Annotated in this window: 129 protein-coding genes, 6 pseudogenes and 2 riboswitches; of the genes and pseudogenes, 76 read left to right on the top strand and 59 right to left on the bottom strand. The window is 72.0% G+C overall.

Going from position 1 to position 177494, the window contains the following annotated elements; translation table 11 throughout:
* Positions 1-116 precede the first annotated feature (116 nt).
* The gene (locus tag NX794_RS20735) at positions 117-1076 is read right to left on the bottom strand and encodes an Lrp/AsnC family transcriptional regulator (RefSeq protein WP_258780106.1); all 960 of its coding nucleotides are present in this window, start codon (positions 1074-1076) and stop codon (positions 117-119) included.
* 180 nt (positions 1077-1256) lie between these two features.
* Here NX794_RS20735 and NX794_RS20730 point away from each other — a divergent pair, with 180 nt between their 5' ends.
* The 6 genes from NX794_RS20730 (at position 1257) to NX794_RS20705 (ending at position 6272) form a co-directional block, all read left to right on the top strand.
* The gene (locus NX794_RS20730) at positions 1257-1802 is read left to right on the top strand and encodes a flavin reductase family protein (protein WP_258780105.1); all 546 of its coding nucleotides are present in this window, start codon (positions 1257-1259) and stop codon (positions 1800-1802) included.
* Between the two features lie 182 nt (positions 1803-1984).
* Entirely contained in the window at positions 1985-2548 is a 564-nt protein-coding gene (locus NX794_RS20725; RefSeq protein WP_258780104.1) for a nucleoside 2-deoxyribosyltransferase, read from the top strand.
* Between the two features lie 49 nt (positions 2549-2597).
* Positions 2598-3485: a beta/alpha barrel domain-containing protein gene (locus NX794_RS20720; RefSeq protein WP_258780102.1), complete on the top strand. Its 888-nt coding sequence runs from the start codon at positions 2598-2600 to the stop codon at positions 3483-3485.
* Positions 3482-4339 carry a creatininase family protein gene (locus NX794_RS20715; protein ID WP_258780100.1) on the top strand — a complete coding sequence of 286 codons (858 nt, stop codon included), beginning with the start codon at positions 3482-3484 and terminating at the stop codon, positions 4337-4339. Before NX794_RS20720 ends, NX794_RS20715 begins: the two co-directional genes overlap by 4 nt.
* Positions 4336-5649, top strand: coding sequence for an NtaA/DmoA family FMN-dependent monooxygenase (locus NX794_RS20710; protein WP_258780098.1), 1314 nt, complete (start codon positions 4336-4338; stop codon positions 5647-5649). Before NX794_RS20715 ends, NX794_RS20710 begins: the two co-directional genes overlap by 4 nt.
* Positions 5650-5660: 11 nt before the next feature.
* Entirely contained in the window at positions 5661-6272 is a 612-nt protein-coding gene (locus tag NX794_RS20705) for a malonic semialdehyde reductase (protein WP_258780097.1), read from the top strand.
* Between the two features lie 25 nt (positions 6273-6297).
* Here the strand turns inward: NX794_RS20705 and NX794_RS20700 are convergent, their stop codons facing one another.
* On the bottom strand, positions 6298-6681 hold the full coding sequence (locus NX794_RS20700) for a winged helix-turn-helix transcriptional regulator (protein ID WP_258780095.1): 384 nt from the start codon (positions 6679-6681) through the stop codon (positions 6298-6300).
* An 89-nt stretch (positions 6682-6770) separates the two neighbouring features.
* Between NX794_RS20700 and NX794_RS20695 the strand changes: the two genes are divergently transcribed.
* The gene (locus NX794_RS20695) at positions 6771-8345 is read left to right on the top strand and encodes an MFS transporter (protein WP_258780093.1); all 1575 of its coding nucleotides are present in this window, start codon (positions 6771-6773) and stop codon (positions 8343-8345) included.
* Positions 8346-8398: 53 nt separating this feature from the next.
* Here NX794_RS20695 and NX794_RS20690 read toward each other — a convergent pair whose 3' ends face one another.
* A complete protein-coding gene (locus NX794_RS20690; protein ID WP_258780091.1) occupies positions 8399-8809 on the bottom strand; it encodes a RidA family protein in 411 nt (136 codons plus the stop codon).
* A gap of 77 nt (positions 8810-8886) precedes the next feature.
* Between NX794_RS20690 and NX794_RS20685 the strand changes: the two genes are divergently transcribed.
* Entirely contained in the window at positions 8887-9258 is a 372-nt protein-coding gene (locus NX794_RS20685; protein ID WP_258780090.1) for a winged helix-turn-helix transcriptional regulator, read from the top strand.
* Positions 9259-9290: 32 nt separating this feature from the next.
* Here the strand turns inward: NX794_RS20685 and NX794_RS20680 are convergent, their stop codons facing one another.
* Positions 9291-9788: a methylated-DNA--[protein]-cysteine S-methyltransferase gene (locus NX794_RS20680; RefSeq protein ID WP_258780089.1), complete on the bottom strand. Its 498-nt coding sequence runs from the start codon at positions 9786-9788 to the stop codon at positions 9291-9293.
* Between the two features lie 188 nt (positions 9789-9976).
* Between NX794_RS20680 and NX794_RS20675 the strand changes: the two genes are divergently transcribed.
* The 4 genes from NX794_RS20675 to NX794_RS20660 all read left to right on the top strand — a co-directional run bounded on the left by NX794_RS20675 (position 9977) and on the right by NX794_RS20660 (position 12794).
* Positions 9977-10753 carry an isocitrate lyase/PEP mutase family protein gene (locus NX794_RS20675; RefSeq protein WP_258780088.1) on the top strand — a complete coding sequence of 259 codons (777 nt, stop codon included), beginning with the start codon at positions 9977-9979 and terminating at the stop codon, positions 10751-10753.
* 106 nt (positions 10754-10859) lie between these two features.
* The gene (locus NX794_RS20670) at positions 10860-11342 is read left to right on the top strand and encodes an RNA polymerase sigma factor (protein ID WP_258780087.1); all 483 of its coding nucleotides are present in this window, start codon (positions 10860-10862) and stop codon (positions 11340-11342) included.
* Entirely contained in the window at positions 11339-11965 is a 627-nt protein-coding gene (locus tag NX794_RS20665) for a methylated-DNA--[protein]-cysteine S-methyltransferase (protein WP_258780086.1), read from the top strand. The genes NX794_RS20670 and NX794_RS20665 overlap by 4 nt, the downstream gene beginning before the upstream one ends.
* Positions 11966-12098: 133 nt before the next feature.
* Entirely contained in the window at positions 12099-12794 is a 696-nt protein-coding gene (locus NX794_RS20660; RefSeq protein WP_258780085.1) for a DNA-3-methyladenine glycosylase family protein, read from the top strand.
* 75 nt (positions 12795-12869) lie between these two features.
* On the opposite strand, the gene NX794_RS20655 is transcribed toward NX794_RS20660, so the two are convergent.
* Positions 12870-13463, bottom strand: coding sequence for a TetR/AcrR family transcriptional regulator (locus tag NX794_RS20655; protein ID WP_258780084.1), 594 nt, complete (start codon positions 13461-13463; stop codon positions 12870-12872).
* Between the two features lie 141 nt (positions 13464-13604).
* Between NX794_RS20655 and NX794_RS20650 the strand changes: the two genes are divergently transcribed.
* The 3 genes from NX794_RS20650 (at position 13605) to NX794_RS20640 (ending at position 16707) form a co-directional block, all read left to right on the top strand.
* The gene (locus NX794_RS20650; RefSeq protein ID WP_258780083.1) at positions 13605-14393 is read left to right on the top strand and encodes an SDR family NAD(P)-dependent oxidoreductase; all 789 of its coding nucleotides are present in this window, start codon (positions 13605-13607) and stop codon (positions 14391-14393) included.
* A 60-nt stretch (positions 14394-14453) separates the two neighbouring features.
* On the top strand, positions 14454-15080 hold the full coding sequence (locus NX794_RS20645; protein WP_258780082.1) for a hypothetical protein: 627 nt from the start codon (positions 14454-14456) through the stop codon (positions 15078-15080).
* Between the two features lie 61 nt (positions 15081-15141).
* Positions 15142-16707, top strand: coding sequence for a phytoene desaturase family protein (locus NX794_RS20640; RefSeq protein WP_258780081.1), 1566 nt, complete (start codon positions 15142-15144; stop codon positions 16705-16707).
* 206 nt (positions 16708-16913) lie between these two features.
* On the opposite strand, the gene NX794_RS20635 is transcribed toward NX794_RS20640, so the two are convergent.
* The 3 genes from NX794_RS20635 to NX794_RS20625 form a co-directional block, all read right to left on the bottom strand.
* The gene (locus NX794_RS20635; protein WP_258780080.1) at positions 16914-18170 is read right to left on the bottom strand and encodes a S53 family peptidase; all 1257 of its coding nucleotides are present in this window, start codon (positions 18168-18170) and stop codon (positions 16914-16916) included.
* A 166-nt stretch (positions 18171-18336) separates the two neighbouring features.
* Complete coding sequence (locus tag NX794_RS20630; protein ID WP_258780079.1) at positions 18337-18939, bottom strand: HAD family acid phosphatase; 603 nt, start codon at positions 18937-18939, stop codon at positions 18337-18339.
* A gap of 88 nt (positions 18940-19027) precedes the next feature.
* Positions 19028-20089, bottom strand: coding sequence for a S1 family peptidase (locus tag NX794_RS20625; protein WP_258780078.1), 1062 nt, complete (start codon positions 20087-20089; stop codon positions 19028-19030).
* 371 nt (positions 20090-20460) lie between these two features.
* Here NX794_RS20625 and NX794_RS20620 point away from each other — a divergent pair, with 371 nt between their 5' ends.
* Entirely contained in the window at positions 20461-21393 is a 933-nt protein-coding gene (locus tag NX794_RS20620) for a hypothetical protein (RefSeq protein WP_258780077.1), read from the top strand.
* Between the two features lie 124 nt (positions 21394-21517).
* Here NX794_RS20620 and NX794_RS20615 read toward each other — a convergent pair whose 3' ends face one another.
* On the bottom strand, positions 21518-22501 hold the full coding sequence (locus tag NX794_RS20615; RefSeq protein ID WP_258780076.1) for a helix-turn-helix transcriptional regulator: 984 nt from the start codon (positions 22499-22501) through the stop codon (positions 21518-21520).
* A 352-nt stretch (positions 22502-22853) separates the two neighbouring features.
* Here NX794_RS20615 and NX794_RS20610 point away from each other — a divergent pair, with 352 nt between their 5' ends.
* From NX794_RS20610 to NX794_RS20595, 4 genes are all read left to right on the top strand, one after another.
* Entirely contained in the window at positions 22854-23318 is a 465-nt protein-coding gene (locus NX794_RS20610) for a hypothetical protein (protein ID WP_258780075.1), read from the top strand.
* 97 nt (positions 23319-23415) lie between these two features.
* Positions 23416-25116, top strand: a complete 1701-nt coding sequence (locus NX794_RS20605; RefSeq protein WP_258780074.1) for an alkaline phosphatase family protein — start codon at positions 23416-23418, stop codon at positions 25114-25116.
* Positions 25117-25213: 97 nt separating this feature from the next.
* Positions 25214-26485 (top strand): MFS transporter, encoded by a 1272-nt coding sequence (locus tag NX794_RS20600; protein WP_258780073.1) that lies wholly within the window; start codon positions 25214-25216, stop codon positions 26483-26485.
* Complete coding sequence (locus NX794_RS20595) at positions 26482-27492, top strand: TolB-like translocation protein (RefSeq protein WP_258780072.1); 1011 nt, start codon at positions 26482-26484, stop codon at positions 27490-27492. The genes NX794_RS20600 and NX794_RS20595 overlap by 4 nt, the downstream gene beginning before the upstream one ends.
* 334 nt (positions 27493-27826) lie before the next feature.
* On the opposite strand, the gene NX794_RS20590 is transcribed toward NX794_RS20595, so the two are convergent.
* The 4 genes from NX794_RS20590 to NX794_RS20575 all read right to left on the bottom strand — a co-directional run bounded on the left by NX794_RS20590 (position 27827) and on the right by NX794_RS20575 (position 32650).
* Positions 27827-28330 (bottom strand): NAD-binding protein, encoded by a 504-nt coding sequence (locus NX794_RS20590; RefSeq protein ID WP_258780071.1) that lies wholly within the window; start codon positions 28328-28330, stop codon positions 27827-27829.
* A 300-nt stretch (positions 28331-28630) separates the two neighbouring features.
* Positions 28631-30004 carry an NAD-dependent succinate-semialdehyde dehydrogenase gene (locus NX794_RS20585; protein WP_258780070.1) on the bottom strand — a complete coding sequence of 458 codons (1374 nt, stop codon included), beginning with the start codon at positions 30002-30004 and terminating at the stop codon, positions 28631-28633.
* A gap of 404 nt (positions 30005-30408) precedes the next feature.
* A complete protein-coding gene (locus NX794_RS20580) occupies positions 30409-30762 on the bottom strand; it encodes a PRC-barrel domain-containing protein (RefSeq protein WP_258780069.1) in 354 nt (117 codons plus the stop codon).
* Positions 30763-31078: 316 nt separating this feature from the next.
* Complete coding sequence (locus tag NX794_RS20575) at positions 31079-32650, bottom strand: sensor histidine kinase (RefSeq protein ID WP_258780068.1); 1572 nt, start codon at positions 32648-32650, stop codon at positions 31079-31081.
* Between the two features lie 112 nt (positions 32651-32762).
* Between NX794_RS20575 and NX794_RS20570 the strand changes: the two genes are divergently transcribed.
* Positions 32763-33548, top strand: a complete 786-nt coding sequence (locus NX794_RS20570; protein ID WP_258780067.1) for a response regulator — start codon at positions 32763-32765, stop codon at positions 33546-33548.
* Between the two features lie 667 nt (positions 33549-34215).
* Here the strand turns inward: NX794_RS20570 and NX794_RS20565 are convergent.
* Entirely contained in the window at positions 34216-34659 is a 444-nt protein-coding gene (locus tag NX794_RS20565; protein WP_258780066.1) for an ATP-binding protein, read from the bottom strand.
* Between the two features lie 158 nt (positions 34660-34817).
* Between NX794_RS20565 and NX794_RS20560 the strand changes: the two genes are divergently transcribed.
* Together NX794_RS20560 and NX794_RS20555 are read left to right on the top strand one after the other, a co-directional pair.
* The gene (locus NX794_RS20560; RefSeq protein ID WP_258780065.1) at positions 34818-35195 is read left to right on the top strand and encodes an STAS domain-containing protein; all 378 of its coding nucleotides are present in this window, start codon (positions 34818-34820) and stop codon (positions 35193-35195) included.
* 394 nt (positions 35196-35589) lie between these two features.
* Positions 35590-35715: riboswitch (cobalamin riboswitch) on the top strand.
* A 164-nt stretch (positions 35716-35879) separates the two neighbouring features.
* The gene (locus NX794_RS20555; RefSeq protein ID WP_258780064.1) at positions 35880-36368 is read left to right on the top strand and encodes a DUF4430 domain-containing protein; all 489 of its coding nucleotides are present in this window, start codon (positions 35880-35882) and stop codon (positions 36366-36368) included.
* A gap of 12 nt (positions 36369-36380) precedes the next feature.
* Here the strand turns inward: NX794_RS20555 and NX794_RS20550 are convergent, their stop codons facing one another.
* Positions 36381-37301 (bottom strand): cobalamin-binding protein, encoded by a 921-nt coding sequence (locus NX794_RS20550; protein WP_258780063.1) that lies wholly within the window; start codon positions 37299-37301, stop codon positions 36381-36383.
* Between the two features lie 41 nt (positions 37302-37342).
* Positions 37343-38755, bottom strand: coding sequence for a prenyltransferase/squalene oxidase repeat-containing protein (locus NX794_RS20545; protein WP_258780062.1), 1413 nt, complete (start codon positions 38753-38755; stop codon positions 37343-37345).
* Between the two features lie 121 nt (positions 38756-38876).
* A riboswitch (cobalamin riboswitch) is annotated at positions 38877-38952 on the bottom strand.
* A 383-nt stretch (positions 38953-39335) separates the two neighbouring features.
* Between NX794_RS20545 and NX794_RS20540 the strand changes: the two genes are divergently transcribed.
* The 7 genes and pseudogenes from NX794_RS20540 (at position 39336) to NX794_RS36085 (ending at position 50939) form a co-directional block, all read left to right on the top strand.
* Positions 39336-42068 (top strand): prenyltransferase/squalene oxidase repeat-containing protein, encoded by a 2733-nt coding sequence (locus NX794_RS20540; protein WP_258780061.1) that lies wholly within the window; start codon positions 39336-39338, stop codon positions 42066-42068.
* On the top strand, positions 42065-42976 hold the full coding sequence (locus tag NX794_RS20535; RefSeq protein WP_258780060.1) for a dihydrolipoyllysine-residue succinyltransferase component of 2-oxoglutarate dehydrogenase complex: 912 nt from the start codon (positions 42065-42067) through the stop codon (positions 42974-42976). The genes NX794_RS20540 and NX794_RS20535 overlap by 4 nt, the downstream gene beginning before the upstream one ends.
* A gap of 5 nt (positions 42977-42981) precedes the next feature.
* Complete coding sequence (locus tag NX794_RS20530) at positions 42982-44151, top strand: energy-coupling factor transporter transmembrane component T (RefSeq protein ID WP_428985935.1); 1170 nt, start codon at positions 42982-42984, stop codon at positions 44149-44151.
* On the top strand, positions 44148-45800 hold the full coding sequence (locus tag NX794_RS20525) for an ABC transporter ATP-binding protein (RefSeq protein ID WP_258780058.1): 1653 nt from the start codon (positions 44148-44150) through the stop codon (positions 45798-45800). The genes NX794_RS20530 and NX794_RS20525 overlap by 4 nt, the downstream gene beginning before the upstream one ends.
* Complete coding sequence (locus NX794_RS20520; RefSeq protein WP_258780057.1) at positions 45797-46615, top strand: ECF transporter S component; 819 nt, start codon at positions 45797-45799, stop codon at positions 46613-46615. Before NX794_RS20525 ends, NX794_RS20520 begins: the two co-directional genes overlap by 4 nt.
* A gap of 202 nt (positions 46616-46817) precedes the next feature.
* Positions 46818-48539: pseudogene (locus NX794_RS36090) on the top strand (nSTAND1 domain-containing NTPase); the annotation flags it as partial.
* 120 nt (positions 48540-48659) lie between these two features.
* Positions 48660-50939, top strand: a complete 2280-nt coding sequence (locus NX794_RS36085) for a WD40 repeat domain-containing protein (RefSeq protein ID WP_428985937.1) — start codon at positions 48660-48662, stop codon at positions 50937-50939.
* 33 nt (positions 50940-50972) lie between these two features.
* Here the strand turns inward: NX794_RS36085 and NX794_RS20510 are convergent, their stop codons facing one another.
* Together NX794_RS20510 and NX794_RS20505 are read right to left on the bottom strand one after the other, a co-directional pair.
* Entirely contained in the window at positions 50973-51446 is a 474-nt protein-coding gene (locus NX794_RS20510) for a hypothetical protein (protein ID WP_258780055.1), read from the bottom strand.
* 104 nt (positions 51447-51550) lie between these two features.
* The gene (locus tag NX794_RS20505) at positions 51551-52321 is read right to left on the bottom strand and encodes a hypothetical protein (RefSeq protein ID WP_258780054.1); all 771 of its coding nucleotides are present in this window, start codon (positions 52319-52321) and stop codon (positions 51551-51553) included.
* Between the two features lie 428 nt (positions 52322-52749).
* Here NX794_RS20505 and NX794_RS20500 point away from each other — a divergent pair, with 428 nt between their 5' ends.
* Positions 52750-53073: a putative quinol monooxygenase gene (locus NX794_RS20500; RefSeq protein WP_258780053.1), complete on the top strand. Its 324-nt coding sequence runs from the start codon at positions 52750-52752 to the stop codon at positions 53071-53073.
* A gap of 309 nt (positions 53074-53382) precedes the next feature.
* Here the strand turns inward: NX794_RS20500 and map are convergent, their stop codons facing one another.
* Positions 53383-54165, bottom strand: a complete 783-nt coding sequence (map, locus tag NX794_RS20495; RefSeq protein WP_258780052.1) for a type I methionyl aminopeptidase — start codon at positions 54163-54165, stop codon at positions 53383-53385.
* Positions 54166-54891: 726 nt separating this feature from the next.
* Between map and NX794_RS20490 the strand changes: the two genes are divergently transcribed.
* Positions 54892-55710 (top strand): S1 family peptidase, encoded by an 819-nt coding sequence (locus NX794_RS20490; RefSeq protein ID WP_258780051.1) that lies wholly within the window; start codon positions 54892-54894, stop codon positions 55708-55710.
* Entirely contained in the window at positions 55707-56432 is a 726-nt protein-coding gene (locus NX794_RS20485; RefSeq protein ID WP_258780050.1) for a rhomboid-like protein, read from the top strand. Before NX794_RS20490 ends, NX794_RS20485 begins: the two co-directional genes overlap by 4 nt.
* A 127-nt stretch (positions 56433-56559) precedes the next feature.
* Here the strand turns inward: NX794_RS20485 and NX794_RS20480 are convergent, their stop codons facing one another.
* The gene (locus NX794_RS20480) at positions 56560-57456 is read right to left on the bottom strand and encodes an MBL fold metallo-hydrolase (RefSeq protein ID WP_258780049.1); all 897 of its coding nucleotides are present in this window, start codon (positions 57454-57456) and stop codon (positions 56560-56562) included.
* 183 nt (positions 57457-57639) lie between these two features.
* Here NX794_RS20480 and NX794_RS20475 point away from each other — a divergent pair.
* The 7 genes and pseudogenes from NX794_RS20475 to NX794_RS20445 form a co-directional block, all read left to right on the top strand.
* Positions 57640-57778: pseudogene (locus NX794_RS20475) on the top strand (amidase family protein); the annotation flags it as partial.
* A gap of 164 nt (positions 57779-57942) precedes the next feature.
* Complete coding sequence (locus NX794_RS20470) at positions 57943-58527, top strand: TetR/AcrR family transcriptional regulator (RefSeq protein ID WP_258780048.1); 585 nt, start codon at positions 57943-57945, stop codon at positions 58525-58527.
* Between the two features lie 180 nt (positions 58528-58707).
* Positions 58708-59130 (top strand): hypothetical protein, encoded by a 423-nt coding sequence (locus tag NX794_RS20465; protein ID WP_258780047.1) that lies wholly within the window; start codon positions 58708-58710, stop codon positions 59128-59130.
* 228 nt (positions 59131-59358) lie between these two features.
* A complete protein-coding gene (locus NX794_RS20460) occupies positions 59359-59541 on the top strand; it encodes an SflA family class IV lanthipeptide (RefSeq protein ID WP_258780046.1) in 183 nt (60 codons plus the stop codon).
* An 8-nt stretch (positions 59542-59549) separates the two neighbouring features.
* Positions 59550-62180 (top strand): class IV lanthionine synthetase LanL, encoded by a 2631-nt coding sequence (lanL, locus tag NX794_RS20455; RefSeq protein WP_258780045.1) that lies wholly within the window; start codon positions 59550-59552, stop codon positions 62178-62180.
* Between the two features lie 221 nt (positions 62181-62401).
* Positions 62402-63985, top strand: a complete 1584-nt coding sequence (locus NX794_RS20450) for an AMP-binding protein (RefSeq protein ID WP_258780044.1) — start codon at positions 62402-62404, stop codon at positions 63983-63985.
* 338 nt (positions 63986-64323) lie between these two features.
* Complete coding sequence (locus NX794_RS20445) at positions 64324-65157, top strand: PIG-L family deacetylase (RefSeq protein WP_258780043.1); 834 nt, start codon at positions 64324-64326, stop codon at positions 65155-65157.
* Between the two features lie 373 nt (positions 65158-65530).
* On the opposite strand, the gene NX794_RS20440 is transcribed toward NX794_RS20445, so the two are convergent.
* The 6 genes from NX794_RS20440 to NX794_RS20415 all read right to left on the bottom strand — a co-directional run bounded on the left by NX794_RS20440 (position 65531) and on the right by NX794_RS20415 (position 70770).
* Positions 65531-66907 carry an MFS transporter gene (locus tag NX794_RS20440; RefSeq protein WP_258780042.1) on the bottom strand — a complete coding sequence of 459 codons (1377 nt, stop codon included), beginning with the start codon at positions 66905-66907 and terminating at the stop codon, positions 65531-65533.
* Positions 66904-67449 carry a glycine-rich domain-containing protein gene (locus NX794_RS20435; RefSeq protein ID WP_258780041.1) on the bottom strand — a complete coding sequence of 182 codons (546 nt, stop codon included), beginning with the start codon at positions 67447-67449 and terminating at the stop codon, positions 66904-66906. Before NX794_RS20435 ends, NX794_RS20440 begins: the two co-directional genes overlap by 4 nt.
* Positions 67450-67558: 109 nt before the next feature.
* Complete coding sequence (locus NX794_RS20430) at positions 67559-68818, bottom strand: phenylacetate--CoA ligase family protein (RefSeq protein WP_258780040.1); 1260 nt, start codon at positions 68816-68818, stop codon at positions 67559-67561.
* A 125-nt stretch (positions 68819-68943) separates the two neighbouring features.
* The gene (locus tag NX794_RS20425) at positions 68944-69084 is read right to left on the bottom strand and encodes a hypothetical protein (RefSeq protein WP_258780039.1); all 141 of its coding nucleotides are present in this window, start codon (positions 69082-69084) and stop codon (positions 68944-68946) included.
* Positions 69085-69262: 178 nt separating this feature from the next.
* Positions 69263-69685: an NAD(+)--rifampin ADP-ribosyltransferase gene (arr, locus tag NX794_RS20420; RefSeq protein ID WP_258780038.1), complete on the bottom strand. Its 423-nt coding sequence runs from the start codon at positions 69683-69685 to the stop codon at positions 69263-69265.
* 425 nt (positions 69686-70110) lie between these two features.
* Positions 70111-70770, bottom strand: a complete 660-nt coding sequence (locus NX794_RS20415) for a TetR/AcrR family transcriptional regulator (RefSeq protein WP_258780037.1) — start codon at positions 70768-70770, stop codon at positions 70111-70113.
* 137 nt (positions 70771-70907) lie between these two features.
* Here NX794_RS20415 and NX794_RS20410 point away from each other — a divergent pair, with 137 nt between their 5' ends.
* From NX794_RS20410 to NX794_RS20400, 3 genes are all read left to right on the top strand, one after another.
* Entirely contained in the window at positions 70908-72098 is a 1191-nt protein-coding gene (locus NX794_RS20410) for a cytochrome P450 (protein WP_258780036.1), read from the top strand.
* Positions 72099-72106: 8 nt separating this feature from the next.
* Positions 72107-72325: a ferredoxin gene (locus NX794_RS20405; RefSeq protein ID WP_258780035.1), complete on the top strand. Its 219-nt coding sequence runs from the start codon at positions 72107-72109 to the stop codon at positions 72323-72325.
* Positions 72326-72442: 117 nt separating this feature from the next.
* Complete coding sequence (locus NX794_RS20400; RefSeq protein ID WP_258780034.1) at positions 72443-73048, top strand: DUF6461 domain-containing protein; 606 nt, start codon at positions 72443-72445, stop codon at positions 73046-73048.
* A gap of 44 nt (positions 73049-73092) precedes the next feature.
* Here NX794_RS20400 and lysA read toward each other — a convergent pair whose 3' ends face one another.
* Positions 73093-74379 (bottom strand): diaminopimelate decarboxylase, encoded by a 1287-nt coding sequence (gene lysA / locus NX794_RS20395; RefSeq protein ID WP_258780033.1) that lies wholly within the window; start codon positions 74377-74379, stop codon positions 73093-73095.
* A gap of 138 nt (positions 74380-74517) precedes the next feature.
* Between lysA and NX794_RS20390 the strand changes: the two genes are divergently transcribed.
* A complete protein-coding gene (locus tag NX794_RS20390; RefSeq protein WP_258780032.1) occupies positions 74518-76134 on the top strand; it encodes a helix-turn-helix domain-containing protein in 1617 nt (538 codons plus the stop codon).
* On the opposite strand, the gene NX794_RS20385 is transcribed toward NX794_RS20390, so the two are convergent.
* From NX794_RS20385 to NX794_RS20375, 3 genes are all read right to left on the bottom strand, one after another.
* Entirely contained in the window at positions 76119-77714 is a 1596-nt protein-coding gene (locus NX794_RS20385) for a serine hydrolase domain-containing protein (protein WP_258780031.1), read from the bottom strand. The two genes, NX794_RS20390 and NX794_RS20385, sit on opposite strands and share 16 nt — an antisense overlap.
* Entirely contained in the window at positions 77714-79207 is a 1494-nt protein-coding gene (locus NX794_RS20380; RefSeq protein ID WP_258780030.1) for an APC family permease, read from the bottom strand. Before NX794_RS20380 ends, NX794_RS20385 begins: the two co-directional genes overlap by 1 nt.
* Positions 79208-79488: 281 nt before the next feature.
* On the bottom strand, positions 79489-79914 hold the full coding sequence (locus NX794_RS20375; RefSeq protein WP_258780029.1) for a winged helix-turn-helix transcriptional regulator: 426 nt from the start codon (positions 79912-79914) through the stop codon (positions 79489-79491).
* Positions 79915-79989: 75 nt separating this feature from the next.
* Between NX794_RS20375 and NX794_RS20370 the strand changes: the two genes are divergently transcribed.
* A complete protein-coding gene (locus NX794_RS20370; RefSeq protein ID WP_258780028.1) occupies positions 79990-80919 on the top strand; it encodes an NADP-dependent oxidoreductase in 930 nt (309 codons plus the stop codon).
* Positions 80920-81072: 153 nt separating this feature from the next.
* On the opposite strand, the gene NX794_RS20365 is transcribed toward NX794_RS20370, so the two are convergent.
* A complete protein-coding gene (locus tag NX794_RS20365) occupies positions 81073-81978 on the bottom strand; it encodes a LysR family transcriptional regulator (RefSeq protein WP_258780027.1) in 906 nt (301 codons plus the stop codon).
* A 138-nt stretch (positions 81979-82116) separates the two neighbouring features.
* On the opposite strand from NX794_RS20365, the gene NX794_RS20360 reads away from it, so the two are divergent.
* Positions 82117-82935: an inositol monophosphatase family protein gene (locus NX794_RS20360; RefSeq protein ID WP_258780026.1), complete on the top strand. Its 819-nt coding sequence runs from the start codon at positions 82117-82119 to the stop codon at positions 82933-82935.
* A gap of 41 nt (positions 82936-82976) precedes the next feature.
* Positions 82977-83573, top strand: a complete 597-nt coding sequence (locus NX794_RS20355; protein WP_258780025.1) for an NADPH-dependent F420 reductase — start codon at positions 82977-82979, stop codon at positions 83571-83573.
* Positions 83574-83595: 22 nt separating this feature from the next.
* Here the strand turns inward: NX794_RS20355 and NX794_RS20350 are convergent, their stop codons facing one another.
* The gene (locus NX794_RS20350; protein WP_258780109.1) at positions 83596-84519 is read right to left on the bottom strand and encodes an alpha/beta hydrolase; all 924 of its coding nucleotides are present in this window, start codon (positions 84517-84519) and stop codon (positions 83596-83598) included.
* Between the two features lie 70 nt (positions 84520-84589).
* Between NX794_RS20350 and NX794_RS20345 the strand changes: the two genes are divergently transcribed.
* Positions 84590-85066, top strand: coding sequence for a MarR family winged helix-turn-helix transcriptional regulator (locus NX794_RS20345; RefSeq protein ID WP_258780024.1), 477 nt, complete (start codon positions 84590-84592; stop codon positions 85064-85066).
* 194 nt (positions 85067-85260) lie between these two features.
* Here the strand turns inward: NX794_RS20345 and NX794_RS20340 are convergent, their stop codons facing one another.
* The 3 genes from NX794_RS20340 to NX794_RS20330 form a co-directional block, all read right to left on the bottom strand.
* Positions 85261-85584: a peptidase inhibitor family I36 protein gene (locus NX794_RS20340; protein WP_428985936.1), complete on the bottom strand. Its 324-nt coding sequence runs from the start codon at positions 85582-85584 to the stop codon at positions 85261-85263.
* Between the two features lie 284 nt (positions 85585-85868).
* Positions 85869-86255, bottom strand: coding sequence for a gas vesicle protein GvpJ (gvpJ, locus tag NX794_RS20335; RefSeq protein WP_258780022.1), 387 nt, complete (start codon positions 86253-86255; stop codon positions 85869-85871).
* A 410-nt stretch (positions 86256-86665) separates the two neighbouring features.
* Complete coding sequence (locus tag NX794_RS20330; protein WP_258780021.1) at positions 86666-87922, bottom strand: ROK family transcriptional regulator; 1257 nt, start codon at positions 87920-87922, stop codon at positions 86666-86668.
* A gap of 166 nt (positions 87923-88088) precedes the next feature.
* Between NX794_RS20330 and NX794_RS20325 the strand changes: the two genes are divergently transcribed.
* Positions 88089-89921, top strand: coding sequence for an RICIN domain-containing protein (locus NX794_RS20325; RefSeq protein WP_309506010.1), 1833 nt, complete (start codon positions 88089-88091; stop codon positions 89919-89921).
* A gap of 398 nt (positions 89922-90319) precedes the next feature.
* On the opposite strand, the pseudogene NX794_RS20320 reads toward NX794_RS20325, so the two are convergent.
* The 3 genes and pseudogenes from NX794_RS20320 to NX794_RS20310 all read right to left on the bottom strand — a co-directional run.
* Positions 90320-90530, bottom strand: a pseudogene (locus NX794_RS20320) (diadenosine tetraphosphate hydrolase); the annotation flags it as partial.
* Between the two features lie 111 nt (positions 90531-90641).
* Positions 90642-91187, bottom strand: coding sequence for a P-loop nucleotide/nucleoside kinase family protein (locus NX794_RS20315; protein ID WP_258780020.1), 546 nt, complete (start codon positions 91185-91187; stop codon positions 90642-90644).
* A 250-nt stretch (positions 91188-91437) separates the two neighbouring features.
* Positions 91438-92928 carry an alpha/beta hydrolase family protein gene (locus NX794_RS20310; protein WP_258780107.1) on the bottom strand — a complete coding sequence of 497 codons (1491 nt, stop codon included), beginning with the start codon at positions 92926-92928 and terminating at the stop codon, positions 91438-91440.
* Positions 92929-93351: 423 nt separating this feature from the next.
* On the opposite strand from NX794_RS20310, the gene NX794_RS20305 reads away from it, so the two are divergent.
* Together NX794_RS20305 and NX794_RS20300 are read left to right on the top strand one after the other, a co-directional pair.
* Positions 93352-94512: a sensor histidine kinase gene (locus NX794_RS20305; protein ID WP_258780019.1), complete on the top strand. Its 1161-nt coding sequence runs from the start codon at positions 93352-93354 to the stop codon at positions 94510-94512.
* Positions 94509-95171 carry a response regulator gene (locus tag NX794_RS20300; protein WP_258780018.1) on the top strand — a complete coding sequence of 221 codons (663 nt, stop codon included), beginning with the start codon at positions 94509-94511 and terminating at the stop codon, positions 95169-95171. Before NX794_RS20305 ends, NX794_RS20300 begins: the two co-directional genes overlap by 4 nt.
* Before the next feature lie 446 nt (positions 95172-95617).
* Here the strand turns inward: NX794_RS20300 and NX794_RS20295 are convergent, their stop codons facing one another.
* Together NX794_RS20295 and NX794_RS20290 are read right to left on the bottom strand one after the other, a co-directional pair.
* Entirely contained in the window at positions 95618-96313 is a 696-nt protein-coding gene (locus NX794_RS20295; protein WP_258780017.1) for a response regulator, read from the bottom strand.
* Between the two features lie 49 nt (positions 96314-96362).
* A complete protein-coding gene (locus NX794_RS20290; protein ID WP_258780016.1) occupies positions 96363-97649 on the bottom strand; it encodes a sensor histidine kinase in 1287 nt (428 codons plus the stop codon).
* Positions 97650-97884: 235 nt separating this feature from the next.
* Between NX794_RS20290 and NX794_RS20285 the strand changes: the two genes are divergently transcribed.
* The 6 genes from NX794_RS20285 to NX794_RS20260 all read left to right on the top strand — a co-directional run bounded on the left by NX794_RS20285 (position 97885) and on the right by NX794_RS20260 (position 106100).
* Entirely contained in the window at positions 97885-100431 is a 2547-nt protein-coding gene (locus tag NX794_RS20285) for an ABC transporter permease (protein WP_258780015.1), read from the top strand.
* 231 nt (positions 100432-100662) lie between these two features.
* Positions 100663-101028, top strand: a complete 366-nt coding sequence (locus tag NX794_RS20280) for a WXG100 family type VII secretion target (RefSeq protein WP_258780014.1) — start codon at positions 100663-100665, stop codon at positions 101026-101028.
* A 57-nt stretch (positions 101029-101085) separates the two neighbouring features.
* Entirely contained in the window at positions 101086-101400 is a 315-nt protein-coding gene (locus NX794_RS20275; RefSeq protein ID WP_258780013.1) for a WXG100 family type VII secretion target, read from the top strand.
* A gap of 100 nt (positions 101401-101500) precedes the next feature.
* A complete protein-coding gene (gene eccD / locus NX794_RS20270; protein WP_258780012.1) occupies positions 101501-102847 on the top strand; it encodes a type VII secretion integral membrane protein EccD in 1347 nt (448 codons plus the stop codon).
* A 100-nt stretch (positions 102848-102947) separates the two neighbouring features.
* Complete coding sequence (locus NX794_RS20265; RefSeq protein WP_258780011.1) at positions 102948-105677, top strand: right-handed parallel beta-helix repeat-containing protein; 2730 nt, start codon at positions 102948-102950, stop codon at positions 105675-105677.
* Positions 105678-105767: 90 nt separating this feature from the next.
* Entirely contained in the window at positions 105768-106100 is a 333-nt protein-coding gene (locus tag NX794_RS20260; RefSeq protein ID WP_258780010.1) for a WXG100 family type VII secretion target, read from the top strand.
* Between the two features lie 142 nt (positions 106101-106242).
* On the opposite strand, the gene NX794_RS20255 is transcribed toward NX794_RS20260, so the two are convergent.
* Entirely contained in the window at positions 106243-106875 is a 633-nt protein-coding gene (locus NX794_RS20255) for a hypothetical protein (RefSeq protein WP_258780009.1), read from the bottom strand.
* Positions 106876-107046: 171 nt separating this feature from the next.
* On the opposite strand from NX794_RS20255, the gene NX794_RS20250 reads away from it, so the two are divergent.
* The 3 genes from NX794_RS20250 to NX794_RS20240 all read left to right on the top strand — a co-directional run bounded on the left by NX794_RS20250 (position 107047) and on the right by NX794_RS20240 (position 129940).
* Positions 107047-107499 carry a WXG100 family type VII secretion target gene (locus NX794_RS20250; RefSeq protein WP_258780008.1) on the top strand — a complete coding sequence of 151 codons (453 nt, stop codon included), beginning with the start codon at positions 107047-107049 and terminating at the stop codon, positions 107497-107499.
* Positions 107500-107619: 120 nt separating this feature from the next.
* Positions 107620-111765 carry a type VII secretion protein EccCa gene (gene eccCa / locus NX794_RS20245; protein WP_258780007.1) on the top strand — a complete coding sequence of 1382 codons (4146 nt, stop codon included), beginning with the start codon at positions 107620-107622 and terminating at the stop codon, positions 111763-111765.
* Positions 111766-111823: 58 nt separating this feature from the next.
* A complete protein-coding gene (locus NX794_RS20240; RefSeq protein ID WP_258780006.1) occupies positions 111824-129940 on the top strand; it encodes a hypothetical protein in 18117 nt (6038 codons plus the stop codon).
* Between the two features lie 105 nt (positions 129941-130045).
* On the opposite strand, the gene NX794_RS20235 is transcribed toward NX794_RS20240, so the two are convergent.
* The 3 genes from NX794_RS20235 to NX794_RS20225 all read right to left on the bottom strand — a co-directional run bounded on the left by NX794_RS20235 (position 130046) and on the right by NX794_RS20225 (position 134618).
* Positions 130046-130981, bottom strand: coding sequence for an RICIN domain-containing protein (locus NX794_RS20235; RefSeq protein WP_258780005.1), 936 nt, complete (start codon positions 130979-130981; stop codon positions 130046-130048).
* A gap of 193 nt (positions 130982-131174) precedes the next feature.
* Positions 131175-133223 carry an ATP-binding protein gene (locus NX794_RS20230; RefSeq protein ID WP_258780004.1) on the bottom strand — a complete coding sequence of 683 codons (2049 nt, stop codon included), beginning with the start codon at positions 133221-133223 and terminating at the stop codon, positions 131175-131177.
* An 828-nt stretch (positions 133224-134051) separates the two neighbouring features.
* The gene (locus NX794_RS20225) at positions 134052-134618 is read right to left on the bottom strand and encodes a TetR/AcrR family transcriptional regulator (protein WP_258780003.1); all 567 of its coding nucleotides are present in this window, start codon (positions 134616-134618) and stop codon (positions 134052-134054) included.
* Between the two features lie 52 nt (positions 134619-134670).
* On the opposite strand from NX794_RS20225, the gene NX794_RS20220 reads away from it, so the two are divergent.
* Positions 134671-135168 carry a nuclear transport factor 2 family protein gene (locus tag NX794_RS20220; protein WP_258780002.1) on the top strand — a complete coding sequence of 166 codons (498 nt, stop codon included), beginning with the start codon at positions 134671-134673 and terminating at the stop codon, positions 135166-135168.
* Positions 135169-135322: 154 nt separating this feature from the next.
* Here the strand turns inward: NX794_RS20220 and NX794_RS20215 are convergent, their stop codons facing one another.
* Positions 135323-135541 carry a hypothetical protein gene (locus NX794_RS20215; RefSeq protein ID WP_258780001.1) on the bottom strand — a complete coding sequence of 73 codons (219 nt, stop codon included), beginning with the start codon at positions 135539-135541 and terminating at the stop codon, positions 135323-135325.
* Positions 135542-135995: 454 nt separating this feature from the next.
* Here NX794_RS20215 and NX794_RS20210 point away from each other — a divergent pair, with 454 nt between their 5' ends.
* The 4 genes from NX794_RS20210 to NX794_RS20195 are packed head-to-tail and all read left to right on the top strand — an operon-like array spanning position 135996 to position 139241.
* Positions 135996-137087 carry an acyl-CoA dehydrogenase gene (locus tag NX794_RS20210; protein WP_428985934.1) on the top strand — a complete coding sequence of 364 codons (1092 nt, stop codon included), beginning with the start codon at positions 135996-135998 and terminating at the stop codon, positions 137085-137087.
* Positions 137084-137857, top strand: coding sequence for a PIG-L deacetylase family protein (locus NX794_RS20205; protein WP_258779999.1), 774 nt, complete (start codon positions 137084-137086; stop codon positions 137855-137857). The genes NX794_RS20210 and NX794_RS20205 overlap by 4 nt, the downstream gene beginning before the upstream one ends.
* Positions 137854-138480, top strand: a complete 627-nt coding sequence (locus tag NX794_RS20200) for a class I SAM-dependent methyltransferase (protein WP_258779998.1) — start codon at positions 137854-137856, stop codon at positions 138478-138480. The genes NX794_RS20205 and NX794_RS20200 overlap by 4 nt, the downstream gene beginning before the upstream one ends.
* Complete coding sequence (locus NX794_RS20195; RefSeq protein ID WP_258779997.1) at positions 138477-139241, top strand: glycosyltransferase family 2 protein; 765 nt, start codon at positions 138477-138479, stop codon at positions 139239-139241. The genes NX794_RS20200 and NX794_RS20195 overlap by 4 nt, the downstream gene beginning before the upstream one ends.
* A gap of 195 nt (positions 139242-139436) precedes the next feature.
* Here NX794_RS20195 and NX794_RS20190 read toward each other — a convergent pair.
* Positions 139437-140204 (bottom strand): annotated as a pseudogene (locus NX794_RS20190) (transposase).
* A 99-nt stretch (positions 140205-140303) separates the two neighbouring features.
* Here NX794_RS20190 and NX794_RS20185 point away from each other — a divergent pair.
* The 3 genes from NX794_RS20185 to NX794_RS20175 all read left to right on the top strand — a co-directional run bounded on the left by NX794_RS20185 (position 140304) and on the right by NX794_RS20175 (position 146116).
* A complete protein-coding gene (locus NX794_RS20185) occupies positions 140304-140582 on the top strand; it encodes a hypothetical protein (RefSeq protein ID WP_258779996.1) in 279 nt (92 codons plus the stop codon).
* A gap of 533 nt (positions 140583-141115) precedes the next feature.
* Positions 141116-143149: an eCIS core domain-containing protein gene (locus NX794_RS20180; RefSeq protein WP_258779995.1), complete on the top strand. Its 2034-nt coding sequence runs from the start codon at positions 141116-141118 to the stop codon at positions 143147-143149.
* 639 nt (positions 143150-143788) lie between these two features.
* Complete coding sequence (locus tag NX794_RS20175) at positions 143789-146116, top strand: ATP-binding protein (RefSeq protein WP_258779994.1); 2328 nt, start codon at positions 143789-143791, stop codon at positions 146114-146116.
* On the opposite strand, the gene NX794_RS20170 is transcribed toward NX794_RS20175, so the two are convergent.
* Both NX794_RS20170 and NX794_RS20165 read right to left on the bottom strand, forming a co-directional pair.
* Entirely contained in the window at positions 146086-146544 is a 459-nt protein-coding gene (locus NX794_RS20170) for a response regulator (protein ID WP_258779993.1), read from the bottom strand. The genes NX794_RS20175 and NX794_RS20170 overlap by 31 nt on opposite strands.
* Complete coding sequence (locus NX794_RS20165) at positions 146541-148328, bottom strand: PP2C family protein-serine/threonine phosphatase (protein ID WP_258779992.1); 1788 nt, start codon at positions 148326-148328, stop codon at positions 146541-146543. The genes NX794_RS20170 and NX794_RS20165 overlap by 4 nt, the downstream gene beginning before the upstream one ends.
* Positions 148329-148605: 277 nt before the next feature.
* Here NX794_RS20165 and NX794_RS20160 point away from each other — a divergent pair.
* Together NX794_RS20160 and NX794_RS20155 are read left to right on the top strand one after the other, a co-directional pair.
* A pseudogene (locus NX794_RS20160) lies at positions 148606-149097 on the top strand (SRPBCC family protein).
* A gap of 35 nt (positions 149098-149132) precedes the next feature.
* Positions 149133-149591 (top strand): ATP-binding protein, encoded by a 459-nt coding sequence (locus tag NX794_RS20155; protein ID WP_258779991.1) that lies wholly within the window; start codon positions 149133-149135, stop codon positions 149589-149591.
* A 214-nt stretch (positions 149592-149805) separates the two neighbouring features.
* Here the strand turns inward: NX794_RS20155 and NX794_RS20150 are convergent, their stop codons facing one another.
* Positions 149806-150375 carry a hypothetical protein gene (locus NX794_RS20150; RefSeq protein WP_258779990.1) on the bottom strand — a complete coding sequence of 190 codons (570 nt, stop codon included), beginning with the start codon at positions 150373-150375 and terminating at the stop codon, positions 149806-149808.
* A gap of 1932 nt (positions 150376-152307) precedes the next feature.
* On the opposite strand from NX794_RS20150, the gene NX794_RS20145 reads away from it, so the two are divergent.
* Positions 152308-152442 carry a hypothetical protein gene (locus tag NX794_RS20145; protein WP_258779989.1) on the top strand — a complete coding sequence of 45 codons (135 nt, stop codon included), beginning with the start codon at positions 152308-152310 and terminating at the stop codon, positions 152440-152442.
* A gap of 503 nt (positions 152443-152945) precedes the next feature.
* Here the strand turns inward: NX794_RS20145 and NX794_RS20140 are convergent.
* Positions 152946-154283, bottom strand: a complete 1338-nt coding sequence (locus NX794_RS20140; RefSeq protein ID WP_258779988.1) for a carotenoid oxygenase family protein — start codon at positions 154281-154283, stop codon at positions 152946-152948.
* Between the two features lie 2 nt (positions 154284-154285).
* Positions 154286-155626, bottom strand: coding sequence for an MFS transporter (locus NX794_RS20135; protein WP_258779987.1), 1341 nt, complete (start codon positions 155624-155626; stop codon positions 154286-154288).
* Between the two features lie 209 nt (positions 155627-155835).
* Here NX794_RS20135 and NX794_RS20130 point away from each other — a divergent pair, with 209 nt between their 5' ends.
* Entirely contained in the window at positions 155836-158574 is a 2739-nt protein-coding gene (locus NX794_RS20130; RefSeq protein WP_258779986.1) for an ATP-binding protein, read from the top strand.
* On the opposite strand, the gene NX794_RS20125 is transcribed toward NX794_RS20130, so the two are convergent.
* On the bottom strand, positions 158536-158922 hold the full coding sequence (locus NX794_RS20125; protein WP_258779985.1) for a DUF2255 family protein: 387 nt from the start codon (positions 158920-158922) through the stop codon (positions 158536-158538). The genes NX794_RS20130 and NX794_RS20125 overlap by 39 nt on opposite strands.
* Positions 158923-159960: 1038 nt before the next feature.
* Between NX794_RS20125 and NX794_RS20120 the strand changes: the two genes are divergently transcribed.
* Complete coding sequence (locus NX794_RS20120; protein WP_258779984.1) at positions 159961-160227, top strand: GlsB/YeaQ/YmgE family stress response membrane protein; 267 nt, start codon at positions 159961-159963, stop codon at positions 160225-160227.
* A 553-nt stretch (positions 160228-160780) separates the two neighbouring features.
* Here the strand turns inward: NX794_RS20120 and NX794_RS20115 are convergent.
* The 6 genes and pseudogenes from NX794_RS20115 to NX794_RS20090 all read right to left on the bottom strand — a co-directional run.
* Positions 160781-161000 (bottom strand): annotated as a pseudogene (locus NX794_RS20115) (integrase core domain-containing protein); the annotation flags it as partial.
* Positions 161001-161242: 242 nt separating this feature from the next.
* The gene (locus NX794_RS20110; protein ID WP_258779983.1) at positions 161243-162415 is read right to left on the bottom strand and encodes a glycosyltransferase; all 1173 of its coding nucleotides are present in this window, start codon (positions 162413-162415) and stop codon (positions 161243-161245) included.
* Between the two features lie 127 nt (positions 162416-162542).
* Positions 162543-167453: an arabinofuranosidase catalytic domain-containing protein gene (locus NX794_RS20105; protein WP_258779982.1), complete on the bottom strand. Its 4911-nt coding sequence runs from the start codon at positions 167451-167453 to the stop codon at positions 162543-162545.
* A gap of 283 nt (positions 167454-167736) precedes the next feature.
* Entirely contained in the window at positions 167737-168000 is a 264-nt protein-coding gene (locus NX794_RS20100; RefSeq protein ID WP_258779981.1) for a helix-turn-helix domain-containing protein, read from the bottom strand.
* Between the two features lie 51 nt (positions 168001-168051).
* A complete protein-coding gene (locus NX794_RS20095; protein ID WP_258779980.1) occupies positions 168052-170460 on the bottom strand; it encodes an ATP-binding protein in 2409 nt (802 codons plus the stop codon).
* A gap of 1251 nt (positions 170461-171711) precedes the next feature.
* Positions 171712-172296, bottom strand: coding sequence for a TetR/AcrR family transcriptional regulator (locus tag NX794_RS20090; RefSeq protein ID WP_258779979.1), 585 nt, complete (start codon positions 172294-172296; stop codon positions 171712-171714).
* Between the two features lie 61 nt (positions 172297-172357).
* Here NX794_RS20090 and NX794_RS20085 point away from each other — a divergent pair, with 61 nt between their 5' ends.
* On the top strand, positions 172358-173215 hold the full coding sequence (locus NX794_RS20085; RefSeq protein ID WP_258779978.1) for an alpha/beta fold hydrolase: 858 nt from the start codon (positions 172358-172360) through the stop codon (positions 173213-173215).
* 51 nt (positions 173216-173266) lie between these two features.
* Here NX794_RS20085 and NX794_RS20080 read toward each other — a convergent pair whose 3' ends face one another.
* The gene (locus NX794_RS20080) at positions 173267-173602 is read right to left on the bottom strand and encodes a hypothetical protein (protein WP_258779977.1); all 336 of its coding nucleotides are present in this window, start codon (positions 173600-173602) and stop codon (positions 173267-173269) included.
* 481 nt (positions 173603-174083) lie between these two features.
* Between NX794_RS20080 and NX794_RS20075 the strand changes: the two genes are divergently transcribed.
* Positions 174084-176231 carry an exo-alpha-sialidase gene (locus NX794_RS20075; RefSeq protein WP_258779976.1) on the top strand — a complete coding sequence of 716 codons (2148 nt, stop codon included), beginning with the start codon at positions 174084-174086 and terminating at the stop codon, positions 176229-176231.
* A gap of 449 nt (positions 176232-176680) precedes the next feature.
* A complete protein-coding gene (locus NX794_RS20070) occupies positions 176681-177064 on the top strand; it encodes a peptidase inhibitor family I36 protein (RefSeq protein WP_258779975.1) in 384 nt (127 codons plus the stop codon).
* Positions 177065-177494: the final 430 nt, after the last annotated feature.

The following is a 177494-nucleotide window of genomic DNA, read 5'->3' as shown; positions in this document are numbered from 1 at the left end:
ATGAGGGGGGCCGGGACGGAAGGGGGCAGTCGGCGTGGCCAAGAGGGCTCCCGTGGTCGCGGTGGGCGGGCTGAGCGGAAAGGGGGACCTGGAAGGAGAGGAACCGGCAGAAGGACTCAGCAGTGCGGGGCGTCCGGGCCGGACCCGAACCCGTAGGCGCGGGTGACGAGCGCCGTGTCCAGGTCGAGGAGGTCCTCGGCCGGCCCGAGGAGTTCGACGAGGAAGCCGTACACGTCCGCCTCGCGCGGCAGACACACCTCGGCCAGCAGGTTGTACGCCCCGGTGACGGCGGTGCAGGAGTACACGTCCCGGTGTCCGGCCAGGGCCGTGCTCACCTTCTCCACGCCGCCCGGACGGACCTTCAGCCGCAGCAACGCCCGTGCCGGGCGGCCGAGTCGGGCCGGGTCCACCACGGTGCGCAGCCGCAGCGCCCGGCGCTCCAGCAGCGACGCGACCCGGCGGCCGGCCGTGGCCGTGGAGAAGCCCAGCTCCCTGGCCAGTTCGGTCAGCGAGATCCGGGCGTTGTCCCGGAGCAGGGTGGCGACCCGCTGGTCGGTGGGCGTGGGGTCGTCCCGGTCGGCGAGGACGGGCAGGGGCCGGACCAGGCTGGCCCGCACGAGCTTCTCCTCCTCGTCGGTGAGCACCGGGGCGTACCACTCGGCACCCGTCTTGAACGGCCGCAGGGTGACGCACACATCGAGCACCTCCGCGTCGGGGAGGTCCGGGACACCCTCGGCCAGGGCATGCAGCAACGGCTGGGTCGGTACCACGAGTTCGCACCACAGCAGACCCGCCGCACCGCTCACCGAGGCGACGCCGAGGGCCCTCTCGCGCCGGGCCAACGCGTCACCGACGGCTTCCAGACAACCGGGCCGGGCCTTCAGCCGTAGCCACGCCGTGCGGCCCAGCCGGCAGCGCGCCCGGTCGTACTCCGCCGTGAAGCGGACGATTCCGAGGGCCGTCAGGCGCTGGAGTCTGCGGGCCACCGAGCGTTCGTGTTCACCGAGGATGCGTCCGGCCTCCGCCACCCCGGCCCGGGGGTTGATCTGGAGGGCAGCGACGATCCGCTGGTCCATCACATCGAGTATGTCGGAATCATTCATCAGGACCCTATGATGGCAGGATCTTTATCAAGCAGGGAAGGGGTGTTGTCGCAACCAATCACATGCGACAGACTGTTGTGTTGTCACCAACCGTGACGCGTAGTGGGCTGCTTGTATCCGCACAGGCCGAACAGGCCGAGAGGACAGCACGTGTTGGGCGAGAGCACCTCCGCAGCAGTAGACAACCCCGTCACCTCCCGTCAGTTCCGCGCCGTACTGGGTCAGTTCTGTACCGGCGTCACCGTGGTCACCGGAATGGGGGCCACCGGAATGGGGGCCATCGGCATAGGGGCCGAGGCGCCGATGGGCTTCACGTGTCAGGCCTTCTCCTCCCTGTCGCTCGACCCGCCCCGCGTCGTCCTGTGCGTCAGCCGTGACTCGGTCAGCTGGCCGTCCATAAGCGCCGGCGCGTTCTTCTGCGTCAACGTCCTGGCCGAGCGACAGGGGGCGCTCAGCGACCGGTTCGCCCGGTCCGGCGGCGAGAAGTTCCGTGGCGTCGACTGGGAGCTGTCCCCCGACGGCGCGCCCCGGCTCGCCGGAGCGTGCGCGTGGATCGACTGCCGGGTGCACACCGAGCACGACGGCGGCGACCACCTGGTGGTCATCGGAGAGGTGCGCCGCCTGGCCGTACCGGCCGACGACCGCGCGCCCCTGCTGTACCACCGCGGCCGCTACGCGCGGCTCGACGCGGCCCCCTGAACTCCGACTCCCGTACAAGCATGTGCCGTTGAGGTGGTCAACGGCCCGTGTGCGTCCGCTGAGCAGCCGACGCCGGGAGGCTTCCCACTCCCTCTCACCCCTGCCGGGCCGTCCGCACGTGGCTCAGGCGTCCCGCAGTCCTGGCCGCAGGGCTGTCGCACCCCCCAACAGGAGCAGCACACATGGCAGAGAACATCGCCGTCGACGCGCCCGCACCCGTCGACGGCGCCCTGACCGGCCTCGACGTGTTCGTGGGCGGTCCGATCCAACACGCCATCCTCAGCACCGGGTTCGCCGGAGGTTTACAGGCCGCCATCACCGTGGCGATCGGCACGGTGACCCAGTACGGAGCCAACGTCTTCTCGGCGCACGTCGTGGAGAAGTTCGGCGAGCAGACGGCGGCCTTCACCCCGGAACAGGTCTCGGTGCGCGACTTCCGCTGGATGAGGAAGTGCGACGTCTTCGTCCCCGTCCTGCCGCTGCTGGACGACGGCACCCTGCGCCGCACCGACGGCACCCATGTCGAACTGGGCTGGGCCACCGCGTTCGGCCGTCCCGTGGTGATGATCACCAAGCAGCCCTTCGTCGAGTCCGCCAGCCATCTGCTCAAGGGCCTGTACCGCGTGGGCGCCGTCCAGGTCATCGACTTCGACGCCTTCACGCAGCGGCCCTCCCTGCTGGTCGACGCCGTCCTCGCGGCCACCGAACGGCAGCGCGAGGCCATCGTCGCCGGCCTCGTGGCCTGACCCGCCCAGCGCCCCAACCAACCGCCGGACGGAGTGAGAAGTGCCCGACATGGCCGTACTGGGCCTGCCGATCGCCAACCCCGTGATCGTGGGATCCGGGTTGCTGACCGACCAGGAACGCAACATCCGCCGCCTGCTCGAAAAGGGAGCCGGCGCCGTGGTCACCAAGACCATCCACCCCAGCCCGCCGACCGGACTCGACGAACGCATCCTGCGCCTGCCCGTCGGCATGCTGAACAGCACCACGTACTCCAAACGCCCCGTCGACCACTGGCTGGGAGTGCTGCGGTCGTTCGCCGAGGAGGGCCTGCCCGTCATCGCCTCCGTGCACGCCGACAGTCCCGCCGAACTCGCCGCCCTCGCCGCGGACATCGAGGGCACCGGCTGCCGGGCGCTGGAGCTGGGCATCTCCTGCCTCAACGAGGAGGACGGCCTGGACGACGACAACCCCGACCGGGTGTACGCCTACACCGCCGAGACCCGCGGCCGTACCCATGTCCCGCTCGCCGTGAAACTGGCCATCGGCGAGGGACTGCACGACCGGGTCCGCGCGGCCATCGCCGGCGGGGCGGACGCCGTCACCGTCAGCGACACCATCCCCGGGGCCGCCGTGGCACCGGGCACCGGCGACCTCGAACTGGGCGGCGTCTACGGCTACTCGGGCCCCGGCATCAAGCCGCTGGTGCTGGCCGCCATCTGGCAACTGCGCCGACGCGGCTTCGTCCTGCCGATCCTGGCCAGCGGCGGCGTCACCGGCGGCCGGGACGTGGCCGACTACCTCGCCGTCGGCGCGAACGCGGTGCAGGTCTACACGGCCCTGCACACCGACATGTACGACACCCTCCAGCGCGTCCTCACCGAGACCCGGGACATCACGGACCCGGCCGACCGCACCCCGGCACCCACCGACCCCACACCGGAGGAGGCACCGGCATGACGCGCGATGACCGCACCGGCACGACGGCCGGCGAACACCCCGGCCCCCTTCGGCTGACCGACCTCACCAGCACGCAGGTCACCGACGCCGTGCGCGGCAGGACGGTGGTGTGGCCCGTCGGCGCCGTCGAACAGCACGGACCGCATCTGCCGCTCTCCGTCGACCTGTTGCTCGCCGAGGCGTTCGCCGACGGGATCGCCCGCGAGCTGGACGCCTTCACCCTGCCCGCGCTGCCCATCGGTGCCCGCTCGCTCCCGCAGAGCGGCGGCGGCCTGTACTTCCCGGGCACCGTGCACCTGACCGGCGGCACCCTGATCGCCTTCCTGCGCGAGACGCTCACCTCCCTGGTCCAACTGCCCATGAGCCGCCTGGTCGTGGTCAACGGGCACTACGAGAACGAGCCGTTCCTCTTCGAGGCGCTGGACCAGGTGCGCGGGCAGGGCCTGCTGGACAGCACCGAGGTGTTCGCCTTCAGCTGGTGGAGCCTCGTCCGCGACACCTGGACCGACGCCGAGATCACCGCCTTCCCCGGCTGGCACGCCGAGCACGCCGGTGTGACCGAGACCAGCCTGATGCTGCACCTGCGACCGGACCTGGTCACCGACGAACGCCCGGGCCACGACCGTCCGCCCCGGGCCGGCGTGTACCTGCACCCCGTCGACGTCGGGCAGATCAGCAACCGCGGCATCCTCTCGTCCACCGCGGGATCCAGCGCCGCCCTGGGCGAGAAGCTGCTGCGCCATGTCGTCGACGAGGCGGTCGCCCTGGTCCGCGAGGGCGAGGGACTGCTCTTCGCGCAGACCCGCCCCGACCGCCGTACCCGCACCACCCAGCCCGGAGGGAAGCGCCCGTGACCCGGAAGTTCCACCTCGCCTTCATCTTCAACTTCACCCCCGACGACTGGCAGGGCCCCTTCGGTACCGGCGGCTCCCCGTGGGACGGCCGGTTCCACACCGAGGTCGCCCAGGCCCTCGAACGCGCCTGCTTCGACTACGTGATCGTCGAGGACAAGCTGATGGTCCCGGAGAGCTACGGCGGCACCTCCGAAGCCGCGCTCAAGCAGGCCATGGTGGTCCCCAAGCACGACCCCGTGCCGCTCGCCGTCGCGATGGGGCTCGCCACCACCCGACTCGGCATCGTGGCCACGCTGTCCACCCTGGCCTACCCGCCGTTCATGACCGCCCGGCTCTCCTCCACCATGGACAGCATGCTCGGCGGACGGTTCGGCTGGAACATCGTCACCAGCGCCGAGGACCTCGCCGCGCAGAACTTCGGCATGGAGAAGCTGCCGCCGCGGGACGTCCGGTACGCCATGGCCGACGAATACGTGGACGTCGTCAAGCAGTTGTTCGCGTCCTGGGACCCGGACGCGGTCGTCCTGGACCGCGAGAACGGTGTCTACGCCGACCACACCAAGGTGCGCCCGATCCACTTCCGGGGCAAGCACTTCAGCGTGCGCGGCCCCCTCAACACCGTCCCGTCGCCCCAGCACCGGCCCGCGTTCGTACAGGCCGGCGCCTCACCGCGGGGCCGGGCGTTCGCGGCGCGCAACGCCGACTCCGTCATCGCCATCGCCGGCGGCCCGCAGAACATGCGGGAGTTCCGCGAGGACGTACGACGCCGGGCTGCCGAGTATGGCCGCGACCCCGACTCCGTCAAGGTGCTGTTCTGCGTCACGCCGACGCTCGGCGAGACCGAACAGGACGCCCGCGACAAGCAGGCCCGCATGGTCTCCTCCCCGCAGTTCATCCAGGACATCCTGGCCCAGGTGTCGGCGCTCACCGAGATCGACTTCGCCCGGTTCGACCTGGACAAGCCGCTGCCGCACGAGCTGACCACCAACGGCGAGCAGGGCACCCTGGACAAGTTCCAGCAGTGGGGGAGCGGCAAGAGCTTGCGCGAACTCGTCATCGACGGGGCCGGCGGACTCGTCTCCTCCATCGACCTGGTCGGCACACCGGACCAGGTCGCCGAGCAGATGGGCGAGGCGATGGAGGAGGCCGGCGGCGACGGATTCATGATCACCACCCCGCTGCTCCGCCTCAACCGGCGCTACATCGCCGAGGTCGCCGACGGCCTGGTCCCGGCACTCCAGCGGCGCGGACTGACCCGCGACGCCTACACACCGGGCAACACCCTGCGGCAGAACCTCGCGGAATTCTGACCGGCCCCGCGATGCCGACCCCCACCACGCACCCGCTGGCCCTCGACCCGGCGGCCCAGGACCTGCTCTTCCGGCAGGCCCGCACGGCCGACCGGTTCACCGACGAACCGGTCCCCGACGAGGTGGTCCGGGCCGTCCACGAACTGGTGCGCCACGGCCCGACCGCGTTCAACCAGCAGCCGCTACGACTGCTCATGCTGCGCTCCGCCACGAGCCGGGCCAGGCTCGCGCCCCACCTCTCCCGGGGCAACCGGGAGAAGACCCTGCGCGCGCCGCTCACCGCACTCCTCGCGGTGGACACCCGGTTCCACCAGAAACTCCCGGAGCTTTTCCCGGCCTATCCCGGAGCGGCGGAACTCTACGCCGCCGACGCGGAACTGCGCGAACACTCCGCACTGCTGAACGGCGCGCTCCAGGCGGCGTATTTCCTCATCGGGATACGCGCGGCCGGGCTGGCCGCCGGGCCCATGAGCGGATTCGACGAGAAGGGCGTCGAGCGGGAGTTCTTCCCGGACGGCGCTCTGCGCGCCCTGCTCGTCGTGAACATCGGCAGACCCGCCGGCCCCCCGTCCCGGCCGCGCGGCCCCCGGCTGCCGTACGACGAGGTCTGCACGACGCTGTGACGGTCGCGGACCGTCCGGCCCCGCCCTATCGACCCCGGGGCCGCGAGCCGGACGGCCCATCGTCGGAGGGGCCTGGCCCGCCCACCTGCTCGCGATACCACTGCCCCCATTTGTCCAGCTCATCGGTGATGGCGTCCAGGCTGTGGCCGATCTCCGTGAGGGTGTAGTCGACCCGCGGCGGCACCTCCCGGTACACCGTGCGCGACACCAGCCCGTCCTCCTCCAGCTCACGGAGCTGACGCGTCAGCATCCGCTGGGTGACGCCGGGCAGGGCCCGCCGCAGTTCGCCGAACCGGTGCGTGCCGGACACCAGCTGCTTCAGAATGGCCAGTTTCCAGCGGCCTCCCAGAATCTCCATCGCGAACTCGACGGCGCACTGATCAGGTGAATCCTCGACCTTGGAACGCACCGCTGACCTCCATCGGTATACCGAATGGCACTAGGACACAGAAATGACCGTACTTGCGGCCCGAGTTGATACCTCCGGAAACTGAGAATATGTCACCCGAAGAAGCACCGGCGGCGCCGCGCACGCTCGACGGAACGGCACGGCCGGCCAAGTCGGAGGAAGCGGCCCGCGTCCACCGCAGGCGCTGGCTGGTGCTCGCCGTGGTCTCCGGCAGCCTGCTGCTGTGCGGCACCGACCTCACGGTGCTGCATGTCGCCGTCCCCCGGATGAGCCAGGAGTTGCAGCCGTCGCCCGCCGAGCTGCTGTGGATCGTCGACGTCTACTCCCTCACGCTCGCCGCGCTGCTGGTGACCTGCGGCACCCTGGGCGACCGGATCGGCCGGCGGCGCATGGTGCTCAGCGGGTTCTTCACCTTCGGGCTCGCCTCCACGGCCTGCGCCTTCGCCGCGACCACCGGACAGCTGATCGCGGCACGCGCAGCGCTCGGCGTCGGCGCCGCCATGATCATGGCGTCCACGGTGGCGATCATCCGGGTCGTCTTCAGCGACGACCGGGAGCGGGCCGTCGCCATCGGCATCTGGACCGCCGCGCACAGCGTCGGCGCGACGATCGGCCCTCTCGTCGGCGGCCTCGTCACCGAGAGATGGGGCTGGGGCGCGGTCTTCCTGATCAACGTGCCCGTCATCGTCGTCATCCTGGCCGTCGGCGCCCGGGTCATCCCCGAGTCCCGCAACCCGCTCCCGCGCCGCTGGGACGTGGCGAGCGTGGCGCTGTCCGTCACCGGCCTGGCCGCTGTGGTCTACGCCCTCAAGCAGGCCGGCGAACACGCGGGCGTCAACGCCGTCATCCTCGGCTGCGCGGCCGTCGGCGCCCTGCTGCTGTACGTGTTCGTCCGCCGCCAGCGCCGTATCCCCGAGCCCCTGCTGGACTTCTCCCTCTTCCGTGAACGCCGGTTCACCACCGCCACCCTGTGCGTGATCGGCTGCTTCGGCAGCTACGTCGCCCTGCTGTTCTTCCTGACCCAGTGGCTCCAGCAGGTCGGCGGGTACTCCCCGCTGCGCGCCGGGCTCGCCCTCATGCCGCTGGCCGGCGCCAACGCGGTCGGCGCGGTGACGGCGCCCTGGGCCGCGAACCGCTGGGGCAACCGCTGGTCGCTCACGGCAGCCCTCGCCCTGTTCGCCGCCGCCATGGCCGCCATCGCCGTCACCGGGGACACCGGCCACTACGCGGTCCTGCTCGCCCCGCTCGTCTGCGCGGGCTACGGCGCGGGCATCGTGATGACCCTGGGCGCCGACTCCATCATGAGCGCCGCCCAGCCCGAGCGGTCCGGCGAGGCCGCCGCCATCCAGGAGACGTCCTTCGAACTCGGCGCGGGACTCGGCGTGGCCGTCCTCGGCACCGTCCTGACCGCCGCGTACCGCACGGGCCTGCCCGCCGTCGCCGACCTCGACCACGGCGACCGGGCCAGGGCCGCGCAGTCCTTCGCGGCGATGGAGGGGCTGATCCCCCACCTCCCGGACCGCACCGCCGACGCCCTCCTCCGCGCCGGACAGCACGCCTACGACCGGGGCTTCACCGCCGTCACCGCCATCGCCGCGATCGGCCTCGCCGGCACGGCCCTGCTGGCGGCACTGCTGCTGCGCCCGCGCGCCACGGAGAAGTGAGCGGTTGCCCCCTGCCCGCCGACCGACGACAGCCGGGAGGCGCGCCCCGCAGGTCAGCCGAGCAGTGCGGTCGCCTCGACTTCCACGAGCACGTCCGGCTCGAAGAGGTACTCGACGCCGATGAGAGAGGCCGGCGGCATGGGGAGCGGGAGCCCGATCTCGTCGGCGACGGCCTCCACGCCGGCCATCAGGTCGCCGATCTTCTCCGGGCTCCACCGGGTCACGTAGAACGTCAGACGCAGCACGTCCCCGAAGGACGCGCCCGCCCCCGCGAGCCCCAGGGAGGTGTTGCGCAGTGCCTGGGCGACCTGCCCGGCCAGATCGCCGGGCGCGACCGGAGTCCCGTCGGCCCGGCGCGCGATCTGCCCGCTGACGTGGACGTGTGTCGTACCGGTGCCGACGGCCACGTGGTGGTACGGAACCGGGTGCGGCATGCCTTCCGGCGTGAAGTGCTGGACAGCCATGAGTGGTCTCCCTCAGTGGTAGGTATCCGTAAGCTACTTAGTGGAAGAAGGACACTTCAACGAGACCAGGTTTCACCATGGATACCGAGGGCGGACACCTCATCGGCCACCCGCACCGCGAACTGCTCGACCAGGTTCTCGACAAATGGTCGTTCAGCGTTCTCAGCGAGCTGTGCGAACGCCCCTGCCGCTTCAACGAGTTGCGCCGAGCCATCCCGCGGGTCACGCAGAAGTCGCTGACCGCGACACTCCGGCGACTCGAACGGAACGGCGTGATCGAGCGCGAGGTCGTCTCCACGCGCCCGGTGGCGGTCAGGTATCGCATGACGCCCCTGGGCAAGACCCTGCGGCCTCCCGTCGACGTGTTGCTGGCGTGGGCCGCGGAGCACATGCCCGCCGTCACGCGCGCCCGTGAGGCCTTCGACATGCGGGAGGAAGCGGGCGGCTGAGGTCCCGCGTGCACGGCCGGGACCGGGGCGGGTCAGAACAGGCGGGCGTCCGCCTCCGGAGCGGGCTCCTCCAGCCCGAGCAGGTAGCGCTTGCGCTCCAGCCCTCCCGCATAGCCCCGCAGGCTCCCGTCGGCGGCGATCACCCGGTGGCAGGGCACGACGACGCAGATCGGGTTCCTCGCGTTGGCCGCACCGACGGCCTGGGCCAAGCCCGGGTCGCCGAGTTCCCCGGCCAGGTCCCCGTACGAACGGGTCTCGCCGTAGGGGATCTCGGCGAGCAGGTCCCACACCTTGCGCTGGAAGGCGTTGCCTTGCGGGGCGAGGGGCAGGTCGAACTCGGCGCGCCGGCCGGCGAAGTACTCGCCGAGCTGCCGGCGCACCTCGTCGAAGCCCTCGGCCGTGCGTGTCCCGAGGGAGTCGGCCGCAGGGCCGCCCTTGTGGTCCTCGAAGTACAGGCCGACCAGCGAGCCCCCGTCGGCGACGGCGGTGAGCTGCCCTACCGGCGACTCGATCAGGGTGTGCGTGCGCATGTTCTTCCTCCTGGGTTCCCGCGGCCCCTCAAGATCACGGGGGTCTGTCGCGCGTCCATGGAGTAGACGCGTCGGCGCGGTGGAATGTGAGGTCCGCGGAGACGGCTCTCGACACCTGCGGGAGTTCGACGGGAACCGTGCGGCAGTATGTGTCCGCCGAACGGTCCCCGCGGAGAGAGACAGAGGCCATGACGTTCAGCGACCTCCACCACGGAGGAAGGCTTCCCCTCCTGCTCCCCAACGCCTGGGACGTCGCCTCGGCCCTCGCCTTCGCCGCGGCGGGGTTCCCCGCCATCGGAACGACCAGCTTCGGCGTCGCGGCGGCCGGCGGCAGCCCCGACGGAGGCCGCACGTCCAGGGCGGCGACCCGCGACCTGGTGCAGCGGCTCGCCCCCCTGCCCGTCTACATCTCCGCCGACATCGAGGACGGGTACGACGACGACCCGCGCCGGGTCGCGGACCACGCCGCCGGCCTGGGCGCCGACGGCGTCAACATCGAGGACAGCTCCGGCGAGGAACTCGTCGCCCCCGACCTGTACGCGGCCAAGGTCGCGGCCATCAAGGACCGGGCGCCCGCGCTCTTCGTCAACGCGCGCGTGGACACCTACTGGCTGGGCCGGCAGGCCACGGTGGAGGCGACCCTCGACCGGGCCCGCGCCTACGTCGCCGCCGGCGCCGACGGCGTCTTCGTCCCGGGCGCCACCGACCCCGACGTCATCCGGGCGCTGGCCGACGGCATCAACGCCCCGCTCAACGTCCTCGCCCACCCCGCACTCACCCTCGAAGAACTCGCCGGGCTGGGGGTGAGGCGCGTCAGCACCGGGTCCCTGCCGTACCGCGCCGCCATCGACGCCGCCGTGCGGGCCGCCACGGACGTCCGCGACGGCGGGACCCCGCCGGCCGCGACGCCGTACCCCGAGATGCAGCAGCGCCTGGTCCGCTTCGCCGGGGCACCCTGCGACTGACGGCCGTGGCCCCCGCCCATCGACCGGAGAGGGCCTACGGGCCTCCCTCACCCGTCCCCTCGGAAACCGGACCTCACATCTCCCGCGACCGGAGCGTCTACCTGTTGTGAGCAAGCCGCCGTTCGAACGCGTCGTAGCCGAGCACGGTCCCACCGTGTACCGAGTCGTCCGCGCTGTGACGCATGCCCATGACGCGGAGGACGCCTGGTCGGAGACGTTCCTCGCGGCCGTGCGCGCCTACCCGGACCTCCCGGCGGACGCCAACGTGGAGGCCTGGCTGGTGACCATCGCCCACCGCAAGGCCATCGACGTGGCGCGGGGCAACGCCCGCAGGCCCGCGCCGGTAGCCGCCCTGCCCGACGCCCCGACCGGCACGGGCCGGCCCGAGGACGCCGACCCCGACCTGTGGCGCGCGCTGAAGGCCCTGCCGGAGAAGCAGCGACACGCGGTGGCCTACCACTACCTGGGGGGCCTGCCCTACAAGGACATCGCCCAGATCACCGGCGTCACGGCCGCCGCCGCGCGCAGGGCGGCGGCGGACGGCATCCGCAACCTGCGCCGCTCTTACGCAGAGGAGATGGGAAAGTGACCACGACGCACCCGCCCGATCCGGACGGCACCGGGCTCGATCTGGCCGTGCCGTGGCCTGACGAGGCCCTGATGGGGCGACTGTACGCGCGCCTGGGACGGGAGGCCGAGGCAACCGGCGTCCTGGACATCGCCTACGGGACCCTGGACACGCCGGTCGGCTCGCTCCTGCTCGCGGCGACCGAGCGCGGCGTCATCAGGGTCGCCTTCGCGGCGCAGGACCACGAGGCCGCCCTCCAGCAGCTCTCCGACAAGGTGAGCCCGCGCATCCTTCAGGCCCCCGCACGGCTCGACGTCGTCAGCCGGCAGCTCGACGAGTACTTCGACGGCCGGCGGCACACCTTCGACGTCCCTCTAGACTGGACGCTGGCCAGCGGATTCCGCCGAACCGCCCTGGACCGCCTGTACGACATCGGCTACGGACACACCGCCACCTACGCGGAGCTGGCGGCCGCCGCCGGCAGCCCCCGGGCGGTACGGGCCGCGGGTACCGCGTGTGCCACCAATCCGCTGCCCCTCGTCGTGCCGTGCCACCGCGTCGTGCGCGCGGACGGCTCCATCGGCCGGTACGCCGGGGGTGTCGACGCCAAGCGCTACCTGCTCGGCATGGAGTCCTCGACCTGACGCCGCACGACGTGACCGCCCCGGCGGCGCCGGCCCGTCGGGATAGCCTGAGGTCGAGGACCGTTCGCCGGGCGTCGAACCCCTGCGCCGACGCGGCCGGGCGCTGTCCCGAGGTCCGGGCGAGGAGGCGGGTGTGCCGGGCAGGTACCAGCGTGAGTACGAGCAGTTGGCCTCCGCGGAGCCGGTTCTCGCGGAGCTGGTCGAGAGGTACGGACGGCCCGACCCCTACGTGTGGTTCGACGGAGGGCGGACCGGATCAAGCCTGTTCGCCGCCATGCTGCTGCACCTGGTCGGCCAGCGGATCTCCGCCGCCGCCGCGTTCACGGTGTACGACAGGATCGCGGCCGAGCTTCGGGGCGTGCCGGACCCGGAAGGCGTCCTGTCCCTGGGGGCCCGGCGCCTTCGCGCCCTCGGCCTGTCGGACGCCAAGGCGCGGTACGTCCTCGACCTGGCCCGTCAGCAGGCGACCGGGACAGTGGACCTCGGCTCCCTGGCGGCCTTGGACGATGCCGGAGTCGTCGACGTGCTGACCACCGTCGAGGGCGTGGGCCGCTGGTCGGCGCAGGCCTTCCTGATGCGGCAGTTGCGTCGCCCGGACGTGCTCCCGGCAGAGGACAGGGGCATCCGTGAGGCCATCCGCCGGCAATGGGACTTGGACCGCCTGCCGACGGTGGGGGAGACGCGCGGGAGGTCGTCTCCCTGGACGCCGTACCGGAGCTTCGCGTCGGCGCTGCTGTGGAAGTCGCTGTACCCGCCCGGCGAGGCCTCGGACCCGAAGGAGCGGGCGCTCATCCGCCTCGGGAGCCACCGGCCCACCTCCCACGCCTGACCGGCACCGAGCCCCTGCCCGCTGCTCCCCCTGCGCACCTTGGGGCCGTCCGGCACCAGGAGGGCGCGGCAACGGTCAGCGGGGGACGCGCAGCCCTGTCAGCAGGACCTCCAGCATCAGATCCGTGGCCTCGTCCACCGGGGTGTCGTCGAGCAGTCCGCCCACCGCGAGGGCGGCCAGGCCGTGCACGGCGGAGAAGGCGACCTGCGCCAGGCGGACGGGATCGCCGGGACGGACGACTCCCGCCTGCTGCGCCTCGGCGAGCAGGCCGGCGGCGATCTCCAGGCTCAGGTGACCGAGTCGCTGGAGTTCCTCACCCGGGTCCTCCTCGTGTTTGGCCGCGAACATCAGTCCCAGCAGAGCGGCCCGCTCGGTCGCGAAGCGCACATAGACCCGGCCGAGTTCCCCCAGCCGCTCCTCCACGGAGCCCGAGGTGCCGGCCGCCGCGCGCATGCGCCGGTTGAGATCGGTGAACCCGGTGACCACCAGTGCGTCGAGCACGGCCTGGCGGTCCCGGAAGTGGCGGGTGGGGGCGGCGTGGCTGACCCCGAGGTCGCGGGCCAGACCACGCAGGGAGAGTCCGGCGACGCCGCTCCGCGCCAGCACGACCTCGGCCTGCTCCAGCAGGGCGGACCGCAGATTGCCGTGGTGGTAGGAGCCTTCGGCCATGGTGCTCTCCTCGCTATCTCTTCGTCGCTGCGCAATCTTGTCAGCTCACTCCTCGATCTTGTCAGTTGACTACAATGATGGCACGCGCCTACATTGCGGGGGTCGTCGCAGCCCGGACCCGACGGAAGCGGAGTGCCGCCGATGCCCATCTCTTACCAGGGGACCCGCGCCCTCATCACCGGCGCCAGCTCAGGCCTCGGCGCGGAGTTCGCCCGCCAGTGGGCCGAGCGAGGTGCCGACGTCGTACTCGTCGCCCGGCGCCTCGACCGGCTGGAAGCGCTGGCCGCCGAACTGGAGAAGCGGTACGGCGGCACCGCCACGCCGGTCGCCGCGGACCTCGCCCGCCCGGGAGCCGGCGCCGTGCTGCGTAAGGAGCTGAACGGCCGGGGCATCACGGTGCAGACACTGATCAACAACGCGGGCTTCGGCAGCCACGGGTCCTTCGCGGAGCAGGACCCGGATCACATCGCACGGATGATCCAGCTCAATGTCGGCGCGGTCGCCGACCTCACCCGGGCGTTCCTCCCGCAGCTGACCGCCGACGGCCGCGGCGCCCTCGTGACGGTGGCGAGCACGGCCGCGTACCAGCCCACTCCGGCCATGGCCGTCTACGGCGCCACCAAGGCCTTCGTCCTGAGCCTGACCGAGGCGATCGCCTACGAGACCCGCGGATCGGCCCTGCGGGTACTGGCGGTGTCCCCGGGCCCGGTCGCCACCGAGTTCTTCGACGTCGTGGGCACCCGCGACGCGGTCGTCGGACGCGTCGCCACAGCCGCCCAGGTGGTCACGGCGGCGCGGCGGGCCCTGGAGCGACGCAACACGCCGGCCAGCATCGTCGCCGGGCTCGGCAACCGGCTGTCCGCCCGCGCGGCGCAACTCGCGCCGCGGCGCCTCGCGCTGGCCACCACAGGACGCGCGCTCAAGGCCTGACCAGGCGCGGCACACCCGGCCCCCCTGCCCACGCGGGCACGACCGCATACGAGGGAGACGATGACCGACGACGCCCGAGCAGCGCTTGCACACCTGCGCGACGCCGATCAGTTCAAGTGGTACGTGATCCCGCTCCTGCTGCTGGTGCTGTACGCGTACGCCACCGAAGCGCAGCGCAGGAACTGGGACGTGCTGTTCGCCGGGCTCGCCCTGTGGGGCATGGACTGGTTCAACGAGACATGGAACGCGCTCGTCTTCCACTTCACCGGGCGCGCACCGGTCTGGGGCGCCCGGGGGAGCACGGCCTACCAGATACTCATCGGCCTGAACATAGAGATCTGCTTCATGTTCGCCGTCATGGGCATCGTCGCGGCGAAGTTCCTGCCACCGCGCGAGACCCGGATCCTGGGGCTGCCGAACCGGCCCGTCCTGGTCGTCCTGAACTCCGCCGCCGCGGTGGGCGTCGAGATCCTGCTGAACAGGGCCGGTGTGCTCACCTGGGACTGGGACTGGTGGTCGGCCGACTTCCCGCTGCTGATCCTCCTCATCGGCTACGCCCCCTTCTTCGTCGCCTGCTTCGCCGTCCACGACCTGCCCAGGGTGCGCACGAAGGCCCTCGCGGTGGGCGCCATCCTCGGTGTCGACGTCCTCGCCCTCGCCGTGTGCGGGGCCCTGGGCTGGCTGTGAGCGGCGGCCGGGGCCGGGTCGGCGTGTGTCGATCAGGGTGTACCTCGTGCTAGCAAGAGACATGCCTCGTGAAGCAGCGCTCTCCAAGGACGTCTACGACGTCGTCATCGTCGGTGGCGGTCACAACGGTCTGGTCGCCGCCTCCTACCTGGCCCGCGCGGGACGCTCCGTGCTCCTGCTCGAACGGCTCGACACCACCGGCGGTGCCGCGGTGTCGTCCCGGGCCTTCTCCGGAGTGGACGCGCGCCTGTCGCGCTACTCCTACCTGGTGTCCCTGCTCCCACCGAAGATCGTGGACGACCTGGGACTGCGCTTCCAGGTACGCAAGCGGTCCATCTCGTCCTACACCCCGGCCGAGCGCGCCGGCCGGTGCACCGGCCTGCTGGTCGGCGGCGGCGAGGAGCGCACCCGCGCCGCCTTCCGGGACTTCACCGGGTCCGACGCCGAGTACACCGCCTGGCGGGACTTCTACGGCACGACCGGGCAGGTCGCCAAGCGGGTGTTCCCGACCCTCACCGAGCCGCTGCCGACCCGTGAGGAACTGCGCGCCCGGATCGGCGACGACGCCGCCTGGCGGATGCTGTTCGAGGAGCCCCTCGGAGTCGCCATCGAGGACCGCTTCACGGACGACGTGGTCCGCGGTGTCGTCCTCACCGACGGTCTCATCGGCACCTTCGCCGACGCCCACGACGCGGACCTGGCCCAGAACATCTGCTTCCTCTACCACGTCATCGGTGGCGGAACGGGCGACTGGGACGTGCCGGTCGGCGGCATGGGCGCCCTCACGACCGAACTGGCCCGGGTGGCACGGGAAGCGGGCACCGAGATCGTCACCGGCCACGAGGTCGTCCGTATCCAGCCCGACGAGAGCCTCTCCCTCGTCACCCACGACGACGGGTACGGCGAGGCCACCGTCGGCGCCCGCAAGGTCCTGGTGAACGCCTCACCCGAGGCCCTGGCCGGCATGCTCGGCGACACCGTCGACAACCCCGCCGAGGGCGCCCAGCTCAAGGTCAACATGCTGCTGCGCCGCCTGCCCCGGCTGCGGGACACCTCCGTGGACCCCAGGGAGGCGTTCTCGGGCACGTTCCACATCTCCGAGGGGTACGGGCAGTTGCGGCGCGCCTACCGGGAGGCGGCCGGCGGCCGGCTGCCGTCCGCGCCGCCGTCGGAGATCTACTGCCACTCGCTGACCGACCCGTCCATCCTCGGCCCCGAACTCGCCGCCCAGGGCTACCAGACCCTGACGATGTTCGGCCTGCACACCCCGGCCCGCCTGTTCGTCGAGGACAACGCGGCGGCCCGGGACGCCCTGACCAAGGCGGCCCTGGCCGAACTCGACTCGGTGCTGGACGAGCCGATCGCCGACTGCCTCGCCCTCGACGAGGACGGCCGCCCCTGCGTCGAGGCCAAGTCGCCCATCGACCTGGAGAACGACCTGCGGCTGCCGGGAGGCCATATCTTCCACCGCGCGCTGGCCTTCCCCTTCGCGGGCGAGACCACGGGCCGGTGGGGCGTGGAGACCGCCTACCCCAACGTGCTGCTGTGCGGAGCCGGCGCCGTACGCGGCGGCGGTGTCAGCGGCATCCCCGGTCACAACGCGGCGATGGCCGTCCTGGAGGGGTGAACCCCGCGATGGCGGTCCACCCGTCCCGTACGGAGCCCGCCTTCCGCTGAGGGATCGCGAGTGGGCCGCCTTGCCCTCCCGTCGAGCCGCGGGGCCGGCCCGGCCGCGCGTCCTCCTGCCCCGAGCGGAGTCCCGGTCGGACGCCCCGCACCTCAGGGCCCCTGGCCGCCTCGTACGCCCGGGGCCCTGAAGAGAGGTGGCCACGATCAGCCGTGGAAGGCACCCGTACCGTTCGGGGTGCCGAGCCCGGTGGGACCGTCGTAGCCGGGCTGAGCGGTGCAGAAGTAGGCCGGAGAGCAACTGCCGTTGTTCCCGGCCGTGACGTCATGGAGATCGGCCGGGTCGGTGTAGGGGAAGGAAGCGGGATTCGAGCCGGGTGAAGGCGTCCCCGCGTCCGCGTAGACGCCGGCTATGACCGGAGTGGACGCGCTCGTCCCGCCGTAGATGCCCCAACCGCCGCTCTGGTAGCTGTCGTAGACGGCCACGCCATCGGCGGGATCGGCCGTGGCCGCGACATCGGCGGTCATGCGTTGGGCGCAACCGGTGTCCTTCTGCCAGGCGGGCTTCGGTTCGAACGCGGAACATCCCGAACAGGTGCCCTCGTTGGACTTGCTGTTCCATACGGTCTCGCTCCAGCCCCGCTCACCGGACGACCTGACCAGCGAGGTGCCGCCGACCGAGGTGACGTACGGCGAGCTGGAGGGATAGCCCATCCCCCAGGCGTAGTTCCAGTCACCGGTGCCGGCGACGACCGCGACACCTGGGTGGTCGTAGTACTGCCTGTCGTAGGTCGGATCGGACGAGGACTCCTTGAAGATGTAGCTGTTGGAGACGAACTTGGCTCCGAGCGTCACGGACTCGTTGACGGCCTTGCCCATCTCGGTCATGGTGCCCTTCGACGCCTCGACGAAGAGGATCCTGGCCCGGGGCGCGACGGCGGAGACCAGGTCCAGGTCGAGGGAATCCTCGGCCCCTTGGTTGGCACTGGCCCGGGACGGCAGGGGGCTGGTGCGTCCGGAGGAGTTGACCTTCTGGAAGCAGCCGTTGGACGTGGTGCAGGAGGGCAGGCCGTACTGCCTGCGGTAGGTCGCGAGGTCTTTCTCGGCGTCGGGGTCGTCGTAGGCGTCGATGACCGCGATCGTCTGACCCGCACCGCCGTCCGTCGGCAAGTGATAGGCGCTTTGCAGGTCAGAGGGCCCGTATCCGGAGGGTGCGGCGCCGGCGGTGACGCCGAAGGCCGCGATCCGCTCGTGCGGCTTGTCGACCTTCAGAACGTCGCAGGAGGCGACAGCGACCGTGGGCGCGGCACACAGCCGGTGCCAGTCGAGTGCCGGTGCGGTGGGAAGGGAATGGGGTGTGCCGGCCTGGGCCTGCCCGGTGAGGGTGAGAGCGGCGACCGTCAGGACGCCTGCCGCGCAGGCAGGGAGTGTGAGCGTCCTCGGCTTGCGAACGTGCTGGTGCATCAGGTTTCCCCTTCGAGGGAGAGGAGCGATGTGCGGAGGAGACGCGGCGGAGGGCGTGGACGAGGTGTGGCGTGCGAGCGGCGCACCGGGCGGTGGAGCCGGTTACGGCGACGTGGTCGGGTGACAGGTCGTCCGACGGGCAGGCGCGGCCCCGCCCCGCCCGGTTTCAGCTCAGGGCACCGTCGTAGTCGGGGATTTTGAACCCTTGCTCGTAGTGGCCGCCCTGGAAGTCCGTCGACCGGTTGCCCACATTGGCGACCAGGGTGAAGCCCTGGCTCTCGTACTGCTTGCGGCAACCGAGCTTGACAGTGGCCTTGTCCGGGTGGCCGCTCTCGGGTTTCAGGCACAGTCCGTCGACGGTGTATCCCGCGGACCGCAGCTGTCGGGTGGTGGAGGCGCGGCTGCCGGCGTCGCGGTAGGAGGCGAACAGGATCGCGGCGCCGTGCTGGTGTGCGTACCGGGTGGCGCCCAGGATCGCCTGGACCGGTTTGCCGGGCTCGTAGTGGGTGGCAAGCGAGGTGTTGTCGATGTCCAGGACGACGGCGAGGCGGTCGCTGCTCCGGGCGCCGGCGAGGCGCTGGTCGAGGTAGTTCCCCAGCGACGAGGCGACAGGGGAGACGTCCGAGAGCCACTGGCTTTCGCTGGGTGCGCCGTCGGCGGCCACTTGGGAGGCCGACGACGCCCAGGCCGGCGCCGTCGTCGGCGTCGTCGCGATGGCGGCCGCGCAGACCAGAAGACCGGTGAGCGCTGTTCGCTTGGTGAAGAGCATGAAAGGTCCTTCGGCTGTGAGATGGCTGGGGGCGGCTGGGGGAGAGGCCGGGTGTGCCCGCTGCGCGTCAACCGGTCGGTGAGAGAGGTCAGTAGACCTCGACGCCGTAGCGCTGGAGGGCCTCGGTGACCGGCTGGTAGTAGGAGACGCCGCCCGAACCGCAGGACAGGTTGCCGCCGGAGGTGATGCCGTAGGCGGTCGTGCCGGAGAACAGGGGACCGCCGCTGTCTCCCTTCTGGGAGCACGCGTTCGTCTTGATCAGACCGCTCACGCTGCCTTGGGCGTAGTTGACGGTGGCGTTGAGCGCCGTGACCCTGCCGGTGCTCACGCCCGTCGTGGAGCCGCTGTGGGTGACGCTCTGGCCGACCAGGGGAGTGGCCGCCGAGGTGATGTCCTGGAACCTGCCGTTGCCCAGGGACACATCGCCAGGGGGTGTGGAACTGGTCGAGTACCGCACCAGCGCGTAGTCGTTGCCCGGGAAGCTGGACTCCGCGGTGGTGCCGATCGGGTGCTGCTTGGGCTTGTCGGAATACCAGGTGGCGGCGTCGTTGCCGCAGTGGCCCGCGTCCAGGAAGTAGTAGCCGGAGCCCTTCTTGACGTTGAATCCCAGCGTGCAGCGGTACGAGCCGAAGTAGACCGGGTCACCCCCGCTGACGGTGGGAGCGAAGCGTCCCGGGACGTGCTCGATCCGCACCGCCTTGCCCAGGGCTCTGACGACTCGGGTGAGCACCGCCAGCCGGGCGCCGGTGAGGGTGGCGTCGGCGGACACGACGACCTGGTCGGATCGCGGATCGATCGCCCACGCGGTGCCGGGTATGCGGGCGTTGCCGGCGAGCGCGGCGACGGCCGCGTCGAGTCGCGAGCCGCTGCGGCGCACGATCCTGGGCACGGCTCCGCGTTCGCGCACCTGCGTGGCAGAGGCGGAGTCGGTCACCGTGACAACCAGGCGTCCGTGGTCCAGGTAGGAACCGGCACTGTGTGTCCGGCCGAGGGCCCCTTCGACCTCGGCCACCAGAGCGGAGACACGGGAGGCTTCCACCGACTTGGCGGCGGATCCGGCGGCCTGCGCCGGGGGCAGAGCCAGGGTGCTCATGATCGCGGCCGTCGAGATGGCCGGCAGCAGCGTCCACCGGTGAGTGAAGACGTTCACGGGATTACTCCAGGGGGGAGGCGATGACGGAGCGTGGGGGGACGGCCGGCCGATGCGCGGGGACCTGTCATCGGTGGACGGGGACGCACGGCGGCCGATTCCAGGACGGGAAGAAGAGACCGTGTCGGCCGGCCGATCCTGGTGCTTCCCTGACGCCGAGCACGACTGTGGCCCCCGAAACCGTGCCCGCGCAAGACATGGCAAGCCGACGGTTTTCTACGACTGAAGCGACAACTGTCGACGTCGCAGGCAGGCTTCGTACGGGGGCCACCGCACGGTTGCCCTTCTGTCCGGCCGCCCCGGGGGCGGTCGGATCCCGGGCGTGGTCCATCATGCTCGGAGCCGGAGACCACCGATCGACGGGGGAACCGATGTCCCAGCAGACGACACCTGGCCCGGACGATTTCGCCCGTACGCTGAAAACCGGGCTGCAGCGGAGCGGCTTGTCACTGAACCGTGTCACGACCCGCCTGGCCGACCGCGGCATCTCCCTCAGCGTCGCGACGCTGAGTTGCTGGCAGCGTGGTCGACGCCGTCCGGAGCAGGCGGCTTCCCTGAGGGCCGTGGAGGAGCTTGAACCCATTCTCGGCCTGGCTCCCGGAACCCTGACCACCGTGCTCAGTCCCGCTCCGCCGCGGGGGGCCGGACTGCTCACGCCGGCCGATCCGACCACCATGCGCCGCCTTCTGGGAACCGGTTCGCCGGCCGAACTGGCCCTGGGGAAACCGGTCGAGCGACTGAACGAGGACCTGCGGCCGATCGGCATCCGCGATGTGGTCCACCTCGATGAGCAAGGGCGCGTGAGCAGGCTCGCCGTCACCCATGTCATGCGTGCGGTGCGCAGCGGCGTCGACCGGATGACCGGAGTCTTCCAACTCGACGAGGGCCAGGACCCCGGCGGCGGCATCGTCGTGCGTTCCGGGGGACTCGCGGCGTCTTCCTTCGCACCCCGTTCCCACTGCCTCGTCGTGGAATTCACGTTCGGGCGGACCCTGGCCCGAGGCGAGACCTCGATCATCGAGTACGAGATGCCGATGGGAGGAGCCGGCGCACCGGCCGCCCACTGCCAGGAACGCGTGGTCAAAGCCCGCCTGCGGGACCTTGTGATGCAGATCCGCTTCCACCCCGAGGCCGTGCCCACACACTGCTCGGTCCACTACCGCCGTCGACTGGGCGCGGAACCCGAGAAGATCCGTCGCATTCCTGTCGACGACTTCCAGCAGACCCATATGGTCGTCAGCGACGCGACGCCGGGCGTCCACGGCATCTCGTGGGTCTGGCCGGCGGATTTCCGGGGGCCGTGACCGACGCGTACAGCGGTTCGGCACTCCGGGTAGGCCGATTCCGGCTCGGTACGGCCCCTCGCGGGTCGTCCTCGGAGCCCTCGGTGCGGGTCGCCTCCGCCGGCCGGCCCGGTCGGCGTTCGGTTCAGATCCACCCGTTCCGGACGGCGTACAGTGCGAGCTGGAACCGGCTGCTGGTCCCGGCCTGGTGGTTGAGCTGCTCCAGGTTGCGGGAGAGCGTACGCCGGCTGATCCCGAGCAACTGGGCGACGGTGTCATCGCTGACGCCGGTACCGAGCAGCTCCAGTATCCGCAGGTGCAGCGGGCGCAGCGAGAGCGGTACCCGGTCGCCGACGTGCATCGGGTACGCCGCCCGCCAGGCGGCTTCGAAGAGCCCGGCGAGGGCGGACAACAGGCTGGAGGGGCGTACCACGAGGAGGGAGTCGTTGACCTCGGCTTCGACGAAGGACATCGACACGATGGCCAGGCGACGGTCGAACACCGTCAGTTTCACCGGCACCGTCGGCAGTACCCGGGCGTGCTCGCCCGCCGCTATGCAGGGCTGGATGTTGGACGCGTAGTAAGAGCGGTTCTGCACGGCGGATTTCGAGTAGACGACCCGGTACTCCACGCCGCGTGCCAGATTGTCCAGCTCGGTCGGATTGGCGCCCGCCGGGATGTGGTAAGGCGGTGAGTCGAACCGCAGCACCTGGGAGTCCGCCGTACCCTCCACACGCAGGATCCTGTCGGCGATACGGGGGCCCGTGATCACCTCGACGAGATCCTCGGTGGACTGCGGGGACACCGAACGCCGGTAATCCCGATACGCGTTGACGGCCGAGGCGTGGGCCAGCTCCAGCTCCGCGGCCCTGGTGTGGGTGAGGTGGTCCCACGCGATGGTCGGGTCCACCGGCACAGCGCTCACGCCGTCGGACCCGAGCGCCGAAGCCAGTCCGACTTCGATGAGACGGCCGACGCATCGTGCCGTTTCCCCGGATGGCCGGCCGAGGTGCTCGGCCAGGGCGAGGGGACTGGTCAGACCGGTGCGGAGCATGGCCAGATAGGTCCCGGCTTCCTCGGGGGTCAGGCCGAGCAGGGTCAGATGCCCGGCCAGGTCGTCGTCGCCCATGAAGGCCCCCTCACGTCGGCGCGGAGGCGCACGCGGGAAAGCGGGGAGGGGTGCGTCTCCGGTGAATCGAGGCCGAGATACTGGCACGCCCGGACCCTCGCCGCAAAGGGCCCGGTGGCGGTGATCTCCGGCCGAGGCAGCGCGGGACCGCGGTTTCGCTCTCGACTGGCCAGTTCTGGCAACTGGCGACGCCTGGCCACCCGGTGTGCCCGCGCGGGTGTACACATGCGGAGCCGGCCCCCTGCTCGCGGACCAGAGCCCTCCCCTTTCTGGAGCCGATGTGATGTCCCTTGCCCGCATACCGGTTCCGGCCGTCCCTTCCGCGGCCGTTCTCACCACCTCCCCTGTGCCGGTGCCCCACGCCACGCCGGATCTCGCACCCGTCCGTGTCCGCGGTGGCGCCGATCCCTCGGCCGCCCACCACCTCGTGACGCTCAGGCACACGAAGTCGTCCGTCACCTCCGTACGCGACAATGCCGCCCGGATCATCCACGCCCTCGGCGCGCGCATCCGCCACAGCGACGCGACGCTGACGCACGGCTACGCCGCCGGGACGACCGCCAGGCAGGCCCGTCGGATCGGAGGCCGATCCGAACGTGGCCCCCGTGGAAGTGGAACAGGACGCGGAGATCCACGGCTCCGCCCCCGGGCACACCCGCCGTCCCGGGGCCCGGATCGCATCGACCAGCGGGACCCGCTCCTCGACCACCGCCCCAGCTACGTCGCCACGACGAGCGGCAGCGCGCCGTGCGGCATCGCCACCGCCGGCGTCCTCTTCGAGGCCCAGGTCGGCGACCCCGACCTCACCCGGAGCTGACTCCCGCCACCCCTGCCACTCTCGCCGCCCGCCGTGGACGGAGAAACAAGCGCGCCCCCCACGGCGACCCATCCCTTCTCCGAGGAGGTCACCAGACATGCGGTCATCCCGCATCGCAACCCTGGCCGGAGCCACGGTCCTCACCGTCGTGACGGCGCTGGGCATGCTCCCTTCGCACCAGGCGAGACACCTCGCCGACACACCCGTCGCCTCGGCCGTGCCGCAGTTCGACCATGTCGTCGTCGTGATGTTCGAGAACAAGAACTACTCGACCATCAAGGGCGGCTCCAGCGCTCCCTACCTCAACTCCCTCGCCACACAAGGAACGCTGTTCACCAACGCCTTCGGAATCACCCATCCGAGTCAGCCGAACTACATCTCCCTGTTCTCCGGCTCCCAGCAGGGCGTCAGCAACGACGACTGCGTCACGTCGCAGTTCAAGACCGGCAACCTCGGACAACAACTCCTGAACGCGGGCCGCACCTTCAAGGGATACTCGGAAGGCCTGCCCAGCGCCGGGTACACGGGATGCAGCAGCGGCAACTACCGCAGCAAGCACGCCCCCTGGGTGGACTTCCCCACCGTCAGCGGCTCGGCGTACAACGTGCCGTACTCCACCTTCCCGAGCGACTACGGCAAACTCCCCACCGTCTCCTTCGTCATCCCCGACATGTGCAATGACATGCACGACTGCTCCGTGGGGACCGGCGACGGCTGGATCAAGAAGAACCTCGACGGGTACGCGCAGTGGGCCAAGACCCACAACAGCCTGCTGCTCGCCACCTTCGACGAGGACAACTTCACCTCGGTCAACCAGATCTACACCGTGGCCGTCGGCGCACACGTCAAGGCCGGCTACCAGTCCGGCACCCAGATCGACCACTTCAACGTGCTGCGCACCATCGAGGACATGTACGGTCTGACCCCGCTCGGCAACGCCGCGAACAAGTCGCCCATCACCGACGCCTGGACGTCCTCCACCTCGGCCCTGGCCGTCACCGATCCAGGCGCCCACCGCGGCCGAGCCGGTCAGGCCGACTCCCTGCAACTGTCGGCGTCCGGCGGCACCACCCCCTACACCTGGTCCGCCGCCGGACTGCCCGCCGGGCTGTCCATCGACTCGGCGACCGGACGTGTCTCGGGCACGCCGACGACCTCCGGCAGTTCCAGCGTCACGGCGACCGTCAAGGACGCCGCCGGCGCGACCGCCTCCACCACCTTCACCTGGACCGTCACCGCGTCCGGTGGCGGAACGGTGGTGTTCACGGACGACTTCGAGTCGGACCAGGGCTGGCGGGTGAACGGAGCGGGTTCGGACACGGCGACGTCCGGGGCGTTCGAGCGGGGCGTGGCACGGCAGACGACGTCCACGCACAGCAACCAGGTCAAGCAACTCCCGGCGGCGTCGGGATCGTACGCCCTGACCACGGGAGCGGCGGCCGGCAGCGCGTATGGGGACAACGACCTGGACGGCGGCAGGACAACGGTGTTCTCGCCGTCGATCACGCTGCCGACGGGTGGTCCACTGGCGCTGCGGTTCTCCTACAACGTGGCCAACGGCGACAACTCCGGTGCAGACGACTACCTGCGGGTGCGGGTGCTGGACGGCACCACGCCCACCACGGTGTTCGAGCAGACCGGTTCGGCCAGTGAGGTGGCCGGCCAGTGGCGGACCGCGACCGCCGACCTCTCGGCGTTCGCGGGCAAGTCCGTGCGCGTCTATCTGGAGGCGGCCGACGACGGCACGGCCAGCCTCTTCGAGGCCCAGGTCGACGACCTCAGCATCACTCAGGACTGAGGGCCTCCCTGTCACCGGCCGGGGGCGGCACACCACACGCGTCCCACCCCCGGCCCGCCCCCTTCCCGACCGCTGCCCGAGGAGGCGACGTCCGGCCGTGTACCTGTCCACCATCGACCGACCCCGAGGCGACCACACGCGCCGGGGCGTGCGCGGCACCGTCGCCGCGGTCGGCTCCAACGTCCTGGCACTCGGGACGGTGAGCCTGCTCACCGACGTCTCCGCGGAGATGGTCACCGCCGTCCTGCCGCTCTACTTCGTCCTCGCCCTGCACCTGGGGCCCGCCGCGTACGGCTTGATGGACGGTCTCTACACCGGGGCGACCGCCCTGCTGCGGCTGGCCGGAGGCTACGCCGCCGACCGGAGCCGCAGACGCAAGGCCGTCGCCGGAGCCGGCTACGGCATCTCGGCCCTGGCCAAGCTGGGTCTGGCGGCCGCCGGATCCTCCCTGCCCGCCCTCGGCGCGGTCATCGTCGCCGACCGGGCCGGCAAAGGACTGCGCAGCGCGCCACGGGACGCGCTGATCACCCTCTCGGTCCCCGAACCCCTGCTGGGCCGCGCGTTCGGCATCCACCGGGCGATGGACAGCATGGGCGCCTTCGCCGGGCCGCTGGCCGCTCTCGGCGTCCTCGCGGCCGTCGGCACGGCATCGCCGGCCGCCTTCCACGCCCTGTTCCTCACCAGCTTCTGTGTCGCCGCCGCCGGGCTGCTGGCCCTGGCCGCTCTCGCCCGCGACCACCACGACGAGCGCCCGGTCCCCCCGGCCGCCGTCAGCCTCCGGAAGGCCGCCGCGCTGCTGCGGTCCGCGCCACTGCGCAGGCTGCTCTGTGCCGCCGGGCTGCTGGGCATGGCCACGGTCGGAGACGGCTTCGTCTACCTGCTGCTGATGCGACGCCAGTCCATGCCCACGGGCTGGTTCCCGCTCATGGCGGTCGGAACCAACCTCGTCTACCTCCTCCTCGCCGCGCCGCTGGGCGCACTCGCCGACCGGTACGGCCGTCGCACCGTGCTGATGGCCGGCTACGGCGCCCTCCTCAGCGTCTACCTGCTGCTGTGCGCTCCCCTGTCCGGCGCACCGGTGACCGTGGCGGCACTGTGCTGCTACGGCGCCTTCTACGCCGCCACCGACGGCGTGCTGATGGCCCTGGCCGGCCCCCTCCTGCCGGCCGGGCTGCGTACCACCGGCCTGGCCTGCGTGCAGACCGTCCAGGCCCTCGCCTACTTCGGTTCCTCCGCGGCCTTCGGTCTGGCCTGGTCCAGTTGGGGGAGCGGCAGGGCGACCGGAGCCGCCGCCGGAGCCACGGTCCTGGCACTCATCGCCACGGCGCTCCTTCTGCGGGGCCGCACGGACCGGGGAGCCGGCGCATGAACCTCCGCGGCGCACGCGTGCTCGCGGGTGCGGCGGCCGTCGTCGCACTGGCTGTCCTGGCGGCCCTGTCCATCGCCCACGCCCGAGAGAACGCGTCCCCCGCCCGGTCCGGGGCCGGAGGGGTCTCGCTCGCCCCGGGGCCACGGCTCGTGGCACGCAGTACCGCGCCGGGCACCGACGGACGTCTGATCTCCGTACCGGCGGCCGCCCCGGCGGGCAGACGATCCGTCTCGTCCCTGTCGTGCGCGAGGGTGTACGCGGCCGGCGGCACGGGGCTGTGCCTGCACCTCGACCACGGGCTGACGACGTATCGGCTCGCTGTCCTCGACACGGGCCTGCGGACCACCCGGGACATCCCCCTGGTCGGCGTGCCCAATCGGGCCCGGCTCTCGCCCAGCGGACGGATGGCAGCCTGGACCGTCTTCGTCACCGGCGACTCCTACAACGGCGGACGCTTCTCCACCCGCGCCGGCATCCTCGACACCCGCACCCGGGAACTCGTCCCCACGCTGGAGGACTGGCCGGTCACCATCGCCGGCAAACCCCACCGTGCCGCCGACCGCAACTTCTGGGGCGTCACCTTCACCCCCGACGACCGGCACTTCTACGCGACCATGTCCACCGCCGGCCACCGCTACCTCGTCGCGGGCGACATGGCGACCCACCGCATGCGCGCCCTCAGAGACAACGTGGAATGCCCCTCGCTCTCGCCCGACGGCACCCGCATCGCCTTCAAGTCCGCCCGCCACGGTGACCCCGCCCGCGGCTGGCGCCTGTCCGTCCTCGACCTCGCGACCCACCGAGTGACCCCGCTCGCCGAGACCCGCAGCGTGGACGACCAAGCCGCCTGGACCGACCTGCACACCGTCGCCTACGCCCTGCCACGAGGGCGGGGCCGCGCCGACGTGTGGGCGGTCCCCACCGACGGCACCGGCACTCCCCATCTCCTCATCCCCGACGCGGAATCCCCGGCCGCCCTCGGCACCACCGCCCCAGAGGCCCAGTGACCAGCGCGTCCGGCCTTCACCGTGCGCAACGGCCCCGCCGACTCCGGCACGGTGGGCCCTGACGCGCCGCTCGTCTCTCCGCGATGGCACAGATCGTCAGGTGGCCTGCACCCTGTGCCGTGCGCACGGACCGACCTCTGCGGTTCGCCCGGCGCCACCGGCCGGGCCACAGCACCGGCACCCTCGTCCCCGCGATGAGCGCCGATCGGGCCGGCAGCATGGTCGACGTCACCCTCATGGCGGTCTCGACGGGCGTCCCAGGAGCCTTCGGCCACCGCGTGGGCACAGCCGCCCTCAACGCCTTGACCCGCGTCTGGACCGCCGGATTCAGCCCTCATGGTGTCCGCGTCAACTCGGCAAGAACGTGCCTTTGGGCCGTACCGCGCAGCCCCGACGCAGGGGCCCGTGCGGCGTTGCCGAAGGACGGCAGCGTTGCCGTGCAACACCCCGGCAGCAGTGGGTCCCCTAGGACGCCGACCTGCTGGGACCCCCGAAACGGCCAGCTGCAACGCCCGGTGACGGCCCGCGGTTCCGCGCCGTGGTCCAGGGTGGGGAGCAGCTTGCCGGGCTCGCCGGACACCCCGGTCAACTCGCGTCCGAGACACAGGTCCCAGGGGACACGCATGGCGTCGGGGACCAGCGCGTCCTGCTGTCCCAGCAGCCGGTCCTGCTGTCCGACGACGGTGACGTGGCTGCCTGCGGAGTGGCAGACATGGGCCGGCTCGGCGGCGATGTATCCGCCGCCGAGCACGACGACCGGGGGGACGACGGGCCGTCCGCCGGCGGCGACCACGACCCGGTCGGCGCCGACCTCCACCGGACCGTCCTCCGTCTCCACGCGACGCCGGCGGTCGCCGGTGAAACGCGTACGTCCGGGGGACGGTGACGCCGTCCGAGACCCGCCTGCCCTCCCCGCCGTCGTCGGAGACGGTGCCGAGACGGCCGAAGACCCGGTCGCGAACGCCGGGCCGGCGGATCAGCCGCAGCTCCGCGTCGGGGCCCGCAGGGATGACGGCGACGTCCAGATGGACGAAGCGGGCGTCGATGAGAGCGTGACCGTGCCCGCTACGACGACGATCAGATCATGACGGCGCACGCCCGGAGAGCTTCCGAAGAAGGAGGCCGGACACACGATCGGTCAGCGGACAATCCGAACGAGCTTGTGGTTGGCGAACTCCTCCATTCCGAACCGGCCCAGCTCACGGCCGAAGCCCGAACGCTTGACCCCGCCGAAGGGCAGCTCGGCGGCCGTGCCGGCCGGTCCGCCGACGAAGACCATGCCGGTCTGGAGCCGGTGGGCCACCCGCTCGGCCTGCTCGGCGTCGTCGGTCTGCACCGAGGCGCTCAGCCCGTAGGGGGAATGGTTGGCGAAGTCGACGGCCTCGTCCTCGGAACCGACCTTGAACAGCAGCGCGACGGGACCGAACAGCTCCTCCTGGTAGGCCCGCATGTCCGGGGTGATGCCGGCCAGCACCGTCGGCTCGTACCAGGCGCCCGGGCGGTCGATGCGCCGACCGCCGGCCAGCACGGTCGCCCCCTTGGACACGGCGTCCTGGACCTGCTCGTCCAGCGCCCGCACGGCCTTGTCCGAGGAGAGCGGGCCCATGAAGGTGTCGGGGTCGGTGGGATCGCCGGGGACGATCGCGCGGACCGCCTCGGTGTACTGCTCGGCGAAGGTGTCGTAGTGCTCGTCCAGTGCGATGATCCGCTTGGCGGCGTTGCACGCCTGGCCGGCGTTGGCCATCCGCCCCATCAGGGTGTTCTTCACCACCCGGGACATGTCCGAGGCGCCGAGAACGAGGTAGGGATCGGAGCCGCCCAGTTCCAGCACGACCTTCTTGAGGTGCCGGCCGGCGATCTCGGCCACCGCCGCTCCGGCCCGCTCGGAGCCGGTGAGAGAGACACCTTGGACGCGGTCGTCCCCGATCAGATCCGCCACCTGGTCATTGGTGGCGAAGACATTGACGTACGCGCCCTTGGGCAGCCCCGCGTCCAGGAACAGCCGCTCCATCTCCAGGGCGGACTCCGGGCACTGCGGCGCGTGCTTGAGCAGTACGGCGTTGCCGAGCATCAGATTCGGCGCGGCGAAGCGGGCCACCTGATAGTAGGGGAAGTTCCACGGCATGATCCCCAGCAGCGTGCCGACCGCTTCCTTGCGAATGACGGCTCGCCCGCCGGAGGCGACGTCGATCTCCTCCTCCTTCAGGAAATCCTCGCCGTGATCGGCGTAGTACCGGTAGATCGAGACGACCGTGCCGATCTCGCCGAGGGCCTGCTTGACCGGCTTGCCCATCTCCCGGGTGATGACTGCGGCAAGCTGTTCCTTGCGCTCCTCGTACAGATCGGCCACCCGGTGCAGCACGGCCGCGCGCTCCGACGGTTCACGGGCGGCCCACGCGCGCTGCGCGGTGTCGGCGGACTCCAGCGCCGCACGCAGATCGGCGTCGGTCGCGGTCGGGTACTCCCGCACGGTCTCGCCGGTCGCGGGGTTGACGATTCGGTACTTCTCCATGACGTGTGACGTCCTCTCGTTGTCCGGCCCGCCCCCGGTCCGCTTCGTCCGGGTCGCCCCGTCCGGAAAGCCGCAGGTGGCTGCGCTGAAGCCGTACGTTTTCGGGTGGTATGGGCGACCGCCTACCCGCCGGACGGACCGGGACACCCGGACCTGCCGTCTCCTTTGAACCATCCGAGGTCCGGCCCGGGCGCCCGTCGAGCGGCGCGACCGGCCCACGGGCGGTGTCCCGCGTGCACCGTGGGGCCGGCGCGGCCCGAACACCGAAGGCCTGGTCGGCTCAACCCGCGCAGGGTTCGGTCGCACCGCCGCGTGCGCCCGGTCGGCGCACGGCCCACCGGGCGCACGCGAAGCGGGGCCGGCCGGGACGTCCCGGCCGGCCCCGCTTCGCGGTACGACTGTGGTCAGGCGCGGCGCTGGTTCTGGTAGTAGCCGCCGATCTGGTCGTGGTAGCCGGTGTCGCCGACGTGCTTGTCCTTGTCGAACTCCGGGGAGTCCTTGATCTGGTCCTTGGTGAGGGCGACATAGATCTTGCGCTCGGCCTCGTCGACGGACTGCACGGTGCCCGCCGGCAGCAGGACGTGCTTGCCGAAGATCCACACACCGGTGTCGACGACCAGGTACGAGGAGTTGACGTCGTCCGAGTGCTTGTCGACCTTGCCGATGCTGCCATCGGTGGCCTCGACCTTGTATCCGATCAGGTCGGTGCCCGCGACATAGCCGGCGGTCGGCTGGTAGCCCCAGATGTTGTCACTCATGAAGCGGCTCCCTCTTCGAGATGGGTACGGCTCAGGTCACACGGCTCGGAATCGGCCGGATATCGAGGACTTGGAATTCTGTGATTCACCCTCAGGGCTCCGACTGCCCCATGTTCCGGATCCGATACATAGAAGAGGCGAGGAAAATTCCTGGCCGCTCACCAGCCGCTCCGCCTCCCCCAGGACGCATCACGCGACCGAGAGGGCGCACGACCAGGGGATTGCGCCTGAGGAGGTGGTTCGGGGCGCCGCACACCTTCGCACACGGCCTGAGCGGGTCTGTTGCTTGGTCGCACCTGGCCGGTGGCAGGGCTGTCTACGGCTGGCGCGTGCCTTCGCCGGCGGGGAGTGTGAAGGTGATGCGGGTGCCGGGTCCGGTGGGAGGTTCGAGGGAGATGGTGCCGCCGTGGTGTTCGACGACCTTCTTGCACATGGCGAGGCCGATGCCGCTTCCGGGGTAGCGGTCCTTTGTGTGCAGGCGCTGGAAGATGACGAAGATGCGGTCGGCGTATTCCGGATCGACGCCGATGCCGTTGTCCGTGACGGTGAAGCGCAGCAGGGTGTCTTCGAGGCTCACGCCTATATGAATCTCGGGGGTGCGGTCGGGGTCCCGGAATTTGACGGCGTTGGAGAGCAGATTCTGCCAGAGCATACCGAGTTGGCTGCTGCTTCCGGTGACGACGGGCAGGTCGTCGCGGGTGATGCGGGCGCCGGCTTCCTCGATGGAGACGCTGAGGGTGTCCAAGGTCAGGTCGACGAGGGCGTTCAGGTCGACGGACTCGGTGTCGTGGGGGACGCGGCCGATCCGGGAGAAGGCGAGCAGGTCGTTGATGAGGACCTGCATGCGGTTCGCGCCGTCGACGGCGTAGTTGATGTACTGGTCGGCGCGGGCGTCGAGATGGCCGGCGTAGCGACGCTGGAGCATCTGGGTGAAGGTGGAGACCTTGCGCAGGGGTTCCTGCAGGTCGTGGGAGGCGATGTAGGCGAACTGCTCCAGTTCCTCGTTGGACCGCCTGAGATCGACCGCCTGTTCGTCCAGGAGCCGGCGCCGGCGCTCGCTGACGGTGAGTTCGTCTGCCAGTCGGCGGCGCATCGACTCGATGTCCGACCCCAGGTGGCGCAGGTCCGCGGGTCCGGACGCGGTGATGGGGTGGGTGAAGTCACCGCGGGTGACTCGCCCGGCGTCCTCGCTGAGGCGGCCCAGCGGGGTGGTGACACCGCGGCGCAGGCCCTCGGACACGGCCGCGACCATCAGCACGATCACCAGCGCGATGGCGGTGAAGACCCAGTTCCGCAGCCGCTGCGCGGCCGTGAGGTCGTCCACGGCGTCGACACGGGCCTGACGGAAGTGGTCCTGCTGGGCCGTCATCGCCTGCCGAAGGTGGTCGAAGCGGGCCTTGCCCTCGGCAGCACGGTCCGTGGCCAACTGCACCGGAGCACCCGCGGGAGCACTGGACACCGGGGTGGCCACGCGCCGCTGCCACGTCTGCGCCCGGCCGAGAACGGCCGCGAGGTCGGCCCGGCCGCGAGCGTTGCCGGCCAGCAGCCGGCGGAGCGTGCCGACGGCCGTCTTCTCCTCGGCCAGTCCCTGCCGGTAGGGCTCCAGGAACTGCTCCTGGCCGGTCATGCCGTATCCGCGGACGCCGGTCTCCTGGTTGACCAGCGCGGTCTCCAGCCGGATGGAGTTCGTCAGCGAGGGGGAACGGGTGTTGACGAGTTCGTCGGTGATCGAGCTGGCGCGGGCCATCGCCCACACTCCCACAACGCCGAGAAGGATCAGTACGACAAGGGCCGTGCCCATGCCGGCACGCAGCCAGTGGCGGGTCGTCCAGTGCGCTGGGCTCGCCTCGCGGCCGGCCATCTTCCGGCGTGCCTGACCTGCGGTCATCCTCGGTACTCCTCGCTCAGGTGGCCGCCCAGACGTGTCCGCGGCGGACACACTCTACTGGCATGACAACGACAGTTGTCATCGAGGAGAAAGTGGTCATACAGTGAGCCGTATGCCAGGCATCCACTTCTCTCTACGGATGACCGACGACGAGATCGCGGAGATCACGATTCGCGAGGTCGACGAACTCGTCACACAACTCGTGTCGGAAATGTGTGTGCTCCAGCGTGGCCCCGTGGAGCACACCCGTGAGCAGGCGACCGCCCTGGCACACCTCCATTTGCTCACCCACCTGAAGCGGGCGGTGGAGGAACTGGAAGCACAAGCAGCCCACTGGGCCGCGGGCGCTGGAGCCGGCTACCCCCAGATCGGCCGGGCTTCCAACATGACCCGCCAGGGCGCCCGCCGCCGCTGGCCGGGACTGCTCGACCAGCAACCCCGTCCGCCCCGAAACCGGGAGTACCCGATGATGACAGCCCCTGCCCGCCCCTACGACGTCCTGCTCGTGGAGGACGACGAGGCCGACGCTCTTCTCATCGAGGACGCCCTCCTGGCCCGTGGTGCCCGCAATCTCACCCAGGTCCACGACGGCGTCGCCGGCCTCGCCTACCTGCGCGACCCGGCCAGCCCCCGCCCCGACCTGATCGTCCTCGACCTCAACATGCCCCGCATGAACGGCCGCGAACTGCTCACGGTCATCAAGGAGGACGCGGACCTGCGTACCATCCCGGTCGTCGTTCTCACCACCTCCTCCGCCCCGGACGATGTCACCGGCGCCTACCAGAAGCACGCCAACGCCTACGTCACCAAGCCCGTCAACCTTGACGACTTCGAGCGCGCGGTCCAGAGCATCGACGCTTTCTACCTGGAGACCGTCACCCGACTCCCGAGCAGCTGACAACCCTGATCCTGGGGGCCGCCGGCCCGAACGAACCGAAGGGCCGGGGCGCACGACCACCTTGCCCCGGACTCGTCCCCGGCCTCGAACGCGCTCCCTCACCAGCGCGGGCACATGCGGGCCGGATACGGCCGCCCAGGCCATGCAGAGTATGTACGTGCGACCGTGGTGGGGCGAGAGACCGTCCGCCCTGTATCGCGGGAGCGATGGCGGCATGGGTCTGGAAATCGCCCCTCCAAGGGCATCCGGGCTCGACGGCTGCCCCGCCCTTCCTACTCCGATGGTCGGCTGAAGCCCCGCATCACGTCTCGCCGGGTAGTCGACTGCCCTTGACGACCACACCTCTTTCAACGGTTCAGCCCCGGCGAGCGCTGCTGTCCGCGCCGTCCTGTTTCCGGGGCACGCTGGGATGGCTGTCTCTGTCTGCCTGCCGAGTGGTGGCGGCCATGCCCTTTTCGACGATTGCCGAGCCGCAGGTCGCGCCGGTGGCGGATGACGGGCTGGTGGGGAGAGCCGGAGCGGGTGCAGGAGGAGAACCGGCACGCCGTCGCCCTTCAGCACTACGGCGAACTGAGCCGCCACTCCGCCATCAGATCGTTCGGACCGCGCGTCGGCACCGGAGTAGGGATGCGCCAGACGAAGATCCCGCGAGCCCGCTCGGGAAGTGTCACGCACCCACCGTCAGCGGGGTGTCGTGGCCGTCGGCGAGGGGGAGGCGGGCGGTGATGCGTTTGCCGACCGTGGTGGGCTCGGCTTCGAGGCTGTGGGCGACGGCCTTGACGATCTCCAGACCGTGCTGCCCGACGCGGCCGGCATCGGCGGCGCGGGCCTCGGGAAGGACGGGGGCGGAGTCCCACACCGCGATCTCGACCATGCCGCCTTCGACCCGCAGATCCATGAGCGCCGGGCCCGGCGCGTACTTGCCCGCGTTGGTGACCAACTCGCTCACCACCAGTTGGGCCAGATCCGCGGTGCGCTGGGAGACATCGAGGCAGTGGTCGGTACGGGCCTGTTCGAGGAAGCCGAGGGTCAGATGCCGTGCTTCGGCGATACAGGCTCCGCTTCCGTCCAGCTCGACCGTCACCTGGAGCGGCCGCTCACCGTCGGTCACCGCCGCCTCCTCATGAACGATCCGACTTTCTGCCCACAAAACACCCCGCCCCGATCGCGCGTACCCGGCCCAGCGCGACTGATTCCCTGCCCCCGGGACGACCCTCAGCGCCTCGGTACCGTTTCGGACGCGGGGCACGGTGTGCCAGTATCGGGCACGTGACTGATGGATCAAAGACCGGGGCGGAGGACAGCGCGATGGCTGGTCCGCTGCTGGTGGCCTCCGCCGTGAGCGGCGGCGTACGGGTCCTGACCGTAAGCGGTGAAATCGACCACCACACGGGCGGAACGCTGCGTGAGGCCCTGGGCGCCTCGGGAACGGCTCATCCACGGGTGGTCGCGGATCTGCGCCGGGTCTCGTTCATGGACTCCAGCGGCATCAACATCCTCATCAGCGCCCACCGCTCCCTCACCGAGGCCGGCGGCTGGTTGCGCCTGGCCGCCCCCTCGGCACCGGTCCTGCGGACGGTGCAGATCGTCGGCCTGGACGCGGTCATCGACTGCCACCCCACCGTGGACCAGGCCCTGGACCGCTGACGCCGGCCCGCCGTCGCCGAGTCGCCCCGCACCGCCGGGGAACGCGAGCCGAGGTGGAAGAACGCGTCGGTCAGGGTGGGCTGCATGCCGAAGAGCCCGTCAGCCGACACGACAGCGCCTTCCTCACTCACCTGTCCACCATGACCGGACGCCGAAGCCGGGTGGGGCCGCCGAGGAGGGAAGCCGTTCGAGACGAGGATGCCCGACTCCCGGCCGGGAGAGATCAGTGGCGGGAGCCACGCGCCGTGGGGTGACGCTCTGGACCGGGGGAGGCGGGACGTCGGCGTACCGGGCCACCGCTCCTCGGGGATTCGCGAGGATCGTCCCGTAGGCGAGCTGCGTGAGGCGCTCGATCTGACCGGGCGTCACCCGGCGAGGTCCGGCGCGCGTGCGGACGGTGGGCACGACAACCGCATAGGTGCGCGACTGGGGTAAGCCGGTGCGATTCCGGCGCTGACCCGCAACCGTGTGCGGCCGTGCGGCCGCGAGTCGGGATGCCCGGCGTGTGCCGTGATCGCTTCCCACTGTCATGGTCTGCAGCGCGGAGCCGAGAGCCTGGTTCGGGTCGGCCCTGGTGCGGTGTGTCCGGTCGGCGTACGCCGCGAAAAAGGACCCGCTTCTCAGGTGCCGGTCCCCGCGCGTACGGCGACGGGCTACGGGCCGCCCCATAGAGAGGCTCCAGCCATGCACCGTACGTCCGTACACCGAACCCTGATCGCCGGGACCGCCCTCGGACTCGCCCTCGCCTCCGCGCCGGCGGTCGCGCATGCCACGAGCACACCCGGCACGAACGCCCCGGTCCGGGTGACCCTGACCGTGCGGGGTCCCGACGGGGTGCTGTTCAAGGCGAAGATCAGGACCCGGGGTCACGAGGTCACCACCGCGACCGGCGGCACGCACAGATGCGACGGCACCAACGGCGGGGCCAACCCGTCCGCCGTACCCACGCCGACGGCGGCCCTCGACGACGCCGCGCGCAAGCGGCACGTCACCTGGGACGGCACCTGGTACGCGTCGTTCGACGACTTCTCCGTCGACACCATCAAGAAGGTCAGCGGGGGCGGCAGCGCCTACTGGAACATCTCGGTCAACGGGACCCCCACCCCGGTGGGCGGCTGCCAGTTCAAGCTGAACGCCGGTGACAAGGTGGCGTTCGCCTGGACGGCGTTCTGACCCCGCCCGTCGTCACCGGCCGGGGTACGGACGTGCCTCGGCCGGTGTGACCGGCTCTCCCGCCCGGACGCCGTGCAGGACGTGGGCGAGCACTTCGGCGCCCCGCACCACGCGTGGCCCCGGGCGGTTGAAGTAGGACGGGCCGTCGAGCACCCACACCCGGCCGGACCGGACGGCGGGGAGATCCGGCCAGCCGGGCAGACCGGTGAGCAACTCCGTCTCCCGAAGGGTGCGTTCGGGCGGGAAACCGCACGGCAGGACCAGCAGCACGTCCGGCCGCGCGGCACGTACCGCCTCCCAGGTCATCGGCTTCGTGTGCTCGCCGGGCGCGGCGAGGAGAGGCTCGCCGCCCGCGGTCGCGATCTGCTCGGGCACCCAGTGCCCCGCGGGCCACAGCGGGTCGAGCCACTCGATCGCCACCACCCGGGGCCGCACGCGCCCGGCGACCGCGTCCCGGACCCGGTCCAGCCGGCCGAGCAGCGCCGCCCGCCTGGCCTCCGCCCGCGCCCGGACGCCGAGCAACTCGCCCACGGTGACCAGGCAGTCCAGCACGTCCCCGAGGGTGCGCGGCTCCAGGCTGAGGACCCGGGTGCCGGCGTCCAGCAGGCGTACCGTCCGGCTGACCTTCTCGTACGACACCGCGCACACGTCGCACAGGTCCTGGGTGAGGACCATGTCGGGGCGCAGTTCCGCGAGGGCCCGCGTGTCCAGCGTGTAGAGCGACGAACCCGCATGCGCCGAGCCGCCGACGGCGTCCGAGATCTCCCTGCTGGTGAGCGTGTTCTGATCGAGGTCCGCGCCGGTCACCACGGGTACCGGCGCGACGTCACGCGGTGGCCAGTCGCACTCGTGGGTACGGCCGGCCAACTGGCCCGACAGTCCGAGTTCGGCGACGATGTCGGTCGCGGCGGGCAGCAGGGAGACGATGCGCATATCCCGACTGTAGATCCCGCCGCTTCCGGCCGCCGCTGCCGTCAGGCGCCCCAGCGCACGGCGATCGTGTCACCGACGCCCACGGCCGTGCCCCTCGTCGCGGAGCTGAACGCCGAGCCGTCGATGCTCACCTTCCAGGTGTTCGATCCGCTGTTGGCCTTGCCGTTGACGGCCGTGACGGTTCCGCTGCCGGAGGCCGGGGTGACGCTCGTGACGCAGCCGGACGGCGTGGCGGCACCGGTCGCGGCATCGAGGACGGCGCCCAGCGTCGTGGTGGAGCCGGTCGGGGTGAGGGCCACGGAGCACACCTTCAGGCCGCCCGCGCCGTCGTCCACGGTGAGCGCCAGCTTCGTGGCCGTACCGGAGGTGAGGGAGGACTGGGCCACCCACTGCGGTGCGCCCGGCGTGGTGGGGACCGGCGGGGCGGCCGTGAAGCCGCCGCCGGCGACGGCTCGCAGCCCGTCGATCGAGGAGTACGCCGTCGGGGAGGTGTCGGAGGGCAGGTACTTGAAGCCGCCGCCCGGGTTGAACTGCTGGGCGATCAGGAAGTCCACCGGCGTCTTGCCCATGGAGGTGAGGAAGTCACCGGTCTGCGGGTTGATGCCACAGGCGTTCAGACCGGACACCGCCCAGCCGTTGGAGTCGGTGTTGATGCCGAACATGGCGTTGAACGCACCGCTGCCGGGCACCAGCTTGCTCTTCAGGAACGCCTTGGCCTGCGTGATGTCGGTGTCGGTGTTCGGCACGCCCGACACACACAGCGCCGCCATCGCCGCGCCGGTCATGTCGATGTCGCTCGCGGTGGCCAACTGGCTTGCGTTTCCTTCGGCCTTGCCGTAGTTCCAGCCGCCGTCGTTGTGCTGGTTGGCTCGGATCCGGGTCACCACGGCGTCACGCAGCGCCTGTGGAATACGGGCCTGCCCGGACTGGGTCTTCGCCCCGTTCAGGGCGAGCGCGGCGAACACGGTGCCGTTGAAGTTCGCCGACGGACCGAAGTAGCCGGGCTCGGCGGTCTGCCAGTAGCCGTACTGGTCGGCGATCAGGTTGCGGGACGCGGAGACCCGGGCGGGGTCGATGCCGGCGGCGAAGGCGTTCAGCGCGGCGCGTTCGTAGTCGGTGACGACGGGGCTGCTGGACGGCCAGCCGGCGGTGGACAGCAGGTTGCGGTAGACGGTTCTCGCGTTCTTCGTCGTGTCGCCTCCGGGTGTGACGTCCACGGCGGCGGTCCCGGCCGAGGCGAGGGCGCTGAACGCCCACTCGTTGGACAGCCCCGAGCCGGCGTACGAACCGTCCGGCGCCTGAAGGGACTTGAGGTAGGTGACGCCGTTCGTCCTGGACGTGGCGATCTGGGCCGGGGTGGAGGTCGCCGACGCGGGCACCGTGCCGAGCACGAAGGCGCCGAGTGCGGCGGCGACGGTGAGGGCGGTGCGGCGGTGGGACAGCGAACGGGGCATGGCCTGCTCCTTGGATGGAGGACGCCGGCCGGACCCGGTGCCGGCCGGTCGAGGCCCGGAGCAGCGGGGATGGCCGCCGTCCGGGACGCGTGGACCGGCTTCCAAAGGTGCTTCACCGCTTGGGCATTCGGGCTCGGAACGGCCCTCCGCCGTCCCACACCGCTGCGCGTCAGCCCCGGACTCCCACCGGGTTCCCCCACTCGGCAGACCGGGACGGTACCCGACGCCCGTTCGGGCCGCCACCGCCCGCCCCGGTCAAGCCCGGCCACGTGGGAGAAAGCCTTGACGCTCGTGGTGAAGCGTGTTCAAATCCGGCTGATACGCAAGGAGTTCCAGGGGAAGCCGGTCGAATCCCGGCGCTGACCCGCAACCGTAGGCCCGGTCCCGCCGGGCGAGCCGGAATGCCTGGAGCGTGTTCATCAGCGACAGACGCCGTCGTGGACTGCGGCGTGGTGCGACCAGCTTCCGGAGCTGCCGGGTCCTCCCGTGCGCCGGAGGCCCCCTGCCACGTACACGTCCGCCTCGGGCCAGGCGCGAGGGGGCCGTGGTGGTGGAGACCGTGGAGCGAAGAAGCGGAGCCGTGGCAGCGGCCCCGCGACAGGTGCTGGCGTGGGCATCGGCCCTCTTCGTCCTCCTGGCCGCCTGCGTGACCTTCCTCACGGCACCCCCGGCCGCGGCCGACGGCACCGGTGACTGCACCGCGAGCCACGGCGCCGTTGTCGCCGTCGACTTCGGGCCGTTCGGCGGCAAGGTCGAGCGCGGCTGCGACACCACCCCCACCACCGGCTACGACCTCCTGCACGACGCCGGTTTCAGCACCACCGGCACCCAGCACGACGGCCCCGCCTTCATCTGCCGCATCGGATACGGAGCCTTCAACTCCGGTACGCCGTACCCGACTCCGGACAAGGAGCCCTGCGTCCTGACACCGCAGGCCACCGCCTACTGGTCGTACTGGACCGCCTCGCCCGGCCAGGACGACTGGACCTATAGCCAGTACGGCGCCATGGACCGCAAACTGAAGGACGGCGACGTGGACGCCTGGGTCTACGGCGGCACCGACGTCGGCGGCACCACCGGCGAGCCGGCCTTCACCCCCGACGACGTACGCGCCGCCGGAACCGGCACCCCCACCCCCGACCCGGGCCAAACCCCCACCGGCGCCCCGGGCAAGGTCGACCTGACCGCCGCCGCGACCTGGCTCAAGGGCCGCCTGACCGACGGCGAACGCATCGTGGACGACGGCGCCACCACGGCGAACTACCCGCTGACCGCCGACACCGCCTACGCGCTCGCCGCGACGGACGGCACGAGCGCCACCCTCGACAAGATCACCGGCTTCCTCGCCGCCCACGTCACCGACTTCGGCTACCCCAACGGCACCGACCAGGCGCCCGACGCCACCGCCGTCGCCCGCCTGGCGCTCCTCGCCGAGATCACCGGACGCGACCCGCGCGCCCTCGGCGGCCACGACCTCCTCGCCGCCCTCACGAAGAACGTGTGCGCGGCCGGCCCCGAATCCGGTGACACCACCCCCGGCTGCACTGCCAAGGGCGACTTCCGCTCCGCCTCGTACACCGAGGGCCAGGCCCTGTCGGTGCTGGCCCTGCTGCGCGCCGACGCCACGCCCCCGGCGGCCGCCGTCGACCGCCTCACCCAGCTCCAGTGCCAGGACGGCGGCGTCACCAGCATCCTCATCCGTCCCGGCGAGCACTGCGACGGCGACCCCGCCACCACCGCACTCGTCGCCCTGGTGCTGCACCGGGCCGGCGGCCACGACGACGTGGTGACCAAGGCCCGCGCCTACCTGACCAAGGGCCAGCGGACGGACGGCGCCTTCCCCGGCTACACCGGCGCCACCACCGGCGGCGTCACCGCGACCGCCTACGCCGCCCAGGCCCTGCGCGCCCTCGGCGCCACCGGCCGGGCGGACGCCGCCGTCGGCTGGCTGTCCCGGCACCAGCTCACGGGTGGCGGCTTCGGCTTCGAGGAGGGCGACACCGACCCCGCCCTCTACGCGACCCCGCCCGCCGTCCTCGCCGGCGCCGGCACCAGCCTCGTCACCCTCACGACGAAGAAGCCCACACCCCCGACCACACCCCCGACCGAGCCCACCGGCTCACCGGGCACGAGCACGCCCGCCCCGGGCGCCGGACCCGACCTGAAGAAGGGCGTCGCCTACCTCACCAAGGCGGCGAGCCTCAAGCAGGGCCGGTACTACACCGCCGGCACCGGATCGGCCCGTGCCGACTTCGGCCTCACCATCGACGGCGCCTACGCACTCGCCGCCACCGGACTGGACAACGCCGCACTCCGCGGCATCGTCGACTTCCTCGACCAGCGCGGCAAGGACGGCGAGGGCCGCACGGTCGACGACTGGACCGGCGTCGGCACCCGGTACGCGGCGGGCGGCTCGATCGGCAAGACCGCGCTGCTCGCCGAGGCCGTCGGCCGCGACCCCCGCCACTTCGCCGGGCACGACCTGGTCGCCGCGCTCGCCAAGGCCGTCTGCGCCGAGCCGAGCACCGCTCCCGACCGCTCCTGCGCCGCGAAGGGCGCCTACACCTACGCCCCCTCCGTCTTCGCGCAGTCCCTGGCCGTGATGGCACAGCTGCGGGCGGGCGAGAAGACGGCGGCCGCGCGGCCCCTCGCCTACCTGGAGAGCCTCCAGCAGCCGAGCGGAGCCTGGCCGAGCCTGATCCCCGCCACCGGCGACTCCGACGTGGACTCCACCGCCATCGCCGCCATGGCCCTCGACCTGGCGGGCGGCACCAAGGCGGACAAGTCCGTCGACAAGGCACTGACCTGGCTCTCCGCCGAACAGCTGGCCGATGGCGGATTCCCGGGCGCCGCCGGCGACTCGGTGAACTCCGCCGCCCTCGCCGTGCAAGGACTGTCCCTGGACGCGGACACGTACGCGGCGAAGATCGCCAAGGCGCGCGAGTTCCTCGCCTCCCAGCAGAACGCGGACGGCGGCTTCAACGTCGCCAAGGGCGGTCAACGCGGCTCCGACCTGCGTGCCTCCACCCAGGCCGTCGGCGGCTCCACCGGCATCTCCTTCGGCCGGCTGGAGCGCAGCCTGACCGGGACCTCGCCGCAGCCCGTGCCGAGCGCCCCGGACATCGTCACCACCGGTCAGTCCGGCGGCGGCGACCTTGGTACCGGCGCCGGGACCGACGGCGGTGGCGGGGTGCTCGCCGCCACCGGCGTCCAGGTCGCCGGCCTCGCGGCGATCGCCGCCCTGCTGGTGCTTGTCGGCCGGCGCACGGTGACCGCCGCCCGCCGCCGTACCGATGCGGGGAGCGAGCGATGAGGGGCGGGCGCCTGCTCCGGATGCTCGCCGCACTCGGCCTGACGAGCGCGGCGGTCGCCGCGACCGGCACCCCGGCCGCCGCCGCGCCCCAGCCCATGGGCCGCTGCACGAGCACCTCCGGTGCCGTCCTGGCCGTCGACTTCAGCCACTGGGGCGGTCCGGTCCTGCGCTCCTGTGGCACCACCCCGACGACCGGGTACGAGCTGCTCAACCAGGGCGGCTGGAGCACCACCGGCACCGGACACGACGGCCCGGCCTTCATCTGCCGCATCGGCTACAGCGGCTTCCAGCGCGGCAGGCAGTACCCGACGCCCGCCCAGGACGACTGCGTGCTCACCCCGCCGGCCTCCGCCTACTGGTCGTACTGGCACGCCGACCCGGGCGCCCGCGACTGGACCTACAGCCAGCTCGGCGCGATGCTCTACAAGCCCAAGCCCGGCAGCGTCGACCTGTGGATCTTCGGCGGTACGGACATCCAGGGCACCGAAGGCCGCCCGAAGGTCACCCCGGACCAGCTGCGCGCCCACAACACCCGGCCGCAGGGCGATGCCGGCAAGCCCGCGTCCACCCACAAGGCGCCGACGCTGCCGCCGGACGCCGACACCGGACCGGCTCCCGAGCGGCGGACCCCGCCTCCGTCCAAGACAGTGTCGCCCCAGCAGAAGCAGGGGCCGAGGACGTCCGAGAAGCCGAAGGCGCCGAAGCCGAGCAAGTCCCCGACCGGCAAACCGAGTACCCCCGCGCCCGCTGCCTCCCGCACCGGCACGCGGGTGGTGAACGCCGAACCCGCCGCTGACGCCGAGCACGACGCCGGCTCGCTCCTGCCGGTGGCCACAGGTGCCGGCCTCGTGGTCCTGATCGGCGGCGCCGCCGGATACGTGGCGTACCGGCGCCGGCGGGCCGGGTGAGCGCGGTGGCCCGTACGACCGTGGCGGCGGCGCCTCCCGCCACGGTGCCCGGCGCCGGCGGCCGGCGCCTCCCGCGCACCCTGCACCCGGTGGCCTGGTGGGTGTGGGCGCTCGCCCTGGCCACCGCCGTCAGCCGCACCGCGAACCCGCTGCTGCTGTTCCTCGTCCTCGCCGTCCTCGGCTACGTCGTCACGGCGAGGCGCACCGAGGCACCCTGGGCGCGGGGCTTCAAGTACTACCTGTACCTGGCCCTCACGGTCGTGGCGATCCGCGTCGTCTTCCGCGCCGTCTTCGCGACCGGCATCACCCCGCACGACCACTTCCTCTTCTCCCTCCCGCACCTGCCCACACCCGACTGGTACGCGGGCATCCGGATCGGCGGCCCGGTGTCGCTGGAGGCCCTGCTGTCGTCGGCCACCGACGGACTGCGGCTGGCCTGCATGATGTGCTGCATCGGCGCCGCCAACACCCTCGCCAACCCCAAACGCGCCCTACGGGTCCTGCCCGGGGCCCTGTACGAGCTCGGCGTGGCGGTCACCGTCGCGATCAGCGTGGCGCCGCAGCTCGTGCAGAGCGTGCAGCGCGTCGCCCGCGCGAAACGGCTCCGGGCGGCCCGCGCCCACGGGACGAAGGCGCTGCGCGGCATCGTCGTACCGGTCCTGGAGGACGCCCTCGAACGCTCCCTGCGGCTGGCCGCCGCCATGGACTCGCGCGGCTACGGCCGGGCGGGCACCGCGACCCGGCGCTCCCGCCGTGTGACCGGCGCGCTGATGCTGCTGGGGATGTGCGGCCTGTGCGCCGGCGCGTACGGCCTCCTCGACGCCACCGCGCCCGCGTTCCTCGGCCTCCCGGCGATGTCCGCCGGAGCCGCCCTGTGCGTGGCGGGACTGCGCCTCGGCGGCCGGCGCGTCACTCGTACCCGCTACCGCCCCGACCCCTGGAGCCTGCCCGAGTGGGCCGTCGCGGGCAGCGGGGTGCTCTCCGCCGTCCTGCTCTTCGCGAACCTCGGCTACGACCCCGCCCAACTGAACCCCAGCTTCTACCCGTTGACCTGGCCCGGTCTTCCTCTCGTCCCGACCGCCGCGATCCTCCTCGCCGGCACGGCCGGCTCCGTCGCCCCACCGCCCACACCCGCCCCCGCCCCCGCCTTCGCCCGGAGAGCCACCACCCCGTGATCACCTTCGACCAGGTCACCGTCCAGTACGAGGACGCGGCCGAACCCGCCCTGCGCGATGTCGACCTCACGGTGGAGGAGGGGGAGCTGTGCCTCGTCATCGGGCACACCGGGGCCGGCAAGTCCACCCTCCTCGGCGCCGTCAACGGACTGGTGCCGCACTTCACCGGCGGCACGCTGTACGGCCGGGTCACCGTCGACGGCCGGGACACCGCCGGCCACCCGCCGCGTGAACTCGCCGATGTCGTCGGTGTGGTCGGGCAGGACCCCATCGACGGCTTCGTCACCGACACGGTCGAGGAGGAACTGGCCTACGCCATGGAGCAGTTGGCCATCCCGCCCGCGACCATGCGCAAACGCGCGGAGGAGACCCTCGACCTGCTCGGCCTCGCTGACCTGCGCCACCGCGCCCTGCACGAACTCTCCGGCGGCCAGCAGCAGCGCGTCGCCATCGGCTCGGTCCTGACCGCCCACCCGCGTGTCCTGGTCCTGGACGAACCCACCTCCGCCCTCGACCCGACCGCCGCCGAAGAGGTCCTCGCCGCCGTCACCCGGCTCGTCCACGACCTCGGCGTCACCGTCCTGATGGCCGAGCACCGCCTCGAACGCGTCGTCCAGTACGCCGACCGGATCATCCACCTGCCCGGCGACGGCCACGCCCGCACCGGCCCGCCCGCCGAGATCCTGCGCACGTCCACGATCGCACCGCCGATCGTCGAACTGGGCCGTATCGCCCGCTGGTCCCCGCTGCCCCTGTCCATCCGGGACGCCCGCCGCGCCGCCGCACCGCTGCGGGCCACACTGGCGGACTGCACCGCCCCGCCGGTGCGGCCGCCGCTCCCGCCCGGCGACCGGGAAACGCTGCTGACCGCGCGCGGCATCACCGTCACCTACCACGGCGTCGCCGCCGTACGCGAAGCGGACCTCGACCTGTACGCCGGCCAGGTCACCGCCCTCATGGGACGCAACGGCTCCGGCAAGTCCTCACTCCTGTGGGCCCTCCAGGGTTCCGGACCGCGCCGAGCGGGACGCGTGCGCGTGACCGGCGGGACGAAGGGCGACGCGGATCCGCACACGGTGCCGCCGGCCGAGGCCCGCCGGCTCGTCGGACTGGTCCCGCAGACCCCCGCCGACCTGCTCTATCTGGAGAGCGTCGGACACGAACTCGCCCAGGCCGACGCCGAGTCGGGGACCGGACCGACGGCCCGCGCCCTTCTCGACCGGCTCGCGCCCGGCATCGACGACGCCGCCCATCCCCGGGACCTCTCCGAGGGGCAGAAACTCGCGCTCGTCCTCGCCATCCAGCTCACGGCCGCACCCCGGGTCGTCCTGCTGGACGAGCCGACCCGGGGCCTGGACTACCAGGCCAAGACGGCGCTGACCGACATCGTGGACGCCCTCGCGGCGGAGGGCCGCGCGGTCGTCATCTCCACACACGACGTCGAGTTCGCCGCCCGCGCCGCCGACCGTGTGGTGGTCATGGCCGAGGGTGACATCGTCGCCGACGGCCCGACCGCCGAAGTCATCCTCTCCTCACCCACGTTCGCCCCTCAGACAGCGAAAATCCTGTCCCCACTGCCCTACCTGACGACCCATCAGGTGGCACGCCGATTGACAGCGGCCGCAGGCGACGAGGAGACCCGGCCATGAGCACACCGACGGGCACACGCACCGGCACCGCCATCCGGCTGCCCCCGCGCGCCGGTGTCGTCATGGCGCTGGCCGCCTTCCTCGGACTCGTCGCCTTCTTCTGGCCGTTCGTGGTCGCGCCGGGCACGTTCGGTGCCAACTACGCGCCCCCGCTCATCTTCGGAGCCCTCCTCGTCCTCGTCCTGTGCGTGGTGCTCTCGGAGATCGCCGAGGGCGGCATCGACTCCAAGGCACTCGCCATGCTGGGCGTGCTCTCCGCCGTCAACGCCGCCCTGCGCCCGCTCGGCGCCGGCACGGCGGGCATCGAGACCGTCTTCTTCGTCCTGGTCCTGGCGGGCCGGGTCTACGGTCCCGGTTTCGGCTTCGTCCTCGGCTGCACCTCGCTGTTCGCCTCCGCCCTGATCACCGGCGGGGTGGGGCCGTGGATGCCGTACCAGATGTTCGGCTGTGCCTTCGTCGGCATGCTCGCCGGATTCCTCCCCCGGGCGAGCGGCCGGCGCGAGGTGCTGATGCTGGCCGGCTACGGCTCACTCTCCGGCTTCCTCTTCGGTTTCCTCCTCAACCTCTCCTTCTGGCCCTTCTCCCTGGACCCCAACAGCTCGATCGCCTACCTCCCGGGCCTGCCCTTCACCGAGCAGTGGCACCGCTACGTCGCCTTCGACCTGGCCACCTCCCTGGGCTGGGACACCGGGCGCGCGATCACCAACTTCGTCTGCGTCCTGCTGGCCGGCCCCGCCGTGCTGACCACGTTCCGCCGGGCGGCACGCAAGGCCCGCTTCCGAGCACCGGCCCGCTTCGCGGCGCGACGGGACTGAGCGGACGCGGCGGTCGGGTGGGGCACCGCTGCTCCGCCACCGCCGGCTCGGCGGTCAGCGTGGCCCGGTCGGCAGGCCGGCCCGGCCGCAGGTCCCGCGCGGCAGTGCGCGACACCTGTTCACACCGGCACTCCGAGCCGTCCGCCCTCTGCGCGGCGCCGTCCGGCAGCCGCGCCTCGCGGCTGGAAGTCTCCCGGCACGGATGCGCGGAGAGGGTAGTGAAGGCGCGATCGGGCAGGAGCGCCACGTATGGAGGGGAGGTGGGGCGGTGCCGAGGAAGGAACGGCCGCTCGATGCGGGGGACGGCCCGCTGTTACGGCTGGCGGAAGACCTTCGGCGACTGCGGAGGGAGGCGGGGGGCCCGACGTACCGGGAACTTGCCAGGCGCACACACTATTCGGCGGCGACGCTGTCCGCGGCGGCCGGCGGTCGGGTTCTGCCGACGCTGGCGGTGACGCTCGCGTACGTGCGGGGCTGCGAGGGCGCTACCGAGCAGTGGGAGAAGCGCTGGCGGACCGTCGCGGCCGAACTGGCTCACGACGATTCCGTACAGGCGGAGCGGGAACAGCAGGAGGAGCCGCCGTACACGGGGCTGGCGGCGTTCCGGAGCGAGGACGCGGAGCGGTTCTTCGGACGCGAGCGACTGGTCGCCGAGCTGGCCGGGCGGCTGGCCGGCGCACGACTGGTGACCGTGGTCGGAGCGTCGGGCGCCGGGAAGTCCTCGCTGCTGCGGGCCGGGTTGGTGCCCCGTTGGCGGGCCGAGCACCCCGGGCACCCGGTGGTGCTGTTCTCCCCGGGGCCGCACCCGCTGAAGCAGTGTGTGACGTCGCTGGCCGGGACCGACACCCCGCCCGCGGACGGTCGGCCGGGGGAGGGCTCGCCGGATGGTGGTGGCCGCGCCAGGCCCGCGGCCGAACGTGATCGGTCCGGGAGAGTGTCGGCTCCGCGAGATTCGGCGGCGGCCGGGCCGACCGGCTCCCGTGCTCTGGACAGCGCTGTACGCCGGCTGCTGGACACGGCCCCGGATACGGCCGAGATCCTGCTGGTCGTCGACCAGTTCGAGGAGGTCTTCACGCTGTGCCGGGACGACACGGAGCGGTTCCGCTTCGTCGACGCCCTGCTCGCGGCGGCTCTGTCGGCAGGGAGCCGCTGCCGGGTCGTCGTGGGCGTACGCGCCGACTTCTACGCACACTGCGCCGCCCACCCCGCTCTCGCGGCAGTCATGGCCGACGCCCAGGTGGTGGTCGGCCCGATGTCCTCAGGCGAGTTGCGGCGCGCGGTGACCCGTCCCGCCGTCCGGGCCGGCTGCACCGTCGAGGGCGCCCTGCTTGCCGACATCATGACGCAGGCCGACGGGCAGGCGGCGATGCTGCCGCTGGTGTCGCATGCCCTGCTGGAGACCTGGCGACGGCGGCGCGGCAACACCCTCACGTTGTCCGGCTTCCAGGCGGCCGGCGGCCTGGACGGCGGTCTCGCGCACACAGCGGAAGAGGTCTGGGGCACGCTCGACCCCGTCCAGCAGCGCATCGCCCGCCAGGTCCTTATGCGGCTCACGGCGCTCGGCGAGGGGACCGAGGACACCAGACGCCGTATCCGGCGCGACGAACTCGACTCCGGTGGCCCTGTCCGGATCGGCGGCACCGCCGGCACGGGCGGCGCGGAGCGCGGTGTCGGCCCGGATCCCGCGCCCGGCGACGACCGCACGGACCACGTCCCGGACCACGACATGGAAGCCGACACCGCACTGGTGCTGGAGCGGTTCGCGCGCGCCCGGCTGCTCACTCTCGACCGGGACACCCTGGAAATCACCCACGAGGCACTCATCCGCTCCTGGCCCCGGCTGCGCGGCTGGCTCACCGAGGACCGCGACGCCCTGCGCGTGCACCGGCACCTCACCGAGGCGGCGGCCGACTGGGAGGCGGTCCGGCGCGACCCCGGCGCGCTCTACCGCGGCGTGCGGCTGGACCAGGCCTGTGAGTGGGCGGCGCGAGCGGGCGCGGAGCCGCTCAGCTCGCGGGAGCGGCAGTTCCTCGCCGCGAGCCGCATGGCGCGGGAGGCGGAGGTGACCGCCGCGGCCCGGGGCACGCGGCGGCTGCGCAGGCTGTCCGTGCTGCTGGCGGTACTGCTGGCGGGCACCGCCGCCGCCACCGGCGTCGCCGTGCGTGCCGAGCGCCAGGCGTCGCGGCAACGCGACACCGCCATCTCGCAGAGGGTCGCGCAGGACGCCGTGGCCCTGCGCCTCACCGATCCCGCGCGCGCCGTGCAACTGGCCCTGGCCGCGTACCGGCTGCAGCCCACCAGCGCCGCCCGCAGCGCCGTTCTCAGCGCCTACGCCACCCCGTACGCGACCCAACTGACCGGCTCCGACACCGTCGAGGCGGTTGCCTACGCCCCGGGCGGCCGGCTGGTGGCCACCGCGGGCGACGACGGTGCCGTGCGGCTGGTCGACACCACCGACCCCGGCCGTGCGCGCCAGGTGGCGGCGTTCAGCGGGCACACCGGACCGGTACGTGGCCTCGCCTTCAGTCCCAGCGGCAAGCTCCTCGCGTCGGCCGGCGCGGACGGCACCCTGCGCCTGTGGGACCCGCACGGCGCCCCGCGGGCGGCGGGTCGCGCCGTGGGCACGGCCGCCGCCCTTCCGGGTTCCACCGTGCCGCCCGCCCTGGTCTCGGTGGCCTTCAGTCCGGACGGCGCGACGGTGGCGGCGGCCGGAGCGGACGGGGCCGTCCGCATCTGGCGCACCGCCCACGCGGACGGCGCCCCGGTCGTCGTACTCGCGGACCGCCCCGGTGAGCTGCGTGCGCTGGCCTTCGCGCCGGACGGCCGTCGCCTGGCCGCCGCGGGGCCGGCCGGGACCGCGCTGTGGCGGCTCGGCCCGCGTACGGGGCGTGTCACGGCCCGACTGCCGGCCGCCAACGCGGTGGCCTTCGCGCCGGACGGCCGCACCCTCGCGACCGCGGGCGAGGACTACGCGGTCCGGCGGTGGCGGCTCGACGGCGACGGCGGCGACCGGCATCCGAGCCGGCTGGGCGCTCCTTTGACCGGCCATACCGACACCGTGAACGCGCTGGCGTACAGCGCCGACGGCCGCGTCCTGGCCAGCGGAGGCGTCGACGCGACCGTACGACTGTGGAACGTCGCGAAGCCTGGCTGGAACCTGCCGCCCACGGTCCTCTCCGGCCACACCGGCTACGTGTCCTCACTGGCGTTCGCCCCCGACGGCCACACCCTCGCCTCGGGCAGCAGCGACCGGACGTTACGGCTGTGGGACCTGCCGGTACCGGCCCTCACCGGCCACACCAGCTCCCTGTACGCTGCCGGTTTCTCTCCCGACGGCCGTACCTTGGCCACGGGAAGCTACGACCACACCGTCCGCCTGTGGGACGTCAGCGATCCGCGGCGGCCCGCTCCAGGTGCGGTGCTCACCGGCAACGACGCGGCGGTCAACGCGGTCGCCTTCGCGCCCGGCGGACATCTCCTCGCCAGCGCCGGCCTCGACCGCACGGTGCGACTGTGGGACGTCGCCGACGTCCGCCACCCGCGCCCGACGGACGTGACGACCGCCGGGACGGACGCGGTCAACTCGCTGGCGTTCGCGCCGGACGGCCATACCCTGGCCACTGGCGGAGCGGACCGGTCGGTGCGGCTGTGGGCGGTTGCCGGCAATCGGCTGCGGCCGCTGACGCGGGCGGCCGCGCACCGCGACCAGGTCGGCTCGGTGGCCTTCAGCCCCGACGGCCGCCTGCTGGCGAGCGCGAGCCGGGACCGGACCGTACGGCTGTGGGACACCGCAGGTGGCAGGCTCCGGCCGGTGGCGGTGCTGACCGGCCACAGCGACGCGGTCAAAGCGGTGGCGTTCGCACCGGACGGCCGTACTCTCGCCACCGCATCGGACGACCGGACGCTGCGGCTGTGGGACGTACGCGCCGCCCGGGACGGTCACCCCGTCCGCCCGCTTGCGGTGGTGGAGGGCCATACGGACGCGGTGAAGGCGTTGGCCTTCACCGCCGACAGCCGGACGCTCGCCTCGGGCGGAGCCGACCACAGCATTCGTCTCTGGGACGTCACCGACCCGGGCCGGCCCGCACCGAGGGCGGTACTGAGCGGACACGGCAAGCCCGTGGACGCGCTCGCCTTCGCCCCGGACGGTCACACCCTGGCCAGCGGCAGCGAGGACTGGACCGGGCTGCTCTGGGAGACCCGGACGGCCAGGGTCGCCGCCCGGATCTGCCGGACGATCCGCGCCCCGGGCCTGACCCCCGCCGACTGGCAGCGCTACCTGCCCGGTCTCCCGTACCGGCCACCGTGCGCTCACCCGCGGTGAAGGGACCGGCCGCTCCGGGGACGACGAGCGAGGTCAGCCCTGACTGCAGTAGTCGACCCAGCGGTGCGAGGAGATGTTGTCGTTGACCGACTGGCCGAAGCCGCCGAGGCCCGATCCGTAGGTGAACCTCCACTGCCCCGACGGCAGGTTGTTCCAGGAGTCACCCCGGCCGATGCAGGCATGCGCCCCGGTGGCGTTGAGACCCCAGTAGAGGTCGACAGCGTCGAGGGTGACGGCGTAGCCGTTGTTCCATATGTCCGAGGCCTTGTTCCGGCACGGGCCCCAGGTGTCGGCGTTCCCGCCCCAGAAGCAGGGGGTGCCGCCGCCGTAGGGGTCGGTCCAGGCGTGCAGCAGCCCGTCGGCCGCAGCCGCGCCTCGGGAGGCGGAGTCGTGTGCGGCCGACCCGGTGGCGGACGGGGTCGCCGCGGCCGACGCGGTCGTCGGGAAGAGCGCGAGCGCCAGGCCGGCGGCGACGGCCCCGGTGGCGATGAACTGCTTGACTGACATGGTGTTCTCCCTGTCCCGGACGGCCGACGCCGTCCGTGCTTCGGTGGCCTGGTCGGCCGTTCCGCGGCGGGGACCGCCGCGGACATCTGAGGGGTGAGCGGCGGTCAGCCGCGATCCACCAGGGCGCGGGCCCGGGGCAGTGCCGCCGCCTTCAGCCGGGCGAGGTCCCCGTAGACGCCCGGATAGCGTTTGCGGAGCCGGACGTCGTAGGAGTGGTCGAGGTCCGCGGCGACCCGGGACAGACCCGTGGACACCGCGCAGGTCGCCTCCGCCACCGCCAGCCGGATCTCCCGCGCGCGGCTGACGCCCTGTGCGGAGGCGGCGGCGCGGCTGTCCTGAGGGTCCGCGTACGGGAACCCGGCAGCTTTCATGCACCGCGCCCAGCGGTCCCGGGCGCCGAGGTAGCGCGGATCCCGCTGGACCGCCGCCACGCGTTCGCCATCGAGAAAGGCGGTGGTGCGCGTAGCGCGGAACCAGGCCGGCAGATCGCCGTACAGGCTGCGTTCGGCTTCCGCCGTGCAGCCCTCGTCGCTGTGGCTGACCCGGGCGCCATTGGGCAGGTCGACGGCGAGTCCGCTGGGGCGCGATCCGTTCAGCGCGGCGACCAGCGCGGTGCGGCGGTCGGGCCGCAGCGACAGCAGATAGCGCTTGTTCGGGTTGGTTGAGTCGGCCCGCCGGAGCGCCGCGTACCGGTCTGCGCCGTAACCGTGGGCCCTGGCCCATCCGACGTCGTCGACCGCGTACGGGAAATCGTGGCGCGTCGTGGACGCGGCCGGGGGAACCACCCAGAACCTGAAGCCGTGCCGCCGCATGCAGTCGCGTTCCAGCAACTGCTCGGCGATGTCGAGGGCCTGCTGCGGCTCTACTGCCCGCACGCCCCGAGGGCTCGTCGTCGGCCGGGCAGCCGGGCCCCCGTCGGCGTGTGTCCCACATCCCAGGAGCAGCGACATGGCGGCCGCAGCACCCACCGCCCACACTCCGCCCCGCGCCGTCTGCCGCATGCCCCGGTTCCCTCCGTGTCGTCCCGGTCGTTCCGCCGTCCGGTGATGGGAGGTGTCTAGCCCGATGGCGTTGTCCGGTGTCGGCGGGATAGGGCCTTACAAACAAAGCCCCGACAACGGAGCAACACCCCCGGCGCCCAGCGGCACCTTCAGAGAAGGCGCTTGACCTGCCGCTTCACCCTCGCTCCCGGAACGCGTCGACAACCTCGCTCGGCGGGGCGCTGCCGCTGACCTTGATCGATACTTGACCCGTGTGACGGCGACCGGCGCCGTCCGGACGGCATCCCCACGCGGAGACCCCCATGATCTTCATCACCGTACGGTTCACCATCCGCCCCGAGCACGCCGAGGAGTGGCCCGAGCGGGTACGCGACTTCACGGAGGCGACCCGGGCCGAGCCGGGCAACGTCTTCTTCGACTGGGCAAGGGACCTGGAGCACCCCGACCGCTATGTCCTCGTAGAGGCCTTCGCCGACGCCGACGCGGGCCGTAAGCATGTCGAGTCGGCCCACTTCAAGACGGCGATGTCCTGGATGCCGGACGTGGTGGCGAGCACACCGGAGATCATCAACACCGAGGTCCCGGGCACGGGTTGGGACCGGATGGGGGAGGTCACGCCCCGCTGAGACCAGGCCGGGGATCGGGTGTCCCCGCTCGACGCGGTGCGGGGCTCGGCGCTCGTTCTGCGTACGGGCGTTCCGGCAGACGTGCCCCGGCGCCGTCGCCGCGTTCGCCCGCCCGGCCCGGCCGTGACCAACCGGCGGTCGCATCCCACGAGGTATCGGTCCACGTCGGGTGCCGCGGCGGGGAGAACCTCCTGAGATCTGGTCGTGTCCGGACGGAAGGTCCAGCGTGGACTGCTCCGCAGACGGGGGCCGCCCGCTGTCCACGCCCGGCAGCCCGGTCCACGGACACGGCAGCGGGGTGGCCCTTCTTTACGGTCGGGCCTGCGTGGGCAGAGTCAGAATCTCGGCTCCGTCGTCGGTGATGGCGATGGTGTGCTCGCTGTGCGCGGTCCGGCAGCCCGTCGCGCTGCGCAGCGTCCAGCCGTCGGCGTCGGTGACGAGAGCGGCGGTGTCGGCCATGACCCAGGGCTCCAGTGCGAGCAGCAGTCCGGGGCGCAGTTGGTATCCGCGGCCGGGCCTTCCGGTGTTCGCGACGTGTGGGTCCTGGTGCATGGTCGAGCCGATGCCGTGACCGCCGAACTCGGTGTTGATCGGGTAGCCCGCCTCGCTGAGGACCGCGCCGATGGCGTGGGAGAGGTCGCCGACGCGCGCCCCGGGCCGGGCGGCGGCGATGCCGGCGGCGAGTGCGCGTTCGGTCGTCTCGATCATCGCGACGCTCTCCGCCGGCCTGGCCCCGCCCACCAGAAAGCTGATCGCGGCATCCGCGGCCACCCCGCCCCTGACGACGGCGAGGTCGAGGGTGAGCAGGTCCCCGTCCGCCAGCGTGTAGGGGTGAGGCCGCCCGTGGAGCACTCCGTCGTTGACGGCCGTGCAGATGTAGTGCCCGAACGGACCCCGCCCGAAGGACGGCGCGTAGTCGACGTAGCAGGACTGGGCTCCTGCCTCGGTGATCATCTCCTTGGCCCACCGGTCGATGTCCAGCAGGTTCGTCCCGACCGTGCTGCGCTGCTTCAGCGTGTGCAGGATGTCTCCGACCAAGGCGCCGGTGTCCCTTGCCCGTCGCAGCCGGGCGGAGTTCAGGATCTCGATCACGGGGACCTCTCGTGGGTATGCAATAACTATCCCGGCTAACTATACCGGTATTAGAATGGGGCGCGGTCGGGTCGCTCCTCCCTCGCCGAGGACGGCCCCTCCGGCGCCCTGCTCCGCCGCGCGGGATCGGTGAGGTGGAGCAACCCGTCGAGGGCCAGCCGGTCCCGCCCGTCACACGGCATCCGCCGCCGGCCTCGTGCCGCCGCACCCAAGCTCCCTGTCCGTGATCGTGCAGCGCCCAGGCTCACCCCCGAGGGCGCCCGTGACCACCCCCCGTCTGCGCCGTCTTCCGTGAACCGGCATCCGCCGCGCGGACGTTGGTGGATCGCCTGCGCCCGGTCACCGCCCGGGTGTCTCTCATCCCCCCCGACACCGACTTCGCCGACCTCGTCGTCCTGCGGCCGACGACCGGCACTCCAGGACCACGGCCACCTCCCGCCCGGCCCCCTCCGACGTGCCCGCTGGAGCCCGCGCTCGACTGCCGCTCCACCGCTCCTGACCTTCGGCGCGGACGCCTGCCGTAAGTGACTGAAGTGCCCGACAGGGCGAGTCGTTCGAGTCGGAATGGCCTGACAGGCGGGCCGAGTTCGGCCGAGTTCGGGGGACGGTGTGCCTTCGGCGGTGGTGTGGTGACGGCGTCGTAGACTTCGGGACAGCCAGCCCGTTCCGTGGGGAGCGGCCCAGTAACTGAGGCAGCCTCAGTGAACGGAAGGGACACATACGCTCGTGAGGACCACCGTCATAGGGAAGCGTGCCGGCACGGTTCTCTCCGCCACTGCCCTCGCGTGGGGAGCCGTGTTCGCCGTCTCCACTCCAGCCGTGGCGGTGCAGGGCGGCAAACCGGCCCGGGCGGCGGACTACCCCTGGGCCGTCGCGATCAAGCCGCCGCTGCTTCCGTTCGCCTACTGCGGCGGCACTCTGGTCGCCCCGACCAAGGTCCTCACCGCCGGGCACTGCGTGGACGCCTTCCGCAAGGCCCCGGGTCTCGTCGAGGTGGTGGCCGGCCGCGACCGCATACGGTCCACGGGTGGTACCAGGGTGGGTGTCGCCCGCGTCTGGCGCGATCCGCACTTCGCCAAGTTCACCGCCCAGGGCGAGACCGGCTATCGCAACGACGTCGCCGTCCTCACGCTCAAGTCCCCGATCAACGCCCCGGTCCTGTCCCTCGCGGGCCCGCACTCGAAGGACCTCTACCGGCCCGGCCGCACCGCGCGGATCCTCGGCTGGGGTACGACCGCGTCCGGTGCCCTCGACGGCGGCACCCTGCGCACCGCCACCACCCGGGTGATAGCCGACTCCTCCTGCGCGAGTGCCGGTTCGTACGCCGACGCGTACGATCCCCGCCAGTACACCTGCGCGGGCGACTTCGCGCACGGCGGCGTCGACACCTGCGACTTCGACAGCGGAACCCCGCTGGTGATCGACGGGGTACTCGCCGGCATCACCTCCTGGGGCGTCGGCTGCGGCAAGCCCGGCCACCCCGGTCTCTACACCCGAGTCAGCACGTTCTCCGCAGAGATCACCGCCCAGTTGGGCAGCCGATGAGCGGTACCCGTCTGACCGGAGCCGTCCGGACCTACCCGAGACGCTCACCCCTCACCCTCGGATACGTCGGCCTCCTGCTGCTCACTCACGCCTGGATCACGTACGGTCTGACGGCGGCCCGAGCCGACTCCGTGCTGCGCTACATCAGCACCGACCTCGACAACCTGGCCGACCACCCGTTGACCGCGCTGCTCGGCAGCGCGCTGTTCTTCGACGGCACGCTGACCGACGTCACCTCGCTGTACTTCCCGGCCACCGTCATCACCCTGGGCATCGGAGTCTGCTGTTGCCTGGCCTGGGCCGAACGGCGGTGGGGCCCGCTCCGGGCGTTCGCGGTGTTCCTCGCGAGCCACATCGGCACCACCCTGCTCACGGCGGCCGTCATCGCCCTGGCGCTACGACAGGGCTGGTACGCCGATGACGTCCGCCGCACGCTCGACTTCGGCATCAGCTACGGCGCCCAGACCATGATGGCCGCCGCCACACCCGCGCTGCCGCGACGGGCCCGGCTGCCCTGGGCGGTCTTCGTGGTCGCCTGGCCCTTCGGCGGGGCGGAATGGGAGGGGCCGCTGCCCGACTTCACCACTGTGGGTCACGTGCTGGCGGCCGCGCTCGGCTTCACGCTCGCGCTCCCGCCCGTGGCACGCCGACTGGTCCGACGCCCGACGCCGGCCGGGACCGAGGGTGACCGGCTGGCCCGGTCCGGTCGGTCGGCCTCATAGGGCAACGCCGACAAGGCTTGCGGAAGGGGCGGCGGCTCGATGTACGCCCCGTTGCCGACAGGTGTTCGAGTGGCGGCACCGCCCGCCTCCGCGGGTCACCGGACTCGGCGGTCGGACAGGGTGCCCGTCAGACCGCGGCGACGGGTTGGAGCCGGAACGCGTCGCCCGCGGTGATCACGCGGCCGGCGGTCGGCGCCGCGAAGTGGGTGCCGAGCAGCAGCGTGTCCGTACCCGCGAGGGAGCCGAGCAGCCTGCGGCGGGAGGCTTCCGACTGCTCCGGGTCGATGTCGACGCAGGCGCCGATGGCAGGGTGGGCGAACTGGACCGGGTGGTGGATGCAGTCGCCGGTGATCAGGGCCCTCTCGCCCCGGCTGGTCAGCTCCACGGCGACGTGCCCGGGGGTGTGCCCGGGCGTGGGTGTCAGACGCAGCCCGGGGGCGATCTCCATGCCGTCCGCCGGTACGTCGGCCAGGTCCAGCAGACCCGCGCGTTCGACCGGGATCACCGAGTCGCCGAACATCTGCTCGCGCGCGGCGTCCATGTCGTACGAGGCCCAGAACTCCCGTTCGGCGCGACTGGTGAGGTAGCGGGCGTTGCGGAAGGTGGGGACCCATGCGCCGTTCACCGCCCGGGTGTTCCACCCGACGTGGTCGGCGTGCAGGTGGGTGAGGATCACCAGGTCGACGGAGTCCGGGGGGAAGCCTCCCGCTGCGAGGCGGTCCAGGAAGTCCGTGTTCAGGTTGTGCCAGGCCGGATTGGCCCGCTGCTTGCCGTTGCCGATCCCGGTGTCGACGAGCACACGCAGTCCGTCGACGTCGAAGGCGAAACTGTGGCTGTGGAGATGCAGGATGCCCTCGTGGTCGGCGAAGTGCGGGTGCAGCCAGTCTTCACCGGTCACCACGTCGGGGGTGGCGCCGGGCAGCAGCCACGCGCCGGTGGGCGGCGGCAGCGGCACCTCGTCGACGCGGTGAACGGTCACGTCGCCCACGGTCCAGCGGGGAAGGGGTGCGCCGGGAGTCTGCATGGTCCACCGTTCTTTCGTACCTGCGCCGTTCGGCGCGGCGGCCTCCTGAACGCCACCGCTTAAAGCAATCGGCTTGCTTTAAGGTCACCGTAGCCCCTACGGGCCCTTAAAGCAAAGCATTAGCTTTTGGTGTGACGGGGGTCCTGCCACACTCACCAACTCACCGCAGCGGCAAAAAGAAGCCTTCCCGTGGGGCTGAAGGACCTGATCGACGTGGCCGGAACAGCCACCACGGCCAGCTCCCGTGTGCGCACCGGTCACCTTGCCGCTGCCGACAGCACGGTGGCCCCAGCGCCTGTCGGCGGCCGGCGCGATCCTGCTCCTGGAAGCCGACGATCGGCATGCAACTGCTCGCGGCCCCGCTCAGGAACGAACTCTGCTGCGGGTCGGGCACACCTACGAGCGGACACAGCCCCTCCGGGTGCTTGCCCCGGCGGGAGGAACATGGCACGGCTAAACGCAAGGACTGTGCTTTAAGGTGGATGCATGAGCCGCAAGCCGATGGTGCGCCCCGGCGGGCGCAGCGCCCGGGTCCAGACGTCGGTGCACAGCGCGGTGCGCGAACTCCTCTCGGAGACGGACCGCGCCGCACTGACGGTGCCGCTCGTCGCCCAGCGCGCGGGAGTCACCCCTTCCACGATCTACCGCCGCTGGGGCGACCTGCGGGAACTGCTGTCGGACGTCGCCGTGGAGCGGCTGCGCCCCGAGACCGCACCGCCGGACCTCGGCGATCTGCGCACCGACCTGACAGCCTGGGCCGAACAGTTCCTCGACGAGATGGCCTCGCCCGCCGGCCGCGACTACGTCCGCGACGCTCTGCTCGGAGACCCGGACGGCGGCAACGCCGGGCAGTGCTCGGCCTACGCCGCCGACCAGATCGACGCCATCCTCGCCCGTGCGGCCGGCCTCCAGGACGCCGTACCCGGCACCGAGACGGTCATGGACCGCGTCGTCGCCCCCCTGATGTACCGCATCCTCTTCCGCCCCGCCGGCCTCGACACCTCCTACGCCCGCCGACTCGTCACCGACCTGCTGGGCACCGGCACGGAACCCGCCTCGACGACCGGCTGACGGAAGGTCGCCCAGGGGCGTTCGAGACTTGGCGGCTGTGTAGTGAACGCGTAACGGTGCCGGGCGAAAGGAAACGCGCGAGCCGGCCGGCCCATCTGGTCAGTCAGCGAGACGCACCGGGCGTCTTCGCGAAACGCATGGATCTCACAAGCCGGGGGATCCATGGGAGGGAAGTAGTCCATGACCAGGACGAAGAAGACCGGAGCAACGACACGGGGCGGCCGTGTGGCGGTGATCGGCGCGCTGGGCCTGGCCGCGGTCACCCTGGCCGTCGCACCGGCGTTCGCCAAGGGCGCTGTGGACATCACGGCACCGCACATGGCACATGTCGGCAAGACCATCACCGTCCAGGCGCACGGTGGCGACGACAGCGCCGGCTACCTGCACCAACTGTGCATCGAGGAGAACGGGTTCGGCGAAGGCTGGCACCAGGAGAACTGCAGTGCCGTACGCAAGGGCAACGCCAAGGTCACCGCACAGGGCACGTCCGCTCGCCGCGGCAACCTGGAGTTCCGTGCGGTGCTGTACGGCCTGACCAGCGCGCACGACCGTAATCCCGCACGTCTGCACACCTCTGACGTGGTGACGGTGCACGTTCGCTGAGCCGGAACGCGGCTGCGGACGGCCGACTCGGCGTCCGCGGCCGCACGGTGTGCCGACCGGCTCTGCGCACATCAGGGGCGGGGACACGCGACAACCCGGTGCACGCCCCCTTGTCAGCCGGGTCGGCGCTCCCTACTTTTGTGCCTCACGCTCGTGGCTTCGGCCAGTCCGCCGGTCCCGCAGCGCTCACAGCCACACCCCGGTGCACACCAGACATGGAGGCGTCACATGCCCTCACCCGTGCAGGATCTTCCCAGAGCCCGCGATGTCCGCGACGCCGGCCCGCTGGAGCTCGACGACGAACTGATCGTGTTCGAGGACGACGACCGCGGCGACCGCGAGCACACGGCGTGTCTGGCCGACCCCTGGGTGACCGCCACCACCCGTTTCGCCTGCGACTTCAACTCGTAGCGGCGACCGTGTCCATCGCCGGCCGCGCCGAATGGTCCGACAGCACCTGGTCGTACCTCAACGATCCGCGGATGCCGGCGATGGAGCACGGGTGGAAGCTGCACGTCTCGACGCGCCCCGGCGACCTCGACGCCGTGACCGGGCTCGTCCTGCGAGTGCTGGCGCGACACGTCTGCCACGCGAAGTTCGCACGCGATCCCGAGACGCTGCTCCGCATCAACTCCGGTTCGGTGAGCGGCGGTTGCGTGGGCAAAGCGATCACGGTCTACCCTCCGGCCGGCGCGGTGGTCGAGATCGCCCGGGAACTCGCGGCCGTGCTGCGAGGCCGGGAGGGCCCGCGAGTCGTCAGCGACCGGCGGGTCGACCCCCGGGCCCCCGTCTACTACCGTTACGGCCCTTTCACGGGCGACTACCGGACCGGCCGCAGCGGACGAGTCGAATCCGTCATGACCGGACCGGACGGCCGGATCTTCGACGGCCTGGCAGTGGGCCGCTACCGCTGCCCGCCCTGGGCGGAGGACCCCTTCACGACCGGACCCGCGCGGGACGAGGGACTGCCCCCGCCCGGCCCCGGCGCCGGACGCTTCGGTGGCGGCCGTTACACGGTCACCGCCGGTATCGCACGCAAACCCCAGGGCAACGTCTACCGCGCGGTCGACCGGGCGCTCGGGCAGCCGGTGGTGGTCAAGCAGGCCAGGGCCTTCGTGGGTGAGGACGAGACCGGCGCGGACACCCGGGACCGGCTGCGCAACGAACACAGGGTCCTCACCGCGCTCGACGGCGTCGCGGGAGTGCCCCGCGCACGGGACTACTTCCGTCACCACGCGGACGAGTACCTGGTGACCAGCGACTGCGGCGACCGTGACCTGCGGCGCGAGGTCCTGGACAACGGCCCCTACCGGGACGACAACCCCGACATCGGCCGCGACGACGGCCCTAGCCCGGAAGACGACCCCTACCGGGACGACGGCCCCCGCCCGGACGGCGCCGCCGCAGGGGCCGCCGGCGTTCACCGCGCCCCCCACGCCCTCACCACCCTTGCCTCCCGCCTCCTGCGCATCCTGGACGCCGTCCACGCCCGGAACGTGGTCATCCGTGACCTCAAACCCGACAACATCGTCCTCGACGGCCCCGACCACTGCCACGTCGTCGACTTCGGCATCAGCGAGCTGGACGGCATTGGCCCGGCCGGATCGACCCCCGGCTACAGCGCCCCGGTCGCCCGCACGACCGGACCGGCCGTGCCCGCCGACGACTACTACGCCCTCGGCGCGACCCTGTTCTTCGCCGCCACCGGCCTGGACCCCGTGATCGTCGACCCCGACCGGACGGTCAACAGGGACCGGACCCTTGACTGCCTGGCCTGGGCCCTGCCCGGCCCCGCCCACCAGCGGATCCGCTCGGCGATCACAGGTCTCCTGAGCTTCGATGCCGCTGTACGGACCGCCGCGGCCGACAGGCTTCGTACCGGCGCGGTCGGCGTCTCCCGCCGGCCCCCGGAGCCCCGGCTCGACAACGATCTCCTCGAAGAGATCATCGAGCACACGGCCGAGTTCTGCGTCACCGAAGCGCTCGCGATCGCGGACCCGGTACGGGCCGCACACCTGGACATCCCCACACCGGTCGACGTCTACGGCGGCAGCGCGGGACTCGGCCTGGAACTCCTGCGCCACTCCCACCGCCCCGGCGTACGCCCGGCCGTCGCCGCGCTGGCGCAGTGGACGGCGGCACAGCGGTTCAGGAGCCTGCCACCGGGCCTCTACTCGGGGCGCACCGGCGTCGAACTCTTCCTCACGGAGGCGGGGACGGAGCTGACCTTCGGTCAATCCGCACTGCCCGGCCGCGCGCCGGACGGCGGCCCGCCGGAGGCCGACCTGATCGCGGGCGCCGCCGGCATCGGCCTCGGCCAGCTGCTGCTCGCCCGGCGCGCCCACGAGCGCGGCGACCGCCACACCGCCGACCGGCACCTGGCCAGCGCCGCCGACTGCGACCGGATGCTGGCCTCCGGCGCCGCTCAGCTGACACCGGCCGGCTCCGGCACGCCCGGCAGCGCCGCGCTCCGTGAGGGCCTCGCACACGGAGAGGCGGGCATCGTCCACTTCTTGCTGGAGTACGCCGCCGCGACCGGGGACCCCGCCGCGATCAGCCGCTCCCAAGAGGCCGCCGCACGCCTGGCCGCCCGCACCCCGGACATCCTCGCGGCAGCGGCCGGGCCGGGGGCGACCCGCCGCTACGGCTCGTGGTGCCGCGGCCTGGCCGGCATCGGGGCCGTACTCGTCCGCGCCGCCGGGCTCCTGGACGAACCCGCCCACCTGGCACTCGCCCAGCGGGCCGCGCGCGCCTGCGCCACCCTGGCCCCGCGGATGCCGCTGGTCACGCAGTGCTGCGGACTGGCCGGGGTGGGCGAGCTGATGGTGGACGTCGCGCAGGCGTCCGGGTCCGAGGAGTTCCGTCGGGCCGCCGAGACCGTCGCCCTGATCATCCTGAGCCGCTCAGGCGGCACCTGTTCCCGGCCCATTTTCCCGGACGCCGGTCTGGCCCGCCCGAGCGCCACCTGGGCCGGCGGGTCCGCCGGCGTACTCGCCTTCTTCCGGCGCCTGCACGACCACGGCGGCCCCCGGCTCGGCCTCCTCACCTGACGGCGCCCTCGTTCGCGGGAGCGCCCGGGCCCGCCGGACAGCCCGGCCCGGACCCCCGCTCACTCCGTGGCCGGTTCTGCATGCCGGGGTCCCGCCCGAGTTGATCCCGGTGATCAACGAGTCCTAGCCTCCCTTTCGTTGCCTTCAGCAACCGAAATAGGAGGCCCGGGACCGGACCGCACCCGCCGCCTCACCGCCGGGAAGAAAGGCCTGCCGTACCCATGGCTCACGCACCGTTCCGCACGTACGTCGAGGAGACCCTCGACGCACTGGCCGCCGACCCGAACCGGGAGACCCTGGTACACCAGGGGCGGCGAGTCAGCGCCGGAGAGTTCCGCGCCCTGGTGCACCGGCTCGCCCGGGCCCTCGCGGCACACGGCGCACAACGGGGCACCACGGTGGCCCTGCTGGCCGGCAACCTGCCCGAGACGCTGGCTGTCCGGTACGCCGCCCACCTGCTGGGCTGCCGGGTCACCCACCTCTACAGCCGGATCTCCGCCGACGTACAAGCCGCCATCGTGAGCGACGTGGACACCCGCATCCTCGTCACCGACCCCGAACACCAGCAACGCGCCGCCGAGATCACGAAGCAGACCCCGGTCGAGACCCTCCTCTCCCTGGGCGAGACCGAGACCATCACCGACCTGCTCGACCTGGCCGCCCGGGAATCCGATGAACCGGTCACCGGCCAGGCCGAACCGGACGACATCTGCATGATCCGCCACACCGGCGGAACCACCGGCCACCCGAAGGGCATCTGCTTCACCCAGGCACACATGCGCGGACTCGCCCCCGGCCACCCCACCGACGAACAGCACGAAAGCACCACCCACGATCACCCCGCAGCCCCGGAACGCGCCACCTTCCTGGACGACGCACCCCGACTGCTCGTGAGCACCCCCCTCGCCCACCTCGGCGGTGTCCTCGCCGACATCGCCCTGCGCACCCGCGGAACCGTCGTCCTCCTCCCGCACTTCCAGGCGGCCCAGGCCCTCGACACCATCGAGGACGAACGCATCACCCACCTCTTCCTGATGCCGCCCCTCGTCTACGAACTCACCGAGGAGGCCGCAGCCCGCCCCCGCGACACCTCAAGCCTGCGCTCCCTCCTCTACGGCGGCTGCTCCTCCTCACCGGCACGCATGGCACGCGCGGTGGAAGTCCTCGGCCCGGTCCTGACCCAGTTCTACGGACAGAACGAAGTCGGTGGCATCAGCGTCCTGCCCGCCGACGAACACGACCCGGCCCACCCGCAGCGCATGCGCACCGCCGGCCGCCCACTGCCCGGCGTGGAAGTGACGGTGCGCGCCGAGGACGGCCGCGAACTGCCGTACGGCGAACACGGCGAGATCTGCGTGCGCACCCCGACGATGATGCAGGGCTACTGGAAGCAGCCCGAACTGACCGCCGAAGTCCTGCGGGACGGCTGGCTGCACACCGGCGACCTCGGCTTCCTCGACGAGCACGGATACCTGACGATCGTCGACCGGATCAAGGACATGATCGTGGTGGTCGGCGGCCACGTCTACACCGGCGACCTCGAAGACGTCCTCAACACCCACCCCGACGTCCGCGCCTGCGCGGTCCTCGGTGTCCGCGACGCCGACAACGTCGAACAGGTCTGCGCGGTGATCGTCCCCGCCGACGGCGCCGACCTCGACGTGGCGGGGCTCGGCGACTGGGTCGAAGAACGCCTGGGCACCATGTACCGCCCCCACCGCGTCCAGCTCGTCCCCACCATCCCGCTGACGGACGCGGGCAAGCCCGACAAAAAGCACCTGCGCCGACACCTCACCACCACCTGACCCGCGCACGCGGCCCGCATGCTCCGCAGCCGCACCGGCCACCCGGGCGCGTCGACGGTGATGCCGGGACGGTTCCGGGCGGCTCTGTGCGAGCGTCCGGTGGAGGAGAGATCCTCGTGGCCGGCTGCACCCGTGGATGCCTCGCTTCGAGGCACTGGGGCGGCTGCCGGCGCCTCCTCAGTGCTGACGAGGCCCGAACCAGTGCTCCGGTCCCGGTGCGCCGCCACGTCCGGCTTGCGCGCGCCGGGAACATTCGGTCCGGCCGGCGCTGTTGCATGGATCGCGGCAGGCCCGCCGCGCACTCGGACCGAGACGTATTTCTGGCGGAGGACCTTTTCATGACCGACCGGCGCTTGACGCTCATGGCAGTGCACGCCCACCCCGACGACGAGGCCACCGGAACAGGAGGAGTCCTCGCGCGGTACGCGGCGGAAGGCATCCGCACGGTTCTCGTGACCTGTACCGACGGCGCGTGCGGTGACGGGCCGGGCGGTGTCAAGCCGGGCGATCCCGGGCACGATCCGGCGGCTGTCGCCCGGATGCGTCGCGAAGAACTCGAATCGAGCTGCGAGGTCCTCCAGGTCAGCGATCTGGAGATGTTGGACTATGCCGACTCCGGGATGATGGGCTGGCCGAGCAATGACGCCCCCAATTCCTTCTGGCAGACCCCCGTGGAAGAAGGCGCCGCCCGACTCGCGGAACTCATGCGGCACTACCGGCCCGATGTGGTCGTCACCTACGACGAGAACGGCTTCTACGGCCACCCCGACCACATCCAGGCCCACCGCATCACGATGGCGGCACTGAAGTTGACCACGTTGACTCCGAAGGTGTACTGGACGACGGTGCCCCGTTCGGGCATGCGGCGGTTCGGTGAGATCATGCGCGAGTTCCAGGGGGACATGCCGGAGCCGGATCCTGCCGAGGCCGCCGCGATGGCCGAGATCGGCCTTCCGGACGACGAGATCACCACGTGGGTGGACACCACGGCGTTCAGCGGTCAGAAGTACGACGCGCTGGCCGCGCACGCCAGTCAGGGCGAGAACATCTTCTTCCTCAAAATGGGCCAGGAGCGGTTCGGCGAGCTGATGGGCATGGAGACCTTCGTACGCGTCCAGGACGCCACCGGAGCGCCCCTCCCCGAGAACGACCTCTTCGCCGGCCTGCGCTGATCCGACTCCGGGGCCGGTACCCAGGCCTACGCCGCCCTCGTCAACGGAGGCTCGCTCGCGTGATCGACGCCGGCGTGGCGCGGTCACCTCGACCGTTCCCGCCGGCGTCGCCCCGCACGGGGCGGCGCTTTCGCCGGACGGCACGCTCTTGTACCGACACGGCGACGGTGATCGACACCCTCACCGGCAACGGCCCCTCGGCCCTGACATCCGCTGCCGTGCCGTGCGAGATGAGCGCCACCAGCGACTCCCGCACCGTCGGAACGCCGGCGGCCGACGCGAGCACCACCCGCACCCGTTCGCCGAGGACGAGGCGACCACCCCGGGAGGGGCGCACGCTCAACTCGCCCCCCACTCACCGTACGCGCCGGTCTCAGCGCCCGCCGGAGCCCCGGAGAGCGGCCAACGGGATGACGGCGAGGGCCAGTACGCCACTGGCGATGGCGAGGAGAGGGTAGCCCGCGCCTGCGACCGCGAGGCCGGAGACGATGCCACCGGTGGCGCCCGCGAGGGACATACCGGTGTCGACGTGGCCCTGGAGCGTGGCCGCCGTGGCGGGTGGCGCGGCGTCCGTGATCATGGCGGTGCCGCTGACGAGGGCGAGGTTCCAGCCGAGGCCGAGGAGCACCAGTGCGATGGCCAACGGGGCGATGCCGTGCGGCGGGGCCAGTCCCGCGAGGAGTCCCGCTCCCAGGAGGACGGCGCCGGATGCCAGAGCGACAGGCGGCCGTCCTACCCGGTCGGTCAGCGTCCCGCTCAGCACAGAGGGCAGGAACATCGCTCCCACGTGCAGAGCGATCACGAACCCGGCGGACTGGGTGCTGTGGCCGTGCCCGGTCATGTGTACCGGCGTCATCGTCATCACGGCGACCATGACGAGCTGGGCGGTGATCATCACGGTGGCGCCCGTGACGACACCGGCCGGCCACCGCCCCCACCGCTCGGAGGCCGGGGGCTGTGCCAGAGGTGTCGTCCTCACCGGCAGCTCCGTCCCATCCGGCTTCCGAGCCCGCTCCGGATCGGCTGCCCCGTCGCCGGCGGTCGCCGCCGTGGCCGTCCGCGGGCTGTCGCCCTGTCCGCTCCCGCGTTCGCCCGCGGTGGCGCGGGCCACCGTCGTCGGATCCGGGCGCAGCCACAGCAGGAGGACGAGGCAGGCGGCCGTGAAGGCGACGCCGGCGAGGAGGAAGGGGCCGGTCAGCCGCGGCAGGCCGCACGCGTCCGCGAACTCCCCGGTGGGACCGACCAGGCTGGGCCCGGCGACCGCACCCAGCGTGGTCGCGAGCAGCACCGTACCGGCCGCTCGGCCGCGCCGGTCCGGCGGGGCCAGGTCGGCCCCGGCGTACCGGGCCAGGAGTGCCGTCACCGAGCCCGCCCCGTAGACGAACAGCGCGCCCAGCAGCAGTGCCGCCCATCCGGCGGCCGCCCCGGCGACGACTCCGGCGCTGCCCAGCGCCGCGGCGCCATGGCCGAGCGCGAGGCCCGGGCGGCGCCCCCGGCGCTGGGAGATCCGCCCGATCGCGGCGGCCCCGACGGCGGCGCCGCCGGTGTACAGCGCGGCCGGCAGCCCCGCCAGGCCGGTCGATCCGAGCACGTCCTCGGCCAGCAGGGCGCCCACCGTGATCCCAGCGGCCATGCCGGCGCCGCCGAGCGTCTGGGACAGGACCAGGACGGCCAGCAGACGCCGCGGCGTCCCGGGCGCCGGAGCGGCGGGACCGTACGTCTCCCCGGACGGTCGGGCCGTCGCGGTCACGGAGCCGTCGCGCCGCTGAGGGCGGCGATGTCCGCCAGGGAGAGGCCGAGTTGCTCGTGCAGGAAGCGCACGACGGTCCAATGCGGCAGCGCGTCCTCGTCGAACGGGCCGAATGTCTCGACGTACAGCGGCACCCAGCGCAGGGCCTCCTCGGCCGCCGTCTCCCGGCCCGGCTCCTCGTGGTAGTCCCCGTACGCGATGCTGCGGTGGTGGATGAAGTGGCCGCCGGGCAGCCGCTCTTCGCACAGCGCGCGGTACTCGCGGGTCTGGAGGATGAGGTAGTGCCAGATCTCGTCGATGTCCTGCTCGACGGGGAGGAAGAGGCCGGCGAGACGGTCCGGGTGGCGGGAGACGAGGTACAGGTAGCGGGCGCATTCGCGGACCTGGTGGGTGACGACGGCTTGTGGCGGTGCGTCGGGCTTGCCGGCGAAGTGACTGACGACCTCGTCGTGCAGTCCGGGGCCGAGCAGGTCCCTGGCTGTGGCTGCCGGAGGCGCGGCGGCGGCGGTGTCGGGAGCGGTGCGGGCCGGGGATGCGGGCATGGCAGTCCTGTCCTGAGGGCGGAGTGGGTTCGGTCGGCGGGAGGTGGACCCCGTGGGACGGGCGGGGCCGGGGCGTGGCGCCACCGTGGGCCGCCGGAGCGCCGTACGGTCAGGCGGCCTGGACCGGCCGGCCCAGCCAGGCGTACTTGCCGGAGCGGCCGACCGGGATGCGGGTGGTGTGGGCGACCCGGCACCGCATGCCGGTCAACTCGCCGACCGACGAGGCGAGGTGTGCCTCCTCGTCGGCGCTGAGCGGGGTGCCCTCGAAGGTGTCGTACCGCAGTGTGCCCGTGGCCGTCCCCACGTCCCGGCCGCTCGCGCCGTCCGGCTGGTCCGGCGTGAACTGGTGCAGGAAGACGCGCGCGGACACCTCCGCGATACGGGCGTCCAGGTCGGCCTGTGAGACGGGTCCTTCGGGAGTGGGCAGCAGTTCCTTCTCCCGGCCGCAGAAGGAAGCGATGCGGGTGGGGTCGGCGCTGCCGTCGAGGGTGCGGACGCAGTCGCCGGAGCGGTACCGCACCAGCGGCATGTACGGGTTGCGGATGCTCGTGACGATGAGACTGTGGATGCCGCTGCCCGGCGCGACGGGGATCAGCTCGACGCTCATGCCGTGCAGGTACGGGTGGTAGCGGCCGGCGGCGTCGCTGTAGAAGAGGTAGCCGAGTTCGGTGCTGCCGAAGAGGTCGATCACCGGGCAGCCGAAGTGGCGCCGCAGGTAGGCCCGGACGTTCGCCGGGGTGTACTCGTAGGCGTGGACGATGCCGGCGGGGTGCGGGAAGGCGTCCTCCATGCCCCAGGCGAGGACCTTCCGGACCAGATGGGCGAGGTGGTAGCCGGAGCAGTCCAGGAGGTAGGCGCCGTCCGGGTGGGCGGAGGCGGCCTCCTGGAGGTCCGTGAGCATGGCCTCGACGTCCGAAGGGTCCCAGTCGGCCGGCTCCAGGCGGCGGTTGAGATAGAGGGTGCGGTCGTCGAGCCAGCGTTCACCAGGGGTCGTGCCGGGCCGGGCGGCGTTCACCCGGGCGACGTGCTCGGTGGCGAGCACCGTGGTCAGCGAGGCGCGGCGGGCTCCCGTGTGCCACAGCGGGCCTAGGTCGGGGTGTTCGCTCCACAGGCGGTAGTAGGAGCGCAGCAGGAACAGCGGGGGCCGGATCAGCTGCATCCGGGCGTGGTTGGTGCCGGTGGACAGAACGAACTCGGCTTCTCCCGCCTCCAGTGCCCTGGCCAGTCCGGGCGTCATCCAGTTCTCCGGAAAGCCCTGGGCGATCTCCGGCTTCTCCAGGACGGGGAAGTCGCCGCGCGCGACGGAGTCGCGGTAGAGGGGGATGTTCCGGACGAGGTCGAGGACGTCGGGGCTCGGCAAGTGGTTCACGGGACCTCCGGGGAAGGGCGACGGGGAGGCGCGGCGCACGGTCGCGGGGCTCGAACGGTTCGGCGGGGACGCCGGATCCGGTCGGGCCCCTGCGACGGCCGCGAAGCCGCCGCAGGGGCAACGGGTCAGCTGATGCAGCCGGACTTTCCGGTCGCGCTGATACAGCCGTCCTTCGCACCCGTACCGTCCTTGGCCCGCGCCGAGTTGGCGGCGACCCACTTCCGCCAGACGGACTCCTCGGTCATCCGCTTGATGAGCTGTTCCATGTCGTGACCTCCGTAGGACGAAGAGAGCACTTCTCAACAGAACGGCGGATCGCTCCGCCGAACCCAAAAGTAAAGAGAAGGTCAAGCGACTGTCAAGGGCAGTTGATATCGCTGGCTTGAACTGCACTCTCGCCTAGCGCGGACGCGAATCTCGCGATGTTCGAAGGCGCCGAACCGCCTAGTTGAGGATCTCGCCCCGCTCGTCCGGCGCCTTCGAGATCAGCCGGTCGCGCCACGCCTGCAGCGCCTCCGGTGTGAGCCTGGTCCAGTCGGTGACTTCGCGCACGACACGGAGCGGCTCCGTGCTCCGGAAGGACCGCGTCGGATTGCCGGGGAACTTCCTGTCGGTCACGTTCGGGTCGTCCTCGAACGCACCCATCGGCTCGACCTCGTACACGCGGGGCACCCCGGTGTTGCCGAGCAACTCGACCGCCAGCTCAGCAGCCAGTCCGGCACCGTCCCGTAGCGCCGTGAAGTAGACGTGGTTCATGACGACCTCCGGCCGATAGTTCGACGGAAATCCAGCGATGAGCAGGTCACCGGGGTGCAGGAGGGCCGCCGTGCCGTGGAAGAACGGGCCGTCGTCGAGCGCGTCAGTCATGCCGCAAGGCTAACGTGACCACTTCGGGTCCGGAGGCGCGAGCGGCGGCGCCGCGAGAGGGCGTTCCTTCCGGTCGGTGTTCCGCGGGGGGCGGTAGTCCCGGGAACGATGGTTGCGGTCCGCCGGCGCGGCGGCGCGCCGATCGCCACGACGGCGCCGAGCACGACGAGGGCGGCCGGGGCGGCCGGCCCGAGGGAGCCGCCGAGCCGGCGCGAGCTGTTCATGAGTTCGCAGGTCGTGCCGGCCTCACCCGCGGCGACGCCTGTGGTCGACGCGGGGCGCCGAGGACCAGGGAGGCACGCGGGGTGCGTGCCGCGGTGAAGCAGCCCAGGGCCGGATCCGCGACCACAGGGTGTGCGAGCTGACGGGCCACCAGGACTGGTGTCAGCGGAGCGGGGGCCGATTCCTCGGTGCTGTGCGCGGCGTCAACGGGGACCGGCGTCAATGGGCTTCATCTTGCCTGAGCTGACATCGCGGGCCGGCAGCAGCCTTTCGAGAGCGTCGAGCACATGGCCGACGACGTCGTCGGGTGCCGCGCTCGCCAGCGGTTCCTGGCCGACCACAACCCGCATCAGGCCGATGCCGAGCAGCCAGGCCATGGCCAGCTGGGCGCGCAGTTCGCCGTCGTCGGCCGACGAGAGGGCGGCGAGCGCGGCCGCGTACTCCTCTCCCAGCTCACGGACGGTCTCCGGGGCCGCGTCGGCGCTCCCGATGGAGCGCAGATACACGGCCAGCAGCCGGTCGGTGTCGGCGTCGCCGCCCTCCGCCAGGACGCCGCGCAGCGCTGCCTCGAAGAGCCGGTCCGGGGGAGTGTTGCTCACCTGCTCCCTGCCCCCCTCGGTCATCACCTCGGTGAGCAGGGCCTTCTTCGAGCCGAAGTAGCGGAATATGAGCGCCTGGTTGACGCCTGCGCGAGCCGCGATGTCCCGGACGGTGGCCGCCTCGAACCCTCGCTCGGCGAAGACCGCGCCGGCCGCGCGCAGGATTCGGGCGCGGGTCTCCCGGGCGTCGCGCGGACGGTGTCGGGCCGCTCCGTCCCCGAGGCCGTCGGTGAGCCGGTCCCGGTCCCGCGTCTGCTCGTCCACCCTTGTGCTCCTTCTGCCGCCCTGAGCCCGGCCGCGCCTGCCGAGGACCCGCAAGAGTAACGGCTGATTAGCGTCGTTGACCGCCCGCCCACCAGCTCCTAGCGTTGTAAGCGTGTGCTTACACAAGGGAGGCTGTAGTGACGGCAACGGATCACCACCCCCTCGACTACCCCTTCAACTCCGGCCAGGACCTGCGTCTGTCCGCGGCGTACGAGCGAGCCCGTGACACTCCGGGGCTGGTACGCGTCCAGCTGCCGTACGGCGAGCCGGCCTGGCTCGCCACCCGGTACGCGGACGCCCGGCTGGTCCTCGGCGACCAGCGTTTCAGCCGCGCGCTGGGGCTTGAGAGCGATGAGCCGCGGGCCTCCGAGGCCCGGCGCGACAGCGGAATCCTCAGCATGGACCCGCCGGACCACACCCGGCTGCGCTCCCTGGTCGCCAAGGCGTTCACCGTGCGCCAGGTGGAGAGACTGCGCCCGCAGGTCCGCGCGCTGACGTCGGCGCTGCTGGACGAGATGGAGACGGCGGGGCCGCCCGTCGACCTGGTCGACCGCTACGCCCTGCCCATCCCGGTCGCGGTGATCTGCCGGCTCCTCGGGGTGCCGGAGGAGGACCGTCCGCGGTTCCGGGTGTGGAGCGACGCGGCGCTGTCCACCAGCTCGCTGACCGCCGAGGAGTTCGACCGCAACCGCGAAGAACTGCGGGCGTACATGTCCCAGCTGATCGCGCTGCACCGCGACGAGCCGCACGACGACCTCATGACGGCGCTGATCGAGGCGCGCGACCACGGGGACCGGCTGTCGGAGCTGGAGCTGATCGACCTGTGCGTCGCCGTTCTCGTGGCCGGTCACGAGACCACGGCGACCCAGATCCCCAACTTCGTGCTCACGCTGCTCGACCATCCGGAGGCGTTCGGCCGGCTGCATGCCGAGCCCGAGCTGATCAACGGCGCGGTCGAGGAACTCCTGCGTTTCGTGCCACTGGGCAGCGGGGCCGGTCAACCACGCTACGCCAAGGAGGACATCGAGGTGGGCGGCACCCTGGTGCGTGCCGGGGAGCCGGTGCTCGTCGCCATCGGCGCGGCCAACCGGGACGCGCTGCGCTTCACCGACGCGGGTACTCTCGACATCTCCCGGAGCGGCAACGCCCACCTGGGCTTCGGCCACGGTGTGCACCATTGCCTCGGGGCGCCCCTGGCCCGGCTCGAACTCCAGGAGGCGATCGGGGCGTTGGTGGCCCGCTTCCCGCGCCTCAGGCTCGCGGGAGACATCACCTGGAAGACCGAGATGCTGGTACGCGGTCCTCGCGTCATGCCGGTGGGATGGTGAGCCCGCCCATGACCTGGCACCTCGACGTGGCCTCCGACCGCTGCATCGGCTCCGGCATGTGCGCCGGAGCGGCACCGGACCTGTTCGCCCTGGACACCGATCACGCGCACCCGGTACGCGCTGACATCCCCGACGACGAGCGCGCCCTGGAGGCGTCCGACATCTGCCCGATGCTGGCGATCACCGTCCGGGACGCCGAGGGGAAGGAGATCGGGCCTCGCGAGTGAGCGGCCCGCGGTATCGGCAGAGCGGGTGACTTCCACTCCTGAGGTGAGTGCGCCGCGCGATTTCCGTGTGCAGAAGGAGAGTTGGGTAGTGACAGTGGCGCCTGCGATACTCTGGCCATGGCTGACATATCTACGGCGGACGACTACGCCTGGTTGAGCGACCAGTACGAAGACCTGATGGACGCATACTGCGTCACGCTCGTCAACAGAATCACTCCTGAGGAACTCCTCGAATCGCTCGGCGCGGAAACGCGCGTGCGTATCGCCGGGGTGGCCGGGCTCTGTGAGCCGTCGTTCGACGTCCCGGACGATCACAAGATGTTCGTGGGGGTCGCCCCTCTCGGCGAGTGGTCCCTGATGGTCGAGTACAACGGCTACCTGGGCATCACGGGCCAAGCCATGCTCCCCATCTCATCCGGACGCACCGTGGTTTCGCACTTCTATAACGTCAACGGCGTAAACCGCTTCTGCTGGTACGAGAATGGCGACGCACGCCTCACCTTCGAGCCTGACGCGGCTTCCCATCGTGAGGGCAGTAACCCTGACGACCTGCTGACCGAGATGCAGGAATGCGGATTCGACCTGACCGACGACGACTGGGGCTCCGAAACCCGGTTCGAGGCTCCCTTCGCCCTCGCCGAGCGCATCACAGGCGTACGCCTGACGCCCCAGATCTTCGCATCCGCCGAGTTCCTGTGCGGCCTCGTGCGCGAGCCCCGATAAGCGCTCCGCCGAATTACTTTAGTGCCGGCCGGGGGAGGGGGATGCTACGGCAGATCCCGGCGCATCAGGTCGGCGTAGGTCTCGCGGCGTACCACGGCGCGGTGCGCGCCGTCGCGGACGAACACCACCGGCGGACGGCGCGCGCCGTTGTAGTTGTTGCTCAGCGCGTAGGTGTAGGCGCCGGTGACCGGTACGGCGATCAGGTCTCCGACGCGCGGGTCTGCCAGCGGGACGCCGGCGCTGAGGGTGTCACCGGACTCGCAGTGCCGGCCCACCAGGTGGCACAGCTCGCCGCCGCCGGTCGGGCGGACGGCGACGGCGGCCTCGAAGCGCTGCTGGTACAGGGAGACTTCGAGGTTGTCGCCCATGCCGCCGTCGACGGCGACGAAGGTGTGGCCCGCGCCGCGTTTGACGGAGACGACCCGGTACAGCGAGACCCCGGACTCGGCCACCATCGAGCGGCCCGGCTCGATGAGGATGCGGGCGCCGGCGGGCAGCAGGCGTCGGGCGACGTCGGTGACGGCGTCGAGGTACGCCTCCACCGTCGGCGGCCGGTCGGCGTAGGTATAGCGGGAGCCGAGCCCGCCGCCCAGGTCGTAGACGCCGAACTCGCCGAGTTCGGCGACCGCCTCGACGGCCTGCGCGAAAGGGGCGAGGTCCAGGATCTGCGACCCCACGTGCACGTGGACGCCGTCCAGCCGTAGCCGGTCGCTGCCGCGCAGCCGCGCGATCGCAGCTCGCGCCTGTGGCAGGGGCAGACCGAACTTGGAGCCGTTCTGGCCGGTGGAGACGGCCTCGTGGGTGTCGGGGCGGATGCCGGGGGTGACCCGGACCAGTACCCCTTGCTCCGTCGCGGTGTCGGCGAGGATCTTCTCCAGCCGGTCGATGTCGTCGAAGTTGTCGACGACGACCGTCCCGGCGCCGGCCTCGACGGCCAGGCGCAGCTCCTCCTCGGTCTTGGCGTTGCCGTGGACGATCAGGCCGGCCGGGTCCGCGCCCGCGGCGAGGGCGAGGGCCAGCTCGCCGCCGCCGGCCACGTCGATGCCGAGGCCCTCCTCCGCGAGCAGCCGGATGACGGCGGTGCAGGGGAAGGCCTTGGAGGCGAAGGCGGCGCGGGAGTCGGGCCAACGGGCGGCCAGGCCGTCGGCGTACCGGCGGGCGCGGGCGCGGACCGACGCCTCGTCGAGGATCAGCGCGGGAGTGCCGTAGGACTCGGCGAGTTCGGACACCGGTACGCCACCGATCACCAGTGCGCCGCTCCCGTCCCGGGTGGTTCCGGGCGGGAACAGCCCCAGCAGTTCCTGGCCTGCCTGCGTCTGCGTCGTCGCCATCCGGGCTCCTCGTGCCACTGATCCGTCTCGTACTCCTGCCATGCTCCCGCTGCGGTCGCTCCCGATCATCGTTGACATCGTCAATACGCTCCTCCCAGAATTGACGCCCACAACAGTCCGTCGAGTAGGAGGTGCGTCGTGCGGGAGTCCGGCGCTCGGGGGCACCTGTCCGTTCGTCAGCTCGTGGACCACATCGGTCCTGCGCTGCTGCGCCTGGTCCAGGAGGGGACCGGCAGCGGCGCACCGCTCACCGACATCGCCATCCATGCCCCCGGTGCCCCGGCACAGTTCGGACCGGGATGCGTGGTGCTGGGGGTCGGCGTGACCACGGAGGCCGAGCTGCGCGAGCTGACCGCGGCCATGCGGGAGTCCGGCGCGGAGGTGCTGGCGGTGAAGGCCCCGGTGCCGCCGTCGGCCGACGACAAGCCGACGATCATCGAGGTCAACCGGGACGCGTCCTGGATGCATGTGGCGACGACCGTCCGTGAGCAGTTGCTTGAGTACGCAAGGACGCGCGTACGTTCGGCCGGCAGTGGCGCGGAGCTGTTCGCCCTCGCGAACGCCGTCTACGAGGCCATCGGCGCCCCGGTCACCATCGAGGACCGCTTCTCCGCGCTGGTCGCCTGGTCGGAGGGCCAGGACCGGACCGATTCCGAGCGGATCGAGACCATCCTGGGGCGGGCCGTGCACCAGCGGACGCTCGCCGAACAGCGCGAGCGGCAGGAGTTCGAGCGGCTCCATGCCAGCACCGGACCGGTGTACATGGAGGCGACCGGAGCGGATCAGCTGGCGAGAGTGGCCATCGCGGTCCGGGCCGGTTCGGACGTCCTCGGCTACATCTGGGCCGCCGTCCCCGGTCCGCTCGACCAGGCGGCCACGGCCCGGTTGCGCGAACTCGCGCCCGTGGTCGCGCTGCAACTGGTCGGCCTGCGCACGGAGACCAGTTACGCCCGGCGCCAGCGCGGCGAGCTGGCCGCCGCGGTGCTCGGCGGGGCGGCCGACCCGGTGGAGGCGAGCCGCCTGCAACTGGGCTCCGGCCCGGTCTGCGTTCTGGCGGCTGCCCCGCGGCCGGCCGGGAGTGCGGACTCCGACGCGCTGGACGCCGCCGGGCTACGCCGGTTCGCCGACACGCTGGAGTACTTCCTGGCGGCCGTCCACCCCCGGTCAGCCCTGGTGACGGGCACCGGAGCCGTCTACGTGCTGGCTGCCTGGCCGCCGGAACACGCCACGCCTCTGGAGTCGGCCGTCGCCCTGGCCCGCGATTTCCTCACGCGCACACCGCTGGCCGGTGACTACGTGGTCGCCGTCGGCGGCCCGGCCGAATCCCTGGGCCGGATCGCCGACGTACGGGCTCAGGCGGACGCCGCGCTGCGGGCGCTACGGCACCCGGCCGTCCGCGGACCGGCCGTGCGCACCGTGGAGGACATGGCGCTGGCGGTGCTGCTGCTGCACCTCGCCGACGCGACCGAGGCGCTCGGCCTGCCGGACACCGGCGGCGCGCTGCACCGGCTGCGCCGGGAAGAGGGCCCGGACGGTCCGCTGGCCGCGACCCTGGCCGCCTACCTCGCCGCCGCGGGAGCCACCGACACCGCGGCGAAGGCCCTGAACATCCACCCCAACACCATGCGGTACCGGTTGCGCCGCATCCGCGAGGTGTCCGGACTGGACTTCGCCGATGCCGACGCCATGCTGCTCGCGCACCTCCAGCTCCGGGTGCGCGAGCTGCGGACGGGCGCTTCCTACGGCTCCGGCTGATCCCGGAACGAGCGCGTGTAGCGGCACCCGTCCAAGTCGACCCAGAGCACCGCGCCGTCCAGGGCGGGCCCGGACGTCAGGCGCTCCGGCAGCCGCGGGTCGGCTCCGACGCGGAACGTCCCGTCGTCGAGGGGGATGAGTTCGGGTTCGTCGCAGGGCGCTTCCACGCCGGTCGCGGCGATCATGTGCAGTCGTCCGGCCCGCTGCACGATGCTGAAGCAGGGGTACCAGGGGGTGTAGCTCCGGTAGTGGCCTGCGAGCGCGTGCGGGGGAGTGGCCGGCGCGGAGGGCCCCGGGCCCAGTGACTCGGGTCCGTAGAGCCAGCGTCCGTCCAGCGAGTGGTGGTAGGCGGACCATCCGGGGTGATCGCACACCAGCCGCCCGTCTCCGCTGTCGTACAGCCTGCCGGTCACGCCGTCCGAAGTGAGCGAGAGACGGTCGTCCCCCGTGGCCTCGACCCGGATCTGACGCGGCGCCGTTCCGTGGACCCCGACGTGGCGCTGGGCATCGGGAATCCGCTCCGGGTCGAAGAGCGTCGGATCCGCCGGGGCTCCCTGGACGACGGCGAGCACATGGCGGGCGAAGCGGTCGATGACGGGGCACTCGCCGGGTGCGTTGGTGAGTACGGCGACACCGTGCCCGCCGTCGGTGTCGACGGCGAGGTACGACCGGTATCCGACCATCCCGCCGGCGTGCGTCAGCCAGGTGTGGCCGTCGACCACTTCCACGTCCACGCCGAGCGCGTAGGTGGAACTGGCACTGTCGGCGGGTACCGCGACGATCTGCCGGAAGCGCTCGGACTCGATGATCCTGGTGCCGTCCAGGGTGCCCCGGCCCAGCAGCATACGGGCGAACAGGCCCAGGTCGGAAGCGGTCGCCAGGACGTTCCCGTCGGCCGACGCGTACTCGAAGAAGCCGGCCGGCGCGAGCGGGGCCGACGGCGGCGGCGGGCGGTCGTCGCGCTGGAACCGGTACCCGGTGGCGAGTTCGGCGACGTCCTCGTGAGTGATCCGGGCCGCCGAGTCGCGCATGCCGAGGGGGCGCAGCAGGCGTCCGGTCATGGCGTCCGCCAGCGATTCCCCCGTCACCTGCTCGACGATCAACCCCAGCAGGTTGTAGCCCTCGTTGGAGTAGTGGAACAGTTCACCTGGCTCGGCCCAGGTCCGCGCGTCACGCAGCGCGTAGCCGCGTGCGGTGGCATCGGGCAGCGCGTCGGCCCCGGCCACCAGGCCGGAGGTGTGCCGCAGCAGGTGCCGGACGGTGATCGGGCGGAAGCCGCCGCTCGGGGCGAACCAGGGCAGATGGTCGGCGGCCGGCGCGTCGAGGTCCACCTTCCCCTCGTCCGCCAGTACGCCGAACAGGACGGCGGTGAAGGTCTTGCTGATGGAACCGATCTCGAACCGCGTACGACGGGAGACCGGCACCCTCGTCTCCGCGTTCGCGAACCCCGCGGAGACGAACGCGGACTCGCCGGCCCTGTCGACGACGCTGATCGCGATTCCCGGCACCGGCCACCAGGCCCGCAACCGCTCCGCAAGCCCGGAGACCACCCCTTGCGTGTCCATCCCTTGCGTGTCCATCAGACGCCCGCCTTCCGCGAACCGAATCCCGCGAACCGGTCCGGACCCAGCTCGACCTGGGAAGAGTCGATCTCCGCGTCCGGCCGGTCACCTTTGACCAACCGCCGGCACAGCGGATACAGCAGTACGGCCGACAGCGCCACCGCGAGACTCGCGCCGAACATCGCGGCGTCATCGACCGCCGTGCTCCACGCCAGGTACACGATCATCGCCGTGGGCAGCACGACGACCAGGACCGCGCCGGGCCAGCCGCCGGGGACCCGAACCGGCCGGAGCATCCGCGGATACCTCCAGCGGAGCACCAGGAAGGCCGCGAACTCCAGCAGGATCGAGGCCAGGGTGAGCAGCACCGTGGCCCGCAGGATCGAGCTGAAGTCGACGGCCGAGAGCACGACGACGACGGTGGTACTCGCCAGCAGCGCACCCACCGGCGTGTCGAACCGTTTGCTGTCCCGGGCCATCCAGCGCGGCAAGTACGCGTCCGCGGCCAGCGCCCGCGGAACCCGGGTGCTCGTCAGCAGGATCGCCATGAACAGCCCCACCAGGGAGAGCCCCGATCCCAGGGAGATCAGCACCTTCAGCCAGATCCCGCCCAGGGCGTCGCCCACCACGATGAAGTCGCCCCGTTCCCAGTCGGCGGGCGCGCCCTGGTGCAGCCCGCTGCCGACGGCGGCGAGCGTGGGCAGCAGGTAGGCGGCGATGATCAGCGGAACCGAGATGACCAGGGCCCGGGTGTAGGTCCGGTGCGCGTCGGCGACCTCGCCAAGGACGGTGCTCGGGCCGTCGAAGCCGAGGTACAGCCATACGATCACGCCGAGCGCGCCGGCCACCGACGAGTGGACACTCTGCCCCGGCACCATGAAGGGCGAGAGCACGTTGACCCCGTGGCCGACCGCATGCCAGATGCCGAGGACCGTGAGGACCGCGAAGGGCGCGAGGATCAGCAGCATCATCCCGACCGAGTACTCGCTCACCGCCTTGGAGCCGCGGTAGTTCAGATACGCCATCGGGACGATGAGGGCGACGGTGACGATCCAGTGCAGGTCCACGACGAAACCGCCGTGGAACAGGTCCACGATCACCAGTCCCTTCCCGCGGGCGATGCCCGGGACCCAGGTGGCCAGGTAGTCGACCAGCAGGATCGGGTAGAGCGCGAGGTTCAGCACCGACCCGATCGCATTCCACGCCCCGAACACGAATGCCGCGCCCCTGCCGAGCGCGATCTTCGTCCAGTGGTAGTAGCCGCCGTCGACCGGTATGGCGGCACTCAACTCCGCCGCCACCAGCGCGTTCGGCACGCCGAAGACCACCGGCACCAGGGCGATCATCAGCAGGGTCATGCCCGGACCGGCGCTGGAGAGTGAGGCTTCGAGCCCGAAGGGGCCTCCGGACACCGTGAAGAAGAAGATTCCGACCAGGGGCAGCACGCCGAGCGTGCGTCGGCCCGCCTCGGGCGCCGACCGCGTGATCTCCGGCGGGACAAGTTCGGTCATCCTGGGCTCCACTCTCCGTTCGCGCCTGGTCGGCACAACGTAGGGGGGTGTCACCGAGGCCGTCCTCGTCGTGCGCGTCAAAGCCGAGGCCCGTCGGTTGTCGCTGTCACCAACGCCGGCCTGAACCGCCCCGGACGCGACGAGGCTCCGGACGACGAGGGCATGCGGACCAGCTTGCCCGACGACTCCTCCGAGGCGCCGACGTCGTCCTCGCCGACGAACAGCTTGGTCATGCCGTTCCAGCCACCGATGCCGCACCGCGCTCGGCGGCCCCCCACCCATCAGCCGCTTGGACAACGCTGCGGGTCGACAGAGCCGGCGGGGTCTACGTCGCCATGGGCGACCGGCTCGGGACCGGCGTCGAGCGCGTCGAGCACCGCTTCGCCGTTCGCCTTCGCCCACTCGGTCAGCACATGGATCGGATCGATCAGCGTCGCCCCGAGCGGAGTGAGTTCGTACTCGACGCGCGGCGGCACCTCGGCGTAGGCGTGGCGCCGGACGAGTCCGTGCGCCTGAAGCCGTCGGAGCGTCTGCGTGAGCATCTTGCGGGAGATGCCGCCGATCAGCTCGATCAACTCGCCATGGCGCACCGGACCCCTACTGAGTCCGGCGAGCACGACCACCGTCCACTTGTCGGCGATGAGTTCGACCGCCAGACGCGCCGGACAGTCGGCGAGAAAGGGATCACCGGGACCGAATCCGCTCACGACGCCAAAGGTACCTGCTGGTTCCTGTCGGGAACCTAGCCTGGGTTCTCTCCCCCTTCCCAAGCCAGGAGAGTCATGCGAGCTGTCATCCAGGAGACGCTGGGCGGTCCGGAGGTGCTCACCATCGTGGACGTGCCCGAACCCCAGCCGCTCCCGACCGAGGTCCTCGTCCGCGTCAAGGCGATCGGACTGAACCCGCTGGAGGCGCGCCTGCGCGCCGGCGAGTTCCCGCTGATCGGCCGGCCGCCGTTCATCCTCGGCTGGGACATCAGCGGCGTGGTCGAGGAGTCACCGCGGACGTGGCGGTTCAGGCCCGGCGACGAGGTGTTCGGGATGCCGCTGTTCCCGCGGGCGGCAGGCGGGTACGCCGAGGTCGTGGCCGCGCCCGCGCTGCACCTGGCACGCAAACCGGCGTCGCTCTCTCATGTCGAAGCCGCTGCGCTGCCGGTCGTCGGGCTGACGGCGTGGCAGGGCCTCGTCGATCTCGGCGGCGTGACGGAAGGCGACCGCGTCCTGGTCCACGGCGGCGGCGGAGGCGTCGGCCACGTCGCGATCCAGATCGCGAAAGCGCTCGGCGCGCACGTGATCGCGACCGCCGGCGCGGGCAAGCAGGAGTTCGTCGCGGGCCTCGGCGCCGACGAGGTGATCGACTACACGACGGTCGACTTCACCGAGGCGGTCCGCGACATCGATGTCGTACTCGACACGATCGGCGGCGACACCGTCGAGCGGTCGCTCGCGGTGCTCCGTCCCGGCGGTCACCTGGTGACGGCGGTCGCCGAGGAGGACGCGGAGCTCACAGCCACGTACGAGGCGGCCGGCATGCGCTTCAGCGGCATCGCGGTCGACCCCGATCCGGTCGCCCTGCGCGGTCTCGTCGCACTCGCCGAACAAGGCAGGCTCCGGGTCCACGTGCACGAGACGTTCCCGTTCGAGCACGTCGCCGACGCGCACCGACTGCTCGACGGCGGCCACCTCCGGGGCAAGCTCGTCCTCACCCTCTGATCCCGTCGGCGCACAGCCATGCCGAGCCGGGCACACGACCCGCGGGTATCCCCGTTCCCTGAGGGTCTGCCGCCTTGCACTGAGCCTGCTGGAGCACAGGGCCGGTCCTGCGGTCGCGTCGACCACCGCCGCACCGCCAACCCGCGACGCCGGTTACGACGGTCCGCCCATGGCGAGCGCGGTGCGCGCCAGCCCGCGCAGCCAGACGTGGGCCTGATCGGTGTCGTAACGCTGATGCCATGAGAGGTACACCGGTGCCGAGGGCAGTTCGAGCGGCAGCGGAAGTACGGCCAGTCCGAGGCCGGCGACCGTGGAGCGGGTGGTGGCTTCGGGGACGCTGACCAGGAGGTCGGAGTCGCGCGCGAATGCCAACGCCGCCGCTTCCGTGGACGCCGTCGCCACCACCCGCCGAGTGAGGCCGAGCCGCGCCAGAGCGTCGTCGAGGGCGTTGCCGAGGTTTCCGCGACGGGAGACGGTGACGTGCTCGGCGTCGGCATAGCGCTGTGCGGTGACGGCTTTGACGCGGGTGAGGGGGTGCCCCTGCCGCACGACGACGACAAGGCGGGACTCGCCCACCTTCTCGGCCCGGATATCGGGTGCGCTCGGGCGGTTGGCGTTCGCTTCCAGGTCGACCTCGCCGCGCCGCAACTCGGGGGTGTCGACGCTCGATTCCGCGACGAAGCGCAGGCGCACGCCCGGCGCCTGTCCACGCACGGCCGCGAGCAGTGCGGGCCCGCTCAGGGCGACCAGGGAATCGTGCCAGCGGAATGTGAAGGTCCGGTCCAGCGTCGCCAGGTCGAGTTCACGGCTCGGTGCCAGCACCGCCTGGACCTGGTGGAGCAACTCGTGCACCTGCTCCCGTACGGCGATCGCGTACGGCGTCGGCGTCATCGTACGGCCGGTGCGCACCAGGATCTGGTCCCCGGTCGTGCGCCGGATCCGGCCCAGACTCCGGCTCATGGCGGGGGCGGTGACATGCAGACGCGCGGCCGCCCCGGCCACGCTGCCCTCCTCCAGCAGCGCGTCGAAGGCGGCGAGCAGATTCAGATCCAATTGCATCCGAGTAATCCTAGCCGTGCCTGACATGCATTTGAAGTCAATCACGAGGCTCTATACCGTCGTTGTGAGAGCGCAAGACGGAGTCCACGGCTTGGCTCGACCGGCCTCATCACCCCCTGCTCAGACGGGAGCACCCCTATGTCCGAAACGCCTCAGTCCACGGTCGCCGCCGCCTCCGACGCCGACCTGCTCGGCCAGACCGCGAGTGCCGTGCGCGCGGCCGGTGCGGCGCTGCGCGAGCGCTTCGGTGAGGTCGTCCGCTACGAGAGCCGCGAGGAGCTGATGCGCGCGCTCGCCGCCAACGACGACACGGCCCTTGCCCTACTGCGCCCCCGCCTCACAGTCCTGCGTCCGGACGCCGGCTGGGTGGAGGACGAACTCGACGGCGGGGCCCTGCCGCCCGGCGAATGGTGGGTCGTCGATCCGGCCGAAGGCAACGTCAACCACCTGCACGCCCTGCCGGAGTGGGCGGTGACCGCCACCCTCGTGCGCGACAACCAGCCGGTGCTCACCGCCGTCCACCTGCCCTTGACCGGTGAGACGTACACCGCGCTCGCCGGCGCCGGCGCCCACCTCGACGGCCGGCCGCTGCGCGTCGCCGGTACCGGGGACCTCGGCCTGAGCATCGTCGCCACCAGCCAGGCCCGGCCGGACGAGGACGAGAAGGTCGTGCGGCGCGTCGGCGCCTCGATCACCGCGATGCTCTCCGACGCGCTCGTCGTCCGCACCGCCGTCCCCGCGACCCTGCACCTGGCGAACGTGGCCGCCGGCCGGATCGACGCCTTCTGGCAGTTCGCGGGTGCCCGTGCGGACTTGCTCCCCGGGGCGCTGCTCGTCACCGAGGCCGGCGGCCGGATCTCCGACGCCGAGGGCCGCCGCTGGACTCCGGAGAGCGAGAGCTTCCTCGCCGCCGCGCCCGGCATCCACGCCGAGGCCGTCGTCGCGCTCTCGCGCTGACCGCACACCACCACCCGCACACACGGAAGGACCAGCTCATCATGACCACGATCGCGGTTCTCGGAAACGGCCGCGTCGGCGGCAACCTGGCCAGGGCCCTCACCCGGGCAGGGCATGAGGTCACCGTGGCGGACCGTACGCCGGGCGCTGCCGCCGATGCCGCACGGACCGCCCGGATCGTCATCAACGCCACCCCGGGCGCCGGCTCGCTGGACCGGCTCGCCGCCCTGCGTGCGGAACTGCGGGGCAAGGTCCTCGTCGACGTTTCCAACGCCACCGTCGACGGACCGGACGGGCTGCCCGCCGGCCTGCTCCATCCCGGCGCGAGCCTCGCCGAGCAGCTTCAGGAGGCGCTCCCTGACACACGTGTCGTCAAAACCCTCAACACCATGCTCTTCCCGGTGATGACCGCGCCCGCCTCCCTCGCCCAGGCACCCGACGCGTTCCTCTCGGGCGAGGACGCGGAAGCCAAGCAGACCGTCCGCGAACTGCTCGCCGACCTCGGCTGGCGCGACGAGTGGATCACCGATCTCGGCGGGATCCGGACCGCGCGCGCCACGGAGGCCGCGATCCTGTTCGTACCACACGTCATCCGGTCCAGCGGATTCGCCCCCTTCGCGATCTCCATCGCCCGCTGACGGCGCACCGAAACCGTCGGCTTCAGCCTTCCGGAGTTCCCGTCGCCGCACTCACGCGCATGCGCTGGCCGAGGAAGAGGGCGGCGCGCTCCAGCGCCTCGTCCGCCTCGTCCAGGGTGCCGGCGAACGCCTGGAAGACATGGGGGACGTCGGCGGTGACGTCGAGGATGACGTCCACACCGGCTTCCCTCGCGCGCGTGGCCAGGCGTGTGGAGTCGTCCAAGAGGACCTCGTTGGTGCCCACCTGGAGGAGCATCGGGGGGAAGCCGGTGAGGTCGGCGAGGGTGGCGGGGCTGAGCATCGGCTGGTGCGGGTCCTGCCCCGCGAGATACATGGCGCCCGTGTGTGCCATGCCCTCACGGGTCAGGAGCGGGTCGACGTCCGCCTTGGTGTCCATGCTCGCGCCGGTCCGCGTCATGTCGAGCCCGGGGGAGAACGCCACGACAGCGGCGGGCATGGGCAGTCCGGCGGTGCGGGCGGCGAGGCAGGTGGTGACGGCGAGGCCGCCGCCGGCGGAGTCCCCGGCGAACGCGATCGCCGACGGATCCGCACCGCTGTCGAGGAGCGCCCGGTACGCGCTCAGCCCGTCCTCGATCGCGGCCGGGAACGGGTGCTCGGGGGCGAGCCGGTAGTCCAGGGAGAACGCGCGGAACCCGGTTCGGGCCACCAGGTTGCCGGTCAGCGACATGGCCGTCTCCGGCGAACCGACGACGTAGGAGCCGCCGTGGAAGTAGAGAACGGTCCCGGCCTTCGGCGCGTCGGCCGCCTCGACCAGTACGGCAGGCATCTCGCCGAGCGTGACAGCCCGGGTGCGGATACCGGCCGGGACGATCATTCCGGCCATCATCGTTCTGAACCGGAAACGGAGTTCCTCCACCGTCGACGGACCCTCGGGTCGGGGCCGCCGGAGCATCTCGTCGATCTCCACACGCTGTTGCCTGCTCATCTTCTGCTCCGTCATCGTAAGTGCCTGCCCTGGAAGTATATGCCCAGGCATGTAGGTTACGATATATGCCATGGCAACCAAGTCAAGCGGCGGCCGGGCCCACCTCCCCGGCTTCTTCGCCGATCTCGTCCGCTGTGAGACACGCCTCTACAACGCGCTGAACGACCGTCTCCGCGCGCGGCACGGGATCGTGACCTCCCAGTTCGAGTTCCTGCGCTGCCTGCGTGACCACCCCGGGTCCCGGGTGGCGGACCTCGCTTCCGAGTTCGCCATCGGGATCGGCGCGGCGAGCAAGGGCATCGACCGTCTGGAGAAGCAGGCATGGGTCACGCGGCGGACCAATCCGTCGGACCGCCGCTCATCACTGCTGGACCTGACCGATGACGGCCTGCGCCTCGTCGAGGCGGCGGAGGTCACCTTCACCGAGACGCTGGCCGAACTGACGGCGGGCAGCCTCGACGGCCCCACGGGTCTCGCCGCGATGCAGGCTCTTTCGGCGCTGCGTTCCGCGCTCGAACGCGACCAGGTCGGACTTCCCGCGGGCTGACCAAACGCGTGGCCTCAGCGTCGGCGCGGTTCCGGGTCGTCGTTCTGGAAGGTCCCGTCACGACCCCGGAGGTGACGCCTTGGCGCGGCGGAGCGGCCCGAGGAGGCCAACCGCCTGCTGATGACCGGCCGGTTGGCCTCCTCGGGCCTGAACTGCCAGGTGTGCCGCGGGCTCGGCCGTGGCAGGACCCCGTCCTACTGGGGTTTGAACGAACGGATCTGGTAGTTCCCCTGGAGGTTGCCCTTCCCGTTGCTGGGTGTGGACCCCACGCGGTTGTGGTAGTTGGTCTGCGTGTAGTACTGCACACGGTGGTTGGTCCTGTTGAAGACCGACCGCACGTTGTGTCCCCGCTGGATGAAGGAACAGTTGTCCGCGGTGTTCGCTAACCGGTCCTGGGACCACTGGCACCGCGTCCCGGTGCCGTTCCAGTCGCTGTAGATGCAGAAGTAGCCGGAACTGCAGCTGTATGCCGCCCGGCTCTCCACGGTCTGGGCGGTCGCGGATGCCGCGGGCGCCATGCCGAGCACCGTCAGTATGGCGGTGGCCGTGATGGCGAACAGAGAAATGCGACGCACAAGTCCTCCTGGGCTTCGTGGGTTTGGGTGAGGAGTGACGATTCACCCCACAAGCGGAGAACTTGCCGCGACGAACCGCGGGCAAACGGCGGTACGGCTTAGCACACAGCAGCGACGCGTCACCGTTTCGACAAGCCGCGCAGGTGACTCCCTGCTTGCCGACTGAGCATGCCTCTCCCTCGATGAGGTTCACCCATGCCGCGCTGGCTCGCCGGCCCCCGTAGCCGTCAGCCGCCCGCTCCCGGGTGACCCTGCCGAGTCCGGCTCTCCTCACGCGCCTGCTGATAGGCATCGGAGAACGCTTCCGCCGCCCCGGACAGCAGGCCACGGGACGCGCTGCGGCCGTCACCCTCCGCGAGCTGCCGGGGAGCCTCCGCGTGCGCAGTCGCCCGGCGTGGTTCCGCCTCCAGATCGAGACGGTTGCAGGCCTCCGCGAAACGCAGGTAGGTGTCGATGCTGGCGACCACGACCCGGACATCGATCGTGATCAGCTCGATACCGATGAGGGACACCCGTACGTGGGCGTCGATCACCAGACCACGGTCGAGGATCAGCTCCAGAACGTCGTAGAGACCGCTGGAACCGCCCCCGCCGCCCTGTGCTGCCACCGTCATCACGACCAACCCCTTGCGAGCCGGGCAACGCACCCCGCGCGGCACAGCACCCGGCCACGAAGCACACCGTCTGCTCCGCGTGACCCCCACCGCCCGCGAGCAAACACCGCCCGCGATCAAACGTCGGAGCTGCGGCGGCCGAACTGCGCACGGTGCCCCCTTCGGCCGGGCACGAGAAGACGGCTCTGGATGATGCGGTGACTCGGCGAGAAGGGGGCGAGGCCCTGTCGTCAAACTCCCGCCTGCTCCGCGACGCCATGCACGCACTCTCGCCGCACCGGGCCCTGACCCAAGTACGTCCAGTACGAGGATCAGGGCCCGGCACGCCGAGAGCACGCACCTGACGCCGCGAAGCCCGCCCTCCGGGCGAACGGCGGGAGTTTGACGACAGGACCTAGGACCGGCCCGTATCAGGAGGCCGCCAGGCGCGGGTCCCGGTAGACCGCGTCGAGCGCCAGGTGCGCCCCGCCGCGAGCCGCCGCGGTGAATCCCAGCGTCGACAGGGAGACACGGCAGCCGCCACCGTCCGGTGCCATCACCCGGTCCCGGACCGCTGTACGGACGTCGTCCAGCATCAGATCGCCGATATGGCTGAAGTACCCGCCGAGGACCACGGCCGCCGGATTGAGGACGTCCGCCAGCAGGGCGATTCCCACACCCAGCCCGTCCGCCACCCGCCGCAGCGCCTCCGCGGTGCGCGGGTCGCCGGCCGCCGCCCGGCGCCGCAGCTCGCCCAGCCGCTCCTCCAGCGGCACGGTGTCGTCATGCACCGCGTCCGTCCCGTCCGCGGCGTCGGACAGCAGGGCCCCAAGCCCCACCACCGTCTCCCAGCAACCGCGCCGCCCGCACACGCAGACGCGCCCCCCGGCGCCGAGCGGCATGTGCCCGACCTCGCCCGCGTACCCCGCGAAACCCCGCAGCAGCCGGCCCCCGCTGATGATGCCCGCGCCGATGCCGCGCTCCCCGGTGACGCACACCAGGTCGTGCACGTCGGCCTTCCGTGCCCGCAGATACTCGGCGACGGCGCCGGCCTTCGCGTCGTTCTCCACCGTGACGGCCAAGGCGGTGGCGCCGAGCCGGTCGCGCAGTCCGCCGACGACCGGGACGTCCCGCCAGCCGAGCGCCGGCGCGTACGACACCATCCCGCGGGAGGCGTCCACGACGCCGGGCGCGGCGAACGTGAGCCCGACGGCACGCGACCCCGCCGCGTCGAGAGCGGCCAGGCAGTCCCGTACCGCCGCCGCCACGAGGTCCAGTACGGCGCCGGCGCCGGCCCGTCCGGCGGCGAGGGCGGTACGGGACTCGAAGGCGGTCTCCCCGTCCAGACCGAGCGCGATGACGTGCAGGTAGCTGGTGCTCACCTCCACACCGACACCCGCGATGTCCCGGCCGTCGAGATGCACCAGCGCCCCGGGCCGCCCCACCGACCCCTCCCGCCGCGCCACGCCCTCGCGGACCAGCCCCAGCCCCGCCAACTCGGCCACCAGGCTGGTGACCGTGGGCTTGGGCAGCCCGGTCTCCTCGGCGATCCGCGCCCGTGACCGGGGGCCGGCGTCCCGCAGCAGCCGCAGCAGCACGGCCAGGTTGGCCCGCCGTACGACCCCTCGCCCATCGGCGGCCGACGGCGCCCTCGACAGCGCGCCGATCACCTGCGGTCCTTGCTTCACCCGCCCGCCTCGATCATCACCCGCTCCTCCACACCCCGGCAGCAGACCGTGCCCATCTTGGCACCCGGCTTGCATGAGATACCCCACCGCTGCCGTGGGACTTGACACCCACCTCGATTAATTCGGATTGTAATCGAACTAATTAACACGGGAGAGGAGCACGTCTGTGTCAGCCCGTTCAAGAGCCCGGATCGCCGCCATTCTCGCCGTCGCTCTCGCCGCGGCGACCGCCCTGCTCATGGGTGCCGTCCCGGCTTCCCCGGCAGCCGCGAGCCACGACCCCGCCTACACCGTGACCATCGGCCGGAAGGGGCCCTGGACCCACCCGGACGATTCGCCCGCCGCCGCGTTCACCGACAAGGACGGGTCCTTCCACTACCAGTCCGCGCACGCCCTGTACGGCGCGGACGACCCACGAGAGTGGGTGTTCTCCTCCGGCACCGACTTCGACAAGGCCACCCGCGACGCCGGACTCAGCGAGGCGGCCGATCCCACCGACCCTCGCGACCGCAACGACGACACCACCTGGCGGTGCGACAACAGCCCCACCGGACGCGAAGCCACCGCCCCGCCCGCAGGATCCCGCTACGCGCGGAAGAACTACTGCGACCTGATGGGCGTCTGGGTCGACCCCGACACCGGCGACTGGATCGGCCTGGTCCACAACGAGTTCACGCCCGACCCGTTCGGCGACGGACTCCACTACGACGCGATCGACTACGCCGTCTCCACCGACCAGGGCCACACCTGGGACATCAAGGACCACGTCCTGACCTCGCCCTACAGCACCCGACGGGGCGACACCGGGACCTTCGGACACGAGACCTACTACTACGGCGACGGCGACCCACGCCTCTTCGTGGACACCGCCTCCGGATACTTCTACGTCTACTACAACTCCCGCGTCATCCCGAAGGGCGGCGTGCCCGGGGGCTGGACCGACGGCAGCCGCGCCCACGTGGCCCGCGCGCCCATGTCCGCGAAGATGGCGCCGGGTTCGTGGCGCAAGTGGTACGACGGTTCCTGGTCCCAGCCCGGACTCGGCGGCCTGGAAAGCAACATGGAGCCCGTCGACGCCGGCCACACCACCGGCTACACATCCGTCGCCCACGACTACCGCCCCGAGAACGCCGGCACGGTGAAGCAGCAGCAGGACGCCGGTTTGCTCCCCGCCAAGTCCGACCTGCTGACGATGAACATCGCGTACGACGCCTACCTGGGCCTGTACATCGGCCAGCCCGAAGCCCTCACCCAGGACAGCGGCGAACCCCAGCGCTTCTACGCCACCGACGACCTCAGCACCCAGAAGTGGCGGCTCCTCGGCGACTCCGGGACCTACCTCAGCGGCTCCTGGTACCGCTGGGTCCTCGACCCGGTCAACCGCACCAACTCCACCATCATCGGCAAGACCTTCCGCAGCTACTGCTCCTTCCAGTGCTCCGGCGGCGCCGACGGCGAGTACTACGACACCACCATCACCACCGGCAGCCCCGCCGCCGTCGTCACCACGGGCCGTCCCACCACCATCCGCAGCGGCACCGGCCGCCTCCTCGCCCAGACCACCGGCACCTCCGGCACCACTTCGCTCCCCGCCGGCTCCACCTCCGCCCGCGCCCAGTGGGTGTTCACCGCCGACGGCGACGGCTCCTACCGCATCACCAACGCCGCCACCGGAGGGCTCCTCGGCGTGGACTCCACGCGCGACGAGGGCCGTGCCTGGGGCGCGAAGCCCACGGTGACCGCGTCGCCCGCCGCCGGCCCCTCCGCGGGCCGGCAGTGGTTCGTCGTACCCGGCCGGGACAGCCGCGGACACGCCACCGGCACCGTACGCCTCGTCAACCGCTACAGCGGCCTCGTCCTCGGCCTGTCCGGCAACCCCGGACGGCTCGCCGAGACCACGCCCACCCGCGCCTGGACCGACAGGGGCGGCAGCGCGGTCGGCGGATCCCGGACGGCGGCCGAGCAGACCCTCACCCTCTCCACCGCCCGACCGCATTGACTCCCCGGAGGGGCACCGCCCGCCGCCGGCGCCCCTCCACCCGGCCCCCGGCACATGACGAGGGACCCGGTTCCACCTGCAGTTCCAGCTCCTCCCCGGCAGCGACACCGTCCGCCCGCCGGAGTGACGAACTCACCGCGGTCCGCTGTGAGTCCGACCTCGCCGTGGCGGTCGACCAGCGGTCGGGGGGCCGTACGCGACTCGGTCTCCGGCTACGCGGCCACCCGAACCGGGCCGACGCCATGCGCAAGGGAGCCAACGCACGTATCCACTGGCTCATCTCACGACGACCAACTCGTCACGATCGTCGCCCTGCTGGCCACCGATCTCCGGGCCTGTCGACCTGAGGGTGAAACGGGTCGCAACAATCAGGTGAGCGAACGCAGTTGATCCAGTTCGTGCAAGAACGGGTCCGTTGTTCTCCAGGATCTCCAGATTCACCCGGCGGAAAGCCGGGTCCAGCCGCCGACAGGCACGCTCGACCGCTTCGCCGAGCTGGTCCATGTCAGACAGGAACGACAGCCGCTTCGCCCTCGGCAGGTCCGACAGCCGCTGCACATCCGGCTCGTCCGCGAGCAGAACCGAGCAGCCAGGCAGGAATTGAACGTCGTGATCAAAGAACCGCTCACACGGTTCGCAGACCAGCAAGTGCGGCGAGCACCGTCCCCGCGACTGCTGGTGTCTCTCGCGTTCTCCGTGGCTGTCCGCTGCTACGGGGTTTCACGCCGGAAGGTCGTTCTCGCTGCTCTTGACGGCCTCTGCGATCCGCAGGGCTGTCTGCGCGGGCGTGAGGTGGGTGGTGTCGATGACCTCGGCCTCGGCGTGCAGCCATGTGCGGGCGGCCTCAGCGTAGGGGTCGAGATAGCGGAGACGGAACGGGGAGTTGGCGCCGACAACGGTGTCGCCCGCGATACGCCCGCGCAGGGTGTCCTGGTCGGCGTGGAGGACGAAGTGCCGGACCGGGATGGCGTGCTGGGCAAGACCTGAACTGATCTCGCGCCAGTACTGCTCGTCCAGGACCGTCATGGGCATCACCAGGACACCGCCGGTGTAGTCGAGGACGCGTCGGGCCGTCTCGACGACGAGCGGCCGCCACGGCGGCCAGTGCTGGAAGTTGTCCGTCACGGGCAGCCCTGGCTTGATGTCCATGAGTGTCTCGCCGACCTTTTCGGCGTCGAACACCCGTGAGCCCGGGATCAGCCGCTGCACGAGTGCACTGGTCGTCGTCTTGCCTGCGCCGTGGGTGCCGTTGAGCCATACGATCATGAACGTGACGCTAGCGTCGTGCGGGCCGCGGAGACAGATGAAGTAGCGCATCCGGTATGGCTTCGGCGTGTCGCAGGGCCGGGTACTTGTCCGTTGGCTGTCCGGGCCGACGGTCGGTGGGCCTGGCATCGCCCGGCCGGGCTGGTGTCCGGCGATGGCGGGGCCGGCGGGTGTGGTGGGTATGTGCCTGACAGAGCTTCACCTTGGACGGGGCTCGTGGTCGTGCTGGTGGTTGCCGTGGTGTGGCCGGTCAGTGGTTGGTGTCCGGGTGGTAAACCTTGAGTTCCCCGTATGCGGACAGGACGCGGGTGAGGTCGACGGATCGGTGTCGCAGCGTGGTGTCCAGGAAGGCGAGCGTGGTCGCGGTGACGACGTGCGGGCTCTCGGTGCGGCTCAGAGAGCCGGTGATCGAGGGCACGGGCGGCAGGTAGAGGGGGCCGTCCATGAAGGTGAGGTGTGCGGCGCCGGGGATGGTGAGCCGGTAGCTGGTCCGGGTGCTGAGTTCGAGGGCCTTGGTGAGGCGGGGCAGGTATCGGGGGTCGGTCGCGGGGGTGATGGCCTGGGTGAGTGCGAGTGCCGGCTGATGCAGGAGGGGGGAGGTGGGGCCGTGGGGGTAGCCGTCCAGGTCGATGACGGCGTCGAATCGGTGGTCCTGCCGGGCCGCCTGCAGAGCGGAGGCACCGCCCAGGGAATGGCCGGCGACGGCGACCCGGCCGGTGTCCAGGCGCCCGGTCAGCGGTCCGGGGAGCTCACCCCGGCTCTGCCGGTCCAGCCGGGTGAGGACGAAGCTGAGGTCGGCGGCCCGAACAGCCGTCCAACCGGCCGCCAGCTTGTCGTCCTTGTCCCGGTCTCCGGTGGAGACAGTCCTGGTGCGGATCGTCCGGCCGTCGGTGAGGACGACCGCGGCGGAGTCGTACGGGTGGTCGAGGGCGGCGACCACATAGCCGTGGCTGGCCAGTTCCTCCGCCCAGGCGCTGTTCTGGGTGCGCACTCCGCCCGACCCCGGAGAGAACAGCACGACCGGGAACCTTTCGCTCCCGCCGGCCACCGGCGCGTCGAAGACCGCATGGGTGTGGGCCCGCCGGACGCCGTCGACCAGGAAGCCGGGCAGGCCGACCTCGCGGGCGAGGGCGTCGGAAACGGTGTGCGCCTCGCGTTCCGTGCGTCCGAGGTACTGGGCCCGCCGGGTGCCGGCGGGAGCCTTCCGCGCGGGGTACCAGAGCTGGACCACGACCGTGCGCCGGTCGTTCGGATCGGCGGTGAAGCTTTCGGGGCGGTGGGGGTCCGTCCACTGCACCACGCGGGTGCCGACCGCGAAACGGCCCGACGGCTGGGGGAACACGGGCACGGGAAAGGCCCAGGCGGCCACGGGACCCGTGGCGATCAGTACGGCGCAGGCCACCGACCCCGGCAGCGCCAGCCACCAGCGGGCCCGCCACGCCGGCCGGCCGGTACGGCGTCGCAGCAGGGGAGAGAGGGCGAACGGCAGCGTGAGGGCGGCGCCTGCCAGTACGGGCAGCAGTTGCCAGCGGATTCCCGTCACGCACAGCACGATCACGGACGGCACGAGAACCGCCCCCGCCGCGATCGTGACGCGCCGGCGCGCAGTGGGGGGAAGCCAGCGCGCCACCACCAGCGCGACGGCATCCAGCACGACAAGCACTTCCAGAGGGGACATGTACAGCCCCGTGATGATCTCGGTCACCCGGCCATCCTCAGGGCGGGACACGCGGCGCCACATCGGTCCCGGGTCGGCCTCGTATGCGACCGCGGTCCCCATCCTGGGCATGTCCCCGGTGCGACCGCGGTCGCACCCGGGCGTCCCGCCGTACGACCGGAGTCGTCACCGAGCGCGCGAGATCGGCTCCGGCCTTGCGACCGCGGGAGGTAGCGGGACTCCTCCTGAGGTCGTACTCGGGCGCGGTGCCATCAGACGGTGGGCTCATGTGCTCGGCGGCCCCGGGGCCCTAGCGTGAGCTGGGCGGTGGCGGCCCCGGCCGGGGTCACCATGACGCCGAATCGACGGGGACGTGTGATGACCGAGGCGCCCGCAGAGCCCGGCACCGCTCAGCCGGCGCGCGACCGGGACCGCGTGCGGCGGACGCGGACAGCCGTACGGCTGACGAGGTACGCCCGCCTGGTCTTCGCGCGAACGGCACGAGGGGTGAGAGCATCCCGGCGCCGGAACCTGTGCCCGCCGCCCCTGGTGGGGGACCTGCTGCTGCCGGCGCTGTTGCTGCTCGACATCGTCACCACGCGTGCGCCGCACGAGCTCCCGGTGGCCGTGACCCTGACCGCCGCCCTCGCGCTGCCCCTGGTGTGGCGGCGCCGGGCCCCGCTCACGGTCTTCGGCGCCGTGGCGGCCGCGGCCTTCGTCCAGTGGCTGACGGACGTCCAACTGCCGGCGGACATCGCCTTGCTGGTGGCTCTCTACACGGCGGCCGCGCACGCGGGCCGGCGCGGCGCGCTCGTCGCCGCTGCCGTCGTGGAGGGCGGGGCCCTGCTGGCCTGCCTGCGCTGGGCGACGCACGGCGCGTTCCTGACCCCCTTCGTCGCGGTGAGCGCGATGGTCGTCGCCGCCGCCGTCCTGGGAGTGAACGCGCGGACCACACGCGCCTACCTCGCGGCCCTGGAGGAACGGGCCGCACGCCTGGAGCAGCAACAGGACCAGCAGGCGCGACTGGCCGTCGCCGAGGAGCGGACGCGTATCACCCGGGAGATGCACGACATCGTCACCCACAACCTGTCCGTCATGGTCGCGCTCACCGACGCCGCCCTTTACACCCAGCACCGGGCCCCGGAGAAGACCACCACCGCGATGCTCCGGATCTCCGAGACGGGCCGGCAGGCCCTGACCGACATGCGGCGCTCCCTGGGAGTTTTGCGGACCGACGAGTCCGACGCGAGGCGCCACCCGTTGCCCGGCATCGCCCAACTGGACGCCCTGGCCGACCAGATGCACGCCGCCGGGCTGCCGACCCGCATCGAGGTCCAGGGCGGCCACACCCACATACCCGCCACCGCACAGCTGACCGTGTACCGCCTGGTGCAGGAATCCCTGACCAACACCCTCAAGCACACACCGGCCGGCACCCACGCGAAGGTCCGGATCCAGTGCTCGACCGACACCGTCGTCGTGGACGTCACCGACAGCGGCCCCCGCCGGCCGCGCCCCGGTGCCACACCATCCGGCCACGGCATCTCCGGTATGCGCGAGCGATCGGCCCCCTACGGCGGGACGTTGCGGGCCGGGGCGCTTCCGGGCGGCGGCTGGGGCGTCCATACCCGCCTCTTCCTCGGCAGCGGCGGAGTGGGATCGGCATGACGATCCGCATCCTGATCGCCGACGACGAAGCGCTGCTCCGCATGGCCTTCCACACGGTTCTGGAGGTCCAGCCCGACATGGAGCCGGTCGGCGAGGCCGCGGACGGCGTCGAGGCCGTACGCCTCGCCCGGGACCTGCGCCCCGATGTCGTCCTCATGGATGTCCGGATGCCCGGGACCGACGGGATCGAGGCGACCCGGCAGCTCATCCGCGTCTCCCCGCAGAGCAGAGTGCTGATCCTCACCACCTTCGACCTGGACGAATACGCCTTCGCCGGACTCGGCGCCGGAGCCTCGGGCTTCCTGCTGAAGAACACCAGACCCGAGGAACTGCTCACCGCGATACGCAGCGTGGCCGCCGGCGACGCGGTGGTCTCCCCGCGCATCACCCGCCGTCTGCTGGAGAACTTCCGCCCGTACATCCCCGACGGCAGCGGCGCCGACCGCGACGAACGGCTGGACCGGCTCAGTCCCCGGGAGCGCGAGGTGCTCGTCCAGGTGGGCTGCGGCCTGTCCAACACCGAGATCGCGGCCACCCTGTACCTCGCGGAGGCGACCGTGAAGTCCCATCTGGGAAGGATTCTGCAGAAACTCGGACTCCGCGACCGGATACAAGCCGTGATCTTCGCCTACGAGAGCCGCCTCATCCACCCGGCGTGACACCGCCGCCCGATGACACCCGCGCTGTGGCGTCTGGTTCCCGGTGCGGAGAGGCGGAACTTGCGGACGACCACTCACCAGCCCCCGAAGCCGGCACAGACAGCGCAGAACCCAACGAAGCACTACGAAGCACTACCAGGCCGTCTCCGGCGTTTCCCCGGCCCCGACGGTGTAGACGACGCCTCGCCGGGAGGGCACCCGCGGTGCCGCCGAGGCGCCCGCGGCCGGCAGGATCGTCCCCGCGGCGCCCAGGGCCGCCGCTCCACCGCGCCACGGCCATCCGGTCGGCGTGGTCCGTTCACGGGGGCGGAGGCGACAGCCGGTTGAGCGGTCCGGCATGGCCGGTACGGCATGCCGGACGCCGGGTCTGCGGCCATGTCCCTTCCGGTGCCCTTCCGGTGTCCTGCCGGTGTGACCGGACACTGCTTCGAGCAGCCCGGCGGATGTCAGTCCCGTCCGGTGCAGACTCCCGCCTCCCAGGCCCACGCCGCGATCTCGACGCGGTTGCGGGCGGCCAGCTTGCGCTGGATGTTGCCCAGGTGGGTCTTGACCGTGGAGTGGGTGACGTAGAGCTCGGCCGCGACCTCTTCGTTGGTGCGTCCCCGGGCGACCAGGCGGACGACGTCGAGCTCGCGCTGGGTCAGGGGTTCGGCGAGCCGGCCGCTCGCGCGGGTGGTGGAAGGGGCAGGGCGGGAGCCGGAGTCCGCCTGCGGGGGCGGCGCCATGTGCTGCAGGAGGCGGACGGTGATGGAGGGAGAGATGAGGGAATTGCCGGCGGCCGCCGCGCGCACCGCCTCGGCGAGGAGTGCGGGGGCGCCGTCTTTGAGGAGGAAGCCGCAGGCGCCGTTGCGCAAGGCTTGGTAGACGTATGTGTCGAGGTCGAAGGTGGTGGCGATCAGTACGTGGAGCGGGTCGGGTACGTCGGGGCCGGCCAGCAGGCGGGTGACCGCCAGACCGTCGATTCCGGGCATGCGGATGTCGAGCAGACAGACGTCCGGGCGGAGCCGGCGGGCTGCTTCCAAGGCGTCGGTCCCGTTGGCGGCCTCGGCGATGACGTTCATGTCCGGCTGGGCGCTGAGGATCATGCGGAAGGCCGACCGGATCATGTCCTGGTCGTCGGCGATCAGGACCCGGATCTTCATGTGCCCATGATCGCAGAGATGATGGGGATTCCCAGCCCCGGCGTCATGGTCAACTCCCTTGCGACGACGGTGGGAGAGGGATCTCGGCACCGACCTCCCAGCCTGGGGCCCCGCGCCGGGGCCCCGCGATGAAGTGTCCGCCGATGGCCTCGATCCGTTCGGCCAGTCCGATGAGGCCGTAGCCGCCGCGCTGTCGGCCGGGACTGGGCCGGCGGATGAGGTCCGTGTCGCTCCAGGTGGCCGGTGGACCGCCGGGCGTGCCGGCCCGTGGGTGGAACGCCGGGCCGTCCGCGGCCCGGCCGTCGTCCGTCACCAGGACGTCCAGCCGACCCGGGTCGTCCGCGCGGAGCCGGATGTCCACGGTGACCTGTGCGGAGGTGTCCGTGTACTTGCGGATGTTGGTGAGCGATTCCTGCACCAGACGGTGCACGGTGGTGCTGATCTCCGGCGGCACGGAACGTTCCGCGAGCCGGGGATCCAGGGTGAGCCGGGCCGGCCGGCCTGCGGCCGCGAAGCTCTCGACGAGGCCGCGCACGCACGTGAGAGCACTGTCGGGGCGGATGGCGGCCGGCTCCCTGGGAGTGCGCAGCATCGAGACCATGCCGCGCATGGACTGCATCGCCTGCGAACCGGCTTCCTCGATCCCGGCGAGTACCCGGTCCAAGTCCGCGGGGGCCAGTGCCTCGCCGGCCGAGGTGACGTAGCGGGCGGCTTTGGCCTGCGCGACGATCGCGGTGACATGATGGGCCACGAAGTCGTGCAACTCCCTGGCGTGCTCCAGCCGTTCGGTCTGGCGGGCAGCCTGCTCCGCGGTCTGACGGTCGCGGTCGCGCAGGGTGTCGGCGAGCCGCAGATACAGGCCCAGGCCGATCATCAGCACGAAACCGAAGAGGACCGCCGGCGCTCCGATGGTCTTCACCGGCTCGTACTCGGTTCCCGGAACCCGGAAGAGCAGCAGCAGGGCAGCCACGCCGGTCGGGGGAGCCAGAGCGATGATCCGCACCGGGGAGTGAAGGCGCACGGTGCGGGCGACCACCAGTAGGAGAGCGCACAGTTCCGTCAGCCCCGGAGTGTTCTCGGGCCGCTGAGCCAGTTGCAGTTCGGCCACCGACAGTGCGAGGGAGGAGGCCACGGCGCAGCCGGCGACCGGGAGAAAGCGCGCGGCCGGGACGAAGAGAGCCGCCATGCTCAGGCCACCGGTGACGATGGTGGCCGCTGCGGTCGGGGCGAAGCCGGTGTTGAGCCCCTCGGCGACCAGCAGGGTGAGGACGGCTGCGCCTGCCAGCACGAGCAGGACCTGATGTGTGCCGGAGCGGTCGCGGAATGCAGGGATCATGCCACCCCACGTTACGACGGTCCCGGGTAGGCCACCTCGGCTTTTCGGCCGATCCATGAGGTCCAGGCCGTTCGGCATTCCGGTTGATCCGCAGGAGCCTTGTCCCGGCGGATGATCGAGGGGAGCGGGACGAGGGCCGAGCCCACCGTCCCGCTCCCACACCCGCAGGAACCCCTGCCCACCTGTGGACTCTCCGTGCCCGGTAGCCCTCTCCTCCCCTGAGGACCGATCGCCCATGTTCCGTACCGCCCTGCGTAATGTGCTCGCACACAAGGCCAGGCTGCTGATGACCGTCCTCGCCGTGACACTCGGCGTGGCCTTCGTCGCCGGCACCCTGGTCTTCACCTCGACCGTCTCCGCCGCCTACCGGAACAGCGCGGAGAAGGCGTCCGACCGCGTGGACGTCGCCGTCCGGTCGGACGGCGCTCGTACCGGGCCGGGTACAGCCCCTGAGCTGACGCCGGAACTCGTACGCCGGATGGCGAGGGCGCCCGGCGTGCGGTCGGTGACCTCGGTGGTCTCCGGGTTCACCGCCGTGGCCGGCAGGGACGGTGAGCTGGTGGGTGCGGGATGGTCCACCCAGGGCGCCAACTACACCGTCGACAACGGTGCCGACGGAGCCTCGGATGCCCGCTACCCGCTCAAGGGCGGCCGCTTCCCGCACGGGCCGGACGAGGTGGCTCTCGACGTCAGCACGGCCGAGCGGGCGGAGTACCGTATCGGTGACACCGTCCGCCTGTCGGTCGACGGGCCGGTGCGCACACCGCGGCTGGTCGGCATCTTCACCACGGACAGCGGTGAGGTCGCCGCGGGCGGCACGCTCGCCCTGTTCGACACGCCCACAGCGCAGCACCTGTTCACCCGGCCGGGGACGTTCACCGAGATCGATGTCGAGGCCGCAGCGGGCACCTCCCAGACCGAGTTGGCGGCAGCCGTCGACACGATGCTCCCTGAGGGCCTCCGCTCGACCACCGGACGAGAAATCGCCGAAGAACGCGCCCTCAGGGTCGAGAGCAGCCTGACCAGCCTGCGAACCACCCTGCTGGCCTTCGCCGGTGTCGCGCTGTTCGTCGGGATCTTCCTCATCGCCAACACGTTCACCATGCTCGTCACCCAGCGCACCAGGGAATTGGCCCTGCTGCGCGCGGTGGGCGCCACCCGCCGCCAGGTGAGCCGCTCTGTCCTCATCGAGGCGTTCGTCGTCGGTCTGGTGGCCTCGGTCGCGGGACTCGCCGCCGGCATCGGCATCGGCGCGGCGCTGGGACCGCTGACCTCCTCCCTGGCAAAGGGGGGCCACACCTTGCCCGACGGCCCTGTGGCCGTCACCCCGGCCACGGTCATCACCTCGCTCGCCCTCGGGATCGGCATCACGATGCTGGCCGCGTGGCTCCCGGGCCGCCGCGCCGCGAGGACCGCGCCGGTGGCGGCGCTGGGCAGCGTGCACGCGGCGGCCACCCCTCGCTCCCTCCTCCTGCGCAACGTCCTCGGTGTTCTGATCACCGTGGCCGGCACCGCCACTGTGCTGGGCGCGACGGGAATGACCATGGACGAGGGCCAGTTCGTCATGGTGCTGGGCGGTGCCGTCCTGATGACCGGCGTCGTCGTCCTGACTCCCCTGTTGTCCCGCCCTTTCCTCGCCGCCGCCGCACCCGTGCTGCGCGCCTTCGGCGTCTGCGGCAAGCTCGCCCGGGAGAACGTGCTGCGCAATCCGCGCCGCACCGCGGCCACGGCCTCGGCCCTCACCATCGGCCTCACCCTCGTCACCGCGCTGACGGTGCTCGCGGTCAGCGGCCAACGCGGCATCGATGAGCGGGCCACCGCCGCCCTCTCGGCCGACTACGTCGTGCGGACGGCCACCTACGAGCCGCTCTCCGGGGTGGTGGAGAAGCGCCTCGCGGAGTCGGACGGGGTGAGCGCCGTCAGTCCGCTGCGCGAGGTCCCGGTCCGCGTCACCGGCCGGGAGACCTTCGTGACCGGCGTCGACGCGGCCACCATCCGCCGCCTGCTCCGGCCCGACTTCAGCGACGGCTCGCTCGCCCGCTTCGGCGGCCGCGGCGTCATCGTCTCCACGGACACCGCACAGCAGCGCGGATGGCACACCGGCAGCACGGTGCCGGTCACCTATCCGGACGGAGCACGGGGCCAGTTGACCGTCGTCGGCATCTATCGAGCCGACGACCTGCTGAGCGGCATCATCACCGACACCCGCACCCTCGACCCGCACCTGAAGACGACGACCGCCCGGCAGATCCTGGTGAAGACCGAAAGCGGCCCCGGCGACACCGCCAAGCGGCGCATCGCCAAGGCGCTCGGCGACAACCCGGCCGTGCTCGTCCAGAGCAAGCAGGACGTCTCCGACTCCATCGCCCGCGGTACCACCACGATGCTCAATCTCCTCTACGGGCTGCTCGCGATGGCCGTGATCGTGGCTGTCCTCGGTGTCGTCAACACCTTGGCCATGTCGGTGGCCGAACGAGCTCCGGAAATCGGCATGCTGCGCGCCGTCGGGCTGGGCACACACCAGGCCAAGCGCATGGTGCGCCTGGAATCCCTGGCCATCTCCCTCTTCGGCGGCCTGCTCGGTGTCGTGCTCGGCACCTTCTTCGGGTGGGCCGGAAGCCGGCTCCTCGCCTCTGACATGCCCGGATTCGCGCTGGTCGTGCCCTGGGGACACCTGATCCTCTTCCTGGCGCTGGCCGGCCTGGTGGGAATGCTCGCCGCCCTCTGGCCCGCCCGCCGCGCCGCGCACCTGAACCTGCTCGGCGCCATCAAGGCGCAATAGGTGCGGTCGCACTCAGGGCGGCGAGCGCGGGCTCCGGCGCGGCGGTCACCGCGGGCGCCGACGACGAGCGGGAGCGGGGTGTCCACCGGGCCGCCGGCACACACACCACGTCACGTCGGCCCGTGTGCTCACGTGGTGTTCAGGGACTGCTCAGTGGGGTCCACGGGGTGAGGCGGTGACCTCCTGGGATGTTTGGATGATCGCGACAGCAGGCGAGAAGGGCGGAAGACCATGGCTGACCAGCCCCCCGTGAGCGTCGGAGGCGTCACGTATCGCGTGACCCCGGAGTACCTGGCCAAGGCGTCCAGCAACACGGCCGGTACCGCGACCGAGATCGCGACCCAGCTCGGTGAGCTGAAGACGTACGTGCAGAGCCTGGAGGCGAGTTGGCAGGGGATCGCCCACACCCAGTTCCAGACCCTCATGGCCGAGTACGACGTCTACGCGCGGATGCTGCACGACGCGCTGGAGGGCATCTCCAAGGGCCTTCAGGGCAACTACGTGAACTACAAGGAATCCGAGCAGCAGAACATCAACAACCTCGTCGCGCTCGGCCAGGACGTGCCGAAGGCGCCGTCGGGAACCAACTTCAGCTGACCCGCTGCCCGGTGCGGCCCGCGTGGGCCACGGTCCGGGCACGACCGAGGAGAAGCCATGCCCAATGTCGACGGTACGCCGATCTACGTCGGTGAGGGCCTCGCCGCCGCCGGTGGCACGCTCAACGCCAGGGCCGGAGAGATCTCCGGCGAACTCCAGGCGCTCAAGTCGCAGCTCGCCCCGCTCGCCGACGCCTGGCGAGAGAGCCAGGCGGCGACGTACTACCAGGACCTCCAGAACGAGTGGGACCTGGCCGCCGACGGACTCTTCGGGCCTGACGGCGTGCTCGGCCGCATCGCCCAGGCGATGCACGTCAACTGGAACAACTACAGCGACGCCGAGTGGTCGAACGTGTCGACCTGGCGGCACTGAATCCACCCCGGCTCGCGTGCCGGCGGCCTCGTCCCCTCCCGGCGGCTTCGTACGCACACCGCAGATACGGCCCCGTACGCTCACACCGAAGGAAACATCCGTGCCCGATGAACGCTGCCGGGTCACCGTGGTCGGCGAGCGCAGACGCGTCGACCTCGCGCTTCCCGCGCAGGCCCCCATCGCCGAGTACACCCCCCGGCTCGCCACCCTGTGCGGCCAGTCGGAGCCCGAGGACCTGGCCCCCGTCTGGTCGCTCGCCGAGTCCGGCGGCGCACCTCTCGCCCCCGGTTCCTCGCTCGCGGCGGCGGGCGTCCTCGACGGCGCCGTGCTCTACCTGCGCGACCAACGCGCCTCCGAGCGTGACGAGTTGCACGTCACCGACCTGGACGAGCAGGTCGCGGAGGCCCGCAGGGACGGCGCGCTGTGGGACGCGCGGCGACGCGCGCAGAGCGTCGTGCTCGCCGGGCTCCTCGTGGTACTCGGCTCGGCGTCGTGGCTCGGCGCGTACCGGCTGACGCACACGTCCTGGGTGCTCGTCGCGCTCACGTCGCCCGCCTGCGCGCTCCTGGCCTGGTACGCCACCCGCAAGAACTGGCCGGTGCCGCCCGTGGTGCGCCGTCTCGTCGCCCTCGCCGCCTGCCCCCTGATGGCGGTCGCCGGGCTCGGCGCCCCCCTGCACGGCCCGCACGCGACGCCGGTGGTGGTCGCCCTCGCGGCTGTCGTCGGTGCGTTCGCCGGACTCCTCGCCCTGCCCACGGCCGCCACCGTGCTCCTGCAGCTCTTCACCGTCGTCGCGGCGCTGTTCGTCGTCCCGCTGGCCCTGCTGCACGCGGGTGCCGTCGGCTCGGCCGCCGTGCTGGCCTCGGTGCTGTTCCTGCTCGCCGGGCTGCTGCCCCGGCTCACCAGCCAGATCGCCGTGCTCGTCCCGACGCACGCGGACACCGGCGCTGCCGTCATCGACGCGGACGACGTGGCGGCCGTCGTACGGCGCGGCAACCGGCTGCTCACCACGCTCAGCGCCGCGACCTCGGCCGGACTCGCCGTCTCCCTCCTCGTGCTCGCCTTCACCGACGACGTCTACGGCCTCGCGCTCGTCACGTGCGTCAGCCTCGGCCTGCTCTTCCAGGCGGGGACCGTCCGCGTGCTCAGCGCGGTGGGCCCGCAGCTCGCGGCGGCCGTCCTCGGGCTGCTCGCGCTCGCCGTGCGCGTTCCCGAGTACGTCCTCGACTCGCGGACGGCCGGGCCGCTCGGCGCCTTCGCCGCCGGGGTCGTCCTGCTCGCCTGCGGCCTCTTCCTCGCCTTCGGCGCGGCCCTGCGCCCCGCCGAGCAGGAGCGGCCGAGCTGGCCGGGCGGCCTCGCCACCTTCCTGGCGGTCGTCTCCGTCCCGCTCGCCGCCGGGGTCTTCGGCCTCTTCGACACGCTCGCCAACCTCGGGAGCAGCCTGTGAGGCCCGGCTCGCGCCCCGCACCCGCCCCGCCCGGCTCCCTCCGGACGGCGGCGCGGCAGCCGTGGGACCACCGGGCCGGGGCTCGGCGGACGGAAACCCGATGAGGCTCGCGGCCGAGCGCGTCGCGCCGGGAAGCTGGGGCGGCCACCGCACGATCGGCTCGGCGGTGCGGGCGGCCAAGCCCGGTGCCGTCGTCACCGTGCAGGCCGGCACGTACACCGAGAGCCTGGTCCTGGACCGGGACGTCCGCCTCGTCGCCAAGGGCGTCGTACGGCTCGTCGCGGCCCGCGGGCCGGCCCTCACCGTGCACGCGGGGCACGCCGAGATACGCGGTTTCACCGTCGAGTCCGACACGACCCGCGAGCCCGCCGTCCTGCTGCGCGGCGGCGAACCCGAGCTGCGGGAGTGCGAGATCACCGGCGGGCGCGTCGAGATCGCCGGGACGGCACGCGCCGTGCTCGCCGACTGCGCCGTGCGGCGCTCGGGCGCTGCCTCGCTGCGCCTGACCGGCACCGCCCGCGCCGTGCTGGAGAACGTGACCCTCGCCGGAGGCACCGGCGAGGGGCTGCGCGTCGAGGACGAGGCGCGCGTCGAGGCGGCCGGCTCCCTGATCGACGGCGTCACCGGCCACGGCGTCCTCGTCACCGGCGGGGCACACGCGCGCCTGAGCCGCTGCGAGGTACGCGCGTGCGGTGAATCGGCCGTCCTCGTCGCCGGCCACGCCACCGCGAGCCTCGACGAGTGCCGCCTCCACCAGGCGGGCGGCCAGGGCCTGTGGACCCGGGACACCGCCGGTCGGCATGCTGCTGACGCCGCCCGGGACGCGGCGCGGGGCGACGGCGCCGTGGGGCACGGCGTCCGCCTGCGGGCCTGTGAGATCTTCCGCACCACCGGCGCCGGGGTGCTCGCCGAGGACGGCAGCGCCATCCGGCTCGACGACTGCCATGTCCACCACACCGACGGCGCCGCCGTCCTGCTCACGGGCGAGGCACGCGGCGAACTGGTCTCCCTGCGAGCCGTGGACTGCGCCGACAGCGCCCTCGTGGTGCGCGGCACCGCGCAGGTGACCGCCCGCGAGTGCACCCTCGCCCGTACCGGAGCCAACGGCCTCTACGCGGTCGGTGAGCCCGACCTCGCGCTCACCGGCTGCACCGTCCGCGACACCGCCTACACGGCCGTCCACCTCGGCGGTTCCGCCCGCCTGGACGCCCGTGACTGCCTCGTCACCGGCACCCCCGAGTACGGGCTGCGCGTCACCGCGCGCGCGGAACTCCTCGCCACCGGCTGCGAGGTGAGCGGCGCCGAGCTGGCCGCCGTCGTCGTCGAGGACGGCGATGCCGCCCTGCGCGAGTGCCGCCTGACCGGTGGCCGCGACGGCGTCCGCCTGCGCACCAGCCACCGCCCCCTCCTCGCCCGCTGCACGGTCTCCGAAAGCGCCGAGAACGGCATCCGGGTCGGACCCGGCACGGGGGCCGTCCTGGAGGCCGTGACGGTCACCGGCAGCAGCGGCGCCGGAATCCTCCTGGAGGAGGAGAGCACCGCCGTCGTCCGGGACGGTACCGTGACCGCCCCCGGCGGCAGCGGGCTCGTCGTGCGCGCCGGGGCCCGCCCCGAGGTGCGCGGCCTCACGGTCGAGGACGCCGCGAAGAACGCCCTGTACGTCGACGAGGGAGGCAAGGGCGGCTACGAGGACTGCCGGTTCAGCGGCAGCCGCTTCCCCGCCGTCTACGCCGCCGCCCGCGCCGACGTCCTGCTGCGCCGCTGCACCGTCACCGGCACCGAGAGCGATCTGCTGCGCGCCGAGGGCGCCACCGTGCGCGCCGAGGACTGCCGCGTCGAGGACGTCACCGAACCGCTGCTGCCCGGACTGGACCACGGGGACCGCACGCCCGCAGCGCGAACCGCCACGCCCGCGCGCCGCACGCCGGGCGCGCCGGAGAAGAAGGAGCCGGACGCCGAGGAGACCGGTGAGCGGGACGAGGACGAGGCCGCAGCCCGGCTCGCGGGACTGCACGCCGAACTCGACCGCCTCGTCGGCCTGGACGGCGTCAAGCGCGAGGTGCTGACCCTGACCCGGCTCATGCAGATGGTCAAGGTGCGCCAGGACGCCGGGCTCGCTCCGCCGCCGCTCAGCCGCCACCTCGTCTTCGCGGGCAACGCCGGCACCGGCAAGACCACCGTGGCCCGGCTCTACGGCGGCTTCCTCGCCGCCCTCGGCCTGCTCAGCCGGGGCCACCTCGTCGAGACCGACCGAGGGGACCTCGTCGGCGAGTACGTGGGCCACACCGCGCCCCGCACCACCGCCGTCTTCAAGCGCGCCCTGGGCGGTGTGCTCTTCATCGACGAGGCGTACTCCCTCGTCCCGGAGGGGCAGGCGACGGACTTCGGCGCCGAGGCCGTCTCGACGCTCGTGAAGCTCATGGAGGACCACCGCGACGAGATCGTCGTCATCGTGGCCGGCTACCCCAGCGAGATGGACCGCCTGCTCGGCTCCAACGCGGGCCTCGCCTCCCGCTTCACGCGCACCCTCCACTTCGAGGACTACTCCTCGCCCGAACTGGTGCGCATCGTCGAGTACCAGGCGGCGCGCCACGAGTACACGTGCGCGCCGGAGACGCTGGAGGCGCTGCACGGCTACTTCGAGACCCTGCCGCGCGGCGAGCGCTTCGGCAACGGACGCAGCGCGCGGCAGGTATTCCAGCGGATGACGGAACGGCACGCCCAGCGCGTCGCGGAACTCGACCTCGGTCCGGCCGGACTGGCCGCCGCCGAACCCGGGCTCCTCACGACGCTCCTGACGGCCGATCTCCCGCCCGAGGGCACGCTGTGACCGGCGCGCCCCTTCACCCCGCTCGCGTCCCGTACGCCGCGTCGCGACCGCAGACCCCGGCGGACCGGGGGAGAGGAAGGTGTGCCACGCATGGCTGAGGAGATCACCTTCGAGGAGTTCAAGGCGGACCTGGCGGAGCTGCGGGACACGCTCGGATACGTCCGCACGTCGTCCAGGCACGTCAACGAGCTCATGGACGGCATCGACGCCGCCATGAAGGGCGTCGGCGCCGACTGGAACACCCCCGCCTACGGCACCTTCGACGAGGTCGAGGCCTGGTTCCACCGGTGCCAGAACGACCTCAGGAACATCCTCGCGGACATCATCGTCAAGATGCAGACGAGCTACGACAACTACCACGCGGCCGAGGAGCAGAACGAGCGCAACGTGCACGACCACGGCGGCGGGGACGCGCATGGCTGAGCGCCCGCGCGTCCCGGTACGCGCCGGTGCCGCCCCGGGGACCCGCCCCGCCCGGCGGCCCGCCGCTCCACGCGTGCGCCGCGCGCTGTTACGCCGGCTTCCCGGCCGCCCCGCTCGGGGCGGGACGGCGGGGACGCGGGGCTCAGGCGTTGCCGGGCGGAGCCGGGAAACGCGACTCGCGGTCGGTGTGCCCGTAGGCCTGCCCGGAGTGGTTGACCAGGGCGATGTACTCGCCGAACTTCTCCAGTGCCGAGCCGACCTGGAGCAGCGCGCGCTCCATCGCGGGGTTCATCTCGGCGGCGAACTCGCGGGCCGCCGGGGCGAAGGGGTTGTCGGAGGCCTCGGCGGGGGGATGGTAGCCGGCTTCCAGGCTCGTGTGCCCCTCCCCGTCGTCGGGCTTGTCCTTCGCGGTCTGCCCGAAGACGGTGTCCTTGGCGGCGACGACGTGCGTGCGCACCTCCTCGTACTTGGCGACCATCGCGCGCGCCTCGACCAGCATGGACGCCTCGGCGGTGCGCAGCGAGGAGAGGCTCACGCCGAAGTCACCGGCGGGCGGCCCCGGATCCTTCTTGTCCGGCTGGTCCCCGCCGTCGCCGATGTCCTGCGGATCCTGGTTGAAGGAGGGCGCGGTCTCCCAGGCGACCTTGTCCTCCGGGACGAGGCCGCCGAGGTCCTTGCCGTTGTCGGCGCTCTTCTCCTGCGAACCGTCGCCGTCCGACTCGTCGGGCTCGGGCAAAGGCGTCGTGTCGTACGCGGACTCTATGGGGCCGCTCATGCTCACTCCCTCGTCTGCCCGGCACCACCGCGGTGCCGTGGTGGCCGGGGACCTGTTCTGAAGAACTCTGCCAGGCTTACCACTTATGTGGGCAATTGTCAGCGCGAGAGTGGTGCCGAGCACGGGATCAAGTCCCGTATCGCGCACCGCATTTCGCCGGAAAGGTGCGTCATGGCCGCCAGCGGTGAGATCGACTACGACTCCTCCACCTTCAAAGTCTCCCCGCAGGGGATGGACTCCTCGGCGAGGAAACTGGTCGAGCTGAGCAAGGAGGTCTCGAAGACCTCCCAGGCCATCGGCGACCGCATCTTCGGCCTGCGCCTGCGCTGGGAGGGCAAGGCTGCCTCCGACGCCCAGGCCGTCGTGGACGAGTGGAACCGCGTCATGCGCGAGCTGTTCGGCTTCAAGGACGACGACACCCCCGCCGTCCTGCCCGTACTCGCCGGCGGCGTCTCGGACGCCGAGCACAACTACAGCCTCGTCGAGAACGGCATCAAGAGCGGCTTCGACAAGTTCCACGACGCGCTCACCGCCGGCGGCGGTGACGACGCCCCCAAGGACACGCCGCCCGACGAGGAGACCGACACCAACAAGACGGCCATCACCATGACCTTCCCCGGCTGAGCCCGCGCCCCGCCCGGCCCCCGGCCGGGGCGCACCAGCCACCCCGCGTCACCGCGCGCCCCGGCACCCCGCCCCACCCGCACCCCGCTCCGTCCGACGACAGCCCGCTAGGCAGCCACCGTGAGTCGAATCCCCTTCCACCGTCCCGTCCGGATGACGCCGCCCCCCGCCCCGCAGGGCGGAACGACGCTGGCCGCCCCGCCCCAGCGCCCCCAGCCGCAGGGCGCGGCGAGCTGGCTCATGCTCCTGCTCCCGCTGCTCTCCAGCGTCAGCATGGCGGCGTACATGGTCGCCTACGGGCGGGCCTGGATGATCCTGCTCGGCCTGGCCTTCGTCGTGGTCTCCGTCGGCATCACCATCGGCGTGCGGATGCAACTGCGCGGCAGCCGCCGCCGCAACCAGTTCCGCCAGCGCGACCGGTACATGGAATACCTCGCGGGGATACGCAAGCAGGCCCTGCACACGCGCGCCGAGCAGCGCGCCGCCGACGCCTGGCGCCACCCGCACCCCGACCGGCTCTGGGCGCTCGCCACGCGCCGCCGCCGGGTCTGGGAACGCCGCCCCGGCGACGACGACTTCCTGCGCCTGCGCGCGGGCACCGGCACCGTGCCGCCCCTCGCCCCGCTGCGCCTGCACGAGCAGAGCGACCCCACCGTCGAACTCGACACCACGTGCCGCCACGCCGCCGCCGAACTCGTCGAACAGCACTCCGCCGTCGAGGACCAGGCGGCCTGGCTCGACCTCGGCAACTCCGGCGTCGTCAGCGTCCTCGGCCCCCGTGCCAAGGGCCGCGAACTCGCCCAGGCCCTGCTGCTCCAGCTCTCCACGCTGCACGCCCCGGACGACGTGCGGGTCGCCGTCGTCACCGGCGGTCACGCCGCCTGGGACTGGGCCAAGTGGCTGCCGCACGCCCAGCCCGCCGAGCAGGAGGGCCGCCCGCGCGAGCAGGAGATCGTGCCGATGCTCGCCGACGACCTCACCGGCCTGCACGACCACCTCCGCGCCCTCCTCGACCAGGCGCTCCTCGCCCGCGCCGAGCGTGCCAACAGGCTGCTCACCCAGCGCGGCGCCGCCGCCCGCCGGCACCTCGTCGTCTTCCTCGACGACTACGAGCCCGAAGCCGCCTGGGCCCGCTCCCCGCTCCTGAACGACCTGCTCACCGAGGCCGGCCCCGACATCGGCCTGCACCTCGTCTGCCTCGTGGACGAGGAGCGTTCGGAGCCGGGCCGCGTCGACGTGCGTGCCCGTACCGACGCGCGTGGCGGCCTCGTCCTGGAGAGCCGCGACCCCGCCCTGCACGCGAGCGTCGAGAAGGCCACCGCCGACACCGTCGACCCCGGCGTCCTGGAGGCCGCGGCCCGGGCCCTGGCCCCGCTCCAGCTCTCCGGCGAACGCGAGCAGGTCCTCTCCGAGCACGTGTCGCTCTCCGGGATGCTCGGCATCGCCGACATCGCCTCCTTCGACCCGCGCGAGCGCCGCCACGCCCCCGACGACCGCGAACTGCTCAGCGTCCCCATCGGTGTCACCGGCACCGGCCAGCCCCTCGTCCTCGACCTCAAGGAATCGGCCCAGGGCGGCGTCGGACCGCACGGCCTCGTCGTCGGCGCCACCGGCTCCGGCAAGAGCGAACTGCTGCGCACCCTGGTCACCGGGCTCGCCCTCACCCACTCGCCCGAACACCTCGCCCTCGTCCTCGTGGACTTCAAGGGCGGCGCCACCTTCGCCGGGGTCACCGAACTCCCGCACGTCTCCGGCCTCATCACCAACCTCGCCGACGACCTCGCCCTCGTCGACCGGATGCGGCAGGCTCTCCAGGGCGAACAGCAGCGCCGTCAGCGGATGCTGCGCGAGGCGGGCAACGCCGACTCCGTGCGGGAGTACCAGCTGCGCCGCGAAGCCGGCGGCACCGACTCCGAGGGCCGCCCACTCGAACCTCTGCCGCACCTGCTCGTCGTCGTCGACGAGTTCGGCGAACTCCTCTCCCAGCGGCCCGACTTCATCGACCTCTTCGTGCAGATCGGCCGGGTCGGCCGCTCGCTGGGCATCCACCTGCTCCTCGCCACGCAGCGCCTGGAGGAGGGCCGCCTGCGCGGCCTCGAATCACACCTGTCCTACCGGATCGGCCTGCGCACCTTCAGCGCCGCCGAGTCCCGCGCCGTCCTCGGCACCCCCGACGCCTACAGCCTCCCCGCCATCCCCGGCTCCGCCTACCTCAAGGTCGACGAGACGGTCTACGAGCGCTTCCGCGTCGCCCACGTCTCCGCGCCCTACCACCGTCACGACCCCGAGGCACCCGCCGCCGCCCTCGCCCCGCTCCCCTTCGTCGTCCACGGCGAACTCGCACCGGCGGCCCCCCAGGAGGAGAAGCCGGACTGGGAGTGGACCGGCAAGGGCACCACGACCGAACTCGCCCTCGCCGTCGAGCGCCTGCTGGGCGAGGACACCCCCGGCCACCGGGTGTGGCTGCCGCCGCTGCCCGCGCACTTCGGCCTCCTGCCGCTGCTCGGCGAACCGGAGGAGGACCCCGAGCGCGGTCTGGTCGGGCCGCTGTGGCCGCTGCCGGGCACACTCAAGTTCCCCGCCGGCGTCATCGACGTACCGGCCCGCCAGGAACAGCGCCCCATCGGCATCGACCTCACCGGACGCCAGGGGCACATCGCCCTCGTCGGCGCCCCGCAGAGCGGGAAGTCCACCTTCCTGCGCACCGCGATGCTCAGCGCGATGCTCACCCACACCCCCGACGAAGTGCAGTTCTACGCCATCGACATGGGCGGCGGCACCCTCCACGGGCTCGCCGACGCCCCGCATGTCGCGGGCATCGCCGGACGCCGCGACGAGGAACGCGTGCGCCGGGTCCTCGCCGAGGTCGGCCGCCTCATCAGCGCCCGCGAGACGATGTTCCGTGAGCTGCGCATCCAGTCCGCCGCCGAGCTGCGCTCCCGCCGCCTCGCCGGCGACCTCCCGGAGGGCGTGCGGGGCGCCGACGTCGTCCTCGTCGTCGACAACTGGGCGGCCCTGCACGCCGCCGAGGACGACGCGGCCGCCGCGCTCACCGACATCGCCGCGCGTGGGCTCGGCGTCGGCGTCCACCTGTGGCTCACCGCCAACCGCTGGGCCGAGATACGCGTCGGACTGCGCGACAGCATCCCCGGCCGCCTCGAACTGCGCCTCAACGACCCCACCGAGTCCGAGATCAACCGCCAGGCCGCCCGCGGCATCGGACAGGGCCTGCCCGGACGCGGCATCCTGCCGCCCGGCCTCACCCACCACGTGGCACTTCCCCGCCTCGACGGTGTGGACTCGGCCGAAGGGCTCGCCGAGGCCGAGCGCGACCTCGTCGCCGCGATCGCCGCCGCCTGGAAGCGGCCGGCGGCCCCGGCGCTGCGCGTCCTGCCCCGCCGCGTCACCGTGCGCGAACTGGCCGCCGCCGCCCCCGCGTCCGCCGGCCGCTGGGAGGGCCACGGCCCCGGCCTGAGCGGACGCGAGGTGCCCATCGGGCTGCGCGAGTCCGACCTCACCCCGGTCGGCCTCGACCTCACCTCGGGCGCACCGCACTTCGTCGTCCTCGGCGACTCCGGCTCCGGCAAGACCGCCTTCCTGCGCGCCTGGATGCGCGGGCTCGCCGACCGCTACCCCGCGAAGGAGGCGCGCTTCATGGTCGTCGACTACCGGCACAGCCTGCTCGACGCCGTCCCGCCCGAGTACATCGGCGCGCGCGGCGGCAACGCCGACCTCGTCGCCGGCCAGGCCCAGGCTCTCGCCGAGACCCTGCGCAACCGGATGCCCCCGCCGGACATCACGGCCGCCGAACTCGCGGACCGCAGTTGGTGGCAGGGACCCGAGCTGTACCTCGTCGCGGACGACTACGACCTCGCCGCCGGAGGCATGGGGCAGGGACCGCTCGCCGCGCTCGCCCCGTTCATTCCGCAGGGCGAGGAACTGGGCTTCCACCTCGTCCTCGCCCGCCGGGTCGGCGGCGCCGGACGCGCCCTGCTCTCCGACTCCCTGCTGAGCAGGCTCAAGGAGAACGGCACCAGCGGCCTCGTCCTGTCCGGGGACCACCGCGAGGGCGTCCTCCTCGGCGACCAGCGCGCCCGGCGCGCCGACCCGGGACGCGGCATCCTCGTACGCCGCGACCACGAACCGACGGTCGTACAGATCGCCCTCGACGAACGCGACGAGGGCGGCGAAGCCGAACAGTCCGGGGACGTCGCCCGCCGAGACAGCGGCCTGCCCCCGCACGAAACCGTCGTCACCCGCTCCTGACCACCCGCTCGCTCCCCCCACCCGAACCCCCAGCAGTACGCCCAAGGAGGGCGTTCCTATGGCTTCCGCGGATTCCGTGCTCAACACGATCAAGATCGAGGACATCTACGCCCTGGGCAACGCCTGGATCAAGCTCGGGGACGAACTCCACGAGCGCCGGGTCGCGGTCGACTCGGACGTGGCGGGCATGGAGTGGACGGGGGCGGCGGGCGACGCGGCCCGGCGCGCCTGGTCGGACGCGACCGCCAAGAACCTGGACGATGCGATCGAGACCGCCTGGACCATCGGCCAGACGATCAACCGGTACGCGGACAAGCTCCACGAGGCGGCCGCGGAGTACGCGAAGAAGCTCAACGCGATGATGTGGGCGGACATCCTCGGCGCCCTCCTCAGCGCGGTGTTCTTCTACCTCGGGCCGCTCCTCGAAAGCGTGCTCGCCATGATCGGACAGCTCATCGCCCGGCTCATCCCGGTCATCGCCTCGATGGCGGGCCGGCTCGGCCCGGTCGGCAGCGCCGTCGTCGGCTCGGTCGGCGGCGCCGTGATCGGCTCCGCCTCCGGCCTCGCCTTCGACCTGGGCGTCGGCGCGGCGGGTGCCGGGATCGCGCACACGGACTACGACATCGACTGGGGCTCCGAGGCGCTGACCCTCGGCATCGGCGGCGGCTTCGGCGCGGTCGCCGGCGGCCTCGGCGGCTACCACGGGGTGCCGAAGCCCGGCTCGCCCGGCGGCATACCGAAGGGGAGTCCGCCGGTGAAGACCCCGCCGGTCCCCAAGACCGACCACACGGGTGGCTTCACCACGGCCCCCGGCGGCGGCAAGGACAGCTCCTTCACCCACGCGCCCGCGCAGAGCAGGCGCGGCGGCAACGACTCCGTGCCGAGCGGCTCCGGAAAGGCCGTGCCGCCGGTCAGGGGCGGTGTCTCCGCCAACGACTCCACGCCCACGAGCAGCGGCCCGGCCACCGGCAACCGCACGCACGACGTCGGGATGCCCCCGCCCCCCGTGTCGCGCCGCGAGGACTCCGGAAACCAGCGCACCACGGGAGCACCCGCCCCGTTCACCACCAGGACCGAGTCCGAGAAAGCCTCGTACTCCCCGGGCGACCGCTCGGGCGGCGACGGCGCGCGCTCCACGCCCCCACCGGTCACGACCCCCCGGCAGGGCAAGCCGGACGGGGCGGCTGCCGGGGGCACCCCGCCACGCCCCGCCCCGGGCGACCGCGTCACCGAACACCCGCTCCCGGGCGGCGACGGCTCCGGCGCGGGCGGCCGCGACCAGGGCTCGCGCACCGTGCCGCCGCCCACGCCGGAACAGGGCAGGCCGCAGTCCGCACCCCCGGCCCGCGAGCCGGGCAAGCCGGCGCCCGGCCTCCCCGGCGGCGACCGCACGCAGCACGAGGGCACACGCGGCGACGCCCCCGTCTCCAAGCCGCCGGTCAGGGACCAGGTGCCGGGTACGACTACGCCGCCGACGGAGCCTGTCGGGCCGACGCCGGGCGGCGGACGTCCGGGGAGCGACGGCACGTCGCGGACGCCCGTACGCGGCGATTCGGTGACACCGCCGCCCGCCCGCGACCCGGGCTCGCATTCCACCCCGGTGACGCACGGCGACACGCCCCCGCCCGCGCGCGGTGAGCGTGGCGAGGGCGACGGCCCGCTGCCGGGCACCGGCGGGCGCGGCGGGGACACGCACGCCATCGTGCCGCCGCCCGCGTCCGAGCGCCCCGGCAACCGCCCCGGCGGGTCGAGCGGCCACGGCGACGACACGAGCCGCGTCACCCAACGCCCGCCCACGGGCGGCCACTCCGAGCGCACCGACGACCAGGGCGTCCCGATGCCGCCCAGGCACGGCGACCCGGCCGAGGGCGTGCGCACGGGCGGCGGCTCGGACCACGTCACGCAGCCCCCGGCCAACCGAGGCGGCGACCACGGGGTGACGGGCGACCCGGCGCGCCAGTCCGGCGGCGCCGATCGTCCGGGTTCCTCCGCACCGGGCGGCGGCCCCCGTGCCACGGACGACGCGGGTTCGCGCGACGGTTCGCCGCGTGCTTCCCGCCCGGCGCCGGGCGACCAGCCCGCCACGCCTCAACCCGCGCGCCGTCCCGACTCGGACGGGCGGACGCAGCAGTCTTCGGCAGGCGAGCGGTCCGTCCCCGGCACGTCCCGTACCGGTGACGGCCATGAGACGCACTCGGCTCCGCCGGCCCGTGGCGACCGGCGTGGGCCGGGCGCGGACGGCGGCGGCGCGAAGAGGACCGGCACCGAGGGCGAGAGCCGCGTGGGCAAGCCCATGGCGGATTCGGACGGCACCGGACGCGCTCCGTTGCGGGAGAGCCCCGGGTGGAGTCAGCGGCGTGTGGACCGGATGTGGCGGGACGCCCAGGACAGCGGTCTGCCGGAGGGCAGGACGCGTGCGCTGTACGACGACTGGGTGGACGCCCGTATCTCCGGGGACAAGACGGCAGAGAACCGAGCCGCTTCCGCCTGGGCCGACGCCCTGGGCGACGCACGCCGCGAGCAGCAGCTGAACGGCATGCGCGACCAGCGGATTCCCAGGACCCCAGGGCACGACGACACCTCCTCGTCGGTGCTCCCGAAGCCCGCCGACGGCCGGGGGACCGGTGGCGGCACCCGCGAGGGCGCCGCTCCGGATGGCTCGCGCTCGGGTGGCTCGCGCGAGGCGGGCGCGGGCCGGGGGAGCGGCGGCGACGGTTCGCGCACCACGCGTACCGGTTTCGGCGACGGCGAGGACGGTGGCCACGAGAGCCGTACCGGTCGGGACGGCGACGGTGCGAGCCGCGTGGGCGAGCCGGGCTCGCGGGAGGAGGGCCTCGGCGCCTCTCCCCTCCGGGAGAGCCCTGGGTGGAACCGTCACCGCCTGGACGCGATGTGGGAGGACGCCCGGGGCAGCGGGCTGCCGGCGGCCAAGACCCGGGAGCTGCACGACGACTGGGTGCGGGCGCGGGCCACCGGTGACTCCGCGGCCGAGCGCAGGGCGGCCTCGGCCTGGTTCGATGCCGTCGGCGACGCGCGCCGCGAACAGCAGCACGACGACCAGCGCGTGACCGGCTCCCGGACGCGGGACGACACCTCCTCGTCGGTGGGCCCGAAGCCCGCCGACGGTCTGGGGACCGGTGGCGGTACCCGCGAGGGCGCCGCTCCCGGTGGCTCGCGCTCGGGTGGCTCGCGCGAGGCGGGCGCGGGCCGGGGGAGCGGTGGCGACGGTTCGCGCACCACGCGTACCGGTTTCGGCGACGGCGAGGACGACGCGCGCGGCGGCAAGGACGGCGGGCACGGGGACCGGACCGGGCGTGACGGCCGCTGGGACGACGACGCCCGCGACCGGCGCACGGAGCGGGGCGGCGAGGACCAGGACGAGCACGGCGACGGCTCATGGCGATTCACGGGCGACGACGGCCTCGTGCCCGAACGGTCCGGCGACGTCCGGGTGACGTTCGCGGAACCCGAGCGCTCGTCCGTCCCGGACTGGCTGGACTCGCTCAACAACCGGAAGCGCGACGACCTGTGGGACGAGATACACGGGAACAAGGGCGCGGACACGCAGCCCCCTCCCGCTCCGGCCCACGAGCGCGGTCCCGCCCCGGCCCGGGGGAACGAGTCCCCCGACGTGGCCCCGCCCGCCCGGGACCACGACGACACGTCGTCCGTCCCGGTGCCGAGGAACAGCGGCGACAGCACCCCGGCGCCCGCCCCCCGTCCGGTCAAGGACCCGTCGGCGGCCCCGTCCGGACCCGAAGTCCACGAGGGCGTGCTGCGGGAGCAGGGGACCCTGGACGACAGCCAGGGCCGCCACCCCCGCCACCGCGACGACGGGCACGAGCCCGTCGCCCGGAAGAACCCCGCTTCGCCGGATGAGTGGGGCAGGGCGATGGAGCGGTACGCACGGGGCCAGGGCCTCGACGCGCACGAGGCCGCCCGCTTCGGTTCCGCCTACCGCGAGGCGCGGACGCACACCGACGAGGCGGCGTGGAGCCGTGTGGAGGAAGGCCTGTCGCAACGGCTCCTGGACCGGCAGATCGCGCAGCGGGTGGCGAACCGTACCCCGGCGGAGTGGGGTGATCTCGTCCGGCGTTACGCCGAGAGTCATGGCATGACGCCGAAGGAGGCCGCCGGCTGGGCGAAGCAGGCGGAGCGGGCGTGGGGCCCGGGCGGGGACGTCGCTCGTTTCCGTGAGCGTTTCGATCAGCGCGTCGAGGAGATCGGGGCGAAGCGGCAGGAGGGCGTGGCGGGGGAGACGTCGCGTCCGGTGGGGGACGAGCCGAAGGCACCGGCTCCCGCCGAGGGGGCTCCGGCGCCTGCCGAGGACGCCCCCGCGTCGCGGCCGGTGAAGAAGGAGGACGTGTCGGCGCCGCCGTCCGGGCACGACGTCTACGAAGGGGTCCTGCGGGATCAGGGCATCCTGAAGGACGACCAGGGTGTCCACGGACATACCCGCGACCGCGTCCACGAGGAGAAGACCCCCGTCTCGGAGCCGGAGAAGGCCCCCGTCGCCGAGCCGGTGCGGAAGCCCGTCGCCGACGAGGGGCAGCGTGAGCGGATCGCGGAGCTGTCGCCGGACGCCTGGGGCAGGGCGATGGAGCGGTACGCGCGTGGGCAGGGTCTCGACGCGAAGGAGGCGGCGCGCTTCGGCTCCGCTTATCGCGAGGCGCGTATGGAGGGCGACGAGTCGGGGTGGAGGCGCGTCGAGGACGGCGTGGCGAGTCGTCTGCTGGACCGGGCCATCGACAGCCGGGTGGCCAACCGCACTCCTGGGGAGTGGGGTGATCTCGTCCGGCGGTACGGCGAGAGCCATGGCATGACGTCGAAGGAGGCCGCCGGCTGGGCCAAGCACGCCGAGCGGGCATGGAGTCCCGGCGGTGACGTGTCCCGTTTCCGCGAGCGCTTCCAGCAGCGCGTCGAGGAGGTCGCGGCGGCGAGGACCACTGACGAGGAGACGCGCACGCCGCCCCCCGCGACGAGGACCGGGAAGGACGCGGGTACGCGAGCCACCGCCGTGCCGGTGAAGGACGGGGAGCGGGCCGCCCCCGCCTCCGACCCCGCCGCCTCCCACGAGCAGCGGCCCCGAAAGGGCGAATCCACACGCGACACGGCATCGAAGGAAGCCTCTCCCCGCGACACCACCGCCGCGGACGAGCGCACCACGGCGCGGACGACCTCCGACGAGACGCGAACCCCCTCCGGGGACATGCCGACGCGGGGCCCGGACGATGTGGCGTCCATGGAGGGTGAACCGAAGCGCGAAGTGGGCGATTCGATCCCTGCCGGGATCAGGTCGACGTCCGAGGCGGACGGTTCGGCTCCCGCCGTGGCCAAGCCCGCACCCGAGACGGACGAACCCGCTGCGGGGACCGTCGCGCCCGCCCCTGCCGCTCCCGCGACGACCGCGCCCGCCCGGCCCACCTCCGACCCGGCGAAGGAGCGTCCGGCGACGGACGAGCCGACACCCGCGAAGGCGAATCCCAGCCCGGCCACGCGCCGGCCGGCGCCCGCCTCTGCCGAGTCCGTTCCGGCAACGAGTGAGCCGAACCCGGCGCATACACGTCCCACTTCCGTCACCGGTGAGCCGACGTCCGCGCATACACGGCCCACTTCCGTCACCGGTGAGCCGACGCCCGCGAACGCCGAGCCCGTCGGCGCGCCCGACTCCGCGCCCGCCAGGCTCGCCCCCACCACGGACGAGCCGGTCCCCGCGCCCGTCGCGCCCACGGCGCACACGCCCGCGCAGACGCCCTCCGCGCGGGTCGTCGGCGACGACAGCGAGGAGCCGGTGCGTCTCGTACCACATGCTCCCGGGCAGTCCTCCGCCTCCGGCCGGCCGCCTCAGATCATCGAGAGGTGGCTGGAGAGTTCGGGCACTGCGCGTCGTTCCGAACCCTTGCGGTCGGTGGACCGCGCGGTGCGCCGGCTCGCCGAGGGCTGGGGCGGGGCGGACGAGGCCGCATTGCGTAATCGTGTGACGCGTGAGATCGAGTCGTGGCAGGGGACCAAGAGCGGCAAGAGTTCCCGCGACGACGCGATCAGTCGTCTCAAGAGGGCGATCGGGCAGCGGGCGGCGGAGTCGGCGGCCGCGACGGCCATGCCCGCGCCCGCTCAAGGCCGTCGGCCACGTGATCTGGGGCGGGCCAGCGCCCTGCCGCTGTTGCCGGTGCCCGGGCACCGGGTCGAGGTCGAGGGCTTCGCTCCGGCGCGCGGCTTCGAGGCCGAGGTCCACCTCATGCGCGTGGCCGTGCCCCACCATGTGGACGACCGGTCGTTCGACACACTGGTGAGTGTCAACGGCCTGCTCGACATCACCATCGACCACGTGGGTCAGCACGCCGTCCTGGAGATCGTCTCGCGCCCGACGCGTTCCCTGGTACACGGCGAGGACGACGGGCGCGCCGAGCCGGAGGCGGTGGAGACCGCTTTCCGGGACGCTCTGTACCGGATCGCGAACGCGGCCCCCACCATCGCCTTCTCGAAGATTTTCCCCAAGTCACACGGTTACACGGTCGACATGGACGCGGACGGGCTGTCGCTCCAGGAGCACCCTTCCGCACAGATGCTGGTGCATCACACGGTGGCCGTACCGGTCGCCGGCTATCCGGAGTTGCTGAGGCACGTGCTGGAGCACATGCGTGCGGCGGCCGGTGCCGAGCTGAAGGCCGCGCACAAGGACGGCCACCAGGCGCTCGTCCGCGGTGAGGCGGGCGGGCAGCGCTTCCTGGACTGGCTGAGGGCGAACCCCGAGTACGGAGCGAATGTCCCGGCGTCCGACCTGCCGGACCTCGTGGGCGCTCTCACTTTGGGTTATGTGCAGGCGGCGGCTGCTTTCCGGGGCCGCCGCCCGGGGAGCCACGCCAAGGACTGGGCCGCTGCGACCTCGCGCGATTCGCTCGGCGCTGTCCGCGCCTCGCTCGGTGTGGCGCCGCGCGCGTTCCTGGAGGATCAGGCGGATGTCCTGGCGCGGGAGATGGCCGGTGCCCTGGACCTCTACGGTGATCCCCTGGCGCAGCCGCTGCGGAAACTCGGGCCCGAGGATCCGCCCACGCTCGGGGAGTACCTGGACAACCTGCTCCGGGAGCGGCCCACACGCGCCGTCAGGCAGTACGAGGCGCTGGAGGTCCGCTCCGACTTCGACGAGCTGGACAGCAACCCCGACCACAAGGGGAAAGCGCGTATCGTGCCGGCGGTCGTGCGGGTGGAGGTGCGTTCGTACGCGCCGGCCGACTCACGCGACGACGACGTCATCGCCCAGTCGGCCACGCTCGCGAAGGTGTCGTTGGAGACCTACAACGAGGCGCGTGCGCGGCGCGACCTGCCGCCGGTGGGCGGCCCCGTCCTTCACTCCGCGCCCCCCGCGCCCGTACTCGACCGGCCGCGCGGGGCCGGCTTCGAGTCTCCGCGCCCCGGATCCGCACCGTCCTCCGTGCCGTCGTCCGCCACGGAGCTGCCCCCGGCGCTCGCCGCGCTCGCCGCTGCTCTGCCCGGCATGAGCGCGCGGGAGCGTTCCGCGCGGGTCGCGGCCCTCGCACCGGGCGAGCGCGCCCGACTCGTCGCCGATTCCTCGCTCGTGCGGCAGCTGCGCGGGACGCTGGGCGACGACGCGTTCCGGCAGCTGGCCGCCGAATGGCTGGTCGTGGTGCCCGACGGCGTCCACGACCCGGTGGAGGCGCGCGCCGAGGCGCAGCGCCTGGTCGAGGAGATGACCGCCGACGCCGATGTGGCCGAGGCCCTGCTCACCACAGGCCGCCAGCTCCTCGTCGTACCCCGGGTCGTCCCGTTCACCGACCTCGACGCCTTCCACGGACTCCACGGCACCCCCGGCCGCTCGCTGACCACGGCGCGCGGCGGCTACGCCCGCGGGCGCGCGGGCGTGCCCGAGGAGAACCTGCTCGGCGAGCCCGCCACGGTCCACGGCGCGGGCACGTACGCGGACGGCTACTCCAGCGCACGCCACGAGTGGGCACACGCCGTCGAGTCCGTCCTGGACGCGGCCGACCGGCAGTGGATCAAGGAGGTCTACGACGCCAAGCGCGCCGCACAAGCCGCGGGCGAGTCCGTCCACTGGCCCGACGGCGCCTTCCCCAACTACTCCTCCTCTGACCCGCACGAGTACTTCGCCCAGCTCACCACCGCCTACCACGCGGCCAACGCCGGAATCGACGAACTCTCCGGATCCCGCCGCAACAACGGCGCCGACTGGGTCGAACAGCACGACCCCGCGCTCCTGCCCCTCCTCCAGCGCGTCTACGGCCCCGGACGCCCCGCCGCACGCGACGGCCTCGACAACCCGCTCACCCTCACCGCCTTCCGTGCCTTCTGGGCCCGCGTGGAGGAGGCGTCGGCGCCGGCGCCCGCCCCCGTCGCCCCTGTCGCCTCCGCCGACGAGCCCCACCCCCTCGTGCCGCGCACCGCTCCCGGGAGCACGGTGCGGCACCTCGCCCCGCCCGCGGGGGACGGCTCCGCCGCGCGGGCCGCCATCGATCCCCGCATGGCCGGCGTGCTGCGGCGCGCCTTCGGCGCAGGCATCGAGGGAAGCGGCCAGTTCCTGCCCCTCTACACCGCGCTGCACACACTCGTCGGCGCCCACCAGGCCACCCCGCGCTTCACCGGCACTCCCTTCGACTTCGACACGGTCGCCCGGCGCGTCCTGCGCGTGGACCCGGGGGAGCGGATCGGCCCGCAGCGGCGCATGGAGGCGTTGCAGACGGTCTCCAGCGCCTCCCGGGCAGGGTGGACGGGAGACCTGCCCTCGCTCGTCGCCTACCGCGTGGGGCGCTTGGGGGCCCTCGGGCCCGGCTCGGTGCTCACCGACGCCCACGGCGGCTTCCTCGGCCGCAACCTCACCAGGCGCCCGGGGCTCACGCTGGACGCGGGCCGCGTCCTCGCGCCGGGGGACGACGGCCTCCTGTACGCCGCTCCCGGCCCCTGGACCGGGACCCGCCCGCACGTGGTCGTCGCCGAGCGCGACGACGCGAGCGGCGGCGTCCTGGTGGCACTCGGCAACGGCGGCACGATCCCGCTCGACGAGGACGAGTTCGCCGCGCTCATCGCCGCCGACCCGTGGCGCGACCCCGACGCCGCCGTCGTGGTGGGCGTCGTGCCCCGCACCGGCGACACCTCGGAGGTCCTGACCCGGCTCGTCGCGGACGCGGCCCGGACGCGCGCGTGGGGCGTCACCCGCCCCTACCGGCTCCAGCCCGGCGCCGACGGGGTCCGCTTCTTCGCCTTCCCACCGGTCGCGGACGACGAGACCGTCCCCGTCGGCCTCTGGGTCCCCGGCGACCCCGGACTCGTCCCCGCAGCCGGCCCGACGATCCAGGCCAGCGACGGCACGACGTTCACCGACGAGGACGTGCGCTCGTACCCGATCGTCACCTCGGACGGCCGCGAGCTGACCGGCCGCGCGCACCCCGACGAGGGCGACGTCGCCCGCCGCGAGGAGGCGCTGCGCCAGGTCTCCGACATGCTCTACTACTACGACGACCTGGAGGCCATCCCCGGCCTCACGCGCGGCGCCTCGGGCCCCTTGCTTCTGCTGCCGCGCGGCCTCGGCGGCGCGTATGTGTCCATCGGGCACGGCGAACGCGGCCGCATCGTCCTGCCCCGCCGCAGCACCGACGCCAACCACGCTGTCCCGCCGCGCGAACTCGGCGGCGTGCTCGCGCGCCGGCCCAGCGTCCAACGCCTCGCGCCGGACGTTCCGCTGTGGCTCCTGTGGTGCGAGATCGCCATGGTGCGGCCGGGCGCCGACCCGCTCGTGCGCCCGGCGGCGGCGCAGGAGGTCGCCAACCAGACCGGGCACCCCGTGCTCGCCTCGGACGCCCCCGTCGCCATCGAGGAGGCGCACGACGGGAACCCCGCGCGCGTCGTCAAGGTCGACAACCCGGCACGGCCCCGGTACCGGTGGTACCAGTTCCTGCCCGAGCCGGACGGGCGGCGTCTCGGCGCGCTCGCGGACCTCGCCGGGCTCCCGGCCGACACGGCGCGGCGCACCACCCGCGTCCTGCGCTGGGTGCGCGCGCTGCGTCTCGCCCACGGCTTCGACATCGACACGCACCCCGAGCGCCAGGAGGAATTCCATGCCCTCCTCGCCGGTTTCGGCGCCCTGGAGCGGCAGCGCCTGTGGCAGGGGGCCGAACCGCTCACCTGGCACGAACTCGAAGACCTCACGCACGCCTCGGCGCGGCAGTCCGGCATCGAGCCCGGCCCGGTGACCGCCGGGACGCTGCACGGGATGCTCTACGCCGCGGGCGCCGGCACGCTGCGCCTGCCCGCCCCGCGCCAGGGCGGCGAGGTCCGGCAGGCACCCCCGGTCCCCGAGCGCGCGGCCTCGGGCTCCTCCGACGTCCTGCTCGCCCCGCCCACGCCCCCGGCCCCGACGCGGGAAGCACCGGCGGGCAGCGACCGTGTCGCCGACATCGTGCGCATGTTCGAGGAGATGAGCCGCCGGGCCGAGGAACACGAGGCAGCGGAGACCCGCTCCGCGCCGGAAGCGGGGACCCGCTCCGCGCCGGAAGAGGAGAGGAGCGCCGGGACGGAGACGGCGCCTTCGGACGAGGCGGCCCCCGAGACGGTGCCGGTCACCCGCGCACCGGTCCCGGCGGCCGAGCGTGCCGTGCCCCTTCCGGCGGACGAGCACCCTGTCGCCGTGCGGGAGGACCCCGCCGACCCGGAGGCCCACGTGCGCGCGACGCAGGACGCCCACCTGGAGGAGTGGGGTCTCGAGCGCGTGAACACCCTGTCCGGCGGCGACACGCTGGCGAACGTGCTGATCGCCGTGGCCCCGGCCGAGACGGCAGCGCTCGTGGAAGACCAACCGCTCGCCACTCCGAGCCAGTTGCGGACTGAGCTCGCGCAGAAGCTCGCCGCAGACCTCGCCCGGCCCGAGGCACAGCGCACGCTCGGGCTGCCCGCCGACAGCCCCTCGCCCGGCGTCCCGCTGCTCCCCGAGGCCGAGCCGGACGACCTCGTCGCCGGGGTCCGGTCGGGCGATGGGGCCGTCGCCTCCGAGTGGCTGACGCTCGCGGTGGCCGCTCCCGTGCTCGGGCTCCGCCTCACCGTCCTCCTGTCGGACGGCCGGACCTGGACGGTCGGCCCCCGCGAAGGGCGCGAGGCCGTGCTGCTGCAGACCCCGCCCGACAACCCCCTCACCGCGCTGTGGTCCGCCACACAAGCGACGGATGCCGCCCGCGGCACGGCCCGGACGACCCCACCCCCGCCCGCCGTGCGCCCCGCCGCGACGACGGCGCCCCCGCCCGCGCGGACGGTGCCGGAGACCTTCTTCGGCACCGAGACCCGCCCGGTGCCCGAGAGCCGGCGCCCGGCCCGGACCACGCCCGCCCCGCACCCGGCGGAGACCGCCCCGGCCCCGCGCACCACGCCGCTCGACCCCCGTACCGAAGAGGAGACCCCGGCCCGGACCGGCACCACGCCGGAAACCGGGACGGTCGTCCCGGCACGGGAGGAGACCACGCCCAGGGAGACCGGGACCGGTGTTCCGCCCAGCGAGGCGGCGTCCACCGCGGAGACGGAGACCGTCGTGGGCCCCCGGGAGGAGGTCACGACTCGCGAGACCGGTGTTCCGCCCCACGAGGAAGGCACCACCAGGGAGACGGAAACCCTGCTCCCGCCCCGCGAAGAGGTCACCACGACGGAGACCACCGAGCCGCCCGTCACCACGGAGACCCGCGAGACCACCGAAACGCTGCCCGCCTTCTCGCCGTACATCCAGGCCTACGGCACGCGCCACGACGGTTCTGTGGGCTTCGTGGCATGGGAACTGCCCTCCGCCGAGGTGCTGGACGGCCTGCGCGCGCAGATCATGACCGCGTTGCGGATCGAGCCCGGCAGCACGCGGGAGGAGGTCCGCACCAGCCTGGACGAGGCGCTGGGCTCCGCCGAGATCGCCGAGAACCTTCCGCAGGTCCGTGGCCGCCGCGGGCACCGCCTCACGGTGCGCGTCGGGGACGTCGCACACACCGTGGACGTACGGCTGCGCCTCACCGCGCCGAGCCCCGACCTGCGCACCGGCATCACCCGGAACCTGCCGCACACCCGGCGCCTGGAGCGGCAGAGCGAGGGCGTCCAGGCCCTCACCTCGACGCAGGGCTCCGGCACCTCTCGCACCTTCACGCTGCCCCACGTCATGCTGCCCGAGCCGCTGAGGGGCCCGGTGCGCTGGGTCGCCGTCACGGTGGCGCCGAGCGTGACCCTGCGCCAGCGCACGCTCAACGTCGGCCTCAGCGAGAGCCTGTCGGTCAAGGTCCTCCAGCGCGCGGGCGACGACGCGGGCGCCGTGCGCTTCGACGCCGTCTGGCAGGTCCGCGTGGACGCCGGCGCGGACAACGCCGAGGGCTGGGGCGAGGAACGCGTCCACGGCCCGATGTACCTCTGGTTCCCGGGTAACCGGATCGGCGCGGAGGGCACAGCGGTGACGCTGCCGCGCGCCGCCGGGCTCGACACCTTCCCGCTGTGGGGCGTCGAGGACGTGCTCGACACCGATCTGCGCCCGGCGCAGGTCCTCGGCCACCCGGAGCTTCCCGGGCTGCGCGACCTCGGCGAGGGGTCACGCCAGGCCCTGGAGGACTTCCTCGACGAGCAGCTGAACCGGGGCTCGCTGCACCTCCAGCGTGACCGGGGCGTCATGTCCCCGCTCCTCACCGACGACCGGGGCACGGCCCTGGGCCTCGTCCGCGTGCGCGCCGTCGTCACGCCCGGTGAGCCGTCCGCCCGGACGGCCGATGGGGACAAGTCCCTCGAAATCCGGTTCACGCACAGCACGGGTACCGACCGCACGGCGCGCGTCGTCAGCGGCGCGGGACTCAACGTCAACGTGGCCCCCGGCTTCACCGCCAGCACGGCGGCCGGGCACCCTGGCGCGGCCGACCGCTGGGGCGGCCGGGTGTACGGCAGGTTCCTGGGCTCCTGGCAGTCGGGCGACACGCTCACCACCGGCTCCAAGGCCGGGCTGATGCACGGGTTCACCACGAACCGCGGTCAGTTGCTGACCCCGGCCGCCGTCACCTACGAGTTCACCTTCCTGCGCGCGGGCGGCGGGATGCAGGGCCCCGTCCGCGTCGAACGCGGCGAGGAGAGCGTCCGGCTCCGGCTGCTGCCGCAGGACACCGCCGCGGGAGCCGCCCCCGCGGACGAGGAACTGCGCGCTCTGCCACCGCACCTCGACAGCCTCGCCGCCATCGGCTACACGGCCGTGCCGCTCACCCTCGACGGCGTGGACGAGATCTTCGACCGCGCCGAGAGGCGGCTGCGGGAGCTCCACTACCTGCCGCCGCTGGAACACCGGGGGTGGGAGGGACAACTCCAGGCGCGGCGCGCCCGTGCCCAGCTGGCCAACCTCCAGCGCTTCGAGCAACTGCGTTCCGCGATCGGCCGCGCCGCCGCGCTGCCGGACGGCGTCGAGGGCGGGCGGCCGCTGTGGCTCGAACTGCCCACGAGGACCGGCACCACCCGCGCCGAACTGCGCCTGACCGTCACCCGGGACCGCGTACCACGCGCCGGGGAGACGGGGGCGCCGGCCGCCCGTCACGAGCTGCGGCTGCCGGAAGTCGGCACGACCACGACCGGCTCGCACGAGGCGCGCGGCACCCGCGAGCGCTCCAGCGTGCTCGGCACCGGCGCCGGATTCGGCGGCGGTCCCCGCCAGCCGGCGGGCAACTGGGCGGTGGACTACGGCGTCGACGGCGTCCTGAACCGCACGTGGACCCGTTCCGCCACCGCCGGCTCCACCGTGGCGACCGAGCAGATCCTGGTCAACTCGAAAGACGGCACGGAGGTCTTCGCCGTGCCCGCCCGCGTCGCGCTCGACCTCTACGAGGGCACGTCGCCGGAGCCGGTGGCCCGCTTCGCCGAGCCCCCCGCGCCGCCGCGCCCCGCGACGGGGACACCGCCCTTCGAGGGGGTCGTCATCGATACGGAGACCGAGGAGGACACGCCGGGCCTCGACGTCCCGCCGGGCACGGAGACCATCCGGCTCGGCGACCTCCCGCCGCGCCCGGACACGGCGCCGGGCACGGGAACCACCCGCGCGGACGACACCGAGGGCACCGGCACCACCCGCACAGAAGGTACAGACGACACCGAAGACACCCGCACCGAAGGCACCGAGGAGACCGCGCGCGAGCGTGCCGGCACCGAGGAAGCGGTCGTCCCCCGGCCGCTCCAGGCCCCGCCGGGCACCGCGCCCGCGACCGTCCGCCTCGCCGTCTCGTACCACCGCACGGAGCCGGGCGCCCCCCGGGCCCCGGAGACCGGCACCGGTACGGAGGCCCCGGCCGGACCGCGCGAGGTGCCGGAGGTGCCCGCGTACACGATCCGCGCGCCGCGCACCGGTCCCGGACAGGACAGCGACCGCACCCGGCTCGGCCTCGTCGACGCCGACGGCAATCCGCTGCCCGGCGTCACCCGGCTTCCCGACGACGCCACCGCCGACGTCTTCCGGGGCTCCGAGGCGATCCAGGAGGCGCTGCGCCTCGTCGCCGCGGGGACGTACCCCGGGCGGCCCGACCCCGGCACCTTCGGCCACGTGGCCGGTGCCCTCGCGCGCGGGGCCGCCGCCCTGCCGTTCGTCTCGTCGGCCGGCGCGCACCTCGCCGGCCAGGACCCGCGCGACCGGGGCGCCTTCGCCAACGAGAGTGCCTACCAGCAGCTCCGCGTCGCGAGCCTCCTCGCACGCGCCCACCAGATCCTCAACGGCGTCTACACCGCCGAGGGGATCGTCCTGCCCGGGCTCGGCGCCGACCGGCACCTCGCCGTGGACGTCAGGGGCTACCTCCACCACCCGACGGTGCAGGCCACGTTCCCCGTCTCGGGCCGGAATGACGTCAACGCGACGGACCTCGCGGCCACGCGGCGCACCCGGGGCAGCGCCGTCACCGGCAATTTCGAGCTGACCGCTCAGCGCGGCGCCGCCCGCCCGACCCCGCAGGGCACGGTGGCCCGGATCATCCAGGGCAACCTGGGCGGCACGTTCTCGCGCACGCACCGCGGCGAGCACTTCGACGACGTCGCGGCGACCAGCGCCACCATCCGCGGCGCCAAGGAAGGAGCCGGCCAGCACCTCGTCACGGCGGACCTCACGCTGCTGCTCACCGTCCGGCGCGGCACGGCCAACGTCCTGGGCAACGCCGTCGGCCTCGGCGGCGCGGAGGACATCACGCTCGCCATCGACGTACCGCGCGCAGTCCAGTTCCGGCTCTCCCCGACGCAACTCCTGCGTGAGGCACGCTGGTTCGCCGGAATCGAGGGAGTGGCCGTCCCGGCTGCCCCGTCGGAGACGGTGCCGCTGCCCGACGACTTCGCCCGCACCCGGGCCCCGGGCTTCGGTGCCGTCCTCGCCGTCACGCAACTCGACGACGCGATCACCCGCAGGCCGCGCCGCGACCGCCTGGGACGGGAAGCGATCCAGCTCGTGGAGCGCGTCGCCCCCGGCGTCACCCGGCCCGGCCACATCGCGCACCTGCCGGGCGTCGCCTCCCGCATCGCGGACCTCACCGCCCCGCCGGGACTGCGCGCCCTCGTGGCGCGCGGCTCCGTCAGCCTGTGGTTCCGCTACGGGGCCCGGGCCGACGCCCAGCTCGTCGAACTGACGCTGCACGCCGAGACCGAGGCCCAGACCCCGGCCCTGCGCCGCGTCCAGGGGCGTCCCGGCGCGCAGAAGACGGGCATCGAGCAGCAGTCCACGCACGCGCCCGGGAACAGGATCGAGAGCGACACCGTCTCGCGCGTCGTCACGGGCCTGCTCGACCTCGGGCTGCGCGCCCCGCGTGTGCGCTCGACCGGCTACACGGACCGCTGGTCGGCGCTGCCCTCCGCGAGCCGCAGCCACGCGCTGACCCGGCGCTCCGACCGCACCGCCGACGAGCGCTTCTGGCAGCGCACCGACAGCGTCGCGGACTTCGACCGTGTCGGCTACCGCCTCACCGCCTCGGTGCGCACCGCCCTCATCCCGTCGGACGTGTTCGACCTGCTCGGCGGTCTCCTCGGCCGGGCGCTGACGGCGGTGGCGAACCGGGGCGAGAACTCCGTGCCCCGGGCCGCCCTGGACGGCCTCCTCCGCGGGGTGCCCGCCCAGGAGGTCACCGTCCCGGCCGACGTGGCACTGCGTTTCGCGGCGGCGGACACCCTCGCCCACGCCACCGGGGAACGGACGGCGGAGGCCACCGCCGAGTGGACCCCGCTGCGCCCGCGCGTGAGCGAGGAGGACCCGCGCCTGGCGCCGGCCGACGAGGAGAGGGCGGAGGACGAACGCCCCTTGCGGGTCCATCCCCGCTTCGTGCCCACCGGCACCACCCCGCTCAGCCACTTCAACGCCTTCCCGGAACTGGCCGAGGCGATCCGCGCCGTCTCGCCCGGCGTCGCGGGGCACTGGGGCCTGACGGCCGACAGCAACCCGGACGCGGCCGACGCGCGCCTGACCGAACTCGCCCATGCCGGACGCGGCGCGGCGCTTACCGCGCCGGGCACGGCCGCCGGCCTCCATCCCCGGATGCCCGGCAGCTGGCCCGTCCTGAGCGAGAACGGCTCACGCGTCTCGCTCCAGGTGAGCCTCTACGCCCCGCGCCCCTTCGCGCCGGGCACCTCGGACATCGCCGCGGACAGCGCCAGGACGCGCACGCGGGTCAACGTGAGCACCGCGAGCAGCAGCCAGGGCCTCGAACTCGGCCAGCGCTTCGCGTTCAGCGCCACCCGGCGCAACCATTACGTGACGGGCGGCGGCCAGCCCCTGCTCTCGGGGCAGCCCGTCACCCGGGGCACCGACAGCAACGTGACCACCGGCGCCCAGCACCGCGTACAGACCGGCACCGCCTCCGGCGGCGACACCTACACGCACCTCGCGCACGCCGACGTGGTCGTCACCGTCAGCGGACCGGAGGGCGTGCGCTACGTGACGGGGAGCGTCACCGTGCGGGCCGGGGAACGCGACCTGCTCGGCTACGGCGTCATCACCACGCCGTCCCAGCCCTGGGCGTACGACATGGCCGCGCTACTGCGCGAACGGCGTCCCGCGCCCGCGGACCCCGGCGAGGCGGGCGTCGCCCCGGCGCACGACGCGGCCGATCCCCGCGCCTGGAGCCGCGAACCGGCCACCGAACTGCCGCGCGTGCTCGCCTCCGGCCTCTCCCCGGAACCGGACGACGTGCAGCTGTGGGTGGATCTCGGCGACGACCCTGACGGCTCCGTCCTCGCCCATGCCCTCTACGTGGGTACCCGCGTCGCCGAGATCGCCCACCGCCGGGTGGAACTGGCCGTGCGCGATGCCACCGGGCTGCGGTTCTGGCCGCTCGACGCCGACGGTTCCCTCGCCGACGTCACCGTCACGACCCGGCCGGGCTGGGAGGAACTGCGCACGGCCGGCCGCACGTACACCGCCGAGACCGCTGCTGAGGCGACGGCCGTGGAGCAGCGGCAGCCCCTGGAAGCCCGGCTGGACGGCCTGAGCACGGCCGCCAGCGAGACCGCGGTCGAGAGCGAGCGGCTGCGGGTCCTCGCGGAGGAGGCGGAGACGCCGTACGAGGAGGCCCGGTCCACCGAGGCCGGTGTCCGCGACCGGCGCGGGGACGTGGCAGACCGGCTGAAACGGGCCGAGGAGGACATCCCCGCGCGCGAGGACCAGGTGAAGGAGGCCAAGCGCAAGCTCGACGCAGCGAAGGAGCACCTGGATCTGGCGCAGAAGGCCGCCGCCCCGGTCCCGGACGGCACGCCCGTCCCGGACGCCACGGTCCGCGCCCTGCGCGAGGCCGAGGACGCCCGGAGCGAGGCAGTGCGCGTACTCGGCACGAGGGAAGGCGCGCTGGAGACGGTGCGCGAAGACATCGACCGGCTCACCGAGGAGCTGGGCCACTTGGACGAGGAGCTGAAGGCGGCCGAAAAGGCCACGGAGACCAACTGGCTGACTCTCGCGAAGATCCAGAAGTCCCACCGCACCGCCGCCGAGAAGCACGAGAAAGCCGCGCGTGAACTCGGCGAGGTCACGGAGGAGGCGCACCGCCTGCGGGAGGCAGAGCAAGGGCACCACGCCCTGGCGCAGCAGACGTGGCAGAGGATGGCGGGCCTGGCCGGGCGCCTGAGCACCGACCGCTGCGCCGAGCTGACGGGCGGTTCCGGCTTCCCGCTGGACACCCTGACGCCGAGCCCCCGGGGGAGGTGAGCACGGCCCGCCCGGGGCGGGGACACACAAGGGCCCCGACGGGGATTCGCCCCCGCCGGGGCCCTTGCGATGACAGCCGCTCCGTTCAGCCCGGCACGGCCCCGCTCAGCTCAGCACGGTCCAGCGGCTGTCGGCGTCCGTACCGCACTTGTCGAGCTGGAGCTGCGCGGCGCGCTCCGTGGAGTCGTCCTTGACCTCCAGGCACAGGTTGTCGCTCGCCCGGTTGCGAACGCGCACCGTGCCGCCGCCCGCCGGGTCGAGCCACCACTGCTGGTTGTCGGGGGTCGCGGTGTTGCAGGTCCCCTCGACGGCGCCCCAGCCGGCCGGCAGCCCCGCGTATCCGGGCAGGTCCAGACACAGGCCGTCCTTGATGTTGACGAAGGAGACGAGGTCGGAGCCGCCCGGCCCCTTGCCCGCGCCCCGCACGACCAGGCTCCACACCTGGTTGTCGTTGGACGTCCCGTCGCAGTAGTACTGCATGATGCTGTCGTCGGGCCGGCCTCCGTCGTAGCCGGTGACATCGGCGCACATGCCGCTCTTCGCGTTCTTGAGCAGCACGCGGGAATGCCCCGCCGACAGGAGCTTGTCGACTGTCCCCCTGGCCGGCTTCTTCGGCTTCGACTTCGCCTTCGCCCTGGGCGAGTGGGAGGACTCCGTCTCCACCAAAGGCACGTCGTGAACCGCTGCCCCGCCCCCGCCCCCGGCCCCGGCCGCCGGCCGCTTGGCCGGCGCCGTCTTCTTCTCCTTCTTGTGCTCCTCGCTCGCTGAAGGCGACGCCGGGGGTGCGGAGGGAACGATCCGCCGTTGCTGGGCGGCCTTCTCGGCGGCCAGATGCTCCTTCGCGTCCTGGTCGGACTGGTAGCTGCGCCAGGCGCCGAAGCCTAAGGTGGCCCCGGCGGCGAGGGCCAGCACGGCCGCCGCTCCCGCGACCTTCGTGCCCACCCGGGAGCGGCCCCCCGGCTGCTGTGCCGTCTTCGTCAGCGCGTCGACGAACCGCGCCCTCTGCCGTCGCTTCGCGTCGTCCTGTTCTGTGTCACTCAACGCTCATCCCCAAGTCAACGATGATCCAGTTGCCAACAGCCGGTCGCCCGCGCGCCCGACTTCACCGCCTCGCTCCCGCCCGGTCCGGCGGGGGAGGGGCTGCTCACTGCGCACGGCGGTGCCGTACGGCGGAGTCCTTCACCGGCGGCACACCGGGGCGGCGGGCCCCGACGCCCGTACGGAACCGTCCCGTTCACCGGGCCTCGACACCGTACAGCTCCCGCTCGCGCAGGAGTTCCGCCGCCTTCGCCAGCGCCTGCGTCAGACGGCGCCGGTAGGTGCTGAAGGAGAGCCGCGCGTGGCTGGCCGCCGCCCGCTGGCTGCGCGGCCCGCTCAGATACGTGATCTCCAGGACCTCGCCGAGCTGCCGCTGCCCCGCGTACCCCGACAGCCGCTCCACGGTCTGCACGAGCACGTCGCGCAGCGCGGCCGCGTCTCCTCCCGGAGGCACCAGGCGCGTCCCGAGCAGCGGACTGTCGGCGAGCAGCCGCAGGTCCCGCGCGTCGCGATAGGCGTGCTTGACGGCCTCGGCGAAAGCGGGCCAGGGCAGTTCGGCCTCCGGAGGGCCGCTCGCCGAGGCGGTCGGCGCCGTGGGGTCGTCGGTGAGCAACTGCTCGCACAGCGCCCTCGCCCAGGCGACGAAGCCCGTGCCGCGCCAGTCCTGCACGTACGGGAGCACCACCTCGCCCTCCCGGCCCGCCACGGGGGCCTCGCGCCACTGCCCGTACAGGCCGAGGAGCGTGGGCAGCCCGGACTGCCCCGCGTGGGTGCACGTCCAGCTCACCGCGAGGCGCGGTACCGTCGCCCATAACGTCGTCAGCGCGAAGGCCGCCGCCGCCGGGGAGCCCGTGCTCCACCGCGCGAGGAGCATCCGCTCGCCGCGTCGCAGTGGCGCCCGCTTCCGGGTACGGGCCAGCGCCGCCTCCGCGACCGGGTCGTCGGGCAGCTCCGTCACCCCCGCCTCCAGCCAGGGGGCGACGAGGACGGCGGCGAGGGCGCCGCCCTCCTCCGCGAGCGAGAACGCGGACGGCTGCCGCTCCCACCAGGCACGTGCCGTGGCGGCTGCCGCCGGACCGTACTCGGTGCCGAGCACGTCGAGGAGCGCGTCCCTGTCCTCCGGGCGGGCCGAGCGCACGTGCAGCCGGTCCGTTCCCTCCCACTCCACCGCCTCCCGCACCGCCCGGCTGACGCTGCCCAGGTGGGCCAGGCCCGCCCCGAGTGCCCAGCGTCCCCCGGTGCGCCGCGTCAGCCGCTCCGTCACATGGGCGTGCAGCACCCGGTGCAGGCGCTCGTACTTCTCCAGCCCGCGCCAGCGCAGGTCGGCGAGGAGCGCCCGGCGCACGAGCGGGTGCGGCACCAGGCCCTCGGTGGTGCTCTCGACGAAGGAGAGACCGCGCAGCCAGTTCCCGAGCGCGTGCGCCTCCGCGACCGGCACGCCCAGCGTGTGCCGGATCAACTCCTCGGTCGTGACGCGGGCCAGGGCGAGTACCGCGAGCGCGTCGCTCCGAGTGGGGGAGAGGTTCTCGCGCAGCAGCAGGCGCAGCAGTTCACCCACCAGCTCGGGCGACTCCTCCAGGGTGCCGGCCGGTCCGACCCCCTCGGCCTCGGCCTGCTGGCGGGCCTCGGCGAAGAGCGCGAGAGCCAGGGGAAGCCCGTACGCTGCCCGTATCAGGGACGGAACGGTCGCTTCGGGCACACCTCGGTCACGCAGCAGCCTTCCCGCCTCGGCGTCGCTCATCGGGCCCAGCACAGCCGTGTGCAGCACGTCCCACCACTGCGGATCGGTGCGCCACTCCGCCGAGGGCGGCCGTCTGGCGCCGACCAGGACCGGGCGCCGGACGGGCAGTCCCGGCAGGTAGACGTCCCGCAGCCACGATTCCAGGGGGCCGAGCAGTTCCCCCGAGTCGATGACGAGCAGTTCCGGGTCCTTTGGCCCGCCGGGCGCCTCCAGCGCGCCGAGGAAACCTTCCGGCGTGGGTGCCGTGCTGCGCATGTCCACGACGCGGACCGCCTTGCCCGCCTCCCGCGCCTCGGCGACGAATCGGCGCAGCAGTGTGCTCTTGCCGACACCGGCCATCCCTTGCAGCCACAGCACCTGGCAGCTCGGCGGCGTGCCGAGCAGCGAGTCCCGCAGCAGGTGCAGTTCGGCCGCCCGGCCGGCGAAGAGCCGTTGCCGCCGGGCCGAGGCCACCCCCGCGCGGTGATCGGCGCGCGCCGCGTCAGGGGAGGGGGCTATGTGCATGGTCTACCTGTCAGATGTTCAGTGGCGCCGTCGGGTCGGCGCCGGACGGGTGGGAAGGGGAAAAGGGGACGCTCGAAAGGGCTCGCGGGGGGACCGGTCGTGCCGCACTGCTCCGCGAAGTGTCCGTGCCCGGGCGCTACGGAAGGCACAGCCACCGACCTCACCGGCTTCGCGGCACCGGCTCGGCCGGAGCCCTTCCCACCACCCCCACGGTGCGTGCGGCACCACCAGTCGCCACTCCCGGTCCGCTGCACCCGGCGGCGAACGGCTCGCCGCCCACGAGGGAAGACGCCATAAGCGACCGGACCGTTGCCCCGGCGACTGCCCTGTGTGCGAGGACCACATGCGTCACACATGAGAAGGACCGTACCTTCCACCTTTTGCTTACTCCCACCCGGGAAGCTGACGAAACGTCACCTCGGCGGAGTCGCGGTGCCCGCTTTCTGCCCGCATCGGAACGGGGAGGGCCGGCCGCACGCGTGCGCGACGATCGGGGGCGGGGCGAGGACCCGCCTGCGGTCCTCGGCCACGTGCGGGACCTCTCCGGGGCGGCGGTTCCCGCAGCAGGGCGGCGGCGTCCGCGTGCGGCGCGATTCCGTCGAGCCGCTCGGTCAGACCGTGCGGCGCGTCGCCGTGGACGTGGATGACATGACATGGGTCCGTCGGACGCGGGTGTCGTGCTGCTGAGGCGCCCCGTTGAGTCGGTGCATGACAGTCGGTAACGGTTCTGGGTCAGGGCCCTGCCCGCCGCCGGTCCGTGACGGGGTCGGGGGGTGCGTGATCCCCAGGTGTCGCGGGCGATGAGGTTGTTGACGGTGCGATCGGAAATCACGTCGTCCCGAGCAGCGTCGCGACGGCTGCGCGCGCGTGACGGGCTGGGGCCGAGTCGCCACTGATGCCGGCCGTCACGATGGCTCCTTCGGCGAGCAGGTAGACGGGTTCAACCACCGGTAGCCCGGTGGTGTGAACCCACGCCGCGATCTGGTCGTGAAACGCCTGTTTGTGCGAACGGACTTCGGCCAGTACCGCCTCGGACGAGGGGCCGAGTTCGCCGTAGGCATTGATCCAGGCGCAACCGCGGAAACCGGGTTCTCCGAACCACTCGGCAAGCCAGTCGAAGACCGTGAGCACGCGCTCGCGGGGATCCGGAACCCGCTCCACGTGGGCGGCCAGGTTCCCCCTCCACCGGTGGTCGCGACGCCTGAGCACCGCCACCACGAGGTCTTCCTTCGCCGCGAAGAACCGGTATATCCGCTTCAGCGGCAGGCCCGATGCCGCACGGACCTCGTCCATACCCACCGCCTGGATGCCCCGCTCGTAGAAGAGCCTCTCCGCTGCGTCGAGCAGTGCCTCGCGGTCCAGGCGGTTCTGCTCGTCGGTGATCGGTGCCGGCATTCCAAGGTCCTCCTTGACGTTGAGAACGACCGTTCCCTACCTTAGTGCACTCATGGAGAACAATCGTTCTCAACGCGAGGAGGTCGCAGTGCCGAAAGATCACCCGCCCTACCCGCCGTTCACGCGGGAATCCGCCCTTCAGAAGGTCCAGGCCGCTGAGGACGCATGGAACACCTGCGATCCCCACCGGGTGGCCCTGGCCTACACGCCGGACTCCACGTGGCGGAACCGGGACACGTTCGTCAGCGGCCGCGAGGAGATCGTCGCTTTCCTGACACAGAAGTGGGAGCGCGAACGGGACTACGCGCTGCGCAAAAGCCTCTGGAGCTTCCACGAGCACCGGATCGCCGTCCGGTTCCAGTACGAGTGGCACGACGCGGAGGGCCAGTGGTGGCGCAGCTATGGCAACGAACTGTGGGAGTTCGACGAGCACGGCCTCATGCGACGCCGGGAAGCGAGCATCAACGACCTCGCCATCACTGAAACCGGTCGGCGTATCCGCGGCCCCCGGCCCAGGGGTGAGTACGGAGCCGACATCCCGCTCCGGTAGCCCTCACCACGCCACCCGTTATGGGGAACGCGTTCGTCACCGCCAGGCCCTGGTCATCCCCGCCTGCCCACGATGCCGGCTCCCGTGATACTGCGGACGCGATCCAGGAGTCCGTGTCGAGTCGACGTAGGTGGCATTCTGCGGCGTCGTGCTGTCAGCCGTCGGTGAGGCGCTGGATGGTGATGCCGAGCCAGTCTTCGAGCGCGGCGGGGTCTCCGAGATCCTGACGCAGGACGCGTCGGCGGGTGGAGACACCCAGGACGAACGCGTCGATCGCGGCAGCTCGGCTGTGGGCCTCGGTGTCATCCAAGCCGCTTTCGCTCAGGTAACGGCGCAGCGGCTCCAGCGAGTACGTGTCCAGGAAGGCAGCCAACGATTCCGCGGCTTCCGGGCGTTCACCGGACGATGGGGTGTTGCAACGACTCCTGGAACCCAAGGATGCCGGGCCCCTCGCATGGGCCACGTTTCTGGCGAGTGGTCGGGAGGGAACGGGCTTATCGGACGCACCTCCGGGTAGGTGAGTCATGCACCGGCCCCGCGGACCCAGCAGTGGAACCCTGCTCCTCCTAGTCCGCGGGGTCGTCCGCGGGGTCGCTGCATGCCGTTGGGGCGTACCGTCTCACGTCCTCTGAGGGGGCGCTCCCACAGCGTCGCGCTGATGGATGTTCTGGTGTAGGGGCCGGAGCCGGGGGCACTCAGGTGCGCGGGTCATTGGTCGATGACGACCACGGGAGGGTTCCGGCTGACGGGCCGGTTCGCCGCGTGGGAGACGGGCGGACAGCGCGGCGCCCGGCGGGCGTCGTCTCGGATAGCGAGGAGTACCACCTGTGCAGGAAGGCAGACTTGTGGCGGCCGGCGTCGCATCGTCCCCAGCCGCTGAGGATGCCGCGCCCGGCTCGGAAGCGCGCAGGGTTGCCGCCCGTTTCGTGGAGTACGTCGACACGAAGGCGGTCGAAACCGGTGACTGCCCGCTCCCTGGCAGTGGCCGCACCCGTGCTCGGCTCGACGCGCTGCGCGCGGTTGCCCGTGACGACCTGGCCGTGGCCAGGCTGGTGGAGGGCCACCTTGATGCCGTGGCGATCCTCGCCGAGCTGGGACAGGCGCCCGTCGGAGTGGGGGAGTACTGGGCTGTGTGGGCCGCTGAGCCGCCGGGTTCGGGGCTGACCGCTTCTCGTACGAGCGACGGCTGGGTGCTCGACGGCCTCAAGCAGTACTGCTCGGGTGCGCACAGCTGCACGCACGCCCTGGTCACCGCGTGCGCCGACGACGGACGGCGCCTGTTCGCGGTCCGCAATGGGCCGGCCCACGGCCGGGGTGACGCTTCGACTACCCCTGCTGCGGGCGACGGACCCGGCTGCCGTCCGGTACCGGGGACCTGGCCGGCGGTCGGTATGGCCGGCAGCGACAGCCCGGACGTCCGCTTCACCCTGGTGTCCGCCGTCCCGGTCGGCGAGGCGGAGGCGTATCTGCGCCGGCCGGGCTTCCATCACGGCGGTGTGGGCGTGGCCGCCTGCTGGCTCGGCGGGGCGGAAGCGGTGGCGCGCGCCCTGTTCGAGCGGGCCGGAAGCCGGGCCGACCCGTTCACCGACGCGCACGCGGGCGCCGTCGACCTGCGGTTGCACGCGGCGCGGACGGTGCTCGGCCAGGCGGCTGAGGAGATCGACGCCGACCCCCTGGACAGGGCCGGTACGGCGGCCTTGCGGGCCCTGCGGGTGCGTGCGCTGGTCGCCGACACGTGCGCCGAGGTCCTGGACCGGGTGGGACGTGCGACGGGAGCGGGGCCCCTGTGCCACGACGGGCGGCACGCCCGGGCCGTCGCGGACCTGGCCGTTTACGTACGCCAGCACCACGCCGAACGGGACTTGGCAGCGCTTGGGGAACGGGTGACCCGCGGCGACCGGGACGGAGCGGGCCGATGAGCACTGAACGGTGCGCCGAGCCAAGCCCGTACGCCGACCCGATCCAGGGCCCGGGCACCGAGGAGGCGCGCTGGCGGGCGTGGGACGGCTGGCTCCGCATGCCCGCGTACACCCTGCCCGAGGCGGGCCGGGTCGTCGTGGCGGCGGCCCACCCCGACGACGAGGTGCTGGGAGCGGGTGGCGCTCTCGCGATCCTGGCCGCGTCGGGAGTCGCGGTGACCGTGGTGTCGGTGACGGACGGGGAGGGCTCCCACCCGGGCAGCGCCCGGTTCACGCCGGAGCGGCTCGCCGAGGTGCGGGCCTGCGAGTTGCGCGACGCCCTGGGCGAACTGGGCCTGCCGGACGCCGATGTCGTCCGGCTGCGGCTTCCCGACACGCGAGTGGCCGACCACGAGGAGCGACTCGTCGGCGAGCTGACACAGCTGCTGGACGGGGCCGCGTTGTGCCTGGCCCCGTGGACCGGTGACGTGCACGGTGACCATGAGGCGGTGGGACGCGCGGCGCTGGCCGCCGCGCGCGCGGCTCACGTGCCGTGCCGGCTGTACCCGGTGTGGCTGTGGCACTGGGCCGAACCCGGCGATCCCCGTGTGCCCTGGGCGACAGCCTCCCGGATCGTGTTGCCGGCCGCGGTGCAGGCACGCAAACACGCCGCGGTCGCCCGCTTCACCAGCCAGATCCGCCCCCTCGGCCCCGGTCCGCGGGACGCCGCGGTTCTGCCCCCCGAGGAGCAGGCCCACCACTTGCGCGGCTGGGAAGTGGTGTTCGGATGAGCCGCCCGCGCACCCCCGACGCGTACTTCGACGACATGTACCGCGGTGCGGAGGACCCGTGGCACCTGGCGGAACGCTGGTACGAGCGCCGCAAGTACGACCTGACCGTCGCCGCCCTGCCCCAGCCCCGCTACCGGCGGGCTTTCGAGCCGGGCTGCTCGGTCGGCGAGCTCACCCGCCGACTGGCCGTCCGCTGCGACGCCGTGTTCGCCTGTGACCGGGTCGGCTCGGCGGTGGCTACGGCCCGCCACCGCACCCGAGACCTTCCCCACGTGGAGGTCCGGCGGATGGTGCTGCCCGAGGAGTGGCCGACCGGATCCTTCGACCTGATCGTCCTGTCCGAACTGCTCTACTACCTCGACGACGCCACGTTCGACCGGTTCGTGCGGCGCACTGTGGCGTCGCTCGAACCGGGCGGCACCCTCGTCACGGTGCACTGGGACCATCCGGTACCCGAGCACCTGACCACCGGCAGCGGCATCGCGGACCTCCTCGCCGCACGGTTGGAACTCGACTTGCTGGCCGACCACCGCGAGGAGGACTTCGTCCTCCAGGTGCACCGTAGACGCGGGCCGGACGGCCGCCGCGCGATCTCGGTCGCGGCGGAAGAGGGCCTGGTGTGACCCCGTACGTCACCGTCGTCATCCCGGCCCACGACGAAGAGGCACTCCTGCCGCACGCGCTCACCGCGCTCGCGGTGGCGGCCCGCCACCCTGGCCTCGCCGGTGTCCGGGTGGAGACTGTCGTGGTGGCGGACACCTGTCGCGACCGGACGGCGGCGCTGGCCCGTGATGCCGGTGCCCACGTCGTCATCACTGACTGCCGTAACCCTGGAACGGCCCGGCACACAGGCGTCCGCCATGCGCTCGCCCGAGGGCCGCAGAGCCCGGCCGACACCTGGATCGCCACCACGGACGCCGACAGCACCGTTCCGCCCAACTGGCTGGCCCATCAACTGGACCAGGCCCGCCAGGGCTGGCAGGCCGTCGTCGGCACGGTGTTCCTGCCACCGTCCTCACCCCTGGCCGCACCGCACCGCGCCCTCTACGAGGCGACACGACCAGCCGACGGCGCGCCCTGGCACCACCCCCACGTGCACGGCGCCAACCTCGGTGTCGCCGCTGACGCTTATCTGGATGTCGGCGGCTTCCCCCCGCTGGCCGCCGGCGAGGACCGCGCGTTGGTGAGGGCACTTGAACACCGAGGACACCGTGTCCTGCGCACCGCGCACGCGCCGGTACTCACCTCACCCCGACTGCAAGCCCGTGCCAGCGGAGGCTTCGGGGACTACCTGTCCGCGATGCCGCATCCCGCGGGAGGTGTTGACGGGTTTGGTGGGCTTTCATCGTGTGGTGCTGGGCGTGGGCCTCGCGGTAGGCCTTGAGCTCCCGTGCGAGTTCTTCGATGGCGCGGGCGCGGATGTGCCTCTTGTACTCGCTTCCCGGCTTTCCCTCTTGCGCTGAGAGGGACAACTGGCAGTTCAGAGCCCGAATCACCACTCCGCTGGAGGCTGAGGGCTGTCCCGTAAATGATCTTCGGCGCGACTCAAACACGGTTGGCCGCCGTGAGGCCCGCTGACCTACCCGGCGAGGGAAAGGTCGTACGTCCGGGCGATGCCGAGGATGGCGCGGTGGACACCATCGCCCTTCAAGCGGCGGTCGCGGAGGATCTTCCAGGTCTTCATACGTGCGAAGACGTGCTCGACGCGGGCGCGGACCAGCTAGTGGGACTTATTGTGGTCCTCTTTCCAGGCCGGGAGTTCGCTCTGGCCGCGCTGCCGGCGGTGCGGGATGACGAGTCCGGTGCCCGGGTAGCCGCCGTCGGCGATCGTCACGGTGTTGCCCACGGCAGCCTTGGCGCCGGATTCCTCCCACGCCTTGCAGTCGTTGCGGTTCCGGCGAGCGGCCGGCCGACCAGGACGACCAGGCGGGTGTCGGCGTCGATGACGACCAGGTGGCTGGTGGAGTACCGGTAGTTCTTCGACCGCTCGGCAATCATTTGGTCCCGGGTGGGGACCAGCGTGCCGTCTACGATGAGCGCGGTGTCCTTGGCGAACCGCTTGCGGGGCTGGAGCGCGAGCATCGGCACGAGGTGGTCGATGATGCGGTCCGCTGCCGACTTGGACACCCCGAACAGCGGGGCGAGTTGCCGCATGGTCGGGTTCGTGCGCCAGTAGGCCGCGACCAGAAGGGCCCGGTCCTCCAGAGGAAGCTCCACGGTCGGCCCTTGCGGATGGCGTCCGCACCTTGGCGCCTCGGAACGGTCACCAGCTTGCCGAACCGCCTCGGCCTCAGCCCGCTGAACAGGGGCATCAGGCCGGCTTCGAGGCCGTGATCACACCAGCCACGGCGAGATCGTCTCATCTTGATCATGGTGCAGGGCCGCCAGCCTCTGTCGGGACACATCTCGGTCGCCCGGACGGATTCGACATGAGAGCCTCACGCCCGTGGCTACTGAAACCGAGGTGGGAGAGCGGTTGCGCCAGCGCGGCTGGAGGACGGCGTTCACGGTCGCTGAAAGGGTGAACGCGTGGGCGGCCCTGGTGAGCTCCATCGAGCGCGGCTACGGCGACGACGTCTGCGAATACACCAATGGCCTCTACTGCCGAAACTGGCTTCACGAGGCGTGGCTCCTGCTGGACGAACACGTCGTTCAGCTCTGGACCTCGTGGATCAAAGCCTTGGACGCGCGGTACAAGGCCGCGACCCTGGCCGACCATGATTGACCTCAGCGCCAACCGCTCTTCCAATGTTGCTACCGACGCCACATCCGGGTGACCGTGCCGGACAGCGGCATCGTCACGGTTGACTTCGTGCGGGGGGCGGCTCACCAGCCGCAGGTCAACGTGCTGGCGTTGGTACCGACGGGTCCTGACCCTGATGCGGCTGCCGAAGAGACGGATGAGCCGAGGGGGCAGATGAACTGCCCTGTGGGGCAGAGTTCCGACAGGACGGGTGTCCGCATGGTGCAACGCCACTGATGAGGCGCGTGTCGCGGGGGCGGGCGTTCTCCGGTCCGTCGGCCGGCGCTTTCGATGCGATGCCAGTGGTTCTACCGTCGATGTCATCGTTTCGGTAAGGGGCATCGATGAGGGCGCACGACAGGCAGCGTTCGGAAGCCGCGGACGGCCGGGAAAGGACCGTCCGCACGGCCGCGCCCGGCGGGTTGCTGGGGTTGCAGGCGAGCGTCGGCAATCAGGCGGTGCTGAGGATGATGCGCCGCGAGCGGGAAGGAGACGGGCCCCGCCGGGGAGAGGCCGTGCAGCGTGCTGATGCCGCGGCCGGCTCGCACACTCCCGACCGCTCCGACGTGGAAGCCGGTCTGCGCGCGCCGGGCCGCCCTCTGGACCAGGCGACGCGGGTCCGCAAGGAGGAGCAGTTCCAGGCCGACCTGTCCGGTGTCCGGCTGCACACCGGCCCGTCTGCGGAGCAGGCAGCAGCCGCCGTGCAGGCCCGGGCGTTCACGGTGGACCAGGACATCGTGATCGGTGAAGGGGGCGGCGATTCCCAGACGTTGGACCACGAGTTGACGCACGCGGTCCGCAACCGGCAGAGGGCCTCGGTCGGGCATCCGACGGGCGGCGGGTTCAACATGACGCGCCCGGACGACAGCGAGGAAAGGGAAGCGGAGTCGAACGCCTCGCGGATGCGCTCCGGCGGCACCAGCACGGTTCTGGGGGAGGGAGCGGTCCACCGGGATGCCGCCGAGGGCCACGGCCACCCGGGGGCTCGGTCCGCGGAGACGGCGGTCCAGCGCACGGGACCGACCGACACCGCCGAGGAGTCCGCCGCAGAGGCGGCCGGACCGGCGGAGGGAGCGGCTCCGAAGGGCAAGGAGATCATCGCCCGCCTCAGCCAGTCGATCGAACAGGACACCGTCCAGACGACGTCCAAGCGGAACGTCTTCGCACCCGGAACATGGTGGCCCGAGCAGTGGATGGTCCAGGGCCCCATGCGGCTGCGGAAGACCCTGGACCGACGGGTGATGCGGGGTGAGGCGTTCGGCGACCAGGACCTGGACGACATCAGGCAGCTCTCCTCGGTCAACCAGCAGTGGCTCAAAGACGTGGGGATCGGCACGTACGACGAGGCCGAGAAGTACACCGAGGGGCCGTTCAAGGACTGGTTGAAACTGGCTGCCGGCAAGCGTGTCCTCACCGCGACCCTGGCCGTCCGCAAGAACCACCCGATCCTGCGGGAGCCGGGAGTCCTCACGCCGACGGACCCGGCCTACACGCTCGGCCGGTTCATGCTCACCCAGGCGCCCGGCACCACGCCGGAAGAACGGCAGGGCCTGGAGCGGGAGCGAGACCAGCAGATCCGGGACACCGCCGTCGACACCCTGTATCCGGAGGGTGTGGCTGACGCGCGCCGGCATGAGGGTGCCGTACCGGCCGAGGGCGCCGCGTTGGGCAAGGGCAAGAAGAAGGCCCCCGACTACGCGAAGAAGGACGCCCAGAGCCGTGAGATGCTCACCAAAATCCTTCTCGTGCTGCGTCACGGGCTTGAGCTCTACAACCCGGCGAAGGGCGCGCACGAAGCCAACTACGAGCAGGACGTCATCCGGGCACTGGCCCACGGAGGTCGCGTCAACGTCCGTATTCCCGCCCTGAGCTCGAAGGACGAGGCAGCCTACCGACTGCCGCACTTCCTGGGCGTGACCAAGGACGACACCAAGGGGGAGCCCGCAGACGGTGTGACGGAACGGGACTTCGCCACCCACCGGACCTCCATCGGCGCCAACAAGGGTGAGACGTCGGGCAAGTTCAAGGAGAAGGGCGGCGTCATGGCGTCCCTCACGAACAAGCTCTCCGTCGGCGCCGCCAGCCCCAAGCTATGGGGTCAGGACATCTCCGGTGGCGGATTCGGCTCCAAGGACTGGAACGGCGACATGGTCCTCCCCAATGGCTCGTACGGCCATGTGCTGCTGGTCTACCACCGCCCGACCACGGAGAAGGACGGCTCTCTCCAGATCGGCATCGAGACCATCGCACCGCACGCGGACAGCCCCGTCGGCTACGAGCACGACTTCCGCTCCACCGAAGCCACCTCGAACCCCGAGTCGGTTCTGCACGGCCACAAGGGAGACAAGATCGGCTCCGGCGGCCTCGGCAAGAACGAACGCCTCGTCGACCTGCGGGCGATGGGCGCTTCCCACCCCAGTGGCGACTGGCGAACCTACCTGGACGAAATCCAGCGCGACTGGGAGAGCGCACTCGCCAGGACCGACGAGGTCTCACCGCAACGCCGAGCGCTGTACGAGGAGTTGGTCGGACCCCGCGCCCGGACGTGACACCGGCGGGCCGCGGCGGCACCGGGGCCGGTGCGGGCCCCTCCGGGGCGGGCGATGTTCGCCGGGCCGGCCACCACCCGGTGTCAGTTCGGCGTCCGGGGCCCAGGACGACTGGCGCGGAAAGCTCGCAGCACACCGTCTTGCCTGCCGTCCGGTCCCAGGTCCGCCCCCACCTCTCCGCCGGGGTGGTTACGCGTGTCAGGTCCCGATGATCCGATGATCCGAAAGAAGCGGCCCAGCAGGGCGAGGCAGGCAGCCGTGAAGGCCAGGGAGGCGAGGAGGAACGGGTCGCTCGGCCGCGCGGTAAGCGGCACGCGGTGGCCAGTTCCCCGGCGCACCCGATCGAGCCGCGCCCAGCGATCGCTCCCGCGCTGCCCAGAGCTGCCGCGCCATGGCCGAGCGCGAGACCAACGCGGCGCCCAGGGCGCCGGCAGATCCGCCCGATCGCGGCGGCGCCGGGTAGAACGCGGTCGGCAGTCCCGCCGGGCCCGTTGAGTCGAGCGGGCTCCTGGCGAGCAGCGTGCCCAGGTGTCGCGGCCCGCCGGGCACCGGCGCGGGGCCGTTGGCGCGTATCCGCGCCGGCCCCGCAGCCGAGTGCCCCCGTTTTCGATGACCAGCCCGGTGGGGGATGATCCCCTCATGACGGACGAGTGGTTGTCGGAGCGGGCGCGATCGGCAGAGGCTTCCGCCGGCGCGGGCTTCGACCTCTCGCAGTGTGTGCGGGAACGGATCCATGAGCTCGGCGGCGTCCAGTCGCACGGGACGCTGCTGGCGGTCGACCCGGCGAGCGGCCTCGTCGACACCGCGGCCGACAACGCCCTGACACTGCTCGGCGCGGCGGCCGAGGACCTGATCGGCCGGCACGTCACCACCGTACTGGCGGAGTCCGACTGGGCCGAGGCCCTGGACGCCTCCGCCGAGGGCGACTCCATCGCCGTCACCTTCCCCGTCACGGCCGGCTTCGCCGGTCACCGGACCGGCTTCGACCTGTCCGCCCACCGCCGCGATGGTCTGGTGCTGCTGGAATTCGAGCCACGTGACGAAAACGACGCGTTCCGGTTCGCCGGCTTCTACCAGGAGGTCCGCCGTGCGCTGCGCCGGCTGCGGTCCTCCGGCACAGTGCTCGACTGCTGTCGTGCCGCAGTCGGGGAGGTACGTCGGCTCACCGGGTACGACCGGGTCGTCGCCTACCGCTTCGACGGTGTCGACGGCCCCGGCGAGGTGGTCGCCGAGGACGTCGGGCAGGGCTGGGAACCCTGGCTGGGCCTGTGGTTCCCGGCCACCGACATCCCTCCGCAGGCGCGGCGCCTGTACGAGGAGAACTGGATCCGCGTCATCTGCGACGTCGACGACCCCACGGCCCGGCTCCGCCCTGCGCGCCGCCCCGCCACCGGCGCCCCGCTCGACCTGTCCGGCGCGGCGCTGCGGACCGTCTCCGGATTCCACCTGGAGTACCTGCGCAACATCGGAGTCCGATCCTCGATGTCGGTCTCTCTGCTGCGGGAGGGCCGGCTCTGGGGCCTCATCGCCTGTCACGGTGCCGCACCGCGCACCCTGGCGCCGGAGGTACGGTCGGCGTGCGAGCTGTTCGGTACGGCGTTCTCCATGCAACTGGCCGCGATCGAGGAGCGGCACCGCGCGGATGCCCTGGAACGTTCGGGCCAGGAGGTGGCCGCTGTCGCCGGGCTGCTGGACGAGGACGTCGACGCGTCGCTGCTCCGGCATGAGGCGCTGGTCCGCGAGCTGGTGGGCGCCGACGGTGTCCTGCTGGTACGCGGGGGCCGTCTGTCGTCCGCCGGCCTGACCGTGGCCGAGGAGGTCGTCCTGGCTCTGAGCCGGTACGCGACCCGTGCGAGCTCCGGTGGCGTGTGGTCCACCGACCGGCTGCCGGAACTGCTGGCCTCGGACGGTGCCACCACGCCGGCGGAGGGCTGCCCCGCCGGTGTCCTGCTGTTGCCCGTCGGACGCAGCGGCGACTACCTGGCCTGGGTACGGCAGGAACGCCAGACACCGCGCGAGTGGGCCGCGGACCCGTCCCGACCCGTGCTCGTCGGCCCGGCGGGCGAGCGCCTGACACCGCGCGGCTCGGGCGCCGTCTACCGCTCCATAATCCGTGGCCGCAGCCTGCCCTGGACCGCCCGGGACCAGGCGGCCGCCCTGGAGATGGGGCGCCTCCTCACCGAACTGGTGCTCCGCCACGCCGACGAGGTGGACCAGCTCAACGACGAACTGCGGATGACCAACCTGGACCTCGACTCCTTCGCTCACGTCGCCGCGCACGACCTCAAGGAGCCGCTGCGGGGTATCGCCAACGCGGCCACGTTCACCCTGGAGGACGCGAGGGACGGCCTGGACAGCCTGAGCGTGCGCAGGCTGGAGACCATGAAGCGGCTCGCCGCCCGCATGGACGACCTGCTGAACTCGCTGCTGCACTACGCGCGGATGGGCCGCACCGGACTGAGGCTGGACGACATCTCTCTCGACGACGTTCTCGACCAGGCCCTGGAGGTCGCCGGGCCACGTCTCGCGGAGGAAGGGGTGCGGGTGTCGCGCCCGCGCGTCCTGCCACGCGTACGCGCCGACCACGACCGGATCTTCGAGATCCTGCTCAATCTCCTGGTCAACGCCGCCAAGTACGCGGGTGACCGGCCCGACCGCATGGTGGAGGTGACCGTGGAGGACGTGGTGCCACCGGGAGCCGACCGGGTCGCGCAGGTCGTCGTGGTACGCGACAACGGCATCGGCATTCCCCCCGACAGGCAGGAGGAGGTCTTCGCCCTTTTCCGCCGGCTGCACGGACCGCAGGAGCATGGTGGCGGCACCGGCGTGGGCCTCGCCGTGGTGAAGCGCATCGTCGAGCGCCACGGTGGCCGGCTGTGGCTGGTCAGCGAGCCCGGCGAGGGCACGGCGTTCTACTTCAGCCTCGGCGAGGACGCTCAGGCGGAGCCCGGCGGTGCGGAAGGCTGACCCTTGGCCTCCAGCCAGTAGTCGACGGCGCCCTTGAGCACCGTACGGAACAACTCGAAGTTGAGCGGCTTGTAGACGTAGCTGTCGGCCCCGGCCGCGTAACAGGCGTCGACCTCCGGCGGCGCCGTCGAGGAGGTGAACACCACCACGGCGATGTCGGCCAGCTCCGGCCGGGCGCGGATCTCCCGGAGCACTGTGTGGCCGCCGACTCCAGGCATGTTGAGGTCCAGCAGCAGGATGCCGGGCACCTGCTCCTCGCCCAGCAGGCGGTCGACGAGGCCCTCGCCGCGGTCGAGAAACTCCAGGCGCAACTGCGGATGGCTGCGCGAGAGCGCGCGCTCGATCGCCTCCGCGTCCTCCTTCGAGTCCTCCAGTACCAGGATGCGGCCGATGTCCAGCTGCTTACCCGGTGCGTGCGCCTGGTTCACGGTCGGTCCTTCAGGTAGGCGATCAGTACGGCGGCGTCATCGTCACCCATGTCGCGGAAGTCGGAAGCGGCGGCGACCAGCCGGGCCGCCGAAGCTTCGGCGACCCCTCCGATCCGTCCCACGGCTTCCGGCAGACGGTCCTCGAAACAGGTTCCGTCCGCTGCCCGGGCCTCGGAGAGGCCGTCGGTGAACAGCACCAGGGCGTCCCCGTCCGCGAGCCGCACACGGTGCGGTGCGTACTCGGCGCCGGGCACGACGCCCAGCAGCAGGCCGCGGGCCGGCAGCTCCTCCACCGACCCGTCGGCGTGGCGGACCAGCGGCCACGGGTGCCCCCCGCCGGCGATCTCGGCGTCCCAGCCGGCGCCGGCGGCGGGAGTGAGGGTGACGACCAGGGCCGTGACGAAACGGGAGGCACCCTCGTCGAGAAGTGCCTGGTTCAGCCGGGCCAGGGTCCGGCCCGGAGCCATGCCGTCCGTCAGCAGGGTGCGCAGGGTGTGGCGGGCCAGCGCGGTGTATGCCGCCGCTTCGGCCCCGCGCCCGCACACATCGCCGATGAACAGCGAGATCCGGTCGCCGGTGATCACCGCGTCGTAGAAGTCGCCACCGACGTCGAGACTTGGGTCACCGACCTGGTAAGCGGCGCTCAGCTCTACTCCTGGGGCCTCGGGCAGGACGCGGGGGAGCAGCTGACGTTGCAGCGTCTCCACATGCTGGCGGCGCTGGTCGTAGAGGGTGGCCGTGTCGATGGCGAGAGCGGCCCGGCCGGCCAGGTCGGCCAGCGTCGGCAGATCCGCGAGGCTGGTGTCGTCGCGGTGGTAGAGGAAGGTCAGTGTGCCGAGGACACGGCCCCGGGCCCGCAGCGGGCTGACACTCAGCGCGCGGATGGTCTTGCCGTCCCCGGTGGCGTCGGGCCCGAAAGGGCTGCCCGACAGGTCCGCGTCCTTCAACACCTGACCCCGGGGCTGGCGGGCGATGCGGCGGAGCTGGGCGGCCAGCCAGGCGTCGTGCAGAGCCACGTCACCGAGCCAGGTCTGCGCGTGTGCCGCGACATGGGCGGTGGCGACGGGTTCGAGTTCCCCGTCCGGCCGGAAGAGGTGCACCGCACAGCCCTCGGCCACTGCGGGCACCGCCAGACGCGCCACCCGGCGCAGCGTCTCCTCGACTTCCAGGCTTTCGTCCATCTGGAGCGAGGCCTCGGCGAGGAAGGCGTCGCGTGCCTGGCGCCGCTCGTGGATCTCGTCCTCCACGATGCGCCGGTTGCTGGCCATGAGCACGTCGGCGATCTGAACCAGCTGCTCGCCGAGCCCGCGCCGCTCCTCCTCGGACGGCACGTCCCCCAGCCCCACCCACAGGCCCGCGGCGTCGTCGGCGCCGAGCGGGAAGACGCACTCCATCGCGGCGACCGTGCCGGTCTCCCGCAGCGAGGGCGCCACCAATGCCGCCACCGGGTCCGGTCCGTCGAGTGCGCACAGGCGGACGCGAGGCGAGTCCCCGTCCACGGGAGCGGCCGGCGGCGTGGAGCCACCGGGCCAGTCGACCGCCGTCGGATACCAGGTGACCTGCTCGTCGGCGTCCGGAGTCCACCGTCGCAGGTAGCGCGTCCGACGGCCCTCCCACCGCGCTCCTACGACGGCGACGGCGCCTGTGACCTCGGAAAGGCCGGAGTAGACGAGCGTGGCGAGCGTGGTGACGTCACGCGCCCGCACGGCCGCGAGCCACAGTTCGTGCAGACGCTGACACCATCCCGGTGATGTCTCGGGTCCCTCAAAGGGGTGTTCGGTCACGCGGTCCTCTCCATCCGCGCATCCTACGAGCGGACGCCACTCGGCAGCACCCTGACGGGACGGATCAGATAGAACGTACATCCCCGCGTCACCCGATCCTGTCACCCTCACCCTCACCCGAAGTCACCGGACACCACCGTGCGGATCGCCTTCCCCACCCGTGCCCCTCGACGATCCGACGGCCCTTGCGGGGGTCTAGCGGGAAGGAGTTCGCCGTACACCGGCGCCGAGGGCGTGAAGTCCACCGGTGCCCCGCCACGGATGTGAGGTCGCGCCCATGTCTCAGGTCGAGGAATCCATCAAGGTCGGCGTCCCCGGCAGCACCGCGTACAACCAGTGGACCCAGTTCGAGGACTTCCCGCAGTTCATGGACGGCGTCGAACGGATCGAGCAGCGCACCGGCACCCTCACGCACTGGAAGACCAGGATCGCCGGGGTGGAGCGGGAGCTCGCCGTCGAGATCACCGAGTAGATCCCCGGCGAGCGGGTGGCCTGGACCAGCATCGAAGGCGAAGCACGGCAGGCCGGCGCCGTCACCTTCCACTACATCGACGACCACACCACCAAGATCATGCTCCAGCCGGACTACGACCCGCAGAGCCTGGCCGAGTCCGTCGGCGACAAGCTCGGCTTCGTCAAGCGCCAGGCCACCGGTGACCTGAAGCGGTTCAAGGAGTTCATCGAATCCGGGGGCGGAACCGAGACGGGCGCGGGGCGGGGCGGCCAGGGCGCGGATCCACCCCGTTCGCCCCCGTACCGGCGGATGTGAGCCGTGCCCTTGCCCGAGCCGATCACGGGCAGACGATGGGCGACACGGAGCCGGTCGAATCGGGAGCAGTGGTGACAGAGGACGCTTCGCTGAGAGCGGTGGGCTGGGCGCGGTCGCTACCGCTGAGCACGTCGGTGAAGGCTGCCCGAGACTGGACGCGTGAGCACCTGCGGACGCTGGGCTGGCCCCGGACCGCACCGGAGACGGCGGACGCGGTACTGCTCACCGTCTCCGAACTCGTCACCAACGCCCACGTACACGCGCACAGTGCCGCGCAGTTGATCCTGACCTGGGACAGGGACTGTCTGCACGTCACCGTGCACGACACCAGTGACCAGGTACCCGAGCGACGCGGGTGCGACAGCGAGGCGACCGGCGGGCGCGGCATGCTCCTGGTCGACGCGCTCGCCGACGCTTGGCAGACGCGGCACTGCCCCCGCGGCAAGGACGTCACCGCCTGTTTCCATCCACCGTCGTCCGCTCCCGCAGCGTGATCACCGACAGGGTTCTGCCATGGTGTCGGCTCTGAGAGCCGGGCCGGGGGGCGCGGACCGATGAGGCCGCTGTCCGTCGTAGAGTGCCTCATCGCGGCTGCCGGTCCGTCCGCAACCCGAGGGGTCTTCTACGCGTGGGGTACCCCGGAAAGGAGTATGGCCCCCGCCGTCCAGGACCGCGTCGAGGGACCCGGCGCCGCCCCTGTGGTTTCCGTCAGTGCAGGAGAGGTGTGGTGGAGCGGGCGTGCCCCCACATGCCATGCAGCTGTTCCAGGGGCCGCTGCTGTTCGCCGTGCAGCGCGTTGAGGGCCACGAGGCATCCGGTGAGGGCGGGAACCGCCCACTGCACCCAGGTGAGGTGTTTCCGCGCCCGGTCGGTGTCGACAGGATTCCGAACCGCCCGTTCGACGTCCTCGGGGTCGGGGGAGGAGGCGAGTTCGATCCTCTTGCCGAGAACGCGGGCGCAGGCGGTGGCGGCGAGCGCCGCGGCGGTGACGACTGTCTTCGCCGTGGTGGAGGCGGCCACCCCCTGCTGGTTGGCGACCCGGTGGGCGTTGACCGCGAGCAGGCCGCCGCCCCCGTACAGATGGGCTCCGATCGCGGCGGCACTGACCGGCATCCACTTCTCCCAGCCGGCCGAGGCGATACGAGCCCTGTCCGTGCTCGTGGCGCCCTCCTGCCGTGCCGCGGCATTGAGGCCGACCGCGCCCATCAGGGAGCCGCCGAACCACGCTGCCAGTCCCAGATCGTGCAGGCTGCGGATGACGGTGTTGCGTCCGGACATGGCCGTGCTCCTTCGGAGGCGGAGAGCGAGCTGACAGGGAAGGGAAAGCTCCCTCCACCCTCGCTCCACCGTGGGACGGCCGCTATCGCGGTGACCCAGATGAGCACAGCCCGGTGATGTGCGGTATCCCACCGAAGAGAGCCGATAGACCGGCGGGTGGCCCGCCGGCGCGCCGGTCGGTCCCGAACGGACACGACCTGGGGCCTGAGGTGGTTGACGGCGGTGAGGTAGGTCATCGGGGCCGGGGGACCTGACCCTCTCCACAGCCGGGTCGGTGCCCGGCCGCCAGGCTGCCGTGGACGACGGACGGGCGAGTCCGATGGCGGGTACGCGCAGGGAGAAAGAAGAGAGGATGGAATCGGCGAGAGACTCCGCGGGGATGGAGACAACCGACCGGCCTCCGACTGCGCGGCACGTGGACTCACCACACCCTTGGTGCACTGGGCCGAGCACTACACCTGCGGCACATCGGTGTGATGACTTACCGCCCACCGACGAGAAGACGGCCTGTAATACCCGCAGCAGAGCTGCGTCAACCAGAAGCCTTCGCCGGAGGCGGCCGTCAGACACCTGTTGGCCCCGGTCGGCGCTGAAAGGACTCGGCTGCTTCGAACGGCCGTCCTCAGCGCCGACGGGCGACGCAAGCGGGTGCGGTGCAGCCTCAGCCGCGGCGGAGCATCATGACGACGAGGACGACGAGGACGATGACGACGACGGTGCCCAGACCTATGTACACGGCTCCTGCTTTCTCTTGAGTGAGTGACACCACCGGTGTCTCGGAATCCCCATTGCCCCCATCGGACTGGTACACGCCACCATCTGGGTAACGGATAGTTCCCTACTCGCACGGCTACCGCGGAGCCGCCGGTGCATCGGGTGTGCCATCGGTGCGCAGCTGTCAGCGGGACTCGGTGCCACCGCGGCCGTCGAAGGCGCTGGAGGCGGTGCCCCTCTGCGTCACCGGCGGGCGCCCGGACCAGCGTCGCCCGGGCCCCGGCTGCGTCAGGCGGCACAACTCCGCCGCGACTGTCGGCGCGAGCGCTTCGTGCTCACGGCCGCTTGCCGCTGCCGCAGGTTCAGGCAGGTGGGTTCGCGCTCCGGCGAGCCGCCCGTGACCCAGACGGCCGCTGAGGATGCCGACCGAGTCGGAGGCACTACCCGACTTGCCCGGGGCACCGACATGGCGTCGTCGTCCGGTCGCGCATGCGCCCAGGTGCCGAAACCCCTCGGACTGGAGTTCCGCTCGGAGCCGCCGGGGCGGGGACGGTGTGCCGGCACGATCGCTCGACTCCCCACCACTGTTGGCCACATCGGTAGATGCGGTGAGATGTCGGCGCAGACGGAAGGGAAGGGAGAGGACCGTCCTCCGCCTCGCGCAGCGGCAATGCACGCCCGCACCACCGGGGCGGTCACCGCGCGACCACGCTGACGGGGCGGCCCCTGCGCGCACTGTGCAGCGCGGAAGACCCACGGTCCGCCAAGTCGCAGCCCGGGACAACGGTGCCGGCTCCGGCGGCGTCCAACGGGGCTTCCAGGCAAGCACCTGGGGGTAGACGTGCGCGAACAGGGGCTTCAAGCAGGTGGACCACGGGAGGCGGCGATATGTCGTCTCACGGGTTCGGCGTCGGGGCTGCGCGGGGTGGGGTAGTCGGCGTCCGAGCCCGGCCAGGGGCGCGTCATGCTCGTCGCCGAGCAGTCGGTGACCCGTGCCGGGCTCCGCACGATCCTCACCTCGATGCGCGAACTGCGCCTGGTGAGCGGCTACGGCGGCCTGAAGCAGGCTGTAGGGCGATCCGCGCCGGGCAGCCGGAGGCCATCCTCGCCGACGCCACGGCCATCGCCCGGCACCTGGTATCGGCGACCGGCATTCCCCCGACGAAGGCCATCCTGCTGCACCCGGCCGAGACCGGCGTGGAGGTGTCGCGGATCCTCATGGGCGGGCTGCACGGCTGTGTCGACTCGGCGATGGACGAGGAGCGGATCGTACGGGCGGTGACGACCGTCGCCCCGGGCGGTGCGGTGGTGCTGCCCGCCCCTGGGCGCGACGGGCGGAGCGGATGCTGGTGATCGACGGCCCCAGCCCCGACGAGGTCGGCTTGACCGAGCGGGAGCGCGCGGTACTGGGCAGACTGGCCTGCGGCCTCGGACGCCATTTCAGTCGGCGTGATCTTGCGCCAGCCTGGGGTGATGACTGCCGCGCTTGTCGAGCGGATGGCGCCGGAAGAGTTCTGGAGAATGCCGTGCGGGGCGTCGACGGTGGAGTCGATGGAGAGGTCGGCGGTCGCCCAGTGGAAGGTGGTGCCGGGGGCGAGCGGGCCGTCGGCCGGGACTCGGTGATGTCGGGCTGCCAGTCCGGCCAGAAGCCGATTGCGGTGTGTAACTGCCAGACCCGCTTGAGGGGGGCGGCGATGCCGAGGGTGTGGTCGGCGACGACGGGAGCGGTCTCGCCGATGGCGGTGGGGCTGGCCATGGTGGGTCCTTGGGGTCAGGGCGGGGGTGGGGCTGGGTACGCGCCCGGGCCGCCGCTGAGGGAGAGGGCGGCGGCCCGGGGATCGGGGTGGGCGCAGGAGTCAGGCGGACTGGTGGGCGTCGGGGATCCAGTGGCCGTGGATGCCGGCCGGCACCCGCCGGGGGAGTTCGACGGCGGCTACCTCGCTGAGGTCGCCCGCGTCCAGGACGAGCAGTTCGGAGGCGTCGGCCTCCAGGTCGCTGACGATGGTGAGCAGGTAGCCGTCGTCCTCGGCGGTGCCGCCCTCGGCGGGTGCGAAGACGGCCTCGCCGGGCATCCGGCCCTCGCCGTGGGCGAACAACCGCTGCCGGCCGGTCCGGGTGTCGAACTTGGCGGTGTGGTAGCCCGACAGACCCGAGCCGGGGAAAGCGATGGCGTAGCTGTAGCGGTAGTCGGCGCCGGTGTGGGCGTCGTTGATCGACGGGAACTCGGTGACCAGGTCGTTGACGGCCTCGGTGGTGACCGTCCCGGTCGCCGGGTCGATGATCCAGCGGTGCAGGGTCGAGCCGGTCGCCGGGCTGGTGCCGTAGCCGGGGGCGCCGACCCACCATTTCCAGGAGCTCTCCCAGCTGGACCGGTCCAGGCGCGGTGCTTCGAGGACGATGCGGCCCCGCGCGTCGGTGTAGGCGTTGGCGACGTGCAGCAGCGCCGCCTGGTCGGGCACCTCGTACCAGGTGGTCCAGCCCCCGGCGCGGGGCAGCACGCCGATGCGCAGCGGAACCTCATCGTGCCAGCGGTAGGGGATGCCGGACTGCTCGGCGTGGTCGAAGACCACCGGGGAGTCGATGAAGACGACGTGCTCGCGGGTGATGGCGAAGTCGTGCATCAGGGACGGGCCGGCGCCCTCGACGATCTCCGACCTGACGATGTCCCCGGAGGCGTCCGCCACGTAGTAGCTGAGGTGCGGCGGGAAGGGGCTGTAGCTGAAGAAGTGCAGCTCGCCGGTCTCCGGGTCCTCCTTGGGATGCGCGGTCATCGCGCTCGTGAGCTTGCCGCCGAAGTCATGGACGCCGAGGGTGTCCAGCTCGGCGCTCACCTCGTACGGCAGGTTGGCCTCCTGGAGGGCGAGGTAACGGCCGCCGTGGAAGATGATGTTGGTGGCGGCGGCGCTGACCTCCAGCTCGGTCCCGGTGAACGGCACGCCCTCCAGGAAGGGTGTACGCACCCAGCGGTTGCGGTACCACTCGGCCCGGCCGTCGGTGAGGCGGATGCCGTGCAGCATGCCCGCGCCGCGGAACCAGTGGCTGGGGGTGATCCCCGGCTTGGGGTTGTGGCCGTTGCGGAAGTAGCGGCCGTTCAGCTCGGGCGGGAGGGTGCCGCGTATCTTCAGGTCGTGCCCGGTGATCTCGTCGGAGACAGGGCTGAAGTGGCCGCTGATGAAGGGCTTTTCGAGAGCCATGGTCAGGCCTTTCGCAGGGGGAGGGTGGAAGAGGTCGGGTCGGTGGCGGTCGCCGGCGGGGTACGGAGGGCGGAGAGGGCGGTGAGAAGGAGGGCGAGGGCGGCGCAGGCCAGGAAGGCGGCGCCGGCGGAGGGGAGCAGGGTCAGGAAGGACAGGCCGACGGCTCCACCGATCTGCCGGGTGGCGTTGACCAGTCCACCGGCCAGGCCGTTGTCGGCGGCCGGCACACCGGTGGAGGCCAACGCCGTGAGCCGGACGAAGGCCACTCCCAGTCCGGCGCCGATGAGGAGTGTCGGGCCGAGCAGGTCTGCCAGGAAGGTGCCGTCGGCCGGGGTGCGGGACAGCCAGGCCAGTCCGGCTGCCAGGACCAGCAGGCCCGCCGGGAGCGTCCGGCGGCCGGGCAGCTTGCCGGTGGCCCAGGAGGACAGGGTGATCACCAGGGCGAGGGGCAGCTGGGTCAGCCCGGCCTCCAACGGCGAGTAGCCGAGGGCCCGTTGTTGGTAGAGCGGCAGGAAATAGAACAGCCCGAGCCAGACCGCGCCGAGCAGGGCCATCAGCACGTTGGGCACCGCCACCACGCGCATCCGGGCCGGCAGCAGCGGGTCGGCGGCCCTGCGCTGGAGCACCGCGAACAGGCCGAGCAGCACCGCACCGACCACCGCGAGCACCCAGCGGCCCGACAGGCCGTAGGTGAGCGACACCAGGCCCGCCGTCACCGTCACCGCGCCCGGCGCGTCCAGGCTCCCGCCGCGCGGCCGGTCCGCCGCGACCAGCAGCCGGGTGGCCACCAGGGCGAGCAGGGCGAGCGGCACCATCACCACGAACACCGCGCGCCAGCCGAACCGGTCGGTGAGCACCCCGCTGAGCAGCACGCCCGCCGCCCCGCCGGCGCCGGACACCGCGCCCCATACGCCGAGTGCGGTGCCGCGCCGCCCGCCGTCCGGGTAGAGCGTCAGTACGAGCGCCAGCGCCGTGGGCGCCAGCAGCGCGGCCCCGATGCCCTGCGCCGCCCGGCAGGCGATCAGCACGGCCGCGGTGGGCGCCAGCGCCGCGCCGAGCGAGGCGGCGGCGAACAGACCGGTGCCGAGCAGGAACACCCGGCGGAGCCCGTACACGTCGCCGGCCCGCCCGCCGGGCAGCAGCAGCGCTCCGAAGACCAGTACGTAGGCGTTGACCGTCCAGGCCTGGCCGGTGTCGGACAACTGGAGACCGGTCCGGATGCCGGGCAGGGCGACGTTCACGATCGAGCTGCTCAGCACGACCAGGAACTGGGCCGTGGCCAGGACCGCCAGCGGCGTCCACCCGCCGGTGGTGTTCCCTCGTCGTAGCGCGTTGCTGTTCATGGCTCGACCTTCGCAGCGGGCGCCCGCCGCTCGCGTCGGTGAACATCGCCTATACGGAGACCCGGGGCGCGAGTCGGTGACAGGGGACCCGGCCCTGTCACGGCGCCGGGGCCGCGATCACGCCACGGAAGCCGTGCGCCGCAACCTCCCGGCAGTCGGAGGGCTTTGCCGGATTCCGCCAGGGAGCGTCACCGCATAGGTTGTCGAGCATGCCCGGGACACGTGCGGAAGTGCCGACAGGCCGACGCGAGGAACTGACCGGCCGGCAGGACGAGCTGCGCCGGCTGGACACCTTGCTCCAGGCGGCGAGGGAAGGCGGGGGCAGTGCCCTGGTCCTGCGGGGCGAGCCGGGCATCGGCAAGAGCGCGCTGCTGCGCCGGCTGGGCGAGGTCGCCTCCGATGTCCTCGTCCTGCGGGCGTCCGGCGCGGAGTTCGAGATGGAGCTGCCGTTCGCCGCACTGCACCAGCTGCTCGCGCCGGTCACCGACCGGCTGACGGCGCTGCCCGCGCCGCACCGCGCCGCGCTGGAGATCGCCTTCGGCCTCGACACCGGCACCCCCGACCCGTTCCTGGTCGGCATCGCGTCCCTGGGCCTGCTGACGGAGACCGCCCGGGAGCGCCCGGTGCTGTGCGTCGTCGACGACGCGCACTGGCTGGACCGGGCCTCGGCCAAGGCACTGGCCTTCCTGGCCCGCCGGGTGTCGGCCGAGCCGGTCGCCCTGGTGTTCGCGGTACGGGAGCCGAGCCGGCTGCCCGAGCTGGACGGGCTGCCCGGCCACCGGTTGCGGGGACTGGGCGAGGCGGACGCCCGCGCGTTGCTGGCCGCGGCGGTCCGCGCCCCGCTGGACGAGCGGGTGCGGGACCGGGTGCTGGCCGAGGCGCGCGGCAACCCGCTCGCGCTGGTGGAACTGCCCAGGACCGCCGGGCTCGCCGGCATGGCGGGCGGGTACGCCCAGCCCGACTCGGTGCCCGACGCGATCGAGCACAGTTTCCGCTCCCGGCTGGCGCTGCTGCCGCCGGCCGCCCGGTTGCTGGTCACCGTCGCCGCCGCCGATCCGATCGGCGATCCCGGTCTGCTGTGGCGGGCGGCCGGGGACCTGGGCATCGACGCGGACGCCACCGCGCAGTCCGTCCCACTGGTCGAGTTCGGCACCCGGATCCGGTTCAGCCACCCGCTCGCCCGCTCGGCCGCCTACCGGGCCGCGACGCCGCAGGAGCGGCGCCGGGCGCACCGGGCGCTGGCCGCCGCGACCGACCCGGTTACCGACCCCGACCGGCGGGCCTGGCACCTCGCCCAGGCCTGCGCCGGGCCGGACGAGCAGGTCGCCGCCGCGCTGGAGGCCTCCGCCGCCCGGGCCCGGGAACGCGGCGGTGTCGCCGCGTCGGCGGCGTTCCTGGAACGCTCGGCCGCACTCACGGCCGACCCGGCCCGACGAGCCGAGCGGGTCCTCGCCGCGGTGCAGGCCAAGCTCTCGGTGGGCGACTTCGACACCGCGGCCGAGCTGCTCAGCACCGTCCCGGCCGACGATCCGGCCGACGGCGGCACCGACCGTCCGGCCGGTGACCGCGCCGATGATCAGAGCCGGGCGGCCAGGGCCGACCTGCTCCGCGGCCGGCTGTCCTTCGTCCGCAGCCGCGGGGAGGAGAACCCCACCACGCACCTGTTGCGGGCCGCGTCCCGGCTGGCGGCCACCGACCCGGTCCGGTCGCGGGAGTGCTGCCTGGACGCCATCGAGATGGGGCTGCTGCTGGGCGGGCTGGAAGACGTGGTGGCGGCCGGCCGCAAGGTCGCGCCGCCGGACGGGCCGGAGCCGGCGTCCGGCGCGGCGGCGGTGCTGACCGGTCTGGTCCGCCTGGTCGGCGAGGGGCACGCGGCGGCCGGGCCCGTCCTCGGACCGGTCCTCGGCTCCATCGAGGAAGCGGTGTGGGCCAGGCGGCCGTCCCTCGGCTTCATGGTGGCCACCGAGCTGTGGGACTTCGCCGCCCTGCGGGGCATCTCCGCGCGGGCGGTCGCGGCCGGCCGCGAGTCGGGCTCCTTTCACGCGCTGCCCATCGGACTGGCCATGCGGGCCACCGCGTCGGTGCACGCCGGCGAGCTGGGCGCCGCCATGGAGCTGATCTCCGAGGAGGAGGCGATCGCCGACGCCACGGGGGCGGCTCCGCTGGTCTACCCGCGCCTGCATCTGGCCGCGCTGCGCGGGCGTCGCCGGGAGGCCGCCGAGCTGTTCGAGACGGTCGACCACCGGATGAGTCTCAGCGTGCGGTGGGCGACGGCCGTGCTCGGCAACGGGCTGGCGGACTACCCGGCCGCCCTGCAAGCGGCGCGGCAGGCGGTGGAGTACGGCGCTGTCGGCACTGCGGGGCTCGCCCTGCCCGAGCTGGTGGAGGCGGCGGTGCGGTGCGGCGAGAGGGAGGTCGCCGCCGACGCCCTGGCGTCCCTCCGGGAGCGTACGCGGGCGGGCGGGCAGCCCTGGGGGCTGGGCGTCGAGGCATGGGCGCGGGCGCTGGTGACCGGGGAGGAGTCCGCGTACCAGGAGGCCGTCGATCTGCTCGCGGACGGCGCGCTGGTCGTCTACCGCGCCCGGGCGCTGCTGCTGTACGGGGAGTGGCTGCGCCGCCAAGGCCGTCGGCGCGACGCCCGCTCCGCGTTGCGGCTCGCCCACGAGGCGCTGTCCGACCTGGGCGTAGAGGCGTTCGCAGAACGCGCCGCGGGCGAGCTGCGGGCCACCGGCGAGCAGGCCCGCAGCCGTACCTCCAAGGCCTCGGACCAGCTGACCATGCAGGAGGTGCACATCGCCCGTCTGGTGGCCGACGGCGCCACCTCCAAGGAGGTGGCGGCCAAGCTGTTCCTCAGCCCGCGCACGGTCGACGCGCATCTGCGCAATATCTTCCGCAAGCTCGGACTCACCTCACGCAGGCAGCTGCGCGGCCTCCCGGAGATCCGCTAGCCGCATGGTGGTGGCCGCGGCCTCGTACGCGTTCATCGACTCCACCGGACCGGGCCAGCTCAGACCGTACTTGGCCCGGTAGGCGCCGGAGACGCGCTGGACCAGATCCGGGTCGTCCACCGGCCGGAGGGTGACAGACCGCCGGATCCCGGCCACCTCCACCTCCGTCTCCGCGTCCCGCAGGACCTGGCGGTACCACGCGCTGCGCCGCCCGAAGGCCGAGCGCACGTACGCCTCCCCGTCGACCGCCACCACCCACACCGTCCTGGCCGACCAGCCGCCGGTCTCCCGCCTCACCCACAGGACGATCTCCGTCCACTCCGAGACGCTGTCCAGATCCATGTCCATGCGACCCACCCTCGCCGGGCCGGCATCGCGTACGCATCGGTAGTCGTCGCCTAGACGGGCGTGGACGGAAGGGGGACAGGCAGCCTTCGTCGACGCGAGGGCGAGGCCGGCGGCACGAATCTGGGGCCATGATGACGGAGTCTTTGTCCCGGCGGCACGACGGTCCACGCCCCCGTGCGCAGTGCAGCCGGTTGTGCGACGCCGACCACTGTCTGCCCTCGCCTCGCGGCTCGTTCGGGCCCGGCGTAATGCCAGAGCGCGGATGGCTTCGCCTTCACGGCGACGCGGGATCAGGGCTGCCTCGATCGAAATCGTCTGATGGTCCGGGGGCATCTCCGGCCTCAGGGGAAGCCCGCCGCCTCAGCTCGCACATCGCTCGGACCTGCCGCGCGCCGGCTTCGGCGATATCCGGGTCCACTCGCCTGTCGGGGACGCCGGCCAGGTGTGCGGCCATCGCCTGTGGGTAGCCATGCGAGGCCGTGTCACGGGTCTTCACCGGAGCTTGAAGCGCGGCGACAGCCTTCTGGGTGGGCTCTGACACGAGGGCCGAGGGTACGGCGCCGGCGGCCAGGACCCGGATGGCGCGGACGGCATCGGTGCCGACGTCCCGGTTCGCTGCGGCGATGCCCCGGAAGGGTGCTCAGCCGCAGTTGGATGGCGTAGGCGGGCGAGTCCGGGAGCAGGTCCAGTTACCCGCTGTCGGGGTGGAAGGCGATGCCTGGGCGTGTGCCTGACGGCAGACCGACAGCAGGTGATCCACCCTGAGACGGTGGATGCCGACGTCGTCGACCACATCTATCCAGCGGTCAGGCCGTAGTTACTCGTGCGGGTGCGGGTGCGGGACGACCGAATCCGCCGCCGACCCGGGGCGGGTGCCGGTGGGCCAGTCGGAGGAAACGGGACCTTGGTCCCGTGTGGACTGATCCCGAGCGGATATCCGTATGCCGCTGGTCGTCGGCACGGAGCAACCGGCGGGCAGCCCCGGCGGCACCCTCGTCGGGTCTTTATCGGCCTCACCTATAGCAAAGGACGCACATCGTGGGCATCATCGCGTGGATCCTCATCGGCCTCATCGCGGGCGCCATCGCCAAGGCACTCACGCCCGGCAAGGACCCAGGCGGCTGCCTCGTCACCATGCTCATCGGCATCCTTGGCGGTCTGCTCGGCGGCTGGCTCGGCAAGGTGATCTTCGGCGTGCACTCCATCAACGGCTTCTTCCACCTGTCGACGTGGATCGCCGCGATCGTCGGCTCGGTGATCGTGCTCCTGTTGTACCGCCTCCTCACCGGGCGGCGTTCGCGCTGACCGCGACCGGCGATCCATTCCGTCCGCAGCCGGCTCTCTTGCCAGTGCCCCGTGTCCGGGCGCGCCGCAGACCAGCGCGACGGACACGACCGAGGTGGTGGCTGGCAGACGGACAGCGGAGGCCTCCGGGCCCGATTACCTTGACAACGGCGTCGAATCCCGAGCCGCCTGTCCTGCGGGCGGGCACTGCGTCTACGGCATTCGCATGGGCGCCACCTTCCAGCTCCCCGGCAACGGCACGCGCTCGAAGCACGGGCCACCGGAACCGCTGACGTCCCGCCCACCGTGTGGGAGGCGGCAGCAGCCGGGGCCGCCGGACGGACGATGACCGGCACCGTCTTCGCGACCTGGTGGTCGGGGCCGCCCGTACCGCGCTGCTCAACGTGACCACCGACGACGACCGGCACAAGTGCTGTTCAGCCGGGAACCATCTGAGCCGCAACGTCCTGCCGGCGGTCGTCGGCCAAGTACTGGCAGACACCCCGAAGGGGTACGCACCGAGGTTCTGCGCGCGGTGGCCTGCACCCGCCGCTCGTCAGGACAGCGCGTCGACCTAGGTGCGCTGTCCGGACAGGTTGGTGACGCGGCTGGCTGGTGGGTGGCCGCTGATGCCGGTGTGGGGTCGGTGGTGGTTGTACCAGTCGAGCCACTCGTGCAACGCTTTCTGGCGTTCGGCATCTGAGGTGTAGGGCCGCTGGTAGGCCCATTCGTCGAGCGAGGGTGCGGTGGAAGCGTTCGGTCTTGCCGATGGCCTGCGGTCGCCAGGGCCCGGTCCAGTGGGGGCTGCTGCCAAGGTCGTGGCAGGTGTCGCGCCAGGTGAATATCGGCGTCCGGTAGGCCCAGTTGGTCGCCGGGACCTCCCATTTCCCGCTACACGCAGGACACGCGCAGGGCAACGGCGTACCCGCCGATGCCCCGCCGGTCGCCCGGCCAGGTGCGTCGTCGGGGACGCGGCCCCGGCCGCCGAACCGCCGCCTCGCGATCGCCGGGCCGAGCCGGAGCCAGGGGGTCTTGTTCACCGCGCCGCTCCAGCCCCGTTCACCTCGTGCAGTGCTCGGTTGAGGTCGAGTGGCGGCAAGCGGGACAGCTCGCTCCCGGCGGCGCGCACCGCGTCGGTGTAGCGCGGAGTGTCGAGGACGGCCGTCACGGCGTCGGCGATCTCCGCACGCGTCGTCCGCAGTTCCAGCGCCCGGCCGAGGCCTCGTCGGGTGAAGGCAGCGACGTTGGCGGGCTGATCGGCCAGAACTCCCATGCCCAGGACGGGTGTCGAAGCCTGCACCGCGTCGAGCAGGGATGCCCGGCCCCCGTGTGTCACGAACAGGTCGGCATGGCGCAGGAGCGCGGGTTGCGGGACGTGTTCGACGATTTTGATGCGAGGGCCGCCCGCATCCCGCAGGTGGTGCGCGAGACGGCCCGCGGACACGATCGCGTCGCAGTCGATGCCGCGGAGCGCGGCCGTGATCTCCCGGTACGCGCTCTCGACGATGGTACGCAGGCCGGGCAGAGCGGTGGTCACGGTACCGAGGCTCACGTAGACGAGCGGACGGGACGAAGGGTAGCGGGCCGGGTTTCCGGGCAGGGCCCGACGGTGTTCGGCGACCGTGCGCTGTACCCCGCGGATGGCCGGCGGCTGTGTCCCGTAGAACCACGGGATCGGCGTCGGCGTCAGCAGCGGAGGCAGGGCCGGTACGTCCTGTCCGTGCCGCTTGTAGAGGGCGGCCAACCCGGGGACCACGTCGGTGTCCCAGAGGTCCAGGAGCACCGGAGCCAGGCCGTTGTCCGCCGCGAGCAGCGGCAACCGCATTACGCGAGCCGCGAGGTGGGCACCTGGATCGCTGCACTCGGCGATCACCAGGTCGGGCCGTGTCCGTGTCCACGCGGCGACCAGATGGCGGGCCTTCGCCTCGGCCCGCTCCGGCCAGAGCCGGCCGAAGACGTACCGGTTGAAGGGACCGTTCCCGGCCTCCCGCCAGATGTCGCTCGCCACTCGCTGCACAGCGGGGTCGCAGGTCCAGTCGGTTCCCGCAGGACGGAACCCCATCCCGCGCCGCCCGGCCTCGTGCCGGAACATGGTGGGGGCGTGCAGCACCACCTCATGGCCCTGTTCAAGGGCCGGGCTGATGACATAGTCCAGGGCGGACACATGTGAGGGGATCGGCTCGGCGGTGACGGCTATCCGTAAGGTCACGGCTGCTCCTGTACATCTGCTTGGGTGTGGTCGGTACCGACGCCGGTGCCTGGGGTCCTCGGGAGCGGGCCTGTGAACGAGAGTGGGCCGTCCCCGCGGGGTGCGGGGACGGCCCGGGTCCGGTGGATCAGTACGCGGGTGGCGTGTGGTAGGTCGTGGTGAAGTCCTGGGTGATCCAGGAGGCACCGATACCGGACAGGTAGGTCTCGCTCAGGTGGTTGTCGTCGGAGTTGACGGTGTAGACGCTGGTCCAGGTCAGGCCCCCGTTGGCGTCGTAGTGGACGAGCGCGGTCGGGGCCTCGCGGGCCGGCGGGGTGTGGTATTTGTCGGAGAGGTCCTGGGTGGTCCAGTCGTTGCCGATGGCCGGCAGGTAGGTCTCCTGTAGGTGGTGGTCCTTGTCGTTGATGGTGTACACGCTGGTGTAGCCGGTGTGGTAGAGCGCCACGGGTGGCATGCCCGGCGCCACCTTCGGCGTCTGGTACTTCTCGGACAGGTTCTGGCTGGTCCAGTCGTCACCGATGGCGGGCAGATACGTCTCCCGCAGGTCACGGTTGGCGTCGGATGTGTAGACGCTGGTCCAGCCGTCATGGACGACGGCGGTCGGGCTGTTGAACGGATTGGCCGCCGGTGTGTGGCACTTCGCCGTCAGGTCCTGGGTGGTCCAAGGGGCACCGACGGCGGGCAGATACGTTTCCTGTAGGTGGTCGTCTCCTGCGTCGATCGTGAAGACGCTGGTCCAGCCGTCGTGGACGACGGCGGCTGGAGAGGTCTGGCTCTGCATGGCCGGGGTGTGGTATTTCCCGGACAGGTCCTGGGTGACCCAGTCGGCACCGATGCCGGGCAGGTAGGTCTCCTGGAGATGTCCGTCCGCGTCGTTGACGGTGTACACGCTGGTATAGCCGTCGTGGTACACGGCGGCCGGGGAGCTGACTGTGGCGACGGCCGGGGTGTGGTAGTTCTTCGACAGGTTCTGGGTGACCCAGTCAGCGCCCATGCGGGGCAGGTAGGTCTCCTGCAGATCGCCACCGTCCTGGTTGACGGTGTACACGCTGGTGTAGCCGTCGTGGGTGACCACGGCGGGCGTGGTCATATAACGCACTCTGGGGGTGTGGTAGTTCTCGGTCAGGTCCTGCGTCTTCCACGGCTTGCCCATGGCGTCCAGGAAGGTCTCGTCGAGGTGGAGGGTCTTCACGTCGACGGTGAAGACGCTGGTGTAGCCGTCATGGACGGCCGACCACTGATGAGTGGGGACCGGTGCGACCAGAGCCGGTGGCGTGCCGTACTTTGTGGAGAGGTCCTGGACGGTCCAGGGATCGCCGATCCCGGGCAGGTAGCTCTCCTTGAGGTGGTTGCTGAACTCGTCGAACGTGAACACACTGCTCCAGGTCAGAGCGCCGTCCGCGGCGGGATGCAGCAGCGGGATCGGGGTCGTCGCGGTGGCGGGGCTGCCGTACTTGGCGGTGAAGTCTTGGGTGGTCCAGGGATCACCGATTCTGGGCAGGTAGCTCTCCTGGAGATGTCCGTTCACGTCGACGGTGTAGACGCTGGTGTACCCGGTGTGGAAGAGGGCCGCGGGGACCGTGCCCGCCCGCACCGCGGGGGTGCCGTACTTGGCGGTGAAGTCCTGGGTGGTCCAGGGGTCGCCGATGGCGGGGAGGTAGGTTTCCTGGAGGTGGCCGTTGGCCCCGTCCACGGTGTAGACGCTGGCGTAGCCGTCGTGCACCACGGCGCCCGGTGTCGTGGTCGTGACCGGGGTGCCGTACTTCGCGGACAGGTCCTGGGTGGTCCAGGGGTCACCGACGGCGGGCAGATAGGTCTCCTGGAGATGGTGGTCGCCGCCGTTGACGGTCCAGACGCTGGTGTAGCCGCCGTGGACCAGCGAGACCGGAGACGTCCCCGCCAAGACCTGCGGGGTGCCGTACTTCGCGGACAGGTCCTGGGTGACCCAGGGACTCCCGATGACGGGCAGATAGGTTTCCTGAAGGTCACCGTTGGTGTCCACCGTGTACAGGCTGGTGTACCCGCCGTGCACCACTGCGGTCGGCGTCACGCGCGAGCGTGGGGTGCCGTACTTCGCCGAGAGGTCCTGGGTGATCCAGGAGGCGCCGATGCCGGTCAGGTACGTCTCCTGAAGATGACCGCTGCCGGCGTCGATCGTGAACACGCTGGTGTAGTCGGCGTGGACCAGTGACACCGGTTGTGTGCCCGGCATGACCTTCGGGGTGCCGTACTTCGCGGAGAGGTCCTGGCTGGTCCACGGGTCGTTCATGGCCGGCAGGTAGGTCTCCTGCAAGTGGCCGTTGGCCGCGTTCACCGAGAACACGCTGGAGTACCCGCTGTGGACCACCGCCTGTCCCGCCGCCGAGGCCGGGAGTTCGCTGCCTGCCGAGTTCCCGGCGTATCCGGCTGACACGATGTCGGCCTGGACGGCGTCGTCGGCGTCGTCTCCCGGGTAGCCGTGGGTCATCACACCCTCGAAGAACGACCCGATGGACCGGTTGCTGTTGTCGCCACCCGTGCCCAGCACGACGGCGCCCTCTTTCTGCATGGGTTTGTACCCGCCGCGGTCGGGCAGGTCCCCGTCCCACCAGGTCGACAGCTTCCCTGACTGTGCGTCGCCGCCTTTCAGGGCGTAGGTGTTTCGGCCGTCGTTCTTCAGCAACGCGGTCACGAAATTACTGCTGTTGCCCTTATTGGCCAGGTTCGAGCCGTTCGCGCCGGAGAACAGTCCGTTCTCCAGGTCGGCCTCGACCCAGGGGCCCTGCCCGGTGCAGGGTGGGAAATAGCATTCCGTGCCGAGGTTCACCGCGTCCATGTGACCGTTGCCGGTGTCGGTGGTGCTCGTCTCGGCGTTGCCGAAGTCGAAACAGCAGCCGCTGTTGACGTGGGTTCCGCTGGCCACCATGTACATGCCCTCGGGTTCGGCGCCCTTGGCGATCCCCTGCGTGCTGTTGTTCCGGTAGCCGACCTGTCCGGTGACGTTGATGCCGTAGACCTTGTGGCCGTTCACCGTGACCGGCAGGGTGGCGGCGTCGGCGGGGTGGTCGGCGTCGCCGGCGCTGCCCTTGCCCTCGACGGTCAGGTCATTGTGCAGCGGTGACTGGTCGTAGACCTTGGTGATGAGGCAGGTCGCGTCGGCACAGAAGGAATCCTGGGACGCGGCGTCGGCGTATCCGCCCGCCGCCAGCGGACGGATGTCCTTGGTCGCCTTGTCCGCGGCACGCTGCACCTGGTACAGCGGCCCGTCGTAGTCGGAGTACAGCGCCCTGGTGGTGCTGACCGCCTCCACGCAGGGGGTACTGAAGGAGTCGTAGATGTCGCACGGCCTGCCGGCGGTGGACCCCCCTCCGTGGGCCGTGTCGTCGACTCCGCTGCCGTCCACGATGATGTCGGACGGATTCACGACGACGTCACCCGGATCGACGATGGTGCCGTCCTTCCACAGGCTCATCAACTGGGCCCCGTAGTCGGCTGTCATGGCCTTGTAGCCGTCGTAGTTGGGCACCCCGTCCGCCTTCTGGCCGGTGTCCAGGTCACTGACGTCGTGCTCGAAGTCGAGGACGACTTTGCTGATGCGGTGGCCCGCCCCGGCCTCGGCCGCGATGATCTGGTCGGACTGCGCAATGTAGGAAGCGTCCCCGGTATAGATCTTGTCCTGGATGGACTGCTGCCGGGAGGGAGCCGGGTCGCCGACCAGAACCGTGGTGTTGGGCAGGTCGTAGTAGATCTGATCGAGCAGATTCTCCAGCTGTGTCGCTTCTTGAGTGGTCGTCAGGCCGGAGTGACTGGCCAGGTCGTTGGCGACGTCGAGTTGCAGGAGCACGACATTGGGCTTGTACGTACGTAGGTCGGTGACCATGTGCTGGCGGATCTGGTCGATGCTCTGACCGGGATAGGTCTCCTCGTCGTTGTCACCGTCGCTCGTGTTCCCGCCGGTTACGGCACCCACGTAGTCGAACGTGCCTCCGGAACCGCCCGTCGCGCCCGCACGGCCGGCCGCCTTGGCACGGCTCTTGATGGAACCCCAGTTACAGGGCGGCAGTGTCAGTACGTAGCAGTTCCTCAGCGGACGCCGCATCCCGGTGCCATTGACGGGAACGGTGGAGATGTTCGCTCCGTCCATCGCGAATCCACCGGCCGGCATGGCGGCGATCTGCGGCTCGCTGCTCGAAGAACGCTCCGATCTGGGGACGAACTGCACAGGGTCATGGTCGGACGAGAGGTAAGGGTTGATCCGGTTCGCCTGGATCACTTCGGGGCGCCCCGTAGTGGTCACGGCATAGTCGAGTTCCCGGTCGTAGTGCCCCTCGGAGTTACGGTGCGTGGGCTGGCCGGTGGACACGATATTGGGTGGACCACCGGACGGCGTGGGAATGCCGCCGTAGGCACGCCTCCTGACGAGGCTGTTGGGTTCGGTGTTGAAGTCCCCGCCCACAGTCCAGTTGTACTGATGGCCCGCTGGTGGTGGTGCGTCCCGGACGGCTCCGCCGATCGCGGCGAGCATGGCGGCCGCGTCTCCGCCTCCTCCGGACAGTGCGTGGTAGCTGAAGAACCAGTTGTCTCCCAGCAGGACGCCCAGCGCCGGCCGGCCGCGGGTGCCGGGCAGCGGGTTGTCCACCACCAGAATCTGGTCGACCGGTCTGCGCGCCATCACGACCGTGTTGACCCGACCGCCCGGCGCCAGCGGATCGTGGGTCTGGAGGAACACCATCCACCAATAGGTCTCCCGGCCTCCCAACTGCCGCCATCGGCCGTAACTGACCAGCGGATTCTGATTGCCGGGCGGGTTGTCCAAGTGCACGGCGCTTCCTGGGAGACCTGCCCCCGACTCCTGCAGCATGACGACGTCAGCCGGAGCTCTGTTCATGAGCCCTGGAAAATAGTCCGTCCACAGGCTCTGGCCCAGTGAGGTCGCGCCCTGCATGTTCCAGGTGAGGAAGGGCGTGTCCTCGGGTGAGACCGCGTGTGCTGCTGGTGCTTCGAGAAGGGTGAGCGGCACGACGAGAAGCGCGATGAGGAGCGCGTAGGCGCCGGACAAAGATGTCAGTCTGATGTGTTCTCCTCCGCGCCGCGATCGGCCTGGAGGGAAGGAACCGAAGAATCTGCGTCTGGCCAACCCGTCGACTCGCAATCTGCTCGGAGATATCCGGTACGGCTTGTCATGTGGGCGCTCGCGGGCTTTGGAGCAGGGGTGAGCCGTTCCCCACGCCTTCGTGAAGCGAGGTCCGCAGGGGGGCGTGCTGATCCTGGCGCAGCGGGGGACCGCGCCACCTCCGTAAGAACTGCGTAGAGGCGCGGCTACGTAATCCGGTGCGGGACGGTCACCAGGACATGCCGCGCAGCTCGCGACGCGACGAGATGCCCAGCTTGCGATAGACGTTGCGCAGATGTGTGTCGACAGTACGTGGGCTCAGGAACAACATCGCGGCGACGTCCCTGGAGGTCGCCCCGGTCGCCGCCTTCTCCGCGACGATCCGTTCCTGCGGGGTGAGTTGACTGATCAGTCGCTCCCCGTGTCGGTGCGACACGGCACCGGTGGCCTGTAGTTCACGGCTCGCGCGGTCGGCGAAGGCGTCGGCGCCCATACTCGACAGCATCTCGTACGCCGCTCGGAGTTCGGTTCGGGCCTCTCCACGTCAGTTCTCACGACGCAGCCACTCCCCGTACGTGAGGCGAGCACGGGCATGGAGAACGCGGACCCGGGTCTCGGCGAAGGAGTCGATCGCCGCCCGGTGCATCATGTCCCGGTCGACGTCGTGCCCGAGCAACGCCTGGGCCTGCCGCCACTCGGCGACTGCCCACGGCAGGGGATTGGCCATGGCCAGCGCCTCCAGATGGTGCAGGGCGGTGGCGGCGTCTTCGCCGCGGCCGGCGCGCGCGGCGGCCTCGACCAGTTCGGAGTAGATGGCCCAAATCGTGTACGACCCTGCCTGGTGACGGCATTGGGCGGCGAGTGCCGAGCCGAGCGCCTCTCCGTAATTGCCGAGTCCATTGTTCAGCACGGCATTCGCGTAGTACTCGCCGGCGATCTCGAACGGCCGTCCACCGCTGCCCAATAACGACTGCAGTTCGCGAAACCGGTCGACGTCACCACGGAAAGCGGCGTGCACCAGCTCGGGACCCACGAGAGGGGGCGTACCCGCCGCCTCATCGATGTGCCGAGCCTCTCCGAGCATGGCGGCCGCCTCATCGAACAGGCCGACCGAAACCCGCGCGATCGCCTGATAGCGCAGCGCCTGCGGCAATGAGGCGAGAGCGCCCTGGCGGCGTGCCACCTCGACCTGACGGTCCGGGATCTCCACCATCGCCTCGTCATCGCGCAGATCGATGACGAGTTGGCACAGAAGATTGCGCCACGGCCCGGTCGCCCGGGGAGCCGCGCGGCACGACTCCACTGCGGCGCGCATCGCCGGCACCGCCTGCTTCACGGGGAGCATCGTCTGATCAAGCAGCCCGTCGAGCAACAACTCGCAGGGACGGGCTGACGGGCCTCGCGGGGACTGGTCGCGGATGCGTGTGGCGAGTTCCCTGAGACGGCCCGGCTGGTGCTCGTTGTACATGAATGACGCGAGCGCCTCCAAATACGTCTCCGGGGCCTGATCCGGCGCCGTCCGGCCGACGACGTCGACGAGGGTGGTGGTCGCTCGCAGGGTGTGAGAGATCTGGAAGTCGATCCGGGCGCGCAGCAGGTCAGCCGCGGCGCGGTCCCGAAAGTTCAGGCAATGGCGCTCGGCCTCGGCCACGAGTTCACGGGCGGCTGTCGGAGCCCCGGCCCGCAGCCGCAGCAGTCCCGCGGCGAGGAGCCGTCTGACCTTCGCCTCGCGCGCCGGTGTCAACTGACTCGCTCGCTCCATGAAAGCCGCGGCCGCGCCGAATCCACCCCGGTTGTAGGCACGGTCGGCCGAGTCCTCCAACTCGGTGGCGACCTGTTCATCGGCGTCGGTGACCGAGTGGGCTCGGTGCCAGGCCCGACGGTCGGGATCGGCCTCGCTGTCCGTCGCCTGTGCGAGTGCACCGTGCACGCGCCGGCGCACTCCCGATGTGGCCGACGCGTAGACGACCGAGCGGACGAGAGGATGGCGGAAGCGGAGCCGCGGGCCGAGGGTCAGGAGCGCGGCGTTCTCGGCGTGCACCAGGTCTGCCGGGTCGCTTCCGAGCAAGCGTGCCGCACGACGGAGCAGGGAGAGGTCACCGACCGGTTCCGCGGCGGCAAGCACCACCAGCATCCGCGTGGCATCCGGCAACTGTTCGAATCGATGGATGAACTGCTGTTCCAGCGCCTCCAGAACACTGGCATGGACCCGGTGATGCCGGGTTACACCGAACGGCTCGGCCTCGTGGGCGAACTCGTGCAGCGCCAAGGGATTGCCACGCGCCTCGGCCAGGATGCGGTCGGTGACCTCGGTGTTCACTCCGACATGGACCGTCGCGCCGAGCAAGGCCCTGGCGTCCTCGTCTTCCAGGCCCGACAGACTCAGCCGGGGGAGACCTTCCAAGCCCGCCAGCGAGCGGACGTCACGGGCGGCGAACACCAACGCGATCCGTGCGGCAGTCACCCGCCGGGCGACGAACACCAGCACCTTCCGCGACGCCTCATCGCTCCACTGGGCGTCATCCACCACGCAACAGACCGGTCGCTCGCTCGCCGCCTCGGCCAGCAACCCCAGAACGGCCAGATTGACGGTCAACTGATCTGGCGAGAGGGAACCGGCAAGGCCGAATATGGCCTCAAGAGCGCGCCGCTGCACCGCGGGGAGGTTCAGACGGTAATCCAGCAACGGCGCGCACAACTGGTGCAGGACTGCGTACAGGAGATCTTGTTCGAACTCGGCGCCGGAGGCCCGCAACACCTCGAACCCCTCCAGCGCTCCCACCGCGGTGTCGATGAGCGTGGACTTGCCTATCCCCGCTTCACCATCCAGAACCAGCGCCTCACCATGCCCGGCGGCTGCCGAGCCCAGTAGGCGTTCCAGTTCGCGCAACTCAGCGCGCCGGGCCACGAACGGCATCGGCACCGGCCTGCCCGCACCACGAGACTTCTGCACGCCCCCATCCTATGGATCTCCTGTGAACCCACCCCTGTCGCATTCCTCGCACTCATCGGTTCTGGCCGCGCCGCCCCGGCCGACAGCGGGACGCGCGCAGCCGACAAGCGCCACCCGAGGCGGCACCCGACTCGTCGGCCAGGTCATGAACGTCACCGAGGCCACCGGCCCCCGGGCGGCCAGACACGCGAGCCTGGTGGAGTCCAGACCCGGGGGCGACCATCTCGGCGAACCGGGCTCGCACGGCCGGGGCCTGCTCCCGCAGGTCCACTCGCGGGCGGGAGGCCGGCTCGTGCCGCTCCACCGCTACGCCGTGGGCGGCCGACGATCAGCAGACGCCCGCCGGGAACCCGCTGCACATCGGGGAACAGGCTGCGGTCGGCGAGCGCGTCGGCTGGCTGTCCGCTGGCGAGATGGACGGGAACCCGAAGGACCCGACCCGGGGCTCATACGGTGAGTGCGGGTGCCGGATTCTTCCTGACGGGACCGGTGATCGAGGACAGCCTGTGCAAGTCGTGCCACACTGGCGCTGCCACCTCCGTCGTTCCGCAGCCGAAGCGGACGGCCGACTGGAAGCAGCACCTGGCGCTGCTCGCACGTCAGCCGCTGACCGGCAGGGCGTCGTGAAGTCCCGACCGGCAGGCGCGAACACGTCACGCTGCTCCTTCCCTACGGCTTCGACTGCCATCACCCGAGTTGGAAGGGACTCTTCAATGACGGTTACAGAAGCTCAGCCGATTGCGCGCTGGAGACGCTGAAGCCGGCGATGAACGGCGGCACCACCCTGCCCGGGACGGCGACCGTCTGGGCGGAACTGTGCAACGCCGTGGCCTGCGGCCTCCAAGGTGCGAGGGATAACGAGTCCGCAACCTCAACGGGAGCGAGGTTCCTGACCTCCCGGCCGGTGAACAGTTCATGGATGCGGCGAAAGTGCAGGCAGCCGTCCTCAGCGAACTCTTCGACATCGCGTTGGAGAATGAGCCGCAAGGAACCTGGGGTGCCCTGATCCGAATCCTCCCCTACTCCCAGGCAGGGACGAGCAGCCCGGAAACGGTCGGCTTCACGGCGCGTTCCACATCCTTCAGGCGGCCGACGCAGTTCTCACCGACGACCGCGGGCCCTCCTCAGCCAGAAGGGAGGTCGCTGATGAGGCGGCCCATCACCTGGGTGTTGCCCGCCACTACGTCGAACTTCTCAGCGAGAGTGCCTCATCATGACCGCGTCCGCACCGCCGCCAGGCGTGCCCGGGCCTCAGGATCGCTGAGTGGTGGCTGCGCGCAACAACTCGGCCATCGACCGGCCGGCCACCCGCAGTGGTTTCGGATCGCGGGCGGCTCGGCTGAGCATGAAAGCCCCCTCCAGCATCATGATCATCGAGTACGCGAGGGAATGCGCCGTCTTCGGTTCAGCCACCCAACGGCCGAACCACCGCGTCGCCGTGCCGACCCACTCCTCGAAAACCTCAGCCGTCGCGACCCGCAACACCTCATTACTGCTGGCGACTTCCAAGGCCACCGTCCCGATCGGGCACGCATCGGCATAGTCGGCCGCCGCAAGGTCGTCCGCGGCCGCTTCGAAGGCGTGCACAAGGGACTCCACCGGGTCCGGCACACTGTCCAGCAGAGCCAGGACCATGCGGCCGTACTCGGCTCCGGACGTGCGGATCGTGGTCTCGGCCAGTTGCTGCTTGCCGCCGGGGAAGAAGTGGTAGATCGAGCCGAACGGTGCGTCCGCCTCTGCCGCAATCCGCTTCAGGCCGGTGGCCGAGTAGCCGTTGCGGCGGAACAACACCGTGGCGGCGCCCTGGATCCTGGTTCGTGTGTCCGACTGTCCCATTGCTTTCCACCCCTCTTTGCTCCAAGCTTACAGTAGAACGATCTATCAAGAGAGGGTTGGGATGCCGAGAATCGAGTTGTCATCCGGACCGATCGACTACCAGGACACCGGTGGTGAGGGGCCTGTGCTCGTATTCGGCCACGGTTTACCGATGAACGAGACCCAGTGGCGCAAGGTGGTTCCGCTGCTGGACGGATACCGCTGTGTCCTGCCCACGTTGCCCCTGGGTGGTCACCGGCAGCCGATGAGACCGGATGCCGATCTGTCCCAGCGCGGTGTCGCCCGGCTCCTGGGCGAGTTCATCGAGCGGCTCGGTCTGGGCCAGGTGACCCTCGTCCTGAATGACTGGGGCGGAGGCCAGTTTCTGGTGCTGGAGGGGCAGGGCCGGCACATCGCGCGCCTGGTGCTGGTGGCCTGCGAGGCCTTCGACAACTTTCCTCCAGGGCCGGCCAAAGCCATGGCGCGGGTGTGCAGGGTTCCCGGCGGCGTCTGGCTCCTGACGCGGTTCATGCGAGTTCCCGCCTTCCGTCACAGCCGGGGCGGATACGGTGGAATGAGCCTGCGGGGGGTACCCGACGAGATCATGGACGACTGGTTCGCTCCGGCCACCCGCAGCAGAGCTATCCGCAAGGACTTCGCCAAATTCGCCACCGGAGCACCCGGACGGAAAACCTTGCTTGCCTGGAGCGAGCGACTGCGTGAATTCGACCGCCCGGTACTGGTCGTCTGGGCGGCCGAGGACCGGTTGATGCCGCGTGAGCACGGCCCCCGGCTGGCGGAGCTGTACCCGCAGGGCCGACTGATCGAGATCGCCGACTCGTCCACCCTCATCCCCGAGGACCAACCCGAACGACTCGCCCACGCACTCACCGGCTTCCTGATCCAGACCGGAGCGGAACCAGTCGGACACGTGTCCTGAGCGCGGCAGCGGCAGCGGCAGACGGATCCGACCGCCACTGCCGTCCTCCCGTCAGAAGTGAAGCTGCATGTCGGGCTCATGTCGCTCGGCTCCGGGGGAAGTGACGTATTGGATCACCGAGAATGCGGCGGCCGTCCTCCAGGACGCCCGAGGAACACAACCGTGGCGGCCGTCCTCCTCTACCGGCGCCGGACCGAGACCGCGATCGTGGAAGCTGGGCTGGTCGCGGCGACCTGATCGACCGATCTGACCGACCAAGCCGGCGTCGCCGCCGTCACCACCGAGGTACGGGCGACGATAGAGCGCGAGATCGCCGACGCCCGCGCCACCTACCTGCGCGCCATGGACCCGGCTGGCCAGGAGGCCGATCCGGTGGCTGCCGGGCATCGTTGGACGTCTCCACCCGTTCGACGGAGCAGCAACTACCCAGCCCGGGTGCGACCGCCAGGCCGTACGTGAGGTCGCTGCGGCGTGGCAGGTGACGTTCCTCGACCCGGTATACCCGGTATGGACGGGGGCCGGAGTGGGCGAGAGCATCAGCCGGCGCGCGACGGTCGCGACCTGAAGGGGGGATCGCATGACTCCGGGTCGAAGCAGCCCGCACGCCCGCCGGCAGCCGGAAGCGACACTATTCGTCCCCTGCTCATGCATCGTTCATGGGCCGAGGCGAGACTGCCTGGTGGCCGGGCGGGGGCACCGTACGACGGGGGAACCGGCTAGGGGAGTTTCCGGGCGCCCGACCCCTTCATAGGTATGGGAGTGGGAGATGCGTGGTGGCGAGGGGTCTGCCAGGTCACACGGGTCGGTGGGCAGGAGACGACCTTCCCACGGCGGCCGAAGGGGCGCGGCCCTGGTCACCGTTGTCGCGGTGGTCTGGGCGGTGCTGTCCGCGCTGGTCCTGCCCGCCGGTGTCGCGGCGGCGGCTCCGCTGACCAGGCCGCAGACGACGGTCTTCACCGAGGGCGAGCGCGAGGCCGGGGCGTCCGCCCCCTATGTGTGCTTCCGGGCCCCCGCGGTGGTCGAGGCCGCCGACGGCACCGTGCTCGCCTTCGCCGAGGGCCGGCTTGGCAGCTGCTCCGACACAGCCTCCATCGACATCGTCGTGAAGCGCTACGTCAACGGCGCATGGAGTGCCTTGCAGGTGGTGGCCCGGCACAGCGCCGGGCACATTTACCACAACGTGTCACCGGTGGTCGACGCCGCCTCGGGGCGGGTCGTCGTGCTCTACACCGAGAATTACGACCACATTCACCGCACCACCAGTGAGGACGACGGCCTGCACTGGACGGCCGCGGCCGATATCTCCGCCAACGTCTGGTCGACCGCCTGGGGAGTCCTGTACGCCGGTCAGATGTCGACAGGTCCCGCGAGCGCCATCCAGCTCACCCATGGCCGGCATGCCGGACGCCTGGTCGCCGGCATGACAGTTCGCGTGGCGCCGGGGGCCGCGCCGGCCAACCTGGGCGGAGCGCTCATCTACAGCGACGACGGCGGCCTCACCTGGAGGCTCGGCGCCTCCTCTCTCGGCGCCGAACCCGCCATCGGTGCACAGGAGCTGAGCTTGTTCGAGCGCGGTGACGGCAGTCTGTTCGTGACGGCGCGCAACGAGGAGGGCGACCCCGGGACCAGGGACAGGGCGGTCTACGCGGTCTCCGGTGACCAGGGGCTCAGCTTCAAGTCCGACTTCGCACTCCTTGCGGACATGGACCTGCCCGACGGCGGCGTGCAGGCGTCGACCCTCGCCCTCCGGGAGAAGGGCCGCGACGGCTACGATCGGGCCCTGTTCGCCGCTCCGGCCGGCGCCAGCCGCGAGGACCTCACCATCCGCTCCTCCTTCGACGGCGGCCTCACCTGGCAGGACCCTGAGGACGGCGCCCTGGTGAAGGACGGCATCTCTGCTTACAGCTCTATGACCTCCCTGGGCGGCGGAACCTACGGCATCCTCTACGAAGCCGGGACCACGGATCAGCACGAGGACGTCAGGTTCACCACGTTCACCGAAGCCGACCTGGACCTCCCCGCCGGCGCCGGCTCCCTCACCCTGAACCAGAACACCGGAGCGCTGGCCACCACCAGCCCCGACCAGCTGCACCTCTTCGCGCCGACGCCCACGGGCGACCTGGGCCACTGGTTCGAGGAGGCCGACGGCAGGGTCAAGCGCGGCACCTGGGGCACGGGCACCTCGGGCAAGGCGGTCGCCTTCAACGATGGCGCCCAGCAGCACGTCCTGGCACGCGGAACCGATGGCAGCCTCATCCATCGGTTCTGGGGCACGTCCGGCCTCTCGTCCCAGACCTGGCTCGGCGCGGGCACGGTGGCCGGGGCGCCCACCGGCTTCGTCGCCTCCGGCGAGCAGCACGCCTGGGTCCGCACGACGGACGGGCGCCTGCTGGACACCTGGTGGGGCCCCACCACCGTCTCCGTGAAGCAGCTGACCTGGGCCGGTGCAGGCACTCTCGCCGGCGACCCCGTAGCTGTGCGCTACGGCGAGCAGCGGCACGTCTGGGCCGTCGGCATCGACGGCCGGCTCCACCACTGGTGGTGGACGAAGGGGCCGGGCATCCGGCACGAACTCTGGCCGGGATCGGCCAAGGGCGCTGCCACCGCCTTCGTTCAAAGGGGTCAGCTGCACGTCTATGGGGCCGACCCGCAGAACCGGCTCATCCACTGGTGGTGGGACAGCGCGGACCAGGTGGTCAAGAGCCAGGTGCTGAGCACCCCGACCGCGCTCGCCGGCCCCCCCATCTCGTTCGTGCACGGGGGGCAGCAGCATGTCTTCGCCCGCACCACGGGTAACACTCTCGCCCACTGGTGGTGGGATCCGACCACGGGCAACAACTACGCCGTGTGGTCCGGCACGATCACCTCGGACCCGGTGGCGCAGGCGGCGGGCGACACCCAGCACGTCTACGGCGCCGCGTCCGACGGGACACTCGCGCACTGGTGGTGGAACTCCGCCGGGGGCACCAAGCAGGAGACCTGGGGCGGCAAGATCGCCACGACACCAGGCTGGTGACCGCCTGACCGGCGGAGGGTGACCTCACCACAACGTGCCCTGCGGGCGGCTCCGGTGCGCCGCCCGCAGGGCACGCGCCTTGCCTTGACCGCTGCTGGCCCGCGCCGCCCTCCGCACGCAACTCAGCCCGAGGTGGCAAGTACTGAACCGCCCGCCCTTGGCAGCCGCTCCGGGACGGCCCGAGGCCCTGCGGATCCCGCCGGCGCATGGCCGCGAATGCCATATACGTAATGCAAGTTAATAATAAGTGAATTCGAAAACTTAAACAGGGGAACGTCGCGATATTGACCCGGAATTCTCAATTCCGATCGAATGGAGGGCTTCCGGCTGACTGAAAATCGTTCGCGATTATCGCCGAAAATCTCTGGGGCCCTTTCTTGGGTTGCTGCTAGATTCGCGCTGGCTGATCGCGGCCGGGCCATGTTCTTTCATCAGAAACGGAGTCACACATGCGCATGCGACGGGCTTTCTCTGCTGTCGCGCTTTCCGCCGCCATGGCCGCCACCTTCCTGGCCGGCTCCAGCGGAAGCGCGTCCGCCGCGTCGTCGGACTGCAAGAGTGGTTGGGTGTGCCTCTGGGACTACCCCGGCTACGACGGAGCGGCGTGGTCCGCAGCTTCCGGGCCGGGCTACTACACGGTGGGCTCCAAGGTGCGGGGCAAGGTCTCCAGCGTCTGGAACAACACCAGCCGCACCGTCTACCTATGGTCTGAGTGCGACAACTCCATCGTGCTGGGGCCGGGGGCTGCCGTGCGCGACCTCTCCGACTACAACTGCGGCGGCACCGTGTACAACACCTGGAACAACCGGGTCGACAGCCTGGACATCGTCTGACCTTGACTGGTCGCCGCAGCCGCGGAGTTGATGCGTAGAGCAGCTGCCGCGAACAGTGCCTGATATCGGGTGGCGAGTCGGGCACGCAGGCGCAGTCTGCAGCGGGCTACGCCCGGCTCAGGCCACGAGAGCCCCGCGCGGCCCGCCTCGTCCTTCCGCTGGTCACGTCCAGGCATGCCCTCGCTCTCCTTCGTACGGAGCGTGGCGTGCAGGCTCCCGAAGTTCTGCTCGATCGTCATGTACGTGGTGATCTGGCCCCGGTTCCCTCCCTCCGGGATGTGGCTCTCCGGGCTCGGGACAAGCACTACCCGCCAGGTGCCCGTGACCGGATTACTCGTTGCTATCGTCCTGGTAGGAAGGTCTCTATGGGAGACCTCTTCGCCATGGCGATTCGGCAGTTGCGGTTGCGTGCGGGGCTGACCCAAGAAGC

This window comes from Streptomyces pyxinicus (genome assembly GCF_024753135.1).
Lineage (GTDB): Bacteria > Actinomycetota > Actinomycetes > Streptomycetales > Streptomycetaceae > Streptomyces > Streptomyces pyxinicus.
The sequence above is the reverse complement of the archived record's forward strand: the minus strand, read 5'-3'. Positions and strand labels throughout refer to the sequence as shown.

Coding starts and splice junctions, on each gene's coding strand:
- NX794_RS20125 (WP_258779985.1), bottom strand. CDS start 158,922: ATGGACATGGATCTGGACAGCGTCTCGGAGTGGACGGAGATCGTCCTG.
- NX794_RS20605 (WP_258780074.1), top strand. CDS start 23,416: ATGCGGTCATCCCGCATCGCAACCCTGGCCGGAGCCACGGTCCTCACC.
- NX794_RS20070 (WP_258779975.1), top strand. CDS start 176,681: ATGCGCATGCGACGGGCTTTCTCTGCTGTCGCGCTTTCCGCCGCCATG.
- gvpJ (WP_258780022.1), bottom strand. CDS start 86,255: ATGACGGTGGCAGCACAGGGCGGCGGGGGCGGTTCCAGCGGTCTCTAC.
- NX794_RS20580 (WP_258780069.1), bottom strand. CDS start 30,762: ATGAGTGACAACATCTGGGGCTACCAGCCGACCGCCGGCTATGTCGCG.
- NX794_RS20545 (WP_258780062.1), bottom strand. CDS start 38,755: ATGCCCCGTTCGCTGTCCCACCGCCGCACCGCCCTCACCGTCGCCGCC.
- arr (WP_258780038.1), bottom strand. CDS start 69,685: ATGACTGACGCGCTCGACGACGGCCCGTTCTTCCACGGCACGGCGGCC.
- NX794_RS20265 (WP_258780011.1), top strand. CDS start 102,948: ATGAGGCTCGCGGCCGAGCGCGTCGCGCCGGGAAGCTGGGGCGGCCAC.
- NX794_RS20480 (WP_258780049.1), bottom strand. CDS start 57,456: ATGCAGACTCCCGGCGCACCCCTTCCCCGCTGGACCGTGGGCGACGTG.
- NX794_RS20365 (WP_258780027.1), bottom strand. CDS start 81,978: ATGCAATTGGATCTGAATCTGCTCGCCGCCTTCGACGCGCTGCTGGAG.
- NX794_RS20175 (WP_258779994.1), top strand. CDS start 143,789: ATGACGGACGAGTGGTTGTCGGAGCGGGCGCGATCGGCAGAGGCTTCC.
- NX794_RS20550 (WP_258780063.1), bottom strand. CDS start 37,301: ATGCGCATCGTCTCCCTGCTGCCCGCCGCGACCGACATCGTCGCCGAA.
- NX794_RS20255 (WP_258780009.1), bottom strand. CDS start 106,875: ATGAGCGGCCCCATAGAGTCCGCGTACGACACGACGCCTTTGCCCGAG.
- NX794_RS20230 (WP_258780004.1), bottom strand. CDS start 133,223: ATGCACATAGCCCCCTCCCCTGACGCGGCGCGCGCCGATCACCGCGCG.
- NX794_RS20720 (WP_258780102.1), top strand. CDS start 2,598: ATGGCCGTACTGGGCCTGCCGATCGCCAACCCCGTGATCGTGGGATCC.
- NX794_RS20155 (WP_258779991.1), top strand. CDS start 149,133: ATGGGCGACACGGAGCCGGTCGAATCGGGAGCAGTGGTGACAGAGGAC.
- NX794_RS20280 (WP_258780014.1), top strand. CDS start 100,663: ATGGCTGACCAGCCCCCCGTGAGCGTCGGAGGCGTCACGTATCGCGTG.
- NX794_RS20715 (WP_258780100.1), top strand. CDS start 3,482: ATGACGCGCGATGACCGCACCGGCACGACGGCCGGCGAACACCCCGGC.
- NX794_RS20465 (WP_258780047.1), top strand. CDS start 58,708: ATGACCAGGACGAAGAAGACCGGAGCAACGACACGGGGCGGCCGTGTG.
- NX794_RS20370 (WP_258780028.1), top strand. CDS start 79,990: ATGCGAGCTGTCATCCAGGAGACGCTGGGCGGTCCGGAGGTGCTCACC.
- NX794_RS20130 (WP_258779986.1), top strand. CDS start 155,836: ATGCCCGGGACACGTGCGGAAGTGCCGACAGGCCGACGCGAGGAACTG.
- NX794_RS20595 (WP_258780072.1), top strand. CDS start 26,482: ATGAACCTCCGCGGCGCACGCGTGCTCGCGGGTGCGGCGGCCGTCGTC.
- NX794_RS20655 (WP_258780084.1), bottom strand. CDS start 13,463: ATGGCCGAAGGCTCCTACCACCACGGCAATCTGCGGTCCGCCCTGCTG.
- NX794_RS36085 (WP_428985937.1), top strand. CDS start 48,660: ATGGCGCGGGAGGCGGAGGTGACCGCCGCGGCCCGGGGCACGCGGCGG.
- NX794_RS20275 (WP_258780013.1), top strand. CDS start 101,086: ATGCCCAATGTCGACGGTACGCCGATCTACGTCGGTGAGGGCCTCGCC.
- NX794_RS20570 (WP_258780067.1), top strand. CDS start 32,763: ATGCCAGGCATCCACTTCTCTCTACGGATGACCGACGACGAGATCGCG.
- NX794_RS20620 (WP_258780077.1), top strand. CDS start 20,461: ATGTCCCAGCAGACGACACCTGGCCCGGACGATTTCGCCCGTACGCTG.
- NX794_RS20445 (WP_258780043.1), top strand. CDS start 64,324: ATGACCGACCGGCGCTTGACGCTCATGGCAGTGCACGCCCACCCCGAC.
- NX794_RS20635 (WP_258780080.1), bottom strand. CDS start 18,170: ATGCACCAGCACGTTCGCAAGCCGAGGACGCTCACACTCCCTGCCTGC.
- NX794_RS20510 (WP_258780055.1), bottom strand. CDS start 51,446: ATGTCAGTCAAGCAGTTCATCGCCACCGGGGCCGTCGCCGCCGGCCTG.
- NX794_RS20145 (WP_258779989.1), top strand. CDS start 152,308: ATGGGCGGGCTGCACGGCTGTGTCGACTCGGCGATGGACGAGGAGCGG.
- NX794_RS20200 (WP_258779998.1), top strand. CDS start 137,854: ATGAGCCGCCCGCGCACCCCCGACGCGTACTTCGACGACATGTACCGC.
- NX794_RS20535 (WP_258780060.1), top strand. CDS start 42,065: ATGAGGGGCGGGCGCCTGCTCCGGATGCTCGCCGCACTCGGCCTGACG.
- NX794_RS20385 (WP_258780031.1), bottom strand. CDS start 77,714: ATGGACACGCAAGGGATGGACACGCAAGGGGTGGTCTCCGGGCTTGCG.
- NX794_RS20575 (WP_258780068.1), bottom strand. CDS start 32,650: ATGACCGCAGGTCAGGCACGCCGGAAGATGGCCGGCCGCGAGGCGAGC.
- NX794_RS20140 (WP_258779988.1), bottom strand. CDS start 154,283: ATGGCTCTCGAAAAGCCCTTCATCAGCGGCCACTTCAGCCCTGTCTCC.
- NX794_RS20615 (WP_258780076.1), bottom strand. CDS start 22,501: ATGGGCGACGACGACCTGGCCGGGCATCTGACCCTGCTCGGCCTGACC.
- NX794_RS20290 (WP_258780016.1), bottom strand. CDS start 97,649: ATGATCCCTGCATTCCGCGACCGCTCCGGCACACATCAGGTCCTGCTC.
- lysA (WP_258780033.1), bottom strand. CDS start 74,379: ATGGCGACGACGCAGACGCAGGCAGGCCAGGAACTGCTGGGGCTGTTC.
- NX794_RS20260 (WP_258780010.1), top strand. CDS start 105,768: ATGGCTGAGGAGATCACCTTCGAGGAGTTCAAGGCGGACCTGGCGGAG.
- NX794_RS20705 (WP_258780097.1), top strand. CDS start 5,661: ATGCCGACCCCCACCACGCACCCGCTGGCCCTCGACCCGGCGGCCCAG.
- NX794_RS20250 (WP_258780008.1), top strand. CDS start 107,047: ATGGCCGCCAGCGGTGAGATCGACTACGACTCCTCCACCTTCAAAGTC.
- NX794_RS20725 (WP_258780104.1), top strand. CDS start 1,985: ATGGCAGAGAACATCGCCGTCGACGCGCCCGCACCCGTCGACGGCGCC.
- NX794_RS20080 (WP_258779977.1), bottom strand. CDS start 173,602: ATGCCCGGCAGCCACCGGATCGGCCTCCTGGCCAGCCGGGTCCATGGC.
- NX794_RS20085 (WP_258779978.1), top strand. CDS start 172,358: ATGCCGAGAATCGAGTTGTCATCCGGACCGATCGACTACCAGGACACC.
- NX794_RS20355 (WP_258780025.1), top strand. CDS start 82,977: ATGACCACGATCGCGGTTCTCGGAAACGGCCGCGTCGGCGGCAACCTG.
- NX794_RS20240 (WP_258780006.1), top strand. CDS start 111,824: ATGGCTTCCGCGGATTCCGTGCTCAACACGATCAAGATCGAGGACATC.
- NX794_RS20340 (WP_428985936.1), bottom strand. CDS start 85,584: ATGGCGCCCGCGGCATCCGCGACCGCCCAGACCGTGGAGAGCCGGGCG.
- NX794_RS20460 (WP_258780046.1), top strand. CDS start 59,359: ATGCCCTCACCCGTGCAGGATCTTCCCAGAGCCCGCGATGTCCGCGAC.
- NX794_RS20735 (WP_258780106.1), bottom strand. CDS start 1,076: ATGGACCAGCGGATCGTCGCTGCCCTCCAGATCAACCCCCGGGCCGGG.
- NX794_RS20485 (WP_258780050.1), top strand. CDS start 55,707: ATGAGCGGTACCCGTCTGACCGGAGCCGTCCGGACCTACCCGAGACGC.
- NX794_RS20520 (WP_258780057.1), top strand. CDS start 45,797: ATGAGCACACCGACGGGCACACGCACCGGCACCGCCATCCGGCTGCCC.
- NX794_RS20695 (WP_258780093.1), top strand. CDS start 6,771: ATGTCACCCGAAGAAGCACCGGCGGCGCCGCGCACGCTCGACGGAACG.
- NX794_RS20135 (WP_258779987.1), bottom strand. CDS start 155,626: ATGAACAGCAACGCGCTACGACGAGGGAACACCACCGGCGGGTGGACG.
- NX794_RS20675 (WP_258780088.1), top strand. CDS start 9,977: ATGACGTTCAGCGACCTCCACCACGGAGGAAGGCTTCCCCTCCTGCTC.
- NX794_RS20225 (WP_258780003.1), bottom strand. CDS start 134,618: ATGCCGGCACCGATCACCGACGAGCAGAACCGCCTGGACCGCGAGGCA.
- NX794_RS20295 (WP_258780017.1), bottom strand. CDS start 96,313: ATGAAGATCCGGGTCCTGATCGCCGACGACCAGGACATGATCCGGTCG.
- NX794_RS20310 (WP_258780107.1), bottom strand. CDS start 92,928: ATGTGGCGCCGCGTGTCCCGCCCTGAGGATGGCCGGGTGACCGAGATC.
- NX794_RS20350 (WP_258780109.1), bottom strand. CDS start 84,519: ATGAGCAGGCAACAGCGTGTGGAGATCGACGAGATGCTCCGGCGGCCC.
- NX794_RS20470 (WP_258780048.1), top strand. CDS start 57,943: ATGAGCCGCAAGCCGATGGTGCGCCCCGGCGGGCGCAGCGCCCGGGTC.
- NX794_RS20405 (WP_258780035.1), top strand. CDS start 72,107: ATGACCTGGCACCTCGACGTGGCCTCCGACCGCTGCATCGGCTCCGGC.
- NX794_RS20585 (WP_258780070.1), bottom strand. CDS start 30,004: ATGGAGAAGTACCGAATCGTCAACCCCGCGACCGGCGAGACCGTGCGG.
- NX794_RS20220 (WP_258780002.1), top strand. CDS start 134,671: ATGGAGAACAATCGTTCTCAACGCGAGGAGGTCGCAGTGCCGAAAGAT.
- NX794_RS20315 (WP_258780020.1), bottom strand. CDS start 91,187: ATGATCGTATGGCTCAACGGCACCCACGGCGCAGGCAAGACGACGACC.
- NX794_RS20345 (WP_258780024.1), top strand. CDS start 84,590: ATGGCAACCAAGTCAAGCGGCGGCCGGGCCCACCTCCCCGGCTTCTTC.
- NX794_RS20645 (WP_258780082.1), top strand. CDS start 14,454: ATGACCGACGACGCCCGAGCAGCGCTTGCACACCTGCGCGACGCCGAT.
- NX794_RS20690 (WP_258780091.1), bottom strand. CDS start 8,809: ATGGCTGTCCAGCACTTCACGCCGGAAGGCATGCCGCACCCGGTTCCG.
- NX794_RS20380 (WP_258780030.1), bottom strand. CDS start 79,207: ATGACCGAACTTGTCCCGCCGGAGATCACGCGGTCGGCGCCCGAGGCG.
- NX794_RS20090 (WP_258779979.1), bottom strand. CDS start 172,296: ATGGGACAGTCGGACACACGAACCAGGATCCAGGGCGCCGCCACGGTG.
- NX794_RS20630 (WP_258780079.1), bottom strand. CDS start 18,939: ATGCTCTTCACCAAGCGAACAGCGCTCACCGGTCTTCTGGTCTGCGCG.
- NX794_RS20500 (WP_258780053.1), top strand. CDS start 52,750: ATGATCTTCATCACCGTACGGTTCACCATCCGCCCCGAGCACGCCGAG.
- NX794_RS20300 (WP_258780018.1), top strand. CDS start 94,509: ATGACGATCCGCATCCTGATCGCCGACGACGAAGCGCTGCTCCGCATG.
- NX794_RS20435 (WP_258780041.1), bottom strand. CDS start 67,449: ATGCCCGCATCCCCGGCCCGCACCGCTCCCGACACCGCCGCCGCCGCG.
- NX794_RS20285 (WP_258780015.1), top strand. CDS start 97,885: ATGTTCCGTACCGCCCTGCGTAATGTGCTCGCACACAAGGCCAGGCTG.
- NX794_RS20425 (WP_258780039.1), bottom strand. CDS start 69,084: ATGGAACAGCTCATCAAGCGGATGACCGAGGAGTCCGTCTGGCGGAAG.
- NX794_RS20650 (WP_258780083.1), top strand. CDS start 13,605: ATGCCCATCTCTTACCAGGGGACCCGCGCCCTCATCACCGGCGCCAGC.
- NX794_RS20685 (WP_258780090.1), top strand. CDS start 8,887: ATGGATACCGAGGGCGGACACCTCATCGGCCACCCGCACCGCGAACTG.
- NX794_RS20680 (WP_258780089.1), bottom strand. CDS start 9,788: ATGCGCACGCACACCCTGATCGAGTCGCCGGTAGGGCAGCTCACCGCC.
- NX794_RS20150 (WP_258779990.1), bottom strand. CDS start 150,375: ATGTCCGGACGCAACACCGTCATCCGCAGCCTGCACGATCTGGGACTG.
- NX794_RS20450 (WP_258780044.1), top strand. CDS start 62,402: ATGGCTCACGCACCGTTCCGCACGTACGTCGAGGAGACCCTCGACGCA.
- NX794_RS20100 (WP_258779981.1), bottom strand. CDS start 168,000: ATGGGCGCCGACGCCTTCGCCGACCGCGCGAGCCGTGAACTACAGGCC.
- NX794_RS20205 (WP_258779999.1), top strand. CDS start 137,084: ATGAGCACTGAACGGTGCGCCGAGCCAAGCCCGTACGCCGACCCGATC.
- NX794_RS20400 (WP_258780034.1), top strand. CDS start 72,443: ATGGCTGACATATCTACGGCGGACGACTACGCCTGGTTGAGCGACCAG.
- NX794_RS20360 (WP_258780026.1), top strand. CDS start 82,117: ATGTCCGAAACGCCTCAGTCCACGGTCGCCGCCGCCTCCGACGCCGAC.
- NX794_RS20640 (WP_258780081.1), top strand. CDS start 15,142: ATGCCTCGTGAAGCAGCGCTCTCCAAGGACGTCTACGACGTCGTCATC.
- NX794_RS20555 (WP_258780064.1), top strand. CDS start 35,880: ATGCACCGTACGTCCGTACACCGAACCCTGATCGCCGGGACCGCCCTC.